The organism is Desulfosarcina variabilis str. Montpellier (genome assembly GCF_048565275.1).
In the GTDB taxonomy this organism is placed as follows: domain Bacteria; phylum Desulfobacterota; class Desulfobacteria; order Desulfobacterales; family Desulfosarcinaceae; genus Desulfosarcina; species Desulfosarcina variabilis.
In genome coordinates, this window is sequence record NZ_CP159846.1 from 6,629,925 (window position 1) to 6,860,610 (window position 230,686).

A 230,686-nucleotide genomic window follows, 5' to 3' on the forward strand; every position below is an offset into this window, starting at 1 on the left:
TTTCTCTCATCAAACGCAGCATGGTCTTGACAAAATTGTTTCCATACTGGCTATAGAGCCATGCAGTCCGGATAATCACGGGTGCCTCCAATACATCCAGAACATTGCGTTCGCCTTCAACTTTGGATTTCCCGTACACGCCCAGGGGGTTACAGGGCGCATCGGGTGGATAAGGGCTGCATGCGCGGCCGTCGAATACATAATCGGTGGAGACATGAATCAGGCGTGCCCCACTTTTTTTAGCGGCCAAGGCCAGATGGCGGGGACCCGTGGCGTTGACCCGGAAGGCCAGATCCGGCTCCTCCTCGGCCCGGTCGACCGCCGTGTATGCCGATGCGTTGATGATCACCGCCGGCCTTTCGTCCTCCACTGTCTGGTTTACCTGGTCCCCATCGCTGATATCAAAGCCCGGCAGGTCCAGCGCAAAAGCAGTGAGTGTTGATGGCGCCGTATGCATCAGCGATTTCCCCAACTGACCGTTTTCCCCAACAATCATTACTTTCACGGAAACACCTCCGTCTTTGAAAAATTAGAAATGGCGATGGTAACCGGATAAAGACGGGTGCCGCTACCTCCGGCGAGAATGATTCCTTTTCTCTTCACGTCCGCTGTCCGTAATTGGTTTGGATCCATTTTTGGTAATTCCCCGTGGTGACGTTCTCCACCCATGCGGCATGATCAATATACCATTTTACGGTTTTGGCCATACCGGTTTCAAAGGTCTCCTGGGGACGCCACCCGATCTCCCGGCGGATCTTGGATGCATTGATGGCGTAGCGGTAATCGTGCCCTGGCCGATCAGTAACGAATGTGATCAACGCATCATAGGACAAATTTTCCTCACGCGGAACCCGCTGGTCCAAAATGGCGCAAATGGTGTGGACCACCTCCAGGTTGGTTTTCTCACTGTTTCCACCGATGTTATACACCGATCCCGGCTGGCCGGCGTCCAGCACGGCGCTGATCGCACGGCAATGATCCGTCACATAGAGCCAGTCACGGATATTGCTGCCGTCACCGTAGACCGGTATCTCGATCCCCTTGAGTGCATTGTGGATCACCAGGGGGATCAGTTTTTCAGGAAACTGGTAGGGACCGTAGTTGTTGGAACAATTGGTGGTCAACGTGGGCAGCCCATAGGTGTGATGATAGGCTCTGACCAGGTGATCCGAAGCGGCCTTGGATGCTGAATAGGGACTGTTCGGGGCATAGGCCGTGGTTTCCATAAATGCCGGATCATCTTTTTGAAGGGTTCCATAAACCTCATCGGTGGATACATGCAGAAAACGAAAAGCGGAACGGTCATTTGCGGACAAGCCTTTCCAGTACTGCAGTGCGGCCTCTATCAAATGGAACGTACCGACGACGTTGGTCTGAATAAAGTCATCCGGACCGGTAATAGACCGGTCTACATGACTTTCGGCGGCAAAATTGACAATAGCGCCAGGTTGGTATTCATCCAACAGCGACTGGACCAGTGATTGATCGGCGATGTCTCCCCGGACGAAAACGTGATCGGCATTATACGCCAGACGCTCCAAATTCTGGTAGTTGCCGGCGTAGGTCAGTTTGTCCAGATTGACGATCAAACCTATTTTTTCGGCCAAGCAGTGGTGGACGAAGTTGGCTCCGATGAACCCGGCGCCGCCGGTTACGAGGATGTTTTTTTTATTCATTTTGTTTTTAACTAGTTGATAAGCGTAATTCATTCATTTGAAACACAATGGAATTGTAAACAAAAAAAAGACTGGATGTCACTTGTTTTTTTACCATTTCAGCTTTGCCATTTCAGCAAACGCCGAGGCGGGTGGACGGGCACCGGCACAAGTGGGATTCGGCGATAGCTCCGCCGCCTGAATTACAAATGTCGGTTCCCATTGTTTTCAGCAGTATCCGGCAAATCGACCATCCTCTGGAAAGTGAGTATTCTCCAGTGGTACGCCGAGAATATGAATGTGTTGGTAATGGAATATGTTCTTTGCTAAACAAATGAATCAGGCCACGTATCCCGCACAAATCGAATCGCAATGTCCTCACTTTAGCAAGATACGTACCGCGCCAATCATCTCAAGGCTAACCCATTAATAAATATAACCTATTTATATTTATCGCGTTGGGTTAATCGAAAGCGGACTGGTTTCTCACGCAATCATCGTTTACAATTTTTTCTCCATTTGTACGGATAGTGGGAAATAATACCGAAGTAACGGAAACGGCTGACATCACTTAGATTGAGCATCGCTTTCATCATCTGCCCAGAAGAATCGAACACAATTTGTCATGAACCCATATTCACCCATCCCGCTGATTCATGTAGCTGAGTACCGGTTCGAAGTGCGCCAAATCACCTTTGTTCTGATATGCTTCAATGCGTATCAGCTCTTCCTTGATCAGTTGGCGACGCGGCGCCTGCAATGTACCTTGGGAGTGGGTTACCGTCTCCATCCATGGTAAGGTTGAACCGGGGTAGCTAAAAATCATCAATTCCGGATATATTTGAAGCGCCACGCTGACAGCGGTCATGAACGCCCGCAACTGATGAAATGGAGGTGAGGTAATAAGCAGTGAAATCAACCCTTGGTCCTTTGCATAGCGGACCAGGGTCTGGGACTCGATAAGTGTGTGAATGAAATCCGTCTCGCCTGAAGGAAGATCGCAGATGTGGCCTGCCGGGACACCAGCCGCTTGGAGCCCCGCTTTGCATTGATCCCCCCCTGGATACCCCCCCATCGGCGCCGACTGATAAACCAGGATTTTCTTGGTTAAACGCTGATCGACCATGTTCCTGGCAGCCCTGAACACGGACATCTGGTTGTCCGTGGTCGTGCAATACAAATATGCCGCATCCGCCGGAGCGGGCGGACGACGGTCGCACAATACACGTATGAGCAGTTCAAATGCGTCTGGCATCATAATTTTAATCAACAAACCGAACTGTTTTTTTGCCTGTGCCCAAACGGATTCACAGAACAGCACATTCCCATCGCCACATCGGTAACGTAACCGTGTGGCCCCACCGCAAGTGATAGGAAATAGATACTAACTGTGCAGTATTAGATTGATGTTAAAAGAAATGGTATCGGCTAATAAGAATCGTTTAAAGGGTGAAATATTTATCATAGGAATCGGTTATCAGCAATTGCATTTTTATTTGGCCAACAATTTTAACTCATTTTTCACAAACAGATTGATGCGATCCTCCCATGCGTTGTCTCAATTGTTCTCAAACAGGCTCTCAGAGCAAATTCAATATTTGCAAGGGATCGCTTACCAATGACTGGCAGCCGTTTTGGGTGAGTTCCCGGGGGCCGCGAAACCCCCAACCGGCACCCACGGCATGCATACCGGCCGATATAGCGGTTTTCATGTCCACGGCGCTGTCACCAACAAACAGAAAACCCGCCGGCGGTATATCAAGCCGTCGGGCGATTTCAAGCGCTGCAGAGGGATCGGGTTTGGCCGGGAAATGATCATTTTGGCCCATGACAACCGCAAACGCCCATCGATCAAAATAGGCCTCAATGTACCTGACCGTAAAATCATGGGGTTTGTTGGAAAGCACCGCCTTGGCGATGTTTTTCTCTTCAAGGGCGTCGAGCAGTTCCAGGATGCCACGGTACGGCCTTGTCTTGCGGTTCCAATGGTCCCAGTAAATCTCGCGGGCCCGCTGCACGCAGACACGTACCATCTCTTCTGATCGGCCAGCGATGGGCAACGCCCGCATGACCAGCATTTTTAGGCCGTTACCGATAAAACGACGATAATCATCCAGCGTGTGTTCAGAAAAACCGTATTCGAGCAGCATTTGGTTTACCGAATCACCGATATCGGCCAATGTATCCAACAACGTTCCGTCCAGATCGAAAATGATTGCCCGTGTCGGCGTTGTGGATTTGCTCTTTACCATCTTCAGCGCTCCCTCATGCTACTGGTCCATATCCAGAAAACCGATACACCAAGCCAGAAGGCAGCCGAAGGGTCGTTACCCGCCGGCCCGCTTGACCGTGTACCCCATTGCCTTTAGTTCAGCCACAAGCAAATCCCGGTGATCGCCTTGAATCTCGATGATACCGGCTTTGACCGTACCACCACTGCCGCATTTTTGTTTAAGGGTCTTGGCCACCTGCTTCAATGCCCCGGCATCAAGCGGGATACCGCTAACCACGGTCACCCCCTTGCCCTTACGCCCCTTGGTGGATCGTCCGACCCGGACGACACCATCCGCAGACCGTGTTGTGACGGATTTGCCGCACCGACAGCGATCCAGTTTTTTCCCGCAGGGTTGGCAGAAGCCACCGCCCTCGGTGGAATAGACCAGGCGGCTATTTTTATTGTCGTAGCGATTCATGCGCATAAGCATTACAATGAACCACGGTGCAATGCAAGCTTGCCATTTTTATTTATTGGATGACCATTGAACGGATGAAGCAACCGCCGCCCACATCGCTATCGGTATCGGTTGGCGCGCTGCTGTCCGATGCATCGCTATCCAATAAAATAATTCCACTGGAATCGACGATGACGCCGTTGGCAGCGCCGTCGCTGTCTCCAACACCACCGTCGGTCAGCGTCAGGCGGATTCTGACCCGATTATCGGCCAAATGCTCGATGCTGCTATGGTCACTGAAATCCGTCCACCCTGAAACGGAATCATACATGTACCAGCAAAGCGTTTGCCCGGTCACACACGGTGAAAAGTAAGCAACCGTTTCAACGGTGGCACCGGCTGCCACGCTCAGACAAAAGGCCACCTGCCCCAGCAGCTGATCCTTTTCGTTGGGTATCGCCGGGAGATCGTCACCATAGATCGCCTGAACGCGTTCCACACCGCCTTCGGCCGGTGCCGTTATACCCGTCTGACCGCCATTTTCGGCCAATGCCACGACTTTGAAATCATCCTGAATGGCATCGTCGCAGCCGTCCTGGTCCAGATCGGCGATGGGACCGCTTTCCTGGTCATCGGGGACACCGTTATCATTGTCGTCAGCCATGTCACGCTCACCGGTGGTAAACGAAAAGACATCGGACCAGTCGGAAGGATTGCCGTGGCTGTCGATATGGCGCACACGCCAAGAGTAGGTCGTTGCCGCATCGAGGATAAAGACCGGCACCGGCAGGGATACAAGATTGACCGGGCTGAGGGCATCGAAAACCGGAGAAACGAAATCATCAGACTCAGCAATCTGCCACCGACTCTTGGAATGGGTGTCGCCGTCGTCCGGGTCGGCAAAGGCCCCGCTAACGAGATCGGGGGTAAGCATGACGCCGCTGGCACCGTCCGCGGGCGACGCCAGTGATGGTGCGTCGGGCGGCAAAGACGCCTGCAGAATCCCCACCGCGTCCAGGTCCGCTCCGCCCGAGGCAAACGGCGTGGGATACGGGTCATAGATGGCGTTGCCCGACGCATCGACGGTCGACCCATCGCCGACAACATCAATCAGCTTCACATAGTTGATGTCGTCCAGGTTCACGGCCCCGGACAACACCAGCGGATGGTCGCTCAGATCCGCGAGGTCAAAGGGCGTCCCCTCGTCACGGCCGTCATTGCCATTGGGATGTTTGCCGGCCAGGTTATGGACGTAGGTGGGATCAATGCTCCCAAAGCCGCCGACAGCCGCCGGAATGCGGCTGTCGCTGGGAAAGCGAGCAAAGTCGGTGCCATTGGTGGACACTTCGACGAACATCAGTTCAGCGAACAGCATTTCCGGGCCCTCAGTGCCGGCCTGAAAGAAACCGTTCTCCCAGACAACAAAATCGTAACCGGAAATATCGCGAATGGCTTGGGCGAAGCCCAGCACGATCCATCCCCCGTCGCCCAGTGAGAAAACATCTTCCGTGCCCCCCGGCTGGCCCAAGGTGTCCGAAGGATCGCCAAAAGTGACATCCGTGCCGTTACGCGCGTAGTCGATAACATCGGTGGCCCATCCGGCCAGGTACGGATTGGGTGCCGGATAGGCATCCGGATCCAGACGGCTGCCGCCGTGAATCCCCGTATCCATCGGATAAGGGCCGGCATTGTCGCCATATTCGGCCAACAGCGGAGCGGCACTAAACAGGCAGGCCAGACAAATCACAGCAAGCGTACAGAATCGGCAAATCAAACCCATGGGGCACCTCGTCGCGGCCCAAAAACGGCCGTTGATGGATGACATTTAAACGGCGCACATTGCCGCGTCGTTGACCGTTGACCAGCAATAGCGATAGGACAGTTCCACCCGAAAGCTGATTCCCGGTGCCGGATAGACACTGTCGTAATACGCGCTGGTATAGTATTTCTCATCGAACAGGTTGTTTATCGTGAAGGCGGCCGAAAGCGGTAGCCTGGGAATCTTGGCGCCTAGTTTCAGATTCACCACCTGGTAAGCCGGCATCCTGGCGTAGGTCGAATTGACTGTGGGCGTTCCGCCCTGGGGGCGCATACCCACATAGTTGTATGAAATTCCAGCGATTAGCCCGGCGAACAGGTCGGCATTGATTCCAGCGCTGGCCTTGTTTTCGGGCACCATGGCCACGTCCAGATCGATGTTCTCGAAGCGGGCCCGGGTATATGTATAACTGGCCCACAGTCGCAAGCGGGGATCTGGATACCAGCGCACGGCGACCTCCACACCGGTCCGTTTGGTGGGCCGGTCGTAATTGGCATTGGTGTAGTTCAGCGCGTCGAAAAACAACTCGTCCTGGATACGGATGTAAAAACCGGTAACGTCCACCTGAATCTTATCGACAAATTTCAGCTTGGTGCCCACATCAATGTGTTTGCCCTGCTGGGGCGTCAGCGTGTCCGTCGAAAACCCCCATTCGTCGATATCCGGAATGCGAAAGCTGGTGGCATAGCTGGCAAACAGGGTTCCGTCGATCCACGCACCGCCGGCCATTTGATAGACCAGCCCGGAATGATAGACCCAGCCGTCCCAGCCGGCTGTGGCGCCACTGTCCTTGTTGGCATTCTCGTAATCGTAGTAGCGGGCACCGCCCTGCAGGGTCCAGCGGTCAAAAAGCGTGATTCGATCGAGAAGGTAAACCCCCAGCTGATCCACATCAAAACGCTTGATGGCAAAGGAAGCATTCTGAAAATAGTCCGCCGTGTGAATGTCCGTCCCCAGTGTCAGCCCGTTTGCGACACGGCTGAAGGCATGGTTCCACTGGTGCTTGAGGGTAAGATCCCGGCTCAGTTCCTCGATCAGCCCCGGCGTGTCCACAAGCATCCAATCGTTGTCCCGCCGCCTGGAAGTGAACCGCGCCGTGAAAACGCCATAATCCGACAAATCGCATTCGAGGCCCAGATATTTGCTGTTCTCCTCGGTATTGCCGTGGCTCCCGGTCTCATCCATGCTTTGCCGGGGGTCTTGTTCGTATTGATCCAAGGTCAGGGAGCCCGGCAAACCATACTCATCCTCATGGTACCGAAAGCCGCCACTTAAGCTGAACTGCTCGCCGACATCCAGCGCAGCGTTGATATTCAGGTTGCGATTCGAAAAATATCCGTTTTCACGGTAACCGTTTATATCGCCAATATTGCCGTCCGCCGAAAGGTGCAAGGACTTCAGACTGCCCCTGGCCTCTGCCGTGGCATCCAATGCGTCAAAGCTCCCCGCGGCCGCCTTGACGCCAAAACTGGTTTTGCCCCCGGCGGGCCGGCTGATGATGTTGACCACCCCACCGACGGCGCCGTCACCGTATAGCACCGACCCGGCACCATGCAAAATTTCGATCCGTTCCACCTGATCCAGTGACAGTGTCGTAAGGTCCGGACCGCTCATGTCGGACGGATTGATGCGGATGCCATCCACCAAAACCAACGCGCTGCTGACGCTTGTCTCGCCCATGCCGCGAATATCGATACGTGTTCTTTTACCATTGCCCAGGGTGCTGCTGGTAACCAGGTTGCCTTCCGTGGCCAGCAGATCGGCAACATGGTTGGCCGTGCTGTTTTCGATATCTTCGCGGGTAATGACGGTCACCTTGGCGGGAACGAGGTCGGTCTTTTGCTCATCCCTGGTCGCAGTCACCACTACCTCGTCCATCATAAATACCGGTGGCATATCGTCGTCGGTGTCTTTGGCGAATACCGGAGAAGAGGCGATCAGCAGTAAAAAGGCTGTACCGAGCCGACACGCTGTTTTTCTCATTTTTATTCTCATATAGCCAAGCTGTAATTACGTTTACAGCAACGCCACTCACTGATCGCAACGCTTTGATTCAAAGGCGCTATCTGTCCGCCCCAGCGAAGCGATAAAGGTGAGTCAGACCTGCCGGTCGCCAAGGTTCACCCGGCAGGTCCATTGGTTTTTGCATGCTGCCCGCCTTTGTCTTCAAATCCGTGTGAAAGCCGATATTCAATTTCAGTTCAGCAGTAGGGGGGAAAATGGCCCGAAATTATGGCCGACAATTTTTTTGCACTTTCCAATGGAAAGTCTAACCGCTTGTTTTGCGTCCAATCCAGCGTATCCGATCATCTCGTAAAGGGAGGCATCATCATGCGCAGCGATCCTTGATCTCCGGTCAGTGTGTTTTTCGCTTTACCCCTAAGGCGGCCAAAAGGCCTGAGCCCAGCAGCCATACAGCACCCGGAATGGGCACCGCAGACGGGGCCGTCCCATTGATTGCTTCCACATAATCGATCTCGGTGGTGTAGTAGCCAAAGATGCCCGCCGGATCATCGGTAACGGTTCTAACCCGAATATAGGCAATGTCCGTTAATTCCACGGCGTTTCCATCCATGTCGATGGCCCAGTCCAGATCGATATTTTCACCACCGTCCACATCCGCGTATCCGATATCATCTTGGGCAAAGGTATCATGCGCGATGGGTCCCTCGCGCGGATCATTGGGCAGGTCATCGTAGTTGCTGGGCTTAATCAGATAAAAGGTTTCATCCATCCATCCGTCGGTCGTCGCCCCACTGCCTGAGGATTCCATGGCCACTTCGATATAGCCGGGTTCCCAGAAGCCAAACCCGCCGTCATTGCCGTGCACGTATAAATCCGCCCCATCGCCGTTGGCGATGGCGGTCGAGAAACCAAGCATCAGCCCCGTGGGATTTCCCGAGCCATAGTTAGGATCATCCGTCCAACCGCCAAGGCTGACCAGGCCGGACGGCTGTGTGCTGCCATCCGGGCTAACGGCGTTCTCGGGCGTCCAATACCCATCATTGGCATTCAATCCCTGTTCGTAGTAGCACAGTACATCGGCATATAGCGCCGCCTGGCAGTCAATCGCCGCAAAGCTGACTAACAGGGCGCCCCAAAGCACCGTCAACAGACTTATTTTTATTTTCATAGCGCCCCCTTTATTTTGAATGGCTTTTGCGCCGGATGCCAATCAGCCCCAAGAAGCCACTGCCCAATAGCCAAACGGCGGCTGGAACGGGAACTGCGCTCACGGCGTTCAGATTATCCATGGCAAAATAGCCGGGTGTATTAATTCCGTATGCCCCGACGTCAGATGATTCGATCATGAACTCCAGGCCGATGACGTTGCCCAGGCTGCTCAGGTCAACCCAAGTCCAGTCGTCTACAATGTAATCCTGATCGTTATCGGAAAAGCGGAAATCGGCCAGGTAAAATTCAACCGAATTATCCGTATACCCCGTCTCGGTGATGCCGGTGATCGTAAGTTTGAAATAATCCTCGTCATTTCCGGATTCACCGCCAAATTGCTTGGCGAAGCTGTCGCCATCACGCATCGACAGATACGCAAATGTGGTGTTGGTGAAATAGGCACCGGATATGGTCGTGTTGTAGTCCTCTCCGGTTCCAGCACCAAAGCTGACCTGCTGGGGAATGGGGTCATACGTCCCGCTGGCATAATCCATGGGGATGTATCCAACACCGTAATTGGCAGATCCGTCGACCCCGCCACCGTTGATGGCACTAAACTGATTGGTGTGGCCGGCCGTCGTGGTATCCGTCATATTTGAGTAAACGAATCCATCCCACGAATAGGTGGCATCATTATGAGAAAAAAAATCACATACACGCAGATTCTGCTTTTCTCAAAAACGTCTTCCAGATCACCTCCCTTCAAGTTGTCAGGTTGATTGATATTGATGTGGTCCATCGACAGGATTCGTTGCAGCAAAAAACCGACATCGGAATAGAATTCACGGATATCGGTACAATGTTATCCTATCAATAAAAACTGCCGCATAAGCGGCTTAAACAGGCAATTTTAAGATTACTGAGAAAAAATCCCGGATCGAGGCAACATTCTCTTGGTGAGTACTTTATTCTCATCCTCAGTATTACGACGGCTTTTTGGATTCGCAAAAATAATGCCATCTATATGTCTATCCAGAAAAGGTTTCTGACTTGTGGTTCATCCTACTGACCACATCTTATCAATCATTTAAGATGCGTATCTGCAGCGGCTTTCGTCACCACTCACAGCGGCGGGCCCGTCCCCGATTTTCACGAGGTTTCCCTTTTCTTTCAATATGTGTGTCTGAATTTTTTAGGTTTAGAAATACCGTTATTTTATTTTTTGTCAAGGCCTTTTACAATTTCTCACGGGCTTGTTTCAAAGAGCACAATATATTTTCTACTGTTTTTATTAGATATATGATCGTGCAAGGCGCAAATGCGTGTCAGAAAAAGATCCAAGGCAGGCCATCACTACTCACAAATTATCGGTATAATGAGAAGTTTATTCTCAATGAAGGCATGGCAGGGGTGAGGCATCTCTTTTTAGTCTATGAGAGCCTGTTTGAGAAATTAAGCCCGCAATGGGGAAGGATGTGAAAGAAGAAAGGCCGCCTGCAATTTGCCCGGCACCATTTCCGCACCAGTTTACCCTTTCACCAATCCGGTTTGCGCCGCATCTGCTTGATTCGCCCCCTTTTGGTCTTGCTGTCCATACGCCGCGCCACGGCAGCCCGGGACGGCTGGGTGGCCTTGCGCCGCCTAACGGGCTTGAGACTTGCACGAATCAAATTCACCAGACGCGCTATCGCAGCGTCATGATTTTTGGCAAAGCTGCGGTGTTCCTGGGCCTTGATCACGACGACCCCATCCTTGGTGATGCGTTGGTCTCGGCTGTTTAATAGCCTTTTTTTGCACCCCGCGGGCAGAGAGGACGCTTGGATATCAAACCGCAGATGGACTGCCGAGGAAACCTTGTTTACATTTTGTCCACCAGCGCCCTGGGCACGAATGGCACTGATTTCAATCTCGTTGTCCGCAATCGCCAGGTGGTCGGTAATTTGAAGCATTGTGTATCAATCCGGGGTCCGTTAAGGACCTTTGCTTGTTAGGGTTAATCGTTAAAAACGCCCCACTAGTTAGAAAAATTGAGAAATTGAACAAAGGATCAAGAAACCTTAAGCTTCGGTTGCAGATAATATGGGACAAGATCTTTGATTTGGCAACCCAAATGCGGCAAAACCCTTCAGTTGCAATGCTCTTCTCTGCTGGCGCTTTGGCTCTGTTGCCCTCCAACGTTTGCAACATTGGGATTTATTAAGGACAATGATTTACTAAATTAAGTCTTGCATCTTAAGGAAGGCTTCTATAGGTACCAAAGATTCTGGACTGAACCATTGAAGACAGCCCCAGATGAATTTAAACAAAGAGGATCCACCATGCGATTGATATTTCTTGCTGCGACGATCATTGTCCTGATGTTGGCTGCCCCCGCCCAGGCCTTATCGCCAGTAAAAATCGGCATGATCACCACCTTGTCCACCCAGGCCGGTTACTTGGGAGAAGAAACCCGTGACGGTTTTCAATTGGCCATTAACCAGGAAAGTGGCCGATTAGGCGGTGCTCCCGTACAGTTGCTCGTGGAAGATGACGGCGGAGATCCGAAAAAGGCCAAGCAGATTGCCGACCGATTCATCAAAAGCAATGTAAAAATATTGACCGGCATTGTTTTTTCCAACGTGGCCATTGCCGTGGTTCCCGATGTGGTCCGCTATGATGTGATTTATCTTTCCACCAATGCCGGACCATCCCTATTGGCCGGTAATCTTTGCCATCCCAATTATTTCAATGTGGCCTATCAGAACGATAATCTCGATGAAGTGGTGGGGAAATATGTCATCAATGCCGGATTCAAGAAGCTCTATTTAATTGCGCCCGATTATCAGGCCGGTAAGGACCATCTGGAGGGATTTAAGCGTTATTATCAAGGCCCCATTGCCGCAGAGGTCTACACCAAACTGGGTCAATCGGACTACACCGACGAAATTGCCAAATTAAAGGCGACAGCACCCGATGCGGTCTATTTTTTCCTGCCTGGCGGCATGGGTATCAATTTCCTCAAGCAATATGCCCAGGCGGAGTTGACCCAGAGCATTCCGGTGTTCGGCCCGGCCTTTTCCTTTGACGAACGACTTTTACAATCCGTCAAAGACGCCGCCATCGGTGCGAAAAATGGATCGCAATGGTGCCACGACCTGAACTACCCGGCCAACCGTCAATTTGTCCAGGCGTTTAAAAAGGCATACGGTCGTATTCCCACGCTGTATGCCAGCCAGGGGTATGACACGGCCAGATTGCTGGGCAGTGCCTTAAAAGCGGTAAAAGGAGAAACAGCGGGTCTGCCGGAACTGCGCAAGGCCATTCGTAGAGCCAACTTTGAGAGTGTACGGGGACATTTTTCGTTTTCCGCCAACCAGCACCCCATTCAGAACATTTATATGCGTGAAGTGGTCAAAAGCGCAGACGGCCAGTACACCAACAAAACAATCAAACGGGTCTTTACCAATCGCAGCAATGTGTATGTACCGCAGTGTAAAATGGATTAGCAAAAAAAGGACTGTTCATGAAAACAAGAATCACCGAATTGTTTGGCATCCAGCACCCGATCATTCAAGGGGGCATGCATTATGTGGGTTTCGCGCAGTTGGCCGCGGCGGTGTCCAATGCCGGCGGACTTGGCATCATTACCGCCCTGACCCAGAAAACCCCGGCCGACCTGGAAAAAGAAATCGCCCGCTGCCGCGAAATGACGGACAAGCCGTTTGGGGTGAACCTGACCTTTTTACCCACGGTGAGCACGCCGGATTATCCTGGCTACATCCGCGCGATCATCGAAGGCGGGGTCAAAATCGTGGAAACCGCCGGTCGTAACCCGGAGCCCTTTCTTCCAGCCCTGAAAGATGCCGGTGTACGGGTGATCCACAAATGCACGTCGGTACGCCACGCATTGAAAGCCGAGGCCATTGGATGCGATGCCGTATCCGTGGACGGCTTCGAGTGCGGCGGGCATCCGGGTGAAGATGATATCCCCAACATGATCCTGCTTCCCCGCGCGGCAGAGGAACTGCGCATCCCCTTTGTGGCCTCGGGCGGCATGGCGGATGGCCGCAGTCTGGTCGCCTCCCTGGCCCTGGGCGCGGATGGCATCAACATGGGCACGCGGTTCATCGCCACAAAGGAAGCCCCGGTCCACGATAACGTCAAACAGGCCATTGTGGCGGCATCGGAACTGGATACCCGTCTGGTCATGCGGCCGCTGAAAAACACCGAACGGGTTCTGGACAATGCCGCGGTCCGGCGTCTGCTGGAAAAAGAGGCCACGCTAGGCAATAAAATCGGTATCGAGGACATTATCGATGAGGTGGCCGGTGTGTATCCGAGCATCATGATGGAGGGCAAAGTCGATGCCGGCGTCTGGTCCTGTGGGATGGTGGCCGGCCTGATCCACGACATTCCCACCTGCAGGCAGCTCATCGACGGTATTATGAACCAGGCCACAGCCCTGATTCAGGATCGTCTGGCGGGAATATTGACGGATTCGTAAGACTATTAATCCAACAGCTTGCGGACCATCGCGGCCAGGTCAGCCATTTTCACAGGCTTCATCAAAAAGCCCCTGATGCCGAGCGCATCGGCTTTTTCCTTGGTCACCAGCTCGTTGAACCCGGTGCAAAGAATGATGGGAATATCCGAGCGAATTCTTTTCAGTTCACCGGCCAGCCGGTCACCACTGATGGTGGGCATGGTCATGTCCGTGATCACCAGATCAAATTGATCCGGCTGGGCGCTGAAAAGCCTCACAGCGGCTTCGGCACTGCCCTGGCTGGTAATGGTGTACCCCAGGTGCTCGAGCATTTCTCGCTCGACGTCAAGGATATCCGGCTCGTCGTCAACCAGTAGAATATGCTCATGCCCCTTTTCCAGCTGCGCTTTGGCGTCCGCTTCGGCACGGACATTCTCCTGGGTCAAGGGAAGAAAGATATCAAAGCGGGTGCCCTGTCCCATGCGGCTGTCGACACGAATCGTTCCACCATGACTTTTGACGATGCCATGCACCGCGGCCAATCCCAGGCCGGTCCCCTTGTCCCGCTCCTTGGTGGTAAAATAGGGGTCAAAAATACGCCCCAGATGTTCCGGGGCAATGCCACGGCCGGTATCGGCAACCGTCAGCTTGGCATAAGCGCCCGGTGCAATCGAATCAATGGCGGCCTGACCGGTTATCGCCGTGTTGGCCAAGGAAATACTCAGCGTTCCGCCGGTTTCCATCATTTCCTGATAGGCGTTGGTACACAGGTTCATGATGACGCGATGAATCTGGGAAGGATCGCCGAGCACATCGCAGCCGGCATCAATCCGGGTCTGAATGTCAATAGTCGTGGGGATGGCAGGACGGAGAATTTTCAAGGCATCCTTGACAATCAGATGCATGGCTACCGGTATCATGACCGGCTCATCCTTGCGGCTGAAGGCCAGAATCTGGGCCACCAGATCTCGTGCCCGTTCCCCCGACTTGTGAATGGATTCCAGTTTGTAACGGATGGGGTTGCCGATGGGCAGATCAGCCATGGCCAATTCAGAATAACCCAGTATGGCTGACAGAATGTTGTTAAAGTCGTGGGCGATCCCCCCCGCCAGCGTGCCGATGGCCTCCAGTTTCTGGGCATGACGCAATTGATCTTCGACAATCTGTTGGGCGGTGACATCCCTCAAAAAATTCAGTGTTGCCGGTTTTCCCTCCCATGTAATGGGGGTGGTGTTCATCTGACCATTCACATACCGTCCACTTTGATGGACAATCCTGAAGAAATAATCACGGGCGGGTTTTTCTTCCTGGGGCGTCTGCTCGTCTGGACGGTGAATCTGATCCCGGTCTTCTGGATGGACCAACTGCTGAAAAGGCAACCGTGCCAATTCTCCGGCGTCATATCCAAGCACGTCCAGTGTTCTGGAATTTTGGAATTTGATGTATTCATCCTGGACAATGAATATGGCGTCATTGGCATTTTCCACTAAAAGGCGATACTTTTCCTCGGATTCGCGTAAAGCCTGTTCGGCGCGTTTGCGGGCCGTAAAATCCTGCAGGGTTTCAACGGCTCCAATAACCTCACCATCGATGTTCCGCAAAACAGCAGCGGTAAAAAACAGCCACCGTCCATCGTCACCCATGTCCGGAAAAAAATCCTCCGCAGCATAGGCATGCTCGTCCGTGGAACCCGATTGCAGTTTCCCGTCATAATATTTCTTCACTTCTATAGCACTTGCGCGATCGACGATCAGATCGGCCATGACCGGTCTTTCGGCTGCATAAAAGGCCATCCACTGCCGGTTGGTGCCAACGACCTGCTGCGCCGATATTCCGGTGATGTGTTCAAGGGCCTGATTCCAGTGAGTGGTCATGTGATGGTCGTCAATCACAAAGGTGGGCACCGGACTGCCCATGATGATCTGGAAAAGTTTGGCTTCATTATCTCGCCAGGCCTGTTCCACACGCATGCGATTGTCCAGCATTTCATTGGCCGACTCGGCAAGCCGGAAAAATTCCCGGAAATGCACCGCGCTCAAATCAATTTTGGCCATCCCCGACGCGGCCTGGCTGAAGAAACCGTTGAACAGCCGCATGTTATGCGCAATCCGCCTGGAAAGAAATCTGACGATGAGAAAAATCAATATCAAAAACGAGAATAGGATCAAAAAAATGGACCGCAGGCTGTTTTTGATGCGCCGGTCTAATTCGGCCTGCCGGGTGGTTATCTGATCTTCTATGTCATCCATATACATTCCGGCACCGACATACCAGTGCCATTCTGGAACCCCGGCAGCATAGCTGATCTTGGACGCATGCTTATTGCCCGCTAAAGCCGGCATGACATATTGGACAAAACCGCCACCCGATTTTGCCGCGTCAATGAGTCTTTGGACGATCTTGACACCCCTCACGTCCTGCACTGCGATCATATTCCTGCCGGTTTCCGGACCGGAAAGGCTGACACCATCCCAACGACCGGCAAACACGTAGCCGTCCTGGTCAAATTTGATATTGGAAATCCATTCAATGCATTCTTCCTGAATATCCGCCCTGACATCATCGAGATATTCACCCGTGCCAATCACCCAGCCAATGGGCGCAATCAATTTCACAAAGGCGATCTTTGGGAAATAGCCGTCGCCTCCGGGTTTAACCCATGTGTAGCGGTAAAAGCCCTCCTCCTTGGCCTGTGCCAGTGCAATCATATCCGGGACAACCGACTCACCCTGCCCTCCTTTGACCGCCAGCATGCTTCGGCCTTCCATAGCGGCATTGATGGGAAACAATTGCTCTACACCGTCCAGCGAAAAAGCGAAAAAATACCCTCTTCCCTTGTTGTACCGGATAGGCCTCAGGGCCTCCCGGATCGTATCCTTTATTTCTGCATTACTTTTATTTTGTTTTTTTGTTTCAAGAATATTCGTAGCAATCGCATAGGCCTCGTAAACCCTATTTCTAGCAACGTTGCGTAATCGCTTTTCTGTTTTCGACTGCATGTGTTTGACAAAATCCAGCGCGCGATCAACCTCTCGCTTCAATACGGTCTTCTTGTCTTCAAGCAAAGATATCCGCAAGGTATCGGCTTCTTTATTAAATCTGGAAATTTCGGAGGTAATCCAAACAGCCCCCACGGAGGATAGGCAAACAAAGGCGACGAGCGCCAGGTAGAAGAAAAAAATACGATTGATATGTAGTTTTGGAGGTTTCAACATGTCCTCCAATGGATCCCAAATGGATGTCTTGAGACGTTAAACCGATTTGTCAGATGGATACAGACAATCCATCATGTACGTTGATGTATCATAAGCTCGAGTCAGCAGACGGGTCAAGTGATAGCAATGGGGATGGGCACTATATGGAAAGCCTGTCTGATTTCAGCGCATAGGCCAGGGCAATACCGATCATAAAACCGGCCGCCAGATTTGAGGCCAGCGTGATCCCCAGAACCACAACCGGTACCGTCATCTCCTTGCGGGAGTGCATATCCAGAAGCGTCAGACTCAACTGCAGTCCGGCGAAAATAAGCAGAATCCCAAGCGCACTCATGGGAAGCAGGTAAATTGCCCCCATGAGATGTTCCCCCAGAAAAAGGGCCAAAAGCATAAACATGGTGCCGCTGATTAAGTTGGATCCGGCGCTGCGGGCGCCGAAACGATAGCGTGAAGCCAACCCGCCGGCCCCCTGGCACATGGGCATCCCGCCCAGAAAAAAGCTCATCAGGTTGGCCAGGGCCATACTGATGCAAAGCGCCCGATAAGTGACCCGGCCGCCATCCTGGGGGAAATATTGCGCCGACAGGTCGGCATTGGCCATGACCGCATTGCCTAAAGTCATGGGAATTTGCGGCAGTACCAACACCAGCAGGGCAAAGGTGAAATCACCGGCCTTAGGCATTCCGAAAGGCAGCCAGTGAGGCAGATTGAAGCCCAAGTGGAGCTGGTCCAGGCCTTTGCCGGTTCCCATTAAAAGGCCGACGGCCCCCCCGGCACCCACCACAACGATAGCGGCCGGCAGCCGCCGGTTGTCCAGCAACAGGAGCGTCAGGATCCCCAAAGATACACCGATTACAAGACCAATGGGCACCGGTCCCAGGTACTGAACGGTTAAGTATGGCTCTGCGGCCTGACGCAGGGCTTGAATGGTCGATGTGCCCAGCATCAACTTAACCCCTTGAGATACCAGCAACACGCCCGTGGACAACTGGACGCCCCGGATCACGGGCCTGGGGATGTAGCGCCCGATCAGGGTAATGATCCCGGTTCCGCCGATGATCAGAAGAAACAGGAATATCCACAGGCAGGACGCCTGAATCTGACCCGCAGAAATACCCGTGGCAATGGCGTAGGCGCCGATCACTTTCATAGGTTCCACCGGGCTGGTGACTTTAAAGTAGAGTCCCGAAAAAATGTAAAACAGGCCTACGGCGAAAAACACGCCCAACGGATTAAGACCATTGATCAGGATCATGCCAATGGCCAGGGGCAGAATGGTACCCAGATCACCCAATGATCCGGCCAGTTCCATGCGATTGAATTGAAAGGCGGCACTGATGCTCGATTGGTTGATGCCGGCGTCCTGATTTGCATCCATTCTTCCCTCCTGATGAAAACCGCCCACCACGTGAATTAACAAATCGTCCCTGGATACTTCCTCTTAAGCACTTACCGTTTCGTTACCGGGCCTGATCCGGATTATTCAAACAAGCAAAAACCGGGTGGCACCATCCTGTCGTAATCCTTCGATTGGCAAAACCAATTGACAAGTAATCACGATTTTATATATTATCGTGATAGTAAATCAAATACCGCCCCATTGTCAAGACGAAGCGAACGGGATGGACAAGCCGCCCATGAGCAAAAAAAAACCGGGCCGTGAAACGGCCACGCACCGTCACCTTAAGGAGCGGAGCCATCACGCGCAAATTTTCTCACCCTCCGACCAGGGAAAATACCTGGATACCGTGCAGCTCCATCAACTGGAACAGTCCTTCCGGAGCTGGGTGGATGCGACGACACGCACCAATGTGCGCCGTTCGCGGCGGCGTATTCTGGCGATATTTCTTTTGATTCGTTACACCGGGGCCAAGCTGAGTGAAGTGCTGAATCTCGACCCGTTTCAGGATATTGACCTTGACGACCGGTCGGTTCGCTTTGGTCGCATGCATGAAAGCCATAGGCGCCCCCTTCGCACCGTGCAGCTGTCCGAAACCTTCTGTCGGGAGATGCAGCCCCTCATTGCCGATACATCCGAGGCGGCGCCAAAGGGCATCTTCAACGTGGACCCGGGGTTTGTCAGACGCAAGTTTTATGAGCGCGCCGAGGCATGCGGGATCGCCAAACCGCTCGGCGCACCAGAGGTCCTACGCCGGTCGCGCGCAGTTGAATTGATGCAAAGCAACATGCCCCTGCCGGCGGTGCAGATGTTATTGGGCCACTCCACACCCAATCTCACTTCGGCTTATGTTTCTTTTTCCGAGGATGACATCCACAATGTCACGCGATATTATATGGAAAAAGAATCAACCCGCAAAACCAGCGCCCGCAACTGTTTTTTCGGCAAAATCCAGACGATCCGCAAAGGAGACCTCCAGACCCAGGTGGATTTGGTCACCATCGACGGCCACCGTATCACCACGGTCATCACCAATGAAAGCCGCCGGCGGTTGGGCCTGAAAAAAGGGGATTTGATTACCGCTGAAATCAAAGCGCCCTGGGTGATTGTCCAAAAAGGCCCCCGGGCCTCACAATCCAGCGCGGATAATGTGCTGGATGGCGTCGTGGAAAGCATCAACCGCGGCGTCATCAATACAGAGGTTATCGTTCGCATTTCCGGCGGCACCCAGGTCTGTTCCCTGGTCACCAGTGAAAGTGAACGACGTCTGGGACTGGCCGAGGGTGATCGGGCATGGGTGATGTTCAGCAGTTTTGCGGTAGTGCTGTTGGCGGAATGATGGGCCTTATTATTAATGCCTTATGGCTATCTTTTGCACGGCCGTGTCGATTGCCGTCAGCCTGCCCTGGGCGACATTTGGCGAAATCGACAACCAGCCGACGCTGATTTACGAGGATTTATAGACCCCGTATTATCCCAGAATCAAGCGCTGGGGATCGCAGGTGTCTCTAAGAATCGCCAATTCCTCATCTGTCGGTGGCGGCACCGGGACGGCACGTGAAGTATCCACAGCAAAGCCCATGTTCTCCAGGACATCTTCTTTATTCACTCCTTCGAAGCAGCCCTTGAGGTACATCTTTCGAGAATTCTCATCAAATCCCATGATGGCCATGTCGGTAATCACGCAGGCCGGACCACCGCCGGGCAAACCGGCTTTCTTTCGGCCGTCGGGACCATCGATCCACCCCGGGCTGGTCAAATAATCCAGCTTGGGCACGAATTTACGCTTGGCATGTTGCATGAAAATAATCGTACGGCTGACAAAAGAGGCCACATCACAGGCGCCGCCGCTACCGGAAAAGCGGACTTTCGGGGTATCGTAATCGCCGATCACGGTAGAGTTGAGATTGCCGTAAATATCGATCTGGGCCGCCCCCATGATCCCCACCACCTGGCGGCCGGTAAAGCGGTTCTGCATGGTGGCAAAGGCATCGGCCAGGCCACCGTTAACGCAAGTGGCGAACATCACCCGGGAGTCGCCCACGGCCAGGGGCACCTCCTCTAGCTGGGAATCAATGGCACCGGTTTCGAAAAAGATCACGCTGCTGGGTGCACTGATATGCTTGGCGGCCATGGCGGCCAGCATGGAAATACCGGTACCGCAAAAAACGATATCCCCGTCGCGGATTTCCCGGGCGGCAGCCACGGCCATCATTTCGCGTTTGGTGTAGTCGGTTTGCTTGGTCATGGGATGTCTTCTCAACAATCGTTTACGGATTCTGATCAATCGTTTGTTATGAAGGAGTGTTAAGTATTAAGTTTGAAGTGTTAAGTGAATGTATTCTATCGATTTTATATAAAATCAGCCCCGATCATTAACTTAACACTTAACACTTTAAACTTAACACTTTCCTAACGCCGGTCGAGCCCTTTCGCATACCCCGTCCGTCGATCCGCCCTGATTTTCTCAAGCTGCTCCGGATCGACACCGGCAATCATGGTCGCATGGTCCGGCACGCCCAGAATCTGGGCCTGCAGATACTCCTGGTAGCGGGCATCATCCAGGGCCGCTTTCCGGTACTGGTGCAGCCGTGCCGGATCATAATCATAGTGCCGGTAGCAGGCCGTGGGCCAGGCCCCCATGGGCAGATGCACCACGGCGTCCACACAGAAAAAAGGAATTTGGTTCCGTTCCGGTGCGCCTCGCAGCAGATCATCTTCAATCAGGGTCTCACAAGTGATAATCAGGTGCCGGGCCGCCTTGGCCTGCTCCACATCGGCAAAGGGCAGGCCCGTGATGCGGGCGGTGCCCTGTCGGTCGGCAGCCTGCACGTGAATGATGGTTACATCCGGGTTGATCGCCGGAACAAGTACCACCCGCTCGGTATCCGCCCAGTTGCCAAAAGGATTGTCAAGAATCACCAGTTTCTGGTCCGGGATCAGCGGGTCGGCCTGGCGCCGGCTTTTCGAAAACCCCCAGCGGGTGACAAGATCCGATCCCAGGGAAGATCGCGTGGGCAGAAAGGGCACGCCCATGGCACCGGCCATGAAGCGCAAGGTCATCTGGTAGTTGGAGTAATCCTCAACCTTCAGGCGACCGGACTCCACGGCCTGGCGAAATCGGATGCAGGTGGAAGCAAATCGTCCGTTGCCGGCATAGGCGATTTCGATACCATCCACGCAACCCGCGCCGATCAGTTCATCGACCCCCTGGCCATTGGAATGGGCGTAAAGATGCAGGTGGCGTTTTTGCTGGCGAATGATCTCGTATACCGCCGCCATGGGGTTGCGATTGATGGTAAAGCCGCCGATGGAAATGTGCGCGCCATCGGGAACAAACCGGGCAACCGCCGCTTTTAGTGAAATCAGTTTGTTGGATTCGGTATTCATGGTCACTTGGTCTTAAATGAAATCAATAAGGTAAGTCAATACGCATATAAGGAGCGGTTTATCACTTTCAAGCCTGTCCCCGGGCTCCGGGCTTGGTCCAGCCTCTCAAACGGTAGTAATCATCGATCAAGCGGCCTAAATCCTGGGAAGCGACCCTTTGGCCGCCTGGCAGGGCTTCCTTGAGGAAGCGTTTGGGCAGCCACTCGTCTTCCGCCTGCATCCCTTCCCGCAGGTTAAAGGCCCGCGTGTTGGTGACCACCCGGCCGGCCAGGGCCTGCAGGTCGGGTTGGCGCATGGTTTTTCCGGTGGTCATGGAAAAAATCCGGCCAAGTTCCTCCCAGGGGTACAAATCCCTGTAAAACCGGCACAGGATCAAAGTATCGAAAAGCGTGCAGCGGTCTTCGAAATCGATGAACATCGAGGCCTTTTCCTCGATCTGATCCGGATCGATCATTCCGGCCAGCTCGGGTTTGTAAAAAGTGGTCCGCAGGTGGCAGGCGCCCCGATCGGACACGGCATAGGCCAGGCCCATCCCCTTGAGCACCCGGGGGTCATAGCCGGCCGGTTCGAGCCCTTTGACGTGCACGGCAATCTCTTCCAGCCCCAACTCCTCGCTGGCCGGGCGGATGCCTTCGGCCAGCAGTCCGCCTACATCCTGACGCAAAACGATTTTTTTAAAAAGCGCAGCAATGCGGTCGGGTTGGTTGTAGTCGATGGAAAAATCGATTTTTCCGCGGCGCCTGGCCTCGATGGCAAAAGCGGCCAGGTTGCCCGCGGTCATGGTATCCATCCCTAAGCGATCGCATTGATCATTGAGAAAAATGATCTCCTCGATTTCATCCACCATGCACAGCCCGCCGAAGGCATAAATGGTCTCATATTCAGGACCTTCCAGAGTCAGTCCCTGGTGGCGGCCATGCTGTACGGTCAGCGTTTTGCCGCAGGCCATAAAGCAGGTCCGACAGGCCTTGGGTCTGGGCTTGCAATGCGTTTTGATACTTTTGGCGTTGATTTTGTGGGCATGATCGACCGACCCGGTTGACCAGTAGCGACTGGGAAAGGCGCCGGCCTTGTTGAGCACATCCACCATCATGGGCGTTCCAGAATTGCGGTAGGCCTGGGTGACGGGGTGGTCCTTGAAGATTTGCAGTTTCTCCTTGGCATAAGCTTTAAGACCCGCCGGGTCGGCAAACGGACGACGCTTTTGGCCATGAAAAACAACAGCTTTGATTTTCTTCGATCCCAGCACCGCTCCCATACCGGTCCGGCCGCATACCCGCCAGCCATCGTTTTTCACCACCGCGAAACGGACCTGGTTTTCTCCGGCCGGACCAATGGTCAGAACAGCCGGAGACCGGGCGGCCACTCGCTTTTTCAAGGCCGCCTCGGTTTCAAAGGTGTCCAGCCCCCACAACTCATCGGCATCATGAAAAAGGGTGCCCTGGTCGGTGATTTCCAGCCACAAGGGGCGGTCCGCCGCCCCGGTGATATCAAAGGCGTCGAAACCGGTGCGGCTCATGGCAATGGCTGCGCTGCCGCCGGCATAGGACTCGCTGTAAAGACCGGTCAGTGGTGATTTGGCAAACAGGCCGTGCCGACACGAGCCATGCACAGGGCTGTCCGTGGCCGGCCCCAGGGCCATGACCAGATGACTTTCCGGTGCCAGCGGATCGACACCGACGGGGTTGCGGTCCAACAGCAACCGTGACCCCAGGCCTTTACCCCCCATGTCGGTCTCGATACGTGCCGTATCCAGACCCTCGGTGCGGCTGGTCCGGTCGCTGACATTCAAGCTTAGAACCTTTTTAAAAAAACCGAACATGGTCCACCCCCAGTGGTTAACATTTTCATGGAAACGTCATTTGTAATGGATTTTGGTCTTTGGCATTGTCCACTTCAGCGGGTAATATCCTCCAGGCTCTCCTCCAAAATGGAAAGCCCCCGGTCCAGTTGTTCATCGGTGATCACCAGCGGCATCAAAGTTCGGATAATATTGCCATGGCCACCGCAGCTGAGCAGAATCAGTCCTTTTTCAAAGCAGCGGGCCGTGAGGGCCTTGGCCTTGTCCGTGGCCGGTGTTTTGGACTGCCGATCCTCGACCAGTTCCAGGGCCAGCATGGGACCTTTGCCGCGAACCTCGCCGATGATCTCAAAGCGCTCTTGAAGGGCGTCGAAGCGGGCCTTGAGGGTTTCGCCTAAAGTGACGGCGCGTTCCATGAGTCCGTCCTGGAGCAGTATTTCCATGACCGCCAGGGCCGCCCGGCAGGCGATGGGATTGCCGCCGTAGGTGCCGCCGAGGCCACCCACGTGGGAGGCGTTCATCAGGTCGGCCCGGCCGATGACCGCAGAAAGCGGCATGCCGCCGGCAAAACTCTTGGCCATGGTGATGATATCGGGCACCACATTCCAATGATCAATAGCGAAAAATTTACCGGTGCGGCCGGCACCGCTTTGCACTTCATCGGCAATCAGGGCGATGCCGTATTTTTCGCAGATGGCCTTCAATTTGGGGAAGTATTCGGGCGGCGGAGTGATGAATCCCCCTTCACCCTGGATCGGTTCGGCGATCACGGCCGCGGTCTGCTCGGCAGGTACATGGCTGATAAAAAATTCTTCCAGATAATCGGCACAGGCGACCTTGCAGGCGGGATAGGTCAAATTGAACGGGCAGCGGTAGCAGTAGGCATAGGGCATGCGGTAGACTTCCGGCGCATAGGGACCGTAGCCGAACTTGTAGGGTTTGACCTTGCTGGTCAGGGTCATGGTCAAAAGCGTGCGGCCATGAAACGCATTTTCAAAACAGATAATCCCCGGACGCTTGGTGGCATAGCGGGCCACCTTGACCGCATTTTCCACGGCCTCGGCGCCGCTGTTGGCAAACAGGGTCATTTTGGCGTCATCGCCGGGGGCCAGAGCATTGAGTCGCTCGGCCAGGTCCACATAGGGTTCGTACATGGCGACGTGAAAACAGGTGTGAATGAATTTACCGGCCTGGTCACGGATGGCGTCCACCACCTTGGGATGGCAGTGCCCCACGTTGTTGACACCAATGCCGCCAGCGAAATCGATCAATTCACGCCCCTGTACATCCACCATGATCGCGCCGGCGGCCTCCTTGATAAAAGCGGGGGTGGTATTGAAGGGTCCCTGGGGGACATTGAGATTTCGTTTATCGAGTAATTCTTGATTCCGGCCTGGCATCTTACAACTCCTTTGTTGAATGATGAATCATTGGCGTAAACGTCGTTGTATACGCGGTGGGTAGTCTTGGCGTCTGGTTGAGAAAAATCGGCCCGTAGTTTAAAGCAAACCACTGGGCGCACATAATGTCCTGCCAAAGCAAATGCCATACCACTGCACGAAGAGAATCGAATATAGATGATCACCATCATTTAAGAACGATCGCGGACATGGCTCGATCCTGCCAAAAAAGGTATGCCAGGCAGTCATTGGAAGGGAGGAACCATGCATGCCTTTGATTTATTACAACTTAATTGAAATGCATAAAAATTCAGCGACTCTTAACATTTATTTGTCATTCACTGCCGACAACCGGAATCGGCTGAATCAACTCGATGCGATCCAAGGCAAATATTTTTTTTAATGCAGTCTTGCATAAAATGTAGGGGTGTGATTATGCATATCAGCATGGACCCACCCCACACCGATCCCAACCATCCGGTATCCGATCTTCATGCCCTGCTGCTCTCCAACCCCGGCAATGATCATGTCGCCCGCAAATGGCGGCTGTTCGCAAGGGCCCTTCTCAATGCGTCGGGCAGCGCCATCTTTGTGGTCGATCCGTCCGGCACGGTGGCGATTTCCAATCATCTGGTACAAAAACATCTGGGGCTGTTTCCCGGCAGTTTGATTTCCACCAGTCTGCCGGACTTCTGGCCGCTGGTACAGCGGGTGCTGATCAGACGCCGTGAACTGCGCGATCAGCCGGTCCAGGCCGGCGGAATCTCCTTCCTGGCCCGGATCGCGCCCATCAATTTCAAGACCGACGTCATCGGCGTGCTGTGTCTGTTGGAAGATCGTACGGAGCTGGAAAAAACCACCCGTAAAATGATCTCGTTCCAAGAACTTAGCCAGGAGTTGGACGCCATCATTGCTTCCAGTGACGACGGCCTCTGGATCTGCGACGACCAGGGCATGATCCTGCGCATCAATGCGGCCTCCGAGCGTCTGAACATGCTGCGCGCCGCGGATGTGGTCGGCCGCAACATTGACGAGATGATCACCGACGGGCACATCGACCATTCAGTGACCCGCAAGGTGCTGAAAAGCGGGAAGCGGGAAAACCTGTTGCAGCAGACCCGCTCGGGACGGAAACTGATGCTGACCGGCAACCCGGTATTCAATGCCGAAGGAAAGTTGATTCGGGTGGTGGTCAATGAACGCGATATTACCGAAATCGACGCCCTGCGCGCAGAACTGGAAGCCCAGATGGCCAAAAACGATCAGATTCAGCGCCAGATGCAAGAGCTTCAGATCGCCGAAATGCAAGGCGGGGCGGTCATCGCCCGCAGCGCCAATATCATCCAGGCGCTGTCCCAGGCCGAAAAAGTCAGCCGGGTGGATTCGACGGTACTAATTCTGGGTGAGTCCGGAACCGGCAAAGGCGTCGTGGCCAACCTGATCCATACCCATTCGGCCAGGGCCGACAAGCCCATGATCCACGTCAATTGCGGCGCCATACCGGAAAGTCTGGTTGAAAGCGAATTGTTCGGTTATGAAAAAGGTGCGTTTACCGGTGCGGCCCAGCAGGGCAAGCCGGGCTATTTCGAGTTGGCCGACAAAGGCATCCTGTTCCTGGACGAGGTTGCCGAACTGCCCATTGCATCCCAGGTCAAGCTGCTGCGCTTTTTAGAAGACGGCCGGGTGACCCGGGTGGGTGGCACCCGTGCCCGCACCCTTGATGTCCGCATCATCTGTGCCACGCACCGGGATCTGGAACAGATGGTGGCCCAAGGGCAATTCCGCCTGGATCTGTTTTACCGGCTCAATGTGATTCCCATTACCGTGCCTCCGCTAAGAGAACGCGAAGCATGCAAGCTCTCCCTGATTCAGCACTACATCGATCATTTCACCGCTAAATTGAAAGGCGGCAAACCGCCTCGCCTCAGCCGGCATGCCCTGGATGCCCTGCTGGCGTACACCTTCCCCGGCAACATCCGGGAGCTCATGAACATCTGTGAACGTCTGGTGGTGATGGCTGAATCACCCCGCATCGATGTTGATGATCTTCCCGCTGCCGTGACCGCCGGTCTTTCCAAACCCATGGACTACGGTCTCGATATGCTGGAAGCAGACGGCAATCTGACCCGCGCCATGGCCGCCGTCGAGAAGCGCATCATCTCAAAGGCCCTTGCCACCCACGGCACCCAGACCAAGGCTGCACTGGCATTGGGGGTCAATCAATCCACCATTGCCCGCAAAATCAAAAAGCATGGTCTGGGATAATCCGCTTTGGCCGGGAAACGGATCCGCCGATGAAGCTGTTTGCCAATGGGTGTGCATCCCAAACAGGCAAATTTAAGGGTTCGCGCAAAAATAAATTCACAAATTGTCAGTGTTCAGGCGCCCGCTCAGCAAGGCGCGAAGACAAAGGAATATCAGGCATATTCCGTGTTTTCGCAACGCCGCTGAGTGGGATGGATGGGCGCTGAAAATGTGAAGTTATTTTTGCGCGAGCCCTAAGGGTGAACACTGATTATGCAATCTTGCATAGCGCCGATGTCTTCGGCCCCTGTTCGATTTGCGACTGTGATTCAGAACCGACTCCAATACCGCTGATCAACAACCGCTGAATGCTGACACGCGATTCAAATAACAACTGAAATCATTGCCAATAGAATTCAACCAACGCGTTCAGGGGACCGGCCTTTTTGCATACGCCGTCCAGGCCATCATGGTATGGGCGGGTTTGTTCATCCTGGTATGGGCATTGCTTATGGTATCCATATCATTTGGATACGTCAAAATAAACTGAATCAACCTTCAACCCCCACCTACAAAGAGGAGATCGAGATGAAACGTATCACATGCATTGCCTTGGTCGTGTCGCTGTGCCTGTTACTGGCCGGCCCTGCGGGAGCCGATGAGGGCGTCTATAAAATCGGTGTGATCACCTCCCTTTCCGGCGGCCTGGCCACCGGTGGAAACGTGACCAAGCAGGGATATGAAATGTGGGCCAAACGGGTCAACGCGGCCGGCGGCATCGACGTGGCCGGGAAAAAATATCCGGTCAAACTGATCTACGGTGATGCCCAGTCCGAACCGTCCCAGGCCGCATCCGCCGCAGAACGCCTGGCCGCCCGGGAAAAAATTGATTTCGCATTAGGCCCCTACTCTTCCGGCGTCACCCTGGCCGCCGCACCGGTCCTGGAAAAATACAAAATCCCCATGATTACCGGTTCGGCTGAATCCCCGCTGATCTGGCGTGAAAAATTCAAGTTTACCTTCGGCACCATCCCGCCCGTCAACTTCACCGGCTCCGGTCCCCTCGAAGTCATTGCCACGCTCAATCCGCCGCCCAAACGGGCCGTGGTCATCGGGTCCAACGATGCCTTTTCCAAAGCCACGGCGGAAACCTTCCGCGACACCTGCAAAAAGTTAAACATCAAGGTCATGAAATACGACATCGTTCCTTCCGGGCAGGACCTGACGCCCTACATGTCGGCGGTACGCGCCATGCGGCCGGACGTGATCGCCTTTGGCGGTCATGACGAAGAACTGATCCGGCTGGTCAAGGCCCTGCGCCAGATCAACTATGCCCCCAAGGCCCTTTTGATGCACTACGGCGTAACCGAACCGGCTTTCGTCGAAGCCCTGGGCCAGGATGCGGAACAGGTCTACGGCGCATCCGTATGGACATCCAGCCTGAAAACCACCGGCGACCTGATTTGGAAGGATGCTGCCAGTTACGCGGCCGACATCAAGAAAACGTTCGGGATCGAACCGGACTACACCATGGCCGGCTGTTCGACCGCGGGCCTGGCTTTCCAGGCGGCGATCATGAAAATCGGCGCGGTCCCGCCCCTTGACGACAAAGCCAAACTGGCCCTGGTGGACGCCCTGGAAAACCTGGATTTCAATACCTTCTACGGACCCGTCAAGTTCTCCCATGAAGGCGAGTTCTACCATGCCAACACCGGCCTGACCCCGCTGGCCCTGCAGATCCAGAACGGTAAAACCGTCATCATCGGACCGGATGCGTTCAAAGAAGCGGACGCCCAGTACCCGATGAAGTCCTGGAAATAATTTTGTCATCGTTCAGTCTCAATGTTGGGGCGAAAGATTTTTCGCCCCTGCATTTTAGCCAAAGGACAAGTGTTAAGTGTTAAGTTTAAAGTGTTAAGTGAAGGTATTCTTCCGATTTTTATATAAAAAGATATGATCCACAACTTAACACTTAACACTTAGCACTTAACACTCATTAAAGGATAGTCCAATGCAACTCCTGCCACAGGTCATTCTGGATGGAATCCTCATTGGCGGCGTCTACATCACCATAGCCATCGGCTTTTCCCTGGTATTCGGTGTCATGCACATCATCGATTTTGCCGTTGGCGAGTGGATCATGCTGGGCGCATTCATGGGGTACTACCTGAACCGCTGGATCGGTTTGGATCCGTTCCTGCTCCTGCCCTTCGTCTTTTTCGTCTTTTTCGCCATCGGTTATGGTCTGCAACCCGTGATTGGCCGGGTGCTCAGCGGCCAGCGCGGCAACCCGCTGCTCATGGGGCTGGTATTCACCTTTGGCATCATGCTCATGATCCGCGGTCTGGGACTGACCATCTTTGGTTTTTACAGCCGCAGCATTCCGTCCGCACTGGCCTCATCCTCATGGCTGTACGAAAAGGGCGATTTTTTCCTGACCGTGCCCTTTGTTCGCCTGGCCGGGCTGCTGTTCGCCGCTGCCATCACCCTGACCCTGTCTTTCATGCTGAAAAAAACCGATTTCGGCACCGGTGTGCGCGCCCTGGCCCAGCACCCGGAGTCGGCCGGGCTGATGGGGGTCAACAGTCGCAAAACCAACTGCGCGATCTACGGCATTTACGTTGGCATCAGCGCCATGACCGGCGTGTTGATCGCTACGATTTTTTCCATGACCCCCATGGAGGGCGGACGTTACACGGTGCTGGCCTTTTTCATCGTCGTGCTGGCCGGCATGGGGTATCTGCCCGGCGTTCCCTGGGCAGCACTGCTGCTGGGGCTGATTCAGTCCATTTTTATCGTCTACTTGAGCGCCAGTTATACCCTTCTGGCCGTGTTCGTGTTCCTCTACATTATCTTGCTGATCTCCCCCAAGGGACTTTTCGGGAAAGGATGGTAACCGATGCGCCCCAACGTCTATCTCTGGCTCATCCCCCTGCTTCTGATCCTCGTGGCGCTGCCACTGGTCTTCGACAGCCCGTTTATGCTGCGCATCGTCACGGAAACCATCATGTGGATCGGATTGGCCATTACCTGGGATCTCTTGGCCGGGTACACCGGGTATCTCAACTTCGGTCACGCCATGTTCTTCGGCGTCGGCGCCTACACGACGGCCATTTTGATGAAACACGCCGGCTGGGCGTTCATTTTCACCGTACCGCTGGGCGGCCTTTTGGCCGGGTTGTTGGCGCTTGTCATCGGTGTACCCACCCTTCGTCTAAAAGGCGCCTATTTTGCCATCGGCACCTGGGCCCTGGCCCTGGCTATCCAGCAGCTGGCCCTGATTCTGGATATCACCGGCGGCCCGGACGGCATGCGTCTGCCGCCGTTTCTGAACCCGGCCTATTTCTACTTCTGGATGCTGGCCGTGGTGGCGGGGACCTTCGCCCTGTACTGGGTGCTTCTGGAACGGGCCCCCTTCGGTCTCAAGGTCAGAGCGATCCGCGAAGATCAGGAAGGCGCCATGGCACTGGGGATCAACCCGACCACCGTCAAGGTGCAGGCCTTTGTCCTGTCGGCCATCCCCGTGGGATTGATGGGCAGCATTTACGCCTACTGGATTACCTTCATCGACCCCCTTTCGGCCCTGGGCGACATTCTCACCGATCAGGCCGTGGTCATGGCCGTGGTGGGCGGGCTGGGCACGCTCATCGGGCCGGCCATCGGCGCGGTAATCGTCTTTGCCTTTAAAACCATGTTCTGGGCCTACCTGTCCGATTATCAGGTCTTGTACCTGATCATCCTGGGTGCGGCCATTGCCTTGACCGTGGTCTTTTTGCCCAACGGCCTGTGGGGTACGCTCATGGGGTACCGGGAAGCGTCACGAACCTTTAAAAGCGGCCTTGCCATCCGCCCCCGGATCGATGAGGCGGCGGACACCAAAAAGGCACCCAAAGGAGAACCCGACCATGTCTGAAGCGATACTGAAAATCCAGGATGTTGTGAAAACCTTTGGCGGCCTGCACGCGGTCAACGGGATCTCTTTTGATCTGGCCGAGGGCGAAGTCATGGGATTGATCGGACCCAATGGGGCCGGTAAGACCACCTTGTTCAACGTAATCAGCGGGTACTACCCCCCGACCCGGGGCCAGATTCAATTCAAAGGCCGGGACATCGGCGGCCTGCCCCCTTACCGCTTGGCATCCATTGGTATCGGGCGTACGTTCCAGGTGGTCAAACCGTTTCCCGGGCTTAGCGTGCTGGAAAATGTAACCATTGCCGGGCTCTGCCGGCACCCCAAGCGTAAAGCGGCCGAAAAACATGCCTGGAAGATTCTTGAATTCACGGGCCTGGCCGATCAGGCGTCCAAATCCGCTGCCAACCTGACCCTGGCGGGCCGCAAGCGACTGGAGATTAGCAAGGCCCTGGCCCTCGAGCCGTCCCTTTTGCTGCTCGATGAAGTGGTGGCCGGCCTCAACCCCACGGAGGCCGACAAAACGATCGAGCTGATTCTAAAAATCAAAGGGTTCGGGATCAGCATCCTGATCGTCGAGCACATCATGCGGGTAATCATGAGTATCAGCGACCGAGTGGTGGTGTTGAACTTCGGTGAGCAGCTGGCTCTCGGCAAACCGGCCGACGTCGCCCAGGATCCCGGGGTTATTCAAGCCTATTTAGGAGAGGAAGCCGCATGAAAGTGTTGCAAGTTAAAGATATTTCAGTGTATTATGGTGATATCCAAGCCCTGTGGGATGTCAGTTTCAGCGTCAAGGAAGGCCAACTGGTTACCATTTTGGGAACCAACGGTGCCGGTAAAACCACGACCATGAAAACCATCGCCGGCCTGCTCCAGCCCAAATCCGGAAAAATCCGCTTCAACGGCAACCAGATCAGTGGTTTGCCCGCCCACGAAGTGGCCGATACGGGAATATCCCTGGTTCCCGAGGGACGCCAGTTGTTTCCGCAGCTCAACGTGGAGGACAATCTGCGCATGGGATCCTATCTCAAACGAACCAAGGAAAACCGCGAAATAAACCTGAAATACGTCTACGAGTTGTTTCCGGTGCTGGCCGAACGCAAGAATCAGGAGGCTCAGACCCTGTCCGGCGGCGAACAGCAGATGCTGGCCATCGGCCGGGCCCTGATGCAGGATCCCAAATTGATCATGTTCGACGAGCCCAGCCTGGGGTTGTCACCGCTGCTGGTCCAGGAAGTGTTTAAGATCATCCGCGAGCTCAGCCGCCAGGGCAGGACCATCTTGCTGGTGGAACAAAATGTCCATCAGGCACTGAAAATCGCCGATTACAGCTATGTTCTGGAAAATGGCCGTGTGGTTCATCAGGGCACCGGCGCAGAACTGGCCCAGGATCCCAAGGTGCAAGAAGCGTATCTGGGAATTTAACTAGTGCTCATCCAGAAATGGCCAATTTGACCGATATCGGCGTTGCACAAAAAATTTTATCCTCGGAATATGAACTATATGCCTTTGGTAAAATTCTTTGTGCGCCTTGATCTCGACCAAATTTTCCTATTTCTGGGCGGACACGAACTATCGCTCATCCGGAAACGGCATCTCGCACCCGATTCGGGCGTTGGGCGGTAGATTGACGCCGGGTCAATTCTATGCATATTTGCATATCAATATGCAATCTGACATTCCCGCCAGTATCAGTGGCTTCAGAATGCGTCAACCGTTGGCTTCTCTTTTTTCCCCTTTATCTATCACTTCTGACCAGGAGATATCTTGAAAAAAATTAATCTTAAAATCAACGGCCTTGAAAAGCAGGTCGTTGTCGACGATGACCTGGTTCTGCTCGATCTATTGCGTGAACACTTCCATCTGACCGGTGCCAAACAGTCCTGCGACCGCAAAGGACAATGCGGTGCCTGCACGGTGATTGTCAACGGCAAGGCCATGCTGTCGTGTTTGACCAAGGTTGCCAAACTCGACGGCGCAGATGTGATTTCCGTGGAAGGGCTGGGGACACCGGCCAATCCCCATCTGATCCAGGAGGCCTTTGTGCTGGCCGGTGCCATTCAGTGCGGCTACTGCACCCCAGGCATGATCATGGCCGCCAAGGCGCTGCTGGACACCAACACCGATCCGACAGACGATGAAATCAAACACGCCCTGCGCCGCAACCTGTGCCGCTGTACCGGTTATGCCAAGATCATCGATGCGGTGCGCCTGGCCGGCCGTTTCTTAAGATGCGAGGTCATTCCTAAAGACATCCGCCCCAACCCCACAGATGAGAAAATGGGTGTATCTCACCCGCGCCCCTCGGCCCTGGCCAAGGCCTGCGGCACAGCCGAGTTTGCCGCCGACATCAATATGCCCGGCGCCGCCGAGATCGTTGTTGTGCGCAGCCCCCACATGCACGCAGAGATTAAAGCCATCGACTGTACTGCGGCCGAGGCCATGCCCGGCGTTATCGGCACCCTCATCGCCAGAGACATCAAAGGCAGCAACCGCCTGAAATACATCGCCGACGACCGGCCTGTTCTGTGCGAGGACCGGGTGCGCACCCTGGGTGATCCGGTGGCCGTGGTGGTCGCCGACACCCGCGAGCAGGCCGAGGCGGCGGCCGCGGCCGTAAAGGTTGACTACGAGCCGCTACCTGAAATCACCTCCCCGGCCCAGGCCATGGCTCCCGATGCCCGACAGATCCATGCGGACCGGCCCAACCTGTGTTTCAGGCAGCCACTGATCAAGGGCGATGCCGATGCAGCCCTTGCCTCGGCAGCCACAGTGGTGGAAAGCCGCTTTTCCACCCAGATCAACCATCAGGCGCCCATGGAACCGGAAAACTCGGTGGCCTACATGGAGGGTGAAGGCGAAGACGCCCAATTGGTGGTGATCGGCCGCAGCATCAACATCCATTTGCACATGGCTATCCTGCAGGCGGCCCTGGGCTTCGAGAACATCCGTTACGAGGAATCCTTTTCCGGCGGACAGTTCGGCATCAAACTGGAAATTTTCACCGAAGGCATCGCCGGGGCAGCGGCCCTTAAATTCAAACGGCCGGTGCGTTACATCCCCAGCCTGGCCGAATCCATGCTGATCACTTCCAAGCGCCATCCCTTTGACATGCAGGTCCGCTTAGGTGCCGACGAAAAAGGCCGAATCACCGCCCTGGAAATGGACATGACCGTGGACAACGGGGCCTACCACTCCATCGGCAACGTGATCATCAACCGGGCGCTGCACATGCTTTCCAGCTCCTACTTCATTCCCAACATCAAGGTGGCATCAAAGCTGGTCTACACCAACAATCCCTGGGGCAGCGCGGCCCGCGGTGCCGGCCCCCCTCAGGCTCACTATGCCCTGGAGTGCGCCATAGACATGCTGGCCCAAAAACTGGGTATGGATCCGCTGGCGCTGAGAGAACTGAATGCCCTGCAGCCGGGGCAGACCAAGGCCACCGGACATGTGGTCGACGAGTGGGCCTTCGAGGGCCTGTGCGAAGCGATAAAGCCTGATTATGATCGCGCCCTTTCCCATGCGGCTCAGGCTGCAACCGACGGCCCGATCAAACGCGGCATCGGCCTGGGCGCGGCCGCCTTCGGCATCGGTTTTCCAGGCGACAAGTCCATCAGTGTCGTGGAACTGGAGTCCGACGACAAGGTAACGGTATACGCTGCCGCTGCCGATCCCGGAGAGGGCAACGATTCCATGCTCACCCAGTTGGCGGCCCAGGTACTCGATCTGCCCCTTGACCACATTCGCATCGACACCCGCAGCACCGACCGCACGGCCGCCGGCGGGCCGGCTTCGGGGAGCCGGGTGACCTTCATGATCGGCGGCGCCACCGTGGATGCCCTGCAGCAACTGAGAGCCGCCATGGACGAGGTGGGCGCCAAGACCCATGCGGCCTTCATTGCCGCGGACCGGCCGACGCGCTACGTGGGCCATAAGTCCACACTATCGACGGCCCCCCTGGACCCTGTAACCGGCCAGGGTCCCTCCTCCGACTCCGATGTGCATGCCATTCAGCTGGCCGAGGTGGAGGTCGATACCGAAACCGGCGCGGTACGGGTGGTGAAGATGACCGCCGCGGTGGACGCCGGCCCGGTCATCAACCCCAACAACCTGGAAGGGCAAATGCACGGCGGCATGGACATGGGCGTAGGCTATGCCCTGCGTGAGCGTTATGTGGCAGGCAAAACCACCGACTGGCGGACCTTCCCTTTCCCCAGTATGAAAACCGCTTTTGACATGCGTGTGATCACCCGTGAAACGCCGCGGAAAAGAGGTACGTTAGGCGCCACCGGGGTGGGTGAAATGGCCATGGTCTCCACCGCTCCGGCCGTGATCAACGCCATCTACAATGCCTGCGGCGTGTGGATCACCGACCTGCCGGCAACCCCGGACAAGGTCAAGGCGGCCCTGGAGGCGAAGAATAAAGCATAGCCCATGAGCCACAACATCCCCCCTGCCCGTGACCGGCGACTTCGCACAGTCGCCGGTCACGATATCTATTTCGACTGGGATGACTTTTTATGGAATCCCCACGACTGGAACGAGGCCATCGCCCTGGCCCTGGCCGCAGAATTAGTTTGTCTGCTCGCATGGTTGAACCGCAGCATTTTTCCCTCTTACCGCGGTTATCCAGTGACAAGTATTCTTTATTGACAGTCTACAGGATTCTTAATAAAATTTCACAGTATTATCTGATTTATCTACAATTCTGAAACGAGCGCATTCTCTTCTTCGGCTGATAAATATCCGTAGTGTTCGGCATCCTGGCTGTAGCGCGATTCACGGTATCGATTATTTTTTTTGCGGACTTCCCATTGATATGGCGTGACATGTCCATGCGTTACCGGCTTTCCTCTTATTAAGGCCTTTATATTCATCCGCCCAACGGATTGAGGTCATAACGTACAGAAACTGAAAGAAATACATCGTTGGTTGAATGGTATTTATCTTAATCATCTAATTGCCTGCTGGATTGTCTGAGAGATTAAAAAACGAGCTTGCCGCTGCGATTGACAACAAATCTGTGCTTAACCTTGTTCATTTGTCGATGGCAAAACGATCCATGAGGGATCAGCTTCGGGGCTACGGGTAATGATAAAGGGAAGGCTCTGCAACCAATTGCACGCAGCATTTTCGATTGCGTCGTTGTCACGGCAGACTGGATTGGAAAGCAAAATCATGGAGGCCAGTCTCCCCCCTTTCCTATCAACGGCCTCAACAATTCAGCCGCACAACTAAGATTCTTTTCTGATTTGACGGATTCGCAACATTTTCAAAAAACCAGCGGACCCATCGCCGGATTGTGACAGGCATCACATACGTGGTTCCAGCAAATTGTTTATATAGTTGTAATATCTGGTACTTCCACTAAATCCGGCATGTAATCAGAAAGGCGGAGCTTTATCAACCATTTATCATTGATTATCATTTCCAATAAATGAGGTACAATGCCCCTTGAAGTTAGCGTACTGAGCGTCAAAGGACACCCGCCGGCAGAAGCCATGGATATTTCTTTTGACCAAGATGGTGGAACGATCGGGCGTCTTTCTGAGGAAAAAGACAATCATCTATTTCTACCGGATCCGGACCGTTACATTTCCCGCATCCATGCGACAATATCGTATCGGGATGGTCATTATTATTTAACCGATTCGAGTATCGACGGTACTTATCATCGAAACCGGACCACACGCATCCATGACGAAAGCGCACGGCTTGCCGATGGCGACCGTATATGGATCGGGGATTATGAACTGGTGGTCAGGATCCACTCCGCGGACCTTTTCGAAGCAACGGCCAGCGCTGCTGATAATCTTTCCCAAACCCAATCCGTAGACGTTCAGGCGAACCTGACGACATCGGATGAAAACGCGCCCTGGTGGCCGGATGCAGATGGAGAAAATGTCGAAGACCATGATTGGCGGCCTGACTCAGGCGATCAGGCAAACAACGCCGGCCTTGATGAAGCATTCAGCCCGCCGGATGTCATCAATGAGGCATCCCCGGCCGAGCAGATCCCGACGGACTTCAATTTTGAAGAACTGATTCAGGATATTGATTCGCAACCCGAGCAACGGAAAGCCAAACCCAGTGATGCTGTTCCGGATAGCGATCATGACGCGGGCGATGCTGCGCCGCAAGAAGAAAAAAACCGCTTTTTCATCAAAGACGGTGAGATTCCAAAGACGGCGCGGTTCTTGCGGAAAGATATCGAAAGCATACCCGACGCACCGGAATTTTCTGCCATTTTTGATCAACCGGATAAGGGTGAAAAACCTGAACAAACCCACGTTGAAACGGCCCATGATGAACCAGAGCGCCATCAACCGGTCGGTCAGTACACCGACAGTGATGGGTTGCGCCTTTTCCTGGACGCTGCAGGGGTCAAAAATACAAACCGCTTCCAACAAGAAGATATCCCCCACCTGATGCACACCCTGGGAACCGTTTTTAGAGAGATGGTCATAGGGTTGGTCACCCTGTTGAAAGGTCGCGCAGAACAGAAAATACAACTTCGCATGTCAACGACCCAGATCATGCCGGCGGATAACAACCCGCTCAAATTCTTCGATAATATCGAAGAAACGATTGATCAGCTGATCACCGGCGACAAGCCGGGGTTTGTCGATCCCCAAGCGGCCGTCCGTGAGGGGTTCGCGGAAATCATGAACCATCACCTGGCGATGACCGCGGGCATCCAGGCGGCAGTCATTCACCTGATCGAACAGTTTGATCCGCTTCGATTCCAAGAGCAACACAAAGAAAATGCCATTTTCTCTAAAAAAGCCAAACTCTGGGATGCATTCCAAGAGGCCTATGCGCAAATCGCCCATACCGCCCTGGACGATTTTTTTGGTGAGGCCCTGTCGCGTGCCTATGAAGCGCAGTTGTCCAAGTTGCAACACCAATCCGAAAATTTGAGCGGCCCCAAGACAGATGATCTCGTAAAAGGCCGCCATTCGGACGGATTCGTAAAAAGCCCGAGATCAAGGCTTTCGGATCCTTAGGAATACCGCTGTCGCGGGTGCCGTAGGCAGCGTACGAATCGTACTCCGCAATGACGAAGGATGAAGCGTAACGCCGATATCGGGCTTTTTACGAATCCGTCAAGAAAGAGTGATTGCCTATGTTTAACAAGGTCATATGGTCAGAAGGGATGTTTTTGCAGCCTCAGCATTTCCAGCAGCAGGATCGATATCTGGAGGGTGTTGTCAATGGCCGGTGCCTTGGGTTGCGACCTTATGACAGAGGCTTTTATCAGCTGTCCATCGACACCAACCTGTTGCGCAGCGGAAAGCTTTCCATCACTGGTTGCAAGGGGATTTTCGCCGACGGAACACCCTTCGATCTTCCCGAACAGGACGCGCTTCCACAGCCACTGGAGATTCCGCTTGAAATCCGCGATGAAATCGTCTACCTGGCCGTTGCCCTGCGCCGCATGGGGGTAGCGGAGACCGCCAACAGTACCGGTGAGGCGGACAACCTGGCCCGGTATCGCATTGAAGAGCGAAGCGTCAAAGACAGCACCGGCGGCAGCCAGGGTGAAGCACCGCTGCAAATCGGCAACCTCAAGACGGCTTTGCTTTTTCATAGGCAGGAACGATCCGGTTTCTCGTGCCTGGCGGTGGCCCGGATCATTGAAGTGCAAAGTGATCGTACCATCGTACTCGATGACCACTTTATCCCCCCGAGTTTGAATTGCGCGGCCACGGCCCAGCTGTCGGGGTTTTTGCAGGAACTCCACGGGCTTTTGAATACCCGCGGCGCGGCCATAGCCGAACGCGTGGTCATGGCCGGCCATGGGGGCGTGGCTGAAATCGCCGATTTTTTACTGCTCCAGTTGGTCAACCGGTATCAGCCCTTATTCGGCCATTTTGCCAACACGGCCGGTTTGCATCCGGAAGTGTTCTATCGCCACGCCATCCAGCTGGCCGGAGAAATGGGGACCCATTTTCGGGCCGATAAACGGCCGGCCCCACTGCCCATGTATAATCACGACAACCTGCAAGCCACATTTGGGCCGCTGATGGAAGAACTTCGGCGACTGCTCGGTCAGGTGTATCAACCGACCGCGGTCAAGATACCGCTGAGCAAACCGAAATACGGTGTTTACGCGGCCAAAAGACCGGATCCCCACCTGATCAATAATGCCCTTTTCGTTCTTGCGGCCAATGCCCAGCTGCCGCCAGAAACCCTGCGCCAACGCTTCCCCCAGCAAGTAAAAATCGGGCCGGTGGAAGAAATTCAACGGCTGGTAAACTCGGCCCTGCCGGGCATCGCTATCGATCCATTGCCCGTCGCCCCCCGGCAGATACCGATCCATGCCGGTTTCACCTATTTTGAACTCAGCAGACAGGGGCCCTTATGGGAAAAAATGGCAACCTCGGGCGGCTTCGCCATTCAAATCGGTGGCAGTTTTCCGGGATTGGAACTCGAGTTCTGGGCGATCCGGAAAGGGTCGGCTGAATGAGTCCATCCGATCCATTTTCAACGGACTGGGATGCCGAAAAGACCATTTTGCGTCCTTCTCCCGGAGGCCGCCGGCGGCGGGCATCGGGCGCGCCCAGCCCTAATCAGCCATATTCCGCCCAGCGCACGGTGGTCCAAACCGCGGATTTTCTGGCGGCCGACAACCCGTTTGTCACCCATGCGTTTTCTCTCCTGTCGGTCGTCCCCAAACTTCGCAAACTGCCCTACCATCATGCGGTCGACGACCTTCTCGATCAGATGGCGAACAGTATTGGACGCTTCGAAAAGCAATTGACCGGCCTTGGCATCGAGCAAAAGCAGATCAAAACCGCCAGCTACCTGCTATGCACTTTGATCGATGAAACCGTCCTCAACACCCCCTGGGGCAGCCAGAGCAATTGGGGCAGCCAGAGTCTGTTAATCCAGTTTCACAGTGAAGCGAAAGGCGGCGAACGGTTCTTCCAGATCCTGGATCAACTGCAAGCCCGCCCGCAGGAGCATCTGAATCTGCTCGAGCTGGCCTACTTATGCCTGGGCTTTGGTTTTGAAGGCAAATATCGCCATGTTGCCAGCGGCATGCGCGACCTCGATCGCCTGCGCGAGGACCTGTACCTGTTGATCCGGCAATCCAAAGGCAACCGGGAAGATCCGCTTTCCATCCACTGGCAGGGCATGAAAGACAAGCGCGCCCCAATCGAAAAACACGTCCCCGTCTGGGTCGGTGCGGTGGTGGCGGCCGCGCTGCTGGCCGTCATCTATATGGGGTTTGTCTATGCAATCAACACCGCCTCCAACCGGACCTACCAGCGCCTGGCTGAAACAACCCGCGAGGTTCAGCACGCCGCCGCACCGGTGGACACCCGCCGACCGGCGGCAACGTCCGCGTCGGTTGCCCCCCGGCCGCCAACCCACCGTTTTGAACAGCTGTTGGACGGGGAGATCGCCCGCGGCATGGTCGAAATTGTGAATGGAAACCTGCTGCGCATTACGGACGCGTTTCCATCGGGTAGCGACCGCTTGGATGCGGCCTATGTGCCCATGGTGCAAAAAATCGCCCGCGCGCTTGAAACCGACAATGGGTTGGTCCTGGTCATCGGCCATACGGACAACCGTCCCATATTCTCGGCCCGTTTTCCGTCGAACTGGCATCTCTCCCAGGCACGGGCAAGAAATGTGGCGCTGATCATGTCCAAGGCCGCCTCACTGGACGATCGGGTGCGCTACGATGGTCGCGCCGCCAGCGAACCGGTCAGGCCCAATGACACGGCGGCCAACCGTTCGAAAAACCGCCGCATCGATATCCATATCAGGTAATGCATGAAAGCGTTTCTCGGATTTTTTAAACGAAAATCAATCATCCAGCTCTCTGGCATCATCGCCTTGTGTGTCCTGGTCTGGCTTGTCGGCCCCTGGGTGAGCATTGCCGGCAAGGCCCCGCTGCTGCCGAAATTGAATCGGCTGCTTTGCATGTTGTGCATTGTCGCCATCTGGGCGATCATCATTTTGCTGATGCTGTTGCGTGCCCGGCGGGCCGACCAGCAATTGATATCCGAGCTATCCGCTCCCCAGGCGGACCCCGCCCAAGAAGCCCTGGCCAAAGCCAAGGACGATGAAGTAAGCGATCTGCAAGGTAAGTTCGAGGATGCCCTTTTGCGCTTGAAACAAGCCCAGGCACGCGGCCGGTGGGATACGCGCTATCTGTATGAACTGCCCTGGTACGTGCTGATCGGCGCCCCCGGATCGGGAAAAACAACCGCCCTTAAAAATTCCGGATTGACATTTCCCCTGTCAGACCGCCAGGGACAAAAGACGGTCCGAGGGATCGGTGGAACGCGCAATTGTGACTGGTTTTTCACCGACGAGGCCATTTTCATCGATACCGCCGGGCGATATACCACCCAGGACAGTCATCAACCGGTGGATGAAGCCGCCTGGAAAGGATTTTTGGACCTGATCAAGCGGTATCGACCCCGTCGGCCGATCAACGGTGTGCTGGTGACCATGAGCATGGCGGACCTGCTTCAGCATGATGAAGACGCCCGCAATCGGATTGCCGGCGATGTACGCCAGCGCATTCAGGAGCTGTATAGGGTATTCAACGTGGGGTTTCCCGTCTATCTGCTGTTTACCAAATGCGACCTGGTGGCCGGTTTCACCGATTTTTTTGCCGACCTGAACGCAGACGCACGTGCCCAGGTATGGGGAGAGACATTTAAAGGCAGCGCGAACCTGTCCGTTGAACAGCAAATAGGCGGCTTTGAAAAACGCTTCGATGAATTGATGCAGCGGTTGAATCAGCGCACCCTGCACCGTATTCATGAAGAGCGGGACCTTGCGCGCCGTTCTCAGATCCTTGATTTTCCCCAGCAGATGGCACTACTGAAAACGTCTCTTTTTCTCTTTCTAACGGACACCTTTTCCGCCAGTCGCTTTGAGACCACCCCCCTGCTGCGCGGTGTATACTTTACCAGCGGGACCCAGGAGGGCACCCCCATCGACCGCGTGCTTGGGCAACTGGCCGACACCTATGGGTTCGATCGGCAGCGTCAGCCCGTGTTCAGCGGACGCGCCAAATCGTTTTTCATTACAAGACTGCTCAAGGACGTCATCATCCGTGAGGCCGACCTTACCGGCGTCGATCCGCTTATCGAAAAACGGCGGCGCTGGCTGCAAAGGGGGGTATTCGCCGGTTTGGCGGTATTGTTGGTCGTCATGACCACGCTTTGGGGGATCAGCTATGTCGCCAACAAGCGGGCCATTTCACGGGTCAATCACCAGATCGACCGGCTTGAGAAAACCATCCAGGCATCGGCCAAGGCAGACAATCGGCGGGAAATGGCCCAGCTTACCTGGCTTGAAATTCTTAAAGCCGCCGACCAGGTCTATCAGACCCCGTCGATCTGGGCCCACCTTGGCCTTTACCAGGGAGAAAAACTGCAATCCGAAATCAACCGGGCCTACCATCAACTGCTCACCAACGGATTGCTGCCCATGATCCAGTCCCATCTGGAACAGCGCCTGCGATTCGGTGTCTGGTCGTCGCGCCCGACTGATCCGGGAAGGCTTTACGGCCTGCTAAGATGCTATTTGATGCTGGGCCGGCCTGACAAACTGGATTCGAAACAGGTGGTCGCGGTGTTAGGCCGGGAATGGGAACGCTTGTTTGCCAGACAGCCCAAGGTTCGCTCAGGGTTGATCGAGCATACCCAGATCATGTTGGGTGACAAGGATTGGCTTGAACCGATTGTTCTGGATACGGCGCTAGTCGCCGATGTCCGCCGCAAATTGAATTCGATCCCGCTGGGCATGCAAATCTACGCCCACCTGAAAAATGAAGCCTTGTCGGATGAATCCCACGATTTCCATCTGGCCGACAATCTGGGACGGTATGGCGATCAGGTGTTCCAGGCGCAAACCATCCAGCAACAGACCATCCCCGGCTTTTATACCCGCGATGGCTACACGACGTATTTCAAACGCCAGGGACTGGACTTCGTCAAAAAGGCCATCGCCCAAAACTGGGTATTGGAGAACCCCGCCGCGGACCAGGCCGGTGATCTGAACCGATTGTACGATGATTTGGAGAAACTGTACTTCGCCGATTATGAAAAACACTGGCGCCGGCTGTTGGACGAGTTGAACCTCAGGCCGGTACGCGGCGTCAACGACACCATTCAACTTCTGGATATCCTTTCCTCACCCGATACGCCGATCCGCCCCCTGCTGGAAGCCGTCGACGCAAACACGGCATTGACCCGGCATCAACCCGCCGAGGCATCCACCGGCGCCGATGAGGAAACACCGGCGTCCGCAGAAGATTTCTTTTCCCCAATGCCCCAGACGCCACCAAAGACGGCGGTGTCCCGTCCCTTACGGCAAATGGAGCGGCATTTCGAGGATCTGAATATCCTGGTCCAGGGTGACGAGAAAACCCCGCTGCCCATCGATCATGTTCTCGGCCGCTTAGCCGCCCTGCGGGACGACATGATGATGATCGGCAGTTCGGCAAAAAGTGATCAGCAGGCCCTGCGCATGGCCAGGCAGCGCATGAGCGGTGCCGGCGCAAGCGACACCATCAAACTGGCCAAGCTGGAATTCAAACGGTTGCCGGAGCCCTTGCAACGCTGGTTTTTGTCCCTGACCGCGTTTGGGTGGCAACTCACCCTGACCTCTGCCAAATCAGAGCTCGATACCATCTGGAAAAGAGAAGTCCTGACCCCCTACCGATCCGGTCTGGACAAGCGTTATCCCCTGTTTGACAGCCCCTGGGATGCGACGCTGGCCGATTTCAGCCGCTTTTTTGCACCAAACGGCACCATCGACCGCTATTTCCAGGAGCACATCCAGCCTTTTGTCGATACCAGCCGTCCGGTGTGGCGACAAGAGGCCATGGATGATCAGGGCATGGGGCTGAATAGGTCTGTGCTGGAACAATTTCAAAATGCGGATAGGATTCGCCGGGCTTTTTTTGTTGCCGGCGCCACGTCCCCGACCCTTGAATTCGAACTGCGCCCGCTGGCCCTGGATGAAAGAATTGCCGCCTTCCGCATGAACATGCAGGGGCACCCCCTTCTCTACAGCCATGGTCCCATTCGGTCGACACACTTTACCTGGCCGGGTCCCGACACCGACCGGGGTGTCAGGCTGACCTATCAGACACTGGACGGACAGGAATTCTTCGATGTTGCCGAAGGTCCCTGGGCTCTGTTTCGAATTCTGGACCAGGCCCGGGTGGAGGCAACCTCGGTGCCGGACCGGTTTCGGATTACGTTCCACAAAAGAGGCTACCAGGCCCGATTCGAATTGAGGGCCAGCAGCGCCGACAACCCTTTCATGCTGTCCGCCCTGAAGCAGTTTCGTTGCCCGGAGGGATTATGATGTCCGAAACGCTGATGCCGGGCGTTCCAGGCATGTTTGGAAAACTGCCCGCAGTGGGTGATTTCGTCTCGCGGCGATTGCCATCCGCTTTTGTCAGCACCTGGGACGCCTGGATCCAGGAGGCGCTGTCCATCAGCCGTCAACAATTGGCGGGCGACTGGCTGGATATCTACCTGACCAGCCCCATATGGCGATTCGTCATGGCTTCCGGCAGTTGTGGCAACAGGGCGTCGGCCGGCATTCTGATGCCCAGCGTGGACAAGGTGGGACGCTATTTTCCGTTGACCCTGGCCGCCATGGTGGATGAGCGCATGGATCTGCCCTATCTGTTCACCACCCAAGCGGGATGGTTTGAAGCCCTGGAAGCGCTGGCGCTGGGTGCCCTCGAAGTGGATTGCCAACTGGACGATTTTGACCGTCAATTGCAACAGCGGCGGCTCAAGCCGCTGCCAGGGGATGATGACAAGCCCTTGCCTGTGCCTTGGAAGGAGCCAGACGCCGGCCGGCCCCCCATCCGAATCGAAATGCAAACACTGACCCACATGCCGCAGGCCTTAAAAGAACTGACCATCTGCCTGCTTGAGCGTCATTATGCCCAATACAGCATGTGGAGCACCGACGGATCCGATCTGTTAGAACCGTCCCTGCTGATCTACCGCGGGTTGCCGCCGGCGAGTGATTTTTCCGGGTTTCTTACCGGTGACTGGCAAACATTTGGTGGAACGCAACCCGTTTGTATTTCACCCTTCTTGTTTGATGGTGAAGACACCCCCAAACAATCAGTCCAACCGGCAGGCCACAGCCACGCAGCCGATCCGGTACGGTGGCACGGCGTTGGGCTCAGCCACGTTGGTACGGTGCGCGAGTTGAACGAGGATGCCTTCCTGACAAGGCCGGAGGCCGGGATCTGGGCGGTTGCCGACGGCATGGGCGGCCACCGGTCCGGTGATGCGGCCAGCCGGGCGATCATTGAGGGATTGCGCGGTGTTGAATCAACCGGAAGCATTGAAACCCTGATCGCCGATGTGAGCGACTCGCTTCAGACGACCAACACGGACCTGATCAACCGCGCCCAGCACTTCGAGGATGGCCAAATCATGGGCAGCACCGTGGTGGTCCTCCTGGCTGCGGGCAGCGACTGCGCCACCTTGTGGGCGGGAGACAGCCGGCTTTACCGATACCGGCAGGGGCGGCTGTCCCAGCTGACGCACGACCATTGTGAAAATACTGAAGGATTGGCCCCAAACCCGACGACACCGACAGATGCGAACACCAGTAATGTTATCACGCGGGCATTGGGAGGGGATCAAGACCTGCAATTGGACATCATCCGGTTTCAAGCCATGCCCGGAGATCAGTACCTGCTTTGTTCCGACGGTCTGGTAAAAGCCGTCAAGGCGCATGAGATCGACAGCGTGCTTGCCAAGAACGACCCCGATACATGCGCCCGGGACCTGATCGACCTGGCCCTGGAAAAGAATGCGCGGGACAATGTGACCGTGATTGTCACCCGCATCGATGCGCGCTGAACAATCAGACAAGTCAAAAAACGAACATGACCCTATTCAAAAAAAAGAATGATCCTGAATCGTCGGACGGCCCGCCGGCGATATCGTATGTGATCGACATTGAACGAATCCTGGTGCATATCGCCCCCGATGCCCCCTCCGGAATGGAGGACCTTGGCCAGACCGTTGACTATGTGAATCTCGAAAACGAGACCAAAGGCACACCGGAACAGGTGATCGGCAAAGAAGTGGTTCAGGAAGCCAAGCCTCCGGATTGGCAACGTGTCCAAAAAAACGCCTTTGCCCTTCTAACCCGATCTCATGATCTGCGCATCGCGATGTTTCTCATCCGCGCCATGCTGCATAACCATGGTCTGCCAGGGCTTTACACCGGCCTCGAACTGCTCAGCGGTCTTGTTGACGACTACTGGGAAACCCTTTATCCAAGGCTTGATCCTGCCGATGGCAACGACCCCATGGAGCGGATCAATATCCTGTGGGCGCTGAGCGAAGGTGAGGACATCATCATCCCCCTTAAAAATGCCTGCCTGTTCTCACCCCATCCGGCGATCACCATTGCTTTGCGTGATATTCACATCGCCAGCGGGAAAATCACCCTCAACCATGATGCAGACAGCCAATCGGCCCTCAGCCTGCCGATGATCGAAAAAGCCTTCAAGGACTGCGATGTCAGCACCCTGGAATCCAACCGCCAAGTGATCCATCAGTCCATGGACAGCCTGTTGCAGCTTGAAAACGGGTTGGCGGAGCGGGTCGGCCCTGAACACGCCCCTGAGTATGAGGAATTGAAATCCATGCTTAGGGAAATGGCAGCATTTTTTGACATGCATCTGCCTGAACCAAAGCCGTCCAAATCCTCAACGCGGCCGGCCCCCGCCCCCACCGATCCCCCCCAGGATGCCGCACCGGTCGATGAACAGCCGGCAACATCAACATCAACGGGAAAAACCATGCAAACCATTTCCAGCCGACAGGACGTGATCCACGCATTGGATCTGATCTGTGCCTATTATGATCGCCAAGAGCCGGCCAGCCCGGTCCCCCTGCTGCTAAAGCGTGCACGCCAGCTGGTTGAAAAAAATTTTATCGAAATCGTCCAGGATCTGGTGCCCCAGGCCAGCGATCAGATCAAGTCGCTTTTCGGCGACTATCCGGAGGGTGAGTAATGATTGTCGGCCTGTTTGCTCGGGCAGAATGGCCATTTTTTCTGGATGGGCACTAACCAGTAACCCAAGGAGGTAAGGACATGGCAACCAGTAGTCAAAAATTCATCGGCCGCAACAGACCGCCCCGTGTACAGATTGAGTATGATGTGGAGTTGTACGGTGCAGAGAAAAAAGTTCAGATTCCTTTCGTCATGGGGGTCATGGCGGACCTTTCCGGCAAGCCCAAGCCGGATGATCCCGTCGTGCCGGTGGACGACCGCGAATTTTTGGAAATCGACGTCGACAATTTCAACGATCGGCTCAAAGCCATGAAGCCGCATGTCGCCTTCGATGTTCCCAATGCCCTGACCGGAGAGGGGAACCTCAAGGTCGACCTCACATTTGAGAGTCTGGACGACTTTTCTCCGGAAGCTGTCGCGCGCAAAGTGGAAGGCGTTAAAGAACTGCTGGAGGCAAGAACCCAACTGGACAACCTGTTGACCCACATGGATGGGAAAAGCGGCGCCGAGGAACTGATCGGCAAACTGATCAATGACCCGTCCATGCTGCAGGCACTCACGGCTGCGGCCAAAACTGAAGCATCCGATGCCGACGATTCGTCAACGGAAGAGAAAACCGACCAGGAGGAATAGACCATGGCTGATGAGCAAAATCTGGAACAACCCCAGGCCGAAGCCGATGCGCCGGTTTCCGAGGCCAGTGAGTTTTCACAACTCTTGCAAAAGGAGTTCAAGCCGAGAACCGATCGGGCCCAGGAGCAGGTTGAAAAAGCGGTGCGCACACTCGCCGAATATGTTCTCAAGGATGTCAACCTGGTGTCCGCCGACGTCATCCGAACCATTGAGGCCATCAAGTCGGAAATCGACAACAAACTGACCGAGCAGGTCAACCTGATCATGCACCATGATGAATTTCAGAAAATTGAAAGTGCCTGGCGCGGCTTGCATTACCTTGTCAACAACACAGAGACCGACGACATGCTGAAAATCAAAGTCATGAATATCAGCAAGGCCGAGCTGGCCGGCACGCTCAAAAAATTCAAGGGCACGCGCTGGGACACCAGCCCCGTTTTCAAGAAGATTTACGGTGCCGAATACGATCGCATGGGCGGTGAACCCTATGGCGCGCTGGTGGGAGACTATTACTTCGACCACAGCCCGCCGGATGTGGAACTGTTGGGTGAAATGGCCAAGATCGCCGCTGCCGCGCATGCCCCTTTTATCTCCGCCGCATCCCCGTCGGTCATGCAAATGGATTCCTGGGCCGAGCTGTCGGCGCCCGCGGATCTGTCAAAAAAGTTCAGAGATGCGGATTACGCCCCCTGGCGCTCCCTGCGTGAATCCGATGACGCACGCTATATCGGCTTGACCATGCCACGCTTTCTGGCCCGGCTGCCCTACGGTGCCAAGACCGATCCGGTAGAGGCATTCGATTTTGAGGAAGACACAGACGCCGCGGATACCGGCAAATACGTCTGGGCCAACTCGGCCTATGCCATGGCGGCCAATATCAATCGGGCCTTTAAATTCTACGGCTGGTGTTCGCGTATTCGCGGTGTCGAATCCGGCGGTGCCGTAGAGGGGCTGCCGGTTCACACCTTCGCCACCGATGATGGCGGCGTGGACATGAAGTGCCCCACGGAAATCGGCATCGGGGACAGGCGGGAAGCCGAATTGGCCAAGCTGGGCTTCATGCCCCTGATCCACCGTAAGAATTCGGATTTTGCGGCCTTTATCGGCGCCCAGTCACTGCAGCAACCCGCCGAATATGACGACCCGGATGCCACGGCCAACGCCAATCTGGCCGCCCGGATGCCCTATCTGTTCGCCTGCTGCCGTTTCGCGCACTACCTGAAATGTATTGTCAGGGACAAAATCGGATCATTCAAAGAGCGCGATGAGATGCAACGATGGCTTCAAAAATGGATCATGCAGTATGTTGATGGTGATCCGGCCAACTCCAGCGAGACGACCAAGGCCAAAAAACCGCTGGCCGCGGCAGAAGTAACCGTGGAAGAAGTGGAAGGCAATCCCGGGTACTATACTTCCAAATTTTATTTGCGGCCTCACTACCAGCTTGAAGGCTTGACTGTTTCTTTGCGGTTGGTGTCAAAACTGCCATCCGTAAAGAACTAACCATAAAGAAAGAGAGGATATCATGGCAGTAGACATTACTTTAAAAATCGATGGTGTCGATGGAGAATCCAAAATCGATGGACATGAGGATGAGATCGATGTGCTGGCCTGGAGCTGGGGCTTGTCGCAATCCGGTTCCATGCATGTCGGCGGTGGCGGTGGTTCCGGCAAGGTCAACGTCCAGGATGTTTCCATCACCAAGTATGTTGACAAAGCCTCGACCAACCTGCTTCGCAAATGTTGCGATGGCGAGCACCTGACCGAAGCGGTCCTTTCCATTCGCAAGGCGGGCAAGAATCCGATTGACTATGTAACCATCACCATGTCACCGGTTCTGGTCACGTCGGTCAGCACCGGTGGAAGCGGTGGGGAGGATCGGCTGACGGAAAACATCACCTTGAATTTTTCCAAGGTGACCTTCAGCTACACCCCACAGAAAGAGGACGGCTCCGCCGACGCAGCCATCGACCTGACTTGGAACATTGAAACCAACAAAGAAGGCTAACGACGGCCATTAACAACAAACAAGGGGTGACTCATGCTCGCAGAAACCTATTTCCGTGAAGGCAACCTAAGCGGTGCACTGGATGAACTGCAGAATCAAATCCGCAGTCACCCCGACAACAGCCGGTACCGCATTTTTCTCTTTCAGCTCCTGGCCATATTGGGACAGTGGGAACGGGCCTTGAACCAGTTGAACGTGCTGGAAGATATGGAGGAGAAAGCCTGGTCCATGGTAGGCCCCTACCGCGAGGCCATCCGTTGCGAGGTATGGCGGTCAGATACGTTTGCCGGCCGTCGCAAGCCCTTGATATTCGGAGACCCGCCGCAGTGGATCGCCTATCTTCTGGAGGCCTTGCGGCTGACGGCCGAGACCCGCCATGAAGAAGCCAGGACGCTGCGCGATCAGGCCTTTGACATGGCCTCTGAGCGCAGCGGCACGATCAACGACCAGCCCTTCCAATGGATTGCCGATGCCGACACGCGTCTGGGACCAATACTCGAAGTCATCCTCAACGGTCGCTATTTCTGGATTCCTTTCGAGCAGATACAGGCAATACAGATTGCCGGGGTGGAGGATCTGCGGGACCTGGTCTGGTTACCGGCGCATTTTACCTGGATCAATGGCGGCGACGCCTTCGGCCTGATCCCCTCCCGGTATCCCGGATCCGAGGCCTCCGAAGACCCGGCGTTTCAAATGGCGCGCAAGACCGAATGGACCCTGCCCGCGGACACCATGTACCATGGTACGGGGCAACGGATGCTGACCACCGACCAGGATGATTATCCACTGCTGGACATCCGCACCATCATCATTGATTCATCCGCACATCAGGAACCCAATGGCTGAACTGACCCCCAAGGAACGGCTCCAGCCATCCCTTTTGGATCGGCTGAAAGACAATGCGCCCGACAAAACCACCGAGTCCCGTGAGCAGCGCATCTTGTCCCTGGCCCAGCTCAGACGCTCGGTCAGCCGCGATCTGGAATGGCTGCTCAACAGCGGATGTCTGGAAACCGTCCAAGGGCTGGAAGATTATCCCCATGTCAGGCAATCGGTACTGAACTACGGCATTCCCGATCTTACCGGCACCACGGCAAGCAATGCCGATCCCCCAACGCTGGAACGTTACCTGAAACAGGCCATCCTGGCATTTGAACCGCGAATTCTCAAGCATTCACTCAAGGTGAAAGCCAAAGCTTCCGCCAAGCACAACCAGATCATCTTCGAAATCGAGGGAGAGCTCTGGGCGCAGCCGCTGCCAGAGCATCTTTTTTTGAAAACGATTTTGGATCTTGAATTAGGCAAGGTAGAGATCCAAACCTAAGACAGGCAACAATGAATCCTGAACTTCTCAAATACTACAATCGTGAGCTGCAGTATATGCGCGAGATGAGCGGCGAATTCGCCGAGGAATTTCCCAAGATCGCCAATCGTCTGGGGCTGAATTCCTTTGAATGCGCCGATCCTTACGTCGAGCGATTGCTGGAAGGGTTCGCCTTTCTGGCCGCCCGCGTGCAATTGAAAGTGGATGCCGGATTTCCGCGATTTACCCAGCATCTTCTGGAGATGGTTTACCCGAATTATCTGGCGCCGGTGCCCTCCATGGCCATCGTCCAATTGACACCGGATCTGAATGATACGTCCCTGCAAAACGGTGTCACGATTCCCCGCGGATCCCAGATGCGCAGCCAGATCGGCAAAGGCGAGCAGACCGCTTGCAACTATTCAACAGCCCATGACGTTACCCTGTGGCCGCTGCAGCTTTTCGATGCCGAGTATTTACCGAACGCCAGTGCCGTCGCCAATCTGGGTGTTACGGTAAGGCCGGGCATGAAAGCCGGGCTGCGCCTGCGCCTGGCCTGTACTGCCGGGCTGCAATTTTCTCATCTGCCCCTGGATCGTCTGGCCCTTTACCTGCGCGGCAGTGAGGTGGCCGTGCATTTGTATGAGCAGTTGATGGCCAACACCATCGACTGTGTTGTTCAATGGGGTCGGCGGTCGGCCACACAGGGCTTTTCGATCGGTGCATCGGCGGTTCGTCCCATGGGATTTGACGATAAAGAGGCCCTGCTCCCCTTCACGCCGCGCGAATTTTGTGGCTATCGGTTTCTGCAAGAGTATTTCACCTTCCCCGAACGGTTTTTATTTGTGGACGTATCGTCGCTTCAGCAGGCCATTTGCCGATGCGAGGAAAGTGAACTGGATCTGATTTTTGTGTTTGACCGCAGCCATGCGCAGCTTTCCGCCGACCGGGACGTTTCCTGTGTGAACCTGTTCTGTACACCGGCAGTCAATCTTTTCTCTAAACGCGCCGATCGCATTCACATGACGCCCCGGACCACAGAGTATCACATCGTACCGGATCGGACGCGGCCCATGGATTTTGAAGTGTACGGTGTGGGCGAGGTGCTGGGGTTCGGTCCCCGGGCCGAACCGGAGGTCGAGTTTCTCCCCTTCTACGCGGTCAGGGATCGGTCTGCGCCCAGACAACGGCACGCATACTATACCCTGTATCGTGAACAGCGGCGGCTTTCCACCAAACAGCGCCGGTACGGTGCCCGCTCCAGCTATATTGGCAGCGAGACCTACATCTCACTGGTGGATGCCCTGGAGGCCCCTTACAGCAGCAATCTGAAGCAAATCGGCTTGGAGCTGCGTTGCACCAACCGGGACCTGCCGTTGCATATGCCCATCGGCGCCGGAAACACTGACTTCACGCTGCAAACCGGTGCCCCCGTGGAATCGATCCGGTGCCTGAGCGGACCAACCCGCCCCAAAGGCTCGAATTGGAGCAAGGATACCGCCTGGCAGGCGATCAGTCATCTGAGTCTCAACTACCTGTCGTTGATCGATAATGATCGCGAGCAGGGCGCCGCTGCACTGCGCCAGATCCTGATGCTTTACGCGGATATGGGTGAGCCCACGGTCAGGAAACAAATTGACGGCCTGCTTTCCATCCGGTCCCGTCCGGTGGTCAGGCGGATGCAAACCGCCGGGCCGATCACGTTCGGCCGGGGGCTTGAGCTTAGTCTGCGGTTTGACGAGTCGGCCTTCGAAGGCAGCGGTGTGATTCTTTTGGGAACCGTCCTGGAACAGTTTTTTGCCCGCTACGTGAGTATCAACACATTTACGGAAACGGTGATCGAATCCATCGATCGAGGAGAAATCAAGCGATGGCCGGCACGGATCGGGACACGGCATACGATATAGACCGGCATTTTTCTAAACTGGCGCAAAGGCCCCATGAATTCGGGCTCTTTTCGTTCCTGCGGCGGATCGAATGCCTATACCCGGAAAGGCCTCGGCTGGGAGAATCGCAGCACCCGTCCCAGGATCCGATCCGCATCGGCCAGGAACCCGCGACGACCTTCGAGCCGGCCAACCTGACGGCATTCAGCCCCGCCCAGGGCGATAAGCCGCATCGCCTGACCATCCGCTATCCGGGATTGCTCGGGCCCAACGGACCGCTGCCCCTGCATTTTACCGAGCACGCCAGGCATCGCCTCGATCGTCACCAAGATGCGACCTTTATACGGTTCCTGGATATCTTTCACCACCGCATGGTATCGCTTTTTTACCGGGCCTGGGCCAACAATGAACCCACCGTCAGCTTTGACCGGCCCCATGCAGACCGATTTTCCGGCTATATCGCTGCCCTGGCCGGCATCGGCATGTCCGCCTTGCGCAACCATGACGAAATCGACGATCTGACCAAGTTCTTCTACTGTGGACGATTTTCTTCACAGACCAAAAGCGCACAGGGACTGGAGGATATTTTAGGAGATTACTTCCAGATGCCGGTACGCATCGAGTCCTTTGTCGGCGAATGGCTGAAACTGCCTGAGGAAAGCCGTTGCCGCCTGGGACGCAATCCGGCAAATGGAACACTGGGCGACTCGGCTGTTCTGGGGGGACGGGTCTGGGCGTGTCAGTTTAAGTTTCGGGTCATCGTCGGCCCCATTGACAGGGAGCAATATGAGAGTCTGCTGCCGGTAGGCAAGCGCATCCGGCGTCTGATCGCCATCGTGAGAAATTATATCGGGGATGAACTGGCCTGGGATCTGAAACTGATATTAAAGCGCGAATCCGTGCCCGCCGCCAGGCTTTCCGCGACATCTCGCCTGGGCTGGACCACCTGGCTGGGAAAAAGACCCCATGCCGTCGATGCTGATGATCTGGTGATCGATACCTTTAATATCATCCACCGGGCTCCAAGGGAGGCTTTTGATGACTGAGATCAGCCGTAATGCTTTGTTTGGTAAACTCAACAGCCTGGCCTATCAGGCAATCGAAAGCGCCACCACATTTTGTAAACTGCGCGGCAATTCGTATGTGGAGCTGGTGCACTGGCTGCATCAGATCCTGCAAATGCAGGACTCGGATCTGTCGCGCATCATCAGGCATTTCGAGCTCAATCCGGCGGCCCTGGCCCGGGACATGACCGATGCGCTGGATCGCTTGCCCCGCGGCGCGTCCAGCCTGCAGGATCTGTCCTCCCATGTGGACGAAGCCGTGGAGCGCGGCTGGGTTTACAGCACCCTGATGTTCGGCGATGCTCGGGTGCGCACCGGCCATCTTCTGGTCGGCATCCTTAAAACCGCCGGCCTGCGCCGTGCCTTGGAAGGCATTTCAAAAGAATTTGCCAAAATCAACCTGGACACCCTGACCGCCCGATTCCAGGATATTGTTTCCGGCTCACCGGAAGACCGGCTGGCCGCCACGGACGGCAGTCAATTGGACGCAGCGGCCGCCCCTTCCGTTGGGGGCCCGATGGCCCCGGCCGCCTTGGGCAAGCAGGAGGCCCTCCAGCAGTTTTCCACCGACCTGACCGAGAAAGCGCGAAAAAACGAAATCGATCCCATCGTGGCGCGCGATGAAGAAATTCGGCAAATCATCGATATTCTCATGCGTCGCCGGCAAAACAACCCCATCCTGACCGGTGAAGCCGGTGTGGGCAAAACCGCCGTGGTCGAGGGCTTTGCCCTGCGTATCGCCGCCGGTGACGTGCCCCCGCCGCTGCAGAACGTCACCTTGCGCGCGCTGGATGTGGGGTTGCTCCAGGCCGGTGCCAGCTACAAGGGAGAATTCGAAAAACGCCTGCGCCAGGTGATCGATGAGGTTCAGGCATCGCAAGCGCCGATCATTCTTTTCATCGACGAAGCCCACACCCTGATCGGGGCCGGTGGCACGGCAGGCACCGGCGATGCGGCCAACCTGCTCAAACCGGCCTTGGCGCGGGGCACCCTGCGAACGGTGGCGGCCACCACCTGGACGGAGTACAAGAAGTATATCGAGAAAGATCCGGCGCTGACGCGGCGCTTTCAGGTCGTCCAGATCAATGAACCCGGTGAAAAAAAAGCCGTCCTGATGATGCGCAGCATGGCATCGGTGATGGAAACACACCACCGGGTGCAGGTGCTCGACGAGGCCCTGGAAGCATCGGTCAGCCTGTCCCATCGTTACATCCCGGCCCGGCAGTTGCCGGACAAGTCCGTGAGTCTGCTGGACACCGCCTGTGCGCGGGTGGCCATCAGCCAGCATGCCATTCCCCCGGAGATTGATGATTGCCGCAAACGGATCGGTTTTCTGGAAACCGAACTTGCGATTATCGACCGCGAAAGCCGCGTGGGCATCGATACAAAGGACCGGCATGCAGCGGCCAGTCAAAAGCTGGACGCTGAACAGGAACGCCTGCAAACGCTCGAAGCCCGATGGGAGGAGGAAAAGGACCTGGTCGATCAAATCCTTGCCATTCGCCAAAACCTGCGCGAAACCACCGGCCAGGTGGACAGCACTGTCGATGATGAGCAAACCATACCGGAACCGGAAACAGCCGATACGCCGGCGGTGGATCATGAGGCCCTGCGTGAATCACTGCTCGCCCTGCAGGCCGACCTTCAGACCCTGCAGGGTGAATCGCCGCTGATCCTGCCGACCGTGGACGCCCAGTCCGTGGCCAGCGTGGTGGCCGACTGGACTGGCATTCCCGTGGGCCGCATGGTGAAAAATGAAATCGATACGGTTCTGAACCTGGCCGATATCCTTAACCGACGCATTCTCGGCCAGCGCCATGCCCTGGAGATGATCGCCAGCCGCATCCAGACCTCGCGGGCCAATTTGGATAATCCTGGCAAACCGATCGGTGTTTTTCTGCTGGCTGGGCCGTCGGGGGTGGGCAAGACCGAAACGGCCCTGGCCCTGGCCGAGGCGCTTTACGGCGGCGAGCAGAACGTGGTGACGATCAACATGAGTGAATTCCAGGAGGCCCACACCGTTTCGACCCTCAAGGGCGCGCCTCCCGGTTACGTGGGCTACGGCGAGGGCGGTATTCTCACCGAAGCCGTACGCCGCAAACCGTACAGCGTGATTTTGCTCGATGAAGTGGAAAAGGCCCACAGCGATGTACACGAGATCTTCTTTCAGGTGTTTGACAAAGGCTGGATGGAAGACGGTGAAGGACGCTTTATTGATTTCAAAAACACCTTGATCTTGCTGACCACCAATGTGGGCACGGATCTGATCATGAATATGTGCAAGGATCCGGACCTTTATCCCGAACCGGAAGGTCTGGCCAAGGCCCTGCGCAAACCCCTGCTGGATGCATTTCCCGCCGCCCTTCTGGGACGCCTCGTGTCCATTGCCTTTTATCCCTTGTCCAATGCGGTGCTGGGCGACATCGTACGCCTGCAGCTGGGACGGATTCAACAGCGGATCCAGGACAATCACAAGATCCCGTTCACCTTTGACGACGAGGTCATTGCCCATATTGTCAGCCGCTGCACGGAACTGGAAAGCGGCGGGCGCATGATCGACGCAATCCTGACCAATACCGTACTGCCGCGGGTCAGCCGGGAAATCCTGACCGCTCTAATGGAAGGCCGCAGCATCGCACGCACCCATCTTTGCATGGATGAGGAAAAGGCTGGTTTTGCCTACGCCTTTGATTAATGGCCACGACAGATTGAAAAAAAGAAGCATCCAAAGAAAGAATACGCAAACAATGCGCATTGTAAAAATGGCTAAAAAAAAGCGATATATTCTGTTATGTTTGATCATGCTTTTAGCGGGATGCGGCCTGTTCAAGAAAAAGAAGCCCCCCCCACCGCCGGAGCCGACCCGTGTGGTCATCCAATTTGAGGCCACAGCAGATATCAATCCCAATGCCGAGGGTCGCAGTTCCCCCTTATACGTTCATATCTACCAGTTACGGTCCTATTCTGATTTTGGCAAGGCAGGCTTTTTTTCTCTGTATGACAAGGCCGATCAGGTTCTCGGCAAGGCGCTGATCGACCAGCAGGAAATATTGTTGAAGCCGAATGAGAAACGCACGGTGTTCTTTGAAACCCCGGATGATACCCAGACCATCGGATTAGTGGGATTGTTCATGGAATACATCACCGCCAAATGGAAGACGGCGGCAGGCGTTCAAGCCAACAAGACCACGGTTATCAATGTTACTATCGATGGCACGGGAATCATGGTTAGATAATCGAAAAAAGGGTGGGCCATGACCACACTACAATCAGAACGGGCGATTGAAATCATTACGCCGTTAGGCGATGATGTATTGCTGTTCCACCACATGACCGCCACCGAATCCTTGGGTCGTCTGTTCCAGTTCGACCTTGACCTGTTGAGCAGTGATCCCAATATCAACTTCGACAAACTGCTGGGGCAAAACGTCACTGTCAGACTCGAACTGCCCGATGATCAAATACGGTATTTCAACGGATTTGTGAGCCGTTTCAGCCAGGAAGGCAGCTTTGATGATTTCAATGCCTACAGCATGACCCTTCACCCATGGCTGTGGTTTTTGACGCGCACTGCCGACTGCCGGATCTTTCAGGCGATGACCGTACCGGACATCATCAAACAGGTGTTCCGGGACCACGGCTTCACCGACTTCGAGGAGGCGCTGGGCGGTGAGTACCGGAACTGGACCTATTGCGTCCAGTACCGGGAGACGGATTTCAATTTCGTCAGCCGGCTCATGGAACAGGAAGGCATCTACTACTACTTCAAACACGAAGCAAACCGCCACATGCTGGTGCTGTCCGATTCGGTCAGCTCCCACGATCCTTTCCCCGGCTACGAGAAGATCCCTTACTTTCCGCCGGACCAGCACCTGATCCGCGAAAAGCATCATATTCACGAATGGACCATTTCCCGTGAGGTCCAACCCGGGGTGTACGCCCTGACCGAGTATGATTTTGAAAATCCCAAGGCCAACCTCATGGTAAAATCGGCCATTTCCCGCAACCATGCTCAGTCAAGCCTGGAAATTTTCGACTACCCCGGCGAATATGTCACCGCCGGCGAAGGCGACACCTATGTCAACGCCCGCATCCAGGAAATGCAGGCCGAATACGAACAGGCGCAAGGCCAAGCCAATGCCCGCGGCCTGGCGGTGGGCAGCCTCTTTCAGCTTACCGATTATCCGCGCGAGGACCAGAATCAGGAATACCTGGTCGTATCGGCGACCTATGAACTGGAATCCGACGCCTATAGTTCCGGATCATCCAGCGGCTCGGAAGACGTCTACACATGCAGTTTCACCGCCTTGAGCAGCAAACAGCAGTTCCGCGCTGAACGGACCACCCCCAAACCACTGGTCCAGGGCCCGCAGACCGCCGTTGTAGTGGGGCCGTCAGGCGAGGAGATCCACACCGACAAATTTGGCCGGGTGAAGGTTCAGTTTCACTGGGACCGTTATGGGAAAAAGGACCAGAACAGTTCCTGCTGGGTACGCGTGGCCCAGCTCTGGGCCGGCACCCAATGGGGCGGCATCCACATCCCCCGCATGGGCCAGGAGGTAATCGTCGAGTTTCTCGAAGGTGATCCAGACCGGCCGATCATTACCGGCCGGGTGTACAACAACGACAACATGCCGCCCTACGAACTTCCTGCCAACGCTACCCAGAGCGGGATCAAGAGCCATAGTTCCAAGGGAGGGAGCGCGGATAATTTTAATGAACTGCGGTTTGAGGACAAAAAGGGGGAAGAACTGGTTTATATCCATGCCGAAAAGGATCAAGCCAGGGTGGTGGAAAATGATGAGGCGATTCAAGTCGGTAATGACAGGGCTGAAACCATTGGACGGGATCGGAGTCTGGAGGTTGGGCGGGATAAGTCGGAAACGGTGCAACGAGATAAATCAATCAGTGTAGTGGGCGCGCATAGTGAGCAAATACAAAAAAGCATGTCGGTGAATGTAGGCTCCAATCTTACTGAATTTGTCGCCATAAACTATGCTGAAACGGTGGGTGCGGCAATGGAACTGACAGTTGGTGCTGCTTTGGCGGTTACTGTGGGCGCAGCAATGACTGAAACGGTGGGTGCGGCAATGATTGAAACTGTTGGGGCGAATAAAGACCAATCAATTGGCAGCAATTTAATGAGAAACGTCGGAAAAAGTGCAACAGAATCGATCGGGGAAAATCTTACGGTAAGGATTGGAAAGGATTGCAAAGAAACAATACAAGGCGAGCATCATGAGTCCGTTAAAAAAGATTACATGCTTCAGGCAAAGAAAATTTTAATAACTGCAAAAGATCAAATTGCCTTAAAATCAGGCAAATCAGAGATTATTCTGAACAAAAATGGCGACATAATGATTAAAGGGAAGAAAATTAATATCAAAGGAAGCGGCGATGTAATCATCAAGGGAAGCAACATTAAGGGGAACTAAAAATGCAATCCAACATTTCAAGGTTAAGATTACAAAACAATAAAGAAGCATATTTCTCAAAAGATAATTGTGTGGGCACGCTAACAGAGGTTGATGGAATGGGACACCCAGTTGTTGATTTTCCCGGCAACCTCAATGGCCCGCTGACTGCGCGCACGCTTGTGCAAATTCCACTTCAAAGTAAATATCCAGATAACTATCCGCAGTCTGTTTTATTGATTTTTGAAAACAGCGACCCCCGGTTTCCAATTATCGCGGGCTTTGTTCATGAAACCTTGCATTCGGACAACAATGAACTTTCATTTCCCTTGCCTCCTTCCGATCCAAAGGAGTTGATTGTCGACAAAAAACGTATTTTATTCAATGCGTATGAAGAGGTTGTGATTCGTTGCGGGAAATGCTCCATCAATATGCAAAAAAACGGCAAAGTAGTGATGAAAGGCGTGCAAATAACAAGTCGGGCATCTCAAGCCAACAAAATACGTGGTGCGACCGTAAACATCAACTAATTTCAATAAAATATCTTGTTACCCTTGCCACCGTTAAACGCACATACAAAATGAGGATAATCATATGGGCGTTACCGTAGGCGTAAACAACCTGTCCGTTGTACACAAATCAAGCAATGGCGTCACCATTGCCTTTCCAGATGTATGCAAAACCCCGAGCCCTGCGGGTCCGATTCCAATCCCCTACCCCAATATCGCCAAATCGTCTGATACGGCCAAAGGAACCAAAAAAGTAAAATGTGATGGGAATTCAGTTTGCGTCAAAGACTCAAACTTTAGCATGAGTACTGGTGATGAAGCCGGAAGCGCTGGCGGAGGGGTTGCATCGAACAAGATAAAGGGCAAGGCTGAATTTGTTAACTCCTCATTTGATGTCAAGTTTGAAGGCAAAGGTGTTGCACGCGCATTTGATTTGATGCTTCACAACGACAAAAATACGCCTCCTTTTCCTTTACTTCAAGGGCCGATAATCGCCATACCGAGTGATGAAAAACCGGTGTGTCTAATCTGCGACAAACCCATGGATTGAGAAATGTATATTAATGAGTCATCCGGAAATCGACAATAAAACAAAATTTCACTTTGAATTCCTGCCGCTTGCCGATGAAAACGGAAGCCCGTTAATTGTCCCGACAGTTAAAGCAACATACCAAATAAGACATGATGCACCGCCAATCCTTGCAGAAAAGCAAACGCCGTTAAATATTGGAGGCGAGTATTGGGGTAATCCTGATTCTTCCAGTTACAAATACGAGCCTGAAATCGCCTTTAATAAACTTGCAACGGATGTCGTATTGATCGGTCATGCCCATGCACCAAATGTGGGTGCAACATATGTCGACGTCGGTATCCAGCTCGGACCGATTCAGAAAACGGTTCGGGTTACTGGGGATCGATTCTTTATTAAGCGTTCGGGCAACTCAACCCTATATGGTCCTAAGGCTTTTGAAAAAATACCACTGGTTTATGAGCGTGCCTTTGGCGGCTGGGACCGCAGTCATCCGAATCCCGACAAGCATACGTTTGATCCCCGCAATCCTGTGGGCGTAGGATTTGGATATCCCAATGGCAAAACCAAGGGGCCGATCCGGATTCCCAATATCGAGGACCCGAAAAGGCCTTGGAAACGATGGGGCGATCGGCCGCCGCCAGCCGGGTTCGGTTTTATTGCACCCCAGTGGCAGCCGCGTGCATCTTTTGCCGGCACTTACGACAAAAAATGGAATGACACCCGTAAACCGCTTTTACCCGTTGATTTTGATCGCCGCTTTTTTAACGCAGCTTCTCCTGGCATGGTTGCACCCGGTTACCTGCGCGGAGATGAGTCCGTCACCATCATCAATGCCTCACCATCCGGAAGACTCTCTTTTCATCTGCCGGGCGTGTCGCCGCCCTGGTGTGGCATTGAGTTGAAGGAAGGTAAAAAGGAGATCTTACAGATGCAACTCGACACCGTCATCATCAATACGGATGAGAACCTGATGTTTCTCCTGTGGCGGGCCCATTTGGTGGTGCCCAATGGGCCGCATGATGTGCTGACCATTGAAATCGATACAAAAGCCATGGTCTAAGGTTTGGGCATAATCATTGCTGTCTCTGAAAGGATTTTATCCGCGTGACACCTATAGGTATCACTGCATTGGGCATGGTATGTTCAGTCGGTCACGATGTCAAAACGGCTTGTGCGTCAATACGGGCAGGAATTAAAAGAAGTGCGGATCTGCCTTATGAAGTATTGGATGAAGGATCTTTTGCAATGCAGCCCGTCGCCGGCCACCCTATTGAGAACCAATTTGAGGGCTATAAAGGGGTCGCCATTCTGGCTAAGCTTGCGTCTAAAGCGATTAAAGACCTCATCGACTACGGTTCACTATCATCCCAGGACGAGCGTTTTTGGCAACAAACCAAACTGCTGCTTTGCTATTCAGCCTCAAAAGATGAGGCGGCCGATATGGTAGATGAACTAATCAAAGATCAATTAGCACCACTTGTAGTCGCTCAAACCAATATTCCCATCGATCACAGATCGATCGGCCTAATCGATCAGGGCAATGCCGGATGTTTGATTGCTTTGGTCAAGGCTCAGCAGCTAATCGAGCAAAGTTCGCTTAAGCGGGTCATCATTGTTGGGATGGACTCCTTGGTGGATAGCGCAACGGTAGAGCGGTTAGCCGAAGATAATCGTCTTAAAACACCAGAGTCAGCGCAGGGGATGATACCGGGAGAGGCTTCAGCAGCCTTTATGGTGGAGGATATAAAAATTGCTCAGCAAAGGTCCGGTAAAATCGCCGGTTATGTGGTTGGATGTGATTACCGACACGGCGACTCCTTTTTTGAAGAGAAGCCGCTATATGGCCTGGCGCTATCTGATGCCATATACAACGCTATAAAAAAAAAACGCGCCGTCATAGAAGAAGCTGTCAATACCGTTTATGGGGACCTCAACGGTGAATATCATCGATCCATGGATTGGGGTAACGCCTTGGTGAGGCTTGAGGGAAGGCTCGGTTACACGCTAGATCGACAGATTTTTATCGCCGAGTCTATAGGTGATACAGGGGCTGCGTGCGCTGCTATTGGTATATGTTCTGCCATTCGTGGATTTGAAAGGCGCTATGCCGATGGGAACCTACAACTGGTAACTGCTACCTCAGAAAATGGGTTGGCGGCAGCAGCCCTATTAGCAAAAAAAATATCATAAATCCGGTCGTTATTGGAGTTCATATGGGCAAACCAAAACCTCATGCTGGATTTACCAAAAAAAATGAATGGCATAAAGATAAAGAGAATGGCTGCATCTATAAGCATAGAACCAAAAAAGATGACCCGTGTGATTATGCCAAAAATGGTTTTGATGATGTAGAAAACAAGAAATTTTATGCCCGTTCTATTTATAATTTGGATTATCAAGCCAGGGCCAAGTTTTTTGGCTATATAGAAGGCAATGTAGTAAACGAGCAAAAGATTCAACAACAACACATCGATGTAAAGGCCAGCCAGTATTCAGGGGAAAAGGCCAAGCCACCGGAATGGAAAAAAAAATGGAAGAAACGGTTGGCACAACCATTTGAACAGTTGGCAAAGCATGAAAAAGCCTGGGACATAAAATTTTCATATCCATATAAAGTTAAGCCTTGGTGGGGTTTGTGGGTAATTGCCCGCGCTAAAATACCCCCTGCGGAAAATTATAAGCCCAAACGTTATGGCGGATGGCATTATTTTTATCCGGTTAAGCACAATTGGCACCATATAATACCGGCAGGGGAGTTTTCCAATTTAGTTATTTCCGGAGAGAAATCTGATGACAGATGCACCCCTGAGCGCAGGGCTATGGTTGTTATCCACAAGGATATGATCGGTTGGAATATCAATAACAAAAAAAACGTAATATTATTACCCTGTGAAGAGCCCCACGCCTTTATCATGCAGCTACCGAGCCATTGTCCTTATGGGTTGCCGAATCACAATAATTACATCAATACGATAAAAAAAGAACTCGATGAGGTGCGAAAAACAATCGACAAAGCCATTACCGATGGCACATGGGAGGGCGGCCATCTGAAAGATGTTACTATCGCAAAGGACACCATCGCCAAGGCAGAAAAAAAGCTTTTTAAAAAACTGATCAAAATGAAAGATGTAAACCAATAAAGAATGAGGTCAATCCTTGATGTATTACACTTTTAACATGACCGATGACACAAGCCTCGCGTTTATCGATGAATTTGAAGGTATTACACGCCCCTGGGATTTAGATGAAGGAATAAGAATGGGACATAATTTTCCTTCGACTGTTAAAGCCTACCTCGATAAACGGTATGGTGATTTGCTTACAGACTACCTTTCCAATACTTCTGGTTTGATACCGATCAGTGAAAAGATGAAGGCAGTTTTTGAAGAGATGGGTCTAAACGAAAAACGAGTCGAATACTTGCCCTTTGAACTTTATAATTTAAAGCGCCGGAAAGTAAAAAAACAGTATTATATTGCAAATGCTTTAGAAAAAATATATTGCATCGATCAATCAGAATCTGAACTCTCCTTCAACAGTCTAAATAAAATAAATGATATTGAAGTGCTTTATCTTGAACATCGTCGAATCCCTCAAGAGAGCCATTTTTTTCGCTTGGCAGAAGCACCAAAATACATCGTTATCAGTGATGCGCTGGTCAATAAGCTCAAAACTTCCAATATTAGCGGAATGGAATTGATTCCGGAAGGGATGGACCTTTGGTAAATTCGAGTCGAAGGGCAATGATCTGGCGAGCAGTCCACTAAAAAAGTATGGATTCTAAGAGGGCATAGAACCAATGAGTTTCTCCGATCTGGCTACCGCTATATGTAATACCGAATTTAAAATAGAACAAAACCGGCAGGCATTAAGAAGCGTGATAGATTCAAACATGCTGCTTGAAATATGCGATATGTACCGCTGCATTGGCTGTGGTTCGTATCTTATGGATCTTGATAAGGATGAATTCACAAAAAATCTATATTTCAGCGGTAAATCCTACCTGTTTTTGCTGAAAAAGGTCCATTCCAAAAACCTGCCGGATCATTTGGGTTGGCGAAGCAAGGGTGATGCCTGGCTTGATGTTATTGCGATCGGTGCAACGGATTTGGCTTTGGAATTATCCGCATTCAGTGCTGATGATTGTGATGATGATCAAGGAGAAATTGAAGAGGATTTTCTATATTTTAAACTTCTCGAAGGACTTTATCTGAAAATGCTGTCTGATAAAGAGGTTAACGATATATTAAAGCAGTTTGAAGAAAGTTCTGATGGTGGTGATTCTGAACGGTTTCAGGTCATCAATTCGTTGTGCAAGAAAGATGATGCCGCTTTTGATCAATATTTTTGTGATATGATCGAAAGCTGGAAAGACAGCAATATTCATAATTACAAAATTGGCCGGCTTAATCCTTATTATTTCTTAACAATTAGTAAAATATTCATCGAAGGTTTAGCAATTATAAGACTGGCCAAGCAGTTAGGATTGACTACCGAGCCAGAATATCCTTTCATACCCGCTGATCTCATTCAACATCAGGCTATCCAATTCCCTATTGGCTTCGAACTTATCTAAAATCGGTTCATGGTTACCACTATTCGACAATTCAACATCGAACTATATCAAGAACACCTCGAAGAAGCTTCCTTTCTCTACGGACAGCGTCTTTCACTGCTGAATGATCCCGAAATCACCTGGAAGGACATCGGCGAATTCGAAGAGCGCTTCGAAGCGCACATCGACGCACTCATAGTCGGTGAAGACTTGGCGCTGGAGGTGTGTCGTACCCAAGCCAAAGAAGGCGATTTCGGCGAACTGCATGCTGCAGTCAGGGTGTTTTGCCGTCAGAACAAAGGCAACGATGTGGCCGAAGCCTGGCGAGACCTTGATATGGAAGATGAGGAACGCGGCCAGGCCATCAGCGATGCATTAAAAGACGAATGCCCGGACAGCTGGCAGGATAGCCTGGAACAGGTATTTCTGCGCGACTATTTCAATTTGATTCCTGTCGTCGCCCCTGTATTCGGTTACCGGCGGTATCAGACCGAAGAATCCCTGTTGCAGGCCCTTGGCAAAGCACCGTCGAGCGTTTTGCCCAACCTGCTATGGTCCCTTGGACGTATCGGTGGACAGGCCGCACATGCCGCCGTGCGCCCCCTGCTCGATCATGCAGAGGACTCCGTTCGTAAAAGCGCTGCAGAATGTCTGCTGCGATTGGGTGATCTTGATGTGATAAAGCAAAGCATCGTATACGCGAAGGCTGCAGATTGGCCCTTGAGGACGCTCGGGCTGGGAGGCGGTGCAGGTGCCGTCGATATGTTAATCGAGCGCGTGAAACAAGGTGGTGCAAATGAAGATTGCCTGATTTCACTGGGGCTGTTGGGCAGCCTGGCTGCAGTCAAGCCGATATACGCCTTCCTTGAAGATAAAGCCCTTTCCCGGGCCGCTGCGATCAGTCTGTATTTGATAACCGGCGCCGAATTGATCGAGGAGGTCTACATTCCTGAAGAAATTGATGAAGATGAATTGTTTGAAGAGGAGTTGGAAGCCTATTACAAGGATGGAACGGTACCGACCAGACCGGACGGGCAAGCTTTTGGTGAAACCATCATTCGCCTTTCCCAAAATCCCAACGATTGGAACAACTGGTTGAACGACAACAATTCACATTTCAATCCAAAGCTGCGCTATCGTTTGGGAATCCCCTACGCTCCATCCGGATTGCTCAAAACACTGCTATCCGAAACCAGCCCCTTCATCGCCAGACAATCAGCCATTGAAGAGTTCAAAATCCGCTATAACGCTGATTTTCCCATCGAGGCAGATATGCCGGTGGTGGCACAAGATAAAATCCTGCCTCAAGTCGCTCAATGGGTGCAAGCAAATGACCATCGTTTTCAACCCGGCGCCTGGTACTTCGCAGGTCGTCTGATACAAAGCTGATGAGTTGAAAACACCCTTCCCTTAATGACAGCCCAATCAAACATCGAAATTATCTTCGTAGCCCTTTCAGTCATCTTTGTCGGCTTGGCTTTTCAGGATTATTTACGATCGGAAGAGAAACTCACGCCCAAACGTAAAACATGGTTGAAAATCGCGTTTATTTTCTCAGGTATCGGAATTCTACTTCATGCGATAAAGCTGTTTAGCTAATTAAATTAGAATATCACTCATATACATGTTAAGCAATAGAGACTGCCCACACAATGCTATCCTTGAAAGTTTGAAACAGATCATCCCCAAACTTGCTCCTGAAAGACGGTAGGAGAAAGGTCATGCGCCGACTATCGATCATTATCAGTCTATGCGGGTTGGTCACCGCTTGTCTTGTCGGTGGCATCGCGGGAGAGCCACCTCGGCCATCGAAGCATGCCGTGCTCGACGCACTCATGAAAGCTGAAGTTACAGATTCTAAGCGGCAGTTAGTTCATCTCAGCCACACCTGTACACTGATGCTTGAAGGACAAAGATTTCCTGTGATCGATGTTCGTGAAATTGTACCGGGCGTACCCTCTCCCAGGGGCGTTAATGCTATCGTTATTCTTGATGAAAGGCTTCACGTTAAACGGGCCATCAGTTATGTAGACCAACGCCCTTTGTATTGTGCGGGTAACCAGCTCATGCTGTATGGCATGCTTGCGGTAGACAATGTGGGCGCTCAAGGCAATATTTTGACTTTTCATGACGAGGGTCAACGCATCGATGTATCCTTTGCTGAAGTGAGCGAATGGCAGGCGAGTTCCACTGATCAATTTGAATGGTGATGCCTTTAACTTGGATCACCTGCGATATATTATAATCCAATACCCTTAGGAAATTTACCACCTATGCCGCGTCGCCCCCTTTGCAGTTTTACCAACCCTGATTTCCTTTCAACACGCGGGTCTACCGGATGGCATGATTCCGGCGATCGTGTTCATCAGGTAAAAATCCCTCGCACAGGCAGGCCCTTCAGTTTCGAGCAGCCGAAAAAAAGAATTTTACTTGCAAAAAAAGGTGGCATTGCACACCCTGCGAAGCAGACTATAGCTGAACTTTTTCTGTATGATAGTGACATGGATCGTCGTGTACAGCTAAAGATAGCCAAAGGAAAGTACAATATTTCAAACCCCAAATCCGTTGTTCCAATAAATAGCTGGAAGGCGCTGGCTAAAAAGATGCTAAGCTTTTCAAGGATTGATCATCTCGTGCTGTCCTTTCATGCGTACAGCGGAGGGATGTTGATCGGTATTGAGGCCAAGGATCTCGATGCCAAAAGCGTCAAGAAACTTTTCACAAACAAGAAGGGTATTGTTACCACGAAAATAGAAAAAATTGACATCGACGGATGTAATGTCGCCGAGAACCCGACACGCATGGCAAGGTTTGCCAAATGGTTCGCTGCAAGGCAGATCTCTGCCTACACCTGGTCCCTTGTATTTCAGAGAATCAAAATCAAATTTTCGAAGGGAAATGATGAAGGTGAAATCAAAAAGATTTTAGCGCCTTACCGGAAGTTCATAATAAGCAACCTTCCGAAAGCAGCTACATTGGCCCACCGCTGCAAATCAGGGAGCCTCAGGATCGCTTTTGTGATTGCTTATGGCAGTGAAGATGGCACGCATGCCACCTTCCCTATTCCATCAAGGCAGGAAAAATACATCAAACCACTGAGTTCTGCCCGTGAAAGAAGTATCAATCTTCCCGATGTCACGAGTTTACAAAAGGAATACGACGATTCCGTTATCCAGTCTTTTGAGCATGTGACAATAAAATTAAAGGGAAACGCCAGCAGGTAGAGTGGGCACCCTACCCATCATTTACTATCATCACTTTAAACACCGCGGTAAAACGTTTACCACTGGCATATGGTTAATATTCCTAATTTTTTACTTGCCCCTTAATCTATCTATAAATGTGAAATTGGTTTCCCAATTTTTATGGCATTTAGTCAACACAGTGAAGCCCCCCACCTATTTGCAATTCCCGACAATTTGACAATCCTTTGATATAACGAGGCAATCCTGCAGGTATAAAAATTTGCATAAATTTTGCTTCTATAAAATAGAATCTATTTAATCAATACTCTCACCTACAAGAACTAGAGTGGTCACAAAGCCATTGGTCGTGTGACCTGTTTAACATCTTGGAAAAAATATTACCCGAGGTATTGCCGAAGACATAGGCAAAAGATGATGCGATTCGTACCTTTTTTGAAAGCCACCTCCGCTCAGGTTGTCCACAGCGTCATGTCAAGTGGCAGTATGTGGCTTGTAAATCGTTAAAACAAATCGCAAGTGAACCAATGTTTGAATCCCTTGACATTGATTCGGTTGAAAGAGTAATTGTCAATGGCATCACTTATTATTTACATTTTTACACACATAACTAACAATTGAATCAATTACATAATAGTCACAAGCCGGTGGCCATGTGACCTATTTAACATCAAGGTGAAAGGATGCTGTCATGAATAGGTTTTTCCATCAACGCCCAAAGGTACTCAGTGGCATGATCGGAACCCTGATCTATTGCCTCGTGGTGTTTCCGATTGTCAACACCGGCGTTTTTAACACTAAAGCCATGGCCCAGGTGATTGACACCGATGCTCTCGATGCCGAAGCTCCGAGCAAGGAAATTGCTACACTCTCGAAGGACGAAAAGAAAGCGTTGGTGGAATCGGGGGTGGCTCAATACGAACAGGGGAACTGGATCGAAGCCAGACAAACCCTCGAACAGGCCCGAGAGGTCTTTCCTGAAAATTTTGCCGTTCCCTATTATCTGGGACTGATTTATTTGAAAGAGGGCCAACGATCGGCGGCCATTGCCGAATGGCAACATTACGTGGCCATGGATCCGGAAAGCGAAAATTCCATGAAGATTCGGAAAAGCCTCACCCTGCTCCTTCGTGAACAGGCCGAGGAATATGCCCGGCGGGCCATCGCCAACGAGGCCACATTAACCGGTGTTCCGCTTGCTGAAAACACAATAGCCGTTACCCCTTTCAAGAATCTGGGGTCCGCTGATCTCGGACCTTTGGGTAAAGGGATGGCCGCCATGGTCATTCACGATTTATCCCAAGTGGGAGACCTGCAGGTGGTGGAACGAATCAAGCTGCAGGTTTTGCTTGATGAGATCAAACTTGGCGAATCGAACCTGGTTGAAACACAAACCGCCCCCCAAGTCGGTAGGCTTTTAAGGGCCAGAAATGTGACCGCCGGCACTTTGGCGGACCTGGAAAAGGAAAACCTGCAGATTGCCTCGGCGGTAGTCGATGCCGAAGATGACAAGACCATCGGGACCCAGGAAGTCCAGGGGGAATTGAAAAAGTTTTACGACTTGGAAAAAGACATCGCCTGCAGCATTGTCGAAGACCTCGGCAAAAAATGTAGTGATATGCCCAAGGCGTTTGGCAAGGTACATACCGAAAGTCTGCCTGCCTTTGTGGCTTTTTCCCAGGGGCTGGAGCATTTTGACGCAGAAGAATACGATGCGGCCCGGGATAAATTTCAGGAAGCGCTGGATGAAGATCCCGACTTTGACCTGGCTCGGGCAGCCCTGATCGCCACCCCCTACTCGGCCATGATGTTGATGTCAACTTCGCAGCTTGTATCCAGTGCCTCGGCCACCGGCGTGTCCTCGGGCGCGGCCGGTGGAGCCGTTGCCGCATCCGCAGCCGGGGGTATCTCTTTAGGCACAACGGCGGCGATTGTGGGCGGTGCCGCCCTTATCGGTGGCGGAGCGGCGGCATTGGGTGGCGGCGGTGGTGGTGATGATGGTGGTGGTTCCTCTGATGCGCCTGATGTGGCAGGGAACTGGCGAGGCACATGGACAGATTCAGACGGCAACAGCGGTGATATCGTGCTCAGTATCGAGCAAAGTGGCACCAGCCTGACAGGCAATGCCGCCGTTAATGGATCTGAATGTATTTCGACCGGCACCATCAGTGGAACCATATCAGATACCACATTGAATGTGACCATCACATCGGGAACGGACCGTGCGTCTTTTCGTGCCCCTTTCAGCGAAAACACCAGTGACATAAATGGGACTTTTGATTTTGAGGCCGGCGCCTGTGCCGGTGATACCGGAAGTTTCAGTATGACGCAAACCGAAACCGGTGGGGCTGATGTCAGCTGGTAAGCATTTCATGGCCGATGATCAATGATCTATCCGCAGGACCATCACGGAAGTCGGCAGGATGCGGCTATTAACGGCGAATCATGAACAACATACAAAGTTGGTAGCTCTTAGGGCGCAGCTCTTTTGCGGATGCGCTGATCTGCTTGCGAAGCAGGAAATCTTTCAACCCTTTTAGCAGGGAGTGTGGATATTAGCTTGTAGGACAACTTGAACCAGGGCCGGCGGCGTATCGCTTTTTGTGGGGGAGAAACAATGACAATAATTAGAATGATTGATTGGCAGGGGTTACGAAGATTTTGCCTGTTATTAAGCTTTCTGTTGTTAACGCTGCTTCCTTCAAGTTGTGGAGATGACCAGCAGGGCAGCGTATCGGATGGATCTGATGCGACCGCATCGGCCAATCTGACGATACGCTGGAATGATACACCCGTGCCTCAGGATTCGGCGCCCGTTCGGGCGGCAACTTTGGATTGCCAGGCAGGCGGTGTAGATCAGGTGGTTTGCGAGGTGTACGATGCCGAGGGCAACTGGCTGGTGACCGGTGGCCCGTGGGATTGCGAAGTTGGTAGCGGGAGGGTCGAGGGCATTTTGCCAGGTCAAGACAGAATCTTTGTGGTACTGGCGGAGGATGAGTTTGGCAACATCCGCTACCAGGGAGAGACCACCGGGGTCAGCATCGAAGCCGGCGAAATTACTGAAGGCGTGGTCATTGACGCCTATCTGTTTATTCCTACCTTGTCCGCCCCCGAAGACGGTGCCGAAGATATTGATCCCAACACCGTATCCCTTGAATGGGAGACTGTTGAAAATGCCGAAGAATACCTGGTGCAGGTGGCGACCGACGTTGATTTTGAAACCATCGTCATCAACGATACAACCCCTGCCACGGCATACGCCCCCTCAGCCCTTGGGCCGTTAACAGAATATTTCTGGAAGATCAGTGCGGTAGACATGCACACCAACACGGGTGCCGACTCGGAAGTCAGAAGCTTTGTCACTTCCGATTGTGCCTACACCATTTCGCCCACCATCCAGTCGGTTTCTTGGGAGGGGGAAGCCTATGCGGTAGCCGTTACCGCCACCCACAACGAGTGCGAGTGGTCCACTTCTGAAAGCTACGATTGGATCTCGCTGTCACCCACCAGCGGCTCAGGCAGCGACACGGTGGTCGTCACTGTTTCAGCCAACGAAGGTGAGGCCCGATCAGCCACCATCACCATCGCCGGGCAACCCCATACGATCAACCAGGATCCTGCCGGTTGCAGCTACACGATTGACCCTGCCAGCCGATCGGTTGGTAACGCGGGGGAAACCTATTCCGTCACCGTTACCGCCACCCACAGCGAGTGTGACTGGAGCGCTTCCGAAACCTACGATTGGATCTCGCTGTCGCCCACCAGCGGCAGCGGCAATGGCACGGTGAGCGTTACCGTTTCAGCCAACACCGGCGCGGCACGATCAGCCACCATCACCATCGCCGGCCGGCCCCATGCCGTCAACCAGGCAGCGGGCCCGTGCAGCTTCACGATTGACCCCACCAGCCGATCGGTTGGGAACGAGGGGGAAACCTATAACGTTACTGTTACCGCCACCCACAACGAGTGCGAGTGGTCCACTTCTGAAAGCTACGATTGGATCTCGCTGTCACCCACCAGCGGCTCAGGCAGCGACACGGTGGTCGTCACTGTTTCAGCCAACGAAGGTGAGGCCCGATCAGCCACCATCACCATCGCCGGGCAACCCCATACGATCAACCAGGATCCTGCCGGTTGCAGCTATACGATTTCACCCATCAGCCGATCCGTTGATTACGAGGGGGAGACCTATAGCGTCGCTGTAACCGCCACCCATGGCGGGTGCGACTGGAGTACTTCCGAAAACTACAATTGGATCTCGCTCTCGCCCACCAGCGGCAGCGGCAGCGGCACGGTGCGGGTTACTGTTTCAGCCAACTCCGGGCAAGCTCGAACAGCCACCATCACCATCGCCGGGCAAACCCATACCGTCCGCCAGGAAGAGGGCTCGTGCACCTACGCGATCGCCCCCACCAGTCAATCCGTTGGTTATGAGGAAGAGACCTATAGTGTCGCTGTTACAGCCACCCATGGCGGGTGTGACTGGAGCACTTCCGAAAACTACAACTGGATTTCGCTCTCGCCCACCAGCGGCAGCGGCAGCGGCACGGTGCGGGTTACCGTTTCAGCCAACGATGGTGCGGAACGCTCGGCCACCATCACCATCGCCGGTCGACCCCATACGATTAACCAGGATGGGGTCCCGTGCACCTACACGATCGACCCCGCCAGCCGATCGGTTGATTACGAAGGAGAGACCTATAGCGTCACTGTTACCGCCACCCATGGCGGATGTAACTGGGATACTTCCGAAGACTACGGCTGGATCTCACTGTCGCCCAGCAGCGGCAGCGGCAGTGGCACGGTGCGGGTTACCGTTTCAGCCAATACGGATTGCTCCCGCTCGGCTAGGATAACCATTGCCGGCCGAACCCATACGATCAACCAGGATGGTGTTCCTTGTTCTTATAGCATTAGCCCTGATACCCGAGAGGATATCCCCGCGGAAGGTCTTGAATATACGGTTTCCATTTATACCAACTGTGATGATTGTTATTGGACTAGTTCCGAAAGAATCGCCTGGGTATCGGTAGCGGCACCCACAAGCGGAACGGGCGACGGCTCGCTAACGATTACTGTAGAACCCAACGACACCGGTGAACAGCGCACGGGAACGATGACCATTGCCGGCCAGACGCACACGATCAGCCAGGAACCATTCGAAGACGACTATATTGGTATTGTGTCGGTCTCACCTGATTCTAACCTGATGCCTCGCTATACGTATGATTTTACGGTTAGAGTAGAATACACATTAGCCACACAAGACCAGGGTGAACTTAACATTGGATTCAATGTCAATAGCCCGGGTAGCTATTCCTTAATCCCATCTGCCTCGCAAATTGTGAACAGGGGCAGTGGAACGTACACATTCAACGTGAGCTCTTATGTAGTCGATTGGGGGCTTGATGGAAATTTTGGCGTTTATACCAATCTTTCTCCATACCCACATGACTCGCCATGGACTCCCCTTGATAGTGACATCATGGAGTTGGAAGTGGTATATTGAAAATTATAATATAATCAAGATTATATAAATAGTTGGTGGTTTAATGAAGCCCCCTTCTGAGGGGGCTTTGTTGTTGGCAAAGCCGCGAAAGGGGCATACGATTCTTGAATTCGATCAACGTGAATGATACCTATGGCGATTCAACCGATTCAGTAGTATCGGAAACTCAGCCGGAAGGTTATGTGAGCGATGATACGGACTGTGATGATGCTGACGCCTTCATTAATCCGGGTGCGGAAGAAGCATGCAACGGCATTGAGGATGATTGTGACAACCAGGTGGATGAAGGGAGGGCAGAGCACCTACTACCGGGACACCGACGAAGATGGCGATGGCAACGTAAACGATACGCCCCAGGCGTGCGAGCCGCCGACCGGCACAATGTAAACATGGAAATCTGGAGTTGAACACTTAAAAAGTGATTTGCGATTGATTGTTACGGACAAGGATGCAGGCATGACTCGATTATCAGTGTTGACGCGGAAAAGGCAAATAAGGTTGGCGGGCTGTGGGATCGCTCTATTATTAATGATGCTCTTATCCTCCTGCGGGGATGGTAGTGATAGTGGGGATGTCGGCCTCGACAGTTCTCCGACTGAAACCGAGACCGGCTCAGCCATGTTGAAGATCAAATGGCACGACGCCTCCACCACCAAAGCGGATGTTGGCCCCATGGCCGAAGAATCACTGGATTGCGACGGTGCCGGTGTGGAGTGGATTACCTGCAAGGTGTACGATGAGGACGATAATCTTCTTACGACTGGTGGTCCCTGGGAGTGTAAAGAGCAGAACGGGAAACTTTCCGAGATTCCAGTCGGTGAGAACAGGAAGTTCGTTATTCTGGGCGCCGATGACCAGGGGAACATGCTTTTTCAAGGTCAGAAAGCGAACATCACCATCGATGAAAGGCCGGATAATGATGTCGGTACGATTGAAGTCCATTCTTTTGTTCCCAAAGGACTGGCGGCCACGGCAAGCTCCGCGATTCAGGCAGACCTTGTCTGGACCCAACCCAACGAAGACGTGGCGCTTGCCGGCTATCGCATCTACCGGAATGGCACGTCGGTAGGCACATCGGCATCCCTATCCTATAGTGACACGGGACTGACCCAAGGCACCGAATACTGCTACACCATTTCAGCCTATGATGAATTCGGCAATGAGTCCGCACCCAGTGATCAGGGGTGTGCAACGACCGATGTTTCTGCTGACACGGAGCCGCCTTCAGTTCCCACAGGACTCACCGCTTCAGCAGCGTCCGCCAGCCAGCTCGATCTGTCCTGGACGGCATCCATCGATGACGAACAGGTTGCCGGATATAGAATTTATCGTGATGACACTCAGGTAGGCACATCGGTATCCGCATCCTACAGCGACACGGGCCTGACTCAAAACACCGGGTACTGCTACACAGTCGAGGCTTATGATACTGCCGGCAATCCATCCGAGCAAAGTGAACAGGCCTGTGCAACCACGCTGGAAAGTTTTACCTGGTATCGTGATAGTGACAATGACAACTATGGCGATTCAACCCAATCAGTCATATCGGAAACCCAACCGGAAGGCTATGTGTCTAATGATACGGATTGCGACGACGACGATGACACGGTTTATCCAGGGGCGAATGAAATATACGATGGAATCGACAACGATTGCGACGGTACCATCGACGAGGGGTTGACGACCTATTACCGGGATGCTGACGAAGATGGTTATGGCAATGCCAATCAATCGGCGTTGGCGATGTTCCAACCCGATGGATATGTAACGGACAGTGGGGATTGCGACGACGATGATGCGTCTATTCATCCCGACGCCACTGAAACCTGCAATGAAATCGATGATGATTGTGACGGGCAGGTGGATGAAGGGGTGCAAACCACATACTACCGTGACGCCGACGAAGATGGCTTTGGCACTGCAGACGACACGATCCAGGCGTGTGAGCCGCCAACCGGATATATCACCGACAATACGGATTGTGACGACGACGATGACACGGTTCATCCCGGTGCAAATGAAATTAATGATAATATCGATAATAATTGTGATGGAGAAATCGATGAAGGTTTTGATGGAGACCCGCCAATTATTTCGAACATCTCACAAGCGTTGTTTGCCTTGCACACGGGTCGCTGTTATGACTGGGATGATATCAGCTACAGCGGGACCATTTTTAGTGTCAGTTTTGGCTATTCGGATACTGATGGAGATGCTCACGCTGACGACGGGGCGTCGGTTGGCTGGCTCGATCCATGGACGACTTTTTATGGTGATGGGTACAGCGGCTCACTGACCATGAGGCGTTGCGTGGAATTTGGGGACGCAGACACCGTCAGTGTTGATGCGACCTTGACTGACGGCGCAGGCAACCAAAGCAATGAATTGACAATCCAAATACCCAAGCCAGAAGGATACGATGATTGTTTTGCTCAAACAGTTGCGGCTGATGAAACAGAAGCATCCGGCCATACAATGACAGTTAACCTTGGGCAGTCATCCGGAATATTTTTGTTTAATTTCGACACGACTGGTGACGGGGAAGACCGAATAACAATTACCTATGAGGATGAAACACTCTTTGATTCGGGCTGTATTTCTGATCAAAGTTATCAATTTATTCGTTTCTCCGGTTCATCCACAGAGATCGTAGTGGAGGTCGACAGTGAAGGTTGTTCGACAAATGACAATGCAACATGGGAATATACGGTGAATTGTCCGGGACTGTTTTGGTAGGATGGGGCCACTATGGCGGCGCCTTTAAATGCCTTGCAGATGAACCCCTCGGACTCGTGCAAAATTCAGGTGACAACTAATTGCTAATGGCTGCTCATCGTACGCTTCCACACAATTAATTTGACGATGAGCCGTTGTTTTGACATCGTGCTCCCATGCTCTGCATGGGAGCACTAACTATTTACTACCGACCTTTAAACATCAATAGTACCCAATCGATTTAAACTCCGATTCAACGCTTAAAACGGTTCAACCATCACAGAATTGGTTCTCACAACCTTTATTGCTTTTTAGCTACCCCAAGCGCCCTTCTTCATATTTTTGTCATTCCGGCGAAAACTGGAATTCAGATACGCACTGGATGCCCGATCAGGCCCAGCGTGACGCTATCTCACACCTATTTATTTCTCTAAATTTTTCATAACTTGCGCGGTTCAATCAGCGAGTGACCGGATTCGATAAGGATATGGTCGACTGATCGCTCCCCCTCTCAAACAGGCTCTCAGGACAAATAAGGAGGTAAGCATGAAACGATTGTCAGCAGTTACTCGGCATGGACAAACAAACCTGGTGGTCTGTGGGCTTGCGATTTTGCTGATAATGCTTTTTTTATCTGCTTGCGGAGATGGTAGTGACAGTGGGGATATCAGTCTTGGCAGTTCTCAGTCAGAAATCGAGACCGGCTCGGCCATGTTGAAGATCAAATGGCAAGACGCCTCCATTATTAAAGGAGACCTTGATTCTCTAGCCGAGGAAGCATTGGATTGCGAGGGGGCCGGTGTGGCGACAATCACCTGCAAGGTGTATGATGACACCGGCAATCTTCTTACGAACGGTGATCCCTGGCCTTGCTCCGAGCATAGCGGATCATTAGACGGAATCCCGGTGGGTCAGGACAGAATATTCGTTATTCTGGGTGAGGATGCCGACGGGAACATTAATTTCCAGGGCCAGAAGCTGAACATCACCATAGACCAAATACCGGACAATGATGTCGGTACGATTGAAGCCCATTCTTTTGTTCCGGAAGGGCTGACGGCCACCACCAATTCAGCCGTGCAGATAGGCCTTACCTGGACCCAGCCCAGCGAAAACGTTGCACCTGCCGGCTATCGCATCTATCGGGACGGCGCTTTGGTGGGCACATCGGCATCCACATCCTACATTGACGCAGGTCTAACGCAAGAGACCCAGTACTGCTACACCATTTCAGCCTATGATCAATTCAGTAATGAGTCCGCATCAAGTGAACAAGCCTGCGCAACCACCGGGGTTTCCGCTGACGAGGAGCCACCGACAATTCCCACAGGACTGACCGCTTCAGCAATCTCCGCCAGCCAGATCGAACTATCCTGGACGGCATCCAGCGATAATGTTGGGGTTACCGAATATCGAATTTTCCGTGATGGTAATCAGACCGGCACAACAGCATCGACAGCTTTCAGTGATATGGGTCTGATCCAAAACACCCGGTACTGCTACACCGTTGAGGCATATGATGCCGCCGGCAATCCATCCGGAGAAAGTGCCCAAGCCTGCGAAACAACGATGGAAAGCTTTGATTGGTATCGCGATAGTGACAATGACAGCTATGGCGATCCAAATGATTCGGTAACCTCAGAAACCCAGCCAACTGGCTATGTGAGTGATTATTCGGATTGTGATGATGCTGATGCCTCAATTAATCCTGGCGCGGACGAAGCATGCAACGGGATCGATGATGATTGTGATGGCAGCGTGGATGAGGAACTGACCCGTCCAACCACCTGTGGTGTCGGCGCCTGTTCAGGCAATACCGGGACTGAAACATGCACGGACGGCGACTGGGGAAATGACACTTGTGATCCTTTGGACGGCGCCACGGCAGAGCGGTGCGATAATGTGGATAATGACTGCGATGGCAGTGTCGATGAAGGGCTGACCCGACAATCCACCTGCGGTGTCGGCGCCTGTTCAGGCAATACCGGGACTGAAACATGCACGGACGGCAACTGGGGAGATGACACCTGTGATCCTTTGGACGGCGCCACGGCGGAAGCCTGTGACAATGTGGATAATGACTGCGATGGCAGTGTCGATGAAGGGCTGACCCGACAATCTACCTGCGGGGTCGGCGCCTGTGCAGGCAATACCGGGACTGAAACATGCACGGACGGCGACTGGGGAGATGACACCTGTGATCCTTTGGACGGCGCCACGGCGGAAGCCTGTGACAATGTGGATAATGACTGCGATGGCAGTGTCGATGAAGGGCTGACCCGACAATCCACCTGCGGTGTCGGCGCCTGTGCAGGCAATACCGGGACTGAAACATGCACGGACGGCGACTGGGGTAATGATACCTGTGATCCGTTGGACGGCGCTACGTCGGAACGCTGCGACAATGTGGATAATGACTGCGATGGCAGTGTCGATGAAGGGCTGACTCGACAATCCACCTGCGGGGTCGGCGCCTGTGCGGGCAATACCGGTACTGAGACATGCACGGACGGCGACTGGGGTAATGATACCTGTGATCCATTGGACGGCGCCACGTCGGAACGCTGCGATAATGTGGATAATGACTGCGATGGCGCCGTGGATGAAAATCTCACCCAGCAAACGACCTGCGGCGTTGGGGCATGTGAAGGCAATACGGGTATCGAAACATGCACGGACGGTAATTGGGTGAATGACACCTGCAATCCAACGGCCGGAGCCAGCCGAGAGATTTGCTTTGACGTTATAGACAATGACTGTGATGGTCTGACCGATGAATATTGTCCCATCGAAGTTGATATCGACTACGATTTTGATTACGTGGCGCAGGGATCCCCCTTGGGGCTTGCTGTTGGTGAGACTGCGGCGGCCGGCCAGTTGAGGACGTACCCCTATGAAGAACTGAGGGAACCCAATTATTATAATTTATATGGTGAATTCTATTCTACTGATTATGGTTATTTAAGGCTTGGCAACAGTAGTGATAACGTTGTCTCATTTGTTCTTATATCTGTCGGTGGCGATGAGGGGCCGTCTGAAATGTTTTTTGACAGAAATAATAATGAAGACCTAACGGATGACGGAGGTCCGATTTCTAATCAAGGTACCGGCGGATTTGGCGCCTTGGTTCCTTCAGTGAACGTCCGCGTCGTTACTTCTTCGCATGGGACGATTACTCGTCTCTATAGGCTGTGGATGTGGCTTCGCAGCGATGGGCGGGTGTGGTTTTATGCGCGATGCCATTATTTGGGGGAAATCACAATCGGTGCAGACTCATTTTCAGCGGTCGCTTTTGAAGTCGATAATCATGACGTATTGTACCAGGAGAGTGGTTTGTACATAGATTTAAACCGGAATAACCAGCTTACGGATGCTGAAAATTTCATGGATGGAGATACCGTTACCATCGATAATATAGATTATGAACTTCGTTTAAATTATCCCTGATGACATGGGTGGCAGCGGCAACAGCCAGGATCGGGTCGGGCTATTGAAATTGCGCCCGGTAGCCATCTGTTGCCGTCAATCAATTCGGTGCCGTCCTTGAGGCTTAACATCGGCTGCCATTCGTCCAGATCAGAATATAGACAAAATCAAATAAAAAAGCTTCCGACCATTCGGAAGCTTTTTTGTTTTGAAAAGCGCTGAGCGTCAGATCTGAAGATCAATCGCCGCCGCTTTGGCCAGTTCCAGCCATTTGCCGATATCTTTATCGAATGTGCTTCTTTGTGCGGATTTGAGAATTTGGCCGGTCGCCACATCAACCAGGCGCAGATTCAGCTGCATCATCTGCATCATTTGCATGTAATGACCAAACACCATGTAATGCGCCCCCACGATTTTGCCGATCTTCAAACGCGTCGAATCCGACACCATCGATGTGGCGCCAAGGTTCAACTCTTCCAGGGCGACGATGAGCTGCTCTCTTTCAACAACGTTCCATTTTCCGGATTCACTCAGTGCTTCAATCACTTTGTTGGCCAGCAACTCACCCAAATCCAATGCCATCGAGTCAGTCTGATTCAAATTCTCCAGATCCCAGACGGCAATCGTCCGGAGCCTTTTTTCTTCTATGGGCATTGATTGACAACCGATCAAGACCCCCATTACTAAAACGGCGGCAACGAACAGTCTGATAGGAAATGACCCGGAAGCATTTGTCATATCTCGGAAATAATCTCCTCGATTTTAGCATCTCTTTGAACAGGCGTTTTTTGAGTGACGATGCGCGCCAGACTGAAATCCGGTTCAACTTTGGTGACTTCAAGCCGGGCGATCGTTTCCGGCGTTCCTTTCAGTTTTCTGCCTTTGTAGATGATGTCTTCGGCATCTTTCAATACACTGAATTGACTTCCCAGCACAACCCCCTGGTTTTTACCGATGTTAATCATGATCGCGTCAGTTTTGGCATCAACAATATATCCCCGCAACGGATAGGTGGAAATGATTGTTTTTAAGATCTCTTTGTTCAGCCACCCCAATTCCCTGTCCAACGCACCGCTGGCAGCGATCTGGCGCGTAAATACTTTAGCGATCATGGACGTTTCGGTATCCATGAGGCGCAGGCTGACCAGGGTCTGATCGGGCAAATAGTGGATCGAACCGGTACAGATCAGTTTGGCGGCAAACAATCGGCCAAGTTTTAAAGCGGTTTGCGGATCAGCCAGTTCGGACGTGCTCAGGTTCAGCTCATCCAAAATTTTTTCCATATACCTGCGTTCAACCACTTTAAGCCGGCCCGACGAATTGAGGTAGTCGGAAAGCTGGTCGGCCAGAACGAGGACAAACCCATCTCTGTCCGGCAATCCCCCCCCTTCTTTCAAATTGATAAAGGACAATACCATGGGGCCTGATGTCCAAGCGTCGGCTGACCGGTCTTTTTTCTCATCTTTTTGTTGACGATAGCGGTCGGCCAACGATTTGATGAGCGAATCCATACGTTTTTTCTTCTCAGCGTCATTCTCGATGGTTAATTTCTCCTGGACGCTGCGGATAAGAACAGAGGCATAAACATCATCTTTTTTTACCATCAGGGCCTGCCGATAGGCTTCCAGCGCCTGATCTAACTGGCCTTGCCGCTCAAGCGCCACCCCTTTGTTCGAGGTCGCCTCTATGAAATACGGGTCAATCTCTTCGCCCTGGCTAAAAAGCTCAATGGCTTCCCTGTTCTTGCCTTGCCTGGCCTTGATTAGGCCAATCCTGTTTTTGACTCTTGCCGACTGGTACTTGAGCGCTGTTTTTTTCTTTGCGGCAATCGTCAATTCCTTCTCAGCCTCCTCCACCTTTCCTTTTTGGGCTAAAATTTCGCCTTTGATAATGTAAGACCTGGCACGCTCAGGCGAAATCTGTTCGAGTTTCTCAGCCGAGGCCCAGGCCTTCTCAAAATCACCGGTTTTGAAATAGACTTGGGCGAGTCCTTCTTGTTTGAAGACCTTGGCTTCCTCCTGATCCGTTGGCAAACGGTCAATCATCTTTCTGGCCGTTTCCGGCTGCCCCCGCTCAAGGCTTGAAATGATATTGACCTTCATGGCGTCGACGTTTTTGGGATTCTCCTTGATGACCTGGTCACTGATGGCTGCGGCAAGCGTTGGCTTCCCGCGTTGCAATTGCACTTCCGCCAATCGGGTCAGTAGGATCTCGGCCCGTTTACCGCAACCTTGGAAATGGTGCAGCACTTTGCTTCGCGGCCCCACAATGCAAACGATGGGTAAAACAACCCGCGCATTGAAAAGATCGCTAACATTGGATGAATCCAGGAGAATGGGGATGTCAACACGAGATCCGGTCTTGAATCGATGGGCATCGGATTTGGCGGACCGCGTGATTCCCCACACCAGCATATCCGCCGATTTGTACTTTTGGGCCAGTTCGTTCAGGCTGAGCAGCCCCTCCTGGCTGATTCTGGCTTTTGCATCAAAAAAATACAAAATCTTCAAGGGTTGATCACTGACGTTTGCAAAATCATGCATTTGACCGTCTAGATCCTTCAAGGCAAAGGTGGGTGCTGTTTGCCCGGTCAAAAACCTTGCCAGTGCGGGCGTTGAACCCATAAGGCTCAACACACAAACGAGTGTTCCAACCATTATGACGGACCGACACCTTTTCATCATATCAATCCCCTTTGTCCATGATGCCTGACTGAATCGGCATCAGTTCTCCATAAAGCGGCAACTCGCCGTCTTCATTAAGCTGCAATTCGACGTCTTCATCCAGGTTCAACTGAACATCCAACGGATAGTAACCGTCTTTGCTGAGTCGAACTGCATGTTTGTCCTTGTTCAGGCCAATATGCATCGGTGTTTCGCCCTTCAGGATGCCATCGATAAATATCTGGGCATCCGGGGGAAGACTGTCGATCGTGACCATGACACGGTTTGTCTCTGATGTTTGGTTTATTTCATAGTATAGCATACCTGACGCAAAAATCACCATGATCAGCACCGCTACAATCGCAAAAAGCATCGATTTATGGCCCTTTTTGGGGGGCGCCGCCGGCTGGGCGGCATCTGATTTTCGGCGGTGAAGACACTTTTTCAATTCCAGCGCCATCTCTGCACCCGTCTGGAATCTTTCATCCGGCTTCTTTGCCAGGCTTTTCATGATCAATTGTGAAAGTCGTGGCTCAACACTGGGATCCAACTGATCGGGCGCCACGGGCGTATCATTGGAAATGGCCTTGGCAAGCGCCGCCAGGTTGTTGGCCTTGAACGGTTTTCGACCGGTTACCATTTCATATACAACCACGCCCAGCGAAAACAGATCGGTTCGCCCATCCAAAGGGTCACTGGTAAATTGCTCAGGCGACATATAGCCCGGGGTGCCTAAAAGTTGTCCGTCCTGGGTTTTGCGCGTGGCCTCCGGGTCTTCGATTTTGGCGATCCCAAAATCGGTAATTTTAATCTTGCCATCGGGCAGGACGATGATATTGGATGGTTTGATATCCCGATGAATGATTCGCTTTTCGTGCTTGTGCGCATAATCCAGGGCCTTGGCGACCTCAACACCGATTCCAATGGCGGTTTGATGCTCGATACGCTGCTTGTTGATCACGTCTTGAAGCGATCTGCCGTTCAATAGCTCCATGATGATAAACAATGTGCCATGATCCTCGCCCTGGTCGAAAACAATGACGATATTGGGGTGAGACAGCTGACTGATGGCGTGCGCCTCGGCATAAAAACGGGCGATATATTCATGGCTGACGACTCGATCCGTTCGCAATACCTTGAGGGCCACAAATCGCTTCATGCGCGGGTCATAGGCCTTGTAAACGACGCCCATGGCGCCACTGCCTATTTTTTCTACGATCTGGTAACGGCCGTATGTTTTTTTAGAATTCATTGATAAAGTGCTTTATTCTATCCGCGGGAATCAGAAAACCGATTGAATTGTCTTCTCGATAACGGCCTTTAATCATGCCGACCAACATGCCTTGCCTGTCAAACACGGGACTGCCGCTGCTGCCCGGTAGAATTTCCATGTTCACCTGCCAGTAGACGAGCTGATTGGCCCGAACCGGCGGCTGGTTTACGGTGCCTGCCGTTACCGTGTTGGCTTGGTTCACCGGACAGCCGATGGAATACACCAGTGTGCCCTGTAGTAGTGTTCGTTTACTATTGATCAAGGAAATGTGGGCAGGAGGTTTGATGGTCGTGCGAATCAACGCCAAATCGGTTTTTGGATCGGATTTGACCACTTCCCCTTCATGTGTCCGGCCTTTGCTGTCGGTAAACGTGATCGTTTTAAACTGTCTTAAACCATGCGTGGTACAAATAATGGTCCCTTTTTGGTCAATGATGAAACCTGAAACTTGAACGGTTGACTGGTCAGCCGCGCTTTGGATGCATACCACTGCATCAGATTTAGCAAGCACCGCGGCAGGTATTTGCGTGATTTGATCGGATATCCCATCCTTTTCCGTCGTTGGCGCTAGATATTCTTCAATATAGGCGGACAGTTGATCTTCCAAATCATTGACCTTGGAATTATTTTGGTCACTACTGATTGCAAGTTGTGTTGCCAAGGCTGACCGTGGTGTTAAGGTTACCCGCAAATTCTGATTGTCACGCTTACAGCTGAGTTGAATGATTCCCATTGGCAGTTCATGATCCGAAATCGCATCACATCCCTGGCCTAGCCAGTTTTGCGTTACCTGTCTGAGTTCCGCAATCGGCAGCGGAAACGTTTGAACAGCGTTGGCATCACTTACCCCAATCGGTGCGTTGATCAGAAGCAGGATAAACATAGCGCCTATAATGATCTTCGTAGTCATATCCATATCACCGTCATTCGTGTCTTAACGCCACAATGGGATCGACTTTTGCCGCCTGCCGGGCAGGATACAAACCAAAAAAAATACCGACCATAAAAGCGATCTGAAGCGGTAAGAATGCACTCCAAAAAGAGACAACCACTGTCCAGCCGGCGAGCGATGAAATGATCTCAACGGCTCCCAGCCCACACAACAACCCAATGATTCCACCGGCAATGGTAAGAAAAACGGACTCCACCAAAAAATGAAGCATGATGTGGCCCCGGGTGGCGCCGACGGCTCGACGAATACCGATTTCCCGGGTCCGTTCAGAAACCGTGGCGAGCATAATGTTCATGATCCCAATGCCCCCCACCAGCAAGGATATGCCGGCAATGGCACCGAGCACCAAGTTGAATGTCCGCTGGGTCCGCTCGGCCTGCTTCAAGAGTTCAAGCGGAACAAGCAACTGGTAGTCCGGGGTGTCATGATGAGCGACCTGCATGATCCGTTTGACAAGTGCCGCCGCAGCCTGAACATCCCTGGTACGTCCAACTTGAACAACGATTTCCGACAATTGATGCGCCGTCAGCAAATGCGCGGGTGCATCGGTTTTCACCTGAACAAGGCTTGGCGCGGTCTCCAAAGGGATAAACGCCATCTCGTTATAGTTTCGCACCGAAACCGTGGAATGTCTACCGGTTTGCCGCTCAACCCGGCTCAGCACCCCAACCACTTTAAACAGGTGAGGACCAATACGGATAAATTCTCCAGGAGCCCCGGCGTCTCCCAGGCTCTGGGCAATATCACTGCCCAGCACACACACCAGGTTTTTTTTCTGCTGATCCTGAGCGGCAATAAAACGCCCCGAAGAGATATGGATCCGTTGCACTTCAGCATAGCCTGCCGAGCAGGCCACCACCTGCGGCGAAATCCTTCGCGCCAGGCCCAAAATGGCTGTTTGCAACTCACGCAGGCAGGCCGCGCGTTCAATCATGGTGGCCCCCTTCACGATTCGCCGCATATCCGAGGTATTCAATCCTTTGGAAAGATGCTCCCGGGCAAGGGCAACCTGGTCTTCACTCAGCGCAACTGCCTTGATGTAGATATTTTTGGTGCCCAATTGCTCAATCTCGTTGAGGGTTTCTTTTTTGGCCCCCTCTCCGATAGAAATCATGGCAACAACCGCCATGACGCCGCACACCACCCCCAGGACACTTAGAAATGACCGCAGTTTTTGCTGCAACAGGCTGCGTACGGCAATACGCAGCAATGTTATCCATCTATAAAGCGTCATGGATGAATCGCCCATCGTGCATCGTCGCGCAGGCATCGGCATACGCGGCGATTTGAGGGTCATGGGTTACCAAAATGATCGTTCGGCCCTGGGCATGCAGCCGTTTAAAAAGCTCCATGATTTCCCGGCTCATTTGCGAGTCCAGATTACCGGTAGGCTCGTCGGCCAGGATGAGTTTGGGATCCGTGGCCAGGGCCCGGGCAATCGCCACCCGTTGCATTTCGCCCCCCGACAGCTCAAACGGTCGATGGTTGGCGCGCTCGCTCAGGCCGACCTGCGCGATTGCCGCATCGACCCTCTGACTGATATCGTCCCGGTGTTCCGTACGGTAAAGAAACGGCAGTTCAACATTTTCTTTCACCGTCAGTGTTGAAATCAGGTTAAAGGTCTGAAATACAAAACCCAAATAGCGGGAACGCAGGCGAGACAGTTCATTGTCCGAGGATCGGAGCACATCGATTCCATCCAGCCGGTATGATCCGGAATCAGGACGATCCAGACAACCAATAATGTTGAGCAGGGTCGATTTCCCTGATCCGGATGCGCCCATCACGGCAAAAAACGTCCCGCTTTCCAGACGCAGGTCCACCGCACGCAGAACCGGAACCTGGTGGGTTTCCATCTGGTAACTTTTTACAATCCCGGAAACATCTACGACAGGCAGGTTCATGGCGATTCATCGGCTATCTGGTCCGCGTTTGGTCTGATGACACTGACCCTGTCCCCTTCCTCGAGACCGGTGACGATTTCCACCCAATCTTCATTCTGGCGCCCGAGGGCGACTTTCTTTTTAAATAACCTGCCACCTGCGTCAACAAGATAACAAAATGTGTTCACGCCGTCGTCAAAAACGGCATGCACGGGAATAAAAATGACGTTGGTGGCGTTGTCCGAGGAAATGGTGATCCTGGCCGTCATCCCCGGCCGCAGACGGCTGTTTTTTCCCGTCAGGGTAACGGTGAGCTGGAAATATTTTTCGCCGACACCGCCTTCAAAGCGTTGTGTGGCAAGCATCCCAATGGCGGTAACCTTACCACTGATGGTGGTCTCCGGGTAGGCATCCACCCTTACCGAACAGGCCTGGCCAATGGCGACCTTGTGCAGATCGACCTCACGGACCTGGGTTTTGACGATCATTGTCGAAATATCCGGCAAATACAACAGCGGCTGATTCTGCCAGACCCGATCCCCCACTCTGGGCTTGCGTTTTTGTCCATCCCGAAAGGTTTCATAAAGAATGGCGATGCCGCTAAAGGGGGCCCGGATCGTGGTTTTTTTCAGTTCGGCAAGCGCCTGCTGGAGGGCGACTTGAGCGGTTTCCAGTTTTCCTTCGACTTCAGCAAGGGCTGACGCGGCCCGGGCGACTTTAAACGTTGCCCCTTTTTCAAGCTGCTGAACTTCAATCCCGGCCTTGTCAACACTCGTTCGAGCCGTTTCAATCAGGGTCGGCAGAACATGTTCTTTGTAACTTTCATGGCGCTGGCGGGCGGTCTGGTATTGCTGCTCCAGTGTGTCGACTTTCTTGCGCGCCAGTGAGAGTTCATTGGGATTGGCGAATCCCTGTTCCTGAAGCGTGATCAGATCGGCGATATAGGCCTTGTAACGGACATATTCGTCCTCGACTTTGTCAAGCTCATTCTTGTATTGCGCCAGTTGCAGCGGTCCCTCGCCTTCCAGCATTCGGCGCAATTCAAGCCGGGCGACTTTCAAATCATATTTTGCCGTCCGGATTTGCCGTTGTGTCTGATTTTCTTCCCATTTGAGCATCTGCCGGGCCGATTCGACAGCCGCTTCCAAACTCCGCACTTCACCACCCAAGCGGTGGATTTCTGTTTCAAATGGCGTGGGATCAAGGCGAATCAGGATATCGTCTTTGGCGACACTGGAGCCATCCTCAACCAGGAAAATGATTTTGCCTTTATCACCCCTGACCGCAGACGATATCATATGCGTGCGCGCCGCATCCATGACCCCCACCGTTTTTACACTGATTTCCAGGTCTCCTTCCATGGCCCGCACGATATGCGTTTCACTGACCGCTTCCGATGGCTGTGAAAAGCAGCGGAACAAGGAAAATGCAATTGCCGCCGCAAGCAATATCGGAAACCAGACTCCGATTTTATGGCCGGTTAGCCTGTTCATCCTTTTTCTTATACTCAATCAGTGTCCCCATGCCAGCCCGTAAACGGTAGGTGCCCACAATATAATCAATTTTGGCGGACAATAAATTGGTCCGCGCCTCCTGCAGCTCCGTTTCAGCCTCGATCACATTAAAGTTGTTCGCCATACCGTGACGAAACTTGGTTTTGGCTAAAGCGAGTTTGCCTTCGGCCTGGTTGATCTGTTCTTTTCTGATCTGCATGCGTTCTTCGGCTTTTAACAGTGAGTCGAAAACTTGCCGCACCTCTCGTTTAATGCTGTCCACTTTTGCCCATCGACTCAATTCGGCGCTTTTAACCGCCAGCAGCGATCGTTGATATTCGGCTTTTTCAACCGACCGCCGCCAATCTGTGGTGCTGACCAGGCTGATACTCCAGAAGTCTTCATCCAATCTTAACGACCGGTCTACCGGATCATCATTGGCGGTGCGATTGTACCGGCCGACCATATCCAGTTGGGGTTTGAGGTTGTGTTTGGCCAATCGGGAGGACCGCCGGACGTTTTCAATTTCGTCTTCAGCCTGGGTCAGCTCGATCCGATTCTGTACGGCCGTGGTAACCGCTTCGTCAACACTGACATCAAGGGGTGGACAAGTCAGCGGGGCACTCGTTTCCATCATCGTGCCCAGTGGCACCGCCAATAAGATTTTTAAACGGTCGCCCGCGTTGCGCAACGCTTCACGGGACCGACTCAAGCTGTCCTGGGCATCCTTGAGGCGGATTTGCGCCCGATAGACATCAATGGGATCAGACAAACCAATTTTTTCCTTGGCCTTTGCCATCATTGCATGGCCATGAAACCGATCGATCTGCCGTTGATCAAGGTTCACCAGCTCCCCCTGCTCGACAACATCGTAAACAGCGGCTACGGTTTCGACGACAAGGTTGATCTTGGCCAGATCGTAGGAACGTTGCACCGACCGCAAGGAATATTCGGAGGAATGAACCGAATCCAGATTGATTTCGGACCCCAACCCGCGCAGGAGGGGAACGGTCAACGCAACGCCAAACTTTGCCTGCCATCCATTTTCAAAATCGTGATACTCGTTTTTATACAATTCCTGGCTCAAGGAAACGCTGGGTCCCAATGTGGTCTTCTTTGCCACGGTTAAGCCAGCGCCGATGCTGTCACTGTCCTCCGTCATGACAGCGGTGGTTCCCGGTGCATATTTCCAATTAAATGCGGATTGCGTAGCCGTTAAGGCATATTCCTGACTATCCACACCATATTCCGAGTTTTTCAGACTCCGGTTGGCATGCAAGGCCAGCTCGATCGCCTCGGCCAGCGTCAGTGTATAAACCGTCGGCTCGGCGGATTCCTGTGGACCGCTTGAATCCTGCCCGTAAGCGTTGCAAGCCATAATGCATAGCAAGATCCCAAGCGCCAACCGCTTGATCAAGATATACCGGCTATTATGCGTATTCCCACAGATCATAGGTGGATAGACACTGTAAATTGCCGTTGATATCACCGATTTGCATTGTTGGGTACCATCCTGAAAAGATCTCAAAAGCGCAAAGGCATTTTTCCTGTGATTTAATTCGCGGCAAGCTCGGCAATGGTTCGGCGTCCCTGTTTTTGCATGTATGAAACATGGCTGAACGTGGGTATTTTGCGACAAAAAGGGTAGTATTTACAAGAAAAAAAATTGGAATGCGTTGTAAGCGGAGGGGCGGCGTTGATAGCTGTTACGGGTAATAAATGTACTTATCATCCCATTCGACAACCGTTCGCGATAAAGCGATATCAATTGAAGCGCCCGGAAGGGGTACGCTGTTGAACATTTTCCATCGTTGATCGGGTAGCTCCACCATCAGGACGGCATGGTCGCCGAGTGGCATCCGGAGGATTCGAAAACGAAGATTATTCGGGTAGTTGAGGCGTTTAAGGGTTCCATACATAAAGGAGGTAATATCTTCACAGTCGCCCTTAAAATCACGGGTGAATTCCTGATAGGTTTCCCAATGGTCATCATCGACCGGATCCGGCTCATACTTTGACAGTTGGATGCACGAGCGGGTCACGTCATCAACCAGCGCCTCGTTCCACCCTTCTTTTTCAATTCGATGCTGCCAGTTTTCAATCAACCACCGGTAGTCGGTACCCGGTTCTGTAGGCTGAAAATATGCTGGAGAACATCCGACACAGATCATCAGAGAAAATAAAATCAACGCTTTCAACCATGCGCCTTTTTTTGGAACCATTGGAACAATCACCCTGTTTTCATGATTATCGATACTTTTACCGCATTAGAACCATCTGATTTTCGGCAAACACCGTATCGATTATCAAAAAAGGTGCCAGTTTTTTTCACCCCCCATCATCAGTGCCCCAATACGCGTTACAACGCAGATGGGGGATGCGTTTGGAGCACCATTTCACAGCATCCCCCAATTCTATTTAAACATCTAATTTAATTTTAAATAATAACATTTTAGTAAATTGTCGGTATGTCTCCGGCAAATCAGCAAGGCAACAAGCCAACCGTGTCAAGCAGATCTTTTCAGCCGACCCCACAGGCCATACAGATGAGCCCCGGTTCTACTATCGTTTTCGCTGTGTGTATGTTTTTCTGCAACATATTAAAACCCCTTGATCAACATCTGATTGATCTCTTCGGGAAAAGCCATGCAAACGGTTTCATTAAACAGGGTGCGCAGGGCGCCGACATCGGGCGTGCCCAGGGCCTGGCTGAAAAACGTGCGCGGTGAAAAAAGCAGGTGGAAACGAAAGTGATCGTCATCCTGGGCGCCGGTAAAAAAGTTCATGTTGAAGCTGTAGATGCCCATCTTGTCATATTCGGCCATAAGGTTGGCCAGGCCCTTGCCGATATCCAGGAAATCAGCCTCGGTGAGTTCCAGCGTGCTGTGGCAGTCCTCGATCACGGCCAGGACATCGCCGGCAACGCCCAAGGGCGCCCAGGCCGTCATCCAGTGGGTGCGACCAATCTGCCCCAGATAGCGCTCGCCGGATTCCTTTTCCAATTTTACCAGATCGTCCCAGAATGAAGCCCCATTCTCGGTGAAATACCGTTTCGACGCTTCGATTTCCTCACGCATCAGGTTGGGTGCCGAAGAACTGGAGAACACCTGCAGATGGGGATGAATCAACGAACTACCGGCCGGCGGCATATAATTCCAGTTAACAATATGATAGACCGCTTCCGGATGACCGGTGTCGGCCACGCGCCGGAAAAAACGCTGGGCAAAGCCAAAGGTGGCGGCCATGTGCGCCGGGGTAAAGTCGGTCATGGGGATGTAATGCCGGGAACCGAAAGTGGCCACGGCCCCAATGGTGTCGTAGGGCGCAATGTTGGGGAAAATCACCATGTCGCCTTCCTGCAGGCGCCCTTCGGTAATCAGGTCCTCGGGGAAACAGGGGGTCACCTCAAGCACTTTCTGGCCGCAAAACGGGCACCAGGCATCGGTGCCGGCCACCAGCGCATCCAGGTCCGGCTTTTGCCACTTAAGGTCCATGAAGTGACAGATCCGGGCTGTTCGCCCGGTCAGCGGGTCAATGCGAATCTCACTGGGAATGCGTTGCAGCGCCATCCCCTGCTGTGGATTTTTCATAACCGTTTCTTTTCTGACGGCTTCGAATTTCATTTCCCCTCCTTATAAATTAATTCGTGTCCATCCTTCTTGCGTGGTGGATAATCAAATACCCGACAGCACCGACAATGCTTCCCACAAAATCGGCCAATACATCCGCCCCATCGGCCTGGCGGGCATTGACAAATGACTGATGGAATTCATCGCTTACCCCATAAAGGGTGGCAAAGATGACACTGATTGTAATCAATAAAGCCGGCGCCAACCGATCCGGCCAGGTCAATTGGCAGGCCCGGTAAAAAAGGGCGGCCAGGACACCATACGCCGCCAAATGCAAAAATTTGTCTTTGAATGGGAAAGCGGGCCCCAAATCGGGGCTCGCAAAGCAGGATTGAATAAATATGGCCAGAGAAAGCCCCACCACCAGCAGCCAGCTATACCACTTGTTATTGATCACGGCGGTCGTGGTCATGTTTTCAGACAGGGTTCTGAATTTTTGGGCCAGTGTTAAGTGTTAAGTTAAAAGTGTTAAGAGAAGGAATGCTATCGATTTGGATATACGATAGACCCGATCCACAACTTAACACTTAACACTTCAAACTTAACACTATATTTTATAATAGTCTTTTGAATCGTTTGCGCTTTCAAACTGGGAATTTGTCGACAAACACCAGGTCAGCCTTATTCGTCAAACAGATCCAGTTCCAGGCGACGCTGGGCCACATGGGCAACCACCTTTTCCATGAACTGATCCATGGGAATGCCGTAGCGAACAGTTCCATCCAGGGTGCGCACGCTCATGGTGCCGGCCTCTTTTTCTTTGGCCCCGCAAGTGAGAATCAGCGGTGTCTTGGCCAGCTGGGCTTCGCGGATTTTGCGGTTCAGGCTTTCGGTGCGGTCATCCACCTCGACTCGCAGCCCGGCATCGGTCATGGTCTTGGCCACCTGATCGGCAAAGGGAATCAGATCATCGTTGATGGGCAGGATGGCCGCCTGTACCGGCGCCAGCCATAAGGGAAACTTGCCTTCAAAATGCTCGATGAGAATTCCCAGAAACCGCTCGATGGACCCGAACACCGTTCGATGCAGCATGATCGGCCGATGTTTTTCGTTGTCCTTGCCCACATAAGTCAAGTCAAACCGTTCGGGCAGGCTCATGTCCAGCTGGATGGTCCCGCACTGCCAGGTTCGGCCCAGGGCATCTTTGATGTGCAGGTCGATTTTCGGTCCATAAAACGCGCCGTCGCCTTCGTTGATGCGGTACTCCTTGCCGTAGGCATCCAGGGCTGATCGCAGACCGTTGGTGGCCGTATCCCACTGCTCGTCCGTACCGATTGATTTATCCGGCCGTGTGGAAAGCTCCAGGTGGAAATCAAGCCCGAAGGCAGCGTACACCCGCTCCTCCAGCCGCAACAGATCAAGGATTTCCCCCTGAATCTGATCGGGCATCATGAACAGGTGGGCATCGTCCTGGTGAAAGGCCCGCACCCGAAACAGGCCGTTGAGTACCCCGGACATCTCGTGGCGGTGCACCAGACCGATCTCTGCGGCGCGGATGGGCAGTTCCCGATACGAGTGCGGCCGGGTGCTGTAGAGCAGCATGCCGCCCGGGCAGTTCATGGGCTTGATGGCATAGGCCTGGTCATCCACCTCGGTGGTGTACATATTTTCGCGATAATTCTCCCAGTGCCCACTTTTCTCCCACAAGGTGCGCTGAAGGATGATGGGCGTCTTGGTCTCCACGTACCCGGCTTCGCGGTGGGCATCACGCCAGAAGTCCAACAGCGCATTCCACACGTCCATGCCCTTGGGATGAAAAAACGGCATTCCGGGCGCGTCGTCATGGAAGCTGAACAGGTCCATGGCCGCCCCGATTTTGCGGTGGTTGCGCTTTTTGGCCTCTTCGAGGAAATTCAGATAGGCCTTGAGCTGCTTCTTATCGAAAAAAGCGGTGCCGTAGATACGCTGCAGCTGGGCCTTGGACTGATCCGCCCGCCAGTAGGCACCGGAGACGCGCATCAGCTTGACGGCCCGCACAAAACCGGTGTGGGGCACATGCGGTCCCCGGCACAGATCAGTAAAATCCCCCTGCTTGTAAAAAGAAATCGTACCGTCGGCCAGGTCGCTGATCATCTCGGTTTTGTAGGGTTCATCCTTGTAAAAATCCAGGGCATCGGCCTTGGACACCTCATTGCGCTCGATGGGCAGTTTGGCCTTGATGATACGCTTCATTTCGGCTTCGATCTTGGGAAACGCCTCTTCCGAAAGCGGCGGCATGTCGATATCATAATAAAACCCGTCCTCCACCACCGGTCCGATGGTCAGTTTGGCATCCGGGTAAAGTTTCAAAACCGCCTGGGCCATGACATGCGCGGCGCTGTGGCGCATGATTTCAAGGGCTTCAGGATCACGCGTGGTAATCAGGCGGATGGCGGCATCGGCCTTGATGGGCCGGTTCAGGTCCACCACGTGGTCATCCACCACCATGGCCACACAATCTCTGGCCAGTCCTTCGGAAATACTTTTGGCAACGTCGAGTCCGGTGGGATAATCTTCAAAGGGTTTTCGACTTCCATCGGGAAGTGTGATATGTACCATTTTTCAAATGCCTTCCGTTGAAAGGGTGCGCATGAAGGTCATGCAAAACATGCGATGATTTTTGATAAACGAACAACCTATGGAAATTAAGGGAAAAACTCTGTCGGGTCAAGCAAAAAAAAATGAACCATAGCCCATCATTCGCTTATAATCTAATTTGCAACGAGTCACAATTACAGCAGTTTGTCGACCGGATCCGCCACGAAAAATTCATTGCCGTTGATCTGGAGGCCGACTCCATGTTCCACTATCAGGAAAAAGTCTGTCTGGTACAGATGGCAGCCAAAGGCGAGAATGTGGTCATCGACCCATTGGAAGTGGGCGACCTTTCCCCTTTACTCCCCATATTCAAAGACGAGGCAATCTGCAAGGTATTTCACGGATCGGATTATGATATTCGTTCTTTGTACCGTGACTTCTCCATCGAAATCAATAATCTGTTCGATACACAGCTGGCCAGTATGTACATGGGAGAGCGGGAAACCAGCCTGGGAGCGGTGGTCAAAAAGCGCTTTGGCATCAAGCTGGACAAACGCTACCAGAAAAAGGACTGGTCCCAGCGGCCCCTGCCTGACGGAATGATCGAATATGCGGCGTCGGACGTTTTTCACCTGATCCCACTGGCCAAGGCGCTGATGGCGGAATTAAAGCAAAAAGGCCGGCTCGACTGGGTGATCGAGGAATGCCATTACCTGTCAAGAGTCAGGCCCGTCAATAATGGCAACGATCCCCTGTTCCTGAAATTCCGCGGGGCCGGCCGCCTGCGGCGACGGAATCTGGCAGCACTGGAGGGCTTGCTTCAGTATCGACGCAAATTGGCCAAGAAAAAAGACCGCCCCCTTTTCAAGGTTTTCGCCAATACCTCGCTGCTTAAAATTGCCAGCGACATGTTAGATACCCCCAAGGCCATGGAAACATCGCGGTGTCTGAGCGTTAAACAAATTCGCATTTACGGCAAACCGTTGTCTTCGATTGTCAAAAAAGCCAAAACCATCGCGGACAATGCCCTTCCCGTCTACCCGCGCAAACGCAGGCCGTCGGTTTCCCCCAAGGTTCCCGAGCGCTCCAAGGCGATTAAAGCCTGGCGGGACGACTTGGCCGATCGCTTGGAAATCGATCCGGCCCTGCTTTTCAACAAAGCTCAGATTACGGCCATTGCCATAAAAAAACCCCAGGATATGGAAGCGCTCAGATGTGTCGATGGTATTCGGAACTGGCAGGTGAATGACTTTGGTGAAACACTGCTGGGATTGCTTGCCGCCCATCCTTGACGATTTTGTCGTCATTTTTAAGGCACCCTAACATCATTGCCAAAAGGCATCCCATGGCCTTAAGACGATTTTACATCGCACCGGAAATGATCCATCAGCATCAACCGGAAATCACCGGATCGGATGCGAAGCATATATCGCGTGTGCTGCGTCTGAAACCGGATGATGCCATCGAACTTTTCGATGGCACCGGACAGGGCTATCGCGCGCGGATCATTTGTGTATCCTCGGAAATCGTGAAGCTGACCATCGAATCGTCATTTGCGTTTTTATCTGAATCGCCTGTTCACATCACCCTGGCCCAGGCGATGCTCAAAGATCGCAAAATGGACGATCTCATCCGGCCGTTGACCGAGCTTGGCATCGACTGCTGGATGCCCTTTTATGCGTCCCGCTCGGTGCCCTCCCCGAAAGGCAAAGGCTTGCATAAACGCTTGGCGCGATGGGAAAAAATTGCCGTTGAGGCGGTTAAGCAGTGTCGCCGCGGACACATCCCGGATATTCTACCGGTAAATGATTTTAACGCCGTGTTAGCGGCATCGGCGACCTGTGATGGCCGGCTTCTCTTCTGGGAGGACACCAACCACGCCTTTGCCATTCCCCGGCAAGCCGTTAAACGCGTCATGCTGATCTTGGGGCCGGAAGGTGGTTTCGCCCCTCTGGAAGTTCAGCAGGCAAAAGACCATGGTTTTTTGACGGCCGGCTTGGGACCCCGCATCTTACGAGCGGAAACCGCCACGCTGGCCGCCATCACCCTGGTGCAGTATTGCATGGGGGATATGGGCAATGCCTTACCCCGTAATCAGGCCTGAGCCGGAATTTTCTGGCGCGGCGACCGAAAACGATCAATTGGCCAGCAATGGATCCGTCTGCCGAACCACCTTTACGCTGCGGTGCGTTGGGCGAACGATCACGGTATCCAGGTGCATGGGTTGGAAATCCTGGTGCTTGTCACGCTGCGGAATAACCGCGTCGAGCCCACATATTTCCGATGCCAAAACAACGGTGCCATCCACGCTACCCACCACACCGGGTCTGAGTTTTTTGCGGTCCTGGACCATGAAAAGCGTGGTGTCGGGCAGACATCCAATCACGCAATTCGGTCCGTCGATGATCAGATTTCGGCAGGCATATTTCAAATGTGTGAGAAACGCCGCGTCCGTATGCGCTTTGATGGAGTCATCGGTAAGCGGCGTAATCCCATGTTTGTAACATTCCAGTCCCAAGCCGAGAAAAGAGACAAAATAATGCAGGCTGTGGGTAAATACTTCTGAATCCGACGTATATCCACCATAGCCGTCGAATCCCCTGGACATCAAAAATTCACGATTTTGATGAAACGCGGTATTTTCCCCATTGGTCATGGTTGCAAACCCCTCGAGGAAAAAAGGGTGGCAGGCGTAAAGGTCGATCTGGTGATTGGTGTTCTGGCGGCCCTGAAGCAGAACAACCCGCGCCGAAAGGTTGCCCCGATCAAGCTGCAGATAGTTGGCCACAGCCACCGGATCACCCACTTCTTTGATCATGATCGTATCCGGCCAAAATGAAAAAACAGCCATGTCCTTTTCCGCTTCGCCCATTTTTTTCAATTCCAGGCGGATGGGCATGAGTTGCTTCAATCGATCTTGGGCACCAAGGGATTCCCAATCATTGGGATAATCATAGGCGCGCACCAGATACACATCCCGTTTGGGAACCCCTGCTGGGGGCTCGCCATTGGTCTTGAAGGTGATTTTATATTTGGTGGTAAACCCTTTTTCCATCATGAACCGGTCCAGGCGCTTGAGACCGGAAGAGGAAAAGATACCGGAAAGAACGGGAATGTCTGACATGTTTTTAAAAGGACCACCCAGATCCCTAAGGAGCATCCCCACACCCGACCCATCATAGCCTTCGCGCATGGCTGCCAATCCATTGATGGCCAGCGCTGGAGAAACATGATTTTTACTCGTTATGGCGAGCAAGCGGCACATGGTTGTCCTCGAATGTTGAAAGTTGGAATGAATGAATTTTTTTAAAATGAATTATTTGCTTTTATTTTTAGTTTCACTAATTGTCAAGTCTTTCCATACACCACCCCTAACCCAAACAAAGCATTGAAAATTAAACACACCGATAGTACCATCCGCCCATGGACAAACTCGACCAGCATACCTATGATGGCTATATTAAGGCATTGACGGACATCAGCCGGGCAATCACCTCTGATCTGTTCCTGGAAGACCTGCTTAAACTGATCGTTATGGTAACCGCCAAGGTTACCGGTGTGGACATCTGTTCATTGTGGCTAATCGATGATAATGAAAAGCCGCCTAAAATCAGGCTCAAGGCAACCCAATCCATTGACCCCGAATACGTCAAAGACCGTGCATTGAATCTAGATGAAGGCGTGGTAGGCTATGTGGTCACCCATAAACGCCCCATCGCTATCACTGATGTGCTTCGCAATCCCCGCTTTAAAGAAAGAGAAATGGCCCGTAAACTCGGTCTCGTCTCCATGGTGGGCGTTCCCTTGAAACTCAAGGACGAGAAAATCATCGGCGTACTCAATTGTTTTACATCCGAACCCCACGCCTTCTCAAACACCGAAATCAACCTGTTTACCGCTGTGGCCAATCAGGCGGCCCTGGCTATTCTCAACACGGAGCTGATGGTCAAAACCAAGGTCATTCAGGAAGAGCTTGAAACCCGCAAAATGGTGGAACGTGCCAAAGAAATTCTCATGCATCGTCGTCAGATGAAAGGGGATGAAGCATTTCGCTGGCTCCAGAAGCGTAGCATGGATTCGCGCAAGCCGCTGCGCCACATTGCCGAAGCGGTCATCATTTCCGAAGATATTGCCCAAGGCCGCTGAATTTTATCGGCTGCACGCATCTCCCGTCTGCCCCCCCCACACGCAAGCACGGTTCCACGATCGAGATCCTCATCCGCTGACTGATGACAACACCCTGATAAGATTTATTTCTTAGAGCCTGTCCCTTTAAAGCGACACCAGATCTTTTTTTTTATCCTTATCGAACACCCCCATGCCCGATCGCACCATTATTTATTAGAACTAATTTTTTCAGTATTATTTCACTTGACATTTTTTTTCAGTACTACTAACTATTGTGTTTTAAGTTATTAATAACTCATAATTCAAAAGCAATGCAGCCCTATTTCACAATGGCGTGAAGTAGGGCTGCAATTAAAAAAAAAGACAACGGCGTCTTTAAACGGTTGGAGGTGTTTCCATCCGTTTGGACGCCGTTTTGTTTTTCAACCTACGGCATTCGTTAACGTTCACTTACAGCGACAATCAAGAAGGAGGCTGCTTTATGTCAATGAGATTTACAAAAAACAACGATGCATTAGGCACCGTCAACCGCGGTAATCCCACTGAATCTAGTCTGTGCACCCTTTGCCGGGCCGACTGTACTGGCAAATGCGAAACCTGGCTCTCCAGCCTGGTGGGACGCAAACTGCTCTACCCGCGCAGCTATGGTATTGTGACTGCCGGTGCGGACAATACCACCCATGTGGGCGTATCCTATAACTCGCTTCGCATTCAAGGCTATGCTTATGGCGCGCATGGGCTTCCCGGAGGCCTGACCAACGACGCCGACGACTGCATTTTCCCCAATGTCAGCCTGGAAACCGAATTTGGCAATAAGATTAAAACCAAAGCCCGCATCCCTCTGATGACCGGCGCCCTCGGATCGACCTTTGTGGCTCAAAAATACTGGGACTCCTTTGCGATCGGTGGGGCCCTGGTCGGCATCCCCGTGGTCATCGGCGAGAACGTGGTCGGCGTGGACCGTGAATCGGAAATCGCCTCCGGGCCGGAACGCAAAGGGAAAATCAAAAGTGCACCGGAGCTGGAACGCCGCATTGACAGCTATTTCCGCTACTATAACGGGTATGGCGCCATCATCGTGCAGCTCAATGTGGAGGATACACGAAACGGTGTGGCCGAATTTGTGGCCGACAAGTATGGCGACAAAGTGATCATCGAACTCAAATGGGGCCAAGGCGCCAAGGATATTGGCGGTGAGATTCAAGTCACCAGCCTCGATTATGCCGTCTTCTTAAAGGAGAGAGGCTACGTCGTTGACCCGGATCCAACCATCCCCGAAGTTCAGGAAGCCTTTGAAAACGGATCCATCAAATCCTTTGCCCGCCACAGCCGCCTGGGGGGCACCAACTTCTCATCCGTCGAAAAAGTTCGTGAAGATTTCATGAGCAGCGTGGAATACCTGCGCAGCCTCGGCTTCACCCGCATTACCCTGAAAACCGGATCCTACGGCATGGAAGAGTTGGCCATGGCCATCAAGTTCGCAACCGACGCCGGCCTCGATCTTCTCACCATCGACGGATCGGGCGGCGGCACCGGCATGAGCCCCTGGAACATGATGCAAAGCTGGGGTGTGCCCTCCATTCACCTGCATTCAAAGGCCTATGAATACGCCAGTATCCTGGCAGCCAAGGGATTGAAGGTAGTCGATATGTCCTTTGCAGGCGGATTTGCCCTGGAAGACAGCATCTACAAGGGGCTGGCGCTCGGCGCACCGTTCACCAAACTGATCTGCATGGGCAGGGGCATCATGATCCCCGGATTCGTCGGTTCCAACATCGAAGGCGCCCTGTTCGAAGAAAAACGCGCCGAGGTTAACGGCCACTGGAACGAACTGCCAAAATCGGTTCTTCAAGTTGGTTCGACGGCCAAAGAAATTTTCGCCTGTTACTTTGACGTTGAGAAAATCGTCGGCAAGGACGAAATGAAGAACATCCCTTACGGTGCCATTGCCTTCTATACGCTGGCAGATAAACTTTACTGCGGATTGCAGCAACTGTTGGCCGGCGCCCGTAAGTTCTCAGCCACCCAACTCACCCGCAACGATATTTTCGCAGGGAACCGGGAGACAGCCAAAGAAACCGGCATCCGGCACATGTGCGATGCCAATGACGAGAGTGCCCGTAAAATCCTGAACGCTTATTAAAAACAAAACCCCCTGCCTTATCGGCAGGGGGCTTATTTTTTACTTTTATTATAAAGTCCATCTTCCGTAAAAAGAGGATGGACTTTTTTAGATCAGGATAAACGTTCGGTACTTTTGAAGGAATGGGGAATAAGCAGCCGTACGATATCGCTTAATGCGCCCTTTTTTCTATCCGCGCCACTCTGTATCATCCACCGTAGTCTTGAATTTGGGCACGATGATATCAGGCAGCTCTTCTTCGGTCACGGCCGACAGATCCTGGTCGGTGGGCTTGCCGACAAATACCAGGCGGTGACGCGGGCACTTTTTGGCAGCCGTCAATCCGGTTTTCAAATTCTCAATGGTGTAGTTGTCGTAGTCGATACACGACAGGTTGTTTTCAATGCAGAACATGTCCGATGCCCGTTCACAGGCTTTACAGCCCAGGCATCCGACATTGCAGACGGTCTTGACGTCCTTGCCGGCATCCTTGTTGGAGCATTCGACCACCAATAGTTGCTCACTTTTAAAGGGTGCCATGGTGATGATATTACGCGGACAGGCGTTGGCACAGGCCCCGCAGCCCACACATTTCTCATAGTCGACCCGCGCCAGGCCATCCTCAACATGGATGGCATCGAAATTACAGGCCCGCGTGCAATCGCCGAAACCAAGGCAACCATAGGTGCAGCCCTGGATATCGGTGACCAGGTTGGCCGTGCTACAGCGTTTCTCGCCATGGTAGGGATTACGGCCGAGTCGGTCTTTTGTATGGGCACCGCAATGCACCACCGGACGCCATGGGAAACTGGCCGTGGCCTCGACCCCCATCACATCGGCCAGTGCTTTCATACAGCTTTCCCCGCCCACGGTGCATTTGTTGATGGGCGCGCCATCTTGCACGATCGCCTCGGCATACTCACCGCAGCCCACATATCCGCAACCGCCGCAGTTGGCGCCGGGCAGCACGTCAATGGCGGCGTCCACTCGCGGATCCACTTCCACATGAAAGGCCCGGTTGGCCCATCCCAATACAAATGACAGCACCAATGCCATGCCAAGCATGGTGCTGGCGGCCAGTCCAATAATCACCCAAGACATAATTCCCCCTGTTCGGCAATGTCGGCCTGCGCTAGAATCGAAGTAATCGGTTGACGGTCAACGGTTTGCGATACGACTTTTTTGTCCGGCCCTGCCGGGTCAGCCTCCGGCACCTGCTTTTCAACCACCGCCGGCGGGGACGTCATGGCATCCCGCAGACCCGAATCCACCCCGGTGAAGCCCATAAAGGCCATGGCCAGAATACCGCCCACCACCAGCGTGATCGCCGCGCCTTGGAAGGGCTTGGGCACATCGCAAAGTTCCAGCTCTTCGCGGATGCCGGCCATGATTACAATGGCGATGGTAAATCCCACGCCGCCGAAAAAGGCCAGGGTCAGGGCCCGGCCCAAATCCCAGCGATCGGCCGGGTTTTCCGCGCCGACCACATTGCTCATGATGGTCAGGCAGGCGAACAAAATGGCGCAGTTGGTGGTGATCAGCGGCAGAAAAACGCCAAAGGCTTTGTAAAGCGTCGGGAAAAAGCGGCGCACATACATTTCCACAAACTGCACCGAACTGCTGATAGCAAAGATGTAGACAATGTAACTTAATATGGTCAGATCCACCGTGGCGGCCTTATCGGCCGACATGAACAGGCCGGCCGCCATTTGCGTCAGCGGCGCGCCGGGCATGAGCACAAAGGTGGTGATGGTCCAGGCAATAAAGGCGGCAATGGTGATCACGAAGGTCACGGCGGCGCCCATGCCCACGGCCATGCTCACATGCCGGGAAACCCCGATGAAGGGGCAGATACCGACAAAGTAGTATAAAACGAAGTTGTTGATCAGGGCCGCCCCAAGGGCAATCAACAGGATATCAATTAGATAGTTCATGGGTTGGTTGGCTCCCTATGCTTGTTTGTTCGCCGCTTTGCGGGCGGTATACCAGTTGACGGTTCCCAGGAGCAGGCCAAAGGTGAGAAATGCACCCGGCGGCAGCACCATAATGACCCAATCCGGCCAGACTTCCGGCAGGACCGGAATGCCGAACAGGCCACCGGTACCCAAAATCTCCCGGATGGCGGCAATGCTGGCCAGGGCCAGTCCGAATCCCAAACTCTGGCCGATGGCATCGGAAGCAGCCACAAAGGCGTTTTGCTTGGACGCCACCACCTCGCAGCGGCAGATGATGATGCAGTTGACGATAATCAGCGGGATATACGGCCCCAGGGTTTTACTCATCTGATACACGTAGGCGGCCAGAAACCGGTCGGCAATGGTCACAAACGTGGCGATGGTCAGCGTGAACACCACGATACGCAGGTGCGGTTTGAGCAGGTTGCGGATCAGGCTGGTAATCACGTTGGCGCACAAGAGCACAAAGCCCACGGCGCCAGCCATGGTAACCGCGGCCATCAAGCCGTTGGTTACGGCCAGTGTGGGACAAAGGCCCAGCAATTGTCGGTAGACCGGGTTCTCCGGTAGTATTCCCTGGATGAACCGCTCGGTGGCGGTAGGTTGATCAGCCATTTTTCTTATCCCCCTTTCCGTCGGCGGCAGCCCCATCGGTCAACGGCGGGCGAACGTCACTGATGGCCGCATTGACCAGCGCCGTCACGCTTTTGGACGAGATCGTCGCACCGGTCACCGCATCGATTTGTCCGGGCTGGGTCTTGCCGGTTTTAACCACCACCAGATTCCCATCGGCCGGCGCGTCGATAAACTGGCCGCGCCACTGGTCGGTGATAATCTTATTGCCCAGACCGGGTGTTTCTTTCTGATCGAGCACGAACAATCCGGTAATGGTACTAAGGTCCGGGGAAAGACCCAGGAGCAGCTCGATCGTATCGGCATAGCCCTGGCCTTTGGTTTTCACCACCCAGCCCTTGCGCTCATCCTGGTAGCGCGCCTCGTAAACGCTGTAGAATTTGCTGCGCGCCGCCTTTTGTACTTCCACCTGCCGGGGAACAATATCCAAAGCCTGGTCCTGGGACGCCATCTTGGCCGCCAGCTCGCTGCCCAGCACCAGCTCGGGCACTTTCTCCAAAGTTTCATTGATTTTGTTTTGTTCAATGACCGGCCCCAAAGCGATTTGCACGCCGGCCAGTGAAACGCCGAAACCAACGGCCAACACCAGCACCAGCCAGGCCTGAACAAGGCTGTTTGATCTCAGACCACCGGTTTTTTTTGCACTATCAGCATCCATGGTTATCCTTCTTCGCTATCTTAATTTCCACCAAACGGCGTGGGTATGCTCCATCGGTTGATCAATGGGGTCAGGGCATTCATGAACAGTACGGCGAACATCACCCCTTCCGGATAACCGGAAAAAAGTCGCAGCAGCATGATGAACGCACCGGTTCCCAGGCCAAATATGAATTTTCCCTTGGGCGTTAAGGGGCTGGTGACCGGATCGGTGGCGATAAAAAAGGCGCCAAACAGAATCGCTCCACCCATAATGTGGTGCAACACCGTCCAGCCGTCCCCGGGTGTGAGAAGATCATTCAGCCCGCCGATGGCCAGCACTGCCAGAAGCAGGCCGGCGGGGATTTCCCAGGAGGCGGTACGCCGAATGATCAGATACAGCCCGCCGATGAGACAGGCCAGGGCACTGGTCTCTCCCAGACTGCCGTTGGTGGTTCCCCAGAACAGATCGTTTAGCGATGCCACAACGCCGTTCATCTTGTAGGCGTTCATGGGCGTGGCCTGGGAAATCGCATCCACCGTGCTCTGGACGTCCTCGTAGCCGGACGCCGCCAGGGCACCGGCAAAAGAGATCATCACGAAGGCCCGTCCGACCATGGCCGGGTTGAACAGATTCATGCCCAAGCCGCCGAAAATGATTTTTCCGATGCCGATGGCCACGAAACCGGCAATCATCCCCACATACCAGGGGGCCGTGCCCGGCAATGACATGGCCAGAATGATGCCGGTGACGATCGCCGAACAGTCCGACAGTGTTGCATCGCGGCCGCGCATCTTTACGAATAGCAGTTCCGCGGCCAGGCATCCGGCCACGCAGACCACCAGCTGGTGGAGCGCATAAGCGCCGAAAACATACAATGATGTCCCGACCACCGGTGCCAGCGCAATCAGCACATCCACCATCATCCGGCGGGTGCTTGAGGCGGTTTGAATCAGATGAGGAGAAGGTGATACATGGATCACCGGCTTTGACATTTCACTTCCATCAATAGGCGTTACTTCAGTTTCCTGCATTTTCACTTGGTCTCCATGATGCCGGCGGTTAACCGCGGGCAGCTGCCGCCACGCGCGCTTTACCGGCACGGATCAGTTGCACAAGGGGAATATGAGCCGGACAGGTGTAGGCACAACTCCCGCATTCAAAACAGGCCATGATGTTGTACCGCCGGGAAAGCCCGACATCCTGATACCGGGATGCCATGGCGATCTTGGTCGGCACCAGGCGCATGGGACAGACGTCCACACACTTGCCGCATCGTACGCAGGTGGTCTCCTCGGCAAGTTCTACTTCATCCCGGGACATGACGGTCAACCCACTGGTACCTTTGGTCACCGGTGTGTTGGGATTGGAAAAGGCAAAACCCATCATGGGACCGCCGGCAATCAGCCGGGCCGCATCCGGTTTCAGGCCGCCGCAGAACTCGATCAGTTCACCGAAAGAGACCCCGATGGGCGCCAGCACGTTGGCGGGTCTGGCAATGCCGCCGCCGGTCACGCTGATCACCCGGTGCGTCAAGGGTTTCTTGTGGATCACAGCCCGCGCCACGGCCGCCACGGTGCCCACGTTGCTGATGGCCACGCCCACGTCCGAGGGGAGTCCGCCCAGGGGAACCTGTCGTTTGACCACCGCCTGAATCAGATGCTTCTCACTGCCCTGGGGGTATTTGGTTTTCAGTACAGCAACCTGAATACCGGTGCCCCGGGCCGCCCGCTGCATGGCCTCGACCGCGTCCATCTTATTGTCTTCGATACCGATGGCGATTCGCTCGGCGCCCACACTGCGCGCAGCCAGAAGCGCGCCGGTGACAATGGGTCCCGGGGCTTCCACCATCAAACGGTAGTCAGACGTAAGATAGGGTTCACACTCACAACCGTTAATAATAAGGGTGTGCACCGGTTTTTTGTCGTTGGGCATGATTTTTACATGCGTCGGGAATGCCGCCCCGCCCAGGCCCACCAGCCCGGCGTCGTTAATGTCTTTGCTGATCTGTGCCGGGTCATAGGCGTCCAAGCCCGTGGTCGGCCAATCCCCCCCAAAAATCTCATCCCACAGGGCCTGATCTGTGGGAATCTCGCCGTCGGTCTTGATCGGTACCGTGTCCATGTGCCTGCCGTTGGCCAGGGTCACCCGGGTCGGACGCTGCACCACGCCCGGTACCGAGGCGTGCAGGGTCGTCGAGACAAAGATCTTGCCCTTACCGATCAACTCGCCCCAGTCGACCTTCTGCCGGGGCTTGACCAGCTGTTCGCAAGGGCCGCCGATATTCTGGTGAAGCGACAGCACCACTGTTTTCGGTGTGGGCATCACCTGAATGGCAGCATTCTTGGAAAACTGTTTCCGTTCCGGCGGATGGATTCCGTGGGGGAAGGTGCCATTGCCTTCATATCCATCAAGTTTAAGTGCCATGTTTACGCCATGAATTTCATTTTTTTTGTTATTACCATTTTCATCTCCCTGAAAAAAGAAAAGATTTCCACGAGGGAAATCTTCCGGGACTACACTTACCGAAATTAAAGTAACACATTATCTTATTTTATCTATTTGTCAAGCCCAAATAGCAAACATCTTTTGAATTGTCTATGATTTTATTGTCGATGCAGATGCCCGTTCAAAGCGATGATATTGCCCCGTCGCGATAAATTATTTGTCCGCGCATGAACAGCCGTCATGCTAAAATCGGCTGCGTTCTCAGAAGACCAACACCCAAATGGGCACCGTTTTTTTTGCGCAGCATAAATAGGTTAGCCGTTTTTCTCTCGGTTTGAGTAGCATTCGCTGATCGTGCTTTTTCAATCGTCATCCTTTGTTGACGGGAATTTGATTCGGCGATATGATCAAAACAGCAGCTGGTTAGGTATCGTGATATCCTACAGAAGGAGAAATGCCATGGAGAAAAATGCGCCCCCCAACAAAATTCTCATTGCAGTAGACGGTAGTGAACAATCGCTAAATGCAATTCGGTATGCCGCTGGAATGTTTTCACCGAAAAACACCCACATTGTACTTTTTCACATTCAAGCCAAAATATCAGAGTTGTTTGCCGACCTGGGAGCCTATCCCCACTACAAACGCCGGATGACCGGTTTGAAGCGCTGGGCCACCGATCAAAAAACCGAAGTGTTAAGCACCATGGACAGCGCCGCTGTGTATTTTAAACAAAAAGGATTTCCTGAATCGGCCATTACCATCAAAACGCCGACGCGGTCATTGGGCGTCACCGATGACATCGTCAAGGAATCGTATAATGATTACCAGGCGGTTGTGGTCGGACGCACCGGGGTCAGTCGTTTCAAAGATTGGGTCTTTAAAAGCACCGCCATGAAACTGGTACCCAAGATTAAACATATTCCCATCGTGGTCGTCGGTGGGCATCCGGAGTCAAAAAACCTGCTCATGGCCTTTGACGGCACCCATGGCGCCATGAAAGGAGTGCTTTATGCGGGTTCTTTGATAGGAAAATCAGATCATCACATGATGCTTTACAGCATCATTCGTGGTGAGAAGAAATTTTGGCCGGGTGATGCAGCCTTCCTCCATTTTGACAATGCCAAGGCCGATATCGACACCGGCACGCATGAAATCGGCCCGCACCTGACCGATGCGTGCAAAAGACTCTTGGACGAAGGGATCGCCCCGGAACAGGTGTCAATCAAAATTCATGTTGCCGATGGGGAGCGGGGTTATCGAATCGTTAATGAGGCCAAGCACAATCGGTGTGGCACTGTAGTGATGGGCCGCAGGGAGTTGATTACCTTTATCGACGAATATTTTATCGGACGGGTCAGTGACAAGGTGCTTAAGCTGGCCGATGAGTTGGCGCTATGGATTGTCTAAGTGATGAAGAATCGAAAGGCCCGGGAATTGCTTCCCGGGCCTTTTTTTTCGTATTCGTAAAGGGATCATTGTAGCATTAACGGTTGGTAAGCTTTCCTTCTTCTACCAACACCTTTTCCAAATCCTGGGCGGTAAATGGTTTGTGCAAAATGGCATTGACCCCTGCCGCATAGGCGGCCTCATTGTCCTGGGTTTCGTTTTGCGTGGTGACCATCACAATCGGCAAAGCCGATTTTTCGAACCGGCGACGAACTTCACGGATCAGTTCAATGCCGTTGATGTGGGGCATATTTAAATCGGTAAAAATAAAATCCGGCGGATCCGCGCTCACCGCTTTTATCGCTTCTGCTGGAAATTCGAAAAGCTGCGATGCACAGCCCAGGCTGTGCAGCGCACCCCGATAGATATTCAGTATCATTTTTGAATCGTCAACGGCAAAAACCTTCAACGCCGTTTCTGCTTTGCTTTCCGCTTTTCCAGTAGCACGGTCCACCAATTCGGCATAACCGTTTTTCTTCATTAAATCAAAAAAACGGCTGCGCACATCCGGATGCGCCCTCTCACTTAAGAAAGTCAGCGCACAATTTTGAAAGGCTTCATCTTCGAGCAAATTGTTAAAAATCACCTCACAACCGGCATTGAGAACGGTCTCTGTCACCTGCTGGGCTTCCGCATCACCAGCGTGAATCAGATTTTTCAGCCCCGCTGCCAGCATGGTATTGAAATTGCGGTCAATGGCTCCGGCGGCAGCGGTACGCACGTTGTCAACAGAATCCGTCAGTCCCTGCGCCAAGGCAAAGGCGCCTTTGGCAACCGGTAAAAAACCAAGCGCTTCATAGGCGGCGAAACGGACATTGGCATCCTTGGGTTCATTGTGCAGCAGTTTGCGAATGGGAGCGATGGCGCTTTCGTCACCGATCTCACCGATCAGATTGAGCGTATGAATCAACAAATCCGGATCATCGTGCAATAGGTTGTCGATCAAAACAGGAACCGCCTTGCCCCCCATATCACGCATGCGTTGCTTGGCTGCATTGCGCAGATGGGCATAGTGAGATGAGAGCCCTTCGTTGAGCCGTTCAATGGCGGCGGGACTCTGGTCGGTGGCAAAAACATCCAAAATCATGATATCCAGATCCGGATCATCCCCCAATTTTTCCGCCAGCCGTTGAAATGCCGTTGGGCTGGCCAATTGGCCCAGGGCGTATATGGCAGCAATAGTCAGCTCTAAATTCCCGGAATACAGATACTCCGATATGGCCGTCGTGGCAGATGTTTCTCCCAGCAGCCCCAATGTTTGGATGACCGCTTTGATCACCAGTTCATCTTCGTTTTCATTGAGGATGCCCATCAATTGGGACGTTGCACCTTCCAAGCGAATCTCTCCGGCCACCTCCACGAGCACGACGCGGTTTTCCGGCTTGACTTCCCTGGATAGCATGGAAAGCAACAATTCAGGGTGATACAAGGATTTGGCGTAAAGGATTTCCTTGAGTTGGGGGTAGTCCCGGCCCAGGTGTTTATAGTCGGCAATCAGGTTGACGATCAATGTAATGGCGAAGGTGTCCTCGGCACGATTCAACTCGAATAGCGCCATTTTGCGGATACTCTCATCGACTGCCCCGATTTTTGAAAGGACCAGCTTCGCTTTAATCATGTCCTGTTCCCGGATATCAAAACGCAACTCTTCAATAAAATCCTTGGCGTTAATTTCCGTCATGAACCCATTATCCTTTCTAAATCGTGATTTGTTTAAATCGTGTTGCCGTGAAGGATGAAATGTTTTGAGTATAATTGTTATCGACGCATATGGTGCATACTTTATACAAGAGCTGGATGGATTGAAAAAATTATGATAAGCGCCGTTTCGATATTTAGGCAGCTGTCCACACGCAAAACCAAGCAGATACAAGTAAAGGCCTTGCATGAATCAAAAACGCCTTCGCCAACAACTGATCAAATGGTATGCGGCCCATCAACGCCGTCTGCCCTGGCGGCAAACGACAGATCCTTATGCGATCTGGGTCTCCGAGGTTATGCTCCAACAAACCCAAGTGGCGACGGTGATTCCTTATTATCATCGTTTTATGGATCGTTTCCCCAGCGCCCGTCATCTGGCTCGGGCCGATCTGCAGGAGGTCCTGAAGCTGTGGGAGGGATTGGGTTATTATTCCCGGGCGCGCCATCTACATCGTGCAGCCGGAGCGGTGGTTTCATGCCACAACGGAAAAATTCCAAAAGATACCCAAACATTTCGATCGCTTCCCGGGGTCGGTGACTATATTGCCGCCGCCGTGCTGAGCATCGCTTTTGGCCAAGTGATACCGGTGGTTGACGGGAACGTCAAACGCGTCCTGTCAAGGTTAATGGAAATCGATACACCGGTGAACCAGAATGGATCCCACAAACACTTTCAGGCACCGGCGGCAGATCTGATCTGCCCTGACCACCCCGCAGATTTCAATCAAGCCATCATGGAACTGGGCGCGTTGATCTGCCGACCCAAAAATCCAGATTGCACGATCTGCCCACTTGCCGATCAATGCCAGGCCAACCAGCATCAGACAACAGCTGAATTCCCGAAGCGTATCACCACTAAAAAAGTACCCCATCGCCATCTGGTTTATGGTGTCATTTTAAAAAATGGCAAAATGCTGGTCACGAAAAGGCCTGAAAATGGATTTTTGGGGGGATTATGGGAATTTCCGGCCCTGCCGGCAATTCGCCGAAAAATGGCGTATCAGGAAATCGAGCAGGGTCTGGCCGCACTGACCGGCCTGACCGTTGCAGCCGATCGTCATTTGACCCGTATCCGGCACGCCTATACCCACTTCACCCTCAGTGCGGATGTTTATCTGTGTCAGTATGTGACAGGCCGGGTCCGCTCGAAGGCCACCGTTGATGCGCATCGCTGGGTTACCTTGCGATCGCTTAACCGGCTTCCCACCCATAAAGCAATCCACAAATTTCTGGCTCTGCTCGAAAGCGTGGCCGGCTGAATTGTGCTTCAGCGAAGTGCACCCGGTTGAAAAACAAGATTGCAATCAATGGGCATCATGGACGTTTACCTTAGCGGCAGGTCTATTCTTGGGGTGGGGCGTCGAGTACATCGCGTATGGTGCGGGACAGTTTTTCCACCGTCACCGGCTTCATTAGCAGGGCACGAACCCCTAAGGTCGATGCACGCGTTGATGTCATAAACTTGCTGAATCCCGTGCATATGATCACGGGGATGTCCGGTCGATACTGCAATATCGCCTCTGCCAACTGATCACCGGTCAAATGAGGCATGGTCATATCCGTGATCACCAGATCGAATCCATCCGGATCTTCCTTGAACATGGTCAGGGCCTCTACAGGGCTGGTGGTACCAACGGCATCATATCCGAGCGCATTGAGCATCTCCACACCAACCCGGGTCAGTGTTTTTTCGTCGTCAACAAAAAGGATACGTTCCGTTCCCTGCTGGTAGGAATCGGGCTGTACGTGGTCGGCCTGCACCTCGTCATCCAAAACAGGGAACAGTACACGAAAAACCGTGCCCTCTCCTGGATGGGTTTGCACAAAAATCCGGCCCCCATGGTCACGGACAATACCATGAACCGTCGCCAGCCCCATACCGGTTCCTTCTCCGGGTGCTTTGGTGGTAAAATAGGGTTCAAAAATCCGTTCTGCCACAGCCGGATCCATGCCGGCACCCGTGTCAGCCACAGAGAGTTGTAGGAAAAGCCCCGGTTTCAGGTCATCAATGCCAGGCGATAAATCCGCTTCTTCCAAAGCCAATGGTTCCAGCGTGACCGTCAGTGTTCCCCCGCGTTTTTCCATGGCGTGCGCTGCGTTGGTACACAGATTCATCAATACCTGATGAATCTGGGTCTGGTCTGCCATGACCGTTCCCAATTTCGTCGGAATGGTGTGAACAATACGGACGGTTGTTGGGATTGATGCGCGAATAAGTTTGACCACCTCTTTGAGAACAACTGCAATATCACAGGGAACTTTCTGAGATTTGCCTTGACGGGTAAAGGTCAAAATCTGGTCAACCAACCCCTTGGCCCGTTCACTGGCCTTTAATATATTTTCCACGTATCTTTGAATACGGGAATCACCCTCCCCATGCAGTTGGGCAAGCTGTGTATACCCAACCATTGCCCCGAGAATATTGTTGAAATCATGAGCAATACCACCCGCCAGGGTACCAATTGCCTCCATCTTTTGGGCTTGCTGAAGTTTTGACTCCAGCCGTTTACGCTCGGCCTCGTTTTCTTTGCGTTCGGTGGTATCGACAATGATGCCCACCATGGTTTCCGGCGGCTTGTTACCGTCAGAGCGCAGAACCTTGGCTTTGGTATGAAACCATTTCCATTGTCCCTGTTTGGCTTGCATCCGAAACTCATGATCAAACATCGGTGTATCACCGGCCACATGGCGATTGAATTTAAAGTTGATCTCATCCCAGGTATCCGGAGCCGTAATTTTGCGAACAAATTTCAACCCCCGGGCCAAGTCCGGCTCTTTGTATCCCAACAATGCATAGATGCGTTCGTCTACACGAAGTGCTCCGGATTTCAAATCCAGCTGCCAGATCCCGGCACCGCTGACATCCAGTGCCATTGACAGCCGGTCCTCACTTTCCATGCGTGCCGATTCCATCTGACGCTGCTTGGTGATATCTCGGGCAATGCCTTGGGTACCCACGAAAACCTTAACCCCGGATTCACCAGAAACATAGAGCCCTTCGGCATCGACCAGAAAAACCGGACTCCCCTCGACCGCTTTGCGACTGTTCACACGGTCTTTTTTGTAATCACCAAACGCGCGAATGGCAATACCTTTGGTGCCTCGGTTGCCGGTACGCCGATCATTGACCCGGTGGGCGGCAAGCGCCCGATCTTCCTTGTGGATATAGTCCATAAAGCGCTTACCGATTAGTTCTTCCGGGGTGACACCATAGCGCCGTATGGCATCACTGATAAAGGTAAACCGCCCCATGGTGTCCAGCCGATAAATTACATCCGGGGTCGAACGGATAATCGAGTTGAGCTCTTCCCGGGAATTGAGCAATGCAGATTCTGTATCCTGCAATTCAGCGATTTTGTTTTCCAAACGCTGATTCAACGCTTTTAACGATCGTTCACGCTGTTGAATATGCGCCACCATGCTATTAAACCGTGACACGATAGTTCGGATTTCCGCCTGCGGTGCCTGAAACCCTACGGGATTATATATCCCACGGGAAATTTGTTCGGTACGTTGGATCAGTTGATTCAAGGGGGATATCAATAGGAGTTTTAGAATAAACCTGAGGGTAATCACCAGAACCAGAATGACGGCCACCATGGTGATCATGCTGAACCCCATCAGCTGATGCTGCTTTTCCCGTAACCGGTTTGAACTTAACGCAATTTCAACATATCCAATCAGGGTTTTGCCATGTAAGATTGAACTTTTTTTGTGCAGCGGCTGATCGTGGCCTTTGCGCTGCAGATCAATCATAACATTGCCCTGATGATCAACAACCCGCAATTTTTCGACCACGGTGTTTTCAAAAAAAGAGCCACAGATCTTCTTAATGCCTTCCTTGTCGAAATTCCAGACGGGGAATTCCAAAGCGCTTTGCAAATAGTCGCTAAACTTTTCCAGATCATCCTGGCTTTGGAGCCTATCTTTGTAAAACATGTAGCCGTAAGTGACGGAAACAACCATAACAAAAACCACAACCACCACGAAAATGATGCTGACGATCAGATCCCGGGACAATGTTCGACGAAAGCGACGACGCCCCTCTTTTCCGAATAGTTGGGTTTCGTTTGCGTTTGCATTCAAATTCAGATCTGTCATACCGTGGCTCGACATCATCTTTACAAGACGGGTTGATTGTTCATGTCCGTTCAGAAAAAAGATATCGGCATGCGGGTTGAGAGACAAAAGTTTTTTCTTTTTGCAGATACTTACCAGAAACGAAGATAGGATAGCGGCATGGACATTCAAGAGTGGTCGCGAACATTGACGGGATGTGAACTTACCGTCCCTGGCACCCACATCCTGAGCCCGCTTTGAAAGCGTTGGGTTGAAAATGATGGTCGATAATTCTGGAAATAATCGGGACGACCGGTCTGGCTTTGAACCAGATGCGGGAAATAGCAACCGACATCCCAAATCCGAAGATAAATCCGGTCAATCCATATCCGATACTCTGCCCATTGGAAGCCATACCACCACTGCTGCTGACCGTAACGCCCCAAAACGCCCCTATAAGCATCATGGCCACGGGCAGCAGATAAAGAAGCGCCAAGCGGGATAACAGCTTGCCGGATTCAACGGTAAGCAATACGCGGTCCCCCACCTCGGCCCCAATCGGATTGAGCGCTGATGTTTGGCGTACCGGCGCCGGGCGCCCCCCATGGCAATGGGTCACCGCCCCGCAGCTTGCACACCCTTGATCTTTTTCAGCGACGACCAATGCCCATTCATTATTCGGGGTTTCAACAACGCGACCAATTGTCTGAGCCATCATTGCCCTCCTTTGCCTGGGTCAACCGGTTTGACGTACCAATGGATACCGTTCTTTCACCCACCCGATCAGCCCACCGTCCAAATGATAAAAAATATTGATCCGCTGTTTGATCATAAAGCACCCCTTTACAACGCAACACTATGGTCTGGATTAAAAACCGCCTTCCTAAGCACCATAAATACCACATTGTGGTAATAATAAGTCTTTTTTATAATTTTACAAATTGGAGATGACCAAATAAAAAAAACAGAGCTGACCATCGGCCCGGATGCATCGGATATCCCGGCCGATCGGCGTAGCAGGCAGGTGCTCTTTTTCTATTTAAGGTTCAATATTAGATGCGGCACGTACGAATATCAGTGACGATGATGCCCTTGGCGCCGATTTTGCCGAGGCTATCCATGATCGGATTCACCTCCTGCTGTCTGCACATGGACTTCACCGCCACCCACCCTTTTTTGCTGAGTGGTGATATGGTAGGCGATTCTATTCCCGGGGTAATCACACAGGCCATTTCCAGCATGGCATCGGGGATGTCGTACTCGACCATGACGTATTCCCGGGCCACAACAATGCCGCGGATGCGATCCAAGAAGGTCTGCACAGTCGCGCTCTTTTCGACGTCGCGGGTGCGGGCCACCAATATCGCCTCGCTTTGCAGTAGCGGTTGTCCAACCACCTGAAGACCGGCGGCACTTAAGGTGCGGCCGGTCTGCACCACGTCAGCGATCGCATCGGCCACCCCCAGACGGATGGAAATCTCCACCGCCCCGTCCAAACGAACGATTTCCGCTTTTTGTCTTCGGCGGCTCAAGTCCTGTGACACCAATCGGGGATAAGAGGTGGCAATGCGCAACCCGTCAAATTGATCCGGAAGCAAATTCGATTCTGCTGGAACGGCGTAACAAAAATCAGATTTTCCGAACCCGAGCGATAACAGTTCCACGACATCGGCACCACTGTCCTGGGCAAGGTCCCGGCCCGTAACGCCCAGGTCCAGGATACCATGACTGACATAAACGGCAATGTCCCGAGGACGCAGAAAAACAAATTCCAACTGGTTACGGTTGTCAAACACAATCAATTCACGACTGTAGCGCTTGCAGTGGTAGCCGGCTTCGCGAATCAGTTGCACAGCGTCCTCGGAAAGTGACCCCTTGTTGGGAATGGCAATTTTCAGCATGATCGTTTCGTTTCTTGGGTGTTGGTGCCAAAGTGGGCAGGATAAAAAAGATTTGTTAGCCGTTTATTAGTCTCTTATTAAATAAAACCCACAGCGATTAGGCGGATGCATTTTTGGGTATGCCAGACTAAAGATAACGATAGACATCCTCCAAATCCAGGTCACAGGCGATCATCATCACCTGAACATGGTAAAGCAATTGGGAGATTTCTTCGGCGGTTCGCTCACGCCCTTCATGTTCGGCAGCCATCCACACTTCACATGCTTCCTCGATCACCTTTTTCCCGATGGCGTGAATGCCTCTGTCCAATTGCCGCACAGTCCCTGAATCAGGATCACGGCGGGCGGCTTTCTCTTTCAGCTCGGCAAACAGTGCTTCAAACGATTTCATGGTGCAATTTCGTCCTTCCTATTCCCAAAGGGCGCAGGTAAAAAATAATTACCCCATCTTGCTTGTCCTTGCGCCCGTCTACGGCGTTCCATCCGACGGCACAGATTCCAAATATGCACCGGCGGATGCGCCTTGTAGACGAACGCAAATCCGGCGCAATCTGGTGCAATTATTTTTTACCTGCACCCTACCCTTGGTTTTCTTTTTGGCTCATAGTAACAAATTAACCTTCACCTCACAATGGTTGATCGCATTGAAATATCCGTTTCAAGGAAATGGCGCCTTAAAAAAGGAAGGGCGGTTCTGCCGTTGTGGGGTAGGATGGCAGAACCGCCGAGAGTAGAGGGATTGAGTAATACATATGGGGTGTTGAGTATTAAGTTAATCGCCGACCTGACTGCTGTCAAGATAAAAATTACCACATTGTGGTAATTTTCTTTTCTTTATAACTTTATGCTTTGGCAATTAAAAAAAGCCCATAGGTGGCCAACAGATCCGGCCCAAAACGCACGATTCGACCGGATCGGTCTCGCCGGTCGGTATTGATGGCCACCTCGTTAAGAATACGAAACCCTACTTGTTTGGCATAACGTCTGAAATCAGACAGGGTGATGACGCGAATATTGGGGGTATCATGCCACTGATAGGGAAGCTGCGGCGTTACCGGGGCATGGCCGGTAAGCAATAGCATCAGGCGTACGCGCCAGTGACTGAAATTGGGGAAACTCACCACCCCCTTTTTCCCCACACGCAGCATCTCCCGTATCAAGGGCGCCGGATCGTAAATCTGCTGAAGGGTTTGGGCCAGGACCACATAATCAAAGGCACTGTCCGGGTAATCCTTGATCTCTTCGCTGATATCGCCCTGCAGGACAGTCAATCCCCGCTGAATACAGTGCGCCACACAGCTTTCATCAATGTCGATCCCCGTGCAATGGGCCTGTTTCTGGGCCTTTAGATACTGCAGCAGTGCACCGTCCCCACACCCCAGCCCCAGTACCGTCGCGCCCCTTGGAATCCAGGAGGCCACCAATCGGAGATCGTAACGAATACCGTCAGGTGCCGCTGTCACCATCCAAAAATCCTTTCATGATACTGGAAAGACGCTGGCTGGGAAGCAGGAATGCATCATGACCCCACTTTGCCTCAATCTCACAAAAGCTCACATCGAGCGCGTTCTTTTTCATGGCCTTGACCATGGCTTTTGACTGGTAGGTCGGATAAAGCCAATCCGAAGTAAAAGAGACCACCAGAAAACGGGACCTTGCATTGGCAAAGGCGGCTACGGCGGATCCCTGGCCATAATGACGCTCCAGGTCAAAATAGTCCGCTGCTTTGGTAATATAAAGAAACGCATTGGCGTCAAAGCGATCCACAAACTTGCGGCCCTGATAACGCAAATAGCTCTCCACCTGAAAATCCGCATCAAAGTTAAAAGAAAAATCCGCTTTATCCTGGAGACGCCGGCCGAATTTTAGACGCATGGATTCATCGGAAAGATAGGTAATGTGCCCGATCATACGGGCCACGGCCAGTCCCATATCCGGCTTTTGGCTGTCGTAGTAATTTCCATGGTTCCAGTTTGGATCAACCATGATGGATTGTCTGGCGACCTCGTTGAAAGCAATGGCCAGCGCACTGTGCCGTGTGGTGGTGGCCAAAAGAACGGCGGAGTCAACCATTTCTGGATAGCGAACACTCCATTCCAGGGCCTGCATACCCCCGACGGATCCACCAATCACGGCATGCAGCCGCGTGATTCCCAAATGGTCCATCAAGGCTTTCTGGGCCACAACCATATCGCCGATGGTGACCATCGGAAAGCTCAGCCCATAGGGTTTGCCGGTGTCCGGGTCGATGGATGCGGGGCCGGTCGTTCCCATGCAGCTGCCCAGGATGTTGGAACAGATCACGAAATAGTGATCCGTATCAATGCCCTTTCCCGGCCCCACCATGAAATCCCACCACCCCGGCTTTTCATCGTCGGCCGTGTAGGTTCCAGCAACATGGGCATCGCCGGAAAGGGCATGCAGTACCAATATCGCGTTGGACCGGTTCCGGTTCAGCCGACCGCAGGTTTCATAAGCAATGCTAACCGGTCCGATGGCAGCACCGCAGGCCAGGGTCAAACCAGCCGGAGGCTGGGCAAAAGTAAAACATTGTTTTTCCACCCGCCCGACGGATTGTCCGGTTTGGCCGTGCTGGATATACTCACTCATGGGTCGATTTTAGCCAGGGTTTGCTTGAATACGTCACAGGTAAGACACAACTTCATTTTCTCAGTCCAGGAGGTATGTACAACGCCGTCACAAATGGTTCCGTTGATAAACCAGCATAGATCGCCGGTATGAAACTCCCACGCCGGACATTTTTCCCGCAGCGATTTGGGGCATGCGCGGATGGTCCAACAGGGGTCAACGCTATTTTTCCCAAAAAATTTTCGATAAAGCAAAAAATAGAGCTGACGTTCCACGTGCATCGGAATGGACCGCCAGCCCTGTTCGTAGCTATGGATGGCTTTGATGGAGACACCAAGAAGTTGAGCCATCTGTTTCTGAGTCTTTTCCAATCTCTTCCTGAGTGCGCTAAACTGCTTGTTGTTCATGGCTCTGGTTCCATTTCGGGCAAAAGATCATAATCAGATTCTTACTGCCACGTCGTGGTACACATGTCAACGTTTTTTTCTTCTATCCAGCAGATCTCTCATTGAAAGTTAAGCCGGAACCTGTTTCGACCGATAATATTTAAATCCTACCACTTCGCGTCGCCAGTCAAAGCAATCGGACAAAGCGAAGCGAGGTGCCGGCAGGCTGTCATCCGTCAGGAAAAGCGTAACACTTCATTGGGCCACATTGCTTTTGGAGGGAACAACATGCAGAACAAAAAAGGAACCATACTGGTTGTGGATGACAGCGCCACCATGCGCCATTTGATTAAAAAAGCCTTGGAGCCCGATGGGTACATCGTTGTGGAGGCGGAAAACGGTGCCCAGGCCCTGGACTGTGTCTTTTCAGACAACAGGCCGGACTTGATTACATTAGACATTGAAATGCCCGAAATGGACGGCATCACTATTTGCCGGAATATACGCAAAAAGATTCACCTTGATGAGCTGCCCATCATCTTTCTTACCTCGATGACGGATCAGCAACAACGGTTAAAGGTGTTTCAGGCCGGCGCCACGGATTACCTGGTCAAACCATTTGGTGAAGAGGAGCTTTTGGCACGCTTGCGTGTGCATTTGGAAAGATCATTGCTAATCCGGCAACTGCGCACGACCATCGAGGAACTGAACCAAGCCGAAAATGAACGAACGGAAAAGCAGAGACTGCAGGGTGTCGTGGAAATGGCCGGTGCGGTCTGCCATGAACTCAACCAGCCCATTCAGACCATCAGCGGCTTTGCCGAATTGATAATGATGAAAACCGATGAAAACGACCCGTTGAGCACCTACATTCATAAAATCAAGCAGCAGGCGGACCGGATGGGAAAAATCACGGGAAGACTGATGCGGGTCACCGCCTATCGAACCAAGCCCCATGACGCCCTGACGCGTATCATCGACATCGAACAAGCCGCCGACGAACTCGTTAAAGAACGCTGATCAGCGCACATCCTGCTTGATATCAATTCCCATCTTTTTCATTCGCTTCCAAACCGTCACCCGGCTGACGCCCAACATCCGTGCCGCTTCGGACTGATTGCCGCCCGCCTTGCGAAGTACATCGATCAGCTTTTCCCGCTGTCTTGTGCAATCACTATCCAGGTCACATGTCGGCTGGGAATCGACGCTGCCGTTAACGATCTTGTGGGGCAGGTGCTGAACACCGATCACGCCGTTCTGACATAAATATTCAGATGGCACCGGCCTCCCTCACCAATATGTTCTTTGCCGACTATCCAAACGGGTTCAATGGGGCCACCCTCTCCCAGGCCCAGGCCGCCATGGCCAATATGGTTCAAAACGGCATGATTCCCCCAACAGAAAAATACCATGCCGACAATGACATTATCCTGACCAATAAATTCCGACTGAACATGAAGGCCAAGGTCAATGATCAGCTCAGTTTCGATGGACGTCTAGTGCCTATAAGGTCTTCAGTGACAGTTCCGGGGTTAAAGTCAACCAGGGCAACCTGGGTGATGTGACGCTATATGGCAATGTCTCCAGCCTGCCCCACTGTGATGTCATCCGGCTGGATCGGGCCTATTTCAACTACAAAAAAGCCTGGGGACCGGTCTACACCAACTTCTCTGAGGGACGCCGGCCAGGCACCGATGGCCCGCCGTTGGAATACATGAACTACAGCCAGGAGGACGGCTCCCCCCTGGCCACGATAATCTATTGACCGGTCGCGAGACAAGCGGTGCAAAATGGAAAAAACCCAAGCAACGGATCATTTTTTAACCGACTCAAAGGAGATCGAGCATGGACCTTACCAACATCACCCCCGACCAAACCATCGACACGTGTGGGCTTTCCTGCCCCATGCCACTGCTCAAAACCAAAAAGGCTCTCAAAGGGTTGAAGTCAGGGCAGATTCTGGAAATCCTGGGCACCGATCCCGGATCAAAAAACGATATCCCCGATTTCGGCGCAAAAAAAAGGCAACACATTCCTGGGCATGGTGGATGGCGAAAAAGGTGTCACCCGTTACTATATTCAGAACAATTAGGACAGGAGAACAGGTAACATGTTTATGAAAGGACTTTTTCTGGTAACTGCAGTGCTCTTTTTATTCTCTTCGGTCGGCGTATCCGTGGCCCTTGAAATGGGCAATAAACGCAAAGGAAAATACACCTATCGCAAGGTTTACAAAGCCTGCATGCAGCGCGGAGAAGTGGATTCGCCCAAACCACCAATCAGCCCGGACGCAAAAACCCAGGCCCAGTGGACACGCATGTTCGAGAAAAAAGATTTTGAGGACTTTGGTTGCAAACAGGAGTGGGATGCTCTGTCGCAAAAGGATCTCACCGACATTTACACGTATCTGCATGAGCATGCGGCAGATTCACCAACCCCGGCCAAATGCAAATAAAGTGATTCTTATGGGTGGGCGACCGGTGAGACCCGTCGCTCACCTACGCAATTTGAGACCGCTGTGTTTTTAAAATATCCGATCCTTAACACCTTGGTCGCAAAATGCTTCAGCCCAACGGAGGTATACATGAAATATTCACGTCAGATACGTTCAGGACTGTCGGTCCTTTTTCTCGTCATCACGCTGTCCGGATGTACCAGCCAACAGACAGCAGTAACAGCAAACACCGCTGGTGAACGTGCGTTTGAGCCCTTTCACAATGTCGTGGATATGGCTTTTGTGGCGCAGCATCTGTCCATTCCCATGCAAGACGGCGTGATGCTCATTGATGCCCGGCCTTACAAGCCCAAGTACATAAAGGGCCACATCCCCATGGCCATCAGCATTCCCAACAGCCAGTTTGACAAAATGACCGATAAATTGCCCGCGGATAAAAATAGTCTCTTGATCTTTTACTGTGGTGGGCTAAAATGCAAGTTAAGTCATAAGTCCGCAGCCAAAGCGGAGCAACTGGGGTACACGAACGTTAAAGTCTTTGCCGAAGGCTATCCCAAGTGGATATCCGAAAAGTCCCATTACCCGGCAGTATCCGCTGAATGGGTAAAAAGCCAGATCAATGGGGGCAAGAAGATGACGCTGGTGGATGCACGCCCCAAACGCGCCAAGTACGACAAAGGCCACATTCCTACGGCCATCAGCATTCCCGACATGCAGTTTGACAAGTTTACAGACCAGTTGCCCGAGGATAAAAACCAGCTCATCGTGTTCTATTGCGGCGGCCTGCACTGCAAACTGAGCCACAAAATCGCCGCCAAAGCCATTGCTTTGGGCTACACCAATGTTAAGGTGTTTGCCGAGGGATATCCAGCGTGGGTGGCTTATGCCGGCAAGGAATCAACCCATGCGGTTGCGTCCACGGCCATCAAGGCAGGCACTGAAGAGGGCAGCATCGATCACGCTGAATTCCGCCGCATCATGAACGACGCCCCCGAATCGATCTATCTGGTGGATGTACGGGATGCCGATGAGTATAAGAAAGGTGGATGGTGAAATGACCATCAAAGCCGATGGTTCGTTTACACTCAAAAAACCGATCTAACCAACCACAAAAGGGGGAAGTGATGACGTCATCCCGAGGGGGCCATTCGATCGTGCCACTCGTCCTGCTCCTGTTCATGCTCACCTTTTTTTTCTCAGTGACTGCGGTTTGTTTTGCGGATGAGGAAGAGGAACGCGCGCCTGGCCGGACCATGGCCGACCAAGCGACCAAAGAGAAAAAACTTTGGATCACGGTCGACCATTCCCGGATCGAAGCGCTGAAAAAGGATTTTCGCTCCGGTCCCGAGGTCACGCGGGCCTGTCTTTCCTGCCATGCGGAAGCGGCAGCGCAGTTCCATTCGACCATTCACTGGACCTGGAAGGCCTATACCGATGATAAAGGTCATGTTTACGGCAAGGGCGGTGATTCGATCAACAATTTCTGCATATCGACCAACAATATGCAGGACAAGGGCTGTCTCTCCTGCCATCCCGGCTGGGGCAAAAAAACGGAGGCTATCAACTGCCTGAATTGCCACGGCAGCCAATCGATTAACTGGGAAGAGTCCTTCGAAGACCTGGGGGCATTTGAGGGCTCCGATGATCCCGAGGAGCAGGAGATCGCCAACGAAATTCGTGGCAATATCCAGGCGGCCGTGCAGTCGGTGGTCCGTCCCGAACGGCAGAACTGTGGTTCCTGTCATTTCAAGGGCGGTGGCGGTGATGGGGTCAAGCATGGCGACCTGGATACGTCCCTGACCAAACCCAACAAATCCCTTGACGTGCACATGGGGCTCGACGGCCGGAATTTCAAATGCACGCGTTGCCATACCACCACCTTGCACAATATTGCCGGACGAGTCTACACCAAGCCGGCCGCCAAGGATCGCAAAAGCCTGATCGAGGATGATCTGACCCCCAAGATCACCTGTGAATCCTGCCACAGCAGCAGCCCGCACAAGTCCGAATCCAAAGCCAACGACCACACAGACAAGGTTGCCTGCCAGAGTTGCCATATCCCCATGTTCGCTCGGGTCAATCCCACCAAAGTTTCCTGGGACTGGTCCCAGGCAGGCAAGACCAAGGACGGCAAACCCTACACAACTGAAGATGAATTTGGCAAACACGACTACATGTCCATCAAAGGGCAAATGAAGTGGGCCAAGAATGTCAAGCCCGAGTACTTCTGGTACAATGGATCCATTAGAAGCGTTACTGCCCGACACACTATCGATCCGGGCAAAGTGGTCCAGGTGAGTCATCCCATGGGCTCCCGGAACGATGAGAACGCCCGCATTTTTCCCTTCAAGGTCCACCGCGGCAGGCAGCCCTACGACAAGGTCAACAAGACGCTGCTCACGCCGATGTTGTCAGGACCTGACGGGTACTGGAAAACCCTGGACTGGAATCATGCCCTCACGGTCGGCAGCCAAGCCCTCGACATTCCCTTTTCCGGTGAATTCGATTTCGTGGACACCACCTATGTTTTTCCCATCACCCATATGGTGGCGCCCCGGGAGAACGTGGTGGCCTGCAATGAATGCCACACCCGTGAGCAGAGCCGTCTGGCCAACCTGGCCGGTTTTTACATACCCGGACGCGACAATTTCCAGCTGCTCGATTCCATCGGCTGGATCCTGGTCCTGGCGCACCTGTTGGGCGTTGTCATCCATGGTCTGACCCGGATCTTCACCCACACCAACGGCAGAAAGGAGGGCAAATAGCCATGTATAGCATCAATAAGCTCAACATGTACCTTTACACCCGTTACGAACGGTTTTGGCACTGGCTGCAGATGGCCCTGATCTTCATTCTGCTGCTGAGCGGTTTCGAGGTCCATGGGTCATTTCCTTTTCTGGGATTTAACGAAGCCGTAGACGTACACAATGCCGTGGGCCTGACCTGGCTGGTGGCCTTTGCCTTCTTCGTCTTCTGGCTCTTCACCACAGGTGAATGGAAGCAGTACATTCCCACCACCAAAAAGATGTTTCAGGTCATCCTATACTACAGCTACGGCATCTTCAGAGGAGAAAGCCATCCGGTCCCCAAACGAAAGGAGGCCAAGCACAACCCCCTTCAACGCCTGGTCTACCTCTCTCTGGCCGCATTTTTGCTGCCCGTGCAGATGCTCTCCGGATTTTTGTACTGGGGATATAACGACTGGACCCAATGGGGACTGACCTGGCTGATTCTGGATGGGGTCGCCTTTGTCCATACGGCCGGCGCGTTCGCCATCCTTATCTTCGTTATCGTTCACGTTTATATGACCACCACCGGCCATACGATCACTTCCCATGTGCGGGCCATGATCACGGGTTGGGAGCAAGTAGAGGAAGGTGAAATCCAGGAGTGGGAAAAGCATGGCGACAGACAGCCAGCCGCCTGATTCATTAATCGGGCATCCCTAAATGACAATAAAAAGGCCCCGCCGCAGTAATTGCTGTAGCGGGGCCTTTTTTTGGTATGGGAAAGCCGCTGGTATCAACGATACCGGATTGAATTCTGTTATCAAAGCATGTTATCAATACGATAGGGCATAAGATTAGGCGTCATGCGTCTTTAACAAAAAGGGGTGTGTTTGGATGGCTACCGAAAGGCTGGTAATACAAATTGGCCCCATGAAGGGTAAATCGTTTGCCATTCAAGAACGGATGAGTATTGGCAGAAGTCCAAATAATACCATACAGTTGGACGACATTCAGGTATCCCGCCAGCACGCAGTGATCCAGCGTGTTGGACACGATATTATTTTGCGTGATCTGGGCAGTTGTAATGGCACCTATATCGGTGGAAAACGCATAATTGAATGTCGCCTTAACGTAGGGGACGTTATACGTATCGGCAGGCATGAGCTCTGCTTTCAAGTGACAACCAAAGCGTCACCGAGTGTCATTGCAACACCGAAGCGTAACACCAACCGTGAGGATGAAAGGAGTACTGCACGCTTTTCTGAGACAGTGATCTCGAATATAAAAACCATGGATGTTACAGACGTGTCTGACACCTTGTTTGAAACGCCTCCGGCAGAGACTTTCGAGTATCAATTGCAGTATCTTCAAAAGCGTCTCAAAGCAGTATTCACAGCCAATCAAATCATCGCCAGTGATTGTGACTTGAACAGTATTTTTAAATGCTTGATGGATCAAATCTTCGCCCTGCTGCCCGTTGATAACGGGGTCATTCTGCTTATGGATCAGGCCACGGGTGAATGGGTGCAAGAGCATGCGCAAAACAGACTATCCCAAAAAAAGATCACCGTCAGTTCAACCATCGTCAATCGTGCGTATGAAAAAGGTGAAGCGATTTTGACGTCTAATGCGGCAGCTGACGCGCGTTTTTGTTCCAGCGACAGTATTATCATCCAGAATATTGCATCAACGATGTGTGTCCCCTTGTCACACAAAAATATTCGGCTTGGAATTGTATACGTGGATACGCACGGCAGGACGAACGCATTTGATGAACGCGATCTAAAGCTATTGGCGGCATTGGCCGGCCCTGCCGCGATCTCTATTCGGAACGCGCAGTACGTCCGTGAAATTGAGAAATCCTATGAAAACACATTGGTGGTCATTGCCAATGCCATTGAATTACGAGACCATTATACGGTGGGGCACACTGCCCGCGTGACCAATTTTTCCGTCGAGATCGCACGCGAACTGGGCTGGACCGGGAATCGGCTAAAACAGGTGCGTATGGGAGGATTGCTGCACGATGTCGGAAAAATTGCCGTAGACAATGCTATCTTGAGTAAACCCAGTAGCCTTACACCGCAAGAATATGCCAAAATAAAAGTGCACCCACAAAGAGGACAAGATCTTTTACAAGACGTCGAGTTCCTCCATCCACTGATTCCTTTTTGTCTTTACCATCACGAGCGATACGATGGCCGTGGGTACCCGTTTGGCCTTGCTAGAGACAAGATCCCAATTGAAGGCCGAATTATTGCCGTTGCTGACACCTTGGATGCCATGACCAGTAACCGACCGTATCGCAAAGGAATGAAACTTGAGGTGGCGTTGGCGGAACTCAAAAGAGGTGTCGGTTCCCAATTCGATCCGGATTGCGTCAAAGCGCTGTTAAGGGCTTACCGAGCCGGACGTATTCATCGGCATCTTCAAAATTATCATACAAAAAACGAAAAGAGTATTGTCTGTCCGTTTTGCAGCAGTGCTGTCCCGATTTCAAGAAAGTCCTCACCCGGCGACCAATTTGTTTGTCATGTATGCGGCCGTAAGGTGTGTTTGGTTGAAAAAAACGATGCCTATTATGGCAAGCTGATACCGCAGATCTCCCCTCACTCCACATCCGAAGAACCTGTTTTGCATTGACATGAATGCAGAGAATGAATCAGGCGCAAGCATGAGTTGTTTATGGAGCATAAGTGGTGGCCACCTTCATTGGTTCCACTGATGCTCCACAAATCGGACGGAAATCGACGGTTAAGGGAGTGTCTTGCTCGGTTTGAAGGTAATCGCATTGCGTCCTTTGATCTTGATGGATTCACCTGTCTGGGGATTACGTCCCATGCGTGTTTTTCGATAAACATTTTTAAACGTGCCAAATCCCACCAAGGTGACCTTGCTGTTCCTTTTTTTAAGGCCTTTCTTAATGCCATCAAGTGTGGATTCAAAGGCCACTTTTGCCGTGGCTTTTGGAATACCCGCGTCTTTCGAAATTTTTTCAATTAATTCAGTTTTGGTCATTTGTCCTCCTTTGTAAGAGAATATCGTTAAGACATCATCCAAACCATTCAGCTCCATTATCGGCTTAACATCCAATAAGTTAAGCAGGATAATAAAAATGATGACAAAAAAGGCGACTTGTCAAATCAAGGTCACAGCGGTATATCGTTCTTGCGAACAAAAAATTATCTGCATAAAAAATGAGTATAGGGGGGCAATGAGAGTTCATCTTTGTGGGTTGCCCATACCGGTCTTGGCGAAAAAAACAAAATCATCCATATCGACAAGCCATCGGCTTGCCCCCCAGTCCGTGGCCCCCTCACAGGATCGTCATTCATTTCGCAGCATCCTCATTCTGGCTGATATCGAGGGCAGCAGCGGATGCGACAGTTACCGGGCTTCCAGTTTTCTCACCCGGTCATGGGCGCAGGCCTGTGCATCCATGTCCAGGGATGTGGATGCCGTTGTGCGGGCCCTGTTTGATGCAGGCATCGAGCAGGTGACGGTCCAGGACTTTCATCGCACGGCTTACAACCTGCTGCCCGAATTGATTGACCCACGGGCCCGCATCATTTGTGGATACCGTCGGGGTCCCGTGCCGGGCCTGGGCCATCCCGGTAATGCCCAGGCGGTGATGATGCTTGGCATGCACGCCGCATCAGGCACCCCTGGTTTTCTGCCCCACACCCTTACCTCACGGTTGGCGTCGGTCAGGGTCAACGATCGACCCCTGGCCGAGGTAGAGCTTTTTTCGGCCTCCCTGGCTCCCTTCGGTGTCCGCCCCATCTTTTTTTCCGGCTGTGCGGTGGCCTGTGCCCAGGCCCGTGAGCGGATCCCGGGTATTCACACCATTGCTATCGACAAACAGATCCCCCTTGAAGTACCAGACAAGATGAACTGGCGCCGGAGCCTGGCCCGGGGGGCCGTGACGGCGCTGCAAGGCATCCCTCCCGCCCCATACAGGCCTCAAGGGCCATTCCAGGCCGTGATCCGCATCCGTGACGGCGCCAAGGCTGCCGCCCACATGGCGTCACCATGGGGATTCAAACGCTGTGGGGCAACACTCATGCTTCACACTCTCGACATGAATACCCTCTATAACCACCTGATTCAGCTTTGCTACCTCAAGCCGCTGACCTATAAAACGCTCCCGGTAAGCCTGTTTCTGTTCAATTTGATGGGTCGCCTCGGACGGCAGTGGGTTCGCTATCAGTTGATTCGATCGGCCGGACATTGACACCGCTGCGCCCTTCCTCTATACACCACTCCAACAGTATAGCCTTTAACGATGGATTGCTGCAGTCGGCATCCAAAAAGCGGGATTTACCATGATCAGTATCGACAATCTGGGAAAAAGTTTCGGCGACCGCGTTCTGTTCGACGGCGTCAGTTTCAAAATCAATTCAAAGGAACGCGTGGGCCTGGTGGGACGCAACGGCCACGGCAAATCGACTCTGTTTCGCATCATCATCGGCGAAGAGGGATATGACGAAGGCGCCATCACCATGCCCAAGGGATACCGCATTGGCCACGTGGAGCAGCATATCCAGTTTACCGAAGACACCGTATTGGCGGAGGGCATGAAAGGCCTGATGCCAACGGAAAAGGGCCACCACTGGAAAGTCGAAAAAATTCTGGTCGGGTTGGGATTTACAGATGGTGACATGGTGAGAAGTCCTCATGATTTTTCAGGTGGATTTCAAGTGCGCCTCAATCTGGCCAAAGTACTGGTTTCCGAACCCGATCTGCTGCTGCTCGACGAGCCCACCAACTACCTGGACATCACCAGCATCCGCTGGATCGAAAATTTTTTACTGGCCTGGCCCCATGAACTGATGCTGATCACCCATGACCGGGGCTTCATGGATAAAATCGTCACCCACACCGTGGGCATCCACCGCAAAAAGGCGCGCAAAATTCCCGGGAATACTGAGAAGTACTACGAGCAGATTGCCCAGGATGAGGAAATTTACGAGAAAACCCGGCTCAACGACCAGCGGCGCGAAAAAGAAATCCGCCTGTTTATCTCCCGCTTTCGGGCCAAAGCCCGCCTGGCCAACATGGTCCAGTCGCGTATCAAGACCTTGGCCAAAATGGAAAAACGCGACAAACTGGAAGCCGTCCGGGGGCTGGAGTTCAGCTTCCGCGAAAAGCCTTTCAAGGCCAAGCAGGTGCTCAACGCAGAAAATCTCTCCTTTGCCTGGCAGACGGGTCGGCCCCTATTCTCGGCGCTCAGTTTTTCGATCCTGGCCGGTGAACGCATTTGTGTGGTCGGTAAAAACGGCAAAGGCAAAACCACGTTGCTAAAGGTGCTGGCCGGCACCCTCGACACGCTATCGGGCAAAATCACGTACAATCCGCAGGTTGAAACGGGTGTGTTCGAACAGACCAACATCCAGAGTCTGGTGGACAGCCGCACGGTGGAAGAAGAGATCCTCAATGCTCAGCCGGATATAGACCGTCAAAAAGCCCGCAATATCTGTGGTGCCATGATGTTCGAGGGCGACAACGCGCTAAAAAAGGTAGGCGTTCTCTCCGGGGGTGAGAAAAGCCGGGTCATGCTGGGCAAGCTGCTGGTAACGCCGGTAAACCTGCTCATGCTGGACGAGCCCACCAACCACTTGGACATGGATGCCTGCGACGCCCTGCTGGCCGCCATCGATGCCTTTGACGGCGCGGTAATCATGGTCACCCACAACGAGATGTTCCTGCACGCCTTGGCCGACCGATTGATCGTTTTCGACGATCAACGTGCGCACATGTTCGACGGTGGCTACCAGGACTTTCTCGAGGCCGGCGGATGGGGCGATGATACCGCCATCACCCGCCGGCAGGACACGCCGGACACACGTATCCCGGCTGCGCCGACACCCTCCAAGCTGACCAAAAAAGAACTGCGCCGGCTGCGCTCGGAAATCATAACCGAAAAATCCAGGGTTCTCAAACCCGTAGAAGACATCATCGCGGATGCCGAACAGATCATCGAAACCAACGAAGCCCTTTTGGAACAGCTTAACCAGGAAATGGTCGATGCCTCCCAAGCCGGGGACGGCAAGCGCATCGGCGAGTTGTCTCAAAAAATCCGCACTTGCCAGGAAATCATCGAAACGCGCTTTATCGAAATGGAATCGGCTGACGAAAAACGCCAGCGACTGGAAAAAAAGTTTGCCAAGCAGCTGGCGGCTTTGGACGGTTAAAAAAAACACCAGGTCAGGCAATTGATATCCCAATCCATTCTCCTCATCCATCCGCCCATCGCCAAGCCCTGCGAGCCACCAGCGGGGGTGGCCAAACTGGCCAAGATATTGCTTGGCCACGGAGTGGACTGCCGGGTTTATGATGCCAGTATCGATGGAATCCTGGGATTGATGAAAACGCCGATGACAGCCGATGATACCTGGACAAGGCGTGCCATCGCCCATCGCCGGCCCCATATCGAGGGACTCCGGTCGCTGCCCTTGTTCAGCAACCCGGATCGCTACAAACGTGCTGTCATGGACGTCAACCGGTTGCTCGCCATGGCCGGCCGGCCCTTTCAGACAACGCTCTCGCTGGCCAATTATACGGATGCCCATCTTACGCCGGTGCGCAGCCGGGACCTGATCCAGGCCGCCGAGGCGTTCACGCGCAATCCATTTTACCCGATCTTTTCCCGCAAGCTAACCTCACTGTTCGAGCAAAGCGAACCGGATTTTGTGGGGCTGTCGATCAACTTCATGAGTCAGGCCCTGTGCGCCTTCGCCATCATCGGATTTATCCGAAAACAATTGCCTCAAACACGGATCATTTGCGGCGGCGGCTTGGTCACTTCCTGGATGAACATCCCCGGGATGGATAATCCGTTCCAGGGATTGGTGGATGAATTGGTCTGCGGACCAGGAGAGTCTCGGCTTGTGCAGTTATGCACGGGAAGGCAGCTGGAAGCGGTGCCGGTAACCGGATATGATTTTTCCTTGGTAGAGACGGCGCCTTATCTGGCGCCAAAATCTGTTCTGCCGTATGCCGCCTCGAAGGGGTGCTGGTGGAAAAAGTGCGCATTCTGCCCGGAAACAGCCGAAGACGCGCGCTACATCACTGATGATTCAGGGGTGGTCGTGGACGAATTGACTCGTTTGGTCGATTATACCGGCGCCGGCCTGATCCATTTTCTGGACAATGCACTCTCCCCCCGTCTGTTGGACGATCTATGCGATCATCCACTGCCCATTGCCTGGTATGGCTTTGCACGGGTGACCCGCCATTTAACCGACATCGAGTTTGTGCGCCGCCTGAAAAAAGCCGGATGTGTCATGCTCAAACTGGGCGTGGAGTCAGGAGATCAGAGGGTGCTGGATGCCCTTGGCAAAGGCATCGATATTGCTGTGACCGCCAAAGCGCTGCACACCCTTAACATGGCCGGCATCGCCACCTACGTTTATCTTTTGTTTGGCACCCCGGATGAGAATGAAGCCAGTGCCGAGAAAACACTTGCTTTTACCTTGAAGCATTCGCCGGCAATCGATTTTCTCAACTTGGCCGTATTCAATCTACCGGCCTATAGCCAAGAGGCTCTAAAACTCGAGACACTGGACTTTTATGAAGGCGATTTGTCTTTATATCGGGAATTTATTCATCCCTGCGGATGGCGCCGGGACCAGGTGCGGCGGTTTCTTTCAAGTCGGTTCAAAAAACAGACCGCCATCCGAGAAATACTCACCAATGATCCGCCCTATTTCACCTCGAATCATGCGCCATTTCTCATCAGCCACTAAGTGATCATTGAAAAAAGCAGCAATGGCAGAATGCTATAATTGATTTTGAGGAAGCTCATGCCACCAACAAAATAAAAGGCTTTCTTGAGGTGCCGATCATTAACACATGCCCATATCTTTTCAGTAACCTTACGGGTACGGAATTGGATCACGCTTTTGCCGTAGCGGATATTTTTTTCCACAAGATCAGGGTAATTATTGAGACTGGTTTTGAGTTTGACGCTGTTGGATTGAATTTTTTCGAGCAGCTTTGATTCGGTGCCCATCACTTTGGCCCGTTTTTGGTTGAGGGCATCCAAAAAATCTTTGCGGTTTGGCGCACAGGCGGCATAGGTCACCGTGTTACCCATTTGCTGTACACTATGGCCATCGCTGCCACCGGTAATCGCCCGGTCCAAGTTGAAGCCCAGCAAAGCACTTTTTAAATTCCAGCGTTTCAGATTTTCAGAGTTGATGACTTCAACACCGTCAGCCATTTTAAGCAACCGGTTCAGCTGGACTTCGGTGAAACTGTGATTGCAAACCCCTGTAAAAGCAGCAGAATAAGGATGGGCAAATATGACCACCCCCTGATGCGTATTGGCAGCCACAATGATGGATTCAATATCCAGGTCAACCGATGACATCACTGTCGGCCCCATGTGGGGTTTAATGTGGATTTTATAGAAACGCTTCAGGTCTTCAATACGATAAAAATAAGCCAGTACATGGCTCCCCTCCCGGGATGTGATTTCAATTCCGGGGATACTCAGCACATCGTCGTAGCGGTCGATTTCTACAGCCCCATCAATGGCATTATGGTCGGTGATGGCCACACCGATGCCGAGATTTCGGGCCCGCTGAACAATGGTCTCTACGGTGTCTGCACCATCTGAAAAACGGGAATGAAAATGAAGGTCTACGACTGTGAAGCGCCTTTTCAGCGCTGCAAGATCCGGGGTCTCAAACTGAATTCGGTTTAATTTATCCATGGATTCCTAATCTGCCACCATTGTCTGCTGGGAGAATGAAGCCTAATCGGTAAATTTAATCTTCTTTATTTTTCTGTCAACCTTTATTTTTGGTTTAGCTTGGGTCAATGATTGCGACCCAAAAGACGCACACGCCAACCAGGGTAGTCTATCGGCTATTTTTGACAAATCTGAACCTGTTTTTTTTAATCTTACGCTGTGACGCCTATTACAGATATTTGGAACCGATTGAACCCTGTCTCCGTGGCTTGGAACCGTTTTGCAATGGACTTGAATTTGCCGGAGCATATGCTTATAGTCACCAATTATGAGCCAACACAATGAAAAAATACCCGACCCCAAAGAGTTAGAGAAAGAGCTGGGAGATTTCCTGGCTAAAAAATTCGGTGGTAGCGTTAAATTGGCGGCACCCATTGTCATGCCCGAGGCCGCCAAAACCGACAATGGTGATCCACCCGGAAAAACAAAAAAAACAATACATTTTGACCTGAAGCCACAGGATCTGGTCGATTACTTGGATCAATATATCGTCAAGCAAACGCAAGCCAAAGAAATTTTGGCCACCAAAGTCTGTACGCATTTCAACCGCATCAAACACATTCAAGCGGCCCCTGAAGAATTAAATGATATGGTCGGTGTGATCAAAAACAATGTGCTGATGCTTGGCCCCACGGGTGTCGGAAAAACTTACATGGTTCGACTGATCGCCAAAAAGATTGGTGTCCCATTTGTCAAAGGCGATGCCACAAAATTCAGTGAAACCGGCTATGTGGGTGGCGATGTGGAGGATTTGGTAAGGGACTTGGTCAAAGAAGCCGACGGCAACATTGAGCAGGCCCAATACGGCATCATTTATATCGATGAAATTGACAAAATCGCCGCCAGCCAGAATTTGGTTGGTGCCGATGTCTCTCGCACCGGTGTTCAGCGAGCGCTGCTCAAACCCATGGAAGAAACCGAAGTGGATCTGAAAGTCCCCCATGATCCGGTATCCATGCTCCAGGAAATAGACCGTTTTAGAAAAACCGGTAAAAAAGAAAAAAGCAGCGTCAATACCAAACACATTCTGTTTATCATGAGTGGCGCATTTTCCGGTTTGGAAAAAATCATATCGCGACGAATCGCTGACCAGAAAATTGGATTTGGGGCATCCATTTCCAATCTTTCACAGGAAAAAGATATCCTGACCAAGGTTAAATCCGAAGATCTGGTTCAGTTTGGGTTTGAATCTGAATTCGTCGGCAGGCTTCCCATCCGCACCGTGTTCGAGCACCTGACCGAGACCGATCTTTGCGATATCCTAAAAAATCCCAATAACCCCATAATATTGGGTAAAAAGCTTGATTTTAAAGCTTACGGGATTGATGTTAAATTTCAAACCGACGCAATCGATGAACTGGCCAGACGGGCCTATGCAGAAAACACAGGCGCCCGAGGCCTGGTCAGTGCGGTGGAAGGAGCCTTGCTGCCTTTTGAAAAAGCCCTGCCCTCTTCTTCCATTACCCGTTTTACGGTAACGAAAAAGGTGCTTGATCAGCCCCTGAAAAGTTTGGAGGCCCTGCTTCGTCACCCCGACAATCCATCGCTGGAACACGATTTTGATGAATTGGCAGCCGAAGAGCACCTGCGCATCGTTGACTATGTCAAAGCCAACCGCAAAACCTTCGCGGAAAAGTATGGCCTTCAGCTGAGCGATTCCCGTATCGAATTGGTTGCCCACACCTATTGCCGAAAAGTGACTGACATAGATCGGGTCTTGAGCAAAATAAAAACGTTTTATGAAGAAACCAAAACCATCGAGCTTTACTTTATCAAAAATCATGGTATTAACATTGTTTTGGAAGAGGAGGCCATTGATGCCATCATCGAACAATGTATCGATTCCGGGCAGGCGCCGGAAAACTACTATAGGAATCTGACCGCCAACTTTGAACATGGCCTGAAGCTTGTTCGCGAAAAAACCGGGCGAACCCGCTTTTTCCTCACCCGAGATGCGCTGGAACATCCGGATGCTTTTATCGCTGACCTTTTAAAGCAAAGCGATGCCTCGGCCCAGCTGCCCTATAAATCCGACACACAACTGGAAGATTGAAACCCATATGATAGGAATCTCAAAGCTTTACTGTGGAACGGTTGAACCATCCGACGCGCTGCGTTATGGCCGGCATTCATCCACCTTGCCCTCACACCTGCTTCAGTTTTCAAAAGACAAACGCCCGGTGGTGGTGTGGAATGTCACCCGCAAATGCAACCTCAAATGTGTGCACTGCTATGCCCAAGCTACAGACGAGGCCCTTGCCAATGAACTGACAACGACTGAAGGCAAAGCCCTGATCGATGATCTGGCTCAATTCGGGGCGCCGGTCATGTTATTTTCCGGTGGCGAGCCCCTGGTCAGAAAAGATCTGCCCGAGCTGGCGGCCTATGCTGTTGAAAAAGGCATGCGGGCGGTAATTTCCACCAATGGTACATTGATCACTGCCGATATGGCCAAAACACTCAAGTCCATTGGCCTTTCCTATGTTGGCATCAGCCTGGATGGGATGCAGCCGGTCAACGATCGGTTCAGGGGGGTGCCCGGTTCTTTTGACAAGGCCCTGGCCGGTATCCGCCATTGCCAGGACGCCGGCATCAAAGTGGGGCTTCGTTTTACCATCAATCGTTATAATGTGGACGAAATCCCTGCCATCTTCGATCTGTTGGAGGACATGAATATCCCCCGGGTCTGCTTTTACCATCTGGTGTACGCCGGCCGAGGATCAGAAATGGTCAAAGAGGATCTTTCGCATGAGGAGACCCGCAAGGCCGTTGATCTGATTATCGATCGCACCCGCGCCCTCCATGACAAAGGCCTGGCCAAAGAGGTGCTCACGGTAGACAATCATGCCGACGGCCCCTATCTATACTTGCGCCTGCTCAAGGAAAATCCACAGCGGGCCACTGAAGTGCTCGAACTATTGAAAATGAATGAGGGCAACAACTCGGGTCGGGGAATTGGTTGTGTCAGCTGGGATGGAGAAGTGTACGCCGATCAGTTTTGGCGGCACCACAGCTTTGGTAATGTTCGTAAAAAACCCTTTTCCCAAATTTGGACCCAGCCTGAAGATGAACTGCTGTTGAAACTAAAGGATAAGAAACAATACGTCAAAGGACGTTGTGCCAACTGCAGCTGGCTGGATGTGTGTGGCGGGAATTTCCGGGTGCGCGCCGAGGCGGTACATGGTGATGTATGGGCACCGGATCCGGCGTGTTATCTGACTGATGATGAGATCGCTCAAACGATTTAGGCGTTAAGATTCAACGATAGGAGTCTGCATGTTATTTCCTGACTATCGCCCGCGAAGGCTTCGCCAAAGCGAGGCACTGCGCAAGATGATCCGTGAAACCGCCCTGTCCACCAGCGATCTGATCCTGCCCCTGTTCGCCATTGATGGTAAGGGGGTCAAGAACCCGATTGATGCCATGCCCGGCCATTATCAGCTTTCCATCGACAACCTTGTTAAAGTTGCCGGCGATGCCTTTGCATTGGATATTCCTGCGGTTATCCTGTTCGGTATCCCATCCAAAAAAGATCCGCTGGGGACCCAGGCCTATGCCAAGGATGGCATCGTGCAACGTGCGATTAAAGCCCTCAAGGACAAGCTTCCCGATCTGGTTGTCATTACCGATGTCTGCTTATGCGAGTATACCGACCATGGTCATTGCGGCTTTGTTGTTGGTCAAACGGTGGACAACGATGCGACGCTGGAGTTACTTGCGAAAACCGCCCTGTCCCACGCAAAGGCCGGAGCGGATATGGTGGCCCCATCAGACATGATGGATGGTCGCGTTGCCGAAATTCGGACGGTGCTTGACGAAAATGACTTTTCTCAGGTTCCGATTATGTCTTATGCCGCCAAATATTGTAGCGCTTTTTACGGCCCTTTTCGGGAAGCGGCCCAAAGCGCCCCCCAGTTTGGTGATCGCCGAACCTACCAAATGGACCCGGCCAATGCCCGGGAAGCCATTCGTGAAGCGACCATGGATGTGGAGGAAGGGGCGGACATCATTATGGTCAAACCGGCCCTGCCCTATTTGGACATTATTTCCCGCATTCGCGACGAGGTGGATCTACCCGTGGCCGCGTATAATGTCAGTGGCGAATTTTCGATGATCAAGGCGGCTGAAAAAATGGGCTGGATCGATGGCCAAAAGGTCATGATGGAAACCCTGATCGGTATTAAACGTGCGGGTGCCGATCTGATCCTGACCTATTTTGCCATGGAAGCGGCAAAAATTATCAATGTCTGATGGTACGTTGCTTATTTTACCCCATTACGAAGTTAACCTGGCGGCCATCACGAGTTTGGATGGTGCCCGATTATAGAAAAAAGAGCCATGCATTCGACCCCTCATAGCCATAGCAATCATCCGCCCCACGGCGCCGGCAAGGGCCATACCCTGCGACTGGTCGCCTGGGAGACCACGCGAAATTGTAATCTTTCCTGCGTACACTGTCGGGCTGCGGCCACAAACGGTCCCTATGCGGGTGAATTGAACACCGATCAGGCGTTTACCCTGCTGGATCAAATCGCCCAGGTAGGCAAACCGATCATTATCCTGACCGGCGGAGAGCCCCTGCTTCGTGACGACATCTTCGACATCGCCAAGCATGGCGACGACTTGGGGCTGAGAATGGTCATGGCCCCCAACGGGACCCTGATCACCCGCGACGTGGCCCAGCGAATGGCCCAATCCGGAATCCGGCGGATCAGTGCCAGCATCGATGGTGCCACCAAGGATTTTCACGACAAATTCAGAGGTGTTGACGGTGCCTTTGACGCGGCCATCAAAGGCATTGAACATGTCAAGGCAACGGGCATCGAATTTCAAATTAACACCACCATCACCAAAACCAACCTGGATCAGATTCCCAAAATTCTCGAACTGGCTGAACAGCTGGGTGCGGTTGCTCACCACATTTTTTTATTGGTGCCCACCGGTAGGGGCAAATATATCGTTGACCAAGCCATCGACGCAAAGGAATATGAAACAACGCTGAACTGGTTCTACGATCAGCGAGAACGAACCTCTCTACAGCTCAAGGCGACATGTGCGCCACATTATTATCGAATTCTTCGCCAACGCGCCAAGGCAGAAGGTAAAACGATTTCTTTTAAAACCCACGGACTGGATGCCGTTACCCGCGGCTGCCTAGCCGGCACAGGATTCTGTTTTATTTCCCACACGGGTGTGGTACAACCGTGCGGCTATACCGATGTAAAATGCGGCGACATCACGAAAAGCACATTTAAAGAGGTATGGGATACCTCTCCGGTATTTCTTAAGCTTCGTGATTTCAAACAATTGGAAGGTAAATGCGGCATTTGTGAATATCGGGCGGTTTGCGGCGGATGCCGGGCCAGGGCCTATGAAGCGACGGGTAACTATATGGCTGAAGAGCCACTGTGTGCCTACCAGCCGGGAAAGGCGACACCAACTTGATGCCTGCCGGTTAATATTCAACTGACAACACAACGAAGCAACGGCTTCCTTACTCCGACCGTTTAGCGACACAATGATGGCTGAGTTCAAAAAAAGTATAGAAAAAATAATACGTACACTGCTGCTTGTTTTTCTGGGGATGAGCCTCTCATCGCTTGTGTGGGCTGAAGCCACGATAATAAAACGTATTCGTACCGGTAGTGAAAAGGAATATGTTCGCGTGGTAATCGAAACCAATGCCCGGATCGAGCCCCGTCCGAAAATTTCGGTAAAGGGTAAAACGTTGCAGATTTCTCTGGCTGGCGCTGAAAAAAATCTATCTGACCTGAAATCCGAGGCTTATCGGAATGATGTAGTCGATATCGATGTCACCCGCAGTTCAACGGTAACCCAAATTACAGTAACCCATATTAACGCCATCCTGGCATTCAACCCAATTCGTGTGCGCACCTTTTTCCTGGCAAACCCCCACCGTTTTGTTGTCGATGCCTATCGCCCCTCTTCAACGGACGCCGGCATTTCGTCGGCCGATCCCAAACGACCCGTCCCGATCATTGAAGAAAGTGGCATCGGGCCAAATGAAGCCAATAAAACAAGCATCTCACAACAGGAAAAAGAATCAAGCATGTCAATGAATTCTGTGGATCGACCGGCTACCCCAGGCGATAAAAAAGGATCATTTCAGCAGCGCCTGCTTCTTTTCCTGATTGTCGTGACGTCAATTATCCTCGTTGTGATTATTTTCTTGATGTGTATGGACACAGGACAAAAGGAAACTTAGAACAAACCAGACAGGGAGCGATGTTAAGACACGAAAGGGAGAAAATCCTTAAAGATCGTTTCACCATCAATTAGGTAATACTGATATCCGGTTTTAATGATTAGCTGATGGGCAGTGTATCCCTAAACGTCTCGAAACAATTTTTAATCGCATCAAAATTTTTTGGGGTAAGGTCCAAAAAGTGGCATCCGACGCCACGCTTATTCACATTGACGATTTTCGCTTTTAGTAAAACGGCTTTTTCTTCGGTAGGAAACTTTATTGCTAAGCTCACCACCCGCCCTGGTTCAAGACCGGTTTTATCCTCCACCTCCACAAATAAACCGTTAAGGCTTAGGTCCGTTACACTCAGGACCTCTTTTAAATGACCAAAAAGCGCCGTGCAACGAAATTCCAATCGAGGGTGCTGTCGCCGTTCATTGCTGACTTCAATGTGCTTGCTTCTGACATCAATCATTACCTGGTCAGCTCCTCATGATTTATTTATAATTATTGATACGCTCAGTAATTTACTGATAATAACCATGCCTGATTATAATTTCAATGATTCATCTATATGCTATTGACAAAAGCCCCCTTCTTGCTTGCATCAAGACACGACTGAGTCGTGAAATAAAACATTATCTGCTTCTTTTTAATTGTTTTTTTGTTCTTGAAGGCGATTGATGAGGTTTTTCAAAATCTCCAACTGATAGCGGGTTAATGATTCATATTTGATCCCAACCCCCCCGTGTTCTAATCGCACAACACGCCCGTTCATTTTCAGTGGTAAGGACTCATCATCCAAAGAGAAACAAATTGAAACAGACTGCCCCATGGTTAGTAATTCACAACTTTCAACAAAAATCCCCCCCGCACTGATATCCATGGCAAAGCCATTTATCGCTCTGCCCTCAGCAGCCAGATCAATGGCAAAATTGCAAGGGACTCGGGGATATTCGCGCAACATGGCAAACTGTTTTTGCTCATAACAGTTCATGAACTTGAGCAAATCCGATTCAGATAATTGATGAATCAATAAGAAAAAACGGGCGATCAGCATCTGTCGATCCTGGATGCCAGTGACCCCTTCGCCGTGAAGTGTGGGGAAATCCAGGAGCTTTTCCTTTTCTTTGATTCTAAAATCCTTGAAAAAATGCAGCAAAGATATCAGTTGCTCATCCGTCATTTTGTAGATGGCAATGGAGAGACGGGCTAAAATCTTTTTTTTTTCCGTTTGCCAATTGGACTCAGTCATAAAACGTATCTCCCGATCGACATCACCACGGGTTAACATCCGCCAAACACCCCGACATATTGTATGTAACTAAAATTATAATTGGTATTTTATCTTGCCTTGCCACAAAAATGCAAGTCCATATTGGGTCAGAAAATTACAGATAACAATTATTTACATCGAATTTTGAGGCTTAAGGAATGACCCGCCAACAAATGATTGGCCGGCGTCCCAAAACACCATATCCATTAATCGTGAACGTTAATCGCATTTTTCAGCAGTACGCCGTCCCAATGAAAAAAAAGGTACTTAAAATATAGAAAAAACTTGAAAAGCGAAAGCAAACAAGTGTATCTAGAAATGATAATATTAAGCTGGTAGTAGATGAAATCGGTTTTTAATTTTATCAAATAATTGATCATTAGGCATATTACAAATAAAGCCGGATTATTGTGAAATCGCAATCAACCACTGTATAAGTAAACAAAACACTAAAATATTGGAGCCATACCGGGTACCTGTGACGGTTGGCATTCTGGCTGGCAATGTGGGGGAGACTTGATTCAGTAAGGAGGTAATGACATTGTCTTATATCCTGGACCAAGAACAACTAGATGGTTTGGAAGAAGCGTTAACCACCGATTTGATGACACTGGGCATTCAATCTGTAATTTTGATTGATATGGCTGGCAATGTCATCGTCAACCTTGATGACGGGAAGGTACGTCATGATGTCTACTCATTAGCTGCATTGGCTGCGGGTAACTTTGGTGCAGTGAGTGCAATGGCGTCCATCATTGGTGAAGAGGAATTTTCACTCCTGTTTCATAAAGGCAAAAGCGAAAATATCAATTTCACAAAAATTCTTGATGATTTTCTCTTGGTATCCATTTTTGGGAATGATGTATCCCTGGGTTATCTCAGGCTAAAAATTGACGAAGTCATAAAGAAAATTAAAGTTTTGATTGATCAGTCCCGATCTTCTTAATTTGATAGTCGACGTTTTGTTGGCCTGTAACACTTGAATCCATCAACAGGCAAGACGGGAATATGGCGTTTATCAACACCAAAACGAAAGAAGTTCAGGTTAAGATCGTTTATGTCGGCCCGGGAAGGGGGGGGAAAACCACCAACCTGGAATATATTTTTAGCCGGATAAGACATCGTATTGGATCCGACATGGTCAGCATCAAAACCCAGGGTGATCGAACCTTGTTTTTTGATTTTCTGCCGTTCGAACTGGGTTCAATCAAGGGATATAACGTAAAGACACAGCTATATACCGTCCCTGGCCAGGTTAAATACAACGCCACCCGCAAGCTAGTGCTCAAAGGTGTTGATGGAATTGTTTTTGTTGCTGATTCCATTGTCGATCGGCGTGAGAACAATATCAAATCGTTAGAAAATCTAAGAGAAAATCTTCAATTTTACGATATTGATATCACCAAAATGCCCATTGTATTGCAATACAACAAACGTGACATGGAATCTCAGGGTGTTGCTATCCTGGACGTCGAAACCATGGAAAAGGACCTCAACGCTGAGATTAAGGCCCCTAGTTTCACGGCCAGTGCGCTAAAGGGGGATAATGTAATTCCCACTGTAAAAAAAGCGATTTCGACAACGATCGTCGGCATTCGGGAAAAGCTTCTATAGGAGGAACCCACAGTGGAGAACAAAGCGAATGATACGTTCGCCTTCGATTTGGAAAATCGTCTCGATGACTTTTTCAGTGACTCATTACAAGCCCAAAATGATGCCTCGGTTGAAGAATCTGAGACGTCTAAAGCTGATCAGCCGTTGAAGGAGTTAAAATCGACGATCCTGGCAATAGACTGGGAAATCACCAACGATGGGCTCGATTCTTTTATCAAACAAGTCAATGGGTTGATTGAATATTTTGCCAACGATAAAGCGAAACAAAAGCTACTTAAGATTTTGTATTCTTTAGGAAAATATTTACGAACGCACAAATCCAAAGCCCATCCGGATACCATTAAACGTATCATGGCGGTATACTCAACATTGGAAGAATCCGTAACCAACGATGAGCTGAGCCAGAGCGAAAAAGAGAAGATGCTGAGGGAGGAAATAAAGCAGTTTCAGCTACTCAAATCCAAAATTGTCAAAACTGCCGCCCCTTCTAAATCATCCCATCAACCAAAGGAAAGACACACGATTGATACAGTGATCAAGGCCATTGATGAATTAAAATCGATGATTAAAACCGAACTTGACGTGATTCATAAAGAGCTGAAACGAATAGAAAAATAGTCTACGCCAGCGACAAGCGAGTCCAACAATTAGCGTAAAAATAATATCAAGCCCCGCAATTCATTATCAAGCGGGGTTTTTTATTTTTTGGGCAATAAAATGCTATTTTCCTCATCGATACCGTCGGTATTGGCGGCAACGGCGAAACGATCCTCCACCAATCCTTGAATATCAGCGTGATCAATCAGATCGAAACGCACCATGAGATCAGCCATCACTTGAAGCTCATCAACCCTGGGAATAAATTGATCATATCGAATGCGCCCCAAAGGCTCGGTGAGCGCATGACGTACTAATTCAATGGGCTGATTCCAATAGCGTGAAACGATTTTAGCAGCTTGGTCAGGATGCTGACTGGCCCACAAACCTGAACGGGCCGCTGTTTCAACCAATTTTTCTGCCAAAGAAGGATTAGCAGTGAGCCATTTGTTTTTCACCAAAATGAGGTTACAGATAAAGTTTGGCCACATGGACTCAACATAAGCAACGACATCCGCATCGCCGCTGAGCACCGTCTGAACAGCAAAGGGTTCACCAACAAAATAGGCATCCAACGCGCCGGATGTCAGTGCCGACGCCATATCCGGCGGATTCATTTCCACCACCCGTATTTTTCCTTGAAGCCCCTTCTCCTCTATCTTCTCTAAAAGGCAAAGATTGTGGCCGGAATATCGCATGGGGATGGCGACCGTACTACCGGAAAGATCTTCCAAGCTTTTGGCATGCAGTGATTTTTTGGCAACAAGCGTGCTTTCATGCCGATTGCCGATCATTATGGCTTTCACGTCAACACCTTGCTGACGTAAAACGATCGCCAGCGGGGCGATGATAAAAGCAGCTTGAATATTACCATTTCTTAAGGCTTCAGCCATCTCTGCAAATGAAGAAAATTTTAAAGCTTCAAAATGCACATGAGAATCATTTTGAGAAACGTGATCCAACAAAGGAGCGGCCAGGTTTGTTACCACTGGCATATACCCCATACGCACAATTTGCTTCTTTTCAGGCCGTCTGTTGTTCAGTTGATAATGAAGCAAAGAAATGACTACCAGCCAGCTAAAAAACAGCGCCGTTAGTTTAATGGGCAATGTCCACAGACGTGAACTGTTCTTTGGGATGCGTCTATACGGCATAATTGACTCCCATCATAAGAAACAGTTCACTTCTTAACTGACTTAACTCAGGTGATTTCTCGAAATTGCGCGGACGGGGGAAATCCAAGGATTGATTCATCACCACACCGGTTGGGCTACCGCCCAAAATCACGACCCGATCGCCCATAATCAGCGCATCATCAATATTATGCGTGACCAGCAAGATTGTCTTTTGAATGAACGCGTGCATGTTGACCACTTCTTCACGCATTTTCATATGCGTAAGAAAATCCAATCCGCTGAAAGGTTCATCCATAATCATGATATCCGGATTGACCGCCAGGGCACGGGCAAGTTCGGCACGACGCTGCATCCCGCCGGAAAGCTGTCGGGGATAATGCTGCTCAAATCCTTCCAGTTCGACCATTTCCACAAATTCAAGAATTTGTCGGTTCCGTTGATCAAGATCTTTAAGATGGCGAAGGCCCAAGCCCACATTCTCCGCTACCGTCATCCAGGGGAACAGTCCACTATGCTGAAAAACAAAAATATGGTCAGCCGACGGTCCCTTGACCGGTTTGCCGTTAACTTGCAAACAACCGTCGGAAGGGGCCTCGAATCCAGCGATTATTCTCAATAATGTCGATTTACCGCAGCCTGAAGGCCCCAAAAAACATACCATTTCTCCATCTAGGATGTTTAAATTAATATTTTCGAAAACGGTAACCTCATCCCCTTTATGCAGCTCTTGATCATCATCACCGCGAGGCACCTTACGACGGTTCAAATACGTTTTTTTTAGTTGATCGATTGCAATCCGGCCCACTATCAGCTCCTTAATGACTTATCTGACGCCAACTGGCCGCATCGATGGAACCCAGCTGACGCATCAGGTGATCCAGAGTAAGCCCAACCACGCCGATAACGATCATCCCATCCATAACATAATCCATACGCAGCGCATTTCTCGAATCCAGGATTAAAAACCCAAGTCCGGATTGAACGGCGATCATTTCCGCAGCCACTACCACCAGCCAGGAAATGGTGACCGTCATCCGGAGGGCGGTCACCACTTCCGGTATAATCGCAGGAATGATCAGCTTCGTTATAACTTCTGACCGAGAAAAATTGAAGTTGGCCGCTACATAAAAATAGGTCGGATTAATGCCTTCCACGGCGATGGTTGTAGATACTGCCAAAGGGAAAAAGCTAGACAGAAAAATCAAAAAAATGGCCGGCGGGTCACCAATGCCAAACCAGAGCATGGCCAATGGAATCCAGGCCAAAGGTGAAATTGGCCGTAAAAATTGAATCAATGGATTGATCAGTAAGCGCGTGTTTTTTGACATTCCCAAAATAATTCCCAAGGGGATTCCCAAAACAGCGGCCAAGTAGAACCCGACTGTGACCCTGAACAGGCTAGCCACCGTGTGTTTGACCAACATGCCGTTAGCCACCAGTTCTCCCATACTCATCAGCACTTCCAAAGGTCCTGGAAATACCTGTCGGCTCCAGCCACTGAAACGAGCCAGGCAGTCCCATATCCCTAATAGCGCAAAAAATCCGATAAAGGGAATCAGGCGAGCATATGGACGCTTCTCCTTTTTTTCCCAAAACAAAGGACCCAAACGGACTCTCTTTCCCTAAAAAGATATCAATAGCTGTTGTAGATCAGGTGTATCCCGATTAGCGTAAGTAGAAAAACAAATACATCCTTTAACATTCTCTCATTTATTTTTTCTGTTAACCGAGGGCCGATCTGCCCGCCGATAATTACACCCGGTACGGCCCAGATAAAAACGGATGCATTGGCAACCGCACCAAACATTAAATGAAAAACAGCACCAGCAACACACGTACCAAAAATCGTGACAATGCTCGTCGCCACCGCCGTACGCATCCGAAGCTTCAGCTGGCTGCGCATCAACGGGACCAGCCATTCGCCGATGCTGACGCTGAGCATGCCACTAGCCACAGCCAAACCCGCAATGATTCCACTGTAGCGAAATGCCCGCTTTACAGGGACCCGATCCATACCTGTATCGGCATATTTATGATTGACCGAAACAAAAAGAAAAGCAGTGGTTATTGTCAATATCCCCAGCGCGAGTTCTAAATTGGCTGACGATAAAAGACGCGTGAACAGGGCCCCCAATGCCAATCCCGGAATTGTTAAGCCCAGGAAAAATCCAGCCAGGGGAAGATCTGCAGTCCCTTTTCGAATAAACGCCAAGCTACCAGACCCCATACCCGCCGTTTGCACCAGCAAAGAGGTCACCACGGCGGTTTCCGGTGTGAGTTTCAGAAAGAGAATAAAAAAAGGCATCCATAAGATACCACCACCAATTCCCACAGCCGAAACAACAGAAGCGATGATTATTCCTGCCGGAAATGCAAGCATCGCCACACTAATCATGGGTGATCATCAACCGAGTAGAGCTTGAAAAAATCGATGACCTGGCCTAGCATGGCCAATTCGGATTCAAGACAATCGAGCTGCCGGATTATCTCCTTTGAGGATGGCGTAGAGATGGCCTCTTTTTTCATCAATTGCATGGTATTGCCCACTACCCGGTTCGCTGAATCACAAACCAATCGTGAGAGCATGATAATCTCCTGAAGATTTGTGGACATATCATCAATGGCAGCCGATAGCTGACTTAGCTCATTGCGCGTTTTTATCCCTGTGGTCTGGCGTAAATCTCCGGCAGAAATGGCTTTGGACACCTCTATCATATGTTGCAAGGGTTCGGTTATATTTTTGATGAACATGGTCAGCACAATAACCACCACCGCCAATATCACCCCGACCATCATCATGGCCTTGTTTCGAATCTTAACCAGAGGAAGATAGACTTGGTCCTCATCCCTTTCACCATCGCCATGCGTGTAAGGTTGAAGATTTTGGTTCAGATCCCGTTTCGAGGTGATGGAATGGGTATCCCAAACAAACTCGGCAGCGACCAACAAAGCAGCACATCCGATCAGCAAAATATAGATGATCATGGTACGCTGTAGTGAATAACTACCACTTGTTGTCATTGTGCAGACGATTGCGCTTTATCAATGCTATCGATAATCTCCTTGGCCAGCTCAAGGTATTGTTTACCGGCAACACTGTTTCGGCTGTAGTGGATAGCAGGCATACTTAAAATCTGAGCTTCCTTCAGCACCCCATCCATCTCGATGACCGTACGATAGGTCTGGCTCTGGTAGAGATCGCTTATTTTGGAGAAAATGAGCTGAGATGAATTGCTGGTTCGATCCAGCATGGTAAACAGGATACGGGACTGAATATGTGGATTTGCTCTTTTTTGGATGACCGCGATTAATCGTAACACTTGGTCTACCCCGTGGGTGGATAGATAATCGCATTGACAAGGAATTATCACCCGATTGGACGCGGTTAGTGCATTTAGGGTATAAAATTCAATGGATGGTGGGGTATCGATCAAAATGAAATCAAATTGATCCTTTACCGAATAAAGCCGGTCTTTGAGCATGTATTCGAAATTCTGAGCACCAAAATACATTTTATTGAGCAAAACCATGTTTCGCCCTGATGGTAATAACCAAAGATTTGGGTATTTGGATTCCACGAGAAAATCAGAAAGCGGTTTATCGATTGCTTTCTGCGCATCATAAAACGTGGATGTCTCTTTGTGGCCCATGGACAGGGTCAAGTTGGCCTGTGCATCGAAATCCACGAGCAGTACTTTTTTATTGTGCAGGGATAAGGACAGACCGAGATTCAAGCATGTCGTGGTTTTTGCCACCCCCCCTTTGCGATTACTGATAGTGATCACGTGATTGTTGGCATGATCTTGAATGGTTCGCTCAAGATCGAGGAGCGTAATTTCTTGGACGCGCTTGGGCTTGTATGCGGAAAATAGATGACCGCAGACCGTACAACGTGCGACAAAAGATGATTTATCCGTTACCTCATCATCAAGATGAAACCGAGTGTTGCATTTTTGGCATACAATGATCATCGTTTATTTCCTTAAAGCCCGAAGTTGGGAAAAATTGATCAGGCATTATTGGATTCCGAGCTTCCCAACAAATCATGCGTTCGGTTTGAATCCCGCGACTATAGTTTTTATCAAATCGCTTGGATTGACTTCCGCATTGACCAATCCACTTTCGGCAACAGGATCAAGGGGACTAGATACCATGCTAGACGATCGCTTACGAAGAATCACCCGCCCCTCCTGATCTTTCACTGCACGCAGCCCCGATTGTTCACCTGAATTCGCTCCGGACAACAAAACAACGACCAAATTTTTCTTAAAAGTCAACGCCGCCGACTCCAAAAAGCAGTCAATGGATTCCCTTTCATCTTTTGGCCCCTGGGTACCTATAATCGGGTTGTGCCCATTCATTTTCACCGTTAACGGTCCACCATGCATCCCAACATAACATTGGCCTGCACGCAATATTGTTTCATGGTCGATGGGTAACGCTGGATATCCGCAACGTTCATTCATATATTGAGCGAGTGGCTTCTGAAAAGATGGGGGTAAACCTTGTAGTGCAACAACGGCACCATCCAATTCGGCCATCGAAGGAACCAAGCCACATAAAAGATTCAACAACTCCGGATGACCACCGGGTCCAGACAGAACGATCACCAAACGGCGGCATGCCGCTTCAGATGGTGTGAAAGCCTTGGCCTTGGGAATCCGCACAATACTGAAATTGTTCACGCTCGCAGTGGCAGCCAGCTTGATCCGCTCAATAATTTTCTTTTGTTGAAGAAGAATATCCTGGCTTTTTTTGGGCTTACCGATAAAATCGACGGCACCTAGCTCTAAAAAGTTGAAAATCTTTTTTGACAACGCATCGCCGGGATTTGACATGATAACCACCGGACAAGGTTTTTCAATCATAATATGTTTGATGGTGCTGGTGCCATCCATTACCGGCATATTTACATCCAACATCACCAAATCAGGAGACAATTGATCGATCATTGAAATGGCCTCTTTGCCATTTCCCGCCATTCCCACAACGTTAATCATGTCGCCGGTAGTCAAAATACTGGCAAGAATTTTACGCATCATCGGTGAATCATCAACAATAAGAACCCTGAGACGCTCATCAGACACATCAGTTGAAGTATGGGATGTAGTAGAAGAGGGTTGGGCCATCTTCAGGTTTTGCTCATCAACGCGTCTTGCCGCCTCCATAACCAAAAAGTGATAACTTTTATCAATTGTTCGCTGGGGAGTCGTGGAGACCTCAATGGATTCGAAGCTTCCTGTTTGCCAACCCAGGATTTGGTAGAACGCCTCTTCACCGGCCATATCCTCGCAGGCCGCATGAACAATCTCACCATCGACAATAAATATGGTCCCTTGCCGCTGACCTTTGCTGACTCGCATGCAAAGACTTGAAGCGGACAGGCAGCACATCTGGATTAAATCGTTAAGCTGAATGTTCTTCAGCGTACCGGCAAATCCACTATCTGTATCCTGTGCGTGGTTGGATGAAGAAAGGTCTTTGCTATCCATTTTTCCGTGTTTCAGTCCATTTCTGATTCCAGATGCGGTCAGCAGTGCTAAATGCTTGTCAAGGGGTATGGTCCATTTTGGATTGCCGATTGGCGGCAATCTTTGACGCGCATTTATCGTAAACTTTCTAAAGTACTGCTGCTGCCAATTTCCTTTCGGCTTCTCGCTCCTTGGCCATGATCACCAATTCATCAACATTCAAAACCAGTGAAATACCGCCATCACCAAGGATTGTCGCTCCGGAAAAACCGCTGTTTTCCTGCAGGTAATCTTCCATCGGTTTGATTACCACTTCCTGCCGTCCCAATAGCGTATCGACAATAAACCCAGTGCGACCGGCCGCCCCTTTTAGAACCACGACAAAAAACCGATCGTCGATCTCTTTTCTCTTCATGGTTTTGATATTGAGCAGGTCAGCCAGCTTAACCAATGGAAGAGGCTCTTCACGCAGATGCATAATTTCGCTTCCATCCACTGTAAAAATCTCACCAGGATGGATGCGCAGCGTCTCCTCCACAGCGCTCATGGGCACGGTAAAGTGTCTGTCGGCACACCTAATCATCATCGCGGGGATAATGGCCAACGTCAATGGGATTTTAATTCTAAACCGCGTACCGACGTCCTGCCGCGTTTCAATTTTCAGTGAGCCATTGATTTTTTCAATACTTTGTTTCACCACATCCATCCCCACACCACGCCCTGATGTGTGGGTGATTTGCTCGGTGGTTGAAAAACCAGGTAGCATGATCAAATCAATCAATGCCTGCTGGTCCATCTCGTCCAAGGTCTTGCGATCAGCTAAATTCTTTTCCACGGCTTTCTGACGAATGCGGGAAAGATCAATGCCCTTACCGTCATCCGTCACCTCGATGACAACGTTGCCACCTTCGTGATAAGCCTCAAGAAGCAATATTCCACTATCTTGTTTTCCTTTGCGCCTGCGTTGCTCTATACTTTCAATTCCATGATCGACAGCGTTGCGGATAATATGAATCATAGGATCAGCGAGTTGCTCGATGACCATTCGGTCCAATTCGGTTTCCTCACCACGGAATTGCAATTGAACCTTCTTATCCCCTTCCCTAAGCAAATCATGAACCAGTCGTGGATAACGATTAAAAAGCCTTGATATGGGTAACATGCGAACTTTCATGACCTGCTCTTGAAGATCACTGGTTACCCTGCCTAATGTTGTCGTGGCATCGTTAAGCCTATTGGTCAGATCGTTGATAAGACGTTGGTCTGACTTATCCATAGAGAACCGTTGATAGAGATAATTGGCCAACTCGCGCATTTCGCTGAACAGCTGAGAGAATGATGAACGGTTGACAACCAGTTCCCCCACTTGATTCATTAGATAATCTACTTTATCGGCATCAACACGGATGCTCTTCCTGACCGTGCTTCGGGCGGTAAAGCTCTCTTGGGTGTCAGTTTCCGCCTGTTTTTGATCGGATGCCGGTGGTGTGGAGAAATCGATGACCGGTGTCGTAATTTCGGATTCTTGTACCTCGATCTCAGGAACCGTTTCAGGGAAACGTTCGGCCTCAGGCCACAGGTCAACACCATCATCATCTCCGCTCAAAGCCATGGTTTTATCTGCTTCAGCGAATTTTTGTGAAGACAACGCCGATCTATCGTCTATCGCATCTTCTACGAAATCGTCAAATAAAGATGCTGTTTGGTTATCAGTAGCAGCTGTTTCCAATGGCGCCGAATCAGTAGCGATATCCTCCATCCCGGCTGAAAGCTGAATCGCCATCGGATCCTGATCAGCATCCTTATCCTCCACAGTACCGGTCGCAAGGTCACCGTTTTTCATGGAAGAAAAAGTTTCATCCAAAGATTTTGAAAGCAAAATATCACGTTCATGATCATCAATGGATGGCAGCCCCTCGAGAAGCTGGTCAAATTCTGATGATGCTTGTAAATCCGTTTCAATGGGTGGATTTGATTCTTCTTCCTCGGTCACCACGGGGTTCAGCATCGTCGTATCAATGGCGGCAAGGGATTTCGCATCTGGAAAGAGTTGCTGGATCTTATCGATCGCAGCTTTAACCGTGGTCTGCAAAAACGCTTGAATGTCCGCATTATTTGCCGATGGGACTTGAGAAGAAAACGCACTTATCCCTGAATGCAGGGCCTCATAATGAGTCGACAGTGCATCATAGCCCATATAATTGGCAGTGGATGCTAAACGATCCACTTGATCGCTCATCTCTTGGATCGCTTCCGCCACATTCTCTTTGCGCGTGATCCGGCCGGCAGTTTCCAGAAGTTGTTCAAGTCCCGATGTCAACTGCTCCATGAAAATCTCAAACAACTCTGTGTCCGCCTCACCACTATACACCGTCGTCGCTTCCTGCACTGGCGTCGATTCCCCTGAGGTAATGGCCTCCACCCGGTCCAAAAGGTCATCAATTTCCAGATTCTCCTGACCGGACGACTCGACCTGGGAAACCAACTCGCTGATCCGATCCCGCGCATCAATCAGAACATCCACCGCCACTTTGTCGGCCAACAGGACACCTTCACGAAATGAGTCTAAAAGATTTTCAAGACGGTGTGACAACCGTGCAATCCGCTCAAACCCTAAATACTCCGAGGCACCCTTGATCGTGTGCATGGATCGGAATATCGTGTTGAGCAACTCGCTATTCGTCGGGTCGGCCTCCAATTGCAGTAAACACCCTTCTAGTTCTTCCAAATGCTCGCGGGTCTCGTCAGCAAAATCTTCAAGCAGGGAATTGTCAAAATCCCCGGAAGAATCCGTTGCTGGCAGCGGATCTTCATCTTCCTGCTCCAATACAAGCTCATCTTCAAGATCAAAACAAAGAATTGGCTCTTCATCCAAATCATCTGTTCCAGCTTCAGGCTCCTGGTTATCAGCCACCACCTTCTGTGACTTGGCGGAGAAAGCCCAATCGCCAGACAGAAGCTGTTTAAATTGCTGATCGATCGTTTCAAGCGAGGCGTCCGGGAAAAGTTGCTGGATCTTATCGATCGCAGCTTTAACCGTGGTCTGTAAAAACGTATGAATGTCCGCGTCACCTGCTGACGCGGCTTGGGAAGAAAATGCGCTTACGCCTGAATGCAGGACATCATAATGGGCCGACAGAGCATCATAGCCCATATAATTGGCAGTTGATGCTAATCGGTCCACCTGTTCGCCCATCTCTTGGACAGCTTCAGCCACGCTCTCTTTGCGGGCGATCCGGCCAGCAATTTCCAGAAGTTGTTCAAGTCCGGATGTCAACTGCTCCATAAAAATCTCAAAAAGCTCTGTGTCCGCCTCACCACTGTACACCGTTGTCGCTTCCTGCACTGGCGCCGATTCCCCTGAGGTAATGGCCTCCACCCGGTCCAAAAGGTCATCAATTTCCAGATTCTCCTGACCGGACGCCTCAACCTGGGAAACCAACTCGCTGATCCGATCCCGCGCATCAATTAAAACGTCCACCGCCACCTTGTCCGCCAACAGGACACCTTCACGAAACGAGTCCAAAAGATTTTCAAGACGGTGTGACAACCGTGCAATCCGCTCAAATCCTAAATACTCCGAGGCACCCTTGATCGTGTGCATGGATCGGAATATCGTGTTGAGCAACTCGCTATTCGTCGGGTCGGTCTCCAATCGCAGTAAACACCCCTCTAACTCTTCCAAATGCTCGCGGGTCTCGTCAGCAAAATCTTCAAGCAGGGAATTGTCGGTCATTGAGAGCTCCTTGTTTCGGTCAATGAATTTTTGGTTTTTCGATTGTCTATCAAACCATCATTCAATTCATAGCCGATCAATCAAATCTAGAATTTCAGCGGTTTTATGCTTATTGATATACCCTTTTGCACCGATCTGAACCGCTTCGTCACTAAACCTATCTTCATCCAAATTGGATAACATGATAATGCGGGCATTCGCATCCATTTGCATAATTGCCTTGGCTGCCGCGATTCCGTCCATGCCGCGCATGGTAATATCCATCGTTACCACTTGCGGCGTTAACTGTTGGTACAAGGAAATGGCCTCATCACCGCTTTTGGCTTCGCCAACGACAGTATGCCCTGCTCCAACCAAGGTCTTTTTGATCATTTTTCGCATGATGGATGAATCGTCCACCACCAAAATCGTCTTTTCCATCCTCCAGCGTCCCTTTTTTCATCAGGAAATTATACAAACCGATGCCATGGATCGTGTTAACCATTCATTTTCATTTTCGACCGCTTCATGGATTTCAGTTTTTTAATCTCTTCAACCAAAAGGATGCGGCTGAAATTCAAAAGGATCAAAAGGTGTTGATCCATCTTGCAGACACCTTGTATATATTGGCTTTTTAAGCCCGCCACGACGATGTCGGGTGCGGGTTTAATGCTCTCTTTAGGGACGTTCAAGACCTTGGTGACGCGATCCACCATAAAACCAGTGGTACGTCCTTCAACGGTAAGAATAATAATCCAGGGCTCAGTATTGATCTGATCCGATTCGATAAGTTTCAATCGCTTGCGCAAATCGATGACAGGAACAATTCTTCCCCTAAGGTTGATAACGCCCTCCAGAAAGTCGGGTGCATCTGGAATAGCGGTAATGGTTGTATCGCGAATAATTTCTTGAACAGTCAAAATGTCCACCCCAAACAACTCATCACCAATAACAAACCCAATCAATTGTTGGTTCGTAGTTACTTCAACCGCTTCTTTTTCAGTCTGCTCAAAGCGTTCTTTCATCAGCGATTTCTCCTTTTATTGGATGGCTTCCTGACAGTGGGCATAGATAGTTTCGGCCATCCTTGGTCCAGGAAGTACCGGTGACAAACCATATTTTTCTGCGGCAAGCGCGGTCGTGTCACTGCATAAACAAGTCTTCGGGTCCTGAACAATGGCATTCCCGCCACCGTTGATAATCCGTCCAAGCCCCTTTATCCCATCTTCGCCAATTCCAGAAAGCAGGATTCCCGACGCTCGTTCTTTCATGGCCGTTGAGAGTGATGTCATCAGTTCATCGGTAATACGCGCCGGTGGTTTCGAGGGTTCAGATTGAACTCGAAGCACCAATCCATCATCGGTATTGACTACCGAAACCGCTTCAAAAACGGATGCAAGATAACATGTACCGGGTTGAATGACCTGCCCGTCAATGGCACGGCTCACCACAATAGGGCTATGGTCGTCTAAATAGCGGGTAAATGCGTCCACATGCGAAGGTGTAGAATATAAGGCGGAAATAAATGCCGCCGGCAAATCGGGTTTAAGTTCGGGAATCAAGCCTAACAAGGATCCATACCAACCATAGGAACTACCAATAGCAAACACCCATTGGCATTGCGTATTGGGTGTGGATTTGTTTTGGGACGCTGTTTGCGCTGGCCGAAGGTAGCGTACCGCATCAATCCCAGCCCGAGCGGCATTTTTTACCCGACTGATAATCAATTCATGTTGACTCTTCAGGTCCTCCTTAAGCAGACTAGAAGGTTTTTGAAGAAAATCGATGGCGCCATATCGAAGGGCTTCAAACGTTTCTTTTGATCCCTGACCCGTCAATGTACTGAACATGACCACCGGCGTGGGGCATTTGATCATGATATGCTTGATGGTGGTCAATCCATCCATGACCGGCATATTTACATCCAGTGTGACAACATCCGGTTTCAATTCCGAAATAAGTTCCAATGCTTTCAATCCGTGTTCCGCCTCACCGACAACTTTCAGTCGCGCATCCGCTGAAAACATTTCTTTGATAATCTTTCGCAATACGGTGGAATCATCGACAATCAATACGGTAATGGGGGCCTGGGATTGATTCTCCGAACGTTGGGGGGTTGTCTCGGCAAAGACACTGAGTTCCCCACTATCCATTAACGGCTTGGATATCACAAGCGATTCACCGCACTGGCAACAATTAAAAGCGTGCAGATTTTCGCTTAGCTTGTCCGAATTCAGATCGTTTCTGGCACCACACTCTTCACAGAAAATGATCATTTTTATATTTCTCTCCAGTATCGGACGTGTTTTTCATTAAAGGTTGCCCTTAAAAGACAACTCTTTTGTTTTACGTCGAACATAAAGGGTGGGGATGCGAAAACTTATGATCACGTATCGAGTGTATCGCATCCCCTTTTACAAGCGCGTGTTAGGTTGCCTGTTGCTCACCGATACGGAACTGAGCAATCTGATCGTTGAGACGCGTCGATAATTGTCTCAATTCATCGGTGATTCCCACAACCTCGCTGGCCCCGGCCACGGTCTCGGTTGCACGGGTTGCCGAAGCGGTTGCAATCTCTATCAGGCTTTTTGATCGCTCGGCTTGCAGGTCGGTGAGTTTTCTCATTTCCTCACTTCGTTCAACCACGCCGCGCATTTCGGTTCCGACATCTTCAGCACTCTTTTCAGCCTTTTTCACCAGATCGGAAATGGTTTGTGATTTATCGATCAGTGACGCCAGCGCAGCCTGAGCGGCCTCACGACGTTTACCCTGCCGACCGGCCATGCCACCGATCTCCTCGGCCAATGCGTTGAGGCCTTCCATGAGCGTGGTCACATCGCGTGTTTGCTGGTTCAGGGTTTGGGTCATTTTGGAAATGTTATCGATCGCCTCGCGGTTGATCTGACCTCCCTGGGCAATCTTTTCCAGCGCTTTTTCAGAGCGGTCGGTCAGGCGGGTTCCTTCCTGAACACGATTGGTCGATTCTTTAATCAGCGATCCGATCTCTTTGGCGGCTTCAGATGAGCGTTGGGCCAATTTTCCAACTTCATCGGCAACCACCGCAAAACCTTTACCGTGGACGCCTGCACGGGCCGCCTCAATAGCGGCGTTTAGGGCCAGCAAGTTGGTCTGTTCAGCAATGTCGGTAATAACCGAAATAATATCGGCAATTTTTTCCGAAGATTCGGCGATGGCCTGCATACCCAAAACGGTGTCCTTAACCGATTGGGCACCTTCCTGAGCAGCGGCCAAAACGCCCTGACCATGCTCGGTGGCGCGGTTGGCGGCCTGGTTCATTTCTGACACAATGGTATCGATTTGTTTGACGGAATCGGCAACCTTAGCAACCTGCTCACCCTGTTTGCCGGCAGTGGACACAACCATGGAACCGGTTTCCCCCATAACCGTCACACGTTCACTGGCAATATCAGCCTCTTTAATCTGTTCGGCAGAAGCCTGCTCCATTTGGCGCATGCTCTCGATGAGATTTTCGACCCGACGGTAAGACAGGTTGGCCGCGTCTCGCTGGGAATGGGAGAACTGGGCCACTTCACCAGCCGTGTCACCCATCTGGTTCACCGTATCCTGAATGATTCCCATCTGGCGCTCTTCTTCGGTGGCACGCTCTTTATTGGCGGTAGCACGTCTGGACACTTCTGTTGAGAAGTCATTAACACCTGTCGCGGCAGTGTTGGCGACTCTCATCGATTCGCGCATTTCACCGATCATATTGTTGAATTCTTTGGCCATGACGCCGACCTCGTCCTCATGGCTAACCGGCACGTTAAGCGTCAGGTCACGATCGGAAGCAACTTGGTTAACAACGCCGGCGATCTCGACAACCGGACGGGCCACACCACTGGCAACCAGATAAACGACCCCGATCATTACCATCAGGGCCACCATACCGATGATCAGTGTTGTGTAAAGTACCTGGCGCGGCTCCTTGAGAACTTCGCCCAGCGGAATGTTAACCCCAAGGCTCCATTTGGCCTGGGCTGTACCAATCGTAATGGGGGCAAAAACGTAGTGGGTTCTGAGTTTGGTTACCTCGGAAACCAATTCCTGAGTTGCTTCCTGTCCACTTTTAACGGCATTGATCGTTTCCTGACTGAAATTAAACTTATCCATGGGCTGACCGACAAGGCTGCTATTGGTGCCATGGGCAACGAGATTCGCTTCGTGGGATACGAGAAATCCATACCCCGAACCAAACAATTTAACCTGCTGCACAATAGGGGCTAATGCTTCAACCGGGAGATCGATACCAACAACAGCTACCGTTCTGTTGGCAAACTGAATCGGTACAGACAGGGTGGTTTTCATGCCGGTTTTATCATCCACGGTGTAGGCCGTGGGCTCAAAAATGAATTCCTGGTTTGATTTTAGTGGCTCAAGGTAGTAGTCGCCTTTGCCTTTGACCGTGTAGTCGACCAACGGTTCAACGTCAATTTCACCATATAGTCGGTTCCAATAGGGAACATAGCGGCCGGTTTCATCATGGCCAAAAGCATCGATGAAGTCAGAATCTTTTCCATCCAGGGCATTGGGCTCCCAGCAGGTCCAAACGGCAAGAAAGCCTGGGTTGTCAACCAGTACCTGTTTGAGGATACCATCCATCATATCCCGCGGAGGTAAGCCCTGTTGTTTCATCCCCTCAAAGGCTTTGGCGATGGTATGGGCCGTATCCATGGCATTGTTGAGCTCCATCTGCACCTGGTTGGCATAACGGAAACTGGACTCACGCGCAAAGTTCAGGGCCTCCCTTTCCGCGATGCGCTCATTGTGGAACCCGATGTAAAAAATGGTTACCGAGAAGGCAATCAGCGTCACCGAACAAATCGAGAGCAACAGTTTTGTTCTCAGCTTGAGGTTATTGAATTTTTGAAGCATTTGTCTGGCCTCCTAAAAGGATTGAAAAATAAATTATAGCATTGCAAAAAAGATTTTTCGCTTAACTTATTGAATCAAGGGCAAATGACGCATACCATCGGGCCCTATTTCGCATTGGCAATAACATTGAGGCAATCTGCCACAACCGTATAGTCTCCTGGATATGTCCACTTAAAAACTTTTGCTGCTCGTAAGGCCTCATGGTCGCTTTTCATAAGCATGAGTGCTTTCCTCACTTTCCGGCGCAGGTCCCGGTCCGCCGATTGGCAGGCCGCGAACGGCCATTCTGGATAGAGCTCGGTGGAATGCACAAAAGCAAAGGAATCATCGATTTTATTGATCACCCGGAAATCGCTCATCTGGATTCTTCCTTCAGCCTGCATCCTTTCGAGTGTATCCGATCGAACCGTGCCCACATCAACCTTTCCTTGCTTGACTGCCATGACCACATTGTCGTGGGTTCCTCCTTCAATGAATCGTGCACAATCTGTTTTGGGATTGATTCCGTTCTCGAGCAATAGCCGCCACGCCATTTGTCCGCCCCCAAAAGAGGAGTACTTGACACACATCAACCGCTTTCCACGGATATCCTTAATATCTTTTATCAAACTGTTTTTTTTAACAAATATAACGCCCCCAAACTTTTCCACCGCTTCATTTTGCCGTCGATTAACCATGGTTGTCAGCGCTTTGAGATCGTATTTTTTTTGCATGGAAGCATAAAATCCAGAATTGGTGATTAAAAAGTGAATCTGTTGTCTGGCCAAAGCCGGTTCGATATCAACGAATTTAAGTGGGATGATAGTCACTGGTCTGGCCAATTTATCTGAAATTGCTTTGGCAGTAGGCCCCCATTGTTCGTAGGCTTTTTCGGCCCCTCGTTTGGCAAGCACCCCGATCTTTATTTCTGATTGGGCCTCTGCGACTGTTGATCCAAACAGTCCCACAATGAATGATAAAATGAGAAATATGGTCAAAAATCTTTTTTCCATTTTACACGTTCCTATGGTTGATAAATTAGGTTGAACCGACAATTAAAAAGAAGCTTCGGTCTTTTTGCCATTTACTTGAGAAAAACCTTTAGCAATGGGTCCTTGAAGTATCATCAACCAAGACATCAGGAATCATCATATGGGGTTTACAAGGAGACCAAAAACCAGAATTCGGTTCTATTTTATTATTGTTACAGCTTTGCGCATAAAGCTCCTTGGGACTTTAATGCTAGCCGCCTGGGCCACCTTCAAATTGATGGTCAGATCGCCTTCCACGTTTTGGCTGAGCGGGATATCACTTGCCGGTGTTCCATTAATGATCTTCAATGCCGCTTCAGCCGCCCAGCGTCCTTGCTCCTGGGCCGACCGGGTATATCCCAAAAACGTATAGGGGGTCATGAAATCCAAATCGCATCCGGAAGGAATTTTTGTTTTCGACATGACCAGCATTAACGCCTCATCATCATTCCAGCCGTTGACACTACCATTGTTACCCACCAGCAACACGTCATAATTATTCTGAATTCTAATATATTCATTCTTCCACTGTTTGAAATCATCAACATGGATACGATCAAACGGCAGTTCGATAATGTTATTGTAGCTATCGGCATCTTTGTGATCGGTAAGCGAATTACCGATTAGCAAAGCGACTTTCTCTGTCCGAGCGAAGTGTTTCAGGGAATAGATCAACTTTGGCATGGGCGATACTTCGATCATACCGGTTACGTTTTTATACGGGTAACCGTATGCATCCCCACTGTTATTGACCCCACAAAAAACAAATGGAAGCCTGGCGTCCTTATAGTATGGCTGGATGATGTATTTTGATGCATTGTCATCCGAGGCAATCACAACGTCCGGATTAAAAGACTCAATCATCGCTTTGGCGGTTAAGGCTGCCTTTTTTTTGAATCCCTCATCCGCGTTTCGTTTCGTATCCATATGAAAAGTTGTCATTTTGACATTGGCATCTTTTAAGACGGATTGGATGCCCTCAAGAATGCCATCACTCCAACCGTAGCCCTTATGGTAAGAATCGACATACAAAATCCGGCTCTGGGAATATGCCGTTATTGGAAAAAGAAACAGGCCTATAGCAACAGAAATCAAAAAGCAGTTTTTCATCATACAAAATTCCTTTCAGCCAATTTAAGTCAACACCGATCAACATCCGGGATGAAGATCAATCGCAACCAAGAGATTGTTTATTGATGCTGGCCACACGCAACCGTTTTCCCGCAGAAAAAAATCATTTGAAGAGCGGGCCAATACTGCTACAGTCGATCCTACCCCATGGATTCATGCAAGCAAATTATCGGCAGCTATCATTGAAACATTAGGAATGTAGAGACATTTATTGATCCCCCACATATGAATAGTGGGGGTAATTTGTATGAATTGAGAATGAAGCGTCCATGCAAGACCATAACGATTCAAAAAGATTAAAACAGTCAATAATGGTTCGCCCAAATCCGTTGTGGTGGTTTGGTCAAATCCTGTTGATCGCTGCGGCCTGCTTTTTTGTCTTTTTTGGGATATCTTTGCTGGTTGCTGCCTATCAGCTCAAAGATCCTTTTTCTTTTATCATGACCTTTTTTGCGGCGAATCTGATCATTCTGATCAGCGCTGTGATGGTGGTGGGTTTTGTCATGCGGGCATATCGTAGGCTGAAAGGATACCGCACCCGAACTGCTCAAGACGTCGATAAAAAGAATAATGGTGCCAATTAATCGGTCACTTTTTTACCGCTGGCGCGATACATCCGAACTCTGGCTTTTTCAACGGTGACGATTCCTTCGGTAATGGCATGATCAATGTCTTTAAGAAACAATTCAATCTTTTTTTCGGTATCGATAATTTCCACAATCACAGGCAGGTCTTCGGAAAGTCTTAAAATTTTTGTTGTATGAATCAGGCTATTGGCACCAAAGCCCTGAATCCCTCGCAGGACGGTCGCCCCGGCCATGCCTTTGGACCGCGCCTGTTGAACGATCCATTCATAAAGGGGAATTCGGCCGTACTTGTTGGTTTCTCCGATGAAGATCCTTAACAGCTGTCCATCTTCATTCAATAAAATGGTCATTTGTCCCCCTTATTTGTAACCGTTTTAAAATGAAAGCATCTTTTCCTGCAAAAGTGCTAAATATAGCGTGACAGGGTATGGCCGGCCAACACAGCCCCTAAACCCAGAATAAGACTGATCCCCAAATTGCCAAAGGAGGACAACCATTGCCCGTCCCTGGCCAAGTTAAAGGTTTCCAAACCAAATGTGGAAAAGGTGGTGAAACTGCCTAAGATACCGACAAAAATAAAAGCTCGCCATTCCGGAGAAAAAACCTGACGGCTTTCCATGAGCCCGCCCCCCATACCGATCAATAAACAGCCAACAACATTTACCGTCATGGTCCCTAAAGGGAATGCTGCCGTTTTTATCAGCGTGTGCACTGCACCGGCCACAAGATACCGGAGAATGGCACCAATGCATCCGCCAATACCGATATACAAAATTTTGAGCATATCAATCTCCTTGAGCGCCACCCAGAAAGATCATTGTCCTATTTCTGTAAAAAGCGACAACATACGATATATCCTTTTTGCGACTGCCTTTTGAATAAGAAAAAAAGATGCCGCATGCAATATTTTTTATCTATATAGTCACAATCGATTCTTATAATTAGCATAAAAAAAGAATTTTATTCTTGACAGTCAAATAAAAAAAGAATAAATACGCAAAAAAAAGGAAATATTCGAATGATTGACGATATCAGTCTAAAAATTCTTAGAATTCTGCAAAAAAAGGCACGTATTCCCAATGTGGAAGTTGCCCGGCAGGTTGGCATGGCACCATCTGCCGTCTTGGAACGAATCCGTAAATTAGAAAAAATAGGCATCATCGACGGCTATGAAGTACGTCTTAATCCAGAGCGATTCGGCAAAAGTCAAGTGGCGTTCATTCATGTTCACACAAGTGGCAATGGAACAGATAAGGCGATCCTAAAAAGCCTTGCGGCCCTGCCCCAGGTACAGGAAATTCATTATGTTTCCGGTGATGACAGCTATTTGCTCAAAGTCAGGGAAACCGACACAAAGGCATTGGGGCGCTTGGTGCGGGAACAGATTGCACCGCTGGGTGGTGTCGTTGCCACCCGTACCGCCATTGTCATGAATACCTTTAAAGAAACCGCCAGAATTCCCATTGACGATCAGGCGCTGAACCGCTGAGTGATCATCCGATAAAAATAATACGAAACAGAAGGGCTATCATGATTCGCATCAATGAGCATTATCTAAAGTTAAAAGCATCCTATCTTTTCTCTGATATCGCAAAACGGGTGACCGCCTACCAACAGCGTCATCCCGACTCACCGATCATCAGACTGGGCATCGGCGATGTTACCCACGCCCTGCCCAAGGCCTGTATCGAGGCCTTTCATCAAGCGGTTGATGAAATGGCCACGGATACGACATTTCGCGGATATGGGCCTGAACAGGGATACGAATTTCTTAGGCAAGCGATCGCCGAGAACGATTTCAAGAGCCGCGGGGCCGACATCAGCACGGATGAAATCTTCATCAGCGACGGTGCCAAATGCGATACTGGCAATATCCAGGAAATTTTCGATATCAATTCGCGGATTGCCATTCCGGATCCGGTGTACCCGGTCTATCTTGACACCAATGTCATGGCCGGTCGTACGGGAGCATTTCAAGATGGCCGCTATGAAGGCATTGTTTATTTGGACAGTCATGCTGAAAACCAATTTATTCCTGATCTGCCATCCGAGCCGGTAGATCTGATCTATCTGTGTTTTCCCAATAACCCCACAGGGGTAACGATTTCATCCGATCAACTTAAAAAGTGGGTTGACTTTGCTGTAGCCAACAAGGCCATCATTTTGTTTGATGCGGCATACGAGGCATTTATCCGTGATGATCGTCTGCCCCATTCCATCTATGAAATCGAAGGGGCAAGGCAGGTGGCCATTGAATTCAGAAGTTTTTCCAAAACGGCCGGGTTTACCGGTACCCGCTGTGCCTACACCGTGGTTCCCAAATCACTTCAGGTAACCACGTCATCCGGAGACAAAATTTCTATTCACGACCTGTGGAACCGGCGTCAGAGCACCAAATTCAACGGTGTTTCCTACCCGGTCCAGCGCGCTGCAGCAGCCACATACAGCAATGCCGGCAAGCAGCAGGTCGCCGAGTTGATCGATGGTTATATGACCAATGCCGCGCTCATTCGCAAATCCATGCAAACCCTTGGTTATGGGTGTGTGGGCGGCGAAAACTCGCCCTACATCTGGGTATCTACCGGCCAGGATTCATGGGGATTTTTCGATATGCTACTGGAGAAGGCCGGCGTGGTGTGTACCCCTGGTGCCGGTTTTGGTAATTGCGGAGAAGGCTACATCCGCATCAGTGCCTTCAACAGCCATGAGAATGTAACGACCGCCTTGGCCCGTATCAGCCAAGCCTTAACCCCCTGAAGAATTGGAATTGCATCATGCCCATGTCCACTGAGTTCGAGAATCGATTATTCCCGCGGCTGGAAGCCATTGTCGACCATTTTGGAACACCATTTCATATCTATGATGAAGCCGGCATTCGTAAAACCGGAGAACAGCTTAAACACGCCTTTGCCGGCATTCCCGGTTTCAGGGAGTATTTTGCGGTGAAGGCCCTTCCCAATCCGGCCATTCTAAAAATCATGGCTGACATGGGATTCGGCTTTGATTGCAGTTCCGAAGCCGAGCTGGTATTGAGCCGAAAAGTCGGCGCCAGTGGTGATGACTTGATGTTCACCTCCAATAACACAACCCGTCAAGAGTTCTCCACGGCCATGACTGACGGAAGCAGTATCATCAATCTGGACGACATTTCACTCATTAACACGCTGCCCACCATACCGGAGCTGATCTGCTTTCGATACAATCCAGGTGAACGGCGCACAGGCAACACCATCATTGGTACCCCGGTGGAAGCCAAATATGGCGTGAGTCACGATCAGCTGATTGACGCCTACGCCGCAGCCATGGATGGTGGCGCCAAGCGATTCGGTCTGCATACCATGCTGGCCTCCAATGAGCGCGATTATACGTATATGGTAGAAACCGCGAAGATGATTTTGGAGCAGGTGGAGCGGATCGGTGAAGCGCTGAACATCCGTTTCGAATTTGTTAATATCGGTGGCGGACTGGGTATTCCCTACCAGCCGAACGACGCGCCTTTGGATTTGGACAGCATGGCCAAAAAAATTGTCACACTATTCGACTCATTCGCTCAGAAAAATGAGTACATGCCAAAACTGTTCATGGAAAGCGGTCGCTATATGACCGGCCCCCACGGGACGTTGGTCACCACCGCCATCAACCGCAAAGAAATCTATCGCACTCATATTGGTGTGGACGCCTGTATGTCGGCCCTCATGCGTCCGGGTATGTACAACGCTTACCACCACATCACCATACCCGGCAAAATAGGAGTCAATTCAACCCAGATGGTTGATGTTGTCGGCTCCCTTTGTGAAAATAATGATAAATTTGCCGTTCAGCGGCCTCTGCCGTCCATTTCCAACGGTGATCTGCTCCTCATCCATGACACCGGTGCCCATGGTCATGCCATGGGGTTTAATTACAATGGCAAATTGCGTCCCAAAGAGTTGTTGCTCAAAACCGATGGCACAATCGAGTTGATCCGCCGTGAAGAACGGCTGGACGACTATTTTTCCACCCTTTCTTTTACCCCGGATGTGCTCCCCATGAAATTGCATCCCCACACGTCAACACTGGCCAATTAAAATAAACCGGAAGTCTCAGCACCATCTGACTGAGATTGACGGTTAGGTGGGACAAACAACATGACGGTCGCCGCAAATATGCGGCGACTTCTTTTTTGTTGTCTCAAGGCTTTAAAAAGAGTATGTAAGTGTTCCATACGCCATGGCCGGAACACGGCAGGTATTTTTTTGACCCGCTAAAGTTATCCATTAGCATGACCGATATCTCTCGTAACAGACGTATACCTATCATCGTATACTGATTTTGATATCCCATAGCTGATTCATTTTGTATTGGTCACAAAAGCAAAGCGCCTAACAAGCAACGCTCCTGCCCTGTTTTGACCAAAACGCTAGCACCAAGGGTTCGTCTGCCTTCTGAAACAGATCAACAACCATATGGATGCGAGGCTATCCCTTGTTTATTTTTCTTGGCGCCCCATAAAATGACCTCGGACGCACCAGGGACCAAGATTGTCAATGTTTTGCGAAAACATCATTGACTTAATCCAACCGTGCTGGTTTATATGCGGCCAACACAACCAAGGAGAACCCATGGATGATTTTTTGCACAATCTAAGAAGTGGAAAACTGAAGCAGACCGATCGTGGCCGAAGAGACTACTCGGACTATAAAGGTCCCCAGCGACGGGTCAATAGTGATCGCCGCAAAACAGATTACTATGCCAAAGTTACCAATGAGAATTTTGCGCTGATCAAGGAAGCGTTGGATGCCCTTTCAGTAAGCCAGAAGCGCATTGCCGATGCCATGGCGGAAAGGGGAAAAACCGAAGCCCGCATTGCTGATGCATTAGAAAACATCGCCAAAATGATGGAAGGACGTCACCTGGAAACGGAAGAAGCGATATCCCAACCCGACGAGACGTCCAATATGGAGAGTGAAGCGCCTCCACATCCATCTGAAATGGCAACGGAATCGTCAGCCATTGATGTAGACGACGAAGGCGACGGCGCTGAAAGCCAACCCGATTTGATCAGTATTATCTCAACCATGCGAGATCAAGGTACAAGTTGGGAAAAAATCGCCCGTTACGTTGATGAACAAAATATCCCCACCGTGTCCGGCAAGGGGAAATGGAGAGGCCCGGCAATAAAAAAATACTGGTTGACCAACGCCTAGCCCCAAACTCGAAAAGCCTATGGCAAACTGACGATGCCATCACCACAACACCACAAGCCTGATGGTTGCATTAGCCGGCAGATTCGCTTCAGATATCTATCAAGCCATGCCCCGGTACCAAGCAAGGGTGTCGATCAACCCCTGTCGAAGTCTCATCTGGGGCTGATACCCCAGTACATTTTCAATTTCACTGATGTCGGCGACAGACTCATGGATGTCACCGGCTCGCGGTGGCTCAAAAACAGGATCGATCTTTCTGTTGGAAAGCTCACCAACCAGCTGCCATAAATTTAAAATTTGAATTGATGAACCGGTTCCCACATTGAAAACGCGTCCGGCTGCCATGGGGTGGGTGGCAGCCAGCAGATTGGCATTTATGACATCTTTGACATAGACAAAATCCCGTGATTGGCTGCCATCGCCGTATATGGTCGCCGCCTGATCCCTGGCCACTTTGCTCATAAATATGGATATCACTCCGGAATAAGGAGACGATGGATCCTGCCGTGGCCCAAACACATTAAAATATCTGAGACAAACGGTTTCCAAACCATAGAGTCCACCGAAAACCGAAGCATAATACTCTCCGGTGAGCTTTTGTACTGCGTAGGGGCTTAAGGGGCATGGCTTCATGTTCTCAGTTTTGGGCATTTGTGGATCATCACCATAAACCGCGCTGGAACTGGCCATCACCACACGCCGCACCCCTTTTTTTCGGGCGGCATCGAGTACCCGAACCGTTCCCAGATCATTCACCTCGCAAGAAAAAGACGGATCTTGCACCGACTGGGTAACTGAAACTAACGCTGCTTGGTGAAAAACCACATCGCATGCCGTGGTCACTTGGTCGAGGATGTCAGCATCACGAATGTCACCTTCAACGAACGTAATCTTGCTTCCAAGGTGTTTAATATTACGGTGATGTCCGGTAGAAAGATTATCAAGCACGGTTACCCTGCTGCCGCCCGCTACCAATGCCTCCACCAAATGGGAGCCAATAAAGCCAGCCCCCCCAGTTACCAGTGCATGCCGGATCTTTTGCATATCAATGCCTTTCTTTATCCACTCGACGCAAAAAAGGGTCTTGCGAGCATCTACCCTGTTGCGCTACAAAAAAAAGAACCGTTTATCGTTTACCACCCATTGCCATGAAACCCAACCCACCCATTGTCTGCCGTAAGTGCAAATTCTATTTCATTACCTGGGACCCACAACGGCCCCACGGTTGCAAAGCCATGAATTTCAAAAGCCGACGGCCGCCGCATCTTGTCGTCCGCCAGACCTCAGGAAAGGAATGTATGAATTTTATCCCCAGGGAAGATGTCAACGATGATGGCATAAGATAATTCGAAATGCAATGTGCAGGATAAAAGGATTATGCGATTGCCTTCCTTGACGGACGTTCCGTTTGTATTAATTTTATCTCAATTGCTAAATTATCTATATCCAAATTAAATGAGGCGCCATGCAACCGACTGCTATCCAGCTAAAATTATTTGCCGCATTGACTCAGATGGCACCTGAAAATGCCAATCAGCTTCCCATAAAACCAGGCATCTCTGTGAAAGAACTGTTGGAGGAACTGAATATTCCATCCATCAAGGCTCATCTGATTTTTATTAATGGTGTAAAACAGTCATTAGACACCCAACTCCATGGTGGAGAACGGGTGGGGATTTTCCCACCGGTTGCCGGTGGATGACGCATGCAAAAAGCGCTCTCACACCATGTTCAATCGATTGCCCGACAAGTATGTTTAGATGATGGTACCCCCCTTTTAATCATCAATCTAACAGACGTCAAACGCATTGCCCAGAAACTGGGAATCAAGCAAAGACAGGTAGAGATCGCTGCCTTAAGCGACAATATCCTTCCCGAGCGGTATCTTCGCAACATGAAAACGCTTTCCATCGCCGATCAACTCAGATTGGTTGAATCTAGCGTAGGTGTGGTTGGGTTAGGTGGCTTGGGGGGGCTGCTGAGCGAAACATTGGCGCGCATGGGAATCGGGTGTTTGCATTTGATCGACGGGGACGCTTTCGAACCTCACAATCTCAATCGACAGCTGCTCAGCCGGGCGGACAATATTGGCGTATCAAAGGCAGCGGCCGCTGCGATGCATATCAAGGCCATCAACCCCGGGATAAAAATCATTTCCACCAACACCTTCCTGACCCAGGAAAACGCCGACCGTTTAATCAATCAATGCAGCCTTGTGGTGGATTGCCTGGATACCATTGAATCTCGATTCACGCTCCAATGGGCCGCAAAGCGCGCCGGCATCCCCATGGTGTCTGCAGCCATCGCCGGCATGTCCGGCCACATCACCACCATCTACCCTGAAGACATAGGACTCGAATCCATTTATGGACCACCAGAGCAACTGAATATCTCCAAGGGAGCGGAAACGCACTTGGGGTGTTTGGCCATAGCGGTCAATCTGGTGGCCTCCCTTGAATGTGCCGAAGCCGTAAAAGTATTGCTGGGCAAGGCAGGGACACTAAAAAACACCTTACTGGTGATCGATCTGACCGATTACACATTCGAAACCCTGCGTCTGGCCTGATGATTATGAACGTATAGTCAAATCGCCTTGACCCAACGGATCGACGATGGTACACCACGTTACGTCTTTACTGACACAAAGGAAGGTTGACCCTGTGAATAGAATACGGATTCGAGACCTCGATCGACAAGACGCCGCAGATGTAATGAATATCTGCACTTCCATCGTTCGAAAACCCATGGATGTTGATTTTAATGCGCTGATCAAAAAACACGTTCAAAATGAAAACGATATTTGCCTTGTTGCCGAACATGAGGGCCAGGTCATTGGATTCATGATCAGCTATATCCTTGGCTTTGGTTTTGGTATAGAAAAAAGCGCCTGGATCGCCACATTCGGGGTAGATCCAAATTTCATGGGGCAAGGAATTGGTGAGCAAATGGCCCATGAGATTTTCACCCGTTACAAAAAAATGGGCATTGGACGGATTTACACCACCGTGCAATGGGACTCCACCGACCTCCTCTCATTTTTTAAAACACTGGGATTTGACCGCAGCAATCACATCAACCTGAAAAAAACATTTTAGTCTTTTTAGGTTGGCCATGCCATCAATCCGATAATCCATCCTTGATTTTCTTTCTTTGGACGCTCTCTTTTACTTTATTTTTAAGAATTTTTTTTCCTAATGGCATATCCATCGCTCCCCCCCCTTTTTCCTTCATATTCCGTAATATATTGTAATAATATTATATTTTAACATACACAGATAAAACAAAATAATTGGTCCGCTTTTTGATAGGAGGGGTTTCAAGAAAGGTGGACATGAATTACGATGAAACATGGATCAATTATCGCGTTTATATTTGTCATTATTGTTATTTTTCATTCTCCGGCAGTAGCCTTGGAAAGCACTGCAGCGTTGGAGAGCAAAGCACTTCAGGCCTGGATGGCCCGGCTGTCGGCAACGGATGCTAAAGGCCAGAATCTTTATTCGGCAGTGGCACGGTTCTATCAACAGGTGGGGTATCATCCGGTCTGGACCGGCCCGGATGGCTTGCTGCCCGACGGGGAAATGTTGCTCCAGACAATTACCCAAGCCTCGACAGCGGGCCTTGATTTAGATAACTATCTACTCCCAGGCCGGTCCAACGCATGGGTTGATTATACTCAGGCGTCTGATCCTGGGTTCCCAAAAGCAATAGCATCTTATCTTCGGTCAGACGTCATGCTTACCGAAAAAATACTTCGCTATGCCTACCATGTATACCAGGGCAGTGTCATGCCGGAACAGATTTACCAGTCATGGCTGGCGCCCAAAAGGCCAACGTCCCGGGATATCCCTGTCGCGTTGGCGCAGTCGGTCAGAGACGATTGCTTGGGCGCCTTTATCGAATCATTGCATCCCCGGTCAGAGGCGTATAAGCGCCTTCGCAACGCTCTGTTACAGTATGAAATAATCAGGCGCAGCGGCGGTTGGTTTCCAATTGACAAAGGTCCGACGCTGCGAATCGGCGACAAGGGGCCTCGGGTGGCCATGCTCAAATATCGCTTAAAACTTACCGCTGACGGGTTTGAGGATGCGCCCATAGAAAACGATCGATTTGATGAAAACCTTGCCTCGGCGGTCAAACATTTTCAGCACCGTCATGGGCTTGAGGAAGATAGCCTTGTGGGTAAAGAAACCTTGGCCGAATTAAACGTTCCGGTTGAAAAACGTATCGATCAGCTGCAATTGAGCATGGAACGATGGCGCTGGTACCCGGACAGTCTTGGCGATCGATTTCTCATGGTCAACATCCCTGCCTTTACGCTGACAGTCGTTGAGTCAGGAAGCCGTGTGGATCGTATTCCCGTGATCGTGGGTAAAAAGAACCGTCAAACGCCGATTATGTCCGATCAAATGACCTATATTGAATTCAACCCCTATTGGAACATTCCTCAAAAAATCGCCCGCAAGGATATTCTGCCCAAAATCAAACATGATCCTGCCTATCTGATCAATCAGGGCATCCGGGTTTTCGACAGCTGGGATCAACATGCCCAGGCGTTGGATCCGACCGGTATCGACTGGAACAAACTATCGGCAAACTATTTTCCCTACCGGTTGCGTCAGGACCCATCCCGCCACAATGCGCTGGGTCAAATCAAGTTCATGTTTCCCAACGCGAAAAGTATTTACATACACGACACTCCTGGAAAATCATTGTTCAGCCGGCAGCAGCGGACTTTTTCCTCTGGTTGCGTGCGTATCGAAACGCCCTTCACCTTGGCCTTCGAATTATTAAATGACCAAGGTTGGAATCAGGATCGACTGAAAACCGTGACCGGCCGTGAAAAGCCGGTATCCGTGGTTCTTAAAGAACCGATACCGGTCCATTTGGTGTATTTCACGGCCTGGGTGGACGAAGATCAGACGGTGAATTTCCGCAAGGATATCTACGGGCATGACGCGCGTCTTTTTCAGGCCCTCCACCATCCGGAGCCGGCCCACCGACTGTAACAAGTCAGTGCCAATCTTTGAGTGATCCATTGGCCACACAACATATTGTATTGATGAAGGCATTGACACACAAATGCCAGCCCGTTATACTCCTTATGCAAAAATAAGGAGTCAGCAATGAAAACGATATTGGTCACCTGCTTGGTATTTATCGCAACAACTGGATTGGCCGCCCAGACGTTCTCTCCTGGCAGTTGGCAAGACACACCGGATCCGATTGCAAGTACGGACGCGGTTGTAGGCGGCGAGCTGTCGCTTTTTGCCGGACAATACCCCAAAAGTTTTAACTACTATCTGGACAACAATGCCTTTTCCTCCGAGCTATTCGGCACCATGTACGAAACCTTGCTGGGACGAAATCCCATCACGCTTCAGGAAGAACCCGGGCTGGCAAGCCAATGGACGATCTCCGATGACAAAAAGACCTTTACGTTTCAGATAGATCCCCGGGCACGCTGGAGCGACGGCAAACCGGTGACCGCCCATGATGTGCGCTGGACCTTCGACACCATCATGGACCCCAAAAATCTGACCGGGGTCCATAAGGTCAGCCTGGAGACATTTTATCCACCGGAAGTCTTAGATACCCATACCATTCGTTTCAAAGCTAGGGCGGTGCATTGGCGCAACCTGCTTTCGGCCGGCGGTCTACAGGTCTTGCCCAAACACATTTACAGCGGCAAGGACTTCAATAAAATCAATTTTGAATTTCCCGTGGTATCCGGGCCTTATAGAATCGGTACAATCAATGAGGGGATCTTTGTCACCTTAAACCGGCGCGACGATTATTGGAACCGTAATGCCAAACGCCTGCAGGGCGTCGGTAATTTTAAAACGCTTAAATACAATTTCTTTGCCGAACGATCCAATGCCTTTGAAGCCTTTAAAAAAGGCAAGATCGATATTTATCCCGTGTATACATCCCGCCTCTGGATGAAAGAGGCGCGCGGTAAAAGCTTCGACATGAACTGGATTATCAAGCAGAAAATCTACAATCATCAACCCCAGGGATTCCAGGGCTTTGCCATGAACATGCGCAAATTCCCCTTTGATGACCGTCGCGTGCGCCAGGCCATGGCCCACCTGCTGGATCGTGAGAAGATGAACCGCACGTTGATGTACAACCAGTACTATCTGCACAAATCATACTTCGAGGATCTTTACACCAAAGACAATCCATGCCCCAATCCGCTGATCCCCTTTGACAAAGCCAAGGCACGGGAACTGCTGCGCCAGGTCGGTTGGGTCGCCAATCCCAAGACCGGGTTGCTGGAAAAAAAGGGTCGAAAATTCTCCTTTCAATTTTTAACCAGGGATCAAACCAGCGATAAATTCCTGGCCATTTATGCCGAAGATCTCAAAGATGTGGGCATTGAGGTAAAAATCGATCGCAAGGACTGGGCCGCCTGGGCGCGGGACATGGACGAATTCAACTATCAGATGACCTGGGCTGCGTGGGGTGCCATCGTGTTCAAAGACCCGGAAGGCATGTGGGCTTCTAAAGAGGCGGATCGCAAAGGCGGCAACAACATCACCGGATTCAAGAATGCCAAGGTTGACGAACTGATCGAAAAACAAAAAACGATCTTTGATGTTCAAAAACGCCATGCCATGGTGCGGCAGATCGATCAGATAATCTATCAAGACTACCCTTATGTGCTGCTATGGAATATCAATTGCGTTCGGCTCTTATATTGGAATAAATTCGGCACCCCCGACACGGTCCTGTCCAAATATGGCGATGAACGCAGCGCCTATTTCTACTGGTGGCTTGACGAAGATTCCAAGGCCGATCTGGCCGATGCCATGCAGTCGGCCGTCCCCTTGCCGCCCAGAGATCCCTCAATCATTTTTGATGAGCGATTTTAAGCCATAATTAACGCGCTATCGATGACACCAGACCTGATGATCCGGAGTTCCCTGCGGTTGGGGTGGATGGTCACGGCAGGTCTCGTCGGCTTTCGCGCATATGCCGTAAAACGGGCATCCGCTGACCGCTACAGGGTCTGAGAAATCTTCCTCATCGAAGTCCTCCTCCCCCGTTGGCTGCTCGCCCACCACCGGTACGGCGGCAATCAGCTTCTGGGTATAGGAGTGCAGTGGATTGGCGATCACCTTGTCGGTAATCCCCATTTCGACCAAACGGCCGCGGTGCATGACCGCCACACGGTCGGCGATATGGCTGACCACACTCAGATCGTGTGAGATAAAAAGATAGGATAGCCGGTGACTGTCGCGCAGATCCATGAGCAGGTTGATGATCTGCGCCTGCACCGACACATCCAGCGCACTGACCGGTTCATCGCAAACCACAAAAGCCGGCCGCAATGAAATGGCGCGGGCAATGTTGATGCGCTGGCGCTGGCCTCCGGAGAATTCATGGGGATAGCGGTAGACCGCATCTTCATTGAGTCCGACCTCCTTGAGCAATCGCGCGGCATGCGCTTTTCGCGATCCCTCGAGCAGGTTGAACTCCCTTACTCCTTCGGTGACGATATCAAGGATGTTCATACGCGGGTTGAGCGAAGACAAGGGATCTTGAAAGATGATCTGCATGCGCCGGCGAAGTTCTCTTTGCGCCTTGGGCGTCAGACCGGCAATATCTTGTCCGTCAAAGACAATCTTGCCGCCATGCGGTTGCTCGAGCCCCATCAGGGTTCGGCCGAGGGTGGTTTTGCCGCAACCCGACTCACCCACCAAACCAAGGGTCTCCCCATAACCGACCTGAAAGGAAACGCCGTCGACCGCCCGCACATGGTCAACCGTGCGGGACATAATCCCGCGCTTGATTGGAAACCAGGTCTTCAGATCAGTTACGCTGAGCAACGCTTGTGGATGATCAGATATCGGCATTGTTATTCCAGACGGCCCTCAACCAGCTTGCGGGCAACGAAACAAGCGGCCTGATGGCCGCCATTTTCAATGTTTTCAAGTGTGGGCGCTTCGGCTGCACATCGATCAACAGCATACGGGCAACGATCCCGGAAATGGCAGCCGCTTGGATAGTTAAAAGGCGATGGCACATACCCCGCAATGGCGGGCAGACGCTTGCTGCTTCCAAACAGGGTCGGGATCGATTGCAAAAGCCCGCGCGTGTAGGGATGGGCGGGATGCTCGAAAATTTGTGCCTTGGTTCCGGATTCAACTATAGTCGAGGCATACATCACCAGCACCCGGTCGCACATTTGCCAGACCACCCCCATATCGTGGGTGATCAACAAGATCGAGGTCTTCTCTTTTCGCATCTTTTTGATCAAATTAAAGATCTGAGCCTGAATGGTAACATCCAATGCCGTTGTCGGTTCATCGGCGATCACCAACGCCGGATCCTGCATCAGGGCCATGGCAATCATCACACGCTGCTGCATCCCCCCGGAAAGCTCGTGCGGATAAGCTTGCATGCGTTGCTCCGGATCGGGGATGCGCACCTTGGCCAGCCACTCCCGGCCGATTTGCATGGCCCGCTGCTTGTCCATATTGCTGTGCAATTGCAACACTTCGGCCAACTGCTGACCGATACGCTGCAAGGGCGACAATGCCGACAACGGCTCCTGAAAAATCATACTGATCGCGCGCCCTCTGATCCGGCGCATCGCTTTGATGTCCAGTGCCAAGAGGTCAGAGCCGTTGAACACGATTTTACCGGAGGTAATTTTCCCCGGTGGCGATGGGATCAGGCGCAAAATGCTCAGGGCACAAACCGATTTCCCGCACCCCGATTCGCCCACCAGCCCCACAATTTCACCGCGATTGACATGCAAGGAGACATCATCAACCGCCACAAACCGACCCTCATCAGTTGCAAAACTGACCGTCAAGTCGTCAACCTTAAGTAGTTCAGCACCCATTATTCCAGCCTGGTATAACGTTTCGGATCATAAGCGTTGCGGACCCCCTCACCGATAAATACGCCCAAGAGCATGACCACAAAGAGCGCCAGGGAAGGATAAAGGATCAGCCACCACGCCCATCGATATTCCTGAGCCTGAAAAAGCAGTTCCCCCCAGCTGGGTGTTGGCGGCGGCAGACCAAAGCCCAAATAATCCAAGGCAGCCAAGGCACCGATGGCGCCCACCAGTGAGAAAGGGAAAAACGTAATCACGGGGATCAAACCGTTGGGTAGAATGTGGCGAAAAATGACCTTGGCAGAGGAAATTCCCATGCATTTGGCCGCCTCGACAAAAGGCTGCTTGCGCAGGCGTAAAAACTCGGCCCGCATATAGTAGGATATTCCGATCCAGTTAAAAATCCCATAACAAATAAGCAGCAGCATAAAACTGCGCCCGTAAACCGAACCGAGCAAAATCATGATATACAAAAAGGGCAACGCACTCCATATCTCGATCAGGCGTTGACCGGTGATATCAATCAACCCACCGTAGTAGCCCTGCAACGCACCGGCGATAATCCCCAAGACATAGGAAATCAGAACGAGTAGCAAGCCAAACGTCATGGAGGTTCGCAAACCATAAAGAATGCGTGCCAGCACATCCCGGCCGGCCCCGTCCAACCCCATCCAGTGGCCCTTGACCGGTCTGAAAGGAAAATGCACATCTTCCTTGAAAAAACTCGCCACGTAGGCGCTACCGTCGATGGTCAGTTTGTATGGCTCCACCGGGGCTTCAAAGCGCAGGGCGATCATCCGGCGCAATGCCTCTTTTTCTTCATCGGAAATCCGGTCCCACACTTCAGAAAGAGAAGTTGCGTCGTCACTTTCAATCTCAAGGCTGCGATTGAAAGCCAGCTGGGTGCTTCGTTTTTCCTTTGATCCAGCCGGCATCAGTTCACGAATCGTTAAGCGAACTGTCTTTGGGGACTGGCGTCGTTTTCGAAATGTTGAAAGTGCTATGTTCATTGGCTTTTCGCCGAAGTCTTGAATGGTCCGCGACAGGCGTGGGGCGTCCTGGTTTGCAAAGCGCCGGGCAATGGCGTTTTTGACATCGGCGGGCAGCTCAAAATAGGTTTCAACCGACTGGCCGCGCAATGCGTTATCCGTCTGATCAAAAACAGCGCCGACCCGGAAGGCGCGTTTGATGTTGAAATCATGGCGAATATCAAGGGTTCCAACCATGGGTTGGCGGGCAAACTGGAGGGTCACCCGATCCGCCACCTGGACATCCTGATGATCCAGGCTGGCTAAGGGGCCGTGGGGCAACAGGGTAAACACCATATAGTTTTCCGGATGATCTTTGAATGCGGGGCTCTGATTGATATGCCAATAGTCCGGCCTAGTCAGTTTGCCGCTGCCGGTAAATGTGTCGTCCGGATAGAATTGAAGGACCGGGAAATAAGACTTGCCGTTGAAATGTACAACCAACGGCGCGCTGTTGCAGATCAGCTCGGCCCCCAGGCTCAGGGCGTAGAGCCCAATTAAAATCCAAAATGAGAAATAGGCCCGCTTGAGTTCCTTAAAACGCTTCAGGCGCTTGAGCGCCAATGGATTTTTAATCAACCTGGAAAACATAGGCCTCAGTTTTCGCGAAAGGTTATCCGTGGATCAATAATCACATACAAAAAATCAGACAAAATATTACCCAGAAGCCCCAAAAGCGCGGTTAGCGACAAAATCCCCATAAACACCGGATAGTCCCGGCCCACGATGGCCTCAAGGCTCAGCCAGCCCATGCCTGGAATTTCAAAGACCTTCTCAATAACCACCGACCCGGCAAACATAACCGTTAAAATTGAGCCAAACCCCGTGGCAATGGGAATCAAGGCGTTACGCAGGGCATGCACCCAGATGGCCCGGGTAAAGCTGCCGCCCTTGGCCAGCACGGTGCGGATATAATCCTTGTTGATCTGTTCAAGCAGGGAATTTTTCATCAACAGGGTCAAAATGGCAAAATTACCGATCATGTAGCACAAGACCGGTAAAAACATGTGCATGAAGATATCCTTTACTTTCCCCCCCAAAGACAGGTCCGCAAAATTCGCTGAATAAAACCCCGAAACCGGAAAGATGTCCCAGGCCCATTCCACCGTCCCGCAAAACAGCATTTTCAAAACCATACCAAAAGCAAAGGCCGGAATGGCGTAACCGATGAAGACCACCACGCTGGAAAAAAGATCGAATACCTGATCGTGTCGCAACGCCTTTAATATCCCGAGTGGTACACAGATGAGATAGGATAAAACAAAACCTGTGATGCCAAAAATGAGTGAAACCTTAAATCGTTCTTTAATGACCTGCCAGGTGGTTTTATTGGGAAATTTGTAGGACGCCATCTGCATCCCCAGCCGGTCACCCACCAGCCATTTCCAGTAGCGCTTGTAAAAAGGCTGATCAAAGCCAAAATGGGCTTCAAGGGCCTTGCGTTGCGTCTCGGTTATTGATGCCCGGGCATCGGCACCGCCTCCGGCTTCACCACTGCCGAGCCCTTTCATTTTAACGATCGCCTGTTCCACAGGTCCGCCGGGAACAAACTGAATCAACGTAAAACAGAGCAGCGTAATCCCGATGAATGTCGGCACCACCAGGATCAATCTGCGAATAAAATAATCCAACCGTTCCATACCGTCCTCGTTGCGTCATCGGACGCCTTTAGCTGACGATAAACCGAAGTGGGTAAAGCTTACCACCTTTTGAGAACTAAGCAGAAAGAGAAAATCCGTTTCGTTTACGGAAGTCTGAAATTCATGATAAAGATTAAGTAAAAGCGCGGTCGAAGTCAAGAATAAGCCCATTGCTGTACCGGCGGATAACTTGACTTATCAATATCGGGCAATACGTTTTCCTGCATGGCGCCGGCCCATTTCACCATGTTCATCATCCTCACGAAAGGATTGTTTGCATATGATTGAACAGAATCTTTCCACGCCCAAGCAAGAAATTGATGCGCGCATCCAAAAATTCCAACGCTGGCTGGTGGCGGAAGAAATCGATGGCGCGATGATCTTACAAAATGCCGACCTGTTTTACTTCGCCGGCACCATTCAGCAAGCCCATCTTTATATCCCGGCCCAGGGCCGTCCCCTGCTCATGGTACGCAAGAGTTTTAAACGGGCCCAGACGGAATCCCCTTTAGAGACCATTGTTCCCCTGCCCCGCCCAAAGGAGATCATGGCCATCCTTAACGATCATGGTCTGCAGCCGCCGAGCGTGATGGGCATGGAGCTTGATGTGCTGCCCGCCAACCACTATTTTTCCTACACCCGATTGTTTACCGGCACTCAAATTCGGGACATTTCCATGGGCATTCGCATGCTCCGGTCCATCAAGTCGGACTACGAACGATCGCTGATCCGCGAGGCGGCCGCCCTTTCCGATCAAGTGGCTGAACTGGTGCCGGGCTTGATCAGGCCGGGTATCACTGAAATTGAACTGGCCGGGCTGATCGAGGCTCAGGCCAGGCGCCTGGGGCATCAGGGCGTGATCCGCATGCGGTTGTGGGGGGCGGAAATGTTTTACGGGCACCTCATGGCCGGTCCCGCTGCTGCCGTGCCCAGTTTTCTGGCATCGCCCACGGGCGGCGCGGCGGTCAATGCGGCGGTGGCCCAAGGGCCCAGTTTCCGGAAAATCCAGGCCCACGAACCGATCCTGGTCGACTACATGTTTGCCTGGAAGGGATATCTGAGTGACCACACCCGGATTTTTACCATTGGTACGCCCCCACCCGATCTGGTGGACGCCCATGCCCTTATGCTGGACCTGCAGGCACAGATTAAAGCCATGGCAACGCCCGGCACAATCGCCGGCGATCTGTACGAGGCGGCTGTAAAGATCGCCAATCAAAAGGGGGTGGGCGATCATTTCATGGGTGTCGGGAAGAACCGCATTCGCTTCATTGGCCACGGTATCGGCCTGGAGGTGGATGAATTTCCTTTTCTGGCCAGCGGTCAAAAACTGCCTTTGCAGGAAAACATGGTCGTTGCCCTGGAGCCCAAATTGATCTACCCGGGAATCGGCGTCGTCGGGATCGAGAATACCCATCTGGTCACCCCATCCGGTTTAGTATCGTTGACCCATGCCAAGGAGCAAATCGTTTCGGTCTAATGAAGACGGATTCGTAACAAGCCCGATATCGGCGTTACGCGTATCCTTCGTCACTGCGGAGTACGAAAAGTACGCCTCATTCCTCAGGATTCGCAAGCCTTGATCTCGGGCTTGTTACGAATCCGTCCGAACGGGAATTTTTTACGAGTTCATCAATGAAGATTTGAACACGAAAAGGGAGCAGACATGGGCCTGCTCCCTCTTTTGTGGCTTAATCGGATATAAAAAATATTAACGTTTGGAGAACTGGAACCGTGCGCGAGCACCTTTTTGCCCGTATTTCTTGCGCTCTTTCTCCCGTGGGTCGCGCTTGACAAATCCAGCGCGTTTCAAGGCCGGACGCAATTCGGGATCGAAAAGAATCAGTGCTTTGGTAATACCGTGACGCACGGCACCGGCCTGACCGGAGATCCCCCCACCGTGAACTTTGATTTTGATATCAAACGCATCCATGTTATTGGTCAGACTCAACGGCTGACGCAATATGGTCCGCGCCGTTCCAACGGTAAAGTATTCGTCGGCGGGTCGATCATTCACCGTAATGGCACCCGTTCCGGGTTTGATCCACGTTCGTGCGATGGCGTTTTTGCGTTTTCCGGTAGCGTAATACAATTTTTCTGTTGCCATGAAACTCCCCAGTCGTCGATCTTGCTTTCTTTTTGATTAATCTTGTGGGTATTAGACGCTCATTGATTCCGGCTGCTGGGCCTCATGGGGGTGCTGGTCGCCGGCATAAACCTTCAGTTTCTTGAATATTTTTCGGCCCAGGCGATTTTTGGGAAGCATTCCCTTCACAGCAAACCGAATCACGTCTTCGGGCCGCTTTTCGATCAATTTTCTGGCCGTGATCGTTTTCAAACCGCCGATGTATCCACTGTGGCGATAATAATTTTTCTGATCCATTTTTTTGCCGGTGAGAACCACTTTTTCGGCATTGATCACCACTACGGAATCACCGAGATCCGCATGCGGTGTGTATAGCGGATTGTTCTTACCGCGCAGCGTGGCGGCGACTTTGGATGCCAAGCGGCCAAGCACGGCGCCTTCGGCATCGACAACCCACCACTTGTTCTCATTATCTGCGTTTGTTCCACTGTAAGTATATTTTTTCACCGTTTAGCTCCTGTTCGTTTCATAGAATCTGGGTTTATTATTAGAAATAATGGTGGGTGTCAAGGAAAAAGTTTTCCGTTCAGCAATTGTAATTATGCCATGTCAAACCTTCCGATTACGAGCACCGCATAGCTTAAGCACGAGCACGACGTGCATTGGCGTTTTTCGTGCTCATGCTCGTGCTCGTAATCGTAATCGAGCACCATTTTTTACTATCGATCGAAGAAATTCCCGCTGAAAACCTTCAAAATTACAATTGCTGTTCACCGTTATCGCCACGGCTTCAAAGCCGGCAAGGACCGCCACCCTAAGATAAAATTTATTTTTTACCGCGGCCCTTGCCCTGTTGCGGCCCTTTACAGCTTACCCTGGCGTCCAGCCGACCGCCTGCTTCGACGACCAAATCGCCACAACTGATTTCACCTGAACAATTCCCGGTTGCCAGAATCACCAATTGTCCTGAAATGTCCAACTGGCCCTCAAACTGACCGCCAATGGTCATGGTCTGCGCTTTGGTCTGCGCAGTGACATGTCCTTCTTCACTGATGACAACACTCTCCCCGCTCAATGTTCCCTTCACAGATCCTTTAACGACCAAGTTTCCCCTGCCCACCAGGGATCCGTCAACCGTCATGCCTTTGTCGATAATGGAAAACTTGTTGTCATCGTTTTTCACATTGACGCTCCTTTCCTATCGATTAACGATTCAGACGGACGGGATAGGCTTTTTCCAAAAGCATGCCGCCATCCATACCAAAAACATAAACAACCGCATTGTCGAACACTGACGGATCGTTTTCCGTGGACGCCTCGATGGTCATGTTTTTGAATCGGGAAATCTTGAAAGGCTTGCCTTTCGCAGGGTACGGTTTGCCGCTCATCATGGCGCCATCGGGCAAGGCCAGCCACGTCTCGGGACTGATTTGCTCATTTTTTAACACCACCACACAGCGACCGGTAACGGGAGAAGAACGGGAACCGGTGTTACTGACCTGAAACATAGCCCGGAGGATTTTCGTCGACGTGTCGTACTGCATCTTGAAACGATCCACAGCAATGGTCAATTCGGCAGCTTCCCCGCCAACGGCGGTTTCGGATCCGGATGGAGCCAGCGACAGGGCAATGGGAAAATCTTTTTCCAAAAGGATCGCCCCGGCATCATCGAAAACATAGACGGTGGCCGTGGTGAAGGAATCAGATCGGGTGCCAACGGTCGTTTCCATGTCCATGTCAATGAAACGAGAAATTCTAAAGTTGTTGCCCTTCTTTGGGTCGATCTTGCCGTCTACCAGAGCATCATCCGGCAACCCCATCCACGTGTCTGCATCGGCGGGATCACTTTTCAGTGCCACAACGCACCACCCCTTTACCAGAGAAGATCGCGGGCCAGTGTTGCTTACCCGGAAGGTTGCCTTCACGCGGCCTTGGGAAGCGCTGTGATCGAGTTTCATTTCGCCAACGGCAATCGTTGGCGGTTCGATGGTTGGGGCTTTCCTTTCCAAATGGATATCGCGGCCCGCAACTTCCGGAACAGCAGATGCTGTCGGCTCAATGGCACGCTCGCTGGCCTGAACCAAAGCAGATTTTTGATTGGCTGCCGATACCCGTTGTTCTTGTTCATCCGCTGTGATTGCGTTCGGTGTCTGGGGCGCATCTGCTGTTTGCTCAGTCTTTGCCAAGGCGGTAGGCAGCTGACGATCGGGAACCGGCAAGCCGGCCTTTTCCATGCGGGCCTCGGCCAGTATCAGTTCAGTAATCACAATTTCATTTTCACTTTTATAGCGGGCCGCCTCCTCCCTGGCCAGGGCGAGCTGATCAATCGTTTGTCGGTGGCTGATCTTTTCCTCGGTCAGCAACCAGCCCAGTCCGGCACAACCCACCCCCGCAACGATCAATAAAACAAGCAGGGTCAGCGCAATCCCTTTAATATGCTTGAAAGGAATGATTCGTCCATCATCGGCGACCAGCAAAAGCTGCCATCGCTTTTCAGGTGTAGTCATGAATCAGGCTTCCTTTTGGATAGGGTGCACCGCCATCAGGATTCACCGTATCCAATGCGTTAGTCTTTAATGGTTACAGTTACCCGGACCGTATCCTTTTTATCAACGCCCAACAGGTGATGCGCACTGCCGCAGTTGACCGAAATCTCAAGCAACCCACGGCTGCCAACGATGGCCAGGGGCATGTGTTGCGCGCCTTGCTGGTAGTCCGTTGCGATGCCGTGAATGCATCGCTTGGCCAATTGCACATAAATGGCCGAGCCCGGGAATCGGTGCTGCAATTGCTCGAGAGCAATTTGATCGATGTTGGTCAGAAGGTTACCAAAACGGTCGATGGCCACCACCTGGCCTTCAATCACGTGCCTGGATGGAAAACGGCATCGGGGAACAACACCGGTTACCATCGTATGTCGGTCAACAATCGGTCCCAGTTGATGCAAATCCAATCCACAGGCCAGATGCGCGGCCACTGGCGCAAAGATATCCCGTCCATGAAACGTTTGACTCACCGGGCTTAAAAAGTACCGCTTATTTTCGACGGAAACGACCGTTGCATCCGTTTGAACGTCCAGCACCCGCTCCAACAACCCGTTGTCCGGCGCTAAAAAACGATGACCGGCCGCTTCCACAGCCAGGATGCGGCGCCCGCTGCCGACGCCCGGGTCCACGACCGCCACATGGATCGTACCGGACGGAAAAAAGGAAAACGCTGCGGCGAGAATAAATGCGCCATGGACCACATCCTGGGGATCGATTTGATGGGTAACATCCACCGTCCGAACATCGGTGTGGATACCGGCAATAACCCCCTTTATCACGCCGACATACTCGTCATCGAGCCCAAAATCGGTTAAGAGGGTAATCAATGCCATACATATCACCTTTTTAGAAAAGCTTTTGCTGAACCGCGATGCCCAAATGGTGATAGGCCGTCTCCGACACCCGGCGCCCTGAAGACGTCCGGATGACCATGCCGATTTTTAAAAGATACGGTTCAACCACATCCACCAGGGTGTCGCTTTCCTCCTGCAAGGTTGCAGAAATCGCCTCAATGCCCACCGGTCCGCCACCATAGTAATCGATAATCGTTTTCAGATAGCGGTAGTCCAACCGGGTGAGCCCCTTCTCGTCGACCCCTTCCAAGGCCAGGGCCGCCTCAACCGTGGCTTTGGTGATGAACCCATCGGCACGGACCTGAGCATAATCCCGAACCCGCTTGAGCAGACGATTGACGATTCGAGGGGTTCCCCGGGACCGTTTGGCCAATTCCATTGCCCCCGGCGTGTCAATGCCCACATTCAAGAGCGCCGCCGAACGGATGGTGATCTGCACCAGATCATCCAGACCGTAAAAATCGAGACTGCGGAAAATGCCGAATCGGTCCCTGAGTGGCGCGGACAGCAACCCCACCCGCGTCGTGGCCCCGACCAGCGTGAAGCGTTTCAGCCGATACCGATGGCTTCGGGCGTGAATGCCTTTGTCGAAAACAAAGTCAACGGCAAAATCTTCCATAGCCGGATATAAAAATTCCTCAACGGTCTTGGGTGTGCGATGAATTTCATCGACAAAAAGAACATCGCCTTCGCCCAAATGGGTGAGAATCCCGATCAGATCCCCCCCTTTTTCCAGCGCCGGTCCTGAGGTGACGGTCAGACTGCCGCCCATCTCATTGGCAATAATGTGGGCCAGGGTGGTCTTTCCCAATCCGGGCGGTCCATGGAAAAGAACATGTTCCAAAGGCTCGGACCTGATCTTGGCGGCTTCGATGGCGATCTTGAGCGTCTCAACGACCTCGGCCTGTCCCACATATTCATCGAGCCGCTCGGGGCGTAAAGAGAGAATATCCGGGTCCCGGTCATCGGGTTGGATGCCGCCATCAACAATGGCTGTCTGTTCCGATCGGTGTGTGAGGATTCGCTCCGGCATTTTTAGATCCAGAATTTATCGTCGTTCATTGTTCGCTTTGTTGCCCCCGGTAAATTTCATCGAACAGTTGTTCCGCCGTGCTGATGTCTTTGCTGCGTCGCATGGCGTCGGCGATCATCTGCCTGGCATCGGTTGTTTTGTGTCCCAATTGCGCCACCAGCACATCCATCACCAACTCGGTGAAATCCTCATCCACGGTTGTTGGCACCTGGTCCGTTTCATGTTTGATCAGGGCAAATTTATTCATTTTGCCCTTGAGCGTGGCAATGATTTTATGTGCCGTGCGATCTCCGATACCGCTCAACTGTTTCAGCGTTTTAACATCGCCGCTTTCAATGGCATGGGCGATATTACCCACCGAAATATTCATCGCCTTGACGGCTTTGAGCGGCCCGATGGCCTCGACGCTGATGAAATATTGAAAAAATTCTTTTTCGGCTTCCAGGCGAAACCCAATCAGGACCGGTTTGGGCTGTCTTTCCGTTTGATAGTAATAGATATACAGTGAAACTTCATCCCCGATATCTTTTTCGGCCAAGGTTTCCATGACGATAACGGGTACGAGGATTTCGTACCCAATGTGGTTGACCAGAAGTAAAATTCGATCCTGGTCTTTTTTCATCAATCGGCCTTCAAGGTATCCAATCATCGTATTTTTATCCAGACAAAGCGGTCACTGCATTCGCACAGGGGTTACCATGAACTTAAAAATCAGCGCCTTGATTCATATCATATCGAAACAGACCAATCAGGGCCAGTCCCAGCGCATCCGATGCATGAAACGGTCGAATCGGAGCTGGCGCGCAGATGGATCGCCTTACCGCCCGTTCGAGTTGAGCTTTGGTGGCTCTGCCATTTCCCGTAAGAATTTGCTTGGCCTGACGCACCGGCACTTCGCTCACCGCAATGCCGCTTTGGATCCCGGCCAGGAGCAGCACGCCGCACACCTTGCCTAAAACTATGCCCGACTGGGGAAATTTTTCAAGGGAAAAGACATCCTCAAGAACCATCAGGTCGGGTTTTTCATCGGCCAACACTTGGCTGATTTTAGCATAAATCTTCTCCAGCCGGCACCCAACGGGCGCTTTCTTAGAAGTCGAAATCGCTCCATATGCATAGCTATGGACCGTTACGCCACACCCTTGCACAATACCAATGCCTGTATCTGCCAAGCCGGGATCTATTCCGATCACTTTGATCATATGCGACGATTGACTGTTGGTGCTTTAAAGAGAGTTGAGCTTTTTTTTAGCGATCCCTGCTTCATTGGAGCTTGGATATTTTTCTACCACTTCTTTGAGTAACAGGCGAGCATTGTTGGTTTCACCAATGTTCAAGAAGGAAAGCCCCTGCTTCAACAGCGCGGCAGGGATCTTGTTACCGGAAGGGTAATTCTCAATCACTTTTTGATATTCGAGGATGGCTTTTTCATACCACTTTTCGTTATAATATGTTTCTCCGATCCAGAACTGGGCGTTATCTGCCTGTTGAGATTTGGGATAGGTAGCGATCAATTTCCCAAAACCTTTCCGGGCCGCCTCCATATTCCCTTGATCGTAACTTTTTTTCGCCTCCGCATAAAGTGTCTGATCCGAGGTTGACGATTTCTTTGAAGCTGGCGGGGTTGGCGATGGCGTCTTCTTTTTTTGCGTTTTACCGCCGCCTTCAAGGTTCAGATATCCTTCAACGATAGCAAGGCGTTTTTTTATGTCCGCCATTTCGGCGGCCAATCGATCCATCCGATCACGATTTTTCAGCTGGTTGTCCTCAGCGCCTTTGAGCTTCTGGTTGAGCAGATATTCCATCTGTTCGAGACGACCAGAATACAGTTGTGTCTCCTGGCGCCAGGTTTCGAGATCAGCAGCCAATGACGCATATTTACCGCGCAGCGCCAATTCGTCATTGCGAAGGTTCTGGTCCATTCCCTCAACACGGCTGCTGATCTTCTTTTTTGTTTCAATCAGCTCTTGACTGCGTTTTTCGATCTCACGGTTCTGCTTCTCCAACTCCAGACTTCGCCGTTCCAGGGCTGACAGACGATGGTCCATGGTGTAGATATCATCCTGAATGGCGCAACTGCAAAGCAGCACGATTGCCACAAGGCTAATCGAAAGGGGTATACGCATGATAGCCTCCCATGATCATTGAAAGGCGGCACCTGCCGTTGGGGAGGGTGCGTGGTGCCGGCCCAGACAAAAAAACCTAAGCTGAGCGATTGTCGAGCTTGCCGCATCTACGTTGAAACGCTCAGTTTAGGAGAAAATATGCAGCAATCGATAAACGCATTGCTGCATATTCGCTGGGATTCCTTGATTTATTGAGCTTTATTGTAAAACAAAAGTGGCGCGTCTGTTTTTCGCCCAGGCTTCTTCATTATGCCCCATGTCAACGGGTTTTTCCTCACCATAGCTGATGATCGTCATCCGTGAATCGGAAAGACCCAAATTCACGAGAAACATTTTTACGCTTTCGGCACGACGTTCGCCCAATGCCAAGTTATACGCATTGGTGCCTCTTTCATCGCAATGTCCTTCGATGACAACATTGGCATCCATGTTGTCCTGCAGCCAAACCGCTTTTTGTTTTAAAAGTTCTTGCGCCTGGTAGTCCAAGGTGGATTCGTCGAAGGCAAAATAGATATTTTCGTTGAGGAAACTATTTTTTGCCAGCATCCGTTCCCGCTCCTCAGCTTCAGCTCTGAGCTGTTCCGCGCGTTCGGCTGCCAAGCGCTCCTCCTCAAGCTGCCGTTGCCGCTCCAGTTCCCTTTGTTTCTCCAATTCCGCCTGGCGTGCCGCTTCCTCTTCGGCAGCCGTGTCTACCACGGGTTCCGTGGAAACACTCTTCTTGGCGCAGGAAACACTGAATAGCATGGCAGGAACTACCAACACCATCACCAAAAGGATCCATTTTTTCTTCATCTTGCTCTCCTCCTTTTTTCGGGTACAAAAATATTCATGGGTTGATGATATTCATAGACCACTTTGGGTTGGTTTGCTCACCGGGCAAGGTGAGCAAGCGTTTCTGGTCGGTTCCGTAAGCGGTCATCACGTAAAGCCGACTTTTCCCCTCTCGTGTAGAGCTGAATGCGATCAGGCTGCCGTCGGGGGACCAAGCAGGCGCCTCATTGTTGCCTTGACTATCTGTAAGCTGGAGCGGTTCACCGCCGTCGGGGTTGATGGTAAAGATGTTAAGAACGCCATTGTTCATGGCTGAGTATGCGATTCTGTCTCCCTTGGGAGACCAGCTGGGCTGTGTATTATAGCGCCCTTCAAACGTTAACCGCTGCACACGACCGGAATCCGTGTCTAAAATAAAGATCTGTGGATTACCGGCTCGTTTTGAAACAAACGCCATGCGCTTGCCATCCGGCGACCACGTCGATTCAACGTCAATTCCAACGCTATTTGTCAATCTTTTAATAACTTTCCCATTTCCGGTCAACAGATAAATTTCTTGGTCACCGGAAAATGAAAGACTGGCAGCCAGTTCAAATTTTCCGGGAACCCACGCTGGTGCAATCTGCAGACCGGGTTTGTTCAGCCGAGCAAGCCGCTTTTCATGCACATGCCGAATCTGAATTTGCGGCCCTTTTCCGGCATATGTCGTGTAAGCGATCCAACGGCCGTCCGATGACCAGTCAGGAAATAAAGAAATACTATTATAGTGAGTGAACTGTTCAATGTTCGACCCATCAAAATCGCACAAGTAAATTTCTTTATGCCCGGTTCCATTGGAAACAAAGGCAATCTTTGAGGAAAAAAAACCGCGGTTGCCGGTGACGGCATAGACCACTTCGCTGCAAAAACGTCGGGCCACCAAGCGATGATCGCCCACACGCCCCCGATATCGTTTGCCGACCACCAGCTGCTGCTTGACCGTATCAAATAAACGCATATCAAATTCAATCCGCCCCCCTTTGGAGGCAACACCGCAGGTAATCAACAGTTCTGCACCAATAACGGTCCAATTTCGATAGCGGATACCATTGCCCTTGATATCCATTGTCTGCGGATTCTCTAGAAACGCGCCAGGGTCAATAATCGTGAAGTAGCCGGTAAATTCCAGGTAATCGTTCAATAATGTTGAGGTATCCGCAGCTATTGTTCGGGCGGCGGAATCATCAGTCAGCGTTTTGAACGCCGGCACCGCAATGGGGGTTTTGCGTAAAAAAGGGTTGGAGATATCGATGTAGTTGTACTGCGCAGCGTGGCTGGGGGGGGGCAGCAGTACCATCAGCAGCACAAAAGTCAGGACTGTCAATTGGTGTCGACCCATACAAACACAAAAATCCTTTGTTATTATCGTCTTTTTCATCAAAAAAAAGACGGTTAATTCAGGCAAGAGTTATCGAATGCCTTGGGGAGTAAAACGGATACCCATTTCCACATACGGTTGATTTAACCCTTTGGGATGGCTATCCACCGGATTGGATTTCACAATGGCCTTGTAAGCCGAATCATCCAGGTGCGCGTTCCCGGACCGGTCAGTAAAAAAAATATCCCGAATTTCGCCATCGGGCATGATCTTGAAAACAATGGCGGCAACCAACGATTGATCACCCCCTGCCAATGCTTCATTAAAGGCCCATTGTTTCTGGATTTGAAAGGCAACTTCAAGGCGATACAGATCGATCAACTCGGCCTTGCGTTTGCCGGCTTCACTGAATTTGCCCACCTTTGCGCCAGCATGATCGCTTTTTTGACCGGATCCGCTGCCCGATGCCGTCGCTTTGGCAGCCTCTGTTTTGCCCACCTGCTTACGCAATCGCTCCAAAGCCGATTTGAGCATCTCTGGTGAAGATGCCTGTTCCTCTGTTTCGGAAGGCGGACGCTTTTTTTTCTCTTCCATCTGCTCAAGGGCATGTTTGACCACCTCAGCAGATTTGAAAGTCTTTTTTTTCAGCGATGTTTTTGGTTTAGGGGCCGGTATGACCCTTTTTTCTACCGGTTTTGCCTGCGATTTGGGAGGGGGTGGTTCGGCCACCGCTTTTTTTTCGGTTTTTGGTGACTCGGGTGTGGTGGCAGGGGGCGCGGTCGTTTCCTGGGGCGCTGTTTTTAAGGATACCATGCTGACATTGATCACTGATTGCGCCGGCGGTGTTTCAAGATGCAAGCTGGGCGTAAACGCAATCACGGCCAAGAAAATGATGTGACAAATCAGCGACAGGGTCAGTGGATAAAACAGTGCTATCTGGCCATCACCATTCAGGTCTCGACGGAAAGCGCCCGGAACGCGGATTTTTTTGTTCATCAGCCTTTCTTACCAGAGGACGTCCCGTTTTTCTGATCATCGAACGGATCGGTTACCATACCCAGTTTCTCCACGCCGGCAGCTTTTATCTCGGCCATGACAGACACGACCATACCGTAGGAAACATCTTTATCCGCACGAAAAAACACCTCCCGGTCGGTTTTTCCCTGAAGAATTTTTTCCAGTTTCTCCTTGAGAAAATCCATGCGGACTTGAAAATCGTTGATATAGATATTGCCCTCCCGGTCAATGGTCACCGTGAGGTTTTCTGTTTCCGTCACCATTTGTTTGGCGCTCACTTCCGGAAGGGCCACATCAACCCCCTGCACCATCATGGGTGCAGTGACCATGAAAATAATCAACAACACCAGCATCACGTCCACAAATGGGGTGACATTGATGTCCGACATGAGCCGGTCCGTGCCACTGCCGATTGCCATATGACCTCCTTTTATCTCAGGATATCACGATCGAGAATATTCAGAAAGTCGGCCGAAAAGCTGTGCAGTTCAGTCTCGATCACGCGGATTTTCTGCATAAAATGATTAAACGCGATAACAGCGGGAATGGCAACACCCAGTCCAGCAGCCGTTGCGATCAGTGCCTCGGAGATACCCGGCGCGACAACGGCAAGGCTGGCCGATCCGCGCTGGCCGATTCCGTGAAAAGAATTCATGATTCCCCATACCGTGCCAAATAGCCCGATAAACGGCGTGGTATTGCCGGTGGTGGCCAGAAACGGGACCATCTGGGTAAGACGGGTCATCTCCGTGTTAATGGCTCGCCTGAGGGCGCGCTTGACATTTGCACTGCCTGAGAACTCATATTTCGAGGATTTTTTTTCACCTTCGCTCATCCCCCCCTCACCCGGCTTACCACTTGGATTCAGCTTACGCAGCTCTGCATACCCGATTCGGAAAATGCGCGCCACAGGACTTCCGTCCAATTGTTTGGCCTTCGTGAAAGCACTGGCCAGATCCCTGCTTTTCCAAAAATAATCGACAAAAATATCCGATTCTCTGAAGGCCCTGCGAACATAGCGCATCTTGATGATGATAATGGCCCAGGACATGACCGAAAAAAAAAGCAGCAAAAGTAACACAAATTTTACCATCAGACTGGCATTGCTGATGATATGAATGTAATCCATTTGGGCAGAGGGCATTTCTCTCTCCACGATTTAGGCGTAAGCAGGCTTGATCGACGCTGCGGATTGAAAGCGATCGGCAACGCGAAAGACGGGTATGTTCAATGGTTCACAACCCCTTGAAAAACATTTTATATAACTATACAAGCCATCTGACGGTGTCAAGCAGTTTGACATTTGAAAACACCACGGTTCAAGGCTTTGCGGCTATCTCACCGGCCACCAACAATGACTAAAGATGAGAAAGAAGAGGTCTTATCATGAATCGCATCACAGAGTTTCTTTTTGAAGCCATGCTGCTCAAACGCGTACAGCGCACCGGATATCAGTTTCTCGGCCCCGGAAAAGAGTCTGTTGCCGAACATACCTTTGGTGTCATGTGCATTGCCTGGGCCCTGGCCAAACTGAGCCCCGAGGCGGATCCGGGTCGGCTGCTGACCCTGTGTCTGGTCCACGACCTACCCGAGTCTCGTTTAGGAGACCTCAATTATGTTCAAAAACAATATGTTGTGGCAAACGAGAACAAGGCCGTGGACCATATGACCCAGGGGCTGCCGTTTGGACAGGAAATCAAGGCGCTGATCGATGAGTTCAATACCGGCCAGACCCTTGAAGCCAGACTGGCTCGTGATGCCGACCAACTGGCCTTTTTGCTGGATCTTAAAGCCCTTTCTGATATGGGATATACCGCCCCCCCAAAATGGGCCACGCATGTTCAGGCACGTCTTCAAACCTCGGTCGGCAGAGACCTGGCGGATGAGATGGCTCAAACCGAGTGGGATTCGTGGTGGCTCAAAATTTTTATTGACAGAAACACTCCTGAGCAATAAGTACTGACCCTTGTTCATTTATTTCCCGACATTTGGAAGTCATACTATTTTAGCGCTAGTTTTGCGTGTATTAATCATAGATTCTTGGCACTTGGCAATCAAACAAAGGGAGGCAACGATGAACTGGATTACCGGCACGCTGGGGTCGTCCATCGGTAAAAAGCTGATGATGGCCATAACGGGAATTAGTTTCTGCGGATTCCTTGCGGCTCACTTGGCAGGCAATCTGACCATTTATGGAGGTCAAGAGGCATTTAACAGTTATGCGGAACACCTCCACTCACTGGGTCCGCTGGTCACGGTGGCGGAAATTGGCCTTTTGGCTTTCGCCTTGGTCCATGTGATCACTGGACTGGTTCTTTTTCTGGGCAATCTCAAAGCCCGTCCGGTACGCTATGCGGTCAACAAGTCCGCAGGCGGCCGTACCCTGGGGTCTGCCACCATGCCTTACACCGGGGTGATCCTGCTGGCATTTATCGTATTTCATTTGCTCAATTTTCATTTCGTGGACAAGACCGATACAACGATTTTCAACATCGTTTCCAATGCCTTTGGTAATCCGGTCTACGTGGCGATTTACATCCTATCCATGATCGTGGCCGCCGTCCATGTCAGCCACGGATTTTGGAGCGCCTTTCAGACCATAGGGGCCAATCATCCCAAATACATGCCGCTGATTCGGACACTGAGTATCGTTTTTGCGGTCGTCGTAGGCATCGGCTTCGGCTTTCTGCCCATTTACATTTTCCTCCTGGCCTAATTCGGTTTCGGCCAAACGCTAACCAAAAATATGTAGGGGTTAACCATACTCAACAAAGTCCAGAAAGGAAAGACCATGGCTCTTGATTCCAACATTCCCGGTGGACCGATTGCCGAAAAATGGGATCGGCACCGTTTTGAACTGAAACTGGTCAATCCGGCCAATAAACGCAAATTCGACGTGATCGTCGTGGGTACCGGTTTGGCCGGTGGGTCGGCATCGGCCACACTGGCCGAATTAGGCTATAATGTCAAAACCTTCTGCATCCAGGACAGTCCCCGTCGGGCGCATAGCATCGCGGCCCAGGGGGGGATCAACGCCGCCAAGAACTATCCCAATGACGGCGACAGCATCTGGCGACTTTTTTACGATACGGTCAAAGGGGGCGACTTCCGTGCCCGTGAAGCCAATGTACATCGTCTGGCCCAGGTCAGCAACAACATCATCGATCAATGCGTGGCCCAAGGCATCCCCTTTGCCCGGGATTACGGCGGCCTGTTGGCCAACCGCTCCTTTGGCGGCGCCCAGGTTTCGCGAACCTTTTATGCCCGGGGCCAAACCGGACAGCAGCTGTTGCTGGGCGCCTATAGTGCATTGATGCGCCAGGTGGCCGCGGGAAAGGTACAGATGTTTCCCCGCCGAGAAATGCTGGACGTGGTGGTGGTGAACGGTCATGCCAAGGGAATTATCACCCGTAATCTGGTAAGCGGAGAAGTTGAACGCCATGCCGCTGACGCGGTTGTGCTGTGCACCGGTGGCTATGGGAACGTTTTTTTCCTGTCTACCAACGCCATGGCCTCCAATGTAACGGCAGCCTATCGGGCCTACAAAAAAGGAGCCTTTTTTGCCAATCCCTGTTTCACCCAGATCCACCCCACCTGCATCCCGGTACACGGCTCCTTTCAAAGCAAGCTGACCCTGATGAGTGAAAGCCTGCGCAACGATGGACGGGTGTGGGTCCCCAAAAATCCGGGGGATAAACGGTCCCCCCAACAAATCCCCGAATCAGAACGCGATTACTACCTGGAGCGCAAATACCCCAGTTTCGGCAACCTGGTCCCCCGCGACGTGGCTTCACGCAACGCCAAGGAGCAGTGCGACGCGGGAAAAGGCGTGGGAGAAACCGGCTTGGCGGTATACCTGGATTTTGCCGACGCCATCAAACGCGACGGCAAGGCTGTAATCGAGAAAAAATACGGCAACCTGTTTCAGATGTACGAAAAAATCACGGCCGATGATCCGTACCAAACCCCCATGATGATCTACCCGGCGATTCACTATACCATGGGTGGGCTGTGGGTGGATTACAACCTGATGAGCAGTCTGCCAGGCCTTTTTGTACTCGGTGAGGCCAACTTCTCCGACCACGGTGCCAACCGCCTGGGGGCCAGTGCACTGATGCAGGGGTTGGCCGATGGATATTTCGTGCTGCCCTATACCATTGGCGGCTATCTGGCCGGAACGCCCAAAATGGATGTGACCACCAGTCACAAAGCGTTCAGTGAATCGGAAAAGCAGGTAACCGAGCGTATTACCCGCCTTTTGGGAATTAACGGCAAACGCACAGTGGACGACTTCCACAAGACCCTGGGTCGCATCATGTGGGATTACTGCGGCATGGCCCGTACCAACGAAGGGCTCGCCATGGCCCAAACCATGATCCAGGAACTGCGCGATGAATTCTGGAAGGATGTCAAGGTCCCCGGAAATAGTGCCGACTTCAACCAGAGCCTGGAACGTGCCGGCCGGGTGGCCGACTTTCTGGAATTTGCCGAATTGATGATTATCGACGCCCTGGATCGCCAGGAGTCCTGCGGCGGCCATTTCAACGAACGGTTCCAGACCGAAGAAAACGAGGCCCTGCGCGATGACGAAAATTTCTGCCATGTGGCGGCCTGGGAATATACAGGCGTTGGAAAGCCGCCGGCATTTCACAAAGAGCCTTTGGTATTTGAAAACGTCAAACTTACGCAAAGGAGTTACAAGTGACAAAAACCATCGATCTGACACTGAAAGTGTGGCGCCAGCAGGGTCCGAAAGATAAAGGGCGGTTTGAAACCTACCACGCCGAAAACATATCGACGGACATGTCATTTTTGGAAATGCTGGATGTGGTAAATGAACAACTGGCCGTTGACGGAAAAGAACCGATTGCCTTTGATCATGATTGCCGGGAGGGTATCTGCGGCATGTGTGGTTGCGTGGTCAACGGACGAGCCCACGGCGCTGAAAAAGGGACCACGCTGTGCCAGTTGCACATGCGCCACTTTAAAAGCGGTGATACCATCGCTATTGAACCGTTTCGGGCCATGGCCTTCAAAGTGATCAAGGATTTGGCCGTGGACCGCAGCGCATTGGATAAAATCATCCAGGCCGGTGGGTACATTTCGGTGAACACCGGCGGCGCCCAGGATGCCAACGCCATTTTGGTCCCTCAGGAAATGGCGGACCTGGCCATGGACGCCGCCCAATGCATCGGTTGCGGTGCCTGCGTGGCATCCTGCCCCAATGCCTCGGCCATGCTCTTTACCAGCGCCAAGGTCTCTCAACTGGCCTTGTTGCCGCAGGGCCGGCCCGAGGCAGCCCAACGGGCCCTGGCCATGGTCCGGGCCATGGATGCCCTGGGCTTTGGCGGTTGTACCAACGAAAGGGAGTGCGAGGCTGAGTGCCCGAAAGAAATCTCGATTACCAACATTGCCCGACTAAATCGAGAATATCTGAAAGCCGGATTTTTTTCAAAAACCATTTAAGAAAATCGTTATCATAAAATAGTCTACCACCCATTTTGCCGGAGTGACAATCGTTGGTGAGGTCACTCCGGCAAGTTTTTTCCTTCCTATCTCTTTTTACCGCTGCAGGCCTGATTTTACGTGTCCCCCCCATTTACCTGCCTGAAACAAAAACAAGCGCCTTTTATTTCCCTTATGTATTGTTTATCCATTATTATTAATGTTTTAAAAACAACTAAAGTTTTTCCCAACGTAGCGGATATATGTTCAGAGAAAACGTTTGCCGCTTCATCGAGGTGACCGGCACTTAAAAATGGGTAATCTTAGTCATCAATTCCCGTGCCGAGCACAAATCACTCATAAAAAAATGCATCATCCCCACACTCGACCTTGGCGGTCAACGTTCTCGGCAACGACCAAATGGTTCAATAACACATTTAAATAAATACAGATCTATATCAATTTCGTTAAAAAGGAGCACATCATGACGATTCAGGACGACGAAACTTTACAGATGTATCTGGAGGAATCCATTGAGCATCTGGCAGATATTGAAACAGATCTGCTGTCAATCGAAGAAGCGGGTGCTGACATCGATGAAGATCTTGTCAATAAAGTCTACCGTGCAGCCCATTCAATTAAGGGAGGCGCCGGGTTCATGGGGTTGACCACAATAAAGGACCTTACCCATGAAATGGAAAATATTTTGGGAAAAATCAGAAGCCGAGATATGATCCCCACCCCGGAAATTGTCAATGTACTATTAGGTGCTTCCGATACCCTCAAAGAATTAATGAATGATGTATTCACCAGTAACGATGTTGACATTAGCCGGCATATCGATGCGCTCCAGGCAATCGCCGAAGGCAAGCCGGTTGCAGCGCCCCCAAAGGCACCGGCCGAACCTGCTGCGGCTGAAAGCAAGGCAGGCACTTCTGACAACGACGCCGCGCCCACCCCATCCAATGGATCAGAAATGACAGCGATTACATCGTCCGATGGCACTGTATCCATCGATGCAGATCGCGGCCTGGTTGAAGCGCTGATCGAAGAAGGAAAATTTGTGTATCTGGTCCGAATCGACCCGGCGATCGACTTAGCGGCAAAAGAAAAAAAACCCAGTGCCTTTCTTGAGGAGATGGAACAAACCGGCACACTGATTTCTAGTAGCATTGCTCCGGAATCCATCCAAACCATGAACGTTGCAGCGGATCAAGCCAGCCCATCGTTAATCATTCTGTTTGCAACCATTATTAAACCGGATGACATCACTGTACTATTTGAAATCCCCAAGCATCAAATTCATCGTGTCGATCTGGACATGAGCACCCAGTGCCTGGGTGCCCCTGCCCAAGCGACTGCCGAGACAGATATAAAGCCAGCTTCCATTGACACCGAACCGGTTCCGGAACCTGCCATTGAACCGGACCATACACCCGCTGCGGCACCTGCGGAAACACTCAAGCAGTTAAATCAGAAAAAGAAAACGACCAAAAAAACGGAAACCGATACCAGCTTGCGGGTACACGTCAGCTTGCTGGATCAGTTGATGACCCTGGCCGGCGAACTGGTACTGAGCCGCAACCAGCTTCTTCAATCAATGAGTTCAGAAGATCATCGGGGCTCAGAAATCGCAGGTCAACGAATCGATCTAATCACATCCGAGTTGCAGGAAGCCATCATGTTGACCCGCATGCAGTCCATCGGCAATGTGTTCAACAAGTTCCCCCGCGTCGTCCGGGATCTTTCCCAATCTTTAGGGAAAAAGGTGGATCTGCATCTTGAGGGCAAAGATGTTGAACTGGACAAGACCATTATCGAAGCCATTGGTGACCCCCTGACCCATTTGGTGCGCAATGCCGTGGATCATGGGATTGAAATGCCGGATGTGCGTCAGAGGGCCGGCAAGTCCACCACAGGGAAAATCTATCTCAAAGCCTATCATGAAGCTGGACAGGTCAATATTGAAATCACCGATGATGGTAAAGGGCTGGACGGCCATGTGTTGACTCAGAAAGCATTGGAAAAAGGGTTGATCTCCGAAGATCAGGCCAAGGTCATGTCGGACAAAGAGAGAACCAACCTTATTTTCCTGCCTGGCTTTTCAACAGCCGAAAAGATTACTGATGTATCCGGGCGTGGCGTGGGAATGGACGTGGTCAAAACAAACCTGGACAAACTCGGTGGCATCATCGACATTGACTCAGAACAGGGCAAGGGATCTACGATTCGGATCAAGCTGCCATTGACCCTGGCGATCATTCCTTGCCAAATTGTCATGACCGGCCGCGAGCGCTATGCCATTCCTCAGGTCAACCTGGAGGAGCTGCTGCGCATCCCCGCCAGCCAAGTCAAAGATCGCATTGAGCGGGTAGGTGATGCAGAAGTTGTGCGCCTAAGGGGTAATCTGTTGCCCCTGATCAAACTGGCCGATGTTATCGAAACCGATTCCGTTTTTATTGATCCCAAGACCGGGAAAAGAAAAATGGATCGCCGCCATTCTTTAGCCGATCGACGCTCCAAAAAAAGCCCGCTGAAGAGCGCAGAAGAAGCAGTGGAATCCACAGAGCCTGATGTTGACGCCGAAAAAAGGCAGCAAGCAGATCGCCGCTATCATTCAGCCAGCGCCTTGAATATCGTCGTCGTTTCCACTGGTGCGATGAAATACGGCCTAGTGGTTGATGAACTGCATGACTCTGAAGAAATCGTCGTCAAGCCCCTGGGACGCGATTTGAAAAAATGCAAGGGCTACGCCGGCGCCACGATTATGGGCGACGGTCGTGTGGCCCTGATCCTTGACGTGGGCAATCTGGCTCAAATGGCCGGCTTGACCTCCATCGAAGGGTCCTCGCGTGCAGCGGAGGTGGCCGAGGAAAGCAAACGCGCCATTCGTGAGCAAAAAGATCGTCAATCCTTGCTGGTTTTCCGTAGCGCGGAAAATGAGCAATTTGCCGCACCGCTGAACATGGTCGAACGGATTGAAAAGATCAAGGCCACGGATATTGAAACCGTGGGCGGCAAGCGGGTGATTCGTTATCGTGGAGGCAGTCTGCCGCTCTTCTCCGTTGATGAAGTTTCCATGGTCGAACCCCTGGCGGACTCAGAAGACCTGCTCGTCATCGTCTTTATCCTCAATAACAGGGAGATCGGCCTGCTTGCCATCGGGCCGGTGGATGCGGTTGAGCTTTCATTGGAAGTGGATGGACAGACCCTGAAACAGGCAGGCATCATGGGATCGGCAATTATCAACGATCACACCACCTTGATGGTTGACGTGTATGAAATGGTGCAAACCCTGAACCCTGAATGGTTTGAAACCCTATCGAGCGCAACCAGTGAAGATGGTGAAGCAGCGAAAATTCTTTTTGCCGAAGATTCCAACTTTTTCCGCAATCAAGTCAAAAGCTACATGGAAGATGAAGGGTATACCGTTATCGAAGCGGAAGACGGCGCTATCGCCTGGGATCTTCTTCAAGAGCACGCCGACGAAATTTCATTGGTGGTGACCGATATTGAAATGCCCAACATGAACGGTTTCGAATTGACCAAGAAAATAAAGGAAAGCAATGCATACTCCCATTTACCGGTGATCGCGTTAACCACGTTGGCCGGTGAAGAAGATATTGCCAAAGGGCGCGAAGTTGGCATCAGTGACTATCAGATCAAACTCGACCGGGAAAAATTAATCCGCAGTATTTATGGATTCTTGACCGAAAAGTAGGAGACAGCCCAATGGAAAAACCCTCTGGAAATAAAATGGCAAGCAGAGCCGTTGAGATGGCCACCTTTTATGTCGGCCAAGCTCTTTGTGGCATGGACATCCTCAACGTTCAGGAAATCAATAAGTTGATGGACATGACAACGGTCCCCCAGGCCCCGGACTATGTCATGGGCATCCTCAATCTTAGAGGCCAGATTGTCACCATCATCGACCTGGGAAAAAAGCTTGATCTTGGATCGACCGAATTGAGTGAGATGAGCCGCAATATCATTGTCAATTGCAAAGACGAGCATATTGGCCTGCTGGTCAGCCGCATCAGTGATGTTGTAGAGGCTGATCTGGACAAAATGGAACCTCCACCGGCAAATATTGGAGGCGTTCAGGGAAAATTCTTCAAGGGCGTATTCAAAACCAAGGAGCGCTTGATTGGCATTCTCGATGTGGAAAAAGTGCTGGAAAATGAAAAATAAGTCATCCTTGCTAAACCGTATGGTGAGCTGCAATTATCGAATATCACTATTAGTTGAGGAAAGTCATTAATGATTAGTCGTAAACCATTACGGGTGTTGGTGGTGGATGATACGGTCCTGTATCGCAAAATTGTAAGCGATGCACTGGCGACCCTTCCCAATGTCGAAGTGGTGGGAAGCGCCCATAATGGGAAAGCTGCTATTTCCAAATTAGCATCCCTGAAGCCAGATTTGCTTACCCTGGACATTGAAATGCCGGAAATGAACGGCATTCAGGTATTGGAGTATCTCCAAAAAAATACCCCTCAAACCGGCGCAATCATGCTCAGCACTCTGACTCATGAAGGCGGGGCGATGACCATGAAAGCGCTGGAACTGGGCGCTTTTGATTTTATCCCCAAGCCCCAGTCGGGTACCATGGCGGAAAACCGCAAAAAAATAGAATCTGCCATTGGCCCGATGATTCACGCGTTTCAACGTAGTGCCCGGGTTACCGGTGTGTTGAAATCCGCATCCCGAATCGGCAAGCCAGCCGCGCTCAAAGCGGCTCGAAAGGCGCCGGTTTCTACAGCCAAACGGCCGACGCTCCGTTTAAAGCGATCCAAAGCGGAAATTATTGCCATTGGTATCTCAACCGGCGGACCGAACGCCCTTTCCAAAATGCTGCCCATGCTTCCCAAGGACATTGGTGTCCCCATTTTGATTGTCCAGCATATGCCACCGATGTTTACTCAGTCATTGGCCAATTCTCTGGCCAACAAATGCAGTGTTGCCGTCCGTGAAGCCCGGCAGGGCGAGCCCATCGTCCCGAATACCGTCTTTATCGCGCCGGGAGGCAAGCAAATGAAAATCGTGGCGGGTGCCGATGGAAAATCGAGAATTATCAAGATTACCGACGATCCCCCCGAAAACAGCTGCAAACCCAGTGTGGATTATTTGTTTCGCTCCGTCGCCCATCATTACGTCGGCCGATCAACCGGTGTGATTATGACCGGAATGGGGTCCGACGGAACGGAAGGCCTGAAGCTGATGAAGCAAAACGGGGCAACCATTATCGCCCAAAATGAAGCCACTTGTGTGGTTTACGGTATGCCCCGGGAAGCCGCCGAAACCGGTTTAGCAGACGCGGTGTTGCCATTGAACCAGATTGCCGACATGATTATGAAAACGGTTCGTGTGGGTTAGCCGACCATCAACGCCATCCCGGTAATTTCCCCTCATAGGCTTAGGAAAGCAAATGATTAAAATTAAACCGGATGAAATAAAAGTTCTTTCTAACTATATTTATAGTATTTCCGGCATCAGCATTGACGCTTCAAAGGCCTATCTGCTAGAGACCCGGTTTGGCAAGCTATTGGAAGAAGAGGGGTGTAAATCCTATAACGAATTTTATCACAAAGCAAAATCGGGTACCGATAAGGTTCTGGAAACAAAAATTATTAATGCCATCACGACCAATGAAACACTTTTTTTCCGGGATAACGGACCATTTGACTTGCTTAAATTCAAAATTCTGCCGGATTTGATTGATATCCGGGGCGGCAACGGAAAACGGCCAGGATTTTCCAATCTTAAAATTTGGAGCAGTGCCTGTTCCACGGGCCAGGAAATTTATAGCGTTGCCATTGTTATCAAAGAGTTGCTTGGCAACAGCAATCAAAAATTCACCTTGTTGGGAACCGACCTTTCCAATGCAGCGGTGACTCAGGCCAGTGCCGGCATCTATAATAAATTTGAAATCGAAAGAGGGCTTCCACGGGAAAAGCTCCAGCGCTATTTTGTCCCGGCCGGCGGCAATTGGAAAATCAAAGATGAAATCCGTGCCATGGCCTCATTCCGGCGTATGAATTTGATGCAGCCGTTTGTCGGATTGGGCAAATTTGACATTATCCTTTGCCGCAATGTGGCGATCTATTTCACCCTTTCCGATCGAAAAAAATTATTCAATAAAATTGCGGACATCTTAGAGCCTGATGGGTATTTGATTATCGGTTCCACCGAATCACTGACGGGGGTCTGCCCACGGTTTATCCCCAAACGGCACCTTCGTTCGATCTACTATCAACTCGACTGATAGGTGATCGGTGGTTTTGTTTCGAGAAGCAGTTTAGCCCGTTTGTCAGGGAGAATACAAAATGACAAATCTTAGAATCCTTGTGGTTGATGATGATCCCGTAACCCGGACGCTTTTAACCAAACGGTTGATCAGTGATGAATGCACCGTTGATACTGCTGAGGATGGTGTGGTCGCCATTGAAAAGATCGCCAGCCAGTATTATGACGTCGTCCTTACCGATTTAATCATGCCTGGTGGAGTTGACGGTATCCGTGTGCTTGAAGAAGCCAAACGTGCCAATATCAAAACCGAAGTTGTTTTGATCACGGCCCATGCGTCGGTAGACAACGCGATTGAAGCCATGAAGAAAGGTGCTGTTGACTATCTCCAGAAGCCCATCAATTTTGACGAACTATTCCTCCGCATCGATAAAATCCGCAACCTTAAAATGCTTATCAAAAACGCCAGTGATCTTCGTGAAGCGATGGATATTACAGAAAAAACATCCGCTGAAACCATTCAGGAACTGGAAATGATGGTAAGCGATCTCAAAGGCCGTCTGACCGCCATCCGGGCAACGCTCGAACAATCGGACGTAGACCCTGAAACGCGTCTAAGATTGGCACTTCAAGGGTTGGATGCAGATGCGTTGACAGATTAAGGTCGCAATCCGCCATCTTTTCAATGACCGTCTTGAGGAAACCAACCCACTTTTGACCGAAACGGTATTGAGATTCCGTACCCGAAACGAGATATTTCCATCGTCAACCGCTTTGCGGCTCCCCTTCAAAAAAATAAAAAACACAAAACACCTTGATTAATTTGTGGGTTCAGCGTATTTTTAGTGTTTTTAAATTTCTATGTATAGGCTAGAAGGCAACATGAAACTTTCCATGGAAATGATTGCCGGTGCGTTGGATCTTCCGGTATCCACGCTCAAGCGCTGGATTCGCCAGGGAAGGATACCTGTTCAACGTAGTGGTGCGGATGGGCTCTTTTCTCCGATGGCACTCGAAAAATGGGCCGCCACACATAATTTATCCTTTACCCTAAACAACAACGATCAGGCCAAAACCAACATTTCTCCCCCACCCTCCCAGGACTCCCTGGTATCAGCCATGAAACGGGGTGATGTCCATTACCAAATGTCTGGTAACGATCCTGATAGCGTACTGCGCGCGGCAGTCGATCATATTGCGTTTCTTTCTTCCGGCAGCAAGCAAGAGCTTTTTCAAAAACTGATGGCACGCGAGCAATTGGCATCCACCGGCATCGGCAATGGGATCGCCATTCCCCATCCCCGGGAGCCACTTTCGGACCCGCCGGACGCACCGGTCATCACCACCTGCTTCCTGGAAAAAGCGATCGACTATCACGCCATTGATGATCGACTGGTTTTTGTTTTGTTTATTTTGATCAGCCCGACGGTCAAGCTGCACCTGCACATGCTTTCCAGGCTGTCTTACTGCATCCGAGACCAAACCTTTGTTGATTTTTTAACCACCCATCCAGAGGCAGCCGACCTATATTCGCATGTCTCTGTCTTTGAAAAGCAGTTGGATGACCTCTAAAACTGAAGCATAGATAGCAGCTCATGATACGCTTTTTAAAAATGCTTAGATATCCAGGTAGCTGGTCCTTGTTCAGGTCTGACGACCGGCTACTGCTGATTATTTTTGCTGTTATCGTGGGTATCTGCAGTGGGCTGGCAGGCCTGTTCCTGAATCGTGGTCTGGAAACCATGCTCTCGTGGCTGCATCACTATCGACATTACTGGTGGGCAATTTTCCTGCCCGCCGCGGGAGCCGCCCTTTCCTCTTTGTTTTTGGAAAAAATCGTTAACGAAGGCGCCGGCCACGGGGTTCCGGAAGTCATTTATGCGGTCTCGCGACATGGTGGTCTGATGCGGCTTCGATCCAGCTTTTCGCGCCTGATCTCCAGTTGTCTGACCATCGGCAGTGGTGGATCCGCCGGCCCTGAAGCCCCCGTGGTGATGAGTGGGGCGGCCATTGGATCAAACATCGCCCAGGCCTTTTCACTCAATGACCGCCAACGCGTCGCCCTGGTGGGGTGCGGTGCCGCAGGCGCCATCGCCGCCATATTCAATGCACCGATTTCCGGCATGGTTTTCGCGGTGGAAATGATCCTTGGGGAATGGAGCACCATGAACATCATTCCCATCGCCATTTCCGCCGTAGCGGGGACTGAAATCAGCCGCCTGCTTAAGGGCAATCAGATCGTGTTTGCCCACCGCAATTTCAACATCCAGTTCCACGACATCCTGGCTTGCGTTGGTCTGGCCATTTTCTGTGCGATCGCGTCCATCCTGTTGACCCGGGCCATGCGATCCATGCATCACGTCGCCAAGGGCGTTCGCGTGCCCGTTTGGATCCGCGCCGCTATCGGTGGGAGTATGGTGGGCCTGGTCGGCTATTTTCTGCCCTATATTTTGGGTGAAGGCTACCATGCCATCCGATCGGCCATCGATGGGACGTTTCCGGCCGGTCTGCTGCTGGTGACCGTGATCGCCCTGGTAAAAATTCTGGCCACATCGCTAACATTGGGTTGGGGCGGCTCCGGTGGCATATTCGCGCCCTGTCTGGTGATTGGCGCTTTTGTAGGACTGAGTTTTCACCGGCTTCTTGAAGCGCTCTGGTCTTCTGTGTTGTGGGTGAACGAAGGTTGCTTTGCTCTTCTGGGCATGGCTGGTTTGATTAGCGGCATCCTACAGGCCCCCTTGACAGGCATCTTCCTGATTATTGAGATTACCGGTGGCTATGAAGTGATCCTGCCGCTGATTGTTGTCTCGGCCATTTCCACAACGCTTTGCCATACCCTTGAACCTGCGTCATTTTACCTTAAAGATCTTGTCGAACAAGGGCAGTTGCTACGTCCTGGAACCGATGCCCGTGTGCTTACCGACCTGAGTATCCAAGAACTCTTGGAAACGGATTGTACCTGCGTCCATCCCAATATGCGACTGGCCGATTTCATTGATGTTGTGAAAAGCTCTCAGCGCAATTACTTTCCTGTAGAGGACCCCAAAAACCATCAGTTTCTCGGGATGATCTATATGGATGATATCCGCCCGTATCTATTTGATCCGGCCATGCACCACGCTGTGTTGACCGGCCAATTGATGGATCCTCATGTCCAAACCGTTTCCTTGTACGACGACTTATCGGACGTGTTGCGAAAAATGGATGAAGCACGCATTTTCAGCATGCCGGTGGTATCCGACAACCACTTTCAGGGAATGATCTCCAAGGCCACCCTTTTGGATCAATACAGGAAAGAGCTGATGGTCCAAACCGGCCGCTTTTAGGGGAAAGGCGTGGCAAAGGCAATTGCGGGCTGCACGTAACCCAAAAGAGGTAAACCATGGCACAAAATTTATTTCATATTTTCAGAAATACACCGCTGGGCAGGGAGACCCTACTCCAGTCCATCTACTTTTGCCAGCGCATGGGCCTGCTGCCAACCATCTATATTCCAACATCCACCAAATTTCTGATGTACTTTGAAAACGATGTGGTTCAGGTGGATTTGGATCCGTCTTATCTTACGGACCCGGAAACAGCCAAGGCCCATGTCGACGAACTGCTTGGGGAGGCCGGGATGAAACCCGATATGCTGGTCCCCAAACACTACACCGCCTCGACGCTGCCGGACATCCCGACCAATTTTGATTTTATGTGCTGTCCGCGAAGTATCAGCGATCTTTCCTCAAAAATCGGCTTGGGCTATATCGGCCCGCGGGTTCGTCGCATCATCCAGGCCGCTCGTTTCCCCGTTCTGATGACCAGCCCTGTTTACAAGCCCTGGCAGAGTGTCGCCGTTTTCTTCGGCGGATCGGCAAATGCAGTCAATGCCCTGCGGCTGGGTATTCGGGTGGCCAAAATGGCGGATATGCCCCTGAATATCTATACCCAGGCAGGCAAACAACCGTCAGCCGCGTATGAGTCCATTGTTGAGAAAAATGGGCTTAAAAACCCCCTGGAGCAAGTTTTAAAGAAGTGGACGTTTTTCGAAAAAGGTAGCGTTGAGGACAATCTTTACGCCGTTCCTCACGATGCATTGATTGTTTTAGGGGCATATGGACATGGAATTATCCGGGATATCATGTTTGGCAGCATGATGGAAAAAGTTCAGTCAACTATTTCAAACAACCTTCTCATCGCCGGCCCCAAGTACACTGTGAAATAAAGGAGAATAGCATGCCCGACCATCTTGCCGGACCAACAATGCGCCAAAAGATTTTTTCCTTGAATCTCGATGTGGAAACCGTATCACTCTATCTGCTTTGTTGTGCGATCGCTGACGCAGGTGCGGCGGTTACGGTCGAGGCATTGGCGGACAAATGGAATGGAGATCAAGTCAGCCTAAAACGTGAATTAAAGCGCCTGGAACAAAAAAACATTATCTGCAAGAAACAAGCTGAAGCAGGAACACCAGCACAGTATCAAATGGTCGATGACGACCAATGGTCCTGATTGGCGACCTCACGCGAACTAGTGTTCATCCAGTAATAGACAAATTGGTCATTTCTGGATGGGCACTAACTATAATCGTCCATCACCTTGTTGCGCACGCAATTGAGGATATCGTCTTCTGACGCGTCGGCCTTCATTCCCGGGCATGATGCGGCCATGGCACGCCAGTTGCCAACATCGATTAAAATACTGCGGATGTAAGGCCACTGGCGGCACATCTTCGGTTTTACCGAGTGGATGGTACAAATTTGGTCCCAGAAGATACAATAGCCATTGTCCCCTTGGCGGATCAACCGCCGATTGCCGGATTCGCTTGTGTAATCCGCCACAAACTGATCCGCTGTGATGCCCAAATAACGGGCAATCGACTCAATGTCCATAGAAGAAAGATACGTGCCGCCATAACCTTTACAGCAATCACCGCACTGGGTACAGGTAAACAACGCATCGCAGGGTGTTGAATCAGATTCCATGTCGACTCTCCATGGCTCGTTTAAGGGTTACTTGGTCCACGTATTTTAAATCACCGCCCATGGGTACGCCTGATGCGATACGGGTGACTTTCACCGGTATAGCGGCTAAAACCCCGGCAATATAGGCAGCGGTGGATTCTCCTTCCACATTGGTCCCGGTGGCCAGAATGATCTCCTCAATGGCTTCTTGCTCAATACGTTCCAGCAGTTCGGCAATTTTAAGATCATCGGGTCCGATTCCATCCATGGGAGAAATCACTCCGCCAAGAATATGGTAACGTCCCCTGAAGGCACCCGATTTCTCAATGGATGCCATGTCAGCCGGCTGTTCCACCACGCAAAGAACCTTTTGCTCGCGGGCTGGATCATTGCAGATACGGCAAAGCGCATCATCACTGAGGGCAAAACACCGTGAGCACAGTCGCAATCGTTTTTTCATGTCCACGATGCTGCGGGCCAGTTGGTTTGCCTCCTCAGCCGGCTGCTGGAGAATATGCATGGCCAGTCGCTCGGCGGTTTTCTGACCGATACCTGGCAGGCGTGCCAGATGTCTGATCAGATTCTTGACGGAGCCGGGGTAGTATTCCATAGCTTTACATCAAGCCCGGAATTTTCATCCCGCCGGTAATCTTTCCCATCTCCGAGGAAACCATCTCTTGCGATTGCTTCAGCGCGTCATTGACCGCTGCCACGACCAGGTCCTCAAGCATTTCCACATCATCCGGATCCACCACCTCTTTTTCAATCTTGATGGATACGATTTGCTGGGCGCCATTGGCCACGACAGCAACCATACCGCCGCCGGCCGAGGTTTCAACGGTTTTGCTGGCCAGCTCCTCCTGCATACGCAGCATTTTGGATTGGAGCTTCTGGGCCTGTTTCATCATATTTCCCATGCCCTTCATCGGTCTTTCCTCCTATTTGATTTTAATATCTTCAATTTTTCCACTAAAAATATCCACGGCATCCGCCACCAGGGGATGGTTTAGCAATTGCTGTCGAAGTTCGTTGGCCTTTGATTTTGCTGTTGCCACCTGGGCGTCGTCCTTTTTATCGTCGGCAAAGTCAATTTTAATGTCGCGGTCCGCATGTTGGCGGCAAATCGCTTCAACCCAATCGAGATTCTTTTTTATCAGCTTCAACGTGTATTCATTGTCCTGTATGGCGACAACAAATTTTTCCGGTGACACAGACCGCAATTGCGCTCGGGACAACGCGGCGGCAATGGATGGCTTGGCCTTCCCAATCTGATCAATCACCTGCTTCCAGGGGTCATGCGTTTCAACCGCGTTTGCGGTTCCATCTGCTTTTTTAGCATCCGCTTGGTCCTGGCCGACGACCGGGGCATCGACCACCGATGCCTCAGCATTACTGGCCAAAGGAGCCGGCGCCGCTGGTGTGACTGGCGCCTGCCCATAGGCAGATTGCGCCTCGACAATGGTTGAGTTTGATACCGGCGCCTGCAAAGCGGGATGGCTTAAAAGGCTGTCCATGCGTTCGATCAACACATCAATCGGCAGTGCCGGTGTGATCTGGTGAATCTTGAAAAAAACCATCTCAACGGCCAAGCGGGGCTGGCTGGCCGACCGGACGCGCTGTTCGGCATTGAACAGCAGGGTGAAGATCTGATCCATAAACGCCAGGGAAACACCTTTTGCCTGCTCACCCAGCGTCTCCAGATCGTTGGGCGACAGATCCGCCAGCGTTTCAGAGCGGGCCCCCATTTTGATCAGCATCAAATAACGAAAATGCATCAACAGGTCGGCGTAAAACCGTTTCATGTCCTGACCGGTTTTAAAAACCGTATCGACAATGTCCAGGATACGGGCAATATCCCTGGCAAACACCGCCTCAGACAAATCGAAAAGGATCTTGCGATCCATGGTCCCCAACAGGTTCAACACATCGTCATCGCCCAGTCCGCCATCACTGCAGGCCAGTATCTGATCAAGCAAACTCAAGGCATCACGCATGCTACCGCCGGATTCGCGAGCAACCGCCCATAGGTTCCCCGCCGATAGGGTAAACGACTCCTGCCGGCAAATCGTTTCCATCTGCTCGACAATGGCCGACAAGGCAATACGCCGCAAATCATGCCGCTGACAACGGGACAAAATGGTGATGGGAATTTTATGAACCTCGGTGGTGGCGAACAAAAACATCACATGATCCGGCGGTTCCTCGAGGGTTTTTAGCAGCGCGTTGAAAGCCGCGATGCTGAGCATATGCACTTCGTCAATAATGTATATTTTATAGCGGCTGTGGGCCGGCATATACCGGCTGTTATCCCTCAGTTCACGAACCTGATCGACGCTGTTGTTTGAGGCACCGTCAATCTCGAAGACATCCACACCCCGCCCGGCCGTGATGTCCAAACAGGAACGACAGGCATTGCATGGCGTGGCGGTGGGCCCTTTCTCGCAGTTCATGGCTTTGGCCAGGATTCGTGCAATCGTGGTTTTGCCGGTTCCCCGTGGCCCGGAGAATAAAATAGCATGGGCCACCCGCTGACTCTGGATGGCGTTGGTCAACGTCTGTGTAACGTGCGTCTGCCCGACCACCTGGTCAAAGGTCTGCGGCCGGTATTTTCTTGCCAATACTAGATATGACATAAAGGAAAATCCTCGAATACCGAATTGCTGCTATACTGTATCCCATAGGATGACAACAGGCAACCTGGGGAGCAAAACTAATTCCCATAAAGCCGCAAGCAAGTCAAGAATACGCAACGATTGAATTATACGATGATAACCGTTGACAATAAAGCCCGCACGAGGCAAATCGCGTTGGTCATTAAAAGGCTTATCGTGGACTGTCAAAGTGGTGATGGTAGCCGGAAGTTGATGGTTCCGTAAAAATTTCGAAAGGAAAGAAAATGGCGGAGAGAGAGGGATTCGAACCCTCGGTGCCGCTATAAACGACACACACGATTTCCAGTCGTGCTCCTTCAGCCAACTCGGACATCTCTCCGCAAATAAAAAATGTATTAGAACTGCGCTGGTGCCGAACAGCCTCGGTCAAGTGGATTGATCTGGCATCCCCCTCTCCCGTAGCAACCGGAAATGGCGGAGAGGGTGGGATTCGAACCCACGGCTCGGGAATACCGAGCACCGGTTTTCGAGACCGACGCCTTCAGCCAACTCGGCCACCTCTCCTTCCCGCTTGCAGGCATCAGCAATAAAAAGCCTCTGGTATCCTTTTTTCAGCCTCTTTGTCAAGCCTTAAGTTTGATAGTCGATGATTGATTCGAATTATCCTTGAACTGACGATGCAATCTATAGTATCGAGTGCGTTTGGCATAATGCATTCACTGATCAAAGAAAGGAAACGACAGTTCATGGCCACCGTCTTGCCTTTTCAAGGAATTTTATACAATCCGGAAATGATCTCCGACACTGGTGCTGTCACGACACCACCGTATGATGTTATCTCCCCTGATGAACAATCGGCTTTTTACGAGCGCCATCCAAACAACATCGTTCGCCTGATCCTTAATCAGGCAACCGATGCCGACAGCGCCGAAGACAACCCCCATACCCGCTCAGCGGCCTTTTTTCGGCAATGGCAAGAGGAGGGAATCCTCAAAAAGGATGATCAGCCGGCATTGTACGTAAAGGCAATCACCTACACGCATGCCGGGGAAACCATTACCCGTTACGGCGTAATTGCCCGGGTCGGTATCGAACCCTTTGAAAAGCGTATTGTTCTGCCCCATGAGAAAACGTTTTCCAAAGTACGCTCCGAAAGGCTTCAACTGCTCAAAGCCACACACTGTAATTATTGTCCAATTTTTTCCCTGTATCCGGACGAAGGCGAAATTTTTGCCACCCTTGAAGGGGCCGTACACAACGCATCTCCTATCGTTGACTTTGTTGATGAACAGAATCACCGACACCAGCTTTGGCGGGTCACCGATCCGGCGATTCATCATCAAATTACTGAAGCCCTGCAACCCAAGCGACTCTTCATTGCCGACGGACACCACCGCTATGAAACATCTTTGAATTTCAAGAAACATTTACAGGCAACCGATCCCTCGTTCGATGATCAGCATCCGGCCAATTATGTAATGATGTACCTTTGCAGCATGAGTGATCCGGGGTTAATTATTCTGCCCGCGCATCGTCTGCTTAAAGCGGTCAGTGCTGACGCGTTGCAGCAGGCCATCGATGCATCCCGCACTTACTTTGAAATTGCCGAGTATCCATTCACACCTGCTGATCGCAAGGAAGTTGAACAACGCTTTCTGGCGGATTTGAGCGACGGTGCCAGTCGCCAGGCCATTGGTGTCTATGCTCACCGTGCTCCTGTTTATTATATCCTATCCTTAAAACCCGGCGTGATGGATGACCTTTTTGGTGACGAGCTGGATATCGCCCTGCGGTCGTTGGATGTGACCGTCCTGACACGGTTGATTTTCATGAAGGTGCTTGGATTTGATCAACAACGGCTGGACAATGAAAAGTTGATTGGATATGCCAGCACCGCTGAAAAAGCCATTGACGCGATTAACACCGACAATTATGACGTGGCGTTCATTCTCAATCCAACACGAATCGAGCAGGTACAAGACATTGCTCAAAAAGGGTTGGTGATGCCCAGAAAGTCAACTTACTTTTTCCCCAAGGTAAGATCGGGGTTGGTGATGAACGGACTTAAGGATTAAACATTTTTTCAACGGTGGCGGTATAGGTTCCATCATCGTTGTACAAATAAAGGGGGCAGGAGACCTCAAGTCCCGGACGCCCCCCCTTGATCCCCGTAACGGCCACCAGCTGAGCCGGCGATCCAGCATTGGAATGAATCATGGTCAGCGATTTGGGTTCCAGACCGGTCGAGCGCATGGCGCTTATAAGATCGACGGCTCGGACACACGGGTAGATAATCACCAGGCGGCCCGCCTTGCGCAGCATCCGCCGGGCGGTGGAAAGCAGCAAATCCAAATTGATTTTCAATTCATGGCGTGCCACGGCACGCTGGGTATCGGCATTGATTCTACCACTGTTCAGTTTGCGATACGGTGGATTGGAAACCACCACATCAACCGGCGCACCGATATCGTTAAGTGACAGCTGGACCATATCTTTGGCAAGGATTTGAATCCGCTGGGCCATCTGGTTTTCTTTTACATTTTGAATGGCACAGGCCACCAGCGCATCCTGTATTTCGACCCCGACGACCTGAATCGACGGATGACGGTAGGCAAGCAAAATGGGAATCACGCCGCACCCCGTACCCAGATCCAGTACCGTGTCGCCGTGTTCCGGGCAGGCCAAGTGAGACAGAATCACCGCATCCACCGAAAAGCGGTAGCCGGACCTGGGCTGATGGAGCATGACCTGGCCATCGAGGAAACGATCGCGAGTTGAACATTCCATAAACAGACAATTTTCTAGACAGGGCCGATTTTAAATTTCATATCGATTATCTGGCCCTGTTCAAGCTCACGGTTTAGACAATCGATCAACTCGTCTTTTAGAAATTGAAGCTGATGCAACCAAACTGAACTGGAAACGTGCACCAATAAAAGGGTTCCTTTCATGGCATACGGTTTTGCATTTTCCGCAATGGGAGCACCAACGGACTGTTGCCAGACTTGTGCGATGTGGGCGATGCCGCCCGCATTTTTTGACCGGCATTGTTCTAAAATAGACGACAATACCTGACCGACCGGTGTAAAGGCGTTGTTTGGCGAACGTTTTTTTTCTATCATGGGTCGCACTTTCCTGAAAATAAGTATGCTGATAGGGATATAAAGAATCGTCTGCTGACAAGTCAACCCAAACCCGACGCGCATCGCCTTCAAATTCGAGCAATGCGAAAAGCAGATGCGACGCAATCCGTGATTTCCCTTGACTTAAGCGCTTTGCAATCTTAAGTTTAGCTACGATTTATGAATCGTCTTGAATAGTTGGCAACCAACGCGGTTGGCCATCGTGGATAAGGCACCAAAGAAAAATAATTAATGATTCAGTCATGGACAATTAGGGGTGTCTGCAATCTTTAATTAACAAGGTAACGAAGGAATTAAAATGGCTTGGGATTGGGAAAAGTTGAACCGTCAGCAACAACAGCAAGGCGGCGTTCCTCCGCAGATGGATGACATCATCAATCAGTTGAAAAAATTTAAACCGCCTGGTGGGTCACTGCTGATTATTGTTGTGATTGTTGCCCTGATTGTTGGTTATTCAGTGTTTTTTACCATTGAATCCGGATCGGTTGGTGTGGTGCAGCGCTTTGGAAAATTCGTTCGCATCGCCGAGCCTGGACCGAATTTTAAGCTGCCTTTTGGAATCGAGAAGGTCTCCAAGGTTCGCCAAGATCGTGTTTACAAAGAGGAATTTGGATTTCAATCAGAACGTGAGGCATATGGCAGCACCTATTCTCCGAACTCGGATGCGGCCAGCATCTCTCTCATGCTCACCGGTGATCTCAATGTGGCTGTTGTTCCCTGGATTGTCCAATACAAAATCAAGGATCCGTACAACTACCTTTTCAAGGTCAAAGAACCCACAGGGCTCTTACGCGATCTGTCCGAATCCAGTATGCGTCTGGTGGTAGGGGATCGCAGCATCAACGAGGTCATCACCAAGCGCGATGAAATCGCCATAGAGGCCCACCGGGTTTTGCAGGAAGAACTGGACCAGGCAGAAACAGGCATTAACGTTGTCACGGTGGAAATGAAAAAGACCAACGTACCGACACCGGTACAGCCTTCATTCAACGAGGTCAACCAAGCCACCCAGGAAAAGGAAAAAATGATTTACCAGGCCAGGGAGGACTATAACAAAGCCATTCCGGCGGCCCGCGGTGAAGCCGAACGAACAATCAAGGCTGCCGAAGGGTACGCGCTGGACCGGATCAACCGGGCCAAGGGTGATGCCGCGCGGTTCAAGGATTTGTACAGTGAATACGTCAAAGCGCAAGATGTCACCAAGCGCCGGCTTTACCTTGAATCATTAAAAGAGCTGCTGCCTAAAATTGACCGTAAATTTATCGTGGATGCCGACCAGCAGAATGTACTGCCTCTTTTGAACCTTGGAAACAATCGTGGTGAATCAAAATGAAATCAAAAGCAATATTGATCGTCATCGGGGTATTGGTACTGGTCTTGATCGTTTGCGCATATACCGTTGATGAGACCGAACAAGTCGTGGTGACCCGTTTCGACAAGGTTCAGCGAACAGAAACAGATCCGGGACTCAAGTTCAAACTGCCTATCATCGAAAAAGCCCTGGTGTTTCCCAGAAACCTTCAAGAGTGGGATGGCGATCCAGGCCAGATTCCCACCCGGGACAAAACCTATATCTGGGTGAACACCTTCGCCCGCTGGAAAATTGTTGACCCGGTTGTCTTCTTCAAAACCGTTGGATATGTCCAACGGGCCCAGCAGCGGCTGGATGAAATTATCGACCCGACCGTGCGAAATTTCATCACGTCCAATCGTCTGATCGAGGCGGTTCGCAACAGCAACCGGGAACTGGACACGTTTGAAGATTTTGGCGAGGATCAATCAACACAGCCTCAAGAAGAAAAAAAGCCCGTGCGTTTCTCCCAAGTCTTTGTTGGTCGCGATAAGATCGATAATGGAATTCTCAATCAGGCAAAGCCCAAATTGGAAAAATTTGGGATTGAATTGGTAGACGTCAAAATCAAGCGGGTCAACTACGTCGAGGAAGTTCGCAAATCCGTCTATGATCGGATGATTGCCGAACGAAAGCAAATTGCGCAAAAATTCAGATCTGAAGGAAAAGGCGAAGCCCAGAAAATATTGGGTGAAAAAGAACGCGAATTAAAACGCATTGAGTCGGGAGCCTACCGCAGAGCCCAGGAGGTCAAAGGAAAGGCAGATGCCGAGTCCACGCGCCTTTATGCGGAAGCGTTTGGAAAAGATCCAGAGTTTTACTCCTTCGTCAAAACACTTGAGGTATACAACGAAGCGCTGTCCAATAACAGCTCGATTATTCTGTCCACCGAATCGGAAATATTCAAGTATTTAAAGGGATATGAGGGATATGAGTCAAAAAGGCCATAGCCCGGAGACAATCATTTAAGACTGGTAAAATAGGTTTAAATTTTAAGAGGAATCAAAAGCACCGACGTGAATCATGTCGGTGCTTTTTTATCGGTGTTCATCACAGAAGTACGAAGGTATCATTATTTACCCTTTCTTCTCTGATGCCTCGTGCGGGCCAGTAGCTTCCGATGCTTATGCTTGCGCATCTTTTTTCTACGTTTTTTAATTACGCTACCCAACAGATCACCCCCATTCTTTTTAAGAGATTTGAATAACTTTTTTCTATTATACCATCCCTGTGGTATTGTCTATCTTTTTTTACCATAAGGATCTAAGAAGAAATAAATTGACCATGATTCATTGGATTAAGGCATTGATCCTTGAAAAGGTGTATGCTACAGAAATTTCATGAAAAATACGGTTGTTCAACGAACATTTAACAATACTGAATTGATTGTCGTTAACAATATGGTTGCCATGGCCGAAGAACTGGTCAGCAATTATTTCAAGATGTCGGCAAGCCAGTGGTTGCGACCTCGGTTTGATGTCAAAACATTAGCCGATCTATCTGAAGGTGAGATCGTTAATGGCCCATTTGCCCAAATCATTCGCTATGAAGGCAAACTAAAGGGCGGTATTTTGGGCTCAAGTACTTACGATTTTTACAAGATCTGCATTCAGGATCATGCGATCCTCAGCACGCTCGATGAAGAGCCCGAACTCACCCTCTCCCCATTTACCCTGTATATCGTCACACATGAACTGGTTCATATCGTTCGTTTCAGCCGCTTTCTTCAAAATTTCAAAGCCAGTCATGCGGAAAAGCTAGCTGAAGAACAACGTGTGCACACCATTACCCATGCCATCCTTGAGCCTGTCAACACCCCAGGTCTCGATACCGTGCTTGATTTTTATGCGATCTGGCGGTCCCCCATTGATGGAATCAAGTCCATTTCCTAATTTTCCCCTTTCATTTTCTTGACAAGGCCAAAACATGCCATATATTAGACCTGTCATTTCGACAAATCACCCTATTATATTTAATGGTTGCACCAAGTTAGAGGAGATATTGAACATGCCGCTCTATGAATATCAGTGTACAGAATGCGGGAAAATTGAAGAGGCAATTCAGAAGTTTTCTGATGCGCCGCTTACGACTTGCAAACATTGTTCTGGAAAGCTGAACAAGCTGATTTCACAGAGTAGCTTCCATCTCAAAGGAACCGGCTGGTATGTAACGGACTATTCAAAAAAAACATCCCCACCATCAAAAAATGATACAGCGAGTACAACCGCCAGCAGTGAGAAAACCAGTTCCAACGGTAGTGACTCTCAAGCGGCTAAAAACGACGCATAGGCCAGGAATAAAGCGCTGCTCTCTAAGAAATATAGGGGACAATCCGCTTAAGCAATGGATATGAACAACAGATGAACATCAATGCACCCGCAAACAAAGTTCATTATCCTCACTTTACAAATCATAACATGTGATTATTTTGGTTGATCTTTTGTTCCTGAAAAATTTATCAACACGCATGTGAGTTTGCTGAAAACGGGCCTTAATAGACATTCCCGTTAATTTAAATGATAGGTTTTAGTTATTATATTCAACACAGATTTTAAACGAAAAAGGAGAGATGGAGACATGAAACTCAGACCATTGCAGGATCGAATTTTGGTACAGCGCGTCGAAGAAGAAACCAAAACCAAGGGCGGAATTATCATCCCGGATACAGCCAAAGAAAAACCGGCCGAGGGAAAAGTCGTAGCGGTTGGCAGCGGAAAAGTCAGTGAGGACGGCAACCGTGTTCCGCTGGAAATCAAGGTCGACGATCGTATTTTGTTCGGAAAGTACTCGGGAACGGAAGTTAAAATCGAAGGTGAAGAGTACTTGATCATGCGCGAAGACGATGTTCTCGGCGTTATTGAATAACGACCACCGAGTAACGACCACCCCAAACATGATGTTAACGAATTTCAGATAGACGGAGGTAATGTAAAATGGCTGGTAAAGTAATTAAGTATGATATGAAAGCCCGCGAAGCGATGCTCAATGGCGTTAAGGCGCTTGCCGATGCAGTGGTTGTTACCTTAGGACCTAAAGGAAGAAATGTGGTCATCGACAAGTCCTGGGGCTCTCCGACGGTGACCAAAGATGGTGTAACCGTTGCCAAGGAAATTGAGCTGGAAGACAAGTTCGAAAACATGGGCGCTCAGATGGTCAAAGAAGTTGCCAGTAAAACCAGTGATATGGCTGGTGATGGCACCACGACGGCGACTGTCCTGGCACGTGCCATTTATGAAGAAGGCCAGAAAATGGTTGCCGCCGGTAACAATCCCATGTCCATCAAGCGTGGTATTGATAAGGCCGTCGAGACTGCCGTTAAAGAACTGCACAAAATGAGCAAACCCACCAAAGATCAACGCGAGATCGCCCAGGTCGGTACCATTTCCGCCAACAACGACGAGACCATAGGCAACATTATCGCCGAAGCCATGAATAAGGTCGGTAAAGAAGGCGTAATCACCGTTGAAGAAGCCAAAGGCATGGAAACCACTCTGGACGTGGTTGAGGGTATGCAGTTCGATCGCGGTTACCTTTCTCCCTACTTCGTGACCGATCCCGAAAAAATGGTCGCCTCTTTGGAGGATCCATACATCCTTATCAATGAGAAAAAAGTCAGTAACATGAAAGATCTGCTGCCGGTTCTCGAGCAAGTGGCCAAGATGGGCAAGCCCCTGGTCATTATTGCAGAAGACGTCGACGGTGAAGCGCTGGCCACCTTGGTCGTCAATAAACTGCGCGGCACCCTGCAGGTGGCGGCTGTCAAGGCGCCGGGTTTTGGTGATCGCAGAAAAGCAATGCTCGAAGATATCGCCATTCTTACCGGCGGCCAGGTTGTATCCGAAGATCTGGGTATCAAATTGGAGAACCTTACCATCACCGACCTTGGCCAGGCCAAACGGATAACGATTGACAAAGACAACACCACAATCGTCGATGGCGCGGGTGCCCGTTCCGCTCTGGAAGGTCGGGTGAAACAGATTCGGGCTCAGATCGAAGAGACCACCTCTGACTACGATCGTGAAAAACTCCAGGAACGTCTGGCCAAACTGATCGGTGGCGTTGCTGTGATCAACGTTGGTGCAGCGACTGAAACCGAAATGAAAGAGAAAAAGGCCCGTGTTGAAGACGCACTCAACGCAACCCGCGCTGCCGTTGAAGAAGGCATCGTTCCTGGCGGTGGCGTTGCCCTGGTACGCACCCTTCCCGCATTGGATAAAATCAAAATCAAAGCCGATCAGAAACTGGGTGTCAAGGTTGTGATGCGCGCCATCGAAGAGCCCCTGCGCCGGATCGCCTCCAACGCCGGTTACGAAGGCAGCGTCGTTATCGACAAAGTCAAAAATGCCGAAGACGCCATGGGCTACAACGCAGCCACCAATGAATATGAAGACCTGATTGAAGCCGGTGTGATCGACCCCACAAAGGTGGTTCGCTTTGCCCTTCAGAATGCCGGCAGTGTTGCCTCGTTGATGCTCACCACGGAAGCCATGATTGCAGAAAAACCGGATGACAAGGCCGCTGACCCGATGGCTGGCGCTGGTGCCGGTGGCATGGGTGGCATGGGTGGTATGGGTGGCATGGGTGGCATGATGTAATCCACCATCACTCTATTTGGTTCGCCACGCTAAATCCAAGTACGAATAAAAAAAGCCCTTGCATGAAAACTTCATGCAAGGGCTTTTTGCGTTATTTCGACGGACACGGGCAAGCTCTTGACAACACAGGCAAATCCAGGTTACCGTATCAATAATGACAAAATTGTTGAAACCTTCAGATAAATCCAAGCAGAACAGAATTGCATCTCGGGCCACGTCAACGCGTCTTGCTTAAAAGCTGCAAGTATTGGTTTTAGGATATTGAGAAGCGGCCGATAATACTTTAGATAAGCATGGTTATTCAGCCTAAATGACCCTTAATCAATGAGGTATCAAATGAATTGCCGAACGAAATCGAGTATTTTTTGTTCCGTTTTTCTGCTCCTTGCCTTTTTACTCTCATCTGTTTCCCATGCAGCCGACACTGTTGAAACGGTTGAAAGCGAAACGGGTTTTTATTACACCATCCAAAAAGGAGATACCCTTTGGGGCCTCTCTCAACAATTTAGTGACTCTCCATGGTTGTGGCCCGAATTGTGGGAAGAAAATGATCAGATCAGCAACCCGCACTGGATTTTTCCTGGCGAGCGGATTCGGTTGTATAAAAAGAAAGGCGCACAAACCATCACAAAAGCAGCGCCCAGTTCAAGCCAGCCGGTTGTCATCCCCCCTGCCCCGGTCAAACCAGTGTCAAAAAAGGCCAAAAAAAAGAGGAACAAACCGTTCTTTTTCTATCCTTCCATTGACCGCATCGGTTTTATCCGTAAGCCGCCGGTATCACCAAGCGGAACGATCTTTGAAGTGCAAGGCCGAAAGGATATGATCAGCGAAGGTGATATCGTCTATATTCGCCCGTCAGAAGACGCGCCTGTCAATCTTCTCATCCCTGGAAGCCGCCATACGATTTTCAGGTACCTGCAGCCAACGGATGAAAAAGACTCAACCGAGACGATTGGAACCCAGCATTATATATTGGGTATCGTGGAATTGACCCAGAAAGAGCCGGATATGATACTGGCCAAAGTCGTCAAATCGTTTCGCCCCATCATGGTAAACGATATGCTGATGCCCTACACCCAACAATCACCAAAAATTGAATTGAAGCCCAGCACGCCTGGCATCGATGGTCGAATCATCATCTCCGAAGAGCATACCGTGCTTACCGGTGACTACATGTTGGCCTTCATTGACAAGGGCAAAGCGGACAATATTGAAGCCGGCCAACAGTACAGCATCTACACCCAGCAAAAAACAGTTCTTGAGAACAGCCAAATCAAGGACAAATTATTGCCCCCCAACGATTTTGGCACCTTGCTGGTATTGCACACGGAACAAACAACATCCACCGTGGTCATTACCCAGACATCGCATAATATCGATCCCGGAGAGCGGTTCAGAACGCCAGTCAATTAGCCTTAAGTCGCCACACTATAGTGTTTAAGATAATGTCTTTGGCAAGGCCAGAGGGAGGAAGCTGTATAATCAATACCGCGATGACCGATAACGCAGTCCAAAAACATTATCTTGAATTCTATAACAACAGGCTCCAACCACGCCTGCCTCAAAAAGGCAGGCGTTTTTTATTGGCATTGGGTGACCATTTGCGATTAATTCAGATTGTCGCCGGATGTGACCCGCAACACCTCTTGATAGGTTGTAACGCCTTGCAGTAATTTCTCAATGGCGCATTCACGCAAGGATATCATACCTTGGGCACGGGACGTGTCGGTCAGGGCGGCCAGATCTGCATCCGCCACCGTCAGGACTTTAATGGCTTCGCTGTATACGAGGACCTCATGGATGGTGGTCCGTCCCAGGTATCCGGTCCCTCGACACTGTTGGCAGCCCTTGCCGTGAAAAAGTGACAACTTTCCTGTTTTCCCGGTGTCTACACCAAGCTCACGGAGCCTTTGCGCATCGATCTCAATCGGTGCTTTGCACGCGGTACAAATTTTACGAACCAACCGTTGGGATAAAATGCCCCTTAAGGTCGCCTGAATGAGGAACGCCGGAACGCCCAGATCCATCAGGCGTATGATGGATGCCGGGGCATCGTTGGTGTGTAGGGTAGAAAACACCAGATGGCCGGTTAATGCCGCCTGGATGGCATTTTCAGCCGTTTCCAGATCCCTTAACTCGCCAATCATGATAATATCCGGATCCTGCCGGAGGATATTGCGCATAATGGATCCAAAGGTAATCCCCAGCTGGGGTTTAACGGCAATCTGGTTGAAATCCTCATGCACCATTTCAATGGGATCTTCAATTGTGGTCACATTGACTTTCGTGGTGCTGATTTTCCTGAGGGTCGAGTATAAGGTTGTGGATTTACCGCTTCCGGTAGGCCCACAAACCAGCACCAAGCCATGGGGATGGGAAATAATCTGATCATATTTAGCCATATCCCTTGATGAAAAGCCTAAATTTTCGAGATCCTGGAACAGAATATCCGGATCCATCACCCGCATGACCACCTTTTCACCGAATGCAACCGGCACGGTCGACACACGGATTTCCACTTCCACATCTTTTTTTCCGGTCTTGATGCGGCCATCCTGCGGACGACGCTTTTCCGCCATATCAAGCCCGGACAAATTCTTAATCCGACTGACGATTGCCGAATGCACGTTTTTGGGCAACCGGTAGACAGTATGCAGTACACCGTCTATGCGCATTCTAACCAGACTCACCTCACGCTTGGGTTCGATGTGAATATCGCTGGCGCGTTGATCGAAAGCATAGATAAACAGGTGGTTGACGGCATTGACCACATGCTGGTCATTGGAAGGCACTTCATCGGCGGACTGAAGGTGAAGAAAACGTTCAAGGTTGCCCAGATCCACGGCCGGTCCGGCAAACTGATGCTCAGCCGCAGCGATGGATCGCTTGAAACCAAAAAACTCTTCAATCAGCTTGATGATATCCGACCTGGTACTGACCACCGCATTGACCTTCATCTGGCACGCGCGGGTAATATCCTCCAGGACTTCAAGATTGGATGGATTCGGGGTGGCAACGATGAGTTCTCCCTGACGGATTTCAATGGGCAAAACCAGATGATTTTTGGCAAAGGAGATGGGGATGGTCGTCGTAACCAGATTCAGGTCGAGCTTTAATGGATCAATCTTAACAAAAGGGACCCCCCAGCTTTCCGCCAACGTTTTATAAATCGTATCCTCGTCCAGCGCTTTCAGCGGGTCATCCTTACGCTTCAGGTTTAAGGCGACAATGGTATCGATAAGGGTAAAGGAATCATCGACGTCCGTTGATCCAGTGCCTGGTTTTTTAAGATGTCGTTCATGTTGTTCGACCAACTCAACGCGCCTGGCATAAAGGTCCCGCACCTGCTGGAATGATAACAGCTGTTTTTTTTCCAATGTGGAAAGCAATCGTTTTATGGATAACATGTCATTCACGGTAAGGCATCCTCCATTGGATTGATTGTCCATGGGATAGATGGATGCATCGCATGGCAGCCTCAATTCCTCGCATTGTTCGCGCCAAAGCCATCTGATTTTCTTTGGCGCCAAACAATTTTGCTATTTTAAGACCATGCCCGCTGATTTTCTGCATCAACACGGCATCGTCGAGCGATCCGATTCTTCCCATGCCGCGGGCAATAATTTTCAATTGTTGTAAAAGAACCGGCAGGTAATCAGCCGCTTTCGGATAGCGGTAGATACCAACATCTGGATCACCATACTCATTTAATGCAGAAATCAAAATCAGGTGAGCGGTCTTGCCTGCTATCAAGGATAAAAAGATAAAAATCTCTCTTTCAAGAAAAAGCAAATGGCGAATCGAGAAGTCTGTTTTGGCCTGAAGTGGATTTTTTAGAAGAGCAATCAGTTTTTCATGAATTGTACGTACTTTGGCAGCAAACCGGGTTTCCAGCTTATCAATTCGGAATTGGGCGTAGTTGACAATATCCGGATCCAATCCGTTGCGAACACGTAGCACCTCCTCGGGAGTTATCTCAATATCAACATCAAGCTCTTTGTTGTAAGTCCGTAAAAGTGCATTGACGAGCATCATAATATTGCGATCCGATATAACAACAGTGTTGGGAAATCGACAAAAATCATCCAATAGGAAGCGCAGTGCGGATTTGGGACGTTGGATGCAGCGGATCAGATGTTGCATGGCATTGAGGAAAGCAATCCGATCCTTTCTTCCATTTATATTTTTTAGGACGCACCATGACAATTCAAATGCAAGCGTACCATGAAAGGCCAATTCTTCGAGCGACATTTTGAATACCGAGCGAATACAATTTTTATGCTCACCAAGACCGTTGCCGGCCAGGCGCATTATTCTTTCAGTTTCCTTAACCGGCAGTTGAAATGCATGGGAAACAGCGTTAAGGTTCTCCTGGGTGGGCGCGTTGATCAATTTTTCGATCGCCCCCAACCGCTTTTCCGTTATAAAAGTCTCTTTGCAAGCGGATACGATCATCGACAATTCACGATTCATCGTGCCAAGAAGCGTTACGCGACGATCCACATTCATCCTTAGCCCATCTCGCAAAATCGTCACCGCATCCAGCGCCTCAGGAGAAACCTTGCAAATACCAAGTCGCAGCAGGCCTGCTAACAGGCGAATCATTTCCTGATAAGCATCATTTTTTTCCAGGTGATTCAAAATAAGACTGAACGTGCGCAATTGAGCCAAAAAGGCGTTTGCATCCATGCCATCGTAGTCAGCGAGAACAGCGATTTCCGCATCATCGTGAAGGTTGGGATCCGTGATGAGGTCACGGCGAATCAATGCCAGTGCCTGTGATTTCAAACGATTCAGCCTGGCACCACTGGCAGGATCAATATCTGCAGACAGGTATTGATGGTCATTCACAATCGACCTCTATTTGGTCATCCTTTCCAAGTGCAATCTTCCCTACAACCTTACATTGGTAGGGTCACCCCATCACTTTACAGCTAACTTACAAATATTGTGCGCTCTCCGGTTGGGAATTACTTTTAATCAAAAAAACGAAACGGAGGAGAACAATGGATAATCGAGTCAATTTGCTACTAACGCGTATCAGTGAATTATATGGCCATAAAGTCAAAAAAGGCAGTCGACACTATCTGGAGGTCAGTATCGGTGATCAAGCAAAACAAATGGGATACGAAGATCTTTCCGAAAAGTTTCGGCATGCCCATGCTGTGATTCCGCTAAATGCGCCTCAACCCGGCATGAAAGTACGCATTGACGGCAGAACTTTTTTGGATTACGCACAGTATTCACCCGGTATTGCTGTCCCCGGTTATTTGGCCAGACAAACGTCGTTGACCTTCATCCCATACAACGCACTGGACAGTATGATTTGCAATTTCAATTAGTATGTTAGCTGTAAAATGATGCACCGGGCATGATAACAACGGCTGTTACCGGCGTTGCTGGTTTACAGCCGTATTTATCGCCCCGTATATCGCCAACAACATGGTTGGGAGTTTATTTGTTAGGCATGTTTTTGGTGAGGCTGATCTTTTTCAATAGATATTTGGATATTTTTAACTGCTTTAACGGTGCGCTGGACCATTTACTGATGCGGACCCAGTTTTTACGTCGTTCGATTCGAGAGCGTCTTTCATGGACTTTGCGTCGATCCAGCCGATTAAATGAAAACCGTTTGAATGAAAAAGTCTGTCGCCTGTCCTTACCGCTCCGCCTTTCAATAAAAGATCGTTTGTACACTGGCATGGGAACACCTTTCTGGAACAACTCCCATTGGCTGATTAGTCCCATCGCTTCACGGCGGTTGGGATAACACTTTTAACATTATCATTTTACACCATATATTCAAGTTATTATTCTTGACTCAGCAACGACTTCATTCAGAATTTCTAGCATGGTATCGATCTCCTCGACTGAAACCGTCAGGGCCGGCATAAAACGCAGCGTCTGAGGGCGTGGCGCGTTGAGAAGCAATCCGGCATCTCTTGCTCGATCGACGATTTCACCGGCCCTTTCCCGCTTCAAATCCAGGGCCACCAATAGTCCCCGCCCACGGACACCGCCTAGTTGATAGCGCTCGGACAAGGCCACCAATCCAGCCCGGAGATAATCCCCTTTTTCATTCACGTCTTCCAGAAAACCGGGTGCCAGAACCGTATCCATGATGGCCCCCCCCACCGCGGTCATCAGTGGATTACCGTTGAACGTTCCGCCCTGGTCGCCTGGCGCAAAACACGTAACCGCTCGTGTCGCCACCAGGGCGGCCAGCGGCACACCACCGCCTAGCATTTTGCCAAGGGTCATGATGTCCGGTTCGATACCGGCGTGCTGATGTCCCCACAGTGTTCCGGTACGTCCCATACCGGTCTGGATCTCATCCACGATCAGCAACACCCCCTCGCGACGGGTCAGTTCACGAAGCTCCCTGAGAAACGCGTCACTGGCGGCAATCACACCGGCTTCCCCCTGAACCGGCTCGATCATCACGGCGACGGTTCGATCGGAAATCAAGTCTGTCACCGAATCCAGGTCGTTGATTGTCGCCTTGAAAAATCCCGGCACCTTGGGCTCAAAAAGGTCTTTGAATTGCGGTTTTCCCGATGCCGACATGGTCGCCAACGTACGTCCATGAAATGAATTATCAAAGGTAATGATCTCATGGGCACCGGCCTTGTTCAAAGCGCCCCACTTGCGCGCCAGTTTGATGGCACCTTCATTGGCCTCTGCCCCACTGTTGGCGAAAAACACCTTCGCAAAACAGCTGTTCTCCACAATACGCGCCGCCAATTCAATCGCCGGTTGATTATAAAATGCCGGGCTGGGCGTGATCAGCCGGCGCGCCTGCCTGGCCAGGGTATCGGCAATCACCGCCGGACAGTGCCCCAGGCAGTTAACCGCCCATCCCTGCACAAAATCAAGATAGCGTTTGTCGGTATTGTCCCATAGCCAGGATCCTTGTCCCCGGATAAACACCAGCTCGGGCCGGGAGGTGATATTCATCAATGCATCAACTGGAAACGCATCGTAATTCTTCATCTGATAGTCCTTATTTATCTTTTTGATCCGGCAACGGTTGCATGCCAATATTCAGATATTTTTCTGCCAGATCAATGTAAAGCTGCTTCCCCCATGTCCAGAACTCCTGATTTTTTTCACTCAGGCCTCGGACAACCCGGGCAGGATTGCCTGCAGCGATAACCCGCGGTGGAATTGATTGCCTCATTTTTACCACGCTGCCTTCGGCAACGATCGCCCACTCCCCGATTTCAGAAAAAATGCTCAGAATCGCCCCCATGCCGATAACGGCAAAATCACCGATCTGTTTGCCATGCACCACCGCACCATGACCGATGGTCACCTGTTGACCGATACGATTCACGTCGTCCGGTGGGGCATGAAGAATCGCACCTTCCTCTACCGCGGTACCGCTGCCGATTTCAATACGACCGTAATCCCCTCTTAAAATGGCGCCGTGGCCGATATAGCAGTTATCACCGATGACCACATCTCCGATCACCCGCGCAATATCGCTGACATAGGCTTTTTCCCCGACCAGCGGCCGCTTTCCGTCAAATTGATAGAGCATATTCGTGTCCTGACCTTATCTGTAATTCCTGAATCATGAAAAATGACTATTCCGTAAACCCTCTGGCCTTCATCCGATCCGCATTGGTAAAGCGGGCCATACCGGTTTTCATCTTCCTGAGTCCATGTTTTTCATAAAACCCCTCTTTCCCGGGTGAAGCGTACAAAATGATGTTACACGACGGCAGCCGGGTCAAAATGGTATCGATAATGGTATTGCCCAATCCTTTGCGCTGAAATTCCGGCGCAACCACCACATCGTAAATCGCCGCCTGGTATGCGTCGTCGGAAATCGCCCGTCCAAAGCCGATCAGCTGCTTTGCATGATAGACAAAAACGGTGACGGCACTGTTTTCAAAGGCTTTGCGGTGCAATTGGGGATCAAAGTGAGTCATTCCCACGCGCGCCAGCATATCAGCGATCATCTGCCAGTCGACCCCCTGGCAATCATATTTGAATTCGACATCCATGGTGCCTCCTTAGTCCAGGCAGTTTCTAACGGCATCAATAAACGCCTTCATCAACCCAAAATCTTTTACGCCCTGTGTTTCCACCCCGCTGGACACATCCACCCCAAAGGGCCTGATCGCTTTGATGACAGCGCAGACATTTTGCGGGTTCAGGCCGCCGGCAAGGATAATCTTGTCTGCCATCGTCTTGACCCATTCGGGAAACGGTTTGAATGTTCCACTGCCAATACTGGCATCATAAATGAAGTAATCATATTGGATTGCCGCAGGAGGCATTTCCTTCAAGGCCAGGATCAGGTGGGGAACCTGACGGGCTTCATGAATCTGAGTGTAATCAAAGGCGTAGGCGACATCCTTGACATCCTCGTATGTTTTGCCCACAACGACTGTTTTTACGCGTCCCTTGGCATGCATCGCCAGTTCCAGTGCCTTGGCATGGGGACAGTAGCGCTTGCTTTTGGCATAGGTCACAATGCCGATGGCATCATAGCCATAGGAAATGGCCTTGTCGATCTGCTGCCGGGTGGTCAACCCGCAAACTTTTGTAAACATGAAAAAATCCTTAAGAGAGTACGGCCACGGCACGCACCGGCGAGCCGTCCGCATCAACAATGTTGAGCGGCAGGCATGAAAAAATAAATCCCTTTTCCGGCAAAGCCGAAAGGTGGGTCAGATTTTCGACAATAATCATCCCTGCGCCCAGCAGTATATGGTGAATCGGTAAAGCAGGCGCGTCCAGCGGATCGGCGGAAAGCGCATCCAGCCCCACACCGATTATGCCCGTTTGTGCCAACCAGCGTGCCGCCGCTTGCGATAATGTCGGATAACCGGAAAAGTAATCCTCACACCCCCAGTGGCGGCTCCAATCGGTACGCAACAGTAGAAACCGCCCGTCTTTGCGTTTGCTGTCAAGGGCAGTCAAATCATCCATGGTAATGACCAGCTTGCCTGGTGCACTGACATTGAGCAGCAACGCTTCCGCGTAAAACATTTCCAGCGGTAGTTGATCCAGTGTTTGCGCCCCTTTGATCAGGTGGGCCGGCGCGTCAACATGGGTACCTGTATGCACACACAGGCTGATGCGTTTTTCCCGGTACCCATCGTTTTCGATGCTGGCGGTTTCCTCAAAGCGCGGGGCCGCGGTTCCCGGGTAAAGGGGCATGTTAGGTTCAAGCGCATGACTTAAATCGATAATATGCATCACCCGGTCTCTCGCATCGACGCCCAACGGTAATCCAAAAGGTCGGCTATGGTCAGCACCGGCATGCCATGGGTATCGGCAAAAGTGATAATCAGGTCTTGACCATTTTGGAGGGCTGTCAAGCCCCGCTCTACGCGCTGCATCGAGGTTCCATAGCACGTCAACAACGGTTGATCCATTGCCAGATCTCCTTGATTTGACATTTGGGCGTTGGCATTTTTCCACTTTCGGCAATGATGCTTGTTCAGCAGCGGCCGGTTTTTGATTTTACCTGCGACGGCCCTGTGTTGGATACGATTGGGTATTGCCAGCGGCCATGCGACCAGTTATGATATAAAAAGGTTGGTAAACATTTTTGCTGACCAACCCCTTTTAACGAACGGAGCCTGCCATCATGGCCCAATGGAACATGCCTGTTGAACCCGATGAGCTCTTATATGCCCTGAAAGTGGGCAATGCTGCAGCGCTGAATCAAATGCCCCTGAAACACACGCCGGGTGAGGGTCTGGAAATTGTGGATGAAGAAACCGGGCAGGTACAGACGGTACATTTTGCCGACAATGCCGTCAATCGCTTTGGTGTGGCCATTGCCCAGGAGTTTGACAACATGGGCTCCAAGTTTTTTTCCCTGATGACCCGCATTGGGGCTCTGATGCGGCTTCTTGAAGATGATCGGGCCAGGCCTTATGTGGAATTGGAGGGGGAATTCACCAAAATTCGCAATCCCATGATCGAAGCCATGGCGGTCTTTCCCATCTCCCCGGAAGGTTTTTTGGACGTGGATCAGTTCTTCAATCAATTGGAAACGATACAAAACAACGTCCCCAATTAATCCCCGGCGTTACCTTTCAATAATTCGTCAACCACATCCAACAGCAATTGAATATCAAAGGGCTTGAACAGGACGCGGTCCGCCCCCAACTGCCTGGCAATTTCAAGGTAGTCCTGGGGGTCTATGCGCCCCCCTCCGGAAATGGCGATAATTTTTACCTGCGGATAATCACGCCTGATTTCGTCAATGGTCTCCAGGCCCTCTTTTTCGGGCATGAAGATATCCGTCACCACCAGATCCGCCACTTGGACTTTTAATCGGTCCAAGCCTTCTGCACCATTGGGCGCTTCATCCACATCGTGTTCGGCATCTTCAAGCGCCAACCGCACGGAAAGGCGAACAGTATCATCATCATCGATTACAAGAATTCTGGCCATGGGTGGTTCCTGAAGAGTTCATCGATTCAATATGCCATCACTGGGAATCGGCGATGTTTTCTTTTTCTACCAACGCACCGGTAGGGCAAGCCGTGATACAGGCACGGCATGATGCGCAGTGAGTGGCGGCATCCGGGTTCACATCAAAATAACCTACCACAGTCTCGAACCCGCGGCCAGCAAAACTTAGCCATGAATCTTCATTTGCCTGGCCGCACTGTTTGACACAGATCCCGCACAGTACGCATCGATTGGGGTAATAGTCAAAAAGTGGATGGCGGGAGTCCACCTCCGGTTCTTTGAGGACCTGCTCAAAGGGCTTGCAGCTCAGCCCCACCTTTAGAAACTTGGCAATCTGTTGAAGGCTGCAGGCCTTGTTGGCCGGACAGTGTTTGCAGTCCACCCGGTGCACAGAAAGCAGCAGCTTAAAGGCCGTCCGTTGCAGGTCCCGCACCGCTTCGGTGTCGGTGCGGACCGTCATCCCGTCTTCCACGGTTACCGTACAGGACGTCACCGGCTCCTTGAAACCGTCGATTTCCACAAAGCATAATCTACATGAAGCCGAAGCGGTATCCGGGGTATCCGCCTCCAACCAGCACAGATGAGGGATGGTGATACCAGCCGCCAGACAGGCCGACAGCACACTGCTACCAATCGGCGCCTGAATCGTCCGGTCGTCCACAGTCAGGGTAACCATTTTATCTATAACATCCTTTCCTTCCGACCCGCTCAGCGGCGGCCGGTGGCGACAGTTCTTTATTTCAACATTCGAATTCCACCGGGACTGGTGCAGATCCCGATGACAATTGTCGATCAGCCTTTCTTTTCCGGCGGACGCTCGATGATCGGAACCAAATGGGCCGGTGAAATCTTGACCACAGCATCATATTCTGGCGGGCAGGCCACCATGCACTCGCCACATTTGACGCACAGTTCCTGGTCAATGCCCTTCTTGCGGTTGCTGGTGGTGAAGACGGCCTCCACCGGGCAGCAGCCCACGCAGGCATCGCAGCCCCGGGCGCATTTGTCCAGATCAATATAAAAAGCCGTCAGGGCCCGGCAACTGCGGCCCGGACAACGGCCTTCCTTGATATGGGCCTCGTATTCATCCCTGAAATAGGCCAGCGACGTAAGGACCGGGTTGGGTGCGGTTTTACCCAGACCGCAAAGCGATCCCTTTTTGACAGCCCGGCTTAACGTTTCCAGCTGCTCGATATCCCCTTCACGGCCCTCACCCTTTGTCAGCCGGCGCAGGATGTCCAAAAGGTGCCGGGTGCCGATACGGCAGAACGTGCATTTGCCGCAGGACTCCTTCTGAGTAAAATCGAGAAAATAACGCGACACATCCACCATGCAGGCGTCTTCGTCCATGACCACCATGCCGCCGGAACCCATCATGGCGCCGGCCCGGGTCAGGGCGTCGAAATCCACCGGTGTATCCAGAAATTCATCTGATAGACAACCACCGGAGGGACCGCCGATCTGTACCGCCTTGAACGCTTTCTTGTTGGGAATGCCACCGCAGATATCGAAAATCAGCTCCCGCAGGGTCACCCCCATGGGGATTTCCACCAGTCCCGGATGGGTGACGTTGCCCACCACGGAAAAAACCGCTGTACCCGGGCTGTCAGCCGTACCGATGCTGCGAAACCAGTCGGCGCCCTTTTCCACAATGGTCGGCACGGTGGCCAGGGTCTTGACATTGTTGATCACCGTGGGACGGCCATCCAGTCCCCGCTCCACCGGATAGGGCGGACGATGCCGGGGCATGCCTCTGAAGCCTTCCACGCTGCGGATCAATGCGGTTTCTTCGCCGCACACAAAGGCACCGGAGCCCTGAAACAAATTGATGTCAAAGGAAAAACCGCTGCCCAGAATATTGTCTCCCAGCAGTCCCGACTCGCGGGCCTGCTCCACGGCCAAGGTGAGAATACGCACCGCCAGGGGGTATTCGGCGCGCACGTAAAACAGCCCCTGCTTGGCGCCCACGGCCAACGCAGCCAGCAGCATGCCCTCAATCACCTGATGGGGGTTGCTCTCCAGAAGGGTGCGGTCCATATACGCCCCTGGATCACCCTCGTCGGCGTTACAAATGATCAGCTTGTCCGCGCCTGCCGCATCCCGGGCCGCCCGCCATTTAATGGCCGTAGGAAAGCCCGCGCCACCGCGCCCTCGCAGGCCGGAAGCCTCGATCACATCCAGAATCGCTTCCGGCGCATCGCCAAGGGCCGCAACCAGGGCCCCATACCCCCCGTCGGCGATATATTCATGGATCTTTTCCGGATCGATACGTCCGCAACGATCCATAATCACCCGTTTTTCACGATTGAAACGGGCAAATTCAGTCACCGAGGGAATCATCTCGTTTTCCACGGTGGCGCCCATGATATGCTCGAAGCGGGGATCGCCCTCTTCCAGAAAAAGCTTGACCAGCATCTTGGCTTTGCCCGGGGTCACCTCCGGATAAAGAATCGGCGGAAATCCCGAATCCGGATGATCGATGATCACCACCGGCTCGGCATAGCAATGGCCAAAACAGCCAACCGTATGCACAAGCGCCTCAACCCCCCGATCGGCCAGGGCCTCTTCGAAGGCCGCCTGGGTTTCCAGGGCGCCCGAGGCAATCCCACAGGTGGCCATGCCAATATGGATTTTGGGCAGGGGGCTTTGATCAAACTGCGCTTTCTGAGCCACCGCGTCATCCACAAGCGCCTGGTACGCTGTCTGAACCTGGGTGTTCACATCGCCGCTCATGATTTGGCGGCCTCCCTGGCCGCTTTTTCTTTTTCCAGTTTAACGCGCAGCACCAACCCTTCCACTTTGCTGGGCTGCATGTGGCCGTGCAGGGTGTCACCCATCAGTGCCACCGGTGCCAGGGCGCAGCAGCCCACACAGGCTACCCGTTCGATACTGAACTCACGGTCGATGGTGGTCTCGCCTTCCTTGATTTCAAGTTTGCGTTCAAAATTTTCAAGAATGATCTCGCCCCCACGCACATGGCAGGCTGTTCCCATACAAACCTTGACCGGGTTTCTGCCCGGCGGGTTGAAACGGAACTGGTTGTAAAAAGAGGCCACACCATAAACCTCGGAGCGGGTGATCGACAAATAATCGGCGACCAGGGAAAGGGCCTCGTCTGGCAGGTAACCCATTATTTTCTGGGCCATCTGAAGCAACGGGATGAGTTGTCCACGGCTTTTGGGAAACCCATCGATCTGTTTTTGAAGGCTTTCCAGGTTCGCCTGATCTTCAGCTGTGAGTGAATGCATAATGGTCACGTCTCAACGGTTTGGTTGCGGGGAAAACCGATCTTTACCATTTATGAGAAAGTTTTTTAAGAAGCTTTTGCCAATTTTCAGCCACGGCCCGAAAACGAAAAGGCGTGCTTTTTACGTTGCGGCTTGGTTAGGCCTGGCCCGGAAAAGCATTTTACAAGCGCATCAACTATTGGTGACGCCGCCAATCGATCGATCATCACCGCGTTAGGGTCGCAACAAGCGAACAAAATGTCAATGGGTAAATGCCCATTTAGAATTAAACATCAAATT

207 protein-coding genes, 2 tRNA genes and 1 riboswitch (2 of these 210 only partly in view) are annotated in these 230,686 nt (G+C 51.4%); of the genes, 103 read left to right on the forward strand and 106 right to left on the reverse strand.

Features of this window, described 5'->3' with window-relative positions; translation table 11 throughout:
- The 11 genes from rfbD to arfB form a co-directional block, all read right to left on the reverse strand.
- Positions 1-496, reverse strand: the 5' portion of a protein-coding gene (gene rfbD / locus Dvar_RS30060) for a dTDP-4-dehydrorhamnose reductase (protein WP_419664178.1). 368 nt of this gene lie to the left of the window's left edge; the window shows 496 of its 864 coding nt (coding positions 1-496); the start codon lies at positions 494-496; the stop codon falls past the left edge of the window.
- A gap of 5 nt (positions 497-501) precedes the next feature.
- Positions 502-669 carry a sugar phosphate nucleotidyltransferase gene (locus Dvar_RS30065; protein WP_419656815.1) on the reverse strand — a complete coding sequence of 56 codons (168 nt, stop codon included), beginning with the start codon at positions 667-669 and terminating at the stop codon, positions 502-504.
- Positions 600-1,676: a dTDP-glucose 4,6-dehydratase gene (gene rfbB / locus Dvar_RS30070; RefSeq protein ID WP_419656816.1), complete on the reverse strand. Its 1,077-nt coding sequence runs from the start codon at positions 1,674-1,676 to the stop codon at positions 600-602. Before rfbB ends, Dvar_RS30065 begins: the two co-directional genes overlap by 70 nt.
- Before the next feature lie 616 nt (positions 1,677-2,292).
- Positions 2,293-2,913: a hypothetical protein gene (locus Dvar_RS30075; protein ID WP_419656817.1), complete on the reverse strand. Its 621-nt coding sequence runs from the start codon at positions 2,911-2,913 to the stop codon at positions 2,293-2,295.
- A 322-nt stretch (positions 2,914-3,235) separates the two neighbouring features.
- The gene (locus Dvar_RS30080; protein WP_419656818.1) at positions 3,236-3,907 is read right to left on the reverse strand and encodes an HAD family hydrolase; all 672 of its coding nucleotides are present in this window, start codon (positions 3,905-3,907) and stop codon (positions 3,236-3,238) included.
- 75 nt (positions 3,908-3,982) lie between these two features.
- A complete protein-coding gene (locus Dvar_RS30085) occupies positions 3,983-4,354 on the reverse strand; it encodes a translation initiation factor Sui1 (protein ID WP_419664179.1) in 372 nt (123 codons plus the stop codon).
- A gap of 46 nt (positions 4,355-4,400) precedes the next feature.
- On the reverse strand, positions 4,401-6,107 hold the full coding sequence (locus tag Dvar_RS30090) for a choice-of-anchor U domain-containing protein (RefSeq protein WP_419656819.1): 1,707 nt from the start codon (positions 6,105-6,107) through the stop codon (positions 4,401-4,403).
- Positions 6,108-6,152: 45 nt separating this feature from the next.
- Complete coding sequence (locus Dvar_RS30095) at positions 6,153-8,129, reverse strand: TonB-dependent receptor (protein ID WP_419656820.1); 1,977 nt, start codon at positions 8,127-8,129, stop codon at positions 6,153-6,155.
- A 373-nt stretch (positions 8,130-8,502) separates the two neighbouring features.
- The gene (locus Dvar_RS30100) at positions 8,503-9,279 is read right to left on the reverse strand and encodes a hypothetical protein (RefSeq protein WP_419656821.1); all 777 of its coding nucleotides are present in this window, start codon (positions 9,277-9,279) and stop codon (positions 8,503-8,505) included.
- Between the two features lie 10 nt (positions 9,280-9,289).
- Entirely contained in the window at positions 9,290-9,982 is a 693-nt protein-coding gene (locus Dvar_RS30105; RefSeq protein ID WP_419664180.1) for a DUF4465 domain-containing protein, read from the reverse strand.
- 296 nt (positions 9,983-10,278) lie between these two features.
- Positions 10,279-10,470: riboswitch (cobalamin riboswitch) on the reverse strand.
- Positions 10,471-10,795: 325 nt separating this feature from the next.
- Positions 10,796-11,209 carry an alternative ribosome rescue aminoacyl-tRNA hydrolase ArfB gene (gene arfB / locus Dvar_RS30110; RefSeq protein WP_419656822.1) on the reverse strand — a complete coding sequence of 138 codons (414 nt, stop codon included), beginning with the start codon at positions 11,207-11,209 and terminating at the stop codon, positions 10,796-10,798.
- A gap of 369 nt (positions 11,210-11,578) precedes the next feature.
- Between arfB and Dvar_RS30115 the strand changes: the two genes are divergently transcribed.
- The gene (locus tag Dvar_RS30115) at positions 11,579-12,745 is read left to right on the forward strand and encodes an ABC transporter substrate-binding protein (RefSeq protein ID WP_419656823.1); all 1,167 of its coding nucleotides are present in this window, start codon (positions 11,579-11,581) and stop codon (positions 12,743-12,745) included.
- A 17-nt stretch (positions 12,746-12,762) separates the two neighbouring features.
- Positions 12,763-13,743, forward strand: coding sequence for an NAD(P)H-dependent flavin oxidoreductase (locus tag Dvar_RS30120; protein ID WP_419656824.1), 981 nt, complete (start codon positions 12,763-12,765; stop codon positions 13,741-13,743).
- 5 nt (positions 13,744-13,748) lie between these two features.
- Here the strand turns inward: Dvar_RS30120 and Dvar_RS30125 are convergent, their stop codons facing one another.
- Entirely contained in the window at positions 13,749-16,937 is a 3,189-nt protein-coding gene (locus tag Dvar_RS30125; protein WP_419656825.1) for a cache domain-containing protein, read from the reverse strand.
- 139 nt (positions 16,938-17,076) lie between these two features.
- Entirely contained in the window at positions 17,077-18,315 is a 1,239-nt protein-coding gene (locus Dvar_RS30130) for a putative sulfate/molybdate transporter (protein ID WP_419656826.1), read from the reverse strand.
- A 259-nt stretch (positions 18,316-18,574) separates the two neighbouring features.
- Between Dvar_RS30130 and Dvar_RS30135 the strand changes: the two genes are divergently transcribed.
- Positions 18,575-19,675, forward strand: coding sequence for a TOBE domain-containing protein (locus Dvar_RS30135; protein WP_419656827.1), 1,101 nt, complete (start codon positions 18,575-18,577; stop codon positions 19,673-19,675).
- A gap of 132 nt (positions 19,676-19,807) precedes the next feature.
- On the opposite strand, the gene Dvar_RS30140 is transcribed toward Dvar_RS30135, so the two are convergent.
- The 4 genes from Dvar_RS30140 to gabT form a co-directional block, all read right to left on the reverse strand.
- Entirely contained in the window at positions 19,808-20,584 is a 777-nt protein-coding gene (locus Dvar_RS30140; protein ID WP_419656828.1) for a CoA-transferase subunit beta, read from the reverse strand.
- A 164-nt stretch (positions 20,585-20,748) separates the two neighbouring features.
- Positions 20,749-21,726, reverse strand: coding sequence for a CoA transferase subunit A (locus tag Dvar_RS30145; RefSeq protein ID WP_419656829.1), 978 nt, complete (start codon positions 21,724-21,726; stop codon positions 20,749-20,751).
- Between the two features lie 67 nt (positions 21,727-21,793).
- Positions 21,794-23,548, reverse strand: a complete 1,755-nt coding sequence (locus Dvar_RS30150; RefSeq protein ID WP_419656830.1) for an aldehyde ferredoxin oxidoreductase family protein — start codon at positions 23,546-23,548, stop codon at positions 21,794-21,796.
- Between the two features lie 74 nt (positions 23,549-23,622).
- Positions 23,623-24,927: a 4-aminobutyrate--2-oxoglutarate transaminase gene (gene gabT, locus Dvar_RS30155; RefSeq protein ID WP_419656831.1), complete on the reverse strand. Its 1,305-nt coding sequence runs from the start codon at positions 24,925-24,927 to the stop codon at positions 23,623-23,625.
- A gap of 435 nt (positions 24,928-25,362) precedes the next feature.
- On the opposite strand from gabT, the gene Dvar_RS30160 reads away from it, so the two are divergent.
- From Dvar_RS30160 to Dvar_RS30350, 39 genes are all read left to right on the forward strand, one after another.
- The gene (locus Dvar_RS30160) at positions 25,363-27,192 is read left to right on the forward strand and encodes a sigma 54-interacting transcriptional regulator (RefSeq protein ID WP_419656832.1); all 1,830 of its coding nucleotides are present in this window, start codon (positions 25,363-25,365) and stop codon (positions 27,190-27,192) included.
- 567 nt (positions 27,193-27,759) lie between these two features.
- The gene (locus Dvar_RS30165) at positions 27,760-28,992 is read left to right on the forward strand and encodes an amino acid ABC transporter substrate-binding protein (protein WP_419656833.1); all 1,233 of its coding nucleotides are present in this window, start codon (positions 27,760-27,762) and stop codon (positions 28,990-28,992) included.
- Between the two features lie 190 nt (positions 28,993-29,182).
- Positions 29,183-30,067, forward strand: a complete 885-nt coding sequence (locus tag Dvar_RS30170; RefSeq protein WP_419656834.1) for a branched-chain amino acid ABC transporter permease — start codon at positions 29,183-29,185, stop codon at positions 30,065-30,067.
- A gap of 3 nt (positions 30,068-30,070) precedes the next feature.
- A complete protein-coding gene (locus Dvar_RS30175; RefSeq protein ID WP_419656835.1) occupies positions 30,071-31,084 on the forward strand; it encodes a branched-chain amino acid ABC transporter permease in 1,014 nt (337 codons plus the stop codon).
- Positions 31,077-31,802, forward strand: coding sequence for an ABC transporter ATP-binding protein (locus Dvar_RS30180; RefSeq protein ID WP_419656836.1), 726 nt, complete (start codon positions 31,077-31,079; stop codon positions 31,800-31,802). The genes Dvar_RS30175 and Dvar_RS30180 overlap by 8 nt, the downstream gene beginning before the upstream one ends.
- Complete coding sequence (locus tag Dvar_RS30185; protein WP_419656837.1) at positions 31,799-32,509, forward strand: ABC transporter ATP-binding protein; 711 nt, start codon at positions 31,799-31,801, stop codon at positions 32,507-32,509. The genes Dvar_RS30180 and Dvar_RS30185 overlap by 4 nt, the downstream gene beginning before the upstream one ends.
- Before the next feature lie 342 nt (positions 32,510-32,851).
- A complete protein-coding gene (locus tag Dvar_RS30190) occupies positions 32,852-35,518 on the forward strand; it encodes a molybdopterin-dependent oxidoreductase (RefSeq protein ID WP_419656838.1) in 2,667 nt (888 codons plus the stop codon).
- A 3-nt stretch (positions 35,519-35,521) separates the two neighbouring features.
- Positions 35,522-35,740, forward strand: coding sequence for a hypothetical protein (locus Dvar_RS30195; protein ID WP_419656839.1), 219 nt, complete (start codon positions 35,522-35,524; stop codon positions 35,738-35,740).
- A 794-nt stretch (positions 35,741-36,534) separates the two neighbouring features.
- Positions 36,535-38,094 carry a type VI secretion system-associated FHA domain protein TagH gene (tagH, locus tag Dvar_RS30200; protein ID WP_419656840.1) on the forward strand — a complete coding sequence of 520 codons (1,560 nt, stop codon included), beginning with the start codon at positions 36,535-36,537 and terminating at the stop codon, positions 38,092-38,094.
- A 119-nt stretch (positions 38,095-38,213) separates the two neighbouring features.
- On the forward strand, positions 38,214-39,557 hold the full coding sequence (gene tssK / locus Dvar_RS30205; protein WP_419656841.1) for a type VI secretion system baseplate subunit TssK: 1,344 nt from the start codon (positions 38,214-38,216) through the stop codon (positions 39,555-39,557).
- Positions 39,554-40,870 (forward strand): type IVB secretion system protein IcmH/DotU, encoded by a 1,317-nt coding sequence (icmH, locus tag Dvar_RS30210; protein ID WP_419656842.1) that lies wholly within the window; start codon positions 39,554-39,556, stop codon positions 40,868-40,870. The genes tssK and icmH overlap by 4 nt, the downstream gene beginning before the upstream one ends.
- Positions 40,871-40,873: 3 nt before the next feature.
- Positions 40,874-44,434, forward strand: coding sequence for a type VI secretion system membrane subunit TssM (gene tssM, locus Dvar_RS30215; RefSeq protein ID WP_419656843.1), 3,561 nt, complete (start codon positions 40,874-40,876; stop codon positions 44,432-44,434).
- Positions 44,431-45,963, forward strand: a complete 1,533-nt coding sequence (gene tagF / locus Dvar_RS30220) for a type VI secretion system-associated protein TagF (protein ID WP_419656844.1) — start codon at positions 44,431-44,433, stop codon at positions 45,961-45,963. The genes tssM and tagF overlap by 4 nt, the downstream gene beginning before the upstream one ends.
- A gap of 26 nt (positions 45,964-45,989) precedes the next feature.
- Positions 45,990-47,129, forward strand: a complete 1,140-nt coding sequence (gene tssA, locus Dvar_RS30225; protein WP_419656845.1) for a type VI secretion system protein TssA — start codon at positions 45,990-45,992, stop codon at positions 47,127-47,129.
- A gap of 80 nt (positions 47,130-47,209) precedes the next feature.
- Positions 47,210-47,761 carry a type VI secretion system contractile sheath small subunit gene (gene tssB, locus Dvar_RS30230; RefSeq protein WP_419656846.1) on the forward strand — a complete coding sequence of 184 codons (552 nt, stop codon included), beginning with the start codon at positions 47,210-47,212 and terminating at the stop codon, positions 47,759-47,761.
- Between the two features lie 3 nt (positions 47,762-47,764).
- Positions 47,765-49,264, forward strand: a complete 1,500-nt coding sequence (gene tssC, locus Dvar_RS30235) for a type VI secretion system contractile sheath large subunit (RefSeq protein WP_419656847.1) — start codon at positions 47,765-47,767, stop codon at positions 49,262-49,264.
- A 22-nt stretch (positions 49,265-49,286) separates the two neighbouring features.
- Positions 49,287-49,769: an Hcp family type VI secretion system effector gene (locus Dvar_RS30240; protein ID WP_419656848.1), complete on the forward strand. Its 483-nt coding sequence runs from the start codon at positions 49,287-49,289 to the stop codon at positions 49,767-49,769.
- 33 nt (positions 49,770-49,802) lie between these two features.
- A complete protein-coding gene (locus Dvar_RS30245) occupies positions 49,803-50,615 on the forward strand; it encodes a type VI secretion system accessory protein TagJ (protein WP_419656849.1) in 813 nt (270 codons plus the stop codon).
- Entirely contained in the window at positions 50,608-51,093 is a 486-nt protein-coding gene (tssE, locus tag Dvar_RS30250) for a type VI secretion system baseplate subunit TssE (RefSeq protein ID WP_419656850.1), read from the forward strand. Before Dvar_RS30245 ends, tssE begins: the two co-directional genes overlap by 8 nt.
- 11 nt (positions 51,094-51,104) lie before the next feature.
- Positions 51,105-52,979 (forward strand): type VI secretion system baseplate subunit TssF, encoded by a 1,875-nt coding sequence (gene tssF / locus Dvar_RS30255; RefSeq protein WP_419656851.1) that lies wholly within the window; start codon positions 51,105-51,107, stop codon positions 52,977-52,979.
- Positions 52,943-54,004: a type VI secretion system baseplate subunit TssG gene (gene tssG / locus Dvar_RS30260; RefSeq protein WP_419656852.1), complete on the forward strand. Its 1,062-nt coding sequence runs from the start codon at positions 52,943-52,945 to the stop codon at positions 54,002-54,004. Before tssF ends, tssG begins: the two co-directional genes overlap by 37 nt.
- Positions 53,997-56,717, forward strand: coding sequence for a type VI secretion system ATPase TssH (tssH, locus tag Dvar_RS30265; protein WP_419656853.1), 2,721 nt, complete (start codon positions 53,997-53,999; stop codon positions 56,715-56,717). The genes tssG and tssH overlap by 8 nt, the downstream gene beginning before the upstream one ends.
- A gap of 52 nt (positions 56,718-56,769) precedes the next feature.
- Positions 56,770-57,258: a type VI secretion system lipoprotein TssJ gene (gene tssJ / locus Dvar_RS30270; protein WP_419656854.1), complete on the forward strand. Its 489-nt coding sequence runs from the start codon at positions 56,770-56,772 to the stop codon at positions 57,256-57,258.
- An 18-nt stretch (positions 57,259-57,276) separates the two neighbouring features.
- On the forward strand, positions 57,277-59,457 hold the full coding sequence (locus tag Dvar_RS30275) for a type VI secretion system Vgr family protein (protein WP_419656855.1): 2,181 nt from the start codon (positions 57,277-57,279) through the stop codon (positions 59,455-59,457).
- A 2-nt stretch (positions 59,458-59,459) separates the two neighbouring features.
- Positions 59,460-59,966 (forward strand): DUF6484 domain-containing protein, encoded by a 507-nt coding sequence (locus Dvar_RS30280; protein ID WP_419656856.1) that lies wholly within the window; start codon positions 59,460-59,462, stop codon positions 59,964-59,966.
- 64 nt (positions 59,967-60,030) lie between these two features.
- Positions 60,031-60,495, forward strand: coding sequence for a DUF4150 domain-containing protein (locus tag Dvar_RS30285; RefSeq protein WP_419656857.1), 465 nt, complete (start codon positions 60,031-60,033; stop codon positions 60,493-60,495).
- Between the two features lie 13 nt (positions 60,496-60,508).
- Positions 60,509-61,537 (forward strand): DUF2169 family type VI secretion system accessory protein, encoded by a 1,029-nt coding sequence (locus Dvar_RS30290; protein WP_419656858.1) that lies wholly within the window; start codon positions 60,509-60,511, stop codon positions 61,535-61,537.
- A gap of 44 nt (positions 61,538-61,581) precedes the next feature.
- Positions 61,582-62,667, forward strand: a complete 1,086-nt coding sequence (locus Dvar_RS30295) for a hypothetical protein (RefSeq protein WP_419656859.1) — start codon at positions 61,582-61,584, stop codon at positions 62,665-62,667.
- A 23-nt stretch (positions 62,668-62,690) separates the two neighbouring features.
- Positions 62,691-63,617, forward strand: a complete 927-nt coding sequence (locus tag Dvar_RS30300; protein ID WP_419656860.1) for an AHH domain-containing protein — start codon at positions 62,691-62,693, stop codon at positions 63,615-63,617.
- A 19-nt stretch (positions 63,618-63,636) separates the two neighbouring features.
- Complete coding sequence (locus tag Dvar_RS30305) at positions 63,637-64,203, forward strand: imm11 family protein (protein ID WP_419656861.1); 567 nt, start codon at positions 63,637-63,639, stop codon at positions 64,201-64,203.
- A 73-nt stretch (positions 64,204-64,276) separates the two neighbouring features.
- A complete protein-coding gene (locus Dvar_RS30310; protein ID WP_419656862.1) occupies positions 64,277-65,053 on the forward strand; it encodes a hypothetical protein in 777 nt (258 codons plus the stop codon).
- Between the two features lie 9 nt (positions 65,054-65,062).
- Complete coding sequence (locus Dvar_RS30315; protein WP_419656863.1) at positions 65,063-66,421, forward strand: HEAT repeat domain-containing protein; 1,359 nt, start codon at positions 65,063-65,065, stop codon at positions 66,419-66,421.
- Between the two features lie 332 nt (positions 66,422-66,753).
- On the forward strand, positions 66,754-67,242 hold the full coding sequence (locus Dvar_RS30320) for a hypothetical protein (protein ID WP_419656864.1): 489 nt from the start codon (positions 66,754-66,756) through the stop codon (positions 67,240-67,242).
- A gap of 63 nt (positions 67,243-67,305) precedes the next feature.
- The gene (locus tag Dvar_RS30325; protein WP_419656865.1) at positions 67,306-68,256 is read left to right on the forward strand and encodes a hypothetical protein; all 951 of its coding nucleotides are present in this window, start codon (positions 67,306-67,308) and stop codon (positions 68,254-68,256) included.
- Between the two features lie 670 nt (positions 68,257-68,926).
- On the forward strand, positions 68,927-70,600 hold the full coding sequence (locus Dvar_RS30330) for a tetratricopeptide repeat protein (RefSeq protein WP_419656867.1): 1,674 nt from the start codon (positions 68,927-68,929) through the stop codon (positions 70,598-70,600).
- Between the two features lie 252 nt (positions 70,601-70,852).
- Positions 70,853-73,744, forward strand: coding sequence for a BACON domain-containing protein (locus Dvar_RS30335; RefSeq protein WP_419656868.1), 2,892 nt, complete (start codon positions 70,853-70,855; stop codon positions 73,742-73,744).
- A gap of 104 nt (positions 73,745-73,848) precedes the next feature.
- Positions 73,849-74,151, forward strand: a complete 303-nt coding sequence (locus Dvar_RS30340; RefSeq protein WP_419656869.1) for a MopE-related protein — start codon at positions 73,849-73,851, stop codon at positions 74,149-74,151.
- Positions 74,152-74,200: 49 nt separating this feature from the next.
- Positions 74,201-76,480 (forward strand): MopE-related protein, encoded by a 2,280-nt coding sequence (locus Dvar_RS30345; protein ID WP_419656870.1) that lies wholly within the window; start codon positions 74,201-74,203, stop codon positions 76,478-76,480.
- Positions 76,481-77,005: 525 nt separating this feature from the next.
- Positions 77,006-79,906 (forward strand): MopE-related protein, encoded by a 2,901-nt coding sequence (locus tag Dvar_RS30350; RefSeq protein WP_419656871.1) that lies wholly within the window; start codon positions 77,006-77,008, stop codon positions 79,904-79,906.
- Between the two features lie 204 nt (positions 79,907-80,110).
- Here Dvar_RS30350 and Dvar_RS30355 read toward each other — a convergent pair whose 3' ends face one another.
- The 12 genes from Dvar_RS30355 to thrS all read right to left on the reverse strand — a co-directional run bounded on the left by Dvar_RS30355 (position 80,111) and on the right by thrS (position 94,316).
- Positions 80,111-80,539 (reverse strand): FlgO family outer membrane protein, encoded by a 429-nt coding sequence (locus Dvar_RS30355; RefSeq protein ID WP_419656872.1) that lies wholly within the window; start codon positions 80,537-80,539, stop codon positions 80,111-80,113.
- 80 nt (positions 80,540-80,619) lie between these two features.
- The gene (locus Dvar_RS30360; protein ID WP_419656873.1) at positions 80,620-82,569 is read right to left on the reverse strand and encodes a tetratricopeptide repeat protein; all 1,950 of its coding nucleotides are present in this window, start codon (positions 82,567-82,569) and stop codon (positions 80,620-80,622) included.
- A gap of 1 nt (position 82,570) precedes the next feature.
- Positions 82,571-83,800 carry a protein kinase domain-containing protein gene (locus tag Dvar_RS30365; RefSeq protein WP_419656874.1) on the reverse strand — a complete coding sequence of 410 codons (1,230 nt, stop codon included), beginning with the start codon at positions 83,798-83,800 and terminating at the stop codon, positions 82,571-82,573.
- A complete protein-coding gene (locus Dvar_RS30370; protein WP_419656875.1) occupies positions 83,790-84,731 on the reverse strand; it encodes a S1C family serine protease in 942 nt (313 codons plus the stop codon). Before Dvar_RS30370 ends, Dvar_RS30365 begins: the two co-directional genes overlap by 11 nt.
- Positions 84,732-84,744: 13 nt before the next feature.
- Entirely contained in the window at positions 84,745-86,007 is a 1,263-nt protein-coding gene (locus Dvar_RS30375) for an ABC transporter permease (RefSeq protein WP_419656876.1), read from the reverse strand.
- Complete coding sequence (locus tag Dvar_RS30380; RefSeq protein ID WP_419656877.1) at positions 85,994-86,677, reverse strand: ABC transporter ATP-binding protein; 684 nt, start codon at positions 86,675-86,677, stop codon at positions 85,994-85,996. Before Dvar_RS30380 ends, Dvar_RS30375 begins: the two co-directional genes overlap by 14 nt.
- Positions 86,674-88,149: an efflux RND transporter periplasmic adaptor subunit gene (locus Dvar_RS30385; RefSeq protein ID WP_419656878.1), complete on the reverse strand. Its 1,476-nt coding sequence runs from the start codon at positions 88,147-88,149 to the stop codon at positions 86,674-86,676. Before Dvar_RS30385 ends, Dvar_RS30380 begins: the two co-directional genes overlap by 4 nt.
- Positions 88,127-89,527 (reverse strand): TolC family protein, encoded by a 1,401-nt coding sequence (locus Dvar_RS30390; RefSeq protein WP_419656879.1) that lies wholly within the window; start codon positions 89,525-89,527, stop codon positions 88,127-88,129. Before Dvar_RS30390 ends, Dvar_RS30385 begins: the two co-directional genes overlap by 23 nt.
- A gap of 328 nt (positions 89,528-89,855) precedes the next feature.
- The gene (locus tag Dvar_RS30395; RefSeq protein WP_419656880.1) at positions 89,856-90,371 is read right to left on the reverse strand and encodes a hypothetical protein; all 516 of its coding nucleotides are present in this window, start codon (positions 90,369-90,371) and stop codon (positions 89,856-89,858) included.
- A 378-nt stretch (positions 90,372-90,749) separates the two neighbouring features.
- Positions 90,750-91,772, reverse strand: coding sequence for a hypothetical protein (locus Dvar_RS30400; protein ID WP_419656881.1), 1,023 nt, complete (start codon positions 91,770-91,772; stop codon positions 90,750-90,752).
- Between the two features lie 16 nt (positions 91,773-91,788).
- Complete coding sequence (locus tag Dvar_RS30405) at positions 91,789-92,190, reverse strand: VanZ family protein (RefSeq protein WP_419656882.1); 402 nt, start codon at positions 92,188-92,190, stop codon at positions 91,789-91,791.
- Between the two features lie 209 nt (positions 92,191-92,399).
- The gene (thrS, locus tag Dvar_RS30410; protein ID WP_419656883.1) at positions 92,400-94,316 is read right to left on the reverse strand and encodes a threonine--tRNA ligase; all 1,917 of its coding nucleotides are present in this window, start codon (positions 94,314-94,316) and stop codon (positions 92,400-92,402) included.
- 122 nt (positions 94,317-94,438) lie between these two features.
- On the opposite strand from thrS, the gene Dvar_RS30415 reads away from it, so the two are divergent.
- Positions 94,439-95,587, forward strand: a complete 1,149-nt coding sequence (locus tag Dvar_RS30415) for a ribonuclease D (RefSeq protein ID WP_419656884.1) — start codon at positions 94,439-94,441, stop codon at positions 95,585-95,587.
- A gap of 53 nt (positions 95,588-95,640) precedes the next feature.
- Positions 95,641-96,399: a 16S rRNA (uracil(1498)-N(3))-methyltransferase gene (locus Dvar_RS30420; protein WP_419656885.1), complete on the forward strand. Its 759-nt coding sequence runs from the start codon at positions 95,641-95,643 to the stop codon at positions 96,397-96,399.
- 33 nt (positions 96,400-96,432) lie between these two features.
- Here the strand turns inward: Dvar_RS30420 and Dvar_RS30425 are convergent, their stop codons facing one another.
- Positions 96,433-97,560 carry a glutamate synthase gene (locus Dvar_RS30425; protein ID WP_419656886.1) on the reverse strand — a complete coding sequence of 376 codons (1,128 nt, stop codon included), beginning with the start codon at positions 97,558-97,560 and terminating at the stop codon, positions 96,433-96,435.
- Positions 97,561-97,718: 158 nt separating this feature from the next.
- On the opposite strand from Dvar_RS30425, the gene Dvar_RS30430 reads away from it, so the two are divergent.
- Positions 97,719-98,441, forward strand: coding sequence for a GAF domain-containing protein (locus Dvar_RS30430; RefSeq protein ID WP_419656887.1), 723 nt, complete (start codon positions 97,719-97,721; stop codon positions 98,439-98,441).
- A gap of 469 nt (positions 98,442-98,910) precedes the next feature.
- On the forward strand, positions 98,911-100,566 hold the full coding sequence (locus Dvar_RS30435; RefSeq protein ID WP_419656888.1) for a glutamate synthase-related protein: 1,656 nt from the start codon (positions 98,911-98,913) through the stop codon (positions 100,564-100,566).
- Between the two features lie 168 nt (positions 100,567-100,734).
- Here Dvar_RS30435 and Dvar_RS30440 read toward each other — a convergent pair whose 3' ends face one another.
- From Dvar_RS30440 to rsxC, 6 genes are read right to left on the reverse strand one after another with little or no spacing between them, the layout of a single operon-like run.
- Entirely contained in the window at positions 100,735-101,646 is a 912-nt protein-coding gene (locus Dvar_RS30440; RefSeq protein ID WP_419656889.1) for an RnfABCDGE type electron transport complex subunit B, read from the reverse strand.
- Positions 101,634-102,479: an electron transport complex protein RnfA gene (locus tag Dvar_RS30445; protein ID WP_419656890.1), complete on the reverse strand. Its 846-nt coding sequence runs from the start codon at positions 102,477-102,479 to the stop codon at positions 101,634-101,636. Before Dvar_RS30445 ends, Dvar_RS30440 begins: the two co-directional genes overlap by 13 nt.
- A gap of 15 nt (positions 102,480-102,494) precedes the next feature.
- Positions 102,495-103,115 (reverse strand): electron transport complex subunit RsxE, encoded by a 621-nt coding sequence (gene rsxE / locus Dvar_RS30450; protein ID WP_419656891.1) that lies wholly within the window; start codon positions 103,113-103,115, stop codon positions 102,495-102,497.
- Positions 103,108-103,791 carry an FMN-binding protein gene (locus Dvar_RS30455; RefSeq protein WP_419656892.1) on the reverse strand — a complete coding sequence of 228 codons (684 nt, stop codon included), beginning with the start codon at positions 103,789-103,791 and terminating at the stop codon, positions 103,108-103,110. The genes rsxE and Dvar_RS30455 overlap by 8 nt, the downstream gene beginning before the upstream one ends.
- 20 nt (positions 103,792-103,811) lie before the next feature.
- Positions 103,812-104,804, reverse strand: a complete 993-nt coding sequence (locus Dvar_RS30460) for an RnfABCDGE type electron transport complex subunit D (protein WP_419656893.1) — start codon at positions 104,802-104,804, stop codon at positions 103,812-103,814.
- A 28-nt stretch (positions 104,805-104,832) separates the two neighbouring features.
- On the reverse strand, positions 104,833-106,197 hold the full coding sequence (rsxC, locus tag Dvar_RS30465) for an electron transport complex subunit RsxC (RefSeq protein WP_419656894.1): 1,365 nt from the start codon (positions 106,195-106,197) through the stop codon (positions 104,833-104,835).
- 480 nt (positions 106,198-106,677) lie between these two features.
- On the opposite strand from rsxC, the gene Dvar_RS30470 reads away from it, so the two are divergent.
- Positions 106,678-107,625: a universal stress protein gene (locus tag Dvar_RS30470; protein ID WP_419656895.1), complete on the forward strand. Its 948-nt coding sequence runs from the start codon at positions 106,678-106,680 to the stop codon at positions 107,623-107,625.
- 76 nt (positions 107,626-107,701) lie between these two features.
- On the opposite strand, the gene Dvar_RS30475 is transcribed toward Dvar_RS30470, so the two are convergent.
- On the reverse strand, positions 107,702-109,345 hold the full coding sequence (locus tag Dvar_RS30475) for a HEAT repeat domain-containing protein (RefSeq protein ID WP_419656896.1): 1,644 nt from the start codon (positions 109,343-109,345) through the stop codon (positions 107,702-107,704).
- Positions 109,346-109,550: 205 nt separating this feature from the next.
- Here Dvar_RS30475 and mutY point away from each other — a divergent pair, with 205 nt between their 5' ends.
- Positions 109,551-110,624 carry an A/G-specific adenine glycosylase gene (gene mutY / locus Dvar_RS30480; RefSeq protein WP_419656897.1) on the forward strand — a complete coding sequence of 358 codons (1,074 nt, stop codon included), beginning with the start codon at positions 109,551-109,553 and terminating at the stop codon, positions 110,622-110,624.
- An 82-nt stretch (positions 110,625-110,706) separates the two neighbouring features.
- Here the strand turns inward: mutY and Dvar_RS30485 are convergent, their stop codons facing one another.
- The 7 genes from Dvar_RS30485 to Dvar_RS30515 all read right to left on the reverse strand — a co-directional run bounded on the left by Dvar_RS30485 (position 110,707) and on the right by Dvar_RS30515 (position 118,321).
- The gene (locus tag Dvar_RS30485) at positions 110,707-113,466 is read right to left on the reverse strand and encodes a PAS domain S-box protein (protein WP_419656898.1); all 2,760 of its coding nucleotides are present in this window, start codon (positions 113,464-113,466) and stop codon (positions 110,707-110,709) included.
- A gap of 181 nt (positions 113,467-113,647) precedes the next feature.
- Positions 113,648-114,142, reverse strand: coding sequence for a SoxR reducing system RseC family protein (locus Dvar_RS30490; protein WP_419656899.1), 495 nt, complete (start codon positions 114,140-114,142; stop codon positions 113,648-113,650).
- A 334-nt stretch (positions 114,143-114,476) separates the two neighbouring features.
- Positions 114,477-115,325: an ATP phosphoribosyltransferase gene (gene hisG, locus Dvar_RS30495; protein WP_419656900.1), complete on the reverse strand. Its 849-nt coding sequence runs from the start codon at positions 115,323-115,325 to the stop codon at positions 114,477-114,479.
- 127 nt (positions 115,326-115,452) lie between these two features.
- Positions 115,453-115,716 carry a phosphoribosyl-ATP diphosphatase gene (locus Dvar_RS30500; protein WP_419656901.1) on the reverse strand — a complete coding sequence of 88 codons (264 nt, stop codon included), beginning with the start codon at positions 115,714-115,716 and terminating at the stop codon, positions 115,453-115,455.
- A gap of 451 nt (positions 115,717-116,167) precedes the next feature.
- Positions 116,168-116,791, reverse strand: a complete 624-nt coding sequence (gene metW / locus Dvar_RS30505) for a methionine biosynthesis protein MetW (RefSeq protein WP_419656902.1) — start codon at positions 116,789-116,791, stop codon at positions 116,168-116,170.
- Positions 116,772-117,935, reverse strand: a complete 1,164-nt coding sequence (gene metX / locus Dvar_RS30510) for a homoserine O-acetyltransferase MetX (RefSeq protein WP_419656903.1) — start codon at positions 117,933-117,935, stop codon at positions 116,772-116,774. Before metX ends, metW begins: the two co-directional genes overlap by 20 nt.
- Positions 117,932-118,321 (reverse strand): helix-turn-helix domain-containing protein, encoded by a 390-nt coding sequence (locus Dvar_RS30515; RefSeq protein ID WP_419656904.1) that lies wholly within the window; start codon positions 118,319-118,321, stop codon positions 117,932-117,934. The genes metX and Dvar_RS30515 overlap by 4 nt, the downstream gene beginning before the upstream one ends.
- Positions 118,322-118,588: 267 nt before the next feature.
- Between Dvar_RS30515 and Dvar_RS30520 the strand changes: the two genes are divergently transcribed.
- The gene (locus tag Dvar_RS30520) at positions 118,589-119,320 is read left to right on the forward strand and encodes a response regulator (RefSeq protein ID WP_419656905.1); all 732 of its coding nucleotides are present in this window, start codon (positions 118,589-118,591) and stop codon (positions 119,318-119,320) included.
- Here Dvar_RS30520 and Dvar_RS30525 read toward each other — a convergent pair whose 3' ends face one another.
- Positions 119,321-119,581 carry a helix-turn-helix domain-containing protein gene (locus Dvar_RS30525; RefSeq protein WP_419656906.1) on the reverse strand — a complete coding sequence of 87 codons (261 nt, stop codon included), beginning with the start codon at positions 119,579-119,581 and terminating at the stop codon, positions 119,321-119,323. It lies immediately after the preceding gene.
- Between Dvar_RS30525 and Dvar_RS30530 the strand changes: the two genes are divergently transcribed.
- The 8 genes from Dvar_RS30530 (at position 119,575) to Dvar_RS30565 (ending at position 126,127) form a co-directional block, all read left to right on the forward strand.
- Positions 119,575-119,865 carry a hypothetical protein gene (locus tag Dvar_RS30530; RefSeq protein WP_419656907.1) on the forward strand — a complete coding sequence of 97 codons (291 nt, stop codon included), beginning with the start codon at positions 119,575-119,577 and terminating at the stop codon, positions 119,863-119,865. The two genes, Dvar_RS30525 and Dvar_RS30530, sit on opposite strands and share 7 nt — an antisense overlap.
- Positions 119,853-120,065: a DUF3373 family protein gene (locus tag Dvar_RS30535; RefSeq protein ID WP_419664181.1), complete on the forward strand. Its 213-nt coding sequence runs from the start codon at positions 119,853-119,855 to the stop codon at positions 120,063-120,065. The genes Dvar_RS30530 and Dvar_RS30535 overlap by 13 nt, the downstream gene beginning before the upstream one ends.
- 80 nt (positions 120,066-120,145) lie before the next feature.
- Positions 120,146-120,409 (forward strand): sulfurtransferase TusA family protein, encoded by a 264-nt coding sequence (locus Dvar_RS30540; RefSeq protein ID WP_419656908.1) that lies wholly within the window; start codon positions 120,146-120,148, stop codon positions 120,407-120,409.
- Position 120,410: 1 nt separating this feature from the next.
- On the forward strand, positions 120,411-120,755 hold the full coding sequence (locus Dvar_RS30545; protein WP_419656909.1) for a cytochrome c family protein: 345 nt from the start codon (positions 120,411-120,413) through the stop codon (positions 120,753-120,755).
- A gap of 129 nt (positions 120,756-120,884) precedes the next feature.
- Complete coding sequence (locus Dvar_RS30550; protein WP_419656910.1) at positions 120,885-121,808, forward strand: rhodanese-like domain-containing protein; 924 nt, start codon at positions 120,885-120,887, stop codon at positions 121,806-121,808.
- Between the two features lie 71 nt (positions 121,809-121,879).
- A complete protein-coding gene (locus Dvar_RS30555; protein WP_419656911.1) occupies positions 121,880-123,520 on the forward strand; it encodes a tetrathionate reductase family octaheme c-type cytochrome in 1,641 nt (546 codons plus the stop codon).
- A 2-nt stretch (positions 123,521-123,522) separates the two neighbouring features.
- On the forward strand, positions 123,523-124,182 hold the full coding sequence (locus tag Dvar_RS30560; RefSeq protein ID WP_419656912.1) for a cytochrome b/b6 domain-containing protein: 660 nt from the start codon (positions 123,523-123,525) through the stop codon (positions 124,180-124,182).
- 196 nt (positions 124,183-124,378) lie between these two features.
- Complete coding sequence (locus tag Dvar_RS30565; RefSeq protein ID WP_419656913.1) at positions 124,379-126,127, forward strand: HD domain-containing phosphohydrolase; 1,749 nt, start codon at positions 124,379-124,381, stop codon at positions 126,125-126,127.
- A 111-nt stretch (positions 126,128-126,238) separates the two neighbouring features.
- Here Dvar_RS30565 and Dvar_RS30570 read toward each other — a convergent pair whose 3' ends face one another.
- Positions 126,239-126,502, reverse strand: a complete 264-nt coding sequence (locus tag Dvar_RS30570; protein WP_419664182.1) for an HU family DNA-binding protein — start codon at positions 126,500-126,502, stop codon at positions 126,239-126,241.
- Between the two features lie 196 nt (positions 126,503-126,698).
- Between Dvar_RS30570 and Dvar_RS30575 the strand changes: the two genes are divergently transcribed.
- The 3 genes from Dvar_RS30575 (at position 126,699) to Dvar_RS30585 (ending at position 131,232) form a co-directional block, all read left to right on the forward strand.
- On the forward strand, positions 126,699-127,718 hold the full coding sequence (locus tag Dvar_RS30575; RefSeq protein ID WP_419656914.1) for a M55 family metallopeptidase: 1,020 nt from the start codon (positions 126,699-126,701) through the stop codon (positions 127,716-127,718).
- A gap of 91 nt (positions 127,719-127,809) precedes the next feature.
- Complete coding sequence (locus tag Dvar_RS30580; RefSeq protein ID WP_419656915.1) at positions 127,810-129,678, forward strand: ATP-binding cassette domain-containing protein; 1,869 nt, start codon at positions 127,810-127,812, stop codon at positions 129,676-129,678.
- A gap of 21 nt (positions 129,679-129,699) precedes the next feature.
- Entirely contained in the window at positions 129,700-131,232 is a 1,533-nt protein-coding gene (locus Dvar_RS30585) for a B12-binding domain-containing radical SAM protein (RefSeq protein WP_419656916.1), read from the forward strand.
- Here Dvar_RS30585 and Dvar_RS30590 read toward each other — a convergent pair.
- Positions 131,229-132,203 (reverse strand): PHP domain-containing protein, encoded by a 975-nt coding sequence (locus Dvar_RS30590; protein ID WP_419656917.1) that lies wholly within the window; start codon positions 132,201-132,203, stop codon positions 131,229-131,231. The genes Dvar_RS30585 and Dvar_RS30590 overlap by 4 nt on opposite strands.
- Before the next feature lie 307 nt (positions 132,204-132,510).
- Between Dvar_RS30590 and Dvar_RS30595 the strand changes: the two genes are divergently transcribed.
- From Dvar_RS30595 to Dvar_RS30615, 5 genes are all read left to right on the forward strand, one after another.
- Complete coding sequence (locus Dvar_RS30595; protein ID WP_419656918.1) at positions 132,511-134,295, forward strand: AAA family ATPase; 1,785 nt, start codon at positions 132,511-132,513, stop codon at positions 134,293-134,295.
- A 7-nt stretch (positions 134,296-134,302) separates the two neighbouring features.
- Entirely contained in the window at positions 134,303-135,490 is a 1,188-nt protein-coding gene (gene ahbC, locus Dvar_RS30600; RefSeq protein ID WP_419656919.1) for a 12,18-didecarboxysiroheme deacetylase, read from the forward strand.
- 28 nt (positions 135,491-135,518) lie between these two features.
- Complete coding sequence (gene hemB / locus Dvar_RS30605; RefSeq protein WP_419656920.1) at positions 135,519-136,493, forward strand: porphobilinogen synthase; 975 nt, start codon at positions 135,519-135,521, stop codon at positions 136,491-136,493.
- A gap of 87 nt (positions 136,494-136,580) precedes the next feature.
- A complete protein-coding gene (gene ahbD / locus Dvar_RS30610; RefSeq protein ID WP_419656921.1) occupies positions 136,581-137,687 on the forward strand; it encodes a heme b synthase in 1,107 nt (368 codons plus the stop codon).
- A 283-nt stretch (positions 137,688-137,970) separates the two neighbouring features.
- Positions 137,971-138,468, forward strand: coding sequence for a hypothetical protein (locus tag Dvar_RS30615; protein WP_419656922.1), 498 nt, complete (start codon positions 137,971-137,973; stop codon positions 138,466-138,468).
- Positions 138,469-138,568: 100 nt separating this feature from the next.
- On the opposite strand, the gene Dvar_RS30620 is transcribed toward Dvar_RS30615, so the two are convergent.
- Together Dvar_RS30620 and Dvar_RS30625 are read right to left on the reverse strand one after the other, a co-directional pair.
- Positions 138,569-138,925, reverse strand: a complete 357-nt coding sequence (locus Dvar_RS30620; RefSeq protein WP_419656923.1) for a PilZ domain-containing protein — start codon at positions 138,923-138,925, stop codon at positions 138,569-138,571.
- Positions 138,926-139,102: 177 nt separating this feature from the next.
- Positions 139,103-139,510, reverse strand: coding sequence for a PilZ domain-containing protein (locus Dvar_RS30625; protein ID WP_419656924.1), 408 nt, complete (start codon positions 139,508-139,510; stop codon positions 139,103-139,105).
- A 751-nt stretch (positions 139,511-140,261) separates the two neighbouring features.
- Here Dvar_RS30625 and Dvar_RS30630 point away from each other — a divergent pair.
- From Dvar_RS30630 to Dvar_RS30640, 3 genes are all read left to right on the forward strand, one after another.
- Positions 140,262-140,672 (forward strand): roadblock/LC7 domain-containing protein, encoded by a 411-nt coding sequence (locus tag Dvar_RS30630; protein WP_419656925.1) that lies wholly within the window; start codon positions 140,262-140,264, stop codon positions 140,670-140,672.
- Positions 140,673-140,734: 62 nt separating this feature from the next.
- Complete coding sequence (locus tag Dvar_RS30635) at positions 140,735-141,340, forward strand: GTP-binding protein (RefSeq protein WP_419656926.1); 606 nt, start codon at positions 140,735-140,737, stop codon at positions 141,338-141,340.
- 12 nt (positions 141,341-141,352) lie between these two features.
- Positions 141,353-141,958 carry a hypothetical protein gene (locus tag Dvar_RS30640; protein WP_419656927.1) on the forward strand — a complete coding sequence of 202 codons (606 nt, stop codon included), beginning with the start codon at positions 141,353-141,355 and terminating at the stop codon, positions 141,956-141,958.
- An 80-nt stretch (positions 141,959-142,038) separates the two neighbouring features.
- Here the strand turns inward: Dvar_RS30640 and Dvar_RS30645 are convergent, their stop codons facing one another.
- The 14 genes from Dvar_RS30645 to Dvar_RS30710 all read right to left on the reverse strand — a co-directional run bounded on the left by Dvar_RS30645 (position 142,039) and on the right by Dvar_RS30710 (position 159,275).
- The gene (locus Dvar_RS30645) at positions 142,039-143,091 is read right to left on the reverse strand and encodes an ABC transporter substrate-binding protein (RefSeq protein ID WP_419656928.1); all 1,053 of its coding nucleotides are present in this window, start codon (positions 143,089-143,091) and stop codon (positions 142,039-142,041) included.
- The gene (locus Dvar_RS30650) at positions 143,081-143,878 is read right to left on the reverse strand and encodes an ABC transporter ATP-binding protein (RefSeq protein ID WP_419656929.1); all 798 of its coding nucleotides are present in this window, start codon (positions 143,876-143,878) and stop codon (positions 143,081-143,083) included. Before Dvar_RS30650 ends, Dvar_RS30645 begins: the two co-directional genes overlap by 11 nt.
- Positions 143,879-143,888: 10 nt before the next feature.
- The gene (locus Dvar_RS30655) at positions 143,889-144,680 is read right to left on the reverse strand and encodes an ABC transporter permease (RefSeq protein WP_419656930.1); all 792 of its coding nucleotides are present in this window, start codon (positions 144,678-144,680) and stop codon (positions 143,889-143,891) included.
- 26 nt (positions 144,681-144,706) lie between these two features.
- Complete coding sequence (locus Dvar_RS30660) at positions 144,707-145,468, reverse strand: sulfite exporter TauE/SafE family protein (RefSeq protein WP_419656931.1); 762 nt, start codon at positions 145,466-145,468, stop codon at positions 144,707-144,709.
- Positions 145,465-146,058, reverse strand: coding sequence for a HAMP domain-containing protein (locus Dvar_RS30665; protein ID WP_419656932.1), 594 nt, complete (start codon positions 146,056-146,058; stop codon positions 145,465-145,467). Before Dvar_RS30665 ends, Dvar_RS30660 begins: the two co-directional genes overlap by 4 nt.
- Positions 146,059-146,090: 32 nt before the next feature.
- Entirely contained in the window at positions 146,091-147,044 is a 954-nt protein-coding gene (locus tag Dvar_RS30670) for an AAA family ATPase (RefSeq protein WP_419656933.1), read from the reverse strand.
- A gap of 72 nt (positions 147,045-147,116) precedes the next feature.
- On the reverse strand, positions 147,117-148,664 hold the full coding sequence (locus Dvar_RS30675; RefSeq protein ID WP_419656934.1) for a response regulator: 1,548 nt from the start codon (positions 148,662-148,664) through the stop codon (positions 147,117-147,119).
- A gap of 28 nt (positions 148,665-148,692) precedes the next feature.
- A complete protein-coding gene (locus Dvar_RS30680; RefSeq protein ID WP_419656935.1) occupies positions 148,693-152,280 on the reverse strand; it encodes an Hpt domain-containing protein in 3,588 nt (1,195 codons plus the stop codon).
- A gap of 66 nt (positions 152,281-152,346) precedes the next feature.
- Positions 152,347-152,700, reverse strand: a complete 354-nt coding sequence (locus Dvar_RS30685; protein ID WP_419656936.1) for a response regulator — start codon at positions 152,698-152,700, stop codon at positions 152,347-152,349.
- A gap of 56 nt (positions 152,701-152,756) precedes the next feature.
- Positions 152,757-153,284, reverse strand: a complete 528-nt coding sequence (locus Dvar_RS30690) for a chemotaxis protein CheW (RefSeq protein ID WP_419656937.1) — start codon at positions 153,282-153,284, stop codon at positions 152,757-152,759.
- Positions 153,285-153,299: 15 nt separating this feature from the next.
- Positions 153,300-154,535, reverse strand: a complete 1,236-nt coding sequence (locus Dvar_RS30695; protein ID WP_419656938.1) for a chemotaxis protein CheB — start codon at positions 154,533-154,535, stop codon at positions 153,300-153,302.
- Positions 154,536-154,686: 151 nt separating this feature from the next.
- Positions 154,687-157,152 (reverse strand): methyl-accepting chemotaxis protein, encoded by a 2,466-nt coding sequence (locus tag Dvar_RS30700; protein WP_419656939.1) that lies wholly within the window; start codon positions 157,150-157,152, stop codon positions 154,687-154,689.
- Between the two features lie 104 nt (positions 157,153-157,256).
- Entirely contained in the window at positions 157,257-158,144 is an 888-nt protein-coding gene (locus Dvar_RS30705) for a phosphate/phosphite/phosphonate ABC transporter substrate-binding protein (protein WP_419656940.1), read from the reverse strand.
- A gap of 177 nt (positions 158,145-158,321) precedes the next feature.
- Entirely contained in the window at positions 158,322-159,275 is a 954-nt protein-coding gene (locus Dvar_RS30710) for an ABC transporter substrate-binding protein (RefSeq protein ID WP_419656941.1), read from the reverse strand.
- A 329-nt stretch (positions 159,276-159,604) separates the two neighbouring features.
- Between Dvar_RS30710 and Dvar_RS30715 the strand changes: the two genes are divergently transcribed.
- Complete coding sequence (locus Dvar_RS30715) at positions 159,605-159,877, forward strand: hypothetical protein (RefSeq protein WP_419656942.1); 273 nt, start codon at positions 159,605-159,607, stop codon at positions 159,875-159,877.
- Here Dvar_RS30715 and Dvar_RS30720 read toward each other — a convergent pair.
- Both Dvar_RS30720 and crcB read right to left on the reverse strand, forming a co-directional pair.
- Positions 159,874-160,230 carry a DUF190 domain-containing protein gene (locus Dvar_RS30720; protein WP_419656943.1) on the reverse strand — a complete coding sequence of 119 codons (357 nt, stop codon included), beginning with the start codon at positions 160,228-160,230 and terminating at the stop codon, positions 159,874-159,876. The genes Dvar_RS30715 and Dvar_RS30720 overlap by 4 nt on opposite strands.
- A 56-nt stretch (positions 160,231-160,286) precedes the next feature.
- Positions 160,287-160,664 carry a fluoride efflux transporter CrcB gene (crcB, locus tag Dvar_RS30725; RefSeq protein ID WP_419656944.1) on the reverse strand — a complete coding sequence of 126 codons (378 nt, stop codon included), beginning with the start codon at positions 160,662-160,664 and terminating at the stop codon, positions 160,287-160,289.
- Between the two features lie 234 nt (positions 160,665-160,898).
- On the opposite strand from crcB, the gene Dvar_RS30730 reads away from it, so the two are divergent.
- The 4 genes from Dvar_RS30730 (at position 160,899) to Dvar_RS30745 (ending at position 165,066) form a co-directional block, all read left to right on the forward strand.
- Entirely contained in the window at positions 160,899-161,369 is a 471-nt protein-coding gene (locus Dvar_RS30730) for an Lrp/AsnC family transcriptional regulator (RefSeq protein WP_419656945.1), read from the forward strand.
- Between the two features lie 41 nt (positions 161,370-161,410).
- Positions 161,411-162,637, forward strand: coding sequence for an LL-diaminopimelate aminotransferase (locus tag Dvar_RS30735; protein WP_419656946.1), 1,227 nt, complete (start codon positions 161,411-161,413; stop codon positions 162,635-162,637).
- 17 nt (positions 162,638-162,654) lie between these two features.
- Entirely contained in the window at positions 162,655-163,947 is a 1,293-nt protein-coding gene (locus Dvar_RS30740; RefSeq protein WP_419656947.1) for a diaminopimelate decarboxylase, read from the forward strand.
- Positions 163,948-164,481: 534 nt separating this feature from the next.
- The gene (locus Dvar_RS30745; RefSeq protein WP_419656948.1) at positions 164,482-165,066 is read left to right on the forward strand and encodes a hypothetical protein; all 585 of its coding nucleotides are present in this window, start codon (positions 164,482-164,484) and stop codon (positions 165,064-165,066) included.
- A gap of 99 nt (positions 165,067-165,165) precedes the next feature.
- Here Dvar_RS30745 and Dvar_RS30750 read toward each other — a convergent pair whose 3' ends face one another.
- Entirely contained in the window at positions 165,166-166,110 is a 945-nt protein-coding gene (locus tag Dvar_RS30750) for an SDR family oxidoreductase (RefSeq protein WP_419656949.1), read from the reverse strand.
- 421 nt (positions 166,111-166,531) lie between these two features.
- On the opposite strand from Dvar_RS30750, the gene Dvar_RS30755 reads away from it, so the two are divergent.
- From Dvar_RS30755 to Dvar_RS30775, 5 genes are all read left to right on the forward strand, one after another.
- The gene (locus Dvar_RS30755; RefSeq protein WP_419656950.1) at positions 166,532-166,768 is read left to right on the forward strand and encodes a MoaD/ThiS family protein; all 237 of its coding nucleotides are present in this window, start codon (positions 166,532-166,534) and stop codon (positions 166,766-166,768) included.
- Between the two features lie 3 nt (positions 166,769-166,771).
- A complete protein-coding gene (locus Dvar_RS30760) occupies positions 166,772-167,632 on the forward strand; it encodes a HesA/MoeB/ThiF family protein (protein WP_419656951.1) in 861 nt (286 codons plus the stop codon).
- Between the two features lie 94 nt (positions 167,633-167,726).
- Complete coding sequence (locus Dvar_RS30765; protein ID WP_419656952.1) at positions 167,727-168,161, forward strand: GNAT family N-acetyltransferase; 435 nt, start codon at positions 167,727-167,729, stop codon at positions 168,159-168,161.
- A 246-nt stretch (positions 168,162-168,407) separates the two neighbouring features.
- Complete coding sequence (locus Dvar_RS30770; protein WP_419656953.1) at positions 168,408-170,075, forward strand: L,D-transpeptidase family protein; 1,668 nt, start codon at positions 168,408-168,410, stop codon at positions 170,073-170,075.
- A 117-nt stretch (positions 170,076-170,192) separates the two neighbouring features.
- Positions 170,193-171,944, forward strand: coding sequence for an extracellular solute-binding protein (locus Dvar_RS30775; protein WP_419656954.1), 1,752 nt, complete (start codon positions 170,193-170,195; stop codon positions 171,942-171,944).
- Positions 171,945-171,959: 15 nt separating this feature from the next.
- Here the strand turns inward: Dvar_RS30775 and Dvar_RS30780 are convergent, their stop codons facing one another.
- From Dvar_RS30780 to Dvar_RS30795, 4 genes are read right to left on the reverse strand one after another with little or no spacing between them, the layout of a single operon-like run.
- Positions 171,960-172,928, reverse strand: a complete 969-nt coding sequence (locus Dvar_RS30780; protein ID WP_419656955.1) for an ABC transporter ATP-binding protein — start codon at positions 172,926-172,928, stop codon at positions 171,960-171,962.
- Positions 172,929-172,930: 2 nt separating this feature from the next.
- Positions 172,931-173,923 carry an ABC transporter ATP-binding protein gene (locus Dvar_RS30785; protein ID WP_419656956.1) on the reverse strand — a complete coding sequence of 331 codons (993 nt, stop codon included), beginning with the start codon at positions 173,921-173,923 and terminating at the stop codon, positions 172,931-172,933.
- Positions 173,923-175,539: an ABC transporter permease subunit gene (locus tag Dvar_RS30790; RefSeq protein ID WP_419656957.1), complete on the reverse strand. Its 1,617-nt coding sequence runs from the start codon at positions 175,537-175,539 to the stop codon at positions 173,923-173,925. Before Dvar_RS30790 ends, Dvar_RS30785 begins: the two co-directional genes overlap by 1 nt.
- Positions 175,540-175,544: 5 nt before the next feature.
- Positions 175,545-176,588: an ABC transporter permease subunit gene (locus Dvar_RS30795; protein ID WP_419656958.1), complete on the reverse strand. Its 1,044-nt coding sequence runs from the start codon at positions 176,586-176,588 to the stop codon at positions 175,545-175,547.
- A 280-nt stretch (positions 176,589-176,868) separates the two neighbouring features.
- Here Dvar_RS30795 and Dvar_RS30800 point away from each other — a divergent pair, with 280 nt between their 5' ends.
- On the forward strand, positions 176,869-178,068 hold the full coding sequence (locus tag Dvar_RS30800) for a M24 family metallopeptidase (protein WP_419656959.1): 1,200 nt from the start codon (positions 176,869-176,871) through the stop codon (positions 178,066-178,068).
- Between the two features lie 231 nt (positions 178,069-178,299).
- Here Dvar_RS30800 and rpsI read toward each other — a convergent pair whose 3' ends face one another.
- From rpsI to tolQ, 14 genes are all read right to left on the reverse strand, one after another.
- The gene (rpsI, locus tag Dvar_RS30805; protein ID WP_419656960.1) at positions 178,300-178,695 is read right to left on the reverse strand and encodes a 30S ribosomal protein S9; all 396 of its coding nucleotides are present in this window, start codon (positions 178,693-178,695) and stop codon (positions 178,300-178,302) included.
- A gap of 51 nt (positions 178,696-178,746) precedes the next feature.
- The gene (gene rplM / locus Dvar_RS30810; protein ID WP_419656961.1) at positions 178,747-179,181 is read right to left on the reverse strand and encodes a 50S ribosomal protein L13; all 435 of its coding nucleotides are present in this window, start codon (positions 179,179-179,181) and stop codon (positions 178,747-178,749) included.
- 319 nt (positions 179,182-179,500) lie between these two features.
- Positions 179,501-179,857, reverse strand: a complete 357-nt coding sequence (locus Dvar_RS30815; protein ID WP_419656962.1) for a bactofilin family protein — start codon at positions 179,855-179,857, stop codon at positions 179,501-179,503.
- A 22-nt stretch (positions 179,858-179,879) separates the two neighbouring features.
- Entirely contained in the window at positions 179,880-181,181 is a 1,302-nt protein-coding gene (locus tag Dvar_RS30820) for a hypothetical protein (RefSeq protein ID WP_419656963.1), read from the reverse strand.
- A 59-nt stretch (positions 181,182-181,240) separates the two neighbouring features.
- Positions 181,241-182,053 carry an SAM hydrolase/SAM-dependent halogenase family protein gene (locus Dvar_RS30825; RefSeq protein WP_419656964.1) on the reverse strand — a complete coding sequence of 271 codons (813 nt, stop codon included), beginning with the start codon at positions 182,051-182,053 and terminating at the stop codon, positions 181,241-181,243.
- Between the two features lie 13 nt (positions 182,054-182,066).
- The gene (gene ruvB / locus Dvar_RS30830) at positions 182,067-183,107 is read right to left on the reverse strand and encodes a Holliday junction branch migration DNA helicase RuvB (RefSeq protein ID WP_419656965.1); all 1,041 of its coding nucleotides are present in this window, start codon (positions 183,105-183,107) and stop codon (positions 182,067-182,069) included.
- A 25-nt stretch (positions 183,108-183,132) separates the two neighbouring features.
- The gene (ruvA, locus tag Dvar_RS30835) at positions 183,133-183,756 is read right to left on the reverse strand and encodes a Holliday junction branch migration protein RuvA (protein ID WP_419656966.1); all 624 of its coding nucleotides are present in this window, start codon (positions 183,754-183,756) and stop codon (positions 183,133-183,135) included.
- A gap of 55 nt (positions 183,757-183,811) precedes the next feature.
- The gene (locus Dvar_RS30840; protein WP_419656967.1) at positions 183,812-184,309 is read right to left on the reverse strand and encodes a crossover junction endodeoxyribonuclease RuvC; all 498 of its coding nucleotides are present in this window, start codon (positions 184,307-184,309) and stop codon (positions 183,812-183,814) included.
- A gap of 24 nt (positions 184,310-184,333) precedes the next feature.
- Positions 184,334-185,155 (reverse strand): tol-pal system protein YbgF, encoded by an 822-nt coding sequence (gene ybgF, locus Dvar_RS30845; protein WP_419656968.1) that lies wholly within the window; start codon positions 185,153-185,155, stop codon positions 184,334-184,336.
- 276 nt (positions 185,156-185,431) lie between these two features.
- Positions 185,432-186,025: a peptidoglycan-associated lipoprotein Pal gene (pal, locus tag Dvar_RS30850; protein ID WP_419656969.1), complete on the reverse strand. Its 594-nt coding sequence runs from the start codon at positions 186,023-186,025 to the stop codon at positions 185,432-185,434.
- A gap of 34 nt (positions 186,026-186,059) precedes the next feature.
- Positions 186,060-187,382, reverse strand: coding sequence for a Tol-Pal system beta propeller repeat protein TolB (gene tolB / locus Dvar_RS30855; protein ID WP_419656970.1), 1,323 nt, complete (start codon positions 187,380-187,382; stop codon positions 186,060-186,062).
- Between the two features lie 69 nt (positions 187,383-187,451).
- On the reverse strand, positions 187,452-188,357 hold the full coding sequence (locus Dvar_RS30860; protein ID WP_419656971.1) for a TonB C-terminal domain-containing protein: 906 nt from the start codon (positions 188,355-188,357) through the stop codon (positions 187,452-187,454).
- Positions 188,357-188,797, reverse strand: a complete 441-nt coding sequence (gene tolR, locus Dvar_RS30865; RefSeq protein ID WP_419656972.1) for a protein TolR — start codon at positions 188,795-188,797, stop codon at positions 188,357-188,359. The genes Dvar_RS30860 and tolR overlap by 1 nt, the downstream gene beginning before the upstream one ends.
- An 11-nt stretch (positions 188,798-188,808) precedes the next feature.
- Positions 188,809-189,522 (reverse strand): protein TolQ, encoded by a 714-nt coding sequence (gene tolQ / locus Dvar_RS30870; RefSeq protein WP_419656973.1) that lies wholly within the window; start codon positions 189,520-189,522, stop codon positions 188,809-188,811.
- A gap of 242 nt (positions 189,523-189,764) precedes the next feature.
- On the opposite strand from tolQ, the gene Dvar_RS30875 reads away from it, so the two are divergent.
- From Dvar_RS30875 to Dvar_RS30935, 13 genes are all read left to right on the forward strand, one after another.
- The gene (locus Dvar_RS30875) at positions 189,765-190,334 is read left to right on the forward strand and encodes an HD domain-containing protein (RefSeq protein WP_419656974.1); all 570 of its coding nucleotides are present in this window, start codon (positions 189,765-189,767) and stop codon (positions 190,332-190,334) included.
- 118 nt (positions 190,335-190,452) lie between these two features.
- Positions 190,453-191,094 carry a succinate dehydrogenase cytochrome b subunit gene (locus tag Dvar_RS30880; RefSeq protein ID WP_419656975.1) on the forward strand — a complete coding sequence of 214 codons (642 nt, stop codon included), beginning with the start codon at positions 190,453-190,455 and terminating at the stop codon, positions 191,092-191,094.
- A gap of 75 nt (positions 191,095-191,169) precedes the next feature.
- Complete coding sequence (locus tag Dvar_RS30885; protein ID WP_419656976.1) at positions 191,170-193,083, forward strand: fumarate reductase/succinate dehydrogenase flavoprotein subunit; 1,914 nt, start codon at positions 191,170-191,172, stop codon at positions 193,081-193,083.
- An 8-nt stretch (positions 193,084-193,091) separates the two neighbouring features.
- Positions 193,092-193,844 (forward strand): succinate dehydrogenase/fumarate reductase iron-sulfur subunit, encoded by a 753-nt coding sequence (locus Dvar_RS30890; RefSeq protein WP_419664183.1) that lies wholly within the window; start codon positions 193,092-193,094, stop codon positions 193,842-193,844.
- 463 nt (positions 193,845-194,307) lie between these two features.
- Positions 194,308-197,544, forward strand: a complete 3,237-nt coding sequence (locus Dvar_RS30895) for a chemotaxis protein CheW (protein ID WP_419656977.1) — start codon at positions 194,308-194,310, stop codon at positions 197,542-197,544.
- Between the two features lie 11 nt (positions 197,545-197,555).
- Complete coding sequence (locus Dvar_RS30900; protein WP_419656978.1) at positions 197,556-198,014, forward strand: chemotaxis protein CheW; 459 nt, start codon at positions 197,556-197,558, stop codon at positions 198,012-198,014.
- A gap of 69 nt (positions 198,015-198,083) precedes the next feature.
- Positions 198,084-199,199, forward strand: coding sequence for a protein-glutamate methylesterase/protein-glutamine glutaminase (locus tag Dvar_RS30905; protein WP_419656979.1), 1,116 nt, complete (start codon positions 198,084-198,086; stop codon positions 199,197-199,199).
- Between the two features lie 52 nt (positions 199,200-199,251).
- Complete coding sequence (locus Dvar_RS30910; protein ID WP_419656980.1) at positions 199,252-200,088, forward strand: CheR family methyltransferase; 837 nt, start codon at positions 199,252-199,254, stop codon at positions 200,086-200,088.
- Between the two features lie 61 nt (positions 200,089-200,149).
- Positions 200,150-200,731 carry a response regulator gene (locus tag Dvar_RS30915; RefSeq protein ID WP_419656981.1) on the forward strand — a complete coding sequence of 194 codons (582 nt, stop codon included), beginning with the start codon at positions 200,150-200,152 and terminating at the stop codon, positions 200,729-200,731.
- 220 nt (positions 200,732-200,951) lie between these two features.
- A complete protein-coding gene (locus Dvar_RS30920) occupies positions 200,952-201,641 on the forward strand; it encodes a PTS sugar transporter subunit IIA (RefSeq protein WP_419656982.1) in 690 nt (229 codons plus the stop codon).
- A 68-nt stretch (positions 201,642-201,709) separates the two neighbouring features.
- Positions 201,710-203,395, forward strand: coding sequence for a chloride channel protein (locus tag Dvar_RS30925; RefSeq protein WP_419656983.1), 1,686 nt, complete (start codon positions 201,710-201,712; stop codon positions 203,393-203,395).
- A gap of 56 nt (positions 203,396-203,451) precedes the next feature.
- The gene (locus tag Dvar_RS30930; protein ID WP_419656984.1) at positions 203,452-204,276 is read left to right on the forward strand and encodes a universal stress protein; all 825 of its coding nucleotides are present in this window, start codon (positions 203,452-203,454) and stop codon (positions 204,274-204,276) included.
- 11 nt (positions 204,277-204,287) lie between these two features.
- Entirely contained in the window at positions 204,288-204,563 is a 276-nt protein-coding gene (locus tag Dvar_RS30935) for a hypothetical protein (RefSeq protein WP_419656985.1), read from the forward strand.
- Positions 204,564-204,628: 65 nt separating this feature from the next.
- On the opposite strand, the gene Dvar_RS30940 is transcribed toward Dvar_RS30935, so the two are convergent.
- The 6 genes from Dvar_RS30940 to Dvar_RS30965 all read right to left on the reverse strand — a co-directional run bounded on the left by Dvar_RS30940 (position 204,629) and on the right by Dvar_RS30965 (position 208,191).
- Positions 204,629-205,036, reverse strand: a complete 408-nt coding sequence (locus Dvar_RS30940; RefSeq protein WP_419656986.1) for a YkgJ family cysteine cluster protein — start codon at positions 205,034-205,036, stop codon at positions 204,629-204,631.
- Complete coding sequence (gene recR / locus Dvar_RS30945; RefSeq protein ID WP_419656987.1) at positions 205,026-205,625, reverse strand: recombination mediator RecR; 600 nt, start codon at positions 205,623-205,625, stop codon at positions 205,026-205,028. Before recR ends, Dvar_RS30940 begins: the two co-directional genes overlap by 11 nt.
- Positions 205,626-205,629: 4 nt before the next feature.
- Positions 205,630-205,941 (reverse strand): YbaB/EbfC family nucleoid-associated protein, encoded by a 312-nt coding sequence (locus Dvar_RS30950; RefSeq protein ID WP_419656988.1) that lies wholly within the window; start codon positions 205,939-205,941, stop codon positions 205,630-205,632.
- Between the two features lie 12 nt (positions 205,942-205,953).
- On the reverse strand, positions 205,954-207,648 hold the full coding sequence (gene dnaX / locus Dvar_RS30955) for a DNA polymerase III subunit gamma/tau (protein WP_419656989.1): 1,695 nt from the start codon (positions 207,646-207,648) through the stop codon (positions 205,954-205,956).
- Between the two features lie 264 nt (positions 207,649-207,912).
- A tRNA-Ser gene (locus Dvar_RS30960) sits at positions 207,913-208,006 on the reverse strand.
- Between the two features lie 93 nt (positions 208,007-208,099).
- Positions 208,100-208,191 (reverse strand) — tRNA-Ser (locus Dvar_RS30965).
- Positions 208,192-208,373: 182 nt separating this feature from the next.
- Here Dvar_RS30965 and Dvar_RS30970 point away from each other — a divergent pair.
- Entirely contained in the window at positions 208,374-209,702 is a 1,329-nt protein-coding gene (locus Dvar_RS30970; protein ID WP_419656990.1) for a DUF1015 domain-containing protein, read from the forward strand.
- Here the strand turns inward: Dvar_RS30970 and Dvar_RS30975 are convergent.
- Together Dvar_RS30975 and Dvar_RS30980 are read right to left on the reverse strand one after the other, a co-directional pair.
- Positions 209,692-210,414 carry a tRNA1(Val) (adenine(37)-N6)-methyltransferase gene (locus Dvar_RS30975; RefSeq protein WP_419656991.1) on the reverse strand — a complete coding sequence of 241 codons (723 nt, stop codon included), beginning with the start codon at positions 210,412-210,414 and terminating at the stop codon, positions 209,692-209,694. The two genes, Dvar_RS30970 and Dvar_RS30975, sit on opposite strands and share 11 nt — an antisense overlap.
- Positions 210,415-210,428: 14 nt before the next feature.
- Positions 210,429-210,749 carry a DUF721 domain-containing protein gene (locus Dvar_RS30980; protein WP_419656992.1) on the reverse strand — a complete coding sequence of 107 codons (321 nt, stop codon included), beginning with the start codon at positions 210,747-210,749 and terminating at the stop codon, positions 210,429-210,431.
- Between the two features lie 319 nt (positions 210,750-211,068).
- Here Dvar_RS30980 and hflK point away from each other — a divergent pair, with 319 nt between their 5' ends.
- A complete protein-coding gene (gene hflK, locus Dvar_RS30985; protein ID WP_419656993.1) occupies positions 211,069-212,103 on the forward strand; it encodes an FtsH protease activity modulator HflK in 1,035 nt (344 codons plus the stop codon).
- Positions 212,100-213,071 (forward strand): protease modulator HflC, encoded by a 972-nt coding sequence (hflC, locus tag Dvar_RS30990; RefSeq protein WP_419656994.1) that lies wholly within the window; start codon positions 212,100-212,102, stop codon positions 213,069-213,071. The genes hflK and hflC overlap by 4 nt, the downstream gene beginning before the upstream one ends.
- Before the next feature lie 122 nt (positions 213,072-213,193).
- Here hflC and Dvar_RS30995 read toward each other — a convergent pair whose 3' ends face one another.
- A complete protein-coding gene (locus Dvar_RS30995) occupies positions 213,194-213,292 on the reverse strand; it encodes a 30S ribosomal protein bS22 (protein ID WP_073474648.1) in 99 nt (32 codons plus the stop codon).
- A gap of 169 nt (positions 213,293-213,461) precedes the next feature.
- Here Dvar_RS30995 and Dvar_RS31000 point away from each other — a divergent pair, with 169 nt between their 5' ends.
- From Dvar_RS31000 to Dvar_RS31020, 5 genes are all read left to right on the forward strand, one after another.
- The gene (locus Dvar_RS31000) at positions 213,462-214,013 is read left to right on the forward strand and encodes a hypothetical protein (RefSeq protein WP_419656995.1); all 552 of its coding nucleotides are present in this window, start codon (positions 213,462-213,464) and stop codon (positions 214,011-214,013) included.
- A gap of 115 nt (positions 214,014-214,128) precedes the next feature.
- On the forward strand, positions 214,129-214,410 hold the full coding sequence (locus Dvar_RS31005) for an FmdB family zinc ribbon protein (protein WP_419656996.1): 282 nt from the start codon (positions 214,129-214,131) through the stop codon (positions 214,408-214,410).
- Positions 214,411-214,698: 288 nt separating this feature from the next.
- A complete protein-coding gene (groES, locus tag Dvar_RS31010) occupies positions 214,699-214,986 on the forward strand; it encodes a co-chaperone GroES (RefSeq protein WP_419656997.1) in 288 nt (95 codons plus the stop codon).
- 68 nt (positions 214,987-215,054) lie between these two features.
- Positions 215,055-216,716, forward strand: a complete 1,662-nt coding sequence (groL, locus tag Dvar_RS31015; RefSeq protein ID WP_419656998.1) for a chaperonin GroEL — start codon at positions 215,055-215,057, stop codon at positions 216,714-216,716.
- Positions 216,717-217,052: 336 nt separating this feature from the next.
- Complete coding sequence (locus Dvar_RS31020) at positions 217,053-218,129, forward strand: LysM peptidoglycan-binding domain-containing protein (RefSeq protein ID WP_419656999.1); 1,077 nt, start codon at positions 217,053-217,055, stop codon at positions 218,127-218,129.
- A gap of 194 nt (positions 218,130-218,323) precedes the next feature.
- Here Dvar_RS31020 and Dvar_RS31025 read toward each other — a convergent pair whose 3' ends face one another.
- Together Dvar_RS31025 and Dvar_RS31030 are read right to left on the reverse strand one after the other, a co-directional pair.
- The gene (locus Dvar_RS31025) at positions 218,324-220,123 is read right to left on the reverse strand and encodes a GspE/PulE family protein (protein ID WP_419664184.1); all 1,800 of its coding nucleotides are present in this window, start codon (positions 220,121-220,123) and stop codon (positions 218,324-218,326) included.
- Between the two features lies 1 nt (position 220,124).
- Entirely contained in the window at positions 220,125-221,567 is a 1,443-nt protein-coding gene (locus Dvar_RS31030) for a hypothetical protein (protein ID WP_419657000.1), read from the reverse strand.
- Between the two features lie 155 nt (positions 221,568-221,722).
- Between Dvar_RS31030 and Dvar_RS31035 the strand changes: the two genes are divergently transcribed.
- Positions 221,723-222,058, forward strand: coding sequence for a hypothetical protein (locus Dvar_RS31035; RefSeq protein WP_419657001.1), 336 nt, complete (start codon positions 221,723-221,725; stop codon positions 222,056-222,058).
- A 29-nt stretch (positions 222,059-222,087) separates the two neighbouring features.
- Positions 222,088-222,486: a hypothetical protein gene (locus Dvar_RS31040; RefSeq protein WP_419657002.1), complete on the forward strand. Its 399-nt coding sequence runs from the start codon at positions 222,088-222,090 to the stop codon at positions 222,484-222,486.
- A 32-nt stretch (positions 222,487-222,518) separates the two neighbouring features.
- On the opposite strand, the gene Dvar_RS31045 is transcribed toward Dvar_RS31040, so the two are convergent.
- From Dvar_RS31045 to Dvar_RS31070, 6 genes are read right to left on the reverse strand one after another with little or no spacing between them, the layout of a single operon-like run.
- The gene (locus Dvar_RS31045) at positions 222,519-223,709 is read right to left on the reverse strand and encodes an acetylornithine transaminase (protein WP_419657003.1); all 1,191 of its coding nucleotides are present in this window, start codon (positions 223,707-223,709) and stop codon (positions 222,519-222,521) included.
- 10 nt (positions 223,710-223,719) lie between these two features.
- Entirely contained in the window at positions 223,720-224,259 is a 540-nt protein-coding gene (locus Dvar_RS31050) for a gamma carbonic anhydrase family protein (protein ID WP_419657004.1), read from the reverse strand.
- A gap of 46 nt (positions 224,260-224,305) precedes the next feature.
- Positions 224,306-224,728 carry a GNAT family N-acetyltransferase gene (locus Dvar_RS31055; RefSeq protein ID WP_419657005.1) on the reverse strand — a complete coding sequence of 141 codons (423 nt, stop codon included), beginning with the start codon at positions 224,726-224,728 and terminating at the stop codon, positions 224,306-224,308.
- A 9-nt stretch (positions 224,729-224,737) separates the two neighbouring features.
- Complete coding sequence (locus Dvar_RS31060) at positions 224,738-225,280, reverse strand: phosphoribosylanthranilate isomerase (protein ID WP_419657006.1); 543 nt, start codon at positions 225,278-225,280, stop codon at positions 224,738-224,740.
- 10 nt (positions 225,281-225,290) lie between these two features.
- On the reverse strand, positions 225,291-225,929 hold the full coding sequence (locus Dvar_RS31065) for a cyclase family protein (RefSeq protein WP_419657007.1): 639 nt from the start codon (positions 225,927-225,929) through the stop codon (positions 225,291-225,293).
- Entirely contained in the window at positions 225,929-226,108 is a 180-nt protein-coding gene (locus tag Dvar_RS31070) for a hypothetical protein (protein WP_419657008.1), read from the reverse strand. Before Dvar_RS31070 ends, Dvar_RS31065 begins: the two co-directional genes overlap by 1 nt.
- A gap of 215 nt (positions 226,109-226,323) precedes the next feature.
- Between Dvar_RS31070 and Dvar_RS31075 the strand changes: the two genes are divergently transcribed.
- Positions 226,324-226,761, forward strand: a complete 438-nt coding sequence (locus Dvar_RS31075) for a hypothetical protein (protein ID WP_419657009.1) — start codon at positions 226,324-226,326, stop codon at positions 226,759-226,761.
- Here Dvar_RS31075 and Dvar_RS31080 read toward each other — a convergent pair.
- The 5 genes from Dvar_RS31080 to Dvar_RS31100 all read right to left on the reverse strand — a co-directional run.
- Positions 226,758-227,138 carry a response regulator gene (locus Dvar_RS31080; protein WP_419657010.1) on the reverse strand — a complete coding sequence of 127 codons (381 nt, stop codon included), beginning with the start codon at positions 227,136-227,138 and terminating at the stop codon, positions 226,758-226,760. The genes Dvar_RS31075 and Dvar_RS31080 overlap by 4 nt on opposite strands.
- A gap of 37 nt (positions 227,139-227,175) precedes the next feature.
- The gene (locus Dvar_RS31085; protein ID WP_419657011.1) at positions 227,176-227,835 is read right to left on the reverse strand and encodes a 2Fe-2S iron-sulfur cluster-binding protein; all 660 of its coding nucleotides are present in this window, start codon (positions 227,833-227,835) and stop codon (positions 227,176-227,178) included.
- 116 nt (positions 227,836-227,951) lie between these two features.
- Positions 227,952-229,892 carry an NADH-ubiquinone oxidoreductase-F iron-sulfur binding region domain-containing protein gene (locus tag Dvar_RS31090; protein ID WP_419657012.1) on the reverse strand — a complete coding sequence of 647 codons (1,941 nt, stop codon included), beginning with the start codon at positions 229,890-229,892 and terminating at the stop codon, positions 227,952-227,954.
- Positions 229,889-230,407 (reverse strand): NADH-quinone oxidoreductase subunit NuoE, encoded by a 519-nt coding sequence (gene nuoE, locus Dvar_RS31095; RefSeq protein WP_419657013.1) that lies wholly within the window; start codon positions 230,405-230,407, stop codon positions 229,889-229,891. Before nuoE ends, Dvar_RS31090 begins: the two co-directional genes overlap by 4 nt.
- Positions 230,408-230,679: 272 nt before the next feature.
- On the reverse strand, positions 230,680-230,686 hold the end of the coding sequence (locus Dvar_RS31100) for a Crp/Fnr family transcriptional regulator (RefSeq protein ID WP_419657014.1). The gene runs 461 nt beyond the window's last position; the window shows 7 of its 468 coding nt (coding positions 462-468); the start codon falls outside the window, past its right edge — the gene reads right to left on this strand; it ends in the stop codon at positions 230,680-230,682.

Coding starts and splice junctions, on each gene's coding strand:
- Dvar_RS30885 (WP_419656976.1), top strand. CDS start 191,170: ATGGCTCTTGATTCCAACATTCCCGGTGGACCGATTGCCGAAAAATGG.
- Dvar_RS30560 (WP_419656912.1), top strand. CDS start 123,523: ATGTATAGCATCAATAAGCTCAACATGTACCTTTACACCCGTTACGAA.
- Dvar_RS30780 (WP_419656955.1), bottom strand. CDS start 172,928: ATGCCGATATCTGATCATCCACAAGCGTTGCTCAGCGTAACTGATCTG.
- Dvar_RS30320 (WP_419656864.1), top strand. CDS start 66,754: ATGCGCCGACTATCGATCATTATCAGTCTATGCGGGTTGGTCACCGCT.
- pal (WP_419656969.1), bottom strand. CDS start 186,025: ATGAAGAAAAAATGGATCCTTTTGGTGATGGTGTTGGTAGTTCCTGCC.
- Dvar_RS30825 (WP_419656964.1), bottom strand. CDS start 182,053: ATGGCATTGATTACCCTCTTAACCGATTTTGGGCTCGATGACGAGTAT.
- Dvar_RS30160 (WP_419656832.1), top strand. CDS start 25,363: ATGCATATCAGCATGGACCCACCCCACACCGATCCCAACCATCCGGTA.
- Dvar_RS31020 (WP_419656999.1), top strand. CDS start 217,053: ATGAATTGCCGAACGAAATCGAGTATTTTTTGTTCCGTTTTTCTGCTC.
- rfbB (WP_419656816.1), bottom strand. CDS start 1,676: ATGAATAAAAAAAACATCCTCGTAACCGGCGGCGCCGGGTTCATCGGA.
- Dvar_RS30795 (WP_419656958.1), bottom strand. CDS start 176,588: ATGGAACGGTTGGATTATTTTATTCGCAGATTGATCCTGGTGGTGCCG.
- Dvar_RS30375 (WP_419656876.1), bottom strand. CDS start 86,007: ATGACGCTTTATAGATGGATAACATTGCTGCGTATTGCCGTACGCAGC.
- Dvar_RS30750 (WP_419656949.1), bottom strand. CDS start 166,110: ATGCAAAAGATCCGGCATGCACTGGTAACTGGGGGGGCTGGCTTTATT.
- Dvar_RS30380 (WP_419656877.1), bottom strand. CDS start 86,677: ATGAACCTGCCTGTCGTAGATGTTTCCGGGATTGTAAAAAGTTACCAG.
- Dvar_RS30760 (WP_419656951.1), top strand. CDS start 166,772: ATGCAAAAAGCGCTCTCACACCATGTTCAATCGATTGCCCGACAAGTA.
- icmH (WP_419656842.1), top strand. CDS start 39,554: ATGAGTCCATCCGATCCATTTTCAACGGACTGGGATGCCGAAAAGACC.
- Dvar_RS30800 (WP_419656959.1), top strand. CDS start 176,869: ATGATTGAACAGAATCTTTCCACGCCCAAGCAAGAAATTGATGCGCGC.
- metX (WP_419656903.1), bottom strand. CDS start 117,935: ATGAGTGAGTATATCCAGCACGGCCAAACCGGACAATCCGTCGGGCGG.
- Dvar_RS31025 (WP_419664184.1), bottom strand. CDS start 220,123: ATGTTATCCATAAAACGATTGCTTTCCACATTGGAAAAAAAACAGCTG.
- Dvar_RS30095 (WP_419656820.1), bottom strand. CDS start 8,129: ATGAGAAAAACAGCGTGTCGGCTCGGTACAGCCTTTTTACTGCTGATC.
- hflC (WP_419656994.1), top strand. CDS start 212,100: ATGAAATCAAAAGCAATATTGATCGTCATCGGGGTATTGGTACTGGTC.
- Dvar_RS30120 (WP_419656824.1), top strand. CDS start 12,763: ATGAAAACAAGAATCACCGAATTGTTTGGCATCCAGCACCCGATCATT.
- Dvar_RS30165 (WP_419656833.1), top strand. CDS start 27,760: ATGAAACGTATCACATGCATTGCCTTGGTCGTGTCGCTGTGCCTGTTA.
- Dvar_RS30740 (WP_419656947.1), top strand. CDS start 162,655: ATGCCCATGTCCACTGAGTTCGAGAATCGATTATTCCCGCGGCTGGAA.
- tagF (WP_419656844.1), top strand. CDS start 44,431: ATGATGTCCGAAACGCTGATGCCGGGCGTTCCAGGCATGTTTGGAAAA.
- hflK (WP_419656993.1), top strand. CDS start 211,069: ATGGCTTGGGATTGGGAAAAGTTGAACCGTCAGCAACAACAGCAAGGC.
- Dvar_RS31000 (WP_419656995.1), top strand. CDS start 213,462: ATGAAAAATACGGTTGTTCAACGAACATTTAACAATACTGAATTGATT.
- Dvar_RS30085 (WP_419664179.1), bottom strand. CDS start 4,354: ATGCGCATGAATCGCTACGACAATAAAAATAGCCGCCTGGTCTATTCC.
- Dvar_RS30745 (WP_419656948.1), top strand. CDS start 164,482: ATGGATGATTTTTTGCACAATCTAAGAAGTGGAAAACTGAAGCAGACC.
- Dvar_RS30715 (WP_419656942.1), top strand. CDS start 159,605: ATGGTTCGCCCAAATCCGTTGTGGTGGTTTGGTCAAATCCTGTTGATC.
- Dvar_RS30470 (WP_419656895.1), top strand. CDS start 106,678: ATGGAGAAAAATGCGCCCCCCAACAAAATTCTCATTGCAGTAGACGGT.
- Dvar_RS30720 (WP_419656943.1), bottom strand. CDS start 160,230: ATGACCATTTTATTGAATGAAGATGGACAGCTGTTAAGGATCTTCATC.
- Dvar_RS30575 (WP_419656914.1), top strand. CDS start 126,699: ATGAGAGTTCATCTTTGTGGGTTGCCCATACCGGTCTTGGCGAAAAAA.
- Dvar_RS31075 (WP_419657009.1), top strand. CDS start 226,324: ATGGCCCAATGGAACATGCCTGTTGAACCCGATGAGCTCTTATATGCC.
- Dvar_RS30150 (WP_419656830.1), bottom strand. CDS start 23,548: ATGTTCGGTTTTTTTAAAAAGGTTCTAAGCTTGAATGTCAGCGACCGG.
- Dvar_RS30440 (WP_419656889.1), bottom strand. CDS start 101,646: ATGTCTTGGGTGATTATTGGACTGGCCGCCAGCACCATGCTTGGCATG.
- Dvar_RS30975 (WP_419656991.1), bottom strand. CDS start 210,414: ATGGAATGTTCAACTCGCGATCGTTTCCTCGATGGCCAGGTCATGCTC.
- Dvar_RS30080 (WP_419656818.1), bottom strand. CDS start 3,907: ATGGTAAAGAGCAAATCCACAACGCCGACACGGGCAATCATTTTCGAT.
- Dvar_RS30900 (WP_419656978.1), top strand. CDS start 197,556: ATGGAAAAACCCTCTGGAAATAAAATGGCAAGCAGAGCCGTTGAGATG.
- Dvar_RS30930 (WP_419656984.1), top strand. CDS start 203,452: ATGGCACAAAATTTATTTCATATTTTCAGAAATACACCGCTGGGCAGG.
- Dvar_RS30570 (WP_419664182.1), bottom strand. CDS start 126,502: ATGACCAAAACTGAATTAATTGAAAAAATTTCGAAAGACGCGGGTATT.
- Dvar_RS30555 (WP_419656911.1), top strand. CDS start 121,880: ATGACGTCATCCCGAGGGGGCCATTCGATCGTGCCACTCGTCCTGCTC.
- Dvar_RS31090 (WP_419657012.1), bottom strand. CDS start 229,892: ATGAGCGGCGATGTGAACACCCAGGTTCAGACAGCGTACCAGGCGCTT.
- Dvar_RS30515 (WP_419656904.1), bottom strand. CDS start 118,321: ATGAACAACAAGCAGTTTAGCGCACTCAGGAAGAGATTGGAAAAGACT.
- Dvar_RS30285 (WP_419656857.1), top strand. CDS start 60,031: ATGGGCGTTACCGTAGGCGTAAACAACCTGTCCGTTGTACACAAATCA.
- Dvar_RS30630 (WP_419656925.1), top strand. CDS start 140,262: ATGACATTGTCTTATATCCTGGACCAAGAACAACTAGATGGTTTGGAA.
- hisG (WP_419656900.1), bottom strand. CDS start 115,325: ATGCTGAAAATTGCCATTCCCAACAAGGGGTCACTTTCCGAGGACGCT.
- Dvar_RS31005 (WP_419656996.1), top strand. CDS start 214,129: ATGCCGCTCTATGAATATCAGTGTACAGAATGCGGGAAAATTGAAGAG.
- Dvar_RS30670 (WP_419656933.1), bottom strand. CDS start 147,044: ATGATCATTGTATGCCAAAAATGCAACACTCGGTTTCATCTTGATGAT.
- Dvar_RS30445 (WP_419656890.1), bottom strand. CDS start 102,479: ATGAACTATCTAATTGATATCCTGTTGATTGCCCTTGGGGCGGCCCTG.
- Dvar_RS30935 (WP_419656985.1), top strand. CDS start 204,288: ATGCCCGACCATCTTGCCGGACCAACAATGCGCCAAAAGATTTTTTCC.
- Dvar_RS30485 (WP_419656898.1), bottom strand. CDS start 113,466: ATGACAGATCTGAATTTGAATGCAAACGCAAACGAAACCCAACTATTC.
- Dvar_RS30785 (WP_419656956.1), bottom strand. CDS start 173,923: ATGGGTGCTGAACTACTTAAGGTTGACGACTTGACGGTCAGTTTTGCA.
- Dvar_RS30490 (WP_419656899.1), bottom strand. CDS start 114,142: ATGATGGCTCAGACAATTGGTCGCGTTGTTGAAACCCCGAATAATGAA.
- Dvar_RS30730 (WP_419656945.1), top strand. CDS start 160,899: ATGATTGACGATATCAGTCTAAAAATTCTTAGAATTCTGCAAAAAAAG.
- Dvar_RS30755 (WP_419656950.1), top strand. CDS start 166,532: ATGCAACCGACTGCTATCCAGCTAAAATTATTTGCCGCATTGACTCAG.
- Dvar_RS31050 (WP_419657004.1), bottom strand. CDS start 224,259: ATGCTCTATCAATTTGACGGAAAGCGGCCGCTGGTCGGGGAAAAAGCC.
- Dvar_RS30350 (WP_419656871.1), top strand. CDS start 77,006: ATGAAACGATTGTCAGCAGTTACTCGGCATGGACAAACAAACCTGGTG.
- Dvar_RS30970 (WP_419656990.1), top strand. CDS start 208,374: ATGGCCACCGTCTTGCCTTTTCAAGGAATTTTATACAATCCGGAAATG.
- Dvar_RS30100 (WP_419656821.1), bottom strand. CDS start 9,279: ATGAAAATAAAAATAAGTCTGTTGACGGTGCTTTGGGGCGCCCTGTTA.
- Dvar_RS30645 (WP_419656928.1), bottom strand. CDS start 143,091: ATGCCGTATAGACGCATCCCAAAGAACAGTTCACGTCTGTGGACATTG.
- arfB (WP_419656822.1), bottom strand. CDS start 11,209: ATGCTTCAAATTACCGACCACCTGGCGATTGCGGACAACGAGATTGAA.
- Dvar_RS30895 (WP_419656977.1), top strand. CDS start 194,308: ATGACGATTCAGGACGACGAAACTTTACAGATGTATCTGGAGGAATCC.
- Dvar_RS30325 (WP_419656865.1), top strand. CDS start 67,306: ATGCCGCGTCGCCCCCTTTGCAGTTTTACCAACCCTGATTTCCTTTCA.
- Dvar_RS31045 (WP_419657003.1), bottom strand. CDS start 223,709: ATGAAGAATTACGATGCGTTTCCAGTTGATGCATTGATGAATATCACC.
- rsxC (WP_419656894.1), bottom strand. CDS start 106,197: ATGGCACTTAAACTTGATGGATATGAAGGCAATGGCACCTTCCCCCAC.
- Dvar_RS30275 (WP_419656855.1), top strand. CDS start 57,277: ATGACCACACTACAATCAGAACGGGCGATTGAAATCATTACGCCGTTA.
- Dvar_RS30790 (WP_419656957.1), bottom strand. CDS start 175,539: ATGTTTTCCAGGTTGATTAAAAATCCATTGGCGCTCAAGCGCCTGAAG.
- Dvar_RS30680 (WP_419656935.1), bottom strand. CDS start 152,280: ATGACCGACAATTCCCTGCTTGAAGATTTTGCTGACGAGACCCGCGAG.
- tolQ (WP_419656973.1), bottom strand. CDS start 189,522: ATGCCCTCTGCCCAAATGGATTACATTCATATCATCAGCAATGCCAGT.
- mutY (WP_419656897.1), top strand. CDS start 109,551: ATGAATCAAAAACGCCTTCGCCAACAACTGATCAAATGGTATGCGGCC.
- Dvar_RS31040 (WP_419657002.1), top strand. CDS start 222,088: ATGATAACAACGGCTGTTACCGGCGTTGCTGGTTTACAGCCGTATTTA.
- Dvar_RS30305 (WP_419656861.1), top strand. CDS start 63,637: ATGTATTACACTTTTAACATGACCGATGACACAAGCCTCGCGTTTATC.
- Dvar_RS30145 (WP_419656829.1), bottom strand. CDS start 21,726: ATGAATACCGAATCCAACAAACTGATTTCACTAAAAGCGGCGGTTGCC.
- Dvar_RS30915 (WP_419656981.1), top strand. CDS start 200,150: ATGACAAATCTTAGAATCCTTGTGGTTGATGATGATCCCGTAACCCGG.
- Dvar_RS30290 (WP_419656858.1), top strand. CDS start 60,509: ATGAGTCATCCGGAAATCGACAATAAAACAAAATTTCACTTTGAATTC.
- Dvar_RS30185 (WP_419656837.1), top strand. CDS start 31,799: ATGAAAGTGTTGCAAGTTAAAGATATTTCAGTGTATTATGGTGATATC.
- ruvA (WP_419656966.1), bottom strand. CDS start 183,756: ATGATTGGATACCTTGAAGGCCGATTGATGAAAAAAGACCAGGATCGA.
- Dvar_RS30660 (WP_419656931.1), bottom strand. CDS start 145,468: ATGATTAGTGTGGCGATGCTTGCATTTCCGGCAGGAATAATCATCGCT.
- Dvar_RS30620 (WP_419656923.1), bottom strand. CDS start 138,925: ATGATTGATGTCAGAAGCAAGCACATTGAAGTCAGCAATGAACGGCGA.
- Dvar_RS30590 (WP_419656917.1), bottom strand. CDS start 132,203: ATGGATAAATTAAACCGAATTCAGTTTGAGACCCCGGATCTTGCAGCG.
- Dvar_RS30425 (WP_419656886.1), bottom strand. CDS start 97,560: ATGTGCCGCTTGCTCGCCATAACGAGTAAAAATCATGTTTCTCCAGCG.
- Dvar_RS30710 (WP_419656941.1), bottom strand. CDS start 159,275: ATGATGAAAAACTGCTTTTTGATTTCTGTTGCTATAGGCCTGTTTCTT.
- Dvar_RS30435 (WP_419656888.1), top strand. CDS start 98,911: ATGAGATTTACAAAAAACAACGATGCATTAGGCACCGTCAACCGCGGT.
- metW (WP_419656902.1), bottom strand. CDS start 116,791: ATGGTGACAGCGGCACCTGACGGTATTCGTTACGATCTCCGATTGGTG.
- ahbD (WP_419656921.1), top strand. CDS start 136,581: ATGCATTCGACCCCTCATAGCCATAGCAATCATCCGCCCCACGGCGCC.
- Dvar_RS30300 (WP_419656860.1), top strand. CDS start 62,691: ATGGGCAAACCAAAACCTCATGCTGGATTTACCAAAAAAAATGAATGG.
- Dvar_RS30775 (WP_419656954.1), top strand. CDS start 170,193: ATGAAAACGATATTGGTCACCTGCTTGGTATTTATCGCAACAACTGGA.
- Dvar_RS30910 (WP_419656980.1), top strand. CDS start 199,252: ATGATTAAAATTAAACCGGATGAAATAAAAGTTCTTTCTAACTATATT.
- Dvar_RS30345 (WP_419656870.1), top strand. CDS start 74,201: ATGACTCGATTATCAGTGTTGACGCGGAAAAGGCAAATAAGGTTGGCG.
- Dvar_RS30635 (WP_419656926.1), top strand. CDS start 140,735: ATGGCGTTTATCAACACCAAAACGAAAGAAGTTCAGGTTAAGATCGTT.
- Dvar_RS30390 (WP_419656879.1), bottom strand. CDS start 89,527: ATGGCTTGCAACGCTTACGGGCAGGATTCAAGCGGTCCACAGGAATCC.
- groL (WP_419656998.1), top strand. CDS start 215,055: ATGGCTGGTAAAGTAATTAAGTATGATATGAAAGCCCGCGAAGCGATG.
- Dvar_RS30735 (WP_419656946.1), top strand. CDS start 161,411: ATGATTCGCATCAATGAGCATTATCTAAAGTTAAAAGCATCCTATCTT.
- Dvar_RS30180 (WP_419656836.1), top strand. CDS start 31,077: ATGTCTGAAGCGATACTGAAAATCCAGGATGTTGTGAAAACCTTTGGC.
- Dvar_RS30500 (WP_419656901.1), bottom strand. CDS start 115,716: ATGAAATCGTTTGAAGCACTGTTTGCCGAGCTGAAAGAGAAAGCCGCC.
- Dvar_RS30950 (WP_419656988.1), bottom strand. CDS start 205,941: ATGAAGGGCATGGGAAATATGATGAAACAGGCCCAGAAGCTCCAATCC.
- tolB (WP_419656970.1), bottom strand. CDS start 187,382: ATGGGTCGACACCAATTGACAGTCCTGACTTTTGTGCTGCTGATGGTA.
- Dvar_RS30175 (WP_419656835.1), top strand. CDS start 30,071: ATGCGCCCCAACGTCTATCTCTGGCTCATCCCCCTGCTTCTGATCCTC.
- Dvar_RS30690 (WP_419656937.1), bottom strand. CDS start 153,284: ATGAAAGAACGCTTTGAGCAGACTGAAAAAGAAGCGGTTGAAGTAACT.
- Dvar_RS30355 (WP_419656872.1), bottom strand. CDS start 80,539: ATGCCCATAGAAGAAAAAAGGCTCCGGACGATTGCCGTCTGGGATCTG.
- ybgF (WP_419656968.1), bottom strand. CDS start 185,155: ATGGACCATCGTCTGTCAGCCCTGGAACGGCGAAGTCTGGAGTTGGAG.
- Dvar_RS30665 (WP_419656932.1), bottom strand. CDS start 146,058: ATGATCATCTATATTTTGCTGATCGGATGTGCTGCTTTGTTGGTCGCT.
- gabT (WP_419656831.1), bottom strand. CDS start 24,927: ATGCCAGGCCGGAATCAAGAATTACTCGATAAACGAAATCTCAATGTC.
- Dvar_RS30385 (WP_419656878.1), bottom strand. CDS start 88,149: ATGAACAGGCTAACCGGCCATAAAATCGGAGTCTGGTTTCCGATATTG.
- Dvar_RS30315 (WP_419656863.1), top strand. CDS start 65,063: ATGGTTACCACTATTCGACAATTCAACATCGAACTATATCAAGAACAC.
- Dvar_RS30310 (WP_419656862.1), top strand. CDS start 64,277: ATGAGTTTCTCCGATCTGGCTACCGCTATATGTAATACCGAATTTAAA.
- Dvar_RS30685 (WP_419656936.1), bottom strand. CDS start 152,700: ATGGAAAAGACGATTTTGGTGGTGGACGATTCATCCATCATGCGAAAA.
- tssF (WP_419656851.1), top strand. CDS start 51,105: ATGAATCCTGAACTTCTCAAATACTACAATCGTGAGCTGCAGTATATG.
- crcB (WP_419656944.1), bottom strand. CDS start 160,664: ATGCTCAAAATTTTGTATATCGGTATTGGCGGATGCATTGGTGCCATT.
- Dvar_RS30090 (WP_419656819.1), bottom strand. CDS start 6,107: ATGGGTTTGATTTGCCGATTCTGTACGCTTGCTGTGATTTGTCTGGCC.
- tagH (WP_419656840.1), top strand. CDS start 36,535: ATGCCCCTTGAAGTTAGCGTACTGAGCGTCAAAGGACACCCGCCGGCA.
- Dvar_RS30395 (WP_419656880.1), bottom strand. CDS start 90,371: ATGGTTCCAAAAAAAGGCGCATGGTTGAAAGCGTTGATTTTATTTTCT.
- Dvar_RS30370 (WP_419656875.1), bottom strand. CDS start 84,731: ATGACTACGAAGATCATTATAGGCGCTATGTTTATCCTGCTTCTGATC.
- tssB (WP_419656846.1), top strand. CDS start 47,210: ATGGCAACCAGTAGTCAAAAATTCATCGGCCGCAACAGACCGCCCCGT.
- Dvar_RS30365 (WP_419656874.1), bottom strand. CDS start 83,800: ATGAATTCTAAAAAAACATACGGCCGTTACCAGATCGTAGAAAAAATA.
- Dvar_RS30595 (WP_419656918.1), top strand. CDS start 132,511: ATGAGCCAACACAATGAAAAAATACCCGACCCCAAAGAGTTAGAGAAA.
- Dvar_RS31035 (WP_419657001.1), top strand. CDS start 221,723: ATGGATAATCGAGTCAATTTGCTACTAACGCGTATCAGTGAATTATAT.
- groES (WP_419656997.1), top strand. CDS start 214,699: ATGAAACTCAGACCATTGCAGGATCGAATTTTGGTACAGCGCGTCGAA.
- ahbC (WP_419656919.1), top strand. CDS start 134,303: ATGATAGGAATCTCAAAGCTTTACTGTGGAACGGTTGAACCATCCGAC.
- tolR (WP_419656972.1), bottom strand. CDS start 188,797: ATGGCAATCGGCAGTGGCACGGACCGGCTCATGTCGGACATCAATGTC.
- tssA (WP_419656845.1), top strand. CDS start 45,990: ATGACCCTATTCAAAAAAAAGAATGATCCTGAATCGTCGGACGGCCCG.
- Dvar_RS30905 (WP_419656979.1), top strand. CDS start 198,084: ATGATTAGTCGTAAACCATTACGGGTGTTGGTGGTGGATGATACGGTC.
- Dvar_RS30545 (WP_419656909.1), top strand. CDS start 120,411: ATGTTTATGAAAGGACTTTTTCTGGTAACTGCAGTGCTCTTTTTATTC.
- Dvar_RS30430 (WP_419656887.1), top strand. CDS start 97,719: ATGGACAAACTCGACCAGCATACCTATGATGGCTATATTAAGGCATTG.
- Dvar_RS30980 (WP_419656992.1), bottom strand. CDS start 210,749: ATGATAGAAAAAAAACGTTCGCCAAACAACGCCTTTACACCGGTCGGT.
- Dvar_RS30475 (WP_419656896.1), bottom strand. CDS start 109,345: ATGACGGAAATTAACGCCAAGGATTTTATTGAAGAGTTGCGTTTTGAT.
- Dvar_RS30065 (WP_419656815.1), bottom strand. CDS start 669: ATGGGTGGAGAACGTCACCACGGGGAATTACCAAAAATGGATCCAAAC.
- tssG (WP_419656852.1), top strand. CDS start 52,943: ATGGCCGGCACGGATCGGGACACGGCATACGATATAGACCGGCATTTT.
- Dvar_RS30330 (WP_419656867.1), top strand. CDS start 68,927: ATGAATAGGTTTTTCCATCAACGCCCAAAGGTACTCAGTGGCATGATC.
- Dvar_RS30195 (WP_419656839.1), top strand. CDS start 35,522: ATGAGCCACAACATCCCCCCTGCCCGTGACCGGCGACTTCGCACAGTC.
- Dvar_RS30460 (WP_419656893.1), bottom strand. CDS start 104,804: ATGCAGGAAACTGAAGTAACGCCTATTGATGGAAGTGAAATGTCAAAG.
- Dvar_RS30550 (WP_419656910.1), top strand. CDS start 120,885: ATGAAATATTCACGTCAGATACGTTCAGGACTGTCGGTCCTTTTTCTC.
- Dvar_RS31065 (WP_419657007.1), bottom strand. CDS start 225,929: ATGCATATTATCGATTTAAGTCATGCGCTTGAACCTAACATGCCCCTT.
- Dvar_RS30695 (WP_419656938.1), bottom strand. CDS start 154,535: ATGATCATTTTCTGTGAAGAGTGTGGTGCCAGAAACGATCTGAATTCG.
- Dvar_RS30770 (WP_419656953.1), top strand. CDS start 168,408: ATGAAACATGGATCAATTATCGCGTTTATATTTGTCATTATTGTTATT.
- Dvar_RS30280 (WP_419656856.1), top strand. CDS start 59,460: ATGCAATCCAACATTTCAAGGTTAAGATTACAAAACAATAAAGAAGCA.
- rsxE (WP_419656891.1), bottom strand. CDS start 103,115: ATGGCTGATCAACCTACCGCCACCGAGCGGTTCATCCAGGGAATACTA.
- tssH (WP_419656853.1), top strand. CDS start 53,997: ATGACTGAGATCAGCCGTAATGCTTTGTTTGGTAAACTCAACAGCCTG.
- tssC (WP_419656847.1), top strand. CDS start 47,765: ATGGCTGATGAGCAAAATCTGGAACAACCCCAGGCCGAAGCCGATGCG.
- Dvar_RS30405 (WP_419656882.1), bottom strand. CDS start 92,190: ATGACCACGACCGCCGTGATCAATAACAAGTGGTATAGCTGGCTGCTG.
- Dvar_RS30170 (WP_419656834.1), top strand. CDS start 29,183: ATGCAACTCCTGCCACAGGTCATTCTGGATGGAATCCTCATTGGCGGC.
- Dvar_RS30455 (WP_419656892.1), bottom strand. CDS start 103,791: ATGGATGCTGATAGTGCAAAAAAAACCGGTGGTCTGAGATCAAACAGC.
- Dvar_RS30860 (WP_419656971.1), bottom strand. CDS start 188,357: ATGAACAAAAAAATCCGCGTTCCGGGCGCTTTCCGTCGAGACCTGAAT.
- Dvar_RS30335 (WP_419656868.1), top strand. CDS start 70,853: ATGACAATAATTAGAATGATTGATTGGCAGGGGTTACGAAGATTTTGC.
- Dvar_RS31070 (WP_419657008.1), bottom strand. CDS start 226,108: ATGGATCAACCGTTGTTGACGTGCTATGGAACCTCGATGCAGCGCGTA.
- Dvar_RS30130 (WP_419656826.1), bottom strand. CDS start 18,315: ATGGATGCAAATCAGGACGCCGGCATCAACCAATCGAGCATCAGTGCC.
- Dvar_RS30520 (WP_419656905.1), top strand. CDS start 118,589: ATGCAGAACAAAAAAGGAACCATACTGGTTGTGGATGACAGCGCCACC.
- Dvar_RS30840 (WP_419656967.1), bottom strand. CDS start 184,309: ATGATCAAAGTGATCGGAATAGATCCCGGCTTGGCAGATACAGGCATT.
- nuoE (WP_419657013.1), bottom strand. CDS start 230,407: ATGCATTCACTCACAGCTGAAGATCAGGCGAACCTGGAAAGCCTTCAA.
- rpsI (WP_419656960.1), bottom strand. CDS start 178,695: ATGGCAACAGAAAAATTGTATTACGCTACCGGAAAACGCAAAAACGCC.
- tssK (WP_419656841.1), top strand. CDS start 38,214: ATGTTTAACAAGGTCATATGGTCAGAAGGGATGTTTTTGCAGCCTCAG.
- Dvar_RS30540 (WP_419656908.1), top strand. CDS start 120,146: ATGGACCTTACCAACATCACCCCCGACCAAACCATCGACACGTGTGGG.
- thrS (WP_419656883.1), bottom strand. CDS start 94,316: ATGGTACATATCACACTTCCCGATGGAAGTCGAAAACCCTTTGAAGAT.
- Dvar_RS30240 (WP_419656848.1), top strand. CDS start 49,287: ATGGCAGTAGACATTACTTTAAAAATCGATGGTGTCGATGGAGAATCC.
- Dvar_RS30875 (WP_419656974.1), top strand. CDS start 189,765: ATGAATCGCATCACAGAGTTTCTTTTTGAAGCCATGCTGCTCAAACGC.
- Dvar_RS30940 (WP_419656986.1), bottom strand. CDS start 205,036: ATGGAATCTGATTCAACACCCTGCGATGCGTTGTTTACCTGTACCCAG.
- ruvB (WP_419656965.1), bottom strand. CDS start 183,107: ATGCCGGAGCGAATCCTCACACACCGATCGGAACAGACAGCCATTGTT.
- Dvar_RS30625 (WP_419656924.1), bottom strand. CDS start 139,510: ATGCTGATCGCCCGTTTTTTCTTATTGATTCATCAATTATCTGAATCG.
- Dvar_RS30580 (WP_419656915.1), top strand. CDS start 127,810: ATGATCAGTATCGACAATCTGGGAAAAAGTTTCGGCGACCGCGTTCTG.
- Dvar_RS31085 (WP_419657011.1), bottom strand. CDS start 227,835: ATGGTTACCCTGACTGTGGACGACCGGACGATTCAGGCGCCGATTGGT.
- Dvar_RS30360 (WP_419656873.1), bottom strand. CDS start 82,569: ATGATGAAAAGGTGTCGGTCCGTCATAATGGTTGGAACACTCGTTTGT.
- tssE (WP_419656850.1), top strand. CDS start 50,608: ATGGCTGAACTGACCCCCAAGGAACGGCTCCAGCCATCCCTTTTGGAT.
- Dvar_RS30705 (WP_419656940.1), bottom strand. CDS start 158,144: ATGGAAAAAAGATTTTTGACCATATTTCTCATTTTATCATTCATTGTG.
- Dvar_RS31055 (WP_419657005.1), bottom strand. CDS start 224,728: ATGGATGTCGAATTCAAATATGATTGCCAGGGGGTCGACTGGCAGATG.
- Dvar_RS31060 (WP_419657006.1), bottom strand. CDS start 225,280: ATGTTTACAAAAGTTTGCGGGTTGACCACCCGGCAGCAGATCGACAAG.
- tssJ (WP_419656854.1), top strand. CDS start 56,770: ATGCGCATTGTAAAAATGGCTAAAAAAAAGCGATATATTCTGTTATGT.
- Dvar_RS30115 (WP_419656823.1), top strand. CDS start 11,579: ATGCGATTGATATTTCTTGCTGCGACGATCATTGTCCTGATGTTGGCT.
- Dvar_RS31080 (WP_419657010.1), bottom strand. CDS start 227,138: ATGGCCAGAATTCTTGTAATCGATGATGATGATACTGTTCGCCTTTCC.
- Dvar_RS30245 (WP_419656849.1), top strand. CDS start 49,803: ATGCTCGCAGAAACCTATTTCCGTGAAGGCAACCTAAGCGGTGCACTG.
- dnaX (WP_419656989.1), bottom strand. CDS start 207,648: ATGTCATATCTAGTATTGGCAAGAAAATACCGGCCGCAGACCTTTGAC.
- hemB (WP_419656920.1), top strand. CDS start 135,519: ATGTTATTTCCTGACTATCGCCCGCGAAGGCTTCGCCAAAGCGAGGCA.
- Dvar_RS30415 (WP_419656884.1), top strand. CDS start 94,439: ATGAACCATAGCCCATCATTCGCTTATAATCTAATTTGCAACGAGTCA.
- Dvar_RS30880 (WP_419656975.1), top strand. CDS start 190,453: ATGAACTGGATTACCGGCACGCTGGGGTCGTCCATCGGTAAAAAGCTG.
- Dvar_RS30530 (WP_419656907.1), top strand. CDS start 119,575: ATGGCACCGGCCTCCCTCACCAATATGTTCTTTGCCGACTATCCAAAC.
- Dvar_RS30140 (WP_419656828.1), bottom strand. CDS start 20,584: ATGACCAAGCAAACCGACTACACCAAACGCGAAATGATGGCCGTGGCT.
- Dvar_RS30565 (WP_419656913.1), top strand. CDS start 124,379: ATGGCTACCGAAAGGCTGGTAATACAAATTGGCCCCATGAAGGGTAAA.
- Dvar_RS30125 (WP_419656825.1), bottom strand. CDS start 16,937: ATGTTGAAACCTCCAAAACTACATATCAATCGTATTTTTTTCTTCTAC.
- Dvar_RS30400 (WP_419656881.1), bottom strand. CDS start 91,772: ATGAAATTCGAAGCCGTCAGAAAAGAAACGGTTATGAAAAATCCACAG.
- tssM (WP_419656843.1), top strand. CDS start 40,874: ATGAAAGCGTTTCTCGGATTTTTTAAACGAAAATCAATCATCCAGCTC.
- Dvar_RS30920 (WP_419656982.1), top strand. CDS start 200,952: ATGAAACTTTCCATGGAAATGATTGCCGGTGCGTTGGATCTTCCGGTA.
- recR (WP_419656987.1), bottom strand. CDS start 205,625: ATGGAATACTACCCCGGCTCCGTCAAGAATCTGATCAGACATCTGGCA.
- Dvar_RS30820 (WP_419656963.1), bottom strand. CDS start 181,181: ATGACTACACCTGAAAAGCGATGGCAGCTTTTGCTGGTCGCCGATGAT.
- Dvar_RS30700 (WP_419656939.1), bottom strand. CDS start 157,152: ATGCTTCAAAAATTCAATAACCTCAAGCTGAGAACAAAACTGTTGCTC.
- Dvar_RS30135 (WP_419656827.1), top strand. CDS start 18,575: ATGAGCAAAAAAAAACCGGGCCGTGAAACGGCCACGCACCGTCACCTT.
- Dvar_RS30420 (WP_419656885.1), top strand. CDS start 95,641: ATGGCCTTAAGACGATTTTACATCGCACCGGAAATGATCCATCAGCAT.
- Dvar_RS30075 (WP_419656817.1), bottom strand. CDS start 2,913: ATGATGCCAGACGCATTTGAACTGCTCATACGTGTATTGTGCGACCGT.